General features: G+C 50.8%; 204 protein-coding genes, 1 tRNA gene, 3 pseudogenes and 1 other annotated feature (2 of these 209 only partly in view). Of the genes and pseudogenes, 114 read left to right on the forward strand and 94 right to left on the reverse strand.

The window, feature by feature from the left end; all coding sequences use genetic code 11:
* On the reverse strand, positions 1–1,189 hold the 5' portion of the coding sequence (locus EIP93_RS09930; protein ID WP_125232651.1) for an ATP-binding protein. It extends 407 nt beyond the left edge of the window; 1,189 of the gene's 1,596 nt are visible here — the first part of the coding sequence; the start codon lies at positions 1,187–1,189; its stop codon lies off the left edge, out of view.
* Between the two features lie 419 nt (positions 1,190–1,608).
* On the opposite strand from EIP93_RS09930, the gene EIP93_RS09935 reads away from it, so the two are divergent.
* From EIP93_RS09935 to EIP93_RS09985, 11 genes are all read left to right on the forward strand, one after another.
* Positions 1,609–2,979, forward strand: a complete 1,371-nt coding sequence (locus tag EIP93_RS09935) for a 2-hydroxycarboxylate transporter family protein (RefSeq protein ID WP_103940554.1) — start codon at positions 1,609–1,611, stop codon at positions 2,977–2,979.
* Between the two features lie 237 nt (positions 2,980–3,216).
* On the forward strand, positions 3,217–4,101 hold the full coding sequence (locus tag EIP93_RS09940; protein ID WP_103940552.1) for a fumarylacetoacetate hydrolase family protein: 885 nt from the start codon (positions 3,217–3,219) through the stop codon (positions 4,099–4,101).
* An 87-nt stretch (positions 4,102–4,188) separates the two neighbouring features.
* On the forward strand, positions 4,189–5,253 hold the full coding sequence (citC, locus tag EIP93_RS09945) for a [citrate (pro-3S)-lyase] ligase (RefSeq protein ID WP_125232652.1): 1,065 nt from the start codon (positions 4,189–4,191) through the stop codon (positions 5,251–5,253).
* 23 nt (positions 5,254–5,276) lie between these two features.
* Entirely contained in the window at positions 5,277–5,567 is a 291-nt protein-coding gene (citD, locus tag EIP93_RS09950; RefSeq protein WP_103860880.1) for a citrate lyase acyl carrier protein, read from the forward strand.
* Positions 5,567–6,442: a citrate (pro-3S)-lyase subunit beta gene (gene citE, locus EIP93_RS09955; protein WP_116587004.1), complete on the forward strand. Its 876-nt coding sequence runs from the start codon at positions 5,567–5,569 to the stop codon at positions 6,440–6,442. The genes citD and citE overlap by 1 nt, the downstream gene beginning before the upstream one ends.
* A gap of 53 nt (positions 6,443–6,495) precedes the next feature.
* The gene (citF, locus tag EIP93_RS09960; protein ID WP_125232653.1) at positions 6,496–8,025 is read left to right on the forward strand and encodes a citrate lyase subunit alpha; all 1,530 of its coding nucleotides are present in this window, start codon (positions 6,496–6,498) and stop codon (positions 8,023–8,025) included.
* Between the two features lie 25 nt (positions 8,026–8,050).
* Positions 8,051–8,578 (forward strand): citrate lyase holo-[acyl-carrier protein] synthase, encoded by a 528-nt coding sequence (gene citX / locus EIP93_RS09965; protein WP_107332973.1) that lies wholly within the window; start codon positions 8,051–8,053, stop codon positions 8,576–8,578.
* Positions 8,556–9,461, forward strand: coding sequence for a triphosphoribosyl-dephospho-CoA synthase CitG (citG, locus tag EIP93_RS09970; RefSeq protein ID WP_125232654.1), 906 nt, complete (start codon positions 8,556–8,558; stop codon positions 9,459–9,461). The genes citX and citG overlap by 23 nt, the downstream gene beginning before the upstream one ends.
* Positions 9,462–9,902: 441 nt before the next feature.
* Complete coding sequence (locus EIP93_RS09975) at positions 9,903–10,658, forward strand: flagellar brake protein (RefSeq protein WP_103860876.1); 756 nt, start codon at positions 9,903–9,905, stop codon at positions 10,656–10,658.
* 410 nt (positions 10,659–11,068) lie between these two features.
* Positions 11,069–11,290, forward strand: coding sequence for a hypothetical protein (locus EIP93_RS09980; RefSeq protein ID WP_010305272.1), 222 nt, complete (start codon positions 11,069–11,071; stop codon positions 11,288–11,290).
* Positions 11,280–12,650: an APC family permease gene (locus EIP93_RS09985; protein WP_103940542.1), complete on the forward strand. Its 1,371-nt coding sequence runs from the start codon at positions 11,280–11,282 to the stop codon at positions 12,648–12,650. The genes EIP93_RS09980 and EIP93_RS09985 overlap by 11 nt, the downstream gene beginning before the upstream one ends.
* 50 nt (positions 12,651–12,700) lie before the next feature.
* Here EIP93_RS09985 and sbcB read toward each other — a convergent pair whose 3' ends face one another.
* The gene (gene sbcB, locus EIP93_RS09990) at positions 12,701–14,128 is read right to left on the reverse strand and encodes an exodeoxyribonuclease I (protein WP_125232655.1); all 1,428 of its coding nucleotides are present in this window, start codon (positions 14,126–14,128) and stop codon (positions 12,701–12,703) included.
* A gap of 303 nt (positions 14,129–14,431) precedes the next feature.
* Here sbcB and EIP93_RS09995 point away from each other — a divergent pair, with 303 nt between their 5' ends.
* From EIP93_RS09995 to tmaR, 5 genes are all read left to right on the forward strand, one after another.
* Entirely contained in the window at positions 14,432–15,376 is a 945-nt protein-coding gene (locus EIP93_RS09995; RefSeq protein ID WP_397249543.1) for a siderophore ABC transporter substrate-binding protein, read from the forward strand.
* Between the two features lie 22 nt (positions 15,377–15,398).
* Positions 15,399–16,361: an ABC transporter permease gene (locus EIP93_RS10000; RefSeq protein ID WP_103860873.1), complete on the forward strand. Its 963-nt coding sequence runs from the start codon at positions 15,399–15,401 to the stop codon at positions 16,359–16,361.
* The gene (locus EIP93_RS10005; protein WP_125232656.1) at positions 16,348–17,355 is read left to right on the forward strand and encodes an iron chelate uptake ABC transporter family permease subunit; all 1,008 of its coding nucleotides are present in this window, start codon (positions 16,348–16,350) and stop codon (positions 17,353–17,355) included. The genes EIP93_RS10000 and EIP93_RS10005 overlap by 14 nt, the downstream gene beginning before the upstream one ends.
* Positions 17,352–18,110 carry an iron ABC transporter ATP-binding protein gene (locus tag EIP93_RS10010; RefSeq protein WP_010307093.1) on the forward strand — a complete coding sequence of 253 codons (759 nt, stop codon included), beginning with the start codon at positions 17,352–17,354 and terminating at the stop codon, positions 18,108–18,110. The genes EIP93_RS10005 and EIP93_RS10010 overlap by 4 nt, the downstream gene beginning before the upstream one ends.
* A 329-nt stretch (positions 18,111–18,439) precedes the next feature.
* Entirely contained in the window at positions 18,440–18,757 is a 318-nt protein-coding gene (gene tmaR, locus EIP93_RS10015) for a PTS system regulator TmaR (protein ID WP_005967626.1), read from the forward strand.
* A gap of 148 nt (positions 18,758–18,905) precedes the next feature.
* Here the strand turns inward: tmaR and EIP93_RS10020 are convergent, their stop codons facing one another.
* The 3 genes from EIP93_RS10020 to EIP93_RS10030 all read right to left on the reverse strand — a co-directional run bounded on the left by EIP93_RS10020 (position 18,906) and on the right by EIP93_RS10030 (position 21,625).
* Positions 18,906–19,736 (reverse strand): ABC transporter permease, encoded by an 831-nt coding sequence (locus EIP93_RS10020; protein ID WP_125232657.1) that lies wholly within the window; start codon positions 19,734–19,736, stop codon positions 18,906–18,908.
* A 12-nt stretch (positions 19,737–19,748) separates the two neighbouring features.
* Positions 19,749–20,591, reverse strand: a complete 843-nt coding sequence (locus EIP93_RS10025) for an ATP-binding cassette domain-containing protein (RefSeq protein ID WP_125232658.1) — start codon at positions 20,589–20,591, stop codon at positions 19,749–19,751.
* A gap of 110 nt (positions 20,592–20,701) precedes the next feature.
* The gene (locus EIP93_RS10030) at positions 20,702–21,625 is read right to left on the reverse strand and encodes a LysR substrate-binding domain-containing protein (protein ID WP_103940532.1); all 924 of its coding nucleotides are present in this window, start codon (positions 21,623–21,625) and stop codon (positions 20,702–20,704) included.
* A 106-nt stretch (positions 21,626–21,731) separates the two neighbouring features.
* On the opposite strand from EIP93_RS10030, the gene betC reads away from it, so the two are divergent.
* The 9 genes from betC (at position 21,732) to EIP93_RS10075 (ending at position 33,696) form a co-directional block, all read left to right on the forward strand.
* Positions 21,732–23,276: a choline-sulfatase gene (gene betC / locus EIP93_RS10035; protein ID WP_125232659.1), complete on the forward strand. Its 1,545-nt coding sequence runs from the start codon at positions 21,732–21,734 to the stop codon at positions 23,274–23,276.
* Positions 23,276–24,223: a choline ABC transporter substrate-binding protein gene (choX, locus tag EIP93_RS10040; protein ID WP_125232660.1), complete on the forward strand. Its 948-nt coding sequence runs from the start codon at positions 23,276–23,278 to the stop codon at positions 24,221–24,223. Before betC ends, choX begins: the two co-directional genes overlap by 1 nt.
* Before the next feature lie 226 nt (positions 24,224–24,449).
* Positions 24,450–26,723, forward strand: a complete 2,274-nt coding sequence (locus EIP93_RS10045) for a ComEC family protein (protein ID WP_125233331.1) — start codon at positions 24,450–24,452, stop codon at positions 26,721–26,723.
* A gap of 37 nt (positions 26,724–26,760) precedes the next feature.
* Positions 26,761–28,509: a lipid A ABC transporter ATP-binding protein/permease MsbA gene (gene msbA, locus EIP93_RS10050; protein ID WP_125233330.1), complete on the forward strand. Its 1,749-nt coding sequence runs from the start codon at positions 26,761–26,763 to the stop codon at positions 28,507–28,509.
* Positions 28,506–29,507, forward strand: a complete 1,002-nt coding sequence (gene lpxK, locus EIP93_RS10055; protein ID WP_107332966.1) for a tetraacyldisaccharide 4'-kinase — start codon at positions 28,506–28,508, stop codon at positions 29,505–29,507. The genes msbA and lpxK overlap by 4 nt, the downstream gene beginning before the upstream one ends.
* A 293-nt stretch (positions 29,508–29,800) precedes the next feature.
* Entirely contained in the window at positions 29,801–29,983 is a 183-nt protein-coding gene (locus EIP93_RS22745) for a Trm112 family protein (RefSeq protein ID WP_005967647.1), read from the forward strand.
* On the forward strand, positions 29,980–30,732 hold the full coding sequence (kdsB, locus tag EIP93_RS10065; protein WP_125232661.1) for a 3-deoxy-manno-octulosonate cytidylyltransferase: 753 nt from the start codon (positions 29,980–29,982) through the stop codon (positions 30,730–30,732). Before EIP93_RS22745 ends, kdsB begins: the two co-directional genes overlap by 4 nt.
* A 430-nt stretch (positions 30,733–31,162) precedes the next feature.
* The gene (gene pelN / locus EIP93_RS10070) at positions 31,163–32,476 is read left to right on the forward strand and encodes a pectate lyase PelN (RefSeq protein WP_125232662.1); all 1,314 of its coding nucleotides are present in this window, start codon (positions 31,163–31,165) and stop codon (positions 32,474–32,476) included.
* Between the two features lie 326 nt (positions 32,477–32,802).
* Positions 32,803–33,696, forward strand: a complete 894-nt coding sequence (locus EIP93_RS10075; protein ID WP_103860865.1) for a YcbJ family phosphotransferase — start codon at positions 32,803–32,805, stop codon at positions 33,694–33,696.
* Here EIP93_RS10075 and elyC read toward each other — a convergent pair.
* Complete coding sequence (elyC, locus tag EIP93_RS10080; RefSeq protein ID WP_125232663.1) at positions 33,648–34,496, reverse strand: envelope biogenesis factor ElyC; 849 nt, start codon at positions 34,494–34,496, stop codon at positions 33,648–33,650. The genes EIP93_RS10075 and elyC overlap by 49 nt on opposite strands.
* 166 nt (positions 34,497–34,662) lie before the next feature.
* Between elyC and cmoM the strand changes: the two genes are divergently transcribed.
* From cmoM to EIP93_RS10115, 7 genes are all read left to right on the forward strand, one after another.
* Positions 34,663–35,448: a tRNA uridine 5-oxyacetic acid(34) methyltransferase CmoM gene (gene cmoM, locus EIP93_RS10085; RefSeq protein ID WP_103860863.1), complete on the forward strand. Its 786-nt coding sequence runs from the start codon at positions 34,663–34,665 to the stop codon at positions 35,446–35,448.
* Positions 35,445–36,770, forward strand: coding sequence for a chromosome partition protein MukF (gene mukF, locus EIP93_RS10090; protein ID WP_125232664.1), 1,326 nt, complete (start codon positions 35,445–35,447; stop codon positions 36,768–36,770). The genes cmoM and mukF overlap by 4 nt, the downstream gene beginning before the upstream one ends.
* Positions 36,751–37,473, forward strand: coding sequence for a chromosome partition protein MukE (mukE, locus tag EIP93_RS10095; protein WP_039481284.1), 723 nt, complete (start codon positions 36,751–36,753; stop codon positions 37,471–37,473). Before mukF ends, mukE begins: the two co-directional genes overlap by 20 nt.
* Before the next feature lie 19 nt (positions 37,474–37,492).
* The gene (mukB, locus tag EIP93_RS10100; RefSeq protein WP_125232665.1) at positions 37,493–41,932 is read left to right on the forward strand and encodes a chromosome partition protein MukB; all 4,440 of its coding nucleotides are present in this window, start codon (positions 37,493–37,495) and stop codon (positions 41,930–41,932) included.
* 435 nt (positions 41,933–42,367) lie between these two features.
* Complete coding sequence (gene ldtD, locus EIP93_RS10105) at positions 42,368–44,104, forward strand: L,D-transpeptidase (protein ID WP_125232666.1); 1,737 nt, start codon at positions 42,368–42,370, stop codon at positions 44,102–44,104.
* Positions 44,105–44,282: 178 nt separating this feature from the next.
* Positions 44,283–44,831, forward strand: coding sequence for a peptidoglycan L,D-endopeptidase MepK (gene mepK / locus EIP93_RS10110; protein ID WP_039481274.1), 549 nt, complete (start codon positions 44,283–44,285; stop codon positions 44,829–44,831).
* A 357-nt stretch (positions 44,832–45,188) separates the two neighbouring features.
* Positions 45,189–45,836 carry an MBL fold metallo-hydrolase gene (locus tag EIP93_RS10115; protein ID WP_010307825.1) on the forward strand — a complete coding sequence of 216 codons (648 nt, stop codon included), beginning with the start codon at positions 45,189–45,191 and terminating at the stop codon, positions 45,834–45,836.
* 98 nt (positions 45,837–45,934) lie between these two features.
* Here the strand turns inward: EIP93_RS10115 and EIP93_RS10120 are convergent, their stop codons facing one another.
* The 4 genes from EIP93_RS10120 to pncB all read right to left on the reverse strand — a co-directional run bounded on the left by EIP93_RS10120 (position 45,935) and on the right by pncB (position 51,651).
* A complete protein-coding gene (locus tag EIP93_RS10120) occupies positions 45,935–47,125 on the reverse strand; it encodes an amino acid aminotransferase (RefSeq protein WP_125232667.1) in 1,191 nt (396 codons plus the stop codon).
* Positions 47,126–47,447: 322 nt separating this feature from the next.
* A complete protein-coding gene (locus EIP93_RS10125; RefSeq protein WP_275670647.1) occupies positions 47,448–48,557 on the reverse strand; it encodes a porin in 1,110 nt (369 codons plus the stop codon).
* A 295-nt stretch (positions 48,558–48,852) separates the two neighbouring features.
* Positions 48,853–50,253 (reverse strand): asparagine--tRNA ligase, encoded by a 1,401-nt coding sequence (gene asnS, locus EIP93_RS10130; protein WP_010307810.1) that lies wholly within the window; start codon positions 50,251–50,253, stop codon positions 48,853–48,855.
* Positions 50,254–50,445: 192 nt separating this feature from the next.
* Positions 50,446–51,651 carry a nicotinate phosphoribosyltransferase gene (gene pncB / locus EIP93_RS10135; protein ID WP_125232668.1) on the reverse strand — a complete coding sequence of 402 codons (1,206 nt, stop codon included), beginning with the start codon at positions 51,649–51,651 and terminating at the stop codon, positions 50,446–50,448.
* A 223-nt stretch (positions 51,652–51,874) separates the two neighbouring features.
* Here pncB and pepN point away from each other — a divergent pair, with 223 nt between their 5' ends.
* The 3 genes from pepN to EIP93_RS10150 all read left to right on the forward strand — a co-directional run bounded on the left by pepN (position 51,875) and on the right by EIP93_RS10150 (position 56,658).
* On the forward strand, positions 51,875–54,490 hold the full coding sequence (gene pepN, locus EIP93_RS10140; RefSeq protein ID WP_103970950.1) for an aminopeptidase N: 2,616 nt from the start codon (positions 51,875–51,877) through the stop codon (positions 54,488–54,490).
* A gap of 368 nt (positions 54,491–54,858) precedes the next feature.
* Positions 54,859–55,869, forward strand: coding sequence for a quinone-dependent dihydroorotate dehydrogenase (pyrD, locus tag EIP93_RS10145; RefSeq protein WP_010277017.1), 1,011 nt, complete (start codon positions 54,859–54,861; stop codon positions 55,867–55,869).
* A gap of 201 nt (positions 55,870–56,070) precedes the next feature.
* Positions 56,071–56,658, forward strand: a complete 588-nt coding sequence (locus tag EIP93_RS10150; protein WP_010308830.1) for a cell division protein ZapC — start codon at positions 56,071–56,073, stop codon at positions 56,656–56,658.
* A 61-nt stretch (positions 56,659–56,719) separates the two neighbouring features.
* On the opposite strand, the gene EIP93_RS10155 is transcribed toward EIP93_RS10150, so the two are convergent.
* Positions 56,720–57,823 carry a YcbX family protein gene (locus tag EIP93_RS10155; protein WP_039481251.1) on the reverse strand — a complete coding sequence of 368 codons (1,104 nt, stop codon included), beginning with the start codon at positions 57,821–57,823 and terminating at the stop codon, positions 56,720–56,722.
* A 110-nt stretch (positions 57,824–57,933) separates the two neighbouring features.
* Here EIP93_RS10155 and rlmKL point away from each other — a divergent pair, with 110 nt between their 5' ends.
* The 7 genes from rlmKL to EIP93_RS10190 all read left to right on the forward strand — a co-directional run bounded on the left by rlmKL (position 57,934) and on the right by EIP93_RS10190 (position 67,993).
* Positions 57,934–60,051, forward strand: coding sequence for a bifunctional 23S rRNA (guanine(2069)-N(7))-methyltransferase RlmK/23S rRNA (guanine(2445)-N(2))-methyltransferase RlmL (gene rlmKL, locus EIP93_RS10160; RefSeq protein WP_116587104.1), 2,118 nt, complete (start codon positions 57,934–57,936; stop codon positions 60,049–60,051).
* Positions 60,052–60,054: 3 nt separating this feature from the next.
* Complete coding sequence (locus EIP93_RS10165; RefSeq protein ID WP_107332957.1) at positions 60,055–61,965, forward strand: ABC transporter ATP-binding protein; 1,911 nt, start codon at positions 60,055–60,057, stop codon at positions 61,963–61,965.
* 95 nt (positions 61,966–62,060) lie between these two features.
* Entirely contained in the window at positions 62,061–63,368 is a 1,308-nt protein-coding gene (gene pqiA / locus EIP93_RS10170; protein ID WP_103860852.1) for a membrane integrity-associated transporter subunit PqiA, read from the forward strand.
* On the forward strand, positions 63,328–64,995 hold the full coding sequence (pqiB, locus tag EIP93_RS10175) for an intermembrane transport protein PqiB (RefSeq protein ID WP_370685993.1): 1,668 nt from the start codon (positions 63,328–63,330) through the stop codon (positions 64,993–64,995). The genes pqiA and pqiB overlap by 41 nt, the downstream gene beginning before the upstream one ends.
* Entirely contained in the window at positions 64,995–65,561 is a 567-nt protein-coding gene (pqiC, locus tag EIP93_RS10180; RefSeq protein ID WP_103940504.1) for a membrane integrity-associated transporter subunit PqiC, read from the forward strand. The genes pqiB and pqiC overlap by 1 nt, the downstream gene beginning before the upstream one ends.
* Before the next feature lie 303 nt (positions 65,562–65,864).
* Positions 65,865–66,032, forward strand: coding sequence for a ribosome modulation factor (gene rmf, locus EIP93_RS10185; protein WP_010276992.1), 168 nt, complete (start codon positions 65,865–65,867; stop codon positions 66,030–66,032).
* A 401-nt stretch (positions 66,033–66,433) separates the two neighbouring features.
* On the forward strand, positions 66,434–67,993 hold the full coding sequence (locus tag EIP93_RS10190) for a methyl-accepting chemotaxis protein (RefSeq protein ID WP_125232669.1): 1,560 nt from the start codon (positions 66,434–66,436) through the stop codon (positions 67,991–67,993).
* A 285-nt stretch (positions 67,994–68,278) separates the two neighbouring features.
* On the opposite strand, the gene EIP93_RS10195 is transcribed toward EIP93_RS10190, so the two are convergent.
* Positions 68,279–68,368: transfer RNA gene (locus tag EIP93_RS10195), tRNA-Ser, on the reverse strand.
* A gap of 278 nt (positions 68,369–68,646) precedes the next feature.
* On the opposite strand from EIP93_RS10195, the gene EIP93_RS10200 reads away from it, so the two are divergent.
* Both EIP93_RS10200 and EIP93_RS10205 read left to right on the forward strand, forming a co-directional pair.
* Positions 68,647–69,384 carry a phosphatase gene (locus tag EIP93_RS10200; protein WP_107332953.1) on the forward strand — a complete coding sequence of 246 codons (738 nt, stop codon included), beginning with the start codon at positions 68,647–68,649 and terminating at the stop codon, positions 69,382–69,384.
* Positions 69,385–69,446: 62 nt separating this feature from the next.
* Positions 69,447–70,025 carry a TorD/DmsD family molecular chaperone gene (locus EIP93_RS10205; protein WP_103860848.1) on the forward strand — a complete coding sequence of 193 codons (579 nt, stop codon included), beginning with the start codon at positions 69,447–69,449 and terminating at the stop codon, positions 70,023–70,025.
* 57 nt (positions 70,026–70,082) lie between these two features.
* Here the strand turns inward: EIP93_RS10205 and EIP93_RS10210 are convergent, their stop codons facing one another.
* The 3 genes from EIP93_RS10210 to mdtH form a co-directional block, all read right to left on the reverse strand.
* On the reverse strand, positions 70,083–70,649 hold the full coding sequence (locus EIP93_RS10210) for a lipoprotein (RefSeq protein ID WP_125232670.1): 567 nt from the start codon (positions 70,647–70,649) through the stop codon (positions 70,083–70,085).
* 199 nt (positions 70,650–70,848) lie between these two features.
* The gene (gene grxB, locus EIP93_RS10215) at positions 70,849–71,496 is read right to left on the reverse strand and encodes a glutaredoxin 2 (RefSeq protein ID WP_103970943.1); all 648 of its coding nucleotides are present in this window, start codon (positions 71,494–71,496) and stop codon (positions 70,849–70,851) included.
* 183 nt (positions 71,497–71,679) lie between these two features.
* Positions 71,680–72,885 carry a multidrug efflux MFS transporter MdtH gene (mdtH, locus tag EIP93_RS10220; RefSeq protein WP_103860846.1) on the reverse strand — a complete coding sequence of 402 codons (1,206 nt, stop codon included), beginning with the start codon at positions 72,883–72,885 and terminating at the stop codon, positions 71,680–71,682.
* Positions 72,886–73,200: 315 nt separating this feature from the next.
* On the opposite strand from mdtH, the gene rimJ reads away from it, so the two are divergent.
* The 4 genes from rimJ (at position 73,201) to murJ (ending at position 77,117) form a co-directional block, all read left to right on the forward strand.
* Positions 73,201–73,785, forward strand: a complete 585-nt coding sequence (rimJ, locus tag EIP93_RS10225; RefSeq protein WP_039480408.1) for a ribosomal protein S5-alanine N-acetyltransferase — start codon at positions 73,201–73,203, stop codon at positions 73,783–73,785.
* A 9-nt stretch (positions 73,786–73,794) separates the two neighbouring features.
* Positions 73,795–74,430 carry a YceH family protein gene (locus EIP93_RS10230; protein WP_125233333.1) on the forward strand — a complete coding sequence of 212 codons (636 nt, stop codon included), beginning with the start codon at positions 73,795–73,797 and terminating at the stop codon, positions 74,428–74,430.
* Between the two features lie 28 nt (positions 74,431–74,458).
* Entirely contained in the window at positions 74,459–75,454 is a 996-nt protein-coding gene (locus EIP93_RS10235; protein ID WP_103860844.1) for a Gfo/Idh/MocA family protein, read from the forward strand.
* Positions 75,455–75,581: 127 nt separating this feature from the next.
* Positions 75,582–77,117 carry a murein biosynthesis integral membrane protein MurJ gene (murJ, locus tag EIP93_RS10240; RefSeq protein WP_109224757.1) on the forward strand — a complete coding sequence of 512 codons (1,536 nt, stop codon included), beginning with the start codon at positions 75,582–75,584 and terminating at the stop codon, positions 77,115–77,117.
* A 299-nt stretch (positions 77,118–77,416) separates the two neighbouring features.
* Here murJ and argS read toward each other — a convergent pair whose 3' ends face one another.
* The gene (gene argS, locus EIP93_RS10245; RefSeq protein ID WP_125232671.1) at positions 77,417–79,147 is read right to left on the reverse strand and encodes an arginine--tRNA ligase; all 1,731 of its coding nucleotides are present in this window, start codon (positions 79,145–79,147) and stop codon (positions 77,417–77,419) included.
* 654 nt (positions 79,148–79,801) lie between these two features.
* Here argS and EIP93_RS10250 point away from each other — a divergent pair.
* A complete protein-coding gene (locus EIP93_RS10250; RefSeq protein ID WP_103860841.1) occupies positions 79,802–80,350 on the forward strand; it encodes a VOC family protein in 549 nt (182 codons plus the stop codon).
* Between the two features lie 349 nt (positions 80,351–80,699).
* Entirely contained in the window at positions 80,700–81,458 is a 759-nt protein-coding gene (gene cutC / locus EIP93_RS10255) for a copper homeostasis protein CutC (protein WP_039544582.1), read from the forward strand.
* Positions 81,459–81,614: 156 nt separating this feature from the next.
* On the opposite strand, the gene cmoB is transcribed toward cutC, so the two are convergent.
* The 5 genes from cmoB to EIP93_RS10280 all read right to left on the reverse strand — a co-directional run bounded on the left by cmoB (position 81,615) and on the right by EIP93_RS10280 (position 86,156).
* Entirely contained in the window at positions 81,615–82,601 is a 987-nt protein-coding gene (gene cmoB, locus EIP93_RS10260) for a tRNA 5-methoxyuridine(34)/uridine 5-oxyacetic acid(34) synthase CmoB (RefSeq protein ID WP_103860840.1), read from the reverse strand.
* On the reverse strand, positions 82,598–83,341 hold the full coding sequence (gene cmoA, locus EIP93_RS10265) for a carboxy-S-adenosyl-L-methionine synthase CmoA (protein ID WP_010306764.1): 744 nt from the start codon (positions 83,339–83,341) through the stop codon (positions 82,598–82,600). The genes cmoB and cmoA overlap by 4 nt, the downstream gene beginning before the upstream one ends.
* A gap of 155 nt (positions 83,342–83,496) precedes the next feature.
* Positions 83,497–83,892, reverse strand: a complete 396-nt coding sequence (locus EIP93_RS10270; protein ID WP_014915147.1) for an MAPEG family protein — start codon at positions 83,890–83,892, stop codon at positions 83,497–83,499.
* A gap of 155 nt (positions 83,893–84,047) precedes the next feature.
* Positions 84,048–84,860, reverse strand: coding sequence for a DUF72 domain-containing protein (locus EIP93_RS10275; protein WP_103971021.1), 813 nt, complete (start codon positions 84,858–84,860; stop codon positions 84,048–84,050).
* 78 nt (positions 84,861–84,938) lie between these two features.
* Positions 84,939–86,156 (reverse strand): EAL and HDOD domain-containing protein, encoded by a 1,218-nt coding sequence (locus EIP93_RS10280; protein ID WP_103860839.1) that lies wholly within the window; start codon positions 86,154–86,156, stop codon positions 84,939–84,941.
* A gap of 474 nt (positions 86,157–86,630) precedes the next feature.
* Here EIP93_RS10280 and aspS point away from each other — a divergent pair, with 474 nt between their 5' ends.
* The 6 genes from aspS (at position 86,631) to ruvB (ending at position 91,985) form a co-directional block, all read left to right on the forward strand.
* Positions 86,631–88,427 (forward strand): aspartate--tRNA ligase, encoded by a 1,797-nt coding sequence (gene aspS, locus EIP93_RS10285; protein ID WP_125232672.1) that lies wholly within the window; start codon positions 86,631–86,633, stop codon positions 88,425–88,427.
* 1 nt (position 88,428) lies between these two features.
* Positions 88,429–88,872: a dihydroneopterin triphosphate diphosphatase gene (gene nudB, locus EIP93_RS10290; RefSeq protein ID WP_010275904.1), complete on the forward strand. Its 444-nt coding sequence runs from the start codon at positions 88,429–88,431 to the stop codon at positions 88,870–88,872.
* Between the two features lie 23 nt (positions 88,873–88,895).
* Positions 88,896–89,639 (forward strand): YebC/PmpR family DNA-binding transcriptional regulator, encoded by a 744-nt coding sequence (locus EIP93_RS10295; protein WP_010275900.1) that lies wholly within the window; start codon positions 88,896–88,898, stop codon positions 89,637–89,639.
* A gap of 97 nt (positions 89,640–89,736) precedes the next feature.
* Complete coding sequence (ruvC, locus tag EIP93_RS10300; RefSeq protein WP_010307920.1) at positions 89,737–90,258, forward strand: crossover junction endodeoxyribonuclease RuvC; 522 nt, start codon at positions 89,737–89,739, stop codon at positions 90,256–90,258.
* A gap of 91 nt (positions 90,259–90,349) precedes the next feature.
* The gene (ruvA, locus tag EIP93_RS10305) at positions 90,350–90,967 is read left to right on the forward strand and encodes a Holliday junction branch migration protein RuvA (protein ID WP_039472816.1); all 618 of its coding nucleotides are present in this window, start codon (positions 90,350–90,352) and stop codon (positions 90,965–90,967) included.
* Between the two features lie 7 nt (positions 90,968–90,974).
* Positions 90,975–91,985, forward strand: a complete 1,011-nt coding sequence (gene ruvB, locus EIP93_RS10310; protein WP_103860837.1) for a Holliday junction branch migration DNA helicase RuvB — start codon at positions 90,975–90,977, stop codon at positions 91,983–91,985.
* 76 nt (positions 91,986–92,061) lie between these two features.
* On the opposite strand, the gene EIP93_RS10315 is transcribed toward ruvB, so the two are convergent.
* The 3 genes from EIP93_RS10315 to EIP93_RS10325 all read right to left on the reverse strand — a co-directional run bounded on the left by EIP93_RS10315 (position 92,062) and on the right by EIP93_RS10325 (position 95,409).
* Positions 92,062–93,441 carry a carbohydrate porin gene (locus EIP93_RS10315; protein WP_103860836.1) on the reverse strand — a complete coding sequence of 460 codons (1,380 nt, stop codon included), beginning with the start codon at positions 93,439–93,441 and terminating at the stop codon, positions 92,062–92,064.
* Between the two features lie 167 nt (positions 93,442–93,608).
* Positions 93,609–93,914: a PTS lactose/cellobiose transporter subunit IIA gene (locus EIP93_RS10320; RefSeq protein WP_005967750.1), complete on the reverse strand. Its 306-nt coding sequence runs from the start codon at positions 93,912–93,914 to the stop codon at positions 93,609–93,611.
* Between the two features lie 166 nt (positions 93,915–94,080).
* Entirely contained in the window at positions 94,081–95,409 is a 1,329-nt protein-coding gene (locus EIP93_RS10325) for a PTS sugar transporter subunit IIC (protein ID WP_125232673.1), read from the reverse strand.
* 459 nt (positions 95,410–95,868) lie between these two features.
* On the opposite strand from EIP93_RS10325, the gene EIP93_RS10330 reads away from it, so the two are divergent.
* Positions 95,869–96,828 (forward strand): LacI family DNA-binding transcriptional regulator, encoded by a 960-nt coding sequence (locus EIP93_RS10330; RefSeq protein ID WP_029368964.1) that lies wholly within the window; start codon positions 95,869–95,871, stop codon positions 96,826–96,828.
* Positions 96,829–96,930: 102 nt separating this feature from the next.
* On the opposite strand, the gene znuB is transcribed toward EIP93_RS10330, so the two are convergent.
* The gene (gene znuB / locus EIP93_RS10335) at positions 96,931–97,716 is read right to left on the reverse strand and encodes a zinc ABC transporter permease subunit ZnuB (RefSeq protein ID WP_109224752.1); all 786 of its coding nucleotides are present in this window, start codon (positions 97,714–97,716) and stop codon (positions 96,931–96,933) included.
* On the reverse strand, positions 97,713–98,471 hold the full coding sequence (gene znuC, locus EIP93_RS10340) for a zinc ABC transporter ATP-binding protein ZnuC (RefSeq protein ID WP_039472827.1): 759 nt from the start codon (positions 98,469–98,471) through the stop codon (positions 97,713–97,715). Before znuC ends, znuB begins: the two co-directional genes overlap by 4 nt.
* 76 nt (positions 98,472–98,547) lie before the next feature.
* Here znuC and znuA point away from each other — a divergent pair, with 76 nt between their 5' ends.
* The 3 genes from znuA to lpxM all read left to right on the forward strand — a co-directional run bounded on the left by znuA (position 98,548) and on the right by lpxM (position 102,186).
* Positions 98,548–99,567: a zinc ABC transporter substrate-binding protein ZnuA gene (gene znuA / locus EIP93_RS10345; protein ID WP_103970934.1), complete on the forward strand. Its 1,020-nt coding sequence runs from the start codon at positions 98,548–98,550 to the stop codon at positions 99,565–99,567.
* A 12-nt stretch (positions 99,568–99,579) separates the two neighbouring features.
* Positions 99,580–100,902: a murein DD-endopeptidase MepM gene (gene mepM / locus EIP93_RS10350; protein ID WP_010307879.1), complete on the forward strand. Its 1,323-nt coding sequence runs from the start codon at positions 99,580–99,582 to the stop codon at positions 100,900–100,902.
* A 312-nt stretch (positions 100,903–101,214) separates the two neighbouring features.
* The gene (lpxM, locus tag EIP93_RS10355) at positions 101,215–102,186 is read left to right on the forward strand and encodes a lauroyl-Kdo(2)-lipid IV(A) myristoyltransferase (protein ID WP_116586981.1); all 972 of its coding nucleotides are present in this window, start codon (positions 101,215–101,217) and stop codon (positions 102,184–102,186) included.
* 124 nt (positions 102,187–102,310) lie between these two features.
* Here lpxM and pyk read toward each other — a convergent pair whose 3' ends face one another.
* On the reverse strand, positions 102,311–103,753 hold the full coding sequence (gene pyk, locus EIP93_RS10360; protein WP_011094029.1) for a pyruvate kinase: 1,443 nt from the start codon (positions 103,751–103,753) through the stop codon (positions 102,311–102,313).
* 384 nt (positions 103,754–104,137) lie between these two features.
* Positions 104,138–105,007 carry a MurR/RpiR family transcriptional regulator gene (locus tag EIP93_RS10365; protein ID WP_010275858.1) on the reverse strand — a complete coding sequence of 290 codons (870 nt, stop codon included), beginning with the start codon at positions 105,005–105,007 and terminating at the stop codon, positions 104,138–104,140.
* 384 nt (positions 105,008–105,391) lie between these two features.
* Between EIP93_RS10365 and zwf the strand changes: the two genes are divergently transcribed.
* A complete protein-coding gene (gene zwf / locus EIP93_RS10370; RefSeq protein WP_039480464.1) occupies positions 105,392–106,867 on the forward strand; it encodes a glucose-6-phosphate dehydrogenase in 1,476 nt (491 codons plus the stop codon).
* A 172-nt stretch (positions 106,868–107,039) separates the two neighbouring features.
* Positions 107,040–107,681, forward strand: coding sequence for a bifunctional 4-hydroxy-2-oxoglutarate aldolase/2-dehydro-3-deoxy-phosphogluconate aldolase (locus EIP93_RS10375; protein WP_105879580.1), 642 nt, complete (start codon positions 107,040–107,042; stop codon positions 107,679–107,681).
* A gap of 114 nt (positions 107,682–107,795) precedes the next feature.
* On the opposite strand, the gene purT is transcribed toward EIP93_RS10375, so the two are convergent.
* Positions 107,796–108,974: a formate-dependent phosphoribosylglycinamide formyltransferase gene (gene purT, locus EIP93_RS10380; protein WP_103970932.1), complete on the reverse strand. Its 1,179-nt coding sequence runs from the start codon at positions 108,972–108,974 to the stop codon at positions 107,796–107,798.
* Between the two features lie 200 nt (positions 108,975–109,174).
* On the opposite strand from purT, the gene EIP93_RS10385 reads away from it, so the two are divergent.
* On the forward strand, positions 109,175–111,226 hold the full coding sequence (locus EIP93_RS10385; RefSeq protein WP_125232674.1) for a S9 family peptidase: 2,052 nt from the start codon (positions 109,175–109,177) through the stop codon (positions 111,224–111,226).
* A 344-nt stretch (positions 111,227–111,570) separates the two neighbouring features.
* On the opposite strand, the gene EIP93_RS10390 is transcribed toward EIP93_RS10385, so the two are convergent.
* Entirely contained in the window at positions 111,571–111,801 is a 231-nt protein-coding gene (locus EIP93_RS10390) for a DNA polymerase III subunit theta (RefSeq protein WP_103940486.1), read from the reverse strand.
* 371 nt (positions 111,802–112,172) lie between these two features.
* Here EIP93_RS10390 and ftnA point away from each other — a divergent pair, with 371 nt between their 5' ends.
* The 3 genes from ftnA (at position 112,173) to cspE (EIP93_RS10405) (ending at position 114,090) form a co-directional block, all read left to right on the forward strand.
* A complete protein-coding gene (gene ftnA, locus EIP93_RS10395) occupies positions 112,173–112,679 on the forward strand; it encodes a non-heme ferritin (protein ID WP_039480733.1) in 507 nt (168 codons plus the stop codon).
* A 283-nt stretch (positions 112,680–112,962) separates the two neighbouring features.
* The gene (locus EIP93_RS10400; protein WP_103860827.1) at positions 112,963–113,319 is read left to right on the forward strand and encodes a YebY family protein; all 357 of its coding nucleotides are present in this window, start codon (positions 112,963–112,965) and stop codon (positions 113,317–113,319) included.
* A 558-nt stretch (positions 113,320–113,877) separates the two neighbouring features.
* Positions 113,878–114,090 carry a transcription antiterminator/RNA stability regulator CspE gene (cspE, locus tag EIP93_RS10405; protein WP_005967874.1) on the forward strand — a complete coding sequence of 71 codons (213 nt, stop codon included), beginning with the start codon at positions 113,878–113,880 and terminating at the stop codon, positions 114,088–114,090.
* Positions 114,091–114,330: 240 nt separating this feature from the next.
* Here cspE (EIP93_RS10405) and EIP93_RS10410 read toward each other — a convergent pair whose 3' ends face one another.
* Entirely contained in the window at positions 114,331–114,639 is a 309-nt protein-coding gene (locus EIP93_RS10410) for an excalibur calcium-binding domain-containing protein (RefSeq protein WP_103860826.1), read from the reverse strand.
* A 237-nt stretch (positions 114,640–114,876) separates the two neighbouring features.
* Here EIP93_RS10410 and EIP93_RS22750 point away from each other — a divergent pair, with 237 nt between their 5' ends.
* Positions 114,877–115,023 carry a hypothetical protein gene (locus EIP93_RS22750; RefSeq protein WP_164498010.1) on the forward strand — a complete coding sequence of 49 codons (147 nt, stop codon included), beginning with the start codon at positions 114,877–114,879 and terminating at the stop codon, positions 115,021–115,023.
* A gap of 42 nt (positions 115,024–115,065) precedes the next feature.
* Here EIP93_RS22750 and EIP93_RS10415 read toward each other — a convergent pair whose 3' ends face one another.
* On the reverse strand, positions 115,066–115,548 hold the full coding sequence (locus tag EIP93_RS10415; protein ID WP_103970930.1) for a cupin domain-containing protein: 483 nt from the start codon (positions 115,546–115,548) through the stop codon (positions 115,066–115,068).
* A gap of 235 nt (positions 115,549–115,783) precedes the next feature.
* Between EIP93_RS10415 and EIP93_RS10420 the strand changes: the two genes are divergently transcribed.
* Entirely contained in the window at positions 115,784–116,851 is a 1,068-nt protein-coding gene (locus EIP93_RS10420; protein WP_125232675.1) for a malate/lactate/ureidoglycolate dehydrogenase, read from the forward strand.
* 39 nt (positions 116,852–116,890) lie between these two features.
* Entirely contained in the window at positions 116,891–117,586 is a 696-nt protein-coding gene (locus EIP93_RS10425) for an extensin-like domain-containing protein (protein ID WP_125232676.1), read from the forward strand.
* A 19-nt stretch (positions 117,587–117,605) separates the two neighbouring features.
* Here EIP93_RS10425 and EIP93_RS10430 read toward each other — a convergent pair whose 3' ends face one another.
* The 4 genes from EIP93_RS10430 to yebS all read right to left on the reverse strand — a co-directional run bounded on the left by EIP93_RS10430 (position 117,606) and on the right by yebS (position 123,442).
* Complete coding sequence (locus tag EIP93_RS10430; protein WP_010302631.1) at positions 117,606–117,797, reverse strand: YdfD/YebW family protein; 192 nt, start codon at positions 117,795–117,797, stop codon at positions 117,606–117,608.
* Positions 117,798–117,919: 122 nt separating this feature from the next.
* Complete coding sequence (rsmF, locus tag EIP93_RS10435) at positions 117,920–119,374, reverse strand: 16S rRNA (cytosine(1407)-C(5))-methyltransferase RsmF (protein ID WP_125232677.1); 1,455 nt, start codon at positions 119,372–119,374, stop codon at positions 117,920–117,922.
* A 145-nt stretch (positions 119,375–119,519) separates the two neighbouring features.
* The gene (locus EIP93_RS10440) at positions 119,520–122,159 is read right to left on the reverse strand and encodes a PqiB family protein (RefSeq protein WP_107332941.1); all 2,640 of its coding nucleotides are present in this window, start codon (positions 122,157–122,159) and stop codon (positions 119,520–119,522) included.
* Between the two features lie 2 nt (positions 122,160–122,161).
* The gene (gene yebS / locus EIP93_RS10445) at positions 122,162–123,442 is read right to left on the reverse strand and encodes a membrane integrity lipid transport subunit YebS (RefSeq protein ID WP_039472853.1); all 1,281 of its coding nucleotides are present in this window, start codon (positions 123,440–123,442) and stop codon (positions 122,162–122,164) included.
* Positions 123,443–123,848: 406 nt separating this feature from the next.
* On the opposite strand from yebS, the gene EIP93_RS10450 reads away from it, so the two are divergent.
* The 3 genes from EIP93_RS10450 to prc all read left to right on the forward strand — a co-directional run bounded on the left by EIP93_RS10450 (position 123,849) and on the right by prc (position 127,233).
* A complete protein-coding gene (locus EIP93_RS10450; protein WP_039362291.1) occupies positions 123,849–124,355 on the forward strand; it encodes a GAF domain-containing protein in 507 nt (168 codons plus the stop codon).
* 84 nt (positions 124,356–124,439) lie between these two features.
* Entirely contained in the window at positions 124,440–125,198 is a 759-nt protein-coding gene (proQ, locus tag EIP93_RS10455) for an RNA chaperone ProQ (protein WP_103970924.1), read from the forward strand.
* Positions 125,199–125,217: 19 nt separating this feature from the next.
* Complete coding sequence (gene prc, locus EIP93_RS10460) at positions 125,218–127,233, forward strand: carboxy terminal-processing peptidase (protein ID WP_103860818.1); 2,016 nt, start codon at positions 125,218–125,220, stop codon at positions 127,231–127,233.
* Positions 127,234–127,385: 152 nt separating this feature from the next.
* Here prc and EIP93_RS10465 read toward each other — a convergent pair whose 3' ends face one another.
* The 6 genes and pseudogenes from EIP93_RS10465 to potA form a co-directional block, all read right to left on the reverse strand.
* Positions 127,386–128,252, reverse strand: a complete 867-nt coding sequence (locus EIP93_RS10465) for an AraC family transcriptional regulator (RefSeq protein WP_125232678.1) — start codon at positions 128,250–128,252, stop codon at positions 127,386–127,388.
* Between the two features lie 44 nt (positions 128,253–128,296).
* A pseudogene (locus EIP93_RS10470) lies at positions 128,297–128,929 on the reverse strand (YbhB/YbcL family Raf kinase inhibitor-like protein).
* Between the two features lie 436 nt (positions 128,930–129,365).
* Entirely contained in the window at positions 129,366–130,409 is a 1,044-nt protein-coding gene (gene potD, locus EIP93_RS10475) for a spermidine/putrescine ABC transporter substrate-binding protein PotD (protein WP_116586972.1), read from the reverse strand.
* Between the two features lie 214 nt (positions 130,410–130,623).
* Positions 130,624–131,400, reverse strand: a complete 777-nt coding sequence (gene potC, locus EIP93_RS10480) for a spermidine/putrescine ABC transporter permease PotC (RefSeq protein ID WP_103970919.1) — start codon at positions 131,398–131,400, stop codon at positions 130,624–130,626.
* Positions 131,397–132,257 (reverse strand): spermidine/putrescine ABC transporter permease PotB, encoded by an 861-nt coding sequence (gene potB / locus EIP93_RS10485; protein ID WP_125232679.1) that lies wholly within the window; start codon positions 132,255–132,257, stop codon positions 131,397–131,399. Before potB ends, potC begins: the two co-directional genes overlap by 4 nt.
* Positions 132,241–133,356: a spermidine/putrescine ABC transporter ATP-binding protein PotA gene (gene potA, locus EIP93_RS10490; protein ID WP_125232680.1), complete on the reverse strand. Its 1,116-nt coding sequence runs from the start codon at positions 133,354–133,356 to the stop codon at positions 132,241–132,243. The genes potB and potA overlap by 17 nt, the downstream gene beginning before the upstream one ends.
* Positions 133,357–133,726: 370 nt before the next feature.
* On the opposite strand from potA, the gene pepT reads away from it, so the two are divergent.
* Positions 133,727–134,959, forward strand: coding sequence for a peptidase T (gene pepT / locus EIP93_RS10495; RefSeq protein WP_119158632.1), 1,233 nt, complete (start codon positions 133,727–133,729; stop codon positions 134,957–134,959).
* A 78-nt stretch (positions 134,960–135,037) separates the two neighbouring features.
* On the opposite strand, the gene EIP93_RS10500 is transcribed toward pepT, so the two are convergent.
* From EIP93_RS10500 to rluE, 8 genes are all read right to left on the reverse strand, one after another.
* Positions 135,038–136,159, reverse strand: coding sequence for a ribosomal protein uL16 3-hydroxylase (locus EIP93_RS10500; protein ID WP_103860811.1), 1,122 nt, complete (start codon positions 136,157–136,159; stop codon positions 135,038–135,040).
* A 137-nt stretch (positions 136,160–136,296) separates the two neighbouring features.
* On the reverse strand, positions 136,297–137,751 hold the full coding sequence (gene phoQ, locus EIP93_RS10505; RefSeq protein WP_103940460.1) for a two-component system sensor histidine kinase PhoQ: 1,455 nt from the start codon (positions 137,749–137,751) through the stop codon (positions 136,297–136,299).
* Positions 137,748–138,437, reverse strand: coding sequence for a two-component system response regulator PhoP (gene phoP / locus EIP93_RS10510; protein WP_103940458.1), 690 nt, complete (start codon positions 138,435–138,437; stop codon positions 137,748–137,750). The genes phoQ and phoP overlap by 4 nt, the downstream gene beginning before the upstream one ends.
* A gap of 367 nt (positions 138,438–138,804) precedes the next feature.
* Positions 138,805–140,175, reverse strand: a complete 1,371-nt coding sequence (purB, locus tag EIP93_RS10515; protein WP_103860809.1) for an adenylosuccinate lyase — start codon at positions 140,173–140,175, stop codon at positions 138,805–138,807.
* A gap of 129 nt (positions 140,176–140,304) precedes the next feature.
* Positions 140,305–140,943, reverse strand: a complete 639-nt coding sequence (gene hflD / locus EIP93_RS10520; protein WP_039472878.1) for a high frequency lysogenization protein HflD — start codon at positions 140,941–140,943, stop codon at positions 140,305–140,307.
* A gap of 2 nt (positions 140,944–140,945) precedes the next feature.
* Positions 140,946–142,052 carry a tRNA 2-thiouridine(34) synthase MnmA gene (gene mnmA / locus EIP93_RS10525; protein ID WP_103860808.1) on the reverse strand — a complete coding sequence of 369 codons (1,107 nt, stop codon included), beginning with the start codon at positions 142,050–142,052 and terminating at the stop codon, positions 140,946–140,948.
* Between the two features lie 143 nt (positions 142,053–142,195).
* Positions 142,196–142,642: an NUDIX hydrolase gene (locus tag EIP93_RS10530; protein ID WP_119158633.1), complete on the reverse strand. Its 447-nt coding sequence runs from the start codon at positions 142,640–142,642 to the stop codon at positions 142,196–142,198.
* The gene (gene rluE / locus EIP93_RS10535; protein WP_164498026.1) at positions 142,635–143,261 is read right to left on the reverse strand and encodes a 23S rRNA pseudouridine(2457) synthase RluE; all 627 of its coding nucleotides are present in this window, start codon (positions 143,259–143,261) and stop codon (positions 142,635–142,637) included. The genes EIP93_RS10530 and rluE overlap by 8 nt, the downstream gene beginning before the upstream one ends.
* Positions 143,262–143,391: 130 nt before the next feature.
* On the opposite strand from rluE, the gene icd reads away from it, so the two are divergent.
* Entirely contained in the window at positions 143,392–144,645 is a 1,254-nt protein-coding gene (icd, locus tag EIP93_RS10540) for an NADP-dependent isocitrate dehydrogenase (protein ID WP_010297897.1), read from the forward strand.
* Positions 144,646–144,769: 124 nt separating this feature from the next.
* Entirely contained in the window at positions 144,770–146,104 is a 1,335-nt protein-coding gene (locus tag EIP93_RS10545) for an IS4 family transposase (RefSeq protein ID WP_125232682.1), read from the forward strand.
* 33 nt (positions 146,105–146,137) lie between these two features.
* Here EIP93_RS10545 and EIP93_RS10550 read toward each other — a convergent pair whose 3' ends face one another.
* From EIP93_RS10550 to EIP93_RS10560, 3 genes are all read right to left on the reverse strand, one after another.
* The gene (locus tag EIP93_RS10550; protein ID WP_125232683.1) at positions 146,138–147,247 is read right to left on the reverse strand and encodes a 4Fe-4S binding protein; all 1,110 of its coding nucleotides are present in this window, start codon (positions 147,245–147,247) and stop codon (positions 146,138–146,140) included.
* Between the two features lie 463 nt (positions 147,248–147,710).
* On the reverse strand, positions 147,711–148,061 hold the full coding sequence (locus EIP93_RS10555) for a Mor transcription activator family protein (protein WP_103860804.1): 351 nt from the start codon (positions 148,059–148,061) through the stop codon (positions 147,711–147,713).
* Between the two features lie 456 nt (positions 148,062–148,517).
* Positions 148,518–149,252 carry an XRE family transcriptional regulator gene (locus EIP93_RS10560; protein ID WP_103860803.1) on the reverse strand — a complete coding sequence of 245 codons (735 nt, stop codon included), beginning with the start codon at positions 149,250–149,252 and terminating at the stop codon, positions 148,518–148,520.
* Between the two features lie 589 nt (positions 149,253–149,841).
* Between EIP93_RS10560 and EIP93_RS10565 the strand changes: the two genes are divergently transcribed.
* From EIP93_RS10565 to ihfA, 21 genes are all read left to right on the forward strand, one after another.
* A complete protein-coding gene (locus EIP93_RS10565) occupies positions 149,842–150,951 on the forward strand; it encodes an ISAs1 family transposase (protein ID WP_025919286.1) in 1,110 nt (369 codons plus the stop codon).
* Between the two features lie 28 nt (positions 150,952–150,979).
* Complete coding sequence (locus tag EIP93_RS10570) at positions 150,980–151,132, forward strand: hypothetical protein (RefSeq protein ID WP_241229573.1); 153 nt, start codon at positions 150,980–150,982, stop codon at positions 151,130–151,132.
* A 393-nt stretch (positions 151,133–151,525) separates the two neighbouring features.
* Positions 151,526–153,703, forward strand: coding sequence for a sensor domain-containing phosphodiesterase (locus EIP93_RS10575; protein WP_103970912.1), 2,178 nt, complete (start codon positions 151,526–151,528; stop codon positions 153,701–153,703).
* A 153-nt stretch (positions 153,704–153,856) separates the two neighbouring features.
* A complete protein-coding gene (locus EIP93_RS10580; RefSeq protein WP_103860800.1) occupies positions 153,857–155,602 on the forward strand; it encodes a sensor histidine kinase in 1,746 nt (581 codons plus the stop codon).
* Positions 155,599–156,348 carry a LytR/AlgR family response regulator transcription factor gene (locus tag EIP93_RS10585; RefSeq protein WP_125232684.1) on the forward strand — a complete coding sequence of 250 codons (750 nt, stop codon included), beginning with the start codon at positions 155,599–155,601 and terminating at the stop codon, positions 156,346–156,348. The genes EIP93_RS10580 and EIP93_RS10585 overlap by 4 nt, the downstream gene beginning before the upstream one ends.
* A 184-nt stretch (positions 156,349–156,532) precedes the next feature.
* Positions 156,533–157,756, forward strand: coding sequence for an L-lactate MFS transporter (locus EIP93_RS10590; RefSeq protein ID WP_107332936.1), 1,224 nt, complete (start codon positions 156,533–156,535; stop codon positions 157,754–157,756).
* A 257-nt stretch (positions 157,757–158,013) separates the two neighbouring features.
* A complete protein-coding gene (gene ugpB / locus EIP93_RS10595) occupies positions 158,014–159,351 on the forward strand; it encodes a sn-glycerol-3-phosphate ABC transporter substrate-binding protein UgpB (RefSeq protein ID WP_125232685.1) in 1,338 nt (445 codons plus the stop codon).
* 30 nt (positions 159,352–159,381) lie between these two features.
* Positions 159,382–160,230, forward strand: a complete 849-nt coding sequence (locus tag EIP93_RS10600) for a glycerophosphodiester phosphodiesterase family protein (RefSeq protein WP_125232686.1) — start codon at positions 159,382–159,384, stop codon at positions 160,228–160,230.
* A gap of 163 nt (positions 160,231–160,393) precedes the next feature.
* Entirely contained in the window at positions 160,394–161,275 is an 882-nt protein-coding gene (gene htpX / locus EIP93_RS10605) for a protease HtpX (RefSeq protein ID WP_010297866.1), read from the forward strand.
* A gap of 354 nt (positions 161,276–161,629) precedes the next feature.
* A complete protein-coding gene (gene ogl / locus EIP93_RS10610; RefSeq protein WP_010275714.1) occupies positions 161,630–162,796 on the forward strand; it encodes an oligogalacturonate lyase in 1,167 nt (388 codons plus the stop codon).
* Positions 162,797–163,010: 214 nt separating this feature from the next.
* On the forward strand, positions 163,011–163,802 hold the full coding sequence (gene kdgR / locus EIP93_RS10615) for a DNA-binding transcriptional regulator KdgR (RefSeq protein ID WP_103860795.1): 792 nt from the start codon (positions 163,011–163,013) through the stop codon (positions 163,800–163,802).
* Between the two features lie 184 nt (positions 163,803–163,986).
* On the forward strand, positions 163,987–164,250 hold the full coding sequence (locus EIP93_RS10620; RefSeq protein WP_103940448.1) for a YebO family protein: 264 nt from the start codon (positions 163,987–163,989) through the stop codon (positions 164,248–164,250).
* A 126-nt stretch (positions 164,251–164,376) separates the two neighbouring features.
* Entirely contained in the window at positions 164,377–165,777 is a 1,401-nt protein-coding gene (locus EIP93_RS10625) for an amino acid permease (protein ID WP_125232687.1), read from the forward strand.
* Between the two features lie 259 nt (positions 165,778–166,036).
* On the forward strand, positions 166,037–167,965 hold the full coding sequence (gene thrS / locus EIP93_RS10630; protein WP_044207761.1) for a threonine--tRNA ligase: 1,929 nt from the start codon (positions 166,037–166,039) through the stop codon (positions 167,963–167,965).
* 2 nt (positions 167,966–167,967) lie between these two features.
* Positions 167,968–168,510 carry a translation initiation factor IF-3 gene (gene infC / locus EIP93_RS10635; RefSeq protein WP_095699351.1) on the forward strand — a complete coding sequence of 181 codons (543 nt, stop codon included), beginning with the start codon at positions 167,968–167,970 and terminating at the stop codon, positions 168,508–168,510.
* 95 nt (positions 168,511–168,605) lie between these two features.
* Positions 168,606–168,803, forward strand: a complete 198-nt coding sequence (rpmI, locus tag EIP93_RS10640; RefSeq protein WP_010275699.1) for a 50S ribosomal protein L35 — start codon at positions 168,606–168,608, stop codon at positions 168,801–168,803.
* Positions 168,804–168,846: 43 nt separating this feature from the next.
* The gene (gene rplT / locus EIP93_RS10645; RefSeq protein ID WP_005968887.1) at positions 168,847–169,203 is read left to right on the forward strand and encodes a 50S ribosomal protein L20; all 357 of its coding nucleotides are present in this window, start codon (positions 168,847–168,849) and stop codon (positions 169,201–169,203) included.
* 85 nt (positions 169,204–169,288) lie between these two features.
* Positions 169,289–169,413, forward strand: a sequence feature (Phe leader region).
* Complete coding sequence (gene pheM, locus EIP93_RS10650; protein ID WP_106120997.1) at positions 169,294–169,338, forward strand: pheST operon leader peptide PheM; 45 nt, start codon at positions 169,294–169,296, stop codon at positions 169,336–169,338. It overlaps the preceding feature by 45 nt.
* Before the next feature lie 108 nt (positions 169,414–169,521).
* Entirely contained in the window at positions 169,522–170,505 is a 984-nt protein-coding gene (pheS, locus tag EIP93_RS10655; protein WP_014915263.1) for a phenylalanine--tRNA ligase subunit alpha, read from the forward strand.
* A gap of 14 nt (positions 170,506–170,519) precedes the next feature.
* Positions 170,520–172,907: a phenylalanine--tRNA ligase subunit beta gene (gene pheT / locus EIP93_RS10660; RefSeq protein WP_103970908.1), complete on the forward strand. Its 2,388-nt coding sequence runs from the start codon at positions 170,520–170,522 to the stop codon at positions 172,905–172,907.
* 4 nt (positions 172,908–172,911) lie between these two features.
* Complete coding sequence (gene ihfA, locus EIP93_RS10665) at positions 172,912–173,208, forward strand: integration host factor subunit alpha (protein ID WP_009112984.1); 297 nt, start codon at positions 172,912–172,914, stop codon at positions 173,206–173,208.
* A 61-nt stretch (positions 173,209–173,269) separates the two neighbouring features.
* On the opposite strand, the gene EIP93_RS10670 is transcribed toward ihfA, so the two are convergent.
* The 4 genes from EIP93_RS10670 to nadE form a co-directional block, all read right to left on the reverse strand.
* Positions 173,270–173,695 carry a nitrous oxide-stimulated promoter family protein gene (locus EIP93_RS10670; protein ID WP_125232688.1) on the reverse strand — a complete coding sequence of 142 codons (426 nt, stop codon included), beginning with the start codon at positions 173,693–173,695 and terminating at the stop codon, positions 173,270–173,272.
* A gap of 136 nt (positions 173,696–173,831) precedes the next feature.
* Positions 173,832–175,550 (reverse strand): ABC transporter ATP-binding protein, encoded by a 1,719-nt coding sequence (locus tag EIP93_RS10675; protein WP_125232689.1) that lies wholly within the window; start codon positions 175,548–175,550, stop codon positions 173,832–173,834.
* A 131-nt stretch (positions 175,551–175,681) separates the two neighbouring features.
* Positions 175,682–176,569 carry an aromatic amino acid DMT transporter YddG gene (gene yddG, locus EIP93_RS10680; RefSeq protein ID WP_125232690.1) on the reverse strand — a complete coding sequence of 296 codons (888 nt, stop codon included), beginning with the start codon at positions 176,567–176,569 and terminating at the stop codon, positions 175,682–175,684.
* An 88-nt stretch (positions 176,570–176,657) separates the two neighbouring features.
* Entirely contained in the window at positions 176,658–177,482 is an 825-nt protein-coding gene (nadE, locus tag EIP93_RS10685) for an ammonia-dependent NAD(+) synthetase (protein ID WP_125232691.1), read from the reverse strand.
* Between the two features lie 225 nt (positions 177,483–177,707).
* Between nadE and osmE the strand changes: the two genes are divergently transcribed.
* A complete protein-coding gene (gene osmE / locus EIP93_RS10690) occupies positions 177,708–178,037 on the forward strand; it encodes an osmotically-inducible lipoprotein OsmE (RefSeq protein ID WP_103860788.1) in 330 nt (109 codons plus the stop codon).
* A gap of 148 nt (positions 178,038–178,185) precedes the next feature.
* Here osmE and EIP93_RS10695 read toward each other — a convergent pair whose 3' ends face one another.
* The 11 genes and pseudogenes from EIP93_RS10695 to EIP93_RS10745 form a co-directional block, all read right to left on the reverse strand.
* Complete coding sequence (locus tag EIP93_RS10695; RefSeq protein WP_039275127.1) at positions 178,186–179,580, reverse strand: L-cystine transporter; 1,395 nt, start codon at positions 179,578–179,580, stop codon at positions 178,186–178,188.
* Between the two features lie 240 nt (positions 179,581–179,820).
* Positions 179,821–180,327, reverse strand: a pseudogene (locus EIP93_RS10700) (metal-dependent hydrolase); the annotation flags it as partial.
* Between the two features lie 80 nt (positions 180,328–180,407).
* On the reverse strand, positions 180,408–181,361 hold the full coding sequence (paeX, locus tag EIP93_RS10705; protein ID WP_125232692.1) for a pectin acetylesterase PaeX: 954 nt from the start codon (positions 181,359–181,361) through the stop codon (positions 180,408–180,410).
* 330 nt (positions 181,362–181,691) lie between these two features.
* A complete protein-coding gene (locus EIP93_RS10710; RefSeq protein WP_125232693.1) occupies positions 181,692–182,396 on the reverse strand; it encodes an oligogalacturonate-specific porin KdgM family protein in 705 nt (234 codons plus the stop codon).
* 246 nt (positions 182,397–182,642) lie between these two features.
* Entirely contained in the window at positions 182,643–183,932 is a 1,290-nt protein-coding gene (locus EIP93_RS10715; protein WP_107332928.1) for an ABC transporter substrate-binding protein, read from the reverse strand.
* Positions 183,933–183,947: 15 nt separating this feature from the next.
* Positions 183,948–185,075, reverse strand: a complete 1,128-nt coding sequence (locus EIP93_RS10720; RefSeq protein WP_044207782.1) for an ABC transporter ATP-binding protein — start codon at positions 185,073–185,075, stop codon at positions 183,948–183,950.
* A 13-nt stretch (positions 185,076–185,088) separates the two neighbouring features.
* Positions 185,089–185,994 carry a carbohydrate ABC transporter permease gene (locus tag EIP93_RS10725; protein WP_044207784.1) on the reverse strand — a complete coding sequence of 302 codons (906 nt, stop codon included), beginning with the start codon at positions 185,992–185,994 and terminating at the stop codon, positions 185,089–185,091.
* Complete coding sequence (locus EIP93_RS10730; RefSeq protein ID WP_005968854.1) at positions 185,987–186,877, reverse strand: carbohydrate ABC transporter permease; 891 nt, start codon at positions 186,875–186,877, stop codon at positions 185,987–185,989. Before EIP93_RS10730 ends, EIP93_RS10725 begins: the two co-directional genes overlap by 8 nt.
* A 47-nt stretch (positions 186,878–186,924) precedes the next feature.
* Entirely contained in the window at positions 186,925–188,556 is a 1,632-nt protein-coding gene (gene pelW, locus EIP93_RS10735) for a pectate disaccharide-lyase PelW (protein WP_125232694.1), read from the reverse strand.
* A gap of 273 nt (positions 188,557–188,829) precedes the next feature.
* A complete protein-coding gene (gene kduD, locus EIP93_RS10740; protein ID WP_010299965.1) occupies positions 188,830–189,591 on the reverse strand; it encodes a 2-dehydro-3-deoxy-D-gluconate 5-dehydrogenase KduD in 762 nt (253 codons plus the stop codon).
* An 83-nt stretch (positions 189,592–189,674) separates the two neighbouring features.
* Positions 189,675–189,884 (reverse strand): annotated as a pseudogene (locus EIP93_RS10745) (5-dehydro-4-deoxy-D-glucuronate isomerase); the annotation flags it as partial.
* 317 nt (positions 189,885–190,201) lie between these two features.
* Here EIP93_RS10745 and EIP93_RS10750 point away from each other — a divergent pair.
* Positions 190,202–190,534, forward strand: a complete 333-nt coding sequence (locus tag EIP93_RS10750) for a cupin domain-containing protein (RefSeq protein ID WP_005968848.1) — start codon at positions 190,202–190,204, stop codon at positions 190,532–190,534.
* A gap of 94 nt (positions 190,535–190,628) precedes the next feature.
* On the opposite strand, the gene hxpB is transcribed toward EIP93_RS10750, so the two are convergent.
* Complete coding sequence (gene hxpB, locus EIP93_RS10755) at positions 190,629–191,294, reverse strand: hexitol phosphatase HxpB (protein WP_125232695.1); 666 nt, start codon at positions 191,292–191,294, stop codon at positions 190,629–190,631.
* 186 nt (positions 191,295–191,480) lie between these two features.
* Here hxpB and EIP93_RS10760 point away from each other — a divergent pair, with 186 nt between their 5' ends.
* Positions 191,481–192,029: a YniB family protein gene (locus tag EIP93_RS10760; RefSeq protein WP_039358273.1), complete on the forward strand. Its 549-nt coding sequence runs from the start codon at positions 191,481–191,483 to the stop codon at positions 192,027–192,029.
* Positions 192,030–192,115: 86 nt separating this feature from the next.
* On the opposite strand, the gene EIP93_RS10765 is transcribed toward EIP93_RS10760, so the two are convergent.
* From EIP93_RS10765 to EIP93_RS10785, 5 genes are all read right to left on the reverse strand, one after another.
* On the reverse strand, positions 192,116–192,976 hold the full coding sequence (locus EIP93_RS10765) for a fructosamine kinase family protein (RefSeq protein ID WP_039505436.1): 861 nt from the start codon (positions 192,974–192,976) through the stop codon (positions 192,116–192,118).
* 271 nt (positions 192,977–193,247) lie between these two features.
* Positions 193,248–194,105, reverse strand: a complete 858-nt coding sequence (locus tag EIP93_RS10770) for a metal ABC transporter permease (protein WP_010299954.1) — start codon at positions 194,103–194,105, stop codon at positions 193,248–193,250.
* On the reverse strand, positions 194,102–194,965 hold the full coding sequence (locus tag EIP93_RS10775; protein WP_119880152.1) for a metal ABC transporter permease: 864 nt from the start codon (positions 194,963–194,965) through the stop codon (positions 194,102–194,104). The genes EIP93_RS10770 and EIP93_RS10775 overlap by 4 nt, the downstream gene beginning before the upstream one ends.
* A complete protein-coding gene (locus EIP93_RS10780) occupies positions 194,965–195,855 on the reverse strand; it encodes a manganese/iron ABC transporter ATP-binding protein (protein WP_125232696.1) in 891 nt (296 codons plus the stop codon). Before EIP93_RS10780 ends, EIP93_RS10775 begins: the two co-directional genes overlap by 1 nt.
* Positions 195,852–196,766 carry a metal ABC transporter substrate-binding protein gene (locus tag EIP93_RS10785; RefSeq protein WP_103940426.1) on the reverse strand — a complete coding sequence of 305 codons (915 nt, stop codon included), beginning with the start codon at positions 196,764–196,766 and terminating at the stop codon, positions 195,852–195,854. The genes EIP93_RS10780 and EIP93_RS10785 overlap by 4 nt, the downstream gene beginning before the upstream one ends.
* 949 nt (positions 196,767–197,715) lie before the next feature.
* Between EIP93_RS10785 and EIP93_RS10790 the strand changes: the two genes are divergently transcribed.
* The 3 genes from EIP93_RS10790 (at position 197,716) to rlmA (ending at position 199,045) form a co-directional block, all read left to right on the forward strand.
* Positions 197,716–197,832 carry a DUF2627 domain-containing protein gene (locus tag EIP93_RS10790; RefSeq protein ID WP_085996916.1) on the forward strand — a complete coding sequence of 39 codons (117 nt, stop codon included), beginning with the start codon at positions 197,716–197,718 and terminating at the stop codon, positions 197,830–197,832.
* Positions 197,833–197,873: 41 nt separating this feature from the next.
* The gene (cspE, locus tag EIP93_RS10795; RefSeq protein WP_005968829.1) at positions 197,874–198,083 is read left to right on the forward strand and encodes a transcription antiterminator/RNA stability regulator CspE; all 210 of its coding nucleotides are present in this window, start codon (positions 197,874–197,876) and stop codon (positions 198,081–198,083) included.
* Between the two features lie 128 nt (positions 198,084–198,211).
* The gene (gene rlmA / locus EIP93_RS10800; RefSeq protein WP_125232697.1) at positions 198,212–199,045 is read left to right on the forward strand and encodes a 23S rRNA (guanine(745)-N(1))-methyltransferase; all 834 of its coding nucleotides are present in this window, start codon (positions 198,212–198,214) and stop codon (positions 199,043–199,045) included.
* Between the two features lie 67 nt (positions 199,046–199,112).
* Here the strand turns inward: rlmA and mntP are convergent, their stop codons facing one another.
* The 5 genes from mntP to manX all read right to left on the reverse strand — a co-directional run bounded on the left by mntP (position 199,113) and on the right by manX (position 203,460).
* A complete protein-coding gene (mntP, locus tag EIP93_RS10805) occupies positions 199,113–199,685 on the reverse strand; it encodes a manganese efflux pump MntP (RefSeq protein ID WP_039489603.1) in 573 nt (190 codons plus the stop codon).
* A 424-nt stretch (positions 199,686–200,109) separates the two neighbouring features.
* The gene (locus EIP93_RS10810; protein WP_103940420.1) at positions 200,110–200,568 is read right to left on the reverse strand and encodes a DUF986 family protein; all 459 of its coding nucleotides are present in this window, start codon (positions 200,566–200,568) and stop codon (positions 200,110–200,112) included.
* 78 nt (positions 200,569–200,646) lie between these two features.
* Positions 200,647–201,489, reverse strand: a complete 843-nt coding sequence (locus EIP93_RS10815) for a PTS mannose transporter subunit IID (RefSeq protein ID WP_039512598.1) — start codon at positions 201,487–201,489, stop codon at positions 200,647–200,649.
* A 14-nt stretch (positions 201,490–201,503) separates the two neighbouring features.
* Positions 201,504–202,301: a PTS mannose/fructose/sorbose transporter subunit IIC gene (locus tag EIP93_RS10820; protein ID WP_039300201.1), complete on the reverse strand. Its 798-nt coding sequence runs from the start codon at positions 202,299–202,301 to the stop codon at positions 201,504–201,506.
* Between the two features lie 196 nt (positions 202,302–202,497).
* Positions 202,498–203,460 (reverse strand): PTS mannose transporter subunit IIAB, encoded by a 963-nt coding sequence (manX, locus tag EIP93_RS10825; RefSeq protein WP_107332923.1) that lies wholly within the window; start codon positions 203,458–203,460, stop codon positions 202,498–202,500.
* A gap of 568 nt (positions 203,461–204,028) precedes the next feature.
* Here manX and EIP93_RS10830 point away from each other — a divergent pair.
* The gene (locus tag EIP93_RS10830; protein WP_109224729.1) at positions 204,029–205,585 is read left to right on the forward strand and encodes a TerC family protein; all 1,557 of its coding nucleotides are present in this window, start codon (positions 204,029–204,031) and stop codon (positions 205,583–205,585) included.
* A gap of 113 nt (positions 205,586–205,698) precedes the next feature.
* Here EIP93_RS10830 and EIP93_RS10835 read toward each other — a convergent pair whose 3' ends face one another.
* The 3 genes from EIP93_RS10835 to pabB all read right to left on the reverse strand — a co-directional run bounded on the left by EIP93_RS10835 (position 205,699) and on the right by pabB (position 209,690).
* Positions 205,699–207,063 carry an L-serine ammonia-lyase gene (locus tag EIP93_RS10835; RefSeq protein WP_103940416.1) on the reverse strand — a complete coding sequence of 455 codons (1,365 nt, stop codon included), beginning with the start codon at positions 207,061–207,063 and terminating at the stop codon, positions 205,699–205,701.
* 394 nt (positions 207,064–207,457) lie between these two features.
* Positions 207,458–208,051 carry a CoA pyrophosphatase gene (locus EIP93_RS10840; RefSeq protein WP_103940414.1) on the reverse strand — a complete coding sequence of 198 codons (594 nt, stop codon included), beginning with the start codon at positions 208,049–208,051 and terminating at the stop codon, positions 207,458–207,460.
* A gap of 220 nt (positions 208,052–208,271) precedes the next feature.
* Positions 208,272–209,690 carry an aminodeoxychorismate synthase component 1 gene (pabB, locus tag EIP93_RS10845; protein WP_107332921.1) on the reverse strand — a complete coding sequence of 473 codons (1,419 nt, stop codon included), beginning with the start codon at positions 209,688–209,690 and terminating at the stop codon, positions 208,272–208,274.
* A gap of 143 nt (positions 209,691–209,833) precedes the next feature.
* Between pabB and EIP93_RS10850 the strand changes: the two genes are divergently transcribed.
* Positions 209,834–210,073: a YoaH family protein gene (locus EIP93_RS10850; RefSeq protein ID WP_103860770.1), complete on the forward strand. Its 240-nt coding sequence runs from the start codon at positions 209,834–209,836 to the stop codon at positions 210,071–210,073.
* 368 nt (positions 210,074–210,441) lie between these two features.
* Here EIP93_RS10850 and EIP93_RS10855 read toward each other — a convergent pair whose 3' ends face one another.
* On the reverse strand, positions 210,442–210,786 hold the full coding sequence (locus EIP93_RS10855) for a RidA family protein (RefSeq protein WP_010299926.1): 345 nt from the start codon (positions 210,784–210,786) through the stop codon (positions 210,442–210,444).
* 209 nt (positions 210,787–210,995) lie between these two features.
* On the opposite strand from EIP93_RS10855, the gene EIP93_RS10860 reads away from it, so the two are divergent.
* The 5 genes from EIP93_RS10860 (at position 210,996) to rnd (ending at position 217,900) form a co-directional block, all read left to right on the forward strand.
* Positions 210,996–212,915, forward strand: coding sequence for a DNA repair helicase YoaA (locus EIP93_RS10860; RefSeq protein WP_010299924.1), 1,920 nt, complete (start codon positions 210,996–210,998; stop codon positions 212,913–212,915).
* Between the two features lie 115 nt (positions 212,916–213,030).
* On the forward strand, positions 213,031–213,732 hold the full coding sequence (gene tsaB, locus EIP93_RS10865) for a tRNA (adenosine(37)-N6)-threonylcarbamoyltransferase complex dimerization subunit type 1 TsaB (RefSeq protein ID WP_125232698.1): 702 nt from the start codon (positions 213,031–213,033) through the stop codon (positions 213,730–213,732).
* A 157-nt stretch (positions 213,733–213,889) separates the two neighbouring features.
* A complete protein-coding gene (locus EIP93_RS10870) occupies positions 213,890–214,492 on the forward strand; it encodes a Slp family lipoprotein (protein ID WP_125233335.1) in 603 nt (200 codons plus the stop codon).
* A 396-nt stretch (positions 214,493–214,888) separates the two neighbouring features.
* The gene (gene fadD / locus EIP93_RS10875) at positions 214,889–216,574 is read left to right on the forward strand and encodes a long-chain-fatty-acid--CoA ligase FadD (protein WP_125232699.1); all 1,686 of its coding nucleotides are present in this window, start codon (positions 214,889–214,891) and stop codon (positions 216,572–216,574) included.
* Between the two features lie 201 nt (positions 216,575–216,775).
* Entirely contained in the window at positions 216,776–217,900 is a 1,125-nt protein-coding gene (gene rnd / locus EIP93_RS10880) for a ribonuclease D (RefSeq protein ID WP_103860765.1), read from the forward strand.
* A gap of 270 nt (positions 217,901–218,170) precedes the next feature.
* Here the strand turns inward: rnd and minE are convergent, their stop codons facing one another.
* The 3 genes from minE to minC are packed head-to-tail and all read right to left on the reverse strand — an operon-like array spanning position 218,171 to position 219,963.
* The gene (gene minE / locus EIP93_RS10885; protein ID WP_005968801.1) at positions 218,171–218,440 is read right to left on the reverse strand and encodes a cell division topological specificity factor MinE; all 270 of its coding nucleotides are present in this window, start codon (positions 218,438–218,440) and stop codon (positions 218,171–218,173) included.
* Positions 218,441–218,443: 3 nt separating this feature from the next.
* Positions 218,444–219,256 (reverse strand): septum site-determining protein MinD, encoded by an 813-nt coding sequence (gene minD / locus EIP93_RS10890; RefSeq protein WP_103860764.1) that lies wholly within the window; start codon positions 219,254–219,256, stop codon positions 218,444–218,446.
* A gap of 20 nt (positions 219,257–219,276) precedes the next feature.
* Positions 219,277–219,963 carry a septum site-determining protein MinC gene (minC, locus tag EIP93_RS10895; RefSeq protein WP_039472966.1) on the reverse strand — a complete coding sequence of 229 codons (687 nt, stop codon included), beginning with the start codon at positions 219,961–219,963 and terminating at the stop codon, positions 219,277–219,279.
* 136 nt (positions 219,964–220,099) lie between these two features.
* Between minC and EIP93_RS10900 the strand changes: the two genes are divergently transcribed.
* The 4 genes from EIP93_RS10900 (at position 220,100) to EIP93_RS10920 (ending at position 222,501) form a co-directional block, all read left to right on the forward strand.
* On the forward strand, positions 220,100–220,357 hold the full coding sequence (locus EIP93_RS10900; RefSeq protein ID WP_103860763.1) for a YcgL domain-containing protein: 258 nt from the start codon (positions 220,100–220,102) through the stop codon (positions 220,355–220,357).
* A gap of 467 nt (positions 220,358–220,824) precedes the next feature.
* Entirely contained in the window at positions 220,825–221,481 is a 657-nt protein-coding gene (locus EIP93_RS10910; RefSeq protein ID WP_010295272.1) for a fumarylacetoacetate hydrolase family protein, read from the forward strand.
* A 122-nt stretch (positions 221,482–221,603) separates the two neighbouring features.
* Complete coding sequence (locus EIP93_RS10915; protein WP_103860762.1) at positions 221,604–222,050, forward strand: YcgN family cysteine cluster protein; 447 nt, start codon at positions 221,604–221,606, stop codon at positions 222,048–222,050.
* 253 nt (positions 222,051–222,303) lie between these two features.
* Positions 222,304–222,501 carry a DNA polymerase III subunit theta gene (locus EIP93_RS10920; RefSeq protein WP_010275471.1) on the forward strand — a complete coding sequence of 66 codons (198 nt, stop codon included), beginning with the start codon at positions 222,304–222,306 and terminating at the stop codon, positions 222,499–222,501.
* A gap of 89 nt (positions 222,502–222,590) precedes the next feature.
* Here the strand turns inward: EIP93_RS10920 and dsbB are convergent, their stop codons facing one another.
* Together dsbB and nhaB are read right to left on the reverse strand one after the other, a co-directional pair.
* On the reverse strand, positions 222,591–223,121 hold the full coding sequence (gene dsbB / locus EIP93_RS10925) for a disulfide bond formation protein DsbB (protein ID WP_039480963.1): 531 nt from the start codon (positions 223,119–223,121) through the stop codon (positions 222,591–222,593).
* A 194-nt stretch (positions 223,122–223,315) separates the two neighbouring features.
* Positions 223,316–224,896 carry a sodium/proton antiporter NhaB gene (gene nhaB, locus EIP93_RS10930; protein ID WP_107332918.1) on the reverse strand — a complete coding sequence of 527 codons (1,581 nt, stop codon included), beginning with the start codon at positions 224,894–224,896 and terminating at the stop codon, positions 223,316–223,318.
* A gap of 230 nt (positions 224,897–225,126) precedes the next feature.
* Here nhaB and fadR point away from each other — a divergent pair, with 230 nt between their 5' ends.
* The gene (gene fadR, locus EIP93_RS10935; protein WP_103860760.1) at positions 225,127–225,846 is read left to right on the forward strand and encodes a fatty acid metabolism transcriptional regulator FadR; all 720 of its coding nucleotides are present in this window, start codon (positions 225,127–225,129) and stop codon (positions 225,844–225,846) included.
* 97 nt (positions 225,847–225,943) lie between these two features.
* Here fadR and EIP93_RS10940 read toward each other — a convergent pair whose 3' ends face one another.
* The 6 genes from EIP93_RS10940 to EIP93_RS10965 all read right to left on the reverse strand — a co-directional run.
* Positions 225,944–227,485, reverse strand: a complete 1,542-nt coding sequence (locus EIP93_RS10940) for a SpoVR family protein (protein ID WP_039473353.1) — start codon at positions 227,483–227,485, stop codon at positions 225,944–225,946.
* A gap of 242 nt (positions 227,486–227,727) precedes the next feature.
* Positions 227,728–228,627 (reverse strand): tagatose-bisphosphate aldolase, encoded by a 900-nt coding sequence (locus tag EIP93_RS10945; RefSeq protein ID WP_039472980.1) that lies wholly within the window; start codon positions 228,625–228,627, stop codon positions 227,728–227,730.
* 36 nt (positions 228,628–228,663) lie between these two features.
* Entirely contained in the window at positions 228,664–229,197 is a 534-nt protein-coding gene (locus tag EIP93_RS10950; protein WP_103940394.1) for a P-loop nucleotide/nucleoside kinase family protein, read from the reverse strand.
* Positions 229,194–229,631 carry a PTS sugar transporter subunit IIA gene (locus EIP93_RS10955; protein ID WP_039531459.1) on the reverse strand — a complete coding sequence of 146 codons (438 nt, stop codon included), beginning with the start codon at positions 229,629–229,631 and terminating at the stop codon, positions 229,194–229,196. Before EIP93_RS10955 ends, EIP93_RS10950 begins: the two co-directional genes overlap by 4 nt.
* A gap of 6 nt (positions 229,632–229,637) precedes the next feature.
* On the reverse strand, positions 229,638–229,916 hold the full coding sequence (locus EIP93_RS10960; RefSeq protein ID WP_103940392.1) for a hypothetical protein: 279 nt from the start codon (positions 229,914–229,916) through the stop codon (positions 229,638–229,640).
* A 44-nt stretch (positions 229,917–229,960) separates the two neighbouring features.
* A protein-coding gene (locus EIP93_RS10965) for a PTS sugar transporter subunit IIC (protein ID WP_103860755.1) crosses the window boundary here: on the reverse strand, positions 229,961–230,686 show its 3' portion. The gene runs 612 nt beyond the window's last position; only the last 726 of its 1,338 coding nucleotides appear in the window; its start codon lies off the right edge, out of view; the stop codon is at positions 229,961–229,963.

A 230,686-nucleotide genomic window follows, 5' to 3' on the forward strand; every position in this document is an offset into this window, starting at 1 on the left:
CCGTCGCGTACTTGCCCAGTAGCAGCCCACACAGAGCGGGCGAACAGAAGCGACGCGAAACAAAATCCAGCACCACCTGCGCGCTTTCCGACTGCGCCTCAATATATCTGATGGCTTCGTCATAGCGTTTTAGATGCAGGAGCCCAGCTAGTGTCGCGGTCCAGTTCAACTGCTCATGACGCAGAATGCGCAGGCTATTCGCGTAACGTTTCACCTGACTGAGCTGCATGCTAAGCGTGTGAATATCATTTTTACTGCGGAAGCTGATGACCCAGCCCTGAAGCTCATCCTCCAGCATGATCCGCACCCGGCTGGCAATCACGGTGGCGTGGTTAAACCGGCAGATCTCATCGTGGGTGTCGCTGTTCCACATGGCCTCGCCGGAGAAGAAGGGGACGGGTTTAATGACGGTATCAATCGGCTTGCCACGCAACAGATAGGAAGGTTCGTTCAGCCCGAGGATTTCTTTGGCGGCATGGTTAATGGCGGCAATGCGGTGCTGCTTATCGATGGCGATCACCCCTTCGTAGATCGATTCGAGCAGCGCCTTCTGCTGCCTGACCAGCATACGAATCTCAAGAGGTTCGAGGCCAAACATCTGTTTCTTCAGATTACGCGAGAACCACCAGGAAAAGATAAACAGCGCGACAAACATCGCCAGAATCGCCAGCAGGATATGCGCCAGTTTACTGAACGTCAGGTTGTCGATATGGGTTTTCAGATAGCCGACGGAGACAATACCAATAACCTGACCATCAGCCACAATCGGTGCTTTGCTGCGCAGTGAGATGCCAATGCCGCCCCGGCGCACGGTGATAGTGCTTTTCCCGGCGAGTACCTCAACGTTATCACCGCCCACCATTTGCGTACCAACAAGACTGGCATCTTCAGAATGAAACAGGTGATGCGCCTGATCATCCCCGATCACGATATAGCTGGCGTCGCTGCGCAGCTTCAATTGTTGAAGGAGCGTGCTGATCTGCTTGATGTCTTTATGCTTCACCGACTCAATCAAGGACGGGATGATGGCGATTTCTCTGGCCTGTACCTGCGCTCGAGTACCCAGCTCGGAATACAGCTGCTTATCGATATCGTGGTAATAATAAATACCCGTCATTAGAAGTAACGAAGAGAAGAAGACGATCAAATAGATAAATAATTTGATATGAAAGGAAAGTCTTACTCTCATGATGTGCGGTAACCTGCCGGTGAACGAAAAATAGCTGATGAATTTATCACGAATGGTAATAAGAATGGACTGAGAGGAAAAAACTTGTGAGCAATAACACGTTTAAATAGGTTGTCACCAATACGATGGCAGTAATAAACAGATAAAATTAAACGCATCTGTTTTCTTTAATAAACAACTTAATTACGTTTTATCAACATAGTCAATTTTAGGAAATAAAAACCATAAACTCCATAGAAACCATAAAGTTTATTTTGAGCGTAAAATCAGCTAACTGCCTGCGTAATAAACGATTTTTAAATATAAACCATAAAAACCATAAACGCCTTTAAAACTCGTTTTTTAATTTGAAGGGAATCACATAATAATAGGTGCCCGACCCCTATCATTCGCGGACAAAATAAAACGGGGACAGAGTTATGAGCACGACTGATGATTCATATATTGTGGTAAATAATGAGGCGGCTGGGAAGGCCTCATTAAAGGAAAAATGGTGGCACGTTCTGGATACCTATAAAGTAGGTATTATCCCAGTGCCGCTCTTTGTGTTGGCGGGGGTATTAATCGGCATCGACTGCCTGAGTGGCAAGTTGCCGAGCGACATCGTCGTGATGGTGGCGACGCTGGCATTCTTCGGGTTTGCCTGCGGTGAATTTGGTAAACGTCTGCCGATTATCGGCAAGATGGGGGCGGCGGCAATCTGTGCGACCTTTATCCCCTCGGCGATGGTGCATTACGGCCTGCTGCCGGACGTTGTCGTTGAATCCACGACCAAATTCTATAAAAGTACCAACATCTTGTATCTCTACATCTGCTGCATTATTGTCGGCAGCATCATGAGTATGAATCGGCAGACGTTGATTCAGGGCTTCCTGCGTATTTTCTTCCCTATGCTGTGCGGTGAAATAGCCGGCATGCTGGTGGGCATGGGCGTCGGTATTGCGCTCGGCCTGGATCCGTTCCAAATCTTCTTCTTCCTGATTCTGCCGATTATGGCGGGCGGGGTGGGTGAAGGTGCTATCCCGTTGTCTATCGGCTATGCCACGATTCTGCATATGGATCAGGGCGTTGCACTGGGGCGCGTCTTGCCTATCGTGATGTTGGGTAGCCTGACCGCGATCATCCTTGCCGGTGTTCTGAATCAGTTGGGTAAACGCTTTCCACACCTGACCGGTGAAGGCGAACTGATGCCGAATAAAGACAATAATCTGGGCGGTGGCGCAAGCAGCACACCGGCTTCTGCCTTTAGCGGCAAAGCTGACGTCACGACGATTGCCTCTGGCGCTCTGCTGGCAATCCTGCTGTATATGGTGGGTATGCTTGGCCACAAAGTCATTGGCCTGCCTGCACCAGTTGGCATGCTGTTCGCTGCGGTGTTGGTGAAACTGGCTCACGGTGTTTCACCGAAAATGCTGGAAGGTTCTCAGGTCGTTTACAAGTTCTTCCAGACCTCTGTGACGTATCCGATTCTGTTTGCCGTTGGCGTGGCGATTACACCGTGGCAGGAATTGGTGAACGCTTTTACGATTCAAAACCTGCTGGTGATTATTTCTACCGTAGTGACGCTGGTCGCAACTGGCTTCTTTGTGGGTAGAAAAATAGGTATGCACCCGATTGATGTTGCCATTATTTCCTGCTGCCAGAGCGGACAGGGCGGTACAGGTGACGTTGCGATTCTGACGGCAGGTAACCGTATGGTGCTGATGCCATTCGCGCAGATTGCTACGCGTATCGGCGGTGCGATTAACGTTTCGATATCACTGCTGGTGCTCGCCAACTTTTTAGTCTGATGTCATTCAGAAAATAAAAAGCGCTGAGCTATACCCGTCATACTTCAAGTTGCATGTGCGTTGACTGCGTTCACTCACCCGAATCACTTACTTGAGTAAGTTCATCGGGATTCGCTCTCTTGCCGCCTTCCTGAAACTCGAATTATTTAGGGTATATAAATATTACGTTGAAAATGTGTTGAGTTAACGAAATAAAAACCGCCAATGCGCGTGGGTTTATTTTGCACAGGAAATATTATGAAACTTGCAAGCTATCGTTATAACGGTAAGGACAGTTACGGCATTTATACGCCAACGGGATTAATCGATCTTGGCGGTAAAATTGGTCACCGCTATCCCGATCTGAAAACACTGTTGGCGCAGAATGCGTTACACGTGGCACACGAATTCAGTATGAGTACGCCGGATATTCCGGTCGCGGATGTGACGTTTTTACCGGTTATTACCGCACCAGGGAAAATACTGTGCGTGGGGATGAATTACGCCGCTAAACGTCAGGAATTTAATGAAGAGAATCCCGCGCCAACATTATTTGTGCGCTTTGCGGATTCGCAAACCGGGCACGCGACGCCAGTTATCAAACCGCATTATTCCAGCGAGTTCGATTATGAAGGCGAGCTGGCGGTCGTTATCGGTAAAGGCGGACAGAATATTTCTCAGGATGTCGCGCTCTCTCATGTCGCAGGCTACAGCTGCTACATGGATGGCTCCGCACGTGACTGGCAGCACAGCTGGTTTACTGCGGGTAAGAACTGGCAGAAAACCGGTGCGTTCGGTCCTTATCTGACCACCACGGATGAAATTCCCGATCCGCATGTACTGGCGATCCGCACGTATCTGAATGGCCGCATGGTGCAGGACGACAATACCAGCAGCATGATTCACAAAGTCGCGGAATTAATTGAATACATCAGCACCTTTACCGAGCTGAGTGCCGGCGACGTGATCATTACCGGTTCACCGGGCGGCGTGGGTAAAAAACGCAATCCACCACTGTTTATGAAAGCGGGTGACTGCATTGAAGTTGAAATCGAAAACATTGGTCATTTGCGTAACACGATAGTGGATGCCGCTGCGCCGTTGAAATCGGTTCAGGCAACGGCTGAAGCCGTCGCGCACTGACTATCCGTGTAAGTACCAGGCTGCCGGCGCTAAACCGGCAGCCTGCAATAGATTGCCTAAATAATTCGAGTTGCAGGAAGAACCGTGATGTATGCCAATGATTCCGTCTTTTTTGACACGCTGGATGTGCGCCTTCGGGAGCAGGAGAGGGATGCCGTACGCCAGTTCCTCGCACACTGCCAGCTCGGCATGGATGACGATATTGACATCGTGGTGGTTGGCAAACTGGGCGGTCGGTTGATTGCCTGCGCAGGGCTAGCTTCCAACACCATTAAATGCGTTGCGGTCGATCCTGAATTCAGACACCTCAATCTGGGCGTGCAGGTAGTGAATGAAGTGATGCAGCAGGCGGCGCAGCGCGGCCACTTCCACCTGTTTCTCTATACCCGACCAGAAAATGTCGACATCTTTCGCGGATGTGGCTTCTACCCGCTGGCGTGCTATCAGGACAGCGCGGTGCTGATGGAAAACACGCCGATTGGCATTCAACAGTATTGCCAGTCTTTAGCGGCCTTTGCGCATCCTGAACCGCTCGCGACGCGGACAGATAAAAAGATCGGCGCGATTGTGATGAACGCGAATCCCTTCACGCTGGGCCACCGCTATCTGGCGGAGCATGCGGCGCAGTCGTGTGATTGGCTGCACGTATTCGTAGTACGGGAAGACGTGTCCTTCTTCCCGTTCAGCGAGCGTCTGGAGATGGTGCAGCGCGGTGTGGAACATATCCGCAATGTGACGGTACATGCTGGTTCGAACTACATGATCTCTAAGGCGACCTTCCCCGGCTATTTCCTGAAGGAAGAGAAGCTAATCACCCGTGCTCATGCGGCGCTGGATCTACTCATTTTCAGGAAATATATCGCGCCGGCTCTCGGTATTACCCAGCGCTTCGTCGGCACCGAACCTTTTTGCCCGGTGACGTATCAGTACAACCAGGACATGCACTACTGGCTGGAGAAAGACCAAACGGTGTCTTCCCCGGCGTTAAACGTGGTTGAAATTGAACGTAAACGGCAAACCTCAGGACTGGCAATTTCCGCTTCGGAAGTCAGGAAATTACTCAAACTTCGGCAGTACAGCCGTATTCAGGACATCGTGCCGGCCTCAACCTTTGCGCATTTACAGCGCTACTACGAACCCGAATACGCGTAATTAAAATTAATCAGGATAAGTCTATGAAGATTGTTAAGGAGTCCTTAGCGGGCACCTTTGAATCCAGCGATTTGCTGGTCAAAGTGGCACCGGCTGACGGGAAACTCACCGTGGTCATCAACAGCGAAGTGATGAAACAGTTCGGCCATCAAATCAAACAGGTCGTGAATGACACGCTGAAAGCGCTGGGCGTACAGGAAGGGACGATCATTGTGGATGACAAAGGTGCGCTGGATTGTGTCATCCGTGCTCGCGTGCAAAGTGCGGTGCTGCGCGCCGCAGACGGACAGCAGATTGAATGGGAGAAATTGTAATGAATAAACTTCGCCGCAGCATGTTATTCCTCCCTGGCGCGAACGCCGCCATGCTGTCCAATGCGTTTATCTACAAGCCTGACTCCATTATGTTCGATCTGGAAGATGCCGTTTCCCTGCGTGAGAAAGACACCGCGCGTCTGCTGGTTTTCCATGCGCTCCAGCACCCGATGTACCGTGATATTGAAACCGTGGTGCGCATCAACCAATTAAGTACGCCGTTTGGCCTGCTGGATCTGGAAGCGGCCGTGCGCGGTGGTGCCGATGTGATCCGCCTGCCGAAAACTGACTCCACCGACGATGTCGATGAGCTGGAACACCATCTGGTTCGTATCGAGAAAGCCTGCGGTCGTGAAGTCGGCTCCACGCGCATTATGGCGGCGATTGAGTCTGCGGTGGGCGTGATTAACGCCGTTGCGATTGCCCGTTCTTCCGAGCGCATGATCGGGATTGCGCTGGCGGCGTTCGACTACGTGATGGATATGCAGACGGAACGCGGCGACGGCACAGAGCTGTTTTATGCCCGCTGTGCGGTGCTGCATGCGGCTCGCGCTGCCGGTATCGACGCCTTCGACGTGGTCTATTCCAACGTTAATGATGACGCGGGCTTCCTGAAAGAGGTCGATCTAATCCGCAGACTGGGCTTCAACGGTAAATCCCTGATTAACCCGCGCCAGATTGAGCTGTTACACAACGCCTATGCCCCTACACAGGATGAAGTGGACTATTCCCATCTGGTGATCAAAGCCGCCGACGAGGGCGAACGTGCCGGTCTGGGCGTTATTTCCCTGAACGGAAAAATGATCGACGGGCCAATCATCGACCACGCCAGAAGCGTGCTGGGACGGGCTCAGGCCTCCGGCGTTCGCAAATAGCCATTGCGTGATTGCACCGCAATTGCCGCTCTCAGGAATCACAGGATTAGACAATGAGTCATTTTATTGAAGCACTGCAAAAGCAGTACCCGGAAAAACGTCATCTGCAACCCTTCGTCAACGCCAACCACAATACTCCGTGGCTGAATGATGTTGTCCAAAAGCATGAACGCAAACTGTGCGCCGATCTGGAAGAGGCGATTCGTCGTAGCGGACTGAAAGACGGGATGACGATCTCTTTCCACCACCATTTCCGCGAAGGCGATAAGGTCATTAACCGGGTGATTGATACGCTGGCACGCATGGGCTTTCGCGATCTGACGCTGGCATCCAGCTCGCTGATGAGCTGTAACGCGTCGCTGATCGACCACATCAAAGCGGGCGTGGTCAGCCGGATTTACACCTCGGGGATGCGCGGCAAATTGGCCGATGCCATTTCTCATGGATTAATGAAAGAACCGGTACAGATTCATTCCCACGGTGGTCGGGTTCATCTGCTGCAAAGCGGTGAACTGAATATCGATGTCGCTTTCTTGGGGGTTCCGTGCAGCGATGAATTTGGTAATGCCAACGGCACCGCGGGGAAATCCAGCTGTGGTTCGCTGGGCTATGCGATGGTTGATGCGCAGTTTGCCCGTAAAGTGGTGTTGCTAACCGAAGCGCTGGTGCCGTTCCCGAACATGCCAGCCAGCATTGTGCAGGATCAGGTGGACTACATCGTTCAGGTCGATGAAGTTGGCGATCCGGCCAAAATCAGCGTGGGCGCGGCGCGCGTCACCAGCAACCCACGTGAATTGCTGATCGCTCGTTCCGCGGCAGACGTGATTGAACATGCCGGTTATTTCAAAAATGGTTTCTCGATCCAGACCGGTTCCGGTGCGGCTTCTACAGCCTGTACGCGTTTCCTCGAAGATAAAATGCGTCAACAGAACATCGTAGCGCGCTTCGCGCTCGGCGGTATCACGGGCGGGATCGTCGATCTTCACGAAAAAGGGCTGATCGAAAAACTGATCGATACCCAGTGTTTCGATGCCAATGCGGCCGCATCGCTGGCGAAGAACCCGAATCACGTCGAGATTTCCACTAACGTTTACGCCAACCCAAGCTCTAAAGCCGCCTGCTGCGATCAGCTCGATATGGTGATTCTCAGCGCGCTGGAAATTGACACTGATTTTAATGTCAACGTCATCACCGGTTCAGACGGCGTGATGCGCGGCGCGTCCGGCGGACACTGTGACGTCGCAACGGCAGCAAACCTGACCATCGTGGTTGCGCCGTTGATTCGTAGCCGCATCCCGACTGTGGTGCGCCAGGTGACGACGCGTGTTACGCCGGGAGAAAGCATTGACGTACTGGTGACCGATCACGGCATTGCCGTCAACCCGGCGAGACCTGAAGTTGCTGAACGCCTGAAACAGGCGGGGCTGACAGTGATGACGATTGAAGATCTGTATCAGCGTGCGATTGCGCTCGTGGGGGAACCACGCGCTATCGAGTTTCACGATCGCATCGTCGGCGTTATTCGCTATCGTGATGGCAGCGTGATTGACGTCGTTCGTCAGGTGAAAGAAGCCGACGAATAAGCGTAAACGCATGAGGGAATCGATGATGACAAATGCTGTTTCCATCTCGCTGGAAACCTTACTCGCGGCGAAGGAACGCCGCGCAGTTCGCCAACAAGAATGGCTTGCCCGCCACGGTGCGACGCTGGTGTCGCTGACGCTGGTCACGCCGGGGCCGGTAAAAGATAGTGAAGGCTATCGGCAGGTGATGGCCGAAGCCATCAAATCGTTTGCCTTGCTGTGTCAGATGCGAGGGTGGACGGTACTGGAGCAGCAGATATGCTGGCTGGCAACGGGCGCGGAAGGACTATGGGCGATCACCAAAGATGCGCTGTCGGTGAAAGCCGCGACCATTGCGCTGGAAGATAGCCATGAGCTGGGGCGGCTATGGGATTTCGATATCTTCAGCCCGGAAGAAGGATTGATTGGCCGGTCGATGCTGGCGCACAGCGGGCGAACCTGCCTATTGTGCGATCAGGTGGCACACGCCTGTAGCCGTTCACGTCGTCATTCGTTGCCTGAGCTGCTTGAGCATATTGAGGAAAAGGTTAATGCCTACTTTACGCCAGCCTGACGGTATCCTGTCTGCGGCGGTCTCCCGTTCTGCTGTCGGCGATTATCGGGAGCGCGACGCGTTACCGGATATCGACCAGCGGGTGGCGCACGCGCTGACGATGGAAGTCATGCTGACACCGAAACCCGGACTGGTGGATCGCGCCAATAACGGATCTCACCGTGATATGGATGTTGCGCTGTTTCAGACCAGCATTCAGGCGATTTCGCCCTGGTTCCGGCATTTTACGGATGCGGGTTATCAGCACACTAACACACCGCTAGCGCAGTTGCTGTCTCAGGTTCGACCTATCGGTATCGCCTGTGAACAGGCGATGCTGTTAGCGACGAAAGGTGTGAATACCCATAAAGGTGGGATTTTCGCATTTGGCCTGCTGTGTACGGCTGCCGGTTGGCTGGCAGGACGGGGAGAGCGTGTAACGCAGCGTAGCCTGTGCGATAGCGTGGCAGCAATGTGTCACGATGTGGTGCGAAATGAGCTGGAGACGTGTTCTGGCGCCGCGACGGCGGGTGAACATCTCTATCAGCGCCATGGCCTGACGGGGGCGAGAGGGGAAGCCGCCAGCGGTTTCAATACCGTATGCCAGTACGCGTTGCCTGCCTTGCAGCAGGAGATTACTGCTGGGGTGGATGACGAAACCGCGCTGTTACGGACGCTAGTGGTGTTGATGGCCCACAATCCTGATACCAATGTCGTTTCACGCGGCGGCATGGACGGATTAGCGTTTGTGCAAGATTACGCACGGCGATTGCTGATTGGTCCGCTGGATCGTCAGGCGCTGAGAGAGATGGACGACGCGCTGATTGCCAGAAACCTTAGCCCAGGTGGTAGCGCCGATCTACTGGCCTTAACCTGGCTGCTGTACCACTATCCTGCTGAATAGCGAACGGGTGTTATATAAGGAGCGGCTGGCTTCGCGATGACTGGCGTCGATAATTTTCATCATTTGACGGCTCCTTAACACTTTTCCTATTGTTCCACTAAAGTTATTGAGAAAATTGCCGATATCGTTTTCACCAACTTCTACCTTTCATGCTTCGAGTTACGTACGTGCTGGCTGCTCAAATTCTTTTCCATGAGTTTGTTCTTTGCTTGCCACGTGATGAGGCGCATAAGTGTGCCTTGCCCTAAAGGACCAACGTTTTGTCCTGTCACTCGATGTATTTAAGGTAGGTTTCATGCTGTTTCAGGTACTCCGAGTAATCGTTTTCAATATGCAGCCAGTACAGTGCATCGTGTTGGCACACATGGGACTTGAAAGATAACGAAGAGGCGTGCATCAATATAAGCCATTGACACATAATCCGTGTAAACAATGGTGGGGATGAAAGCGGTGAATGAAAATTTGAAAGAGCAGTTTGTTAAGCGCAACAAACTGGCCATCTGTGCAACATTGCGCGAATTAAAGAAGAATGATACGTCTCTGATGGTTCATCATCCTCACGGACAGTTCATCAGTAAAATTCTTGACGTCGTACCCGATAACAACCTGTTTGTCTTCGATTTAGGCGGCATTGAGCGTGAAAATAACCGCGCACTGTATGCGGGAGCGCTGTCTTTTGTTGCTGAGCCTGCCGGTGCAAAAGTTGAATTTAATGCTGAAATTGCGAAGACGGTAACTTACGACGGGCTGCCAGCCTTTAGCGCGCAGATTCCTGAATTGCTTTATCTTATCCAACGCAGAACCTATTTCCGTATTAACACGCCGCTGTGGCCGCCGTTGACGTGCCGTGGCGAACTGCCGGATGAGAGCGTTTTCCTGTTCACCATCAAAGATCTTTCTCTGGGTGGATTGAGCCTGTATACCGACCGGGATACCACGGGGCTGTTGACTGACGGTGACATCATTAAGAGCGTGGAGATGGACCTGGCTGACCACGGTTTCTTCTGCGTTGATTTGCAGTTCGTCGGTCAGGCAATGGTGAAGATCGTCGATAACAAAGGCGACTTTAAGCTGACGCAGCGTTTGAGCTTCAAGTTCCCTTCGCTGAACGCGGCGCAGGAACGCGATCTTCAGCAGGTGATTTTTGAGTTGGAAAGATTACAAAACGAAAAGAAAAAGCGGTTCCAGGAGTTGTAATTTTTAAGCACAACTTTTTGTTTGGGCTTCACACATAACAGCAACGTTTTTATAACGAGTATTAGCTTATTTATCCTACTTATTACCCATAATTCATGCGAAAAGCCAACGTACAGGCAGCGCGAAGAAGGGTGGGGATAAATAAATGGTTTTCAACGTTCTCAGAGCCTTGTCAGATGAGATCGAGTGGTGCAGAATACGCGCCTTGCAAATAACCGACGTCTAATAGCGTCGGTTATTTTTTTACATTTATGCTCGTCATACTTCAGGTTACAGGGGTATTGGTGTGGTTTCTTACCTTTCTCTGTGACTCAGATTGGCTGGGTATAGGGTCTTCAACCAAAGAGGCCGGACAACGATCCGGATAGATAATTTTGTGTGTGCCTGTGAGCACAGTGAGGAAAGGAAAGATGGGGCAATTAACACGTTTCGCACCGGTGCCCGCCGGTTTGTGCTGCAAAGGTATTGGTTATGGCGCGACGCAGTCGCAAGTTATCTCTGGTGCTGTTACAGCCACCTCTTCTCATCGTGATTCAGGCGAGTCCTGTATCCACTCCCTTATTTTTAGTGCGTTCGCCGACAACAGTGCTGCCTTTGCTGTGACTGATGGAGGTGTGCGCCATGTCGCTTGATTCTCAACTGCCTAATACTGGCGCAAAACGTGCTCAGTTAAAAAGAACGCTCACGCTGTGGCCTGTCGTTATGATGGGGCTGGCGTACATGCAGCCGATGACCATTTTTGATACCTTCGGTATCGTGTCTGGCCTGACCGACGGCCATGTGGCGACTGCTTATGCGTTTGCGCTGATCGCCATTCTGTTCACGGCGCTGAGCTATGGCAAATTGGTAAAACGTTTCCCATCTGCGGGTTCTGCTTATACCTACGCGCAAAAAGCGATCAGCCCGCATGTCGGATTTATGGTCGGTTGGTCGTCACTGCTGGACTATCTGTTCATGCCGATGATCAACATTCTGCTGGCGAAAATCTATCTGGAAGCAATCTTCCCCGGCGTACCGTCATGGATTTTTGTGGCGGCGCTGGTCGGCTTGATGACGCTATTTAACCTGCGTGGCATCAGTCTGGTTGCCAACCTGAACTCCATTATCGTGGTAGTGCAGGTTGCGATCATGGCGGTATTCCTCGGTCTGGTGATTCACGGTGTTTATCTGGGCGAGGGTGCGGGTACGCTGACCAGTACGCGTCCGTTCTGGTCTGAGAACGCCCATGTGGTGCCGATGATCACCGGGGCAACCATTCTCTGCTTCTCGTTCCTGGGTTTTGACGGCATCAGTTCGCTGTCGGAAGAAACGCAGGATGCAGGTCGGGTGATTCCAAAAGCCATCTTCCTGACGGCGCTGATCGGCGGTGTGATCTTTGTTGCCGTGGCGTACTTCCTGCAACTGTATTTCCCAGATATCTCACGCTTTAAAGAGCCGGATGCGTCTCAGCCGGAAATCATGCTTTATGTCGCGGGTAAATTCTTCCAGTCCGTTATTCTGGTGTTCTCCTGCGTCACGGTGCTGGCATCGGGTATGGCCGCACATGCAGGCGTGTCTCGCCTGATGTATGTCATGGGTCGTGATGGTGTATTCCCAGAGCGCTTCTTCGGTTACATCCACCCGAAATGGCGTACGCCGTCTTTGAACGTCTTGCTGGTTGGCGTCATTGCATTGTCTGCGGTGTCGTTCGATCTGGTGACGGCAACCGCGCTGATCAACTTCGGTGCGCTGGTGGCGTTTACGTTCGTGAACCTGTCGGTCATTTCACAGTTCTATATTCGTGAACGCCGTAACCGCACAGTGAAAGACACCATTAACTTCCTCGTGATGCCTGTGCTGGGTGCGTTGACGGTGGGGGCGCTGTGGGTGAATCTGGAAGCCAGCTCGATGACGCTGGGTCTGGTGTGGGCAACGATTGGATTGCTCTATCTGGCATTCGTGACGCGCAGCTTCCGTCAGCCAGTACCGCAATGTAGTGAAGAGCCGGTTTAAATAAACTGACGGCTTAAAAGCGGAGCCAGTGTGCTCCGCTTTTTTATGCTTTAGCCCACTAGCTCCTGCGCATAGGCGTACAGCGCTTTTAGCTGTGCCATCTTCTCTTTATCGTCTTCATGCAACTGATACAGGCTGCTGAGTTCTGACAGATAGGACTGCAAGCGCTCCGGCGTAAATACTGCACGCCGATGCTGCAACCAACGCTGCTGTTCGCGGTCATCCAGCGTGCCGGGGAAATTGCGGGCACGGTAGCGGAAGAACAGCGGTTCCAGACGATTATCGGCAAACGTGAGATCCAACGCGGGAAGGTTCTGCGGGGTGGTCTCCTGAATAATCTTCATCGCCATGCGGTCGGCATCGCCAAAGAAGCCATCATAAAGCCGTAAATCGACATCATCAGAGGCGGCGAAAGCAGGAGCGTCGGCAAACAGTTCCACCACTTTTTCTCTGACGCTCGCGTTGTTACGCAGCACGGCCAGATTGTCTAAACAGCGTTGACGATCGATACCTAATCTTTCTGCGTCTTCTGGGCGTAAGGTATTGGCCGGCGCTAAGACCGGACATTTGTTGATGTGCACTAGCTTAAGTGGAACCGCGCTCTGATTGGCTTCCAGTGCATCCCGACGGGTGTATAACCGCTCACGCAATGCTTCGCTGTCCAGCTCCAGCAGCGGTGTCATATCGCCAGCCAAATCGCACATGATAACCGCATTACGGTTGTCCGGGTGCCAGGCGAGCGGCACAACCCAACTGGTGTTACTCCTTGCCGCGCCAAACATGCCAGACACGTGAACGAGCGGCTTCATTTGCGGGATATCGATCAGCGCGGAAATTTTGTTTTTGTTACGCAACGGGAACAGATACTCAAACAGTTTGGGCTGCGCTTGCTTAAACCGTTTCGCCATAGCGATGGTGGCATAAACGTCGGACATTGCATCATGCGCTTGCTCGTGCGCGATGCCGTTGGCTTTTGTCAGATGTTCAAGGCGGAAACTGGGCAGGCCGTCATCATTTTCCGGCCAGACGATACCTTCCGGCCGCAGGGCATAGCAGGCGCGTAACGCATCCAGCAAATCCCAGCGGGAATTCCCGTTTTGCCAGCTGTAGGCATAAGGATCGTAGAAGTTGCGATAGAAAATATTGCGGCTGACTTCATCATCAAAGCGAATGTTGTTGTAGCCCATGATGCAGGTGCCGGGCACGCTGAATGCCTCGTGGATCTGACGGGCGAACTCCGCTTCATTGACGCCTTTTGCCAGCGCGACCTGCGGTGTAATTCCGGTGATCATCACCGCTTCTGGTTCCGGCAGGTAATCATCCGACGGACGGCAATAAATGACTAGCGGCTCACCGATAATATTGAAATCCATATCGGTACGGACACCCGCAAACTGCGCGGGGCGATCGCGCGCCGGATGCTTACCGAACGTCTCGTAGTCGTGTATGAAAAAAGTGGGTTGTGTTTTCTCGGCCATATATGCAGTTAGCTACGTGTGCGCGCTAAGCCTGAAATCAGGCAAAACAATCTGGAAAACGGCAAGGATACCATTGAATCGACTTTTCTGTGGCGCTTTCCTGATTTGCATCACTTCCCTGACTTACATCAATAGGAGGGTAGACATAATCGCTAGGCATGACTGTGTCCATTCGGTTACAATTTTCGTTTTAATGCGAATGATAATTAAATTCTTTATTGCCGCGTAGCGTCCGCTGCGGGGTAGCATTCGGCGACAAACAGCGAAATGGAGAACACACTTATGCGGTTAAATGCGGTGCGATTGAATGCAACGTTTGCAGTGAAGGCGACGTTATTGGCATCTATGTTTGTTCTGGCCGGCTGCGATCAGCAGGCATCGTCTTCAGAAGGAAGTCACACGGTCAGCATTGAGCATGCGCAGGGCACCACTCAGGTTCCACAGCCGCCGAAGAAAGTGATTGTGTTTGATCCTGCTTCATTGGATACGCTGGACGCGCTGAAGGTCGAAGGGATTGCCGGTGTACCGAAAAGCAGCACGCCGCTGCCTGCGTTTTTATCAAAATACAACAGCGATACTTACCTGAACGCCGGGACGCTGTTTGAACCTGCCTATGAAGCGCTCAGCAGCGCTAAGCCCGATCTGATTATTGCCGGTGGACGTACGCGCGATGCCTACGACAAGCTGAGCGGTATTGCACCGACGATCTCGATGGATGTGGATGAGCACCAGTTTATGACGAGCTTTATCCAGCGCATCGAGCAACTGGGCACCATCTTCGGCAAAGAAGATGAAGCGAAAAAACAGATTGATGATTTCAAGCAGCAGATCGCCCAAACGCGCGCCAAAACAGAAAAAGCAGGCAATGCGCTGGTTCTGATGGTCAGCGGCGGCAAGATGTCGGCCTACGGTCCTAAGTCGCGCTTTGGCTTCGTGTTTGATGAGTTGGGCTTCAAACCGGCGACCGAATTCCCTGAATCCGGGCGTCATGGCAACGTGGTGACCTCAGAATTCTTACTGAGTGTGAACCCAGAATGGCTGTTCATCCTCGATCGTGACAGTGCGATTGGTCGCCCAGGTGGGGAATCGGCCCAGCAGGTGCTGGATAACCCGCTGATTCACAAAACCAACGCCTGGAAAAACAATCGCGTGATTTACCTGGATTCTGCATCGCTGTATATCGCTGGGGGGCTGCAAAGCTATAAAAACCTCGTGAGTACCGTCAGCGACGCGTTAGATAAGCAATAACGGCAGGGTTACGGCAGAATCAATGAAGTCTTTTTACTATTCGCTGGGTCTTGCGTTTCTGGCCTGCATGATTGTTGTCAGCCTGTTTGTTGGGGCAGGGCAACTGAATATGCAGGCCGTCTGGAACGACCCGGAAATGCGCGATATTTTCTTTATCAGCCGCGTTCCCCGCACGCTAGCTTTGCTGCTGGCAGGCAGCGCCATGAGTGTGGCGGGTCTCATCATGCAGTTGCTGACGCAAAACCGTTTTGTCGAACCGTCTCTGGCGGGGACCACACAGTCGGCTAGCTTAGGTTTGCTGGTGGTGATGATCGCCGTGCCCGGCGCGACGATTTTCACCAAGATGGTGGTAGCGAGCCTGTTCGCTTTAGCGGGTACTTTCCTGTTCATGATGTTGCTACAGCGAATTGTGCTGAAATCCGCGCTGGTGGTGCCGCTGGTCGGCATTATGCTGGGTGCGGTTATCAGTTCAATCACCACGTTTGGCGCGATGTATTTTGATCTGCTACAGGCGCTCGGCAGTTGGGAATCCGGCGATTTCTCCGGTGTCTTGCAGGGGCGTTACGAGCTGCTCTGGCTGGTGGGGGCGTTAACGCTGGTGGCCTGCTGGATTGCTGACCGCTTCACGGTCGCAGGCATGGGGCGCGAATTTTCCGTCAATGTCGGCCTCAACTATCGGCAGGTGATGCTGATGGGGCTGAGCATTATCGCCATCGTCAGCGGCGTGGTGGTTGTGGTGGTGGGTAGCTTGCCGTTTATCGGGCTGATTGTGCCGAACTTGATCAGCATGATGATGGGCGACAATGTGCGCAAAACGATCCCGTGGGTGTGCCTGCTTGGCGGCGGTCTGGTGCTGTGCTGCGACATTATCAGCCGCGTGATTCGTTATCCTTTCGAGATTCCAGTGAGCGTGATTCTTGGCGTCATTGGCGCTGCCGTTTTCCTTCTTTTATTGCTAAGCCAGAAACGCCATGTCAGTCAATGAACGTAATACGGTGCTGACCGGAGCAGTCAGCGAAAAACGTGCGGGGTTATCGCCGACGCAGCGGTTGATGTGGCTGGCTGGCGCGGCTGTCGTGGTGATCGTGCTGTTTATGACCATCAACCTAGGCAGCAACCTGCGCTACATTTTAACGCACCGCGGGTTGATGCTGACGACGATGCTGTTGGTGGCCTTTGCTGCCAGCACGTCGACGGTACTGTTCCAAACGGTGACGAATAACCGAGTGCTGACGCCATCGATTATGGGGTTTGAAGCCCTGTTTATCCTGATTCAGACCTCGCTGGTGTTTGTTTTCGGCATTAGCGGCATTCCGGGTCTGGGTATTGAAGGCAAATTTGTTTTTGAGACGTTGCTGCTTATTCTCTTCTCCGCGCTGCTGTATCGCTGGCTGTTCACCGGCAGCCGCAATAACCTGCATCTGGTTTTACTGGTCGGGATTATCTGCGGCACGCTGTTTCGCAGCATGGCGGGCTTAATGCAGCGTCTGCTGACGCCCGGTGAGTTCGCCATCCTACAGGGGCGGATGTTTGCCACTTTTACCCGTACCGTGCCTGAACTGGTGGCGCTGTCGGTTGGCATTACGCTGGTGGTCGCGGTGGTGATCTGGCGCATGCGCTTTCGGTTTGATGTGTTGGCGCTCGGGCGTAATAACGCAATTAACCTGGGTATCGACTACAAGCGCAGCGTCACGGTCATTCTGCTGCTGGTTTCCGTGCTGGTGGCCATTTCAACGGCGCTGGTCGGCCCACTTACCTTTTTGGGCTTTATGGTCGCAAACCTTGCCTATTTAGTGATTGGCTCCAGCCAGCATCGCCTGTTACTACCTGCCGCTTTCCTGCTGGGCGTGATTTCACTGGTTGGCGGACAGTTGGTGCTTGAGCATCTGCTGGACATGTCTGGAGCGCTGTCGGTCGTGATCGAATTTGTGGGTGGATCGCTGTTTATTGTGTTGCTACTGAAAAAGGTTTCCGTGTGATTGAGATCGGCAATGTAACTAAAACGTATAATAACGTGACGGTATTGAATAATGTCACGGCGACGGTGCCTCGTGGTGGCGTTACGTCGATTATCGGCCCGAATGGTGCAGGGAAGTCGACATTGTTGTCCATCATCAGCCGCCTGCTGGACGCGGATCGCGGACAGGTCAAAGTCAACGGCATGGACGTGATGACCACGCCAAGCGATAAGCTGGCGACGTGTTTGTCCGTGCTGCGTCAGGAAAACCAGTTTACCAGCCGCTTAACGGTAGCGGAGCTAGTAGGATTCGGTCGCTATCCTTATACCAAAGGGCGACTGAATGCTGACGATCGTGAACGTATCAGCGCTGCGCTGGCGTTCCTCAATCTGACCGAATTGAAAGATCGCTTTTTGGATGAGCTTTCCGGCGGCCAGCGGCAGCGTGCCTATGTCGCGATGGTGCTGTGTCAGGACACGGAATACGTGCTGCTGGATGAACCGCTGAATAATCTGGATATGAAGCACGCCGTGGCGATGATGAAGCAGATTCGCCGTGCGGCCGACGAGCTAGGCAAAACCATCGTGCTGGTTATCCACGATATCAACTTTGCTTCCGCCTATTCGGATTACATTATTGCGATGCGCAAAGGGCAGATCATCTACACGGGAAAACCGGAAGACATTATGGTATCCGAGGTGTTGGAAGATATTTTCGATACGGAAGTGGCCATTGAGCAGGTTCATAATCAGCGTATCGCGGTATATTACCGTTGAATACCCGTCATACTTCAAGCCGCATGTACGTTGGCAATACTCGGCTCATATTTGAGCCTTGCCCTAAAGGGCCACCGCAAGCGGCGTTCAAATCGACTACGTCAATTTGTCCTTGCTCACCCCAGTCACTTACTTGAGTAAGCTCTTGGGGACTCGTGCGGTCGCCGCCTGCATGCAACTCGAATTATTTAGGGTATGGTTTGCTGACAGATTATCCGCTCAGCGAGGTGTTAGCGCAAAGGGCGTAAGCACTGCTTGAAAGACGTTGGGTATAACCTGTATGGTGAATGCATAAAGAATTTATGTATGACTTAAGGTAAGGGTAAAAGATGGATAAGGACACTAAGCCGTGTTTCCAGGATGTTCTGGAATTCGTGCGCATGTTTCGTCGTAAAAACAAACTTCAGCGTGAAATCGTCGACAACGAGAAGAAAATTCGTGATAACCAAAAGCGCGTTCTGCTGCTGGACAACCTGAGCGAATATCTTAAACCTGGCATGTCCATTGAGGACGTACAGAACATCATCGCTAACATGCGCGGTGATTATGAAGACCGTGTTGATGACTACATCATCAAAAACGCCGATCTGTCGAAAGAACGCCGTGAGCTGTCTAAAAAGCTGAAAGCGATGGGCGAAGTTAAGTAACCTGACGCACCGTGTTTTACGGTAAATAGCTATGGTAAACAGCTACGGCAAATAGCTACTGTAAAAGGATCGCTTCTGCGGTCCTTTTTCTTTTGCTGTGCGTCCGGTTCTTAACAAAGCCTGTTGGCGATCCTGACTAAAGCAGTACTTAGCGCCCCTTGTGTCGGACAAAGCTGGCGGAAAGCCGGTCGAGCAAAATGGCCATCAGCACCACCACCATCCCACTTTGTAAACCCAAACCGATATCAAGCTGCTGAATGCTACTGAGAATGTCATTGCCCAGTCCACCCGCACCCACCATAGAGGCAATGATCACCATCGACATCGCCATCATAATGGTCTGGTTCACCCCCGCCATGATTGACGGTTGAGCGGCGGGTAACTGTACTTTCCACAGCAGTTGCCACGGCGTACAGCCAAAGGTGACACCGGCTTCAATGCGGGCAGCATTTACCTGACGGATCCCTAAATCAGTCAGACGTACGACTGGCGGCATGGAGAATAAAATGGTGGCGAAAATACCGGGTGGTCGACCCAGCCCAAACAAGATCGTCGCGGGAATCAGATAAACAAAGGCGGGCATGGTCTGCATAAAATCCAACAGCGTGCGCACTATGCTGCCAACGACCGCGCGCCGTGCGCTCCAGATGCCCAGAGGAATACCGAATAGCAGGCTGAAAAAAGTGGAAGAGAGCGTTAGCGCGAGAGTGATCGATGCGTGTTCGCTGTACCCGCTATAGATGATGTAGAGCGTGGCAAGCAATGCGAACAGCGCGAACCCTTTTCCGATACGCCAGAGCCCGATACCCACGGAGAGGATTACCAGCCCCCACGGCGTTAACCATCCGGTGAGCGTCTCCATTCCTCCAGCAAAGGCATCAATACTCGCTGCCAGCGCGTCAAAAAAGCCACCAGCATGCGACAGCATGGCGTGGATTGCGCGGTCAATCTGGCGACTAAAATCTAATGGATAGGTCATAAATTTACCTTCTCAGGGCACCATCCCGGCATCGGCATAACTTTCCGCCAGTTGCCAGCGTGAGGTGTCCACACCGGAGAAAAAATGGCGCACGTAGGGCGTTGCAGGCGTATTAATCAGGGTTTCTGCCTGACCGACCTGCACCAGATTGCCCTGTTCCATGATGGCAATGCGTGTTCCCAGTCGTAGCGCTTCTTCCATATCATGTGTGACAAACACGATGGTACGCTGCTGCTGCTGCTGCGACTGTAGCGTCAGCAATAGCGACTGCATTTCCCTACGAATGATGGGATCCAGCGCGGAGAACGCTTCATCCATCAACAGCACTGACGGGTTCACAACTAGCGCTCTGGCAAGCCCGACACGCTGCTGCATCCCACCGGAAAGCTGGTGGGGATAATGGTTTGCTACCTGACCGAGCCCGACCTGTTCCAGCATGTCCTGTGCTTTCTGGTAACGTGTTGCACGACTCACACCGGCGACTTCCAGACCGAATGCCACGTTATCCAATACCGTGCGCTCATCGAAAAGCGCGAAAGACTGGAAAACCATGCCCATTTTTTGACGACGTAAGGCGATCATTTGCGCGGATGAGAGTGATGACAGTTCCTGGCCGTCAAACCACACCGAACCGTCAGTGGGGGGAATCAGAAAATTCAGTGTGCGTAAAAGCGTCGACTTTCCTGAACCTGAAAGGCCAACGATGACAAAAATTTCGCCCGGATAAATTTGCAGATTAATATTATTCAAGGCATTAACCGACGTTTGCTGTTTAGCCCGAAAAAAAAGACCGCCTTTTTCTTTGCTGTAATAATTTTTATTGATTGCACGCAATTCGATAATTGGCTCTGACATGGCCATATCACCTATTTTCTGAGAATCATTATACGCTAACCTAAAATAACCAGGCCAAGTTAAAGATTTTATTGCAGAGAATAGAACTATTCCGTATTAGCTTAGCGATATTATTGCAATGCGTTATTTTTAAGATGGAAATTCCATGCTTCATCTAATAACCATGCTTTTACTTTTTCCTGCTGAGCTGATGACGGCTTTCCGCTGGCGGAGATTAAGTAATATCCCCGTTCGGTTCGCATTTCTGGCCCACAGCGGAAAAGCTGTTTGCTGGCAAGAAAAGAGTCAATTAAGGGGCGCCAACCGAGAGCAATGCCTTGACCTTCAATAGCGGCCTGAATCACCAGAGAGTAAGCGTTAAACGTACGCGATGCCGTATGTTGCTGGCTGATAACCTGATGTTGTCGAAACCAGTCTTCCCACGTTAACCAGCGCTGTGGATGCGTTTCCGGCAGTTTTATTAACGGATATTCCAGCAGTTTGTCAGGCGAGGGATTGGCACCGATCTCATCGATAAGTTTTTGATTGCAAACGGGAGCGACGTCTTCAGGAAACAGGCGCTGCGCCTGCGTGCCCGGCCAGTTTCCGCTGCCAAAATAGATGGCCAGATGGGCGTTGTTGTCGCGGAAGTTGTAGTCGTTGGGCGAGGTGGAAATTTGTACCTCTACGCCGGGGATCAGTGCCTGAATGTCGTTCAGACGTGGCAGCAGCCAGTAACTGGCGAAACCCATATCGGTATCGATTCGCAATGTGCTCCGCTGGTAGCGCGTGCGTTCCAGTTGTTCGCTGATATCGTTAAGGCAAGAGCGAACAATTTGATACAGCCCATTACCTGATTCGGTGAGTTCCACACCACGATGACGACGCTCAAATAACGGCGTATTCAGGAGATTTTCAAGCATTTGAATGCGCTGACTCACGGCAGGTTGAGAAAGGCTCAGCTCATTTCCCGCTGCGGTGAAATTGCCATGACGCGCCGCCGCCTCAAATACCACTAATACCTGTAACGGCGGTAATTGTAATTTTCTTGCCATAATATGACCTTATCTCATGATAATAAAATACCCCCTTCACAGAATGAAAATGGCGTGCGATAAAAATATCACGATTCATTTAATCAATTTTAATTTCTGGCTGATTATGCTTATAAATAAACCGAATATCGTTATTCTAATGGCCGATCAATTAACGGCATCGGCATTACGAACGTATGGAAATAATGTCAGTCTGACCCCGAATATTGACAGGCTGGCGCGTGAAGGCGTGGTATTTGAATCAGCGTATTGCAACAGTCCGCTGTGCGCGCCGTCGCGGGCGTCATTGATGACGGGCCAACTCATCTCGCGTAATGCCGTATTCGATAACGCAGCCGAGTTTCACGCCGATTCGCCGACGTTTTGTCACTATCTGCGTGAGCAGGGTTACCGTACCTGGCTTTCCGGCAAGATGCATTTTTGCGGCCCCGACCAACTGCACGGCTTCGATGAACGGCTGACGACGGATATCTATCCTGCGGATTTTGGCTGGACGCCTGACTGGCGTCATCCAGAGCGGCGTCTGGATTGGTATCACAATATGAGTTCGGTGCTGGAGGCGGGCGAATGCGTGCGAACCAACCAGCTTGATTTTGATGATGAAGCCCTGTTTTTGGCGCGGCAACGGTTATATGACGCCGCCCGTCGCCCTGAGGACCAGCCGTTCCTGCTGCTGCTGTCGTTGACGCATCCACACGACCCGTTCGCTATTCCCCGACGCTATCTCGACCGATTCAACGCCGAGGATATCGACTTGCCGAGAACACAGGCTGGTGACGTTGAGGACGATCCTCATTCCGCCCGTCTGAGGGCAATGTATCAACTGGAGGAGGGGCTACTTAGCGAAGATGACATCCGTCGGGCCCGTCATGCCTATTACGGCGCGATGGCCTATGTGGATGACTGTTTTGGGGAGATTGTGCGCACGCTGGAAGAAACCGGGCTTGCAGACGATACCATCGTTTTTGTGGTCGCCGATCACGGTGAAATGCTGGGCGAGCGCGGTCTGTGGTACAAGATGACGTTCTTCGAAAATGCGGTTCGCATTCCGTTTATTGTGCATAACCCGAAACGTTTCGCGCCGCGTCGTATCACAGAGAACGTTTCGCTGGTCGATTTGCTGCCCACTCTGTGCGAACTGGCGAGCAGTGAGGATCGTTCAGCGCGGGCGATTGCACCGCTGGATGGACGCAGTTTAGTGCCGCATTTGCGTGGAGAAACAGGCCCGGATGGCGTATACAGCGAATATCTTGCAGAGGGAGCAATAGGGCCAATGGTGATGGTTCGCCGAGGGCCGTGGAAATACATTCACTCCCTGAGTGAAGCGCCGCAGTTGTTCAATCTGCAACAGGATCCGCATGAAAAGCGCAATCTGGCAGCAGATCGTGAATATCAGGATACCGTTGAGAACTTTGCTAAAGAAGTGGCCGCGCGTTGGCAGTTGGACAGCCTGAACCAGCAGGTGCTGGCGAGCCAGCAAAAGAGATTGTTTTTAACCCGCATCGCGGGCCGTGACGCGATCCCTAAATGGGACTATCAGCCTCATCAGGAAGCCTCACAGCGCTATATTCGCAACCATCAAACACTGGACGAGCAAGAAGCCTTTGCCCGCTACCCACAGCCGTTAAAAAAACCAATCGGGGAAGAATAATGAAGCAGAAATCATTGTCGGTATTCATGCTGTTGGCCGGTGCTGCGCTATTGCCTGTGACCAGTTTCGCCGCGGAAGACCCGCGCTGTGCGGTGATCACGCAATCCGATCCCGGCTGGACGGATATCGCGGCAACCAACGCCGTGTCTGGTGTTGTGCTCAAGGCGCTGGGCTATCAGCAGAAGGTGCAGAATCTTTCCGTCGCGCTGGCTTTTCAGGGGCTGAAAACCGGGCAAGTTGATGTGTTCCTCGGTAACTGGATGCCCGCGCAGGAACCGGTTATCAGCAAATATACCGCAGAGGGTTCAATCAAGGTGCTCGGAGCGAATCTCCCAGCCGCCAAATTCACACTGGCGGTGCCGGAGTATGTTGCAGAGGCTGGAGTAAAAGACTTTGCCGATTTGCAAAAATACGCCGATAAGTTCGACCACAAAATATACGGTATCGCGCCCGGTGCGCCAGCCAATCAAAACATTAAAAAGATGCTGGATAAACAGGATTTCGGGCTGCAAGGCTGGAACCTCGTAGAATCCAGTGAGAGCGGGATGCTAGCACAGGTCACCCGTGCGACGAGTCGTAATCAGTGGGTGGTTTTCCTCGGTTGGGAGCCGCACGCGATGAATACGCGCTTCAAACTTAAATATTTAAGCGGTGGGGATGCCTATTTCGGCCCTAACTATGGTAGCGCGACGGTGAATACGGTGACGCGTAAGGACTTCGCCACGCAGTGCCCGAATGTTAACCATTTTTTCAGTCAGTTAACGTTTGATGTCGCGCTGGAGAATGCCATTATCACCCGCATTCTGGATGATAAACAAACTGCCGAAGACGCGGCGCGCGCAGAATTGGCGAAGCACCCAGAACGGCTTTCAAGCTGGCTTAACGGCGTAACCAACCGCGAAGGTCAGCCTGCTGAAGCTATCGTGAAAAAAGCACTCGGAATTTAATGTGGTACGCCGTAGCCAAGTTGTTGTCATCGTACCGTTTGGGAAACGCAGGAAGCAGAAAATGGAATCAGGCTCACAGAGTCGATGTCGTTTGCTGACAGTTAGCCGTTTTCTTGCGAAGCGTTTCCCCACCTGAATTTTTCGTCCTGTTGCATCAGCTTGGGTTACGGCAACATGCCAGGACGAACTACAGGGAAGAGGGAAGGGTGTGTCATGGCAAGGGATGATGTCAGTCAATAGTCTGGCTTGGGCGAGCGTGCTGGGTATTCTGCCGTTGCTTTTTTTACCGCAGATCCCAGAACCAACGCTGCTGTGGTGGGGGATTGGGCTATCCACCTGCGTGATGTTAGTCGGATATCGTCACGCGGGGATACGCTGCGTGGCGCTTGTTGCCATGAGTTTTTGCTGGGCATCGTTGAATGCTCAAATCTTACTGCTACAAATTGAGCACGTTACGCAGGGTCAGGTTAACGCTGTCGTGACGATCAGCAGTATACGGTTCAATGAGCATAATGATGATTGGATCACGGTTCGGCTGGAAGAGATCAATCAACGCCGGATATTTCCTCCGTTATATGCCCAACTGACCTTATCACCGGCGATGGAAAACTGGTGTGGTGGTCAACGTTGGGCAATCACTGCCAGTTTACGACCTATTCACAGTCGACTAAATGAAGGCGGTTTTGATAGCCAACGCTGGGCGATAGCCAAACGGCAACCAGTGTCGGGTCGTGTGCTAACGGCAACGGTGGTTGACAGCCAGTGTGACTTTCGCCAGCGCACGATTGTACAGGCGGAGCAGCAGGTACAGGGGCTAGCGTGGCGTTCTATTTTACTGGCGCTGACGTTTGGTGAGATGAAAACGGTTAGTCCAGAACTCAAGGCGCTACTTCAGAATACCGGGACGATGCACCTGATGGCGATCTCTGGTCTCCATATCGTGCTTGCGGGTCTGGTTGGCTGGGGAATGGCGCGGGCGTTACAGTATGGCTTTCCCGTGCAGTGGATTGGCTATCGCTTCCCATTACTGACGAGCGCCGTGGTTGCCTGGGGATATGTCTGGCTGGCAGGAGGAAACCCGCCTGCGGTGCGATCTGCACTGGCGCTTAGCGTATGGATTTGCCTAAGAATGTGGAGTATCAACGGCTCCGCCTGGCAGGTCTGGCTGTGGTGTGTCGCGTTGATTCTGGTCAGCGATCCATTGAGCGTATTGTCAGACAGTTTTTGGCTATCTTGCCTTGCCGTCGCGTCGCTAATTTTCTGGTTTCAGTGGGCACCGCTTCCTCATCGGCTACAGACTCGGCGGCGGTGGTTCTGGCTGCGCTGGATCCACCTGCAAACGGGAATCACGCTGCTATTGATGCCCTTACAACTTCATATTTTCCACGGTTTCAGTATCACCTCTCTGCCCGCAAACCTTTGGGCTGTGCCTTTGGTGTCTTTCGTTACCACTCCGCTCATTTTGCTGGCATTGAGCACGATGGCATTCGCACCGCTGAGTGAAATGCTCTGGTGGCTGGCGGATATTTCGTTGCGTGTGGTATTTTCCCCGCTGACGTATCTACAGACGGGGTGGGTGTACCTTGATGCATCGCTGCTGCTCGCGAGCGTCGCTGGCTGGGGCGCGGTTGTGATATGGCGCTTTAGCTGGTGGCGCATCCATCCGGCGAGTGTCGGTGCTCTGATTCTGGTTTTATTGGTCTTTCGCATAAAGACTGATGAGCCGGATTGGCGTGTGGACATGCTGGATGTCGGTCATGGTCTGGCGATTGTGATCGAACAGCGTGGGAAAGCGGTGCTATACGACACGGGAAACCGCTGGGAAGGGGGCGATATGGCGACGCGAGAAATTCTACCTTACCTGCGATGGCGGGGTGTCGACGTGGAAAACATTATTCTGAGTCATAGCCATAGGGATCACATTGGGGGGCTGGAAACGCTACAGCTTGCTTACCCTGAAGCAACGATATATAGCGCGACCACTGCGATGAATCATCGTTCTTGCCAACGCGGCGAACGTTGGCGCTGGCAGGATCTCACGTTTACTGTGTTGTGGCCGTTGGCGCTCGTAGAACGAGCGGAAAATAACGACTCCTGCGTTATTCGTGTTGATGATGGAAAATACAGTGTCCTACTGACGGGCGATCTGGAGTCAGATGCGGAAAAGGCATTGATTAGGTTAGATCGCGGTGCCCTGCATGCGAATTTGTTACAAATACCTCACCATGGCAGTAAGACATCCTCGTCACCTTCCTTTATTCGTGCGGTTAATGCCGAGTTTGCGATGGCTTCAGCGGCGCGTTATAACCCGTGGCGGTTGCCTTCAGTAAAGATTGTTGAACGATATCGGCAATATGGCTACTCATGGCTGGATACCGCGGCATACGGGCAACTAAGTGCACGTTTTTTCAGCGATTCATGGCACATTCTGCAGTTCAGGGATCACATATCGCCTCGTTGGTATCATCAGTGGTTTGGCGTAGAGCGGTATAATGAGTAAAATGGTCGGCTATTTCTTCCCGATTCAGGTTCACTACATGCTGAATGATAAAGATCTCTCCACCTGGCAGACCTTTCGTCGCCTCTGGCCGATGATCTCTCCTTTTAAAGCAGGGCTTGCTGCTGCTGCCATCGCACTCATCATTAACGCAGCTGGCGATACATTGATGCTCTCACTACTTAAACCCTTGCTGGATGAGGGATTTGGTAAAGCTGAGCGTTCCGTATTGCTCTGGATGCCGCTGGTTGTCATTGGGTTGATGCTCGTGCGAGGTGCGTCAGGCTTTGTTTCCAGCTACTGCGTTTCCTGGGTTTCAGGCAAAGTAGTGATGAATATGCGTCGTCGTCTGTTCTCCCATATTATGGGGATGCCGGTGTCGTTCTTCGATCAGCAGTCAACTGGGACGCTGTTATCCCGCATTACCTATGATTCGGAACAGGTTGCGGCTTCATCATCCGGTGCGTTGATTACCGTCGTCAGGGAAGGGGCGTCGATTATCGGCCTGTTTATTCTGATGTTCTATTACAGCTGGCAGCTTTCCATCATCCTGATTGTGATTGCACCGATCGTGTCAATTGCCATGCGCATGGTGTCCAAGCGATTCCGAAGTATCAGTAAAAACATGCAAGATACGATGGGGCACGTTACTACCAGTACGGAGCAGATGCTTAAAGGCCACAAAGAAGTGCTGATGTTTGGCGGTCAGGAAGTTGAAACTAAACGTTTTGATCAGGTCAGTAATCGGATGCGTCAGCAGGGCATGAAGATGGTGTCCGCCTCGTCAATTTCCGATCCCATCATTCAGTTGATTGCTTCACTGGCACTGGCGTTTGTGCTGTATGCCGCCAGCTTCCCCAGCGTGATGGAAACGCTAACGGCCGGGACGATCACGGTGGTGTTCTCTTCCATGATTGCGCTGATGCGCCCGCTAAAATCACTGACCAACGTGAACGCGCAGTTCCAACGCGGGATGGCTGCATGCCAGACGCTGTTCGCCATTCTGGATATGGAACAGGAACGTGATACCGGCAAACTGGAAATCGAACGTGCAAAAGGTGAGCTCGAATTCCGTCAGGTGAATTTCGCCTATCCGGGAAGAGAAAATCTGGCGCTGAAGAATATCAATCTGCATATTCCCGTGGGTAAAACGGTGGCGTTGGTTGGCCGCTCTGGTTCGGGTAAATCGACCATTGCCAGTTTAATCACGCGTTTTTACGACATTCAATCAGGTGAAATTCTGCTCGATGGTCACGACCTACGTGAGTATCGCCTGCCTTCCTTACGTAATCAGGTCGCGTTGGTTTCTCAAAACGTACATTTGTTTAACGATACGGTAGCGAACAACATCGCCTATGCCCGCAATGAGCACTATAGCCGTGAGGAAATTGAGCGTGCGGCGAAAATGGCATATGCGATGGATTTCATCAATAAGATGGAACACGGTCTGGATACGATCATTGGCGAAAATGGTGTGATGCTTTCTGGCGGACAACGACAGCGTATCGCGATTGCCCGTGCGTTACTGCGTGATAGCCCGATTCTGATATTGGATGAGGCCACGTCGGCGCTGGACACGGAATCTGAACGTGCGATTCAGGCTGCATTAGACGAGTTGCAAAAAGATCGTACCGCACTGGTAATTGCACACCGCCTTTCCACGATTGAAAAAGCAGATGAGATTCTGGTAGTTGAAGACGGCAGAATCATTGAGCGTGGTAATCATGCTGCGTTACTGGCGGCGAACGGTGCTTATGCTCAGTTGCATAGAATGCAGTTTGGCGAATGATTGAGCGCATCTGGTCTGGGCGGTCGCCGCTCTATTGGCTGCTGCTGCCGCTCTCGTGGTTATACGGGTTCATCACGTTTCTGATCCGTCAGAGCTATCGACTGGGGTGGCGGAAAAGCTGGCGATCGCCTGTTCCTGTTGTGGTCGTGGGGAATCTGACGGCTGGCGGCAATGGGAAAACACCAGTAGTCATTTGGCTCGTCGAACAACTGCAACGCAGAGGTCATCGTGTCGGTGTGGTGTCACGCGGTTACGGTGGGAAAGCTGAACGTTATCCGCTGCTGCTGGATGAATCGGTGACGACGGCGCAGGCAGGCGATGAACCGGTGCTGATTTTCCAGCGTACCGGTGCGCCCGTTGCGGTCGCCCCCCGTCGGCGGGATGCCGTGAGTGCGTTATTAGCGCAGCACACGCTAGATGTGGTGATCACCGACGATGGATTACAGCACTATGCGTTGGAAAGAGATATCGAGCTGGTTGTGATTGACGGGATGCGGCGTTTTGGCAACGGATGGTGGCTGCCTGCTGGCCCAATGCGGGAAAGAGAAAGCCGTCTGGCGTCGGTGGATGCGGTCATTGTTAACGGTGGCACTCCACGAGCAAACGAGATAGGCATGACATTAACGGCGGGTATGGCGGTTAACTTGCTTTCTGGTGAATCACAACCGCTGAGCCAACTGCATGATGTTGTTGCGATGGCGGGCATTGGACATCCCCCGCGTTTTTTTGCGACGCTGCGTGATGCCGGTGTTAGCATTGCACGTGAAGTCGCCTTTGCTGACCATCAATCGTACCAGCCAGAACAGCTAGAACCGCTGACTCAGGATGCGATGCAGCCGCTGCTGATGACGGAAAAAGATGCCGTAAAATGTAAGGCGTTTGCTCAGGATAACTGGTGGTATCTGCCCGTCGATGCCGTGCTGGCTGAGCCCTACGGCACGCAATTGCTCGACAAACTGGAAAATGTGCTTAATCAGAATGCGGGCAGTAGAACATAAATGGGTCTGCTACCACGGTTTCAGATATCCCTTGTGGATATCACCTTATTAGATCGCTGCTGTAGCGAGAAAGAAAATATCGGTCATAGATTGGCCCATAACGTTGGCAAACCTTTCGCAGAATGAAAGCGGTGATGATGGGATAGAAGAGTAAAGCGTTTGCGCCATGGATGGCGCAATCCGAGCGTACAGGGATGTATTTACAGCGTCTTTACGATCTACCCATCATCATCGTCCAGCGGGCTTTGTCAGCACCCTCAGCCGGTCATCGATCGGCCAAAGATGGAGGAAGCATGGATCACCGTTTACTTGAGATTGTTGCCTGTCCTGTTTGTAATGGTCGGCTGTACTTTAATAAAGAGAAACTGGAACTGATATGCAAGGTCGATGGTTTGGCCTATCCGGTTCGTGATGGTATCCCTGTGCTGCTGGAAAACGAAGCGCGTAAACTCGGGGCTGATGAGATAACACAATGACCTTTACTGTGATCATTCCTGCGCGTTTTGCGTCAAGCCGACTGCCGGGTAAACCGCTGGCGGACATCAACGGCAAACCGATGGTCGTCCATGTGATGGAGCGGGCGCTGGAATCGGGGGCGCAGCGCGTTATTGTGGCCACCGATCACCCCGACGTCGAGGCTGCCGTGCAGCAAGCCGGTGGCGAAGTGTGCCTGACCCGCGCCGATCATAATTCTGGTACAGAGCGTTTGGCTGAAGTCATCGAGCGTTACGGTTTTACCGATGACGACATCATCGTTAACGTTCAGGGCGATGAACCGCTCATTCCTTCCGTTATCATTCGTCAGGTGGCGGAAAACCTCGCTGCCAGTAAAGCAGGAATGGCAACGCTGGCGGTGCCGATTGAAACCAGTGAAGAAGCATTCAACCCGAATGCGGTAAAAGTGGTTACCGACGCTGAGGGATACGCGCTGTATTTTTCCCGAGCGACTATTCCCTGGGACAGAGAACGTTTTGCTCAGTCTAAGGAAACCATTGGCGATCACTTCCTGCGTCATATCGGTATTTATGCTTACCGTGCGGGTTTTGTGCGTCGTTATGTCACTTGGGCACCGAGCCAACTGGAGCAAATCGAATTGCTGGAGCAACTGCGCGTGCTGTGGTACGGCGAGAAGATTCACGTTGCAGTCGCTAAAGCCGTTCCTAGCGTTGGCGTGGATACCCCAGAAGATTTAGCCCGTGTACGGCAGGTCATGGCAGGTCAGTAACACCAGCCACACCCGCCTGTTATAAGTACGTCATGGGGGGAATCTATTCTTGCCGGAATAGATTTTCCCTATATACCCGTCATACTTCAAGCTGCTTGTGCGTTGGCTGCCCTTACTCACCCCAGTCACTTACTGGTGTAAGCTCCTGGGGATTCGCGCAGTTGCCGCCTTCACGCAACTCAAATTATTTAGGGTATAACGTCTCTCTTAATACGATATTTTATCTTTTAAATTATGTAGCACTTATTTAGATAACTATTCTTAAAAATTCTCAAATCACGCTGCGCCGCTTTATTTATGCGGATGGCTTATTCCCATTTTGAATTAAATCGTCGCGAGTGGAACTTTTATTTTCATAGTTAAATGCTACTATCAATTCGCCATGTTTCTTCATGGTGTTTTTGTTATTTCAACTAAGGACGGTAATGATATGAATGCTAAACGTTACATCGCAAAAATTCTTCTCGGCGGTATGTTAATGGGGGCTGCGGCGGGCAGCAGCGCGGCGGTTTATTACATGGCTCCCAACGGCGACGACGCGAATAACGGCAGTAAAAACTCTCCCTGGAAAACACTCGACCGCGCACAGAAGACATTAAACCCCGGCGACCGCCTGTGGATCCGTGGCGGTAAATATGTGTTTACCAAAGGGCTAAACGTCTGTACGACGCGTACCGATGTGGTGAATGCGATCACGCTGAGTAAGAGTGGCACTGAAGGTAAGCGCATTGAGTATTGGGCCTCTAGCGGGGAAGTGCCGATTTTTGATTTCAGCCAGATGCAGGATGATTGCCGGGTTAAAGGGTTCAACGTCGTTGCAGATTGGGTTTCCGTAAAAGGGCTGGAAATAACCGGTGTCCCACAGCGTAATAACCTTAACCATGAATCCTGGGGGGTGTGGATAAGGGGCAGCAATAATATATTCGAGCAGTTGAATATTCATCATATTATGGGGACGGGGTTGTTCATCCAGCGTGGGGGGAATAACCTGGTATTGAATAGCGACTCTCACCATAATTACGATCCACTGACCTCTAATGGTGCTGGCCAAAGTGGCGATGGTTTTGGTGCGCATATCCCTGCTAACCAACCGGGTAATATTTTCCGCGGTTGCCGGGCGTGGTCAAACTCGGATGATGGTTTTGATTTAATTAATGCCTATTCTCCGGTACTGATTGAAAATTCCTGGGCCTGGTCACACGGTTATTTACCGGGGACGACACAATCACTGGCTGCGGGTAATGGGAATGGTTTTAAAATCGGTGGCTATGGTGGCGTTTATGTGGCGAATGCGGTGAAACATACCGTGCGTAATTCGGTGGCGTTTTTAAATAAAGCGGCCGGATTTTATGCCAACCACCATCCGGTAGCGAACGACTTCTTTAACAACACCGGCTATAAAAATAACCCGAACTTTAATATCCGCGGCATCGATGCAAACGGAAAAGCGATTGGGCTGGGTACACTGCGCAACAACGTTTCTCACGGTGGTAAAGACCTGTCGTTCTCCGACGGAGCGAACATGCGCTATAACTCCTGGGATCTGAAAATTGCAGTATCAGATTCTGACTTCGAGAGCGTGTCCGTGACCGGATGGGATGCTCCGCGTCAGGCAGATGGCAGCTTACCAGTGCTGAAGAGTCTGCGTCTTGCTTCTGGTAGCGCGCTGATCAACAAGGGTGGCGATGTCAAACTGCCTTATAAAGGATCAGCCCCAGACCTGGGTGCCTTTGAGCGTGAATAATCGTCGGGTGTTAACACTCTAGCCTGTCACTCACGATATTCCCTGCTGACGGGCAGGGAATATCGCTGCAACAACCCCGGCAGGGTGTGCTCTCTGCCGTCATTAGATCCCCGTTTATACGCTAAATAATTCGAGTTTCAGGCAGGCGGCAAGCGAAGGAATCCCGATGAGCTTACATAGGTAAGTGATTCGGGTGACTGAACGATGCCAACGCACATGCAACTTGAAGTATGACGAGTATATTTGATCTGCGTTGAAGTATTTGTCATCCGCTCGCCGCATCATGGTGAGTGGAGCTATTTGGCTCAACTGAGGTATAGCCGTTTATGGAACAGTTGAAATCGGAACTCAGTACGGTGTTAGGGGAAAGCCTCAGCCGACTTGAGCGCATAAGCGAACAGCCGTATGCGGATCTGTATGCCTTGTATGATAAAGAAGGCAACGCCATGCCTTTGTTGGCTAAAAGTTATGTTTGTCAGGGCGTGGCACAGCAGGAAGCCTACAAACTCTCGATGCTGGCGCGTGAGGGCGACGTGCGTTTGCCAACCGTTTACGGACTGGTGTTGACGCAACAGCAGCCTTATCGGGAACTGCTGCTAATTGAGCGCTTGCGCGGTGTGTCGGTGGAAGCGCCACCACGAAGCGGCCAGCGCTGGACGCTGCTGATGGACCAAATCGTTGAAAATGTATTGGCCTGGCACCGAATTGATAGTCATGGCTGCGTCGGTTCGGTGGACAGCACGCAGGACAATGATTGGTTCAGCTGGTATCAACAGCGTCTGGAAGTTCTGTGGTCCACGTTGCTCAATGTCAATGCGCCACAGCTTACGCAGCAGGACCGGAGCGTGCTTTATCGTTCGCGCCAGTGTTTAGAGATGCTGTTTGAGGATTTCGAAGATGGCTGCGTGCTGGTACACGGTAACCTGTCGCTGCGCAGTATGTTGAAGGACGCACGTAGCGATCAGCTATTGGCCATGATCAATCCGGGAATGATGCTGTGGGCACCCAGAGAGTATGAACTCTTCCGCCTTTGTGAGTCCGGCATGCCGGAGCAGCTGCTTTATCACTATCTGAAACAGGCGCCGGTATCTGAATCCTTTGTCTACCGGCGCTGGCTATACGTCATTTGGGAAGCCGTCTCCCGCTATATCCACACGGGACAGCTAGACCGTCAGCTATTTGATGTCGCTTCCCGCGAGTTATCTCCCTGGCTGGAATGAGTCTGTGGTTGTTCCGCGTCGTGCGGTGCTGCCGTGGTTCCCTTCAGTGCCTGCCAGAGGCGGCCGAGCGTTTCGTACCAGGCTCGTTCGCTGTGCGATAAATAGTAAGCGGAAGGGAATACTTTTTCCCACGGGTTGAGTGCGGAGGTGATCGCCATCTGATTTGCTGGCGCGGGAATCGGTGCTAACCCCTGAGCCTGGAAGAATCGCATGGCGCGAGGCAAATGGTTGGCTGAGGTCACCAGCAAGAAAGGGCGTTCGCCAACAATCTTAGCCGTTGCCGCCGCTTCCTCTTCCGTATCCCTTGGCGTATCCAGAATGATGATGTCCTGTTGGGGAATGCCCAAGCTTTCGGCGACCAGCGCCGCGGTTTTCGCACTGCTGACAGGGTTCCCCTGCGCGGCTCCACCGGTAAAAATCAATTTTGCGCCGGGATTGGCATGATAAAGGCGAACCCCTTCCGTGACGCGCGGGAGGCTGTTGCTGATGAGATTAGAACTGGGTGCCCATTCTGCGTTATAGGTATATCCCCCGCCTAGCACGACAATATACTCGGCTTTACTCGCCTGCGGTGTTTGCTGCCAGGTCGGATAGTGTGATTCCAGTGGTAATAACAGTCGATCGGCAACAGGTTGCAGGCTGAGCAGAATAAGCATCAGCCAACTGGCTAATATTATCGTTTTCCCCGTGCGCTGCCGCTGGGTAAACCAGAGCAGCAACAGGCCAACACCCATCAGAAGCAATAGCAATGGCAGGGGCTGCATAAGCCCACCGACGAACTTTTTGAGTGTGAAAAGCATAAAATTGCATTCCTTTTGAGTGAAAAACCCGCATTTGGGAAGATATCATGCGGTAAGGCCCTTTATTCTAAGCCAGCCTGTGCCAAAATGGCAGGCTGGAAAAAATCGCATCGCGCAGACATGTCCTGCACGAGATCCCCGTTTATATGATGCGGAACAATGACTGATGCAGGATCGCAATTTTAACGATATCGCCGAAAAATTTGCTCAGAATATCTATGGCACGACGAAGGGGAGACTTCGGCTGGCGGTATTATGGCAGGATCTTAGCGATCTTTTGACCCGACTTCCGGCACGGCCTTTACGCATCCTTGATGCGGGAGGCGGTGAAGGGCAGATGGCCTGTCGTTTGGCGGCTTTAGGACATCAGGTCTTGTTGTGCGATGTTTCCGGTGAGATGATTCAGCGCGCCAAAAATGCGGCGGCGGAGCAGGGCGTTACCCATAATATGCGTTTTGTGCAGTGTGCCGCACAGGATATCGCGCAATATATGGATAGCCCCGCCGATCTGATATTGTTCCATGCGGTGCTGGAATGGGTCGCGCAACCGCAGCAGGTACTGAAAACACTGTACGATAGCCTGTCGCCGGGGGGGGCATTGTCCCTGATGTTCTATAACCATCATGGGTTGTTGATGCGTAACATGGTGGTGGGCAACTTTGATTATGTTCAGGCCGGAATGCCTAAGGGCAAACGGCGCTCGCTCTCGCCGGACCACCCGCTGAACCCGCAAGAAGTGTACGGCTGGCTTGATGAGATGGGGCTGACCATTAGCGGGAAAACGGGCGTGCGCGTGTTTCATGACTACTTGAAAAACAAACAGCAGCAAGTTGAGAAATTTGACGACATTCTGGAGATTGAACAGCGGTATTGTCGGCAAGAGCCTTTTGTGAGTTTGGGCCGTTATATCCATGTCATGGCGCATAAACCCCATTTGAAGGATGCATTATGAGTGATTTTTCCCAGACTGTACCCGAACTGGTCGCCTGGGCACGAAAAAACGATTTCTCCATTTCCCTCCCCACCGAACGCCTGGCATTTTTGATGGCGATTGCCACGCTTAATGGCGAACGCATGGATGGTGAAATGAGTGAAGGCGAGCTGATTGATGCCTTCCGTCATGTGAGTCAGGGATTTGATCAGACGAACGAAACCATTACCGTCCGCGCCAATAACGCGATTAACGATCTGGTGCGTCAGCGTTTGCTTAACCGCTTTACCAGCGAACAGGCCGAAGGTAATGCGATTTATCGTCTGACGCCGCTGGGGATTGGCATTACCGATTATTACATTCGGCAGCGTGAGTTCTCGACGCTGCGCCTTTCTATGCAGCTCTCTATCGTGGCGCAAGAGCTCAGTCGTGCAGCCGATGCGGCGGAGGAAGACGGTGATGAGTTTCACTGGCACCGCAACGTATTTGCGCCGCTGAAATATTCCGTTGCAGAAATTTTTGACAGTATCGATCTGTCACAGCGCGTGATGGATGAGCAACAGCAGGGCGTTAAAGACGATATCGCCGCGCTGTTAAATCAGGACTGGCGAGCAGCGATCAGTAGCTGTGAACAACTGCTGACGGAAACGTCATCGACGCTGCGTGAGCTACAGGATACGCTAGAAGCCGCTGGTGACAAATTGCAGACGAGCCTGTTGAGCATACAGGATGCGATTATGAGTAATCCGCATAATCTGGAGTTTGTCGACAAACTGGTGTTTGACCTGCAAAACAAACTCGACCGCATTGTGAGCTGGGGACAGCAGACGATAGATCTGTGGATTGGTTACGACCGCCACGTACATAAGTTTATCCGTACCGCGATTGATATGGATAAAAACCGCGTCTTTGCCCAGCGGTTGCGTCAGTCGGTGCAGAGCTATTTCGATAACCCGTGGGCGCTGACGTTCGCCAATGCAGATCGTCTACTGGATATGCGCGACGAAGAACTGACGCTGCGTAGTGAAGAAGTCACCGGTGAACTGCCGCCGGAGCTGGAATACGAAGAGTTTAGTGAAATGCGCGAGCAGCTGATCGCGCTAGTCGAGCAGGCGCTGCATAAATATAAAGTGCAACAGATTCCGCTGGATTTGAGTGAAGTGATGCGTGAGTACCTCGCGCAGCATCCTCGCTCGCGGCATTTTGATGTTGCCCGAATCGTGGTCGACCAGGCAGTACGTCTGGGCGTAGCCGAAACAGATTTCACCGGATTGCCTGCATTGTGGCAGGCGATCAATGATTACGGAGCCAAGGTACAGGCCCATGTCATCGACAAATATTGAACAATTTATGCCAGTGAAGCTGGCAACCGCGCTGTCGAATAACCTCTTTCCTGCGCTGGACAGCCAATTGCGCGCTGGGCGTCATGTTGGCATTGAAGAACTGGAGAACCATGTATTTTTGATGGATTTTCAGGACGTGCTGGAAGAGTTCTACAGCCGTTACAACGTAGAGCTGATTCGCGCGCCGGAAGGATTCTTCTATCTGCGCCCGCGTTCTACCACGCTGATCCCGCGCTCGGTGCTGTCTGAGCTGGATATGATGGTAGGGAAAATTCTCTGCTATCTCTATCTGAGCCCAGAGCGTTTGGCGCACGAAGGCATTTTCAGCCAGCAGGAGCTGTATGAAGAGCTGCTGAGTCTGGCGGATGAAAGCAAACTGCTGAAGTTGGTTAACCAGCGTTCTACCGGTTCCGATCTGGATCGCCAAAAATTGCAGGAAAAAGTCAGAACCTCACTTAACCGCTTACGTCGGTTAGGTATGATCTACTTTATGGGCAATGACAGCAGCAAATTCAGAATTACTGAATCGGTGTTCCGCTTCGGGGCCGATGTGCGCAGCGGCGATGATGCCCGCGAAGCACAGCTACGCATGATTCGCGATGGTGAAGCGATGCCTGTTGAAGGTAGTTTGTCGCTGAAAGATGACAGCGACGACAATGATCGCACCGATGATACCGCGCCAGAAACGGGCGAGGATGAATAAGTGTTGAGGATGAACAGGAATGATTGAACGCGGTAAATTTCGCTCACTAACGCTGGTCAACTGGAACGGCTTTTTCGCCCGCACCTTCGATCTGGATGAACTGGTTACCACGCTATCCGGCGGTAACGGTGCTGGGAAATCCACCACGATGGCCGCCTTTATTACGGCGCTGATCCCTGACCTGACGCTGTTGCACTTCAGGAACACCACCGAAGCGGGGGCCACCAGCGGCTCACGCGATAAAGGTCTGCACGGTAAATTGCGCGCCGGCGTCTGCTACTCCACGCTGGATGTCGTTAACTCGCGTCATCAGCGCGTGCTGGTTGGCGTTCGCCTCCAGCAGGTTGCAGGACGTGACCGTAAAGTCGATATCAAACCTTTCACCATTCAGGGATTACCGACGGCGATACAGCCGACGCAAATTCTGACACAGGTAGTCGGCGATCGTCAGGCGCGCGTGCTCTCATTGCAGGAACTGAAAGATCGCGTCGAGGAGATGGAAGGCGTTCAGTTCAAGCAGTTTAACTCCATCACTGACTATCACTCGCTGATGTTTGATTTGGGCGTGGTGCCGCGTCGCCTGCGTTCTGCATCCGATCGCAGCAAGTTCTATCGCCTTATCGAAGCGTCGCTGTACGGCGGTATCTCCAGCGCGATTACTCGCTCGCTGCGTGACTATCTGTTGCCGGAAAACAGCGGCGTGCGTAAAGCGTTTCAGGATATGGAAGCCGCGCTGCGTGAAAACCGCATGACGCTGGAAGCGATCCGCGTCACCCAGTCCGATCGCGATCTGTTCAAACACCTGATCTCTGAAGCGACGTCCTATGTTGCCGCTGACTACATGCGGCACGCCAATGAACGCCGTATTCATCTAGATGGGGCGTTGGAACTGCGTCGTGACCTGTTCTCCAGCCGTAAGCAACTGTCCAGCGAGCAATATCGTCATGTAGAAATGGCGCGGGAGCTGGTAGAGCAGAGCGGGGCCGAAGGCGATCTGGAAACAGATTATCAGGCGGCCAGCGATCACCTGAATCTGGTGCAGACCGCCATGCGCCAGCAGGAAAAAATCGAGCGCTATAACGCTGATCTGGAAGAATTGAGCTATCGCCTCGAAGAACAGAACGAGGTGGTGGAAGAAGCGCGGGAGCAGCAGGCGGAAAACGAAGAACGTGCCGATGCTACCGAGCTGGAGGTGGATGAGCTGAAAAGCCAGCTTGCCGATTATCAGCAGGCGCTGGACGTGCAGCAAACGCGGGCTATTCAGTACCAGCAGGCACAGCAGGCGTTGGAACGCGCCCGCACGCTGTGCCAGTTGCCGGATTTAACGGCAGACAACGCGGATGAGTGGCTGGATAGCTATCAGGCGAAAGAGCAGGAAGCGACAGAGATTCTGCTGATGTTGGAGCAGAAACTGAGCGTGGCCGATGCGGCGCACGGTCAGTTTGAACAAGCTTATCAGTTAGTGGCTAAGATTGCTGGTGCGGTGAATCGCAACGAGGCCTGGCAGGTTGCGCGCGATTTGCTGCGCGACAGCGCTTCACAACGTTATCAGGCGGAGCGAGTACAGCCGCTGCGGATGCGTTTGTCTGAGCTGGAACAGCGACTGCGTGAGCAGCAGGATGCCGAGCGGTTATTGCAGGATTTCAGCAAACGCAACGGTCAGGATTATCAACCGGAAGAGCTGGAATCCCTCCAGCAAGAACTTGATGCCCGCATAGAAACGCTGTCATCGCTGGTGGCGGAAGCGGGTGAGCGTCGCATGGCGCTGCGTCAGGAGTTGGAGCAAACCCAACAGCGAATTCAGAAGCTGACGGCGCGTGCGCCAGTCTGGCTGGCCGCACAGGAAATGCTGACGCAATTGAGCGAGCAGAGCGGCGAAACGTTTGAAGATAGCCGTCAGGTGACGGAATTCATGCAGCAACTGCTGGAGCGCGAGCGTGAAACTACGGTTGAACGTGACGACATCGCTGCTCGCAAACGCCAGATTGAAGCACAGGTTGAGCGGCTGAGTCAGCCCGGTGGTTCGGAAGATCCGCGCCTGAACGCGCTGGCGGAACGTTTTGGCGGCGTGTTGCTGTCTGAAATTTATGATGACGTGACGCTGGATGATGCGCCGTACTTCTCGGCGCTTTATGGTCCCTCCCGCCATGCGATTGTGGTGTCCGATCTCTCGCTGGTGCGCGATCAGCTTGCCGGTCTGGAAGACTGCCCGGAAGATCTGTATCTGATCGAGGGGGACCCGCAGTCGTTTGATGACAGCGTATTTGCCGTTGACGAACTGGAACGTGCTGTCGTGGTGAAAGTCGCGGAGCGCCAGTGGCGTTATTCGCGTTTCCCTGAGGTGCCGCTGTTTGGCCGTGCTGCGCGGGAAATGCGTCTGGAAAGTCTGCGTGATGAGCGCGAAGCGCTGGCGGAACAGTACGCAACGCTGTCGTTTGACGTGCAGAAAACGCAGCGCCTGCACCAGTCTTTTGGTCGCTTTATTGGTACCCATCTGGCTGTCGTTTTTGATGACGATCCCGAAGTGGAAATTCGTACGCTCAGTTCCCGTCGCGGTGAGCTGGATCGTGCGATGGCTAGCTTTGATGGTGAAAATCAGCAGCAGCGCCAGCAGTACGAACAAGCAAAAGAAGCCAGCGCACAGCTGAATAAACTGATTCCGCGCATTAACCTGCTTTGCGATGAGACATTGCAGGATCGTGTGGAAGAGATTCGTGCGGAACTGGATGAAACCGAAGAGTCTGCCCGTTTCATTCAGCAGCACGGTACAACGCTGGCTAAGCTGGAACCGCTGGTTTCTGTCCTACAAAGCGATCCGCAGCAGCATGAGCAGTTGCAGGAAGATTATACGCAGGCGCAGAACGCACAACGGCAGGCAAAACAGCAGGCGTTTGCTTTGACTGAGGTTGTGCAGCGTCGCGCGCACTTCAGCTATGCCGATTCAGCTGGAATGCTGGGTGAGAATGCTGGCTTGAATGACAAACTGCGCCATCGTTTAGAACAGGCTGAAGCAGAACGGACAAAAGCGCGTGAGCAGCTACGCCAGCATCAGGCACAGCTGACGCAGTACAGTCAGGTTCAAGCCTCGCTGAAAAGTTCTTACGATGCCAAACAGGACATGCTGAAGGAACTGACGCAAGAACTTCAGGATATCGGCGTACGTGCGGATGCGGATGCCGAAGCGCGCGCTCGTCAGCGTCGTGATGAGCTGCATGCCGCATTAAGCACCAACCGCTCGCGGCGTAATCAGTTGGAAAAACAGATTACGTTCTGTGAAGCAGAAATGGACAGTTTGCAGAAGAAACTGCGCAAGCTGGAACGTGATTATCACCAGATGCGTGAGCAGGTTGTTACGGCGAAAGCGGGCTGGTGTGCAGTCATGCGTTTGGTGAAAGACAACGGCGTCGAGCGCCGTCTGCACCGCCGTGAACTGGCGTATATGGAAGGCGATGAACTGCGTTCCATGTCGGATAAGGCGCTGGGTGCACTGCGTCTGGCGGTTGCGGATAACGAACACCTGCGCGATGTATTGCGGCTTTCCGAAGATCCGAAGCGACCCGAGCGCAAAATTCAGTTCTATATTGCCGTTTACCAGCATCTGCGTGAACGTATCCGTCAGGATATTATCCGCACCGATGATCCGGTTGAAGCCATTGAGCAGATGGAGATCGAGCTTAACCGCCTGACTGAAGAGCTGACGGCGCGCGAGCAGATGCTGGCCATCAGTTCTCGCAGCGTGGCAAACATCATTCGTAAAACGATCCAGCGTGAGCAGAACCGTATTCGGATGCTGAATCAGGGGCTGCAAGCGGTCGCGTTTGGTCAGGTGAAAAGTGTTCGCCTCAACGTCAATGTGCGTGAAACGCATACCACGTTGCTTAACGTGTTGTCTGAGCAGCAGGAAATGCATCAGGATCTGTTTAACAGCAACCGTCTGACCTTCTCGGAAGCGTTGGCGAAACTGTATCAGCGCCTGAATCCTGAAATTGATATGGGACAGCGCACGCCGCAAACGATCGGTGAAGAGCTGCTGGATTACCGAAACTACCTTGAAATGGAAGTTGAGGTTAACCGTGGCGCGGATGGCTGGTTACGGGCGGAAAGTGGGGCGCTATCGACTGGGGAAGCCATCGGTACTGGGATGTCGATTCTTGTCATGGTGGTGCAGAGCTGGGAAGAAGAGTCCAAGCGCCTGCGCGGCAAAGATATTATTCCGTGTCGTCTGCTCTTCCTCGATGAGGCGGCGCGTCTGGATGCCAAATCGATCGCGACGCTGTTCGAGCTCTGTGATCGTCTGGAAATGCAGTTGGTCATCGCGGCACCGGAAAATATCAGCCCTGAGAAGGGAACGACTTATAAGCTGGTGCGTAAAGTCTACCAGAACAACGAGCACGTCCATGTGGTCGGGCTGCGTGGTTTTGGAACGGAAGCGCCAGAGACGCAAGAGCAAGCCTCGTAATGGGGAGCGGTAAACTTTACCGTTGCAAATCTTGCCGATATTTTCCTCTATAATTATAAAGCCGCTTTTTTAAGCGGCTTTATTTTTTTCGTAAAGCGTTGCCTAAAGGGAGTGTTGAATGCGAATAGCTTCATCAAACGCGTAAGATAATAATCAGAAGAAGAAGCAAAAATATTTTTCTCTTTATATACTGACGATGAAACGATTACAGATCGTAGAAGGATTTGCGGTTTTATGTTGCAAGGTGGCGTACCGTAATAACGGACGCTATATAAAATGATCATATTTCATTCTTTCTCGTTTTCTACACAAAAAAACCTAAAGAATGTGCTTACGCCAGTATGACCGTATACGAGCGAATTCGGTTTGTTATTTCCATATCCAACGTGGATTGTCGTGAAAGCATAGTGATTAATGAGTACAGGGGATAAATGGATGTTGTTGTTACATAAACGAAAAATGGTCAGGCTGCTGTTACGCGTGGGTTGTATTTGGGTCGGAAGCCTGTCTCCTTCGTTTTCGGTGCTGGCAGCATCTCCGACGGTGGTATCCGGCTTATCGCAAAGCTCGGGCGTGGTGTCTGTAGAAAATAGCCGTGCAGGGCTTCTGGCCGCGCTGCCGCACGGCATGTCGGTACATTATCTCTCTGATTTATCATCGCTTTATGCCCAACATCAGATGCAACCTATGTGGGCAGATAATCGTGCGGTTCAACAGTTTCAACAACAGCTGGCTGAATTGGCGATAGCCGGCGTACAGCCGCAGTTCACCACGTGGGTAACCTGGCTGACCGATCCGCAGTTGACCGGATTTGCGCGTGATGTCGTGCTATCGGATGCGATGCTGGGCTATTTGCAGTTCGTCTCGGGTGTAGAACGCAGCGGTAACGACTGGCTGTACAGCAGCGTGCCTTACCGCCTGCAATCGCCAGCGCTCAATATCGTTGCGCAATGGCAACAGGCCGTGAAATCCGGTACTAGCGCGGCTTATGTCGTTTCGCTGGCACCACAGCATTCGCAATACGCCAAAATGCATGAAGCGCTGAAGACGATGCTGACGGACAATCGCCCGTGGCCGAGCCTGAATCTGGCGGAGTCTCTGCGCCCAGAACAGCAGAGTCGGGAACTGGCGGTACTGCGTGAAATTCTGCAACGTACTGGCATGCTGTCTTCAACGGAGAGCATTACGCTATTTAACGAAAATACTGCCGCGACGCCAGTATCGACAGGACAGGCTCCACTGGTCGAGGGCGCTGCTATTGACGCCAGTTATACTGGCGAACTGGTTGATGCGGTTAAACGCTTCCAGCACTGGCAAGGGCTGGAGGATGATGGCGTTATTGGTAAGCGTACGCGCGATTGGCTCAATGTGTCCCCGCAAATGCGCGCAACGCTGCTGGCGCTGAATATCCAGCGTCTGCGCCTGTTACCGGATAATGTTCACACTGGTATCATGGTGAACATCCCCAATTATTCACTGATCTATTATCAGGATGGCGCTGAGCGTTTATCGTCGCGCGTCATTGTTGGGCAGCCTAAACGCAAAACACCATTGATGAGCAGCTCGCTGTATAACGTCGTGGTCAATCCGCCGTGGAATGTCCCTACGACGCTGACTCGGCAGGATATCATTCCTAAAGTGGTACGCGATCCCGGTTATCTACAGCGTCATGGCTACACGGTGTTGTCCGGCTGGAGTCAGGATGCTGAAGCGATCGATCCTTCAATGATCGATTGGCAGGTGGTGTCAGCGGAGCGCTTCCCCTATCGTCTGCGTCAGGCTCCAGGTGCGAATAACTCGCTGGGACGCTATAAATTTAATATGCCGAATTCAGAAGCGATTTATCTGCACGACACGCCTAATCACAATCTGTTCCAGCGTGATATTCGGGCGCTGAGCTCTGGCTGCGTGCGGGTTAATAAGGCGTCGGAACTGGCTAGCATGCTATTGCAGGATGCGGGATGGAATAATAGTCGTATTTCTTCCACGCTGGATCAGGGAAATACCACCTTTGTGTCAATGAAACATCGGATTCCGGTCAACCTCTATTACCTGACCGCTTGGGTAGCTGAAGATGGCAGACCACAGTTCCGAACAGATATTTACAATTATGATGACACCGCGCGTGCTGGGACGAAAGTGCTGTCCAGAGCAGGGCTGTTGCTTCAGTAAGTATTGAAAATACGGGCATTAGCGGCCTTGGTATTTTATCGTTTTGCGGAGGATCGATGCGATCTTCCGCAAACCCGTGAGCAAAGCGGGTTGACTCACTTTTCTCTGGCAGTTAAGGTTCAAGGCGGCACGTTTTGTGCCTCCTTTTATACCGTTCTTTAGCCAGGGTACTTGTTCTATGGATCACATTGACAATCATCGCCGTAAGTGGCTTGCACTGGGTGGTGCCGCGTTGGGTATCGCACTGCTTCCCGGTCAGGCATTTGCGACGTTATCTACACCCCGACCACGAATTTTGACGCTGAACAATCTGAATACCGGAGAGCTGCTGAAAACGGAATTCTTTGATGGCAAACGGTATAACAAGTCAGAACTTTCCCGCCTGAATCACTTTTTCCGCGACTATCGCGCCAATAAAGTCAAAACGATTGATCCCCAACTTTTCGATCAGCTCTATCGCTTACAGGTAATGTTGGGCACCAACAAGCCCGTACAGCTGATTTCTGGTTATCGCGCGATAGATACGAATAACGAATTACGTGCGCATAGCCGAGGTGTAGCAAAGCAGAGCTACCACACGAAAGGGCAGGCGATGGATTTCCATATTGAGGGCGTTCAACTCGCTAACATTCGTAAAGCGGCGATGAAGATGCGTGCCGGTGGCGTTGGCTACTATCCACGCAGTGATTTCGTTCACATCGATACCGGCCCCGTCCGCACTTGGTAATTCGCTACCGCAGCGCATACCCTAAATAATTCGAGTTTCAGGACAAAACGAGAGCGTTTTGAATAACGCGAAGCGTTAGCCCTTTAGGGCGATGCTCAATCATGAGCATCGTAACGCGGCAAGCGAGGGAATCCCGATGAGCTTACTCAGGTTCAGGTAAGTGATTCGGGTGACTGACAAATCTGCCAGAGGCAGGTTTGAACGCTGCTTGCAGCGGCCCCAACGGGGCGAGGTACACGTAAGTGTGCCGAGTAGCGCAGCCAACGCACATGCAACTTGAAGTATGACGGGTATATATTTTCTGATACGGTTCGTTAATGCGGAGCGAACCGCTCAGTTTATTCAACATGGAGTGATATGAAATATCAAATAGTCCCGGTGACGGCATTTAGCCAGAACTGCACGTTGTTATGGTGCGAAAAAACGAATGAAGCGGCGATTGTCGATCCCGGCGGTGATGCAGAAAAAATCAAACGTGCCGTCGCGGATGCAGGGATTTCAGTTAAACAGATTCTGTTAACGCACGGCCATTTGGATCATGTGGGTGCGGCTGCAGAGTTGGCCGAGCACTATCAGGTCGCAATTATAGGCCCGCAGATTGAAGATGCTTTCTGGCTGGAAGGGTTACCGGCACAGAGCCGCATGTTTGGTCTGGAAGAATGCGCGCCGCTGACGCCATCACGTTGGTTACAGGAAGGTGATGAGGTTAGCGTGGGCGAGACGACGCTGGCGGTTTTCCACTGCCCTGGTCATACACCGGGCCATATTGTTTTCTTTGATGCAGAATCGCGCTTGGCACAGGTAGGTGATGTTATTTTCAACGGTGGCGTAGGGCGTACCGATTTCCCACAGGGCGATCATCAGGCGCTGATTGCGTCTATCAAGAATAAGCTGCTGCCGCTGGGTGACGATGTGACGTTTATTCCAGGACATGGCCCGATGTCAAACTTAGGACATGAACGCAAGACCAACCCTTTCCTGCGTGAAGATGCCGCGATTTGGTAGTTTCTGTTCTTTTTATCAGTAAAGGGCAGAAATTTATCAATAAAAGACAGAAATGAAAAAGCCGACATAGTATGTCGGCTTTTTTAATTGCAGAACGATCAGAGTACGGCAACAATCGCTTCGCAGAGTGGCGCCATGTTTTCTGGCGTCATTCCCGCAACGTTGATACGGCCAGAATTCACCGCGTAAACGCCGAATTCATCACGCAGACGCAGAACCTGTTCTTTGGTCAACCCACTGAATGAGAACATTCCATTCTGATTGATGATGAAGGAGAAATCTTGATTTGCCCCTTTTTCCTGCAAGGTATTCACGAACAGCTGACGCATGCGTTGAATACGCTCACGCATTGCTGTCAATTCCTGTTCCCAGACGGCTTTCAGTGCATCGTTGCCCAGAATGGTCGCAACAACGGTCGCACCGTGTGACGGTGGGTTGGAGTAGTTTGCGCGAATAGCCGCTTTCACCTGGCTGAATGCTGTGTCTGCCGTTACGGCATTTGCGGCAATCAGCGTACAGGCACCGACGCGCTCATTGTACAAACCGAAGTTTTTAGAGTAAGAGCTGCATACGATCAGTTCATCGTGCTTCGCGGCAAAGAGTCGCAGGCCTTCTGCATCTTCTTCGAGCCCACGAGCAAAGCCCTGATAGGCGAAGTCAAACAGCGGCAGCCAGCCTTTTGCTACTGACAGTTCGGCCAGCGTAGCCCACTGCTCAGCGGTAGGATCGATACCGGTTGGGTTGTGGCAACAGCCATGGAACAGTACCACGTCGCCTGCTTGTGCGGCGTTCAGGCTGTTCAGCAGGCCATCAAAATCCAGCGCATGGTTCGCTGCATCGTAGTAGTCATACTGGCATACTTCCAAACCGACAGCAGAGAAGACGTTATTGTGATTTGGCCAGGTTGGGTTGCTGATCCAAATGCGTTTCGCAGACGTTTGATTTGCAATGAAATCAGCGGCTACACGCAACGCGCCGGTTCCGCCTGGGGTTTGCGCCGTACGGGCTCGTTTGTCGGCAATGATGGCATTCTGCTTGCCAAACAACAGCTCCTGCGTGCACTGACCGAATGCTGGCAGACCGTCAATGCCCAGATAGTTTTTGGTGGTTTCATTTTCCAGCAGATAGTGTTCTGCTTTTTTTACGCTGGTCAGAACCGGGGTTTTACCGGTTTCATCTTTATAGACACCAATACCCAGATTGATTTTATTCGCGCGGTCATCGGCGCGGAAAAGATCGGTCAGCCCGAGAATAGGATCGGCCGGTGCGGCAGAGATATTTTCAAACATTGCCAGAATGTTCCATAACTGAGATGAAATAAGAATTCTCAGAGTACCGTCAGTAAAAGGCTTTGCCAACCGTTGATGTCAAAAAGAAAGGGAAATAACAGGGAGAAGGAGAGAGACGAAATAAAAGACTGGTTAGACGAGAATAATTGGCGCAGCGTGGCGTAAAGCAGAAACCAAAAAAACGCGGGAGCGTTTTTCAACGTCGTTGGTGACGGCTCGTAAAGGTGGAATGCTATCCGGCTCACAATAAAAAAGACAGAGCCGAGGCTCTGTCTTTTCATGCAGTACGAACGATTAACTCGTTACGTTATGCGATGCCAACTTAGAACTGGTAAGTCAGGCCAACAGCAACTTTATCGTCGTCGTTAAGGCCATAGGCATTGTCAGACTTGATCAGGTTGATGTCATATTCGGTGTAAACAGACATGTTTTTGTTGAATGCATAGGTTGCACCCAGGCTAACATATTTGGTGATGTAAGCGTTTTTGTCGTTTGCATCATCTTTAGCTTTGCCAGAAACATAAGCCAGAGATGGAGTCAGACCGAAATCAAAGTTGTATTGAGCAACAGCTTCAAAGATTTTGGTTTTGTCTGCAAAATCAGTAGTAACGCCGTTTACAGTTTTATCGATGTAGCTAACATTGCGGTATTCACCATACGTAGCAGCCAAGTATACGTTGTTAGCGTCATATTTCAGGCCAGTAGCCCAAGCTTCAGCTTTTTTACCACGACCAGATGCCAGTGCATTCTGTTCATCAGTGCGGTTAACTGCAGCGTAAGAACCAACAATGCCTAAGCCAATGTCAGATTCGTAGGAAGAAGAAATACCCCAGCCGTCGCCGTTCTGAGTATCGATATCAGAACCATTGGCATTACTACGGTTGTTAAGGGTGTCTTTGCTGTTTTTACCTTGGTATTGAACAGCAAAGTTCCAGCCATCAACCAAGCCGAAGAAGTTTTTATTACGGTAGGTAGCAACACCAGTAGAACGGCCAGTCAGGAAGTTATCAGAGTTAGACTGATCGCCACCCCACTCAGGCAAAACGTCAGTCCAAGCCAGTGCGTCGTATGCAATACCCAAGTTACGACCATAGTCGAAAGAACCGTAGTCAGCAAATTTCAGACCAGCAAAGGCGTAACGAGTTTTGTCACTTTTGCCGCCGTCTGCTTCAGCGTTACGTGCGCTGAACTCATATTCAAAACGACCGTAACCAGTCAGTTCGCTGCTGATCTGAGTTTCACCTTTGAAGCCTAAACGAGCGTAAGTTTTGTCGCCATCGTTTTTGCTGTCATCAGAAAAATAGTGTTTAGCGGTAACTTTACCAGTCAGATCCAGCTTGTTGCCGTCTTTGTTATAAACTTCAGCAGCGTTGGCTGCGCCTGCGACTAACAGAGCTGGGATTACTACTGCAAGAATGTTGCGTTTCATCATTATTACCCTCATTGGTGTTATTTGGACACCTGCCACTGCCATAAATAATTCTTTACGGAACTATTCCTGAAAGTTTGGTGTCTTCCTGTGTCTGAACGCAGTTTTCCATTCACTCGCCAGTTAATCCACCCTAAAGATGCTACAAAGTTCGCAATCGGGTAACAAATGGAAATAATGTGTGTCTAAATGTAAAATTCAGGGAACTTTGTGAGGCATAACAAAAATTAAAAAAAAAGAGCCGGGAAACCCGACTCTTCTTTTCTACATATTTGTTTTACTTATATTAAATTTTTATTTAGAAACTGGCGTTCCGTGGTGTGCGTGGGAAAGGAATAACATCGCGCACATTTTGTACACCGGTAACATAGGCAATCAATCGTTCAAAACCTAAACCGAAACCGGAATGTGGAATGGTGCCGTAACGACGTAAATCACGATACCACCAGTAGTCTTCTTTATTCAGTCCCATCTCTTCCAGACGGCTATCCAACTGCGCCAGACGCTCTTCACGCTGAGAGCCACCGATGATTTCACCAATTCCCGGCGCCAGAACATCCATCGCTGCAACGGTTTTACCGTCTTCATTCATACGCATGTAGAAGGCTTTGATGTCTTTCGGGTAGTTTTTAACGACAACTGGTGCTTTGAAGTGTTGCTCTGCCAGATAACGCTCGTGTTCGGAGGAGAGGTCAACGCCCCAGTAAACTGGGTTCTCGAACTGCTTCCCACAGTTCAGCAGGATCTCGACGGCATCGGTGTAGTCCACCTGTGCGAAATCAGAGCTGACGAATTTTTCCAGTCGAGTGATGGCTTCTTTATCAACGCGTTCGGCAAAGAACGCCATATCATCGGCACGCTCGTTCAGTACGGCCTGGAAAACATATTTCAGTAAGTTTTCAGCCAGACCGGCAACGTCATCCAACGTGGCAAAAGCGACTTCCGGTTCGATCATCCAAAACTCGGCCAGATGGCGACTGGTGTTAGAGTTTTCTGCGCGGAAGGTTGGGCCAAAGGTATAGACGTTGGACAGTGCACAGGCGTAGGTTTCGCCATTCAACTGGCCGGATACGGTCAGGAATGCTTCTTTACCGAAAAAATCTTCGCTGAAATCCACTTTACCTTGTTCGGTACGCGGCAGGTTTTCCAGATCGAGAGTAGAAACACGGAACATTTCACCCGCGCCTTCGGTATCGGATGCGGTAATCAGCGGGGTAGATACCCAGAAGTAACCATTCTCATGGAAGAAGCGGTGAATCGCCTGTGCCAGCGTATGGCGAACACGCGCCACGGCACCGATCAGATTGGTACGCGGACGTAAGTGCGCCACTTCACGCAGGTATTCGATGCTGTGGCGCTTTGCCGCCATCGGGTAGGTATCGGGATCGTCAACCCAGCCGACGACGTTGACGTTGGTAGCTTGCAGCTCGAAGCTCTGGCCTTCACCCGGAGAAGCGACAACATTACCGGTGATTTCAACGGAGCAGCCGGTAGTCAGGCGCAGCACGTCATCCTGATAATTGGAGAGATTATTATTAACGACAGCCTGTAATGGATTAAAGCAGGAGCCGTCATAAACGGCGATAAAGGAGATACCGGCTTTAGAATCTCTCCGGGTACGTACCCAGCCGCGCACGGTGACTTCGCTGTCAACGGCGACACGGCCTTGCAGTACATCGACTACAGGCACTACGCTCATAAAATTCTCTCTTTAATTAATCGTGTTTAAGAAATATATCGTGGTTAAAACGTCAAATGGCCCAATCCGAGCCATTTGCTATGTTACTTGCGATGCAACAGGACACAAGCAGAAATCACCGGAATGGCGCGAAGTTTTCGCTCATGTGGGTGAATCTGCTGCAAAGTTGGTCAACATCTATAGGGGAAAGCCTCAACTGGCTTTTTTCACGCGGGGTAAGTCAAACGCTTTGCGTAACTCACACACGAAGTTCTGATCCTGACAGATGGTTTTACCCGGACTATCGGAGAGCTTTGCCACCGGCTTGCCGTTGCATTCCACCAGCTTGATGACGATATTCAACGGCTTCACGCCGGGGATGTCACACGTCAGGCGGGTGCCCATGCCAAATACCAAATTCACGCGTTGCCAGAAGTGACGATACAGCGTCAGCGCTTTATCCAGATTCAGATTGTCGGAGAAGACCAGCGTTTTGCTCATTGGGTCGATGTTCAGACGCTGGTAGTGTGCAATGGCTTTCTCTCCCCAATCGACTGGATCGCCAGAGTCGTGACGCAGCCCTTGATAGGCTTCGGCGAACGACAAATCGAAATCGCGCAGGAAGGCATCCATGGTGATGCAATCGGTCAACGCAATGCCCAAATGTGTGGGATATTCACGCAGCCACATTTGTAGCGCGGCGCGCTGGCTGTTTGCCAGCGTCGGACTAATCTGCTGATGTGCCTGAAACCACTCGTGTGCCTGCGTACCGACAGGCGTGATATCCAAACGGCGCGCCAGATCGTAATTGCTGGTGCCGATGAGGTAAGGGAAATCGGCTCGCAGCGTCGTAACAATAGTCTGCTGGATATCGCGCGAGAAACGTCGGCGCGTGCCGAAGTCCATTAGCTTGAATCGGCTGAGATCTACGTCCGCGCTGTTCTGGCGGAAGCTCTCCAGTGAGGCAGACAGTTGGGCGAGCGCCTGCTCAGTCGTGACGTCGGGCGAACGATCCCGATGCACGACTTCACTGATCACGGCCAGCAAGGGTACTTCCCACAAAATCACTTCACGCCACGGCCCGGTGATGCGGATATCCAGTTTGCCTGCATGATTCTTGATCGATACCTGCTGCGGATTGAAACGGAAGTCCCGCAGCCAGTGGAGATAATCCTGCTTAAAGAACGGCAGAGAAGAAAGATAGGTGAACTCATCGTCACTCAATGACAAGAAACGCATCAGATCGACCTGATGGGCTATCTCATCAGCGTAAACGCCTAATAACTCATCACCGCGACAGCGAAATTCAGCCGCAACGTCGACATCATAATAATGATGATACACCGCCTGTTGCATGTGCAGCTTGTAGGCGTCGGTATCCAGCAATGAGTGCAGAATCGGGGAAGTGTGCAAAGTCATAATGCGTTACAGCATCCTTGTAAGATGCCTATCCACCATTGGGACAATCAGCAATGTTCGGTCAGTATACCTTGATTATCCGTTTATTACATTACGACAACATAGCGAGACGTGCGGGAGTGAACCGCGGTACGATGATTATCCTCATTATTTTGTCGTGGTAACATTAAGATAACAGGCTTAGACTTGATCTTTGATGCTTATGACGAGGTGGAAAATTTATATGAATCAACAGCCGCAAATAAAATATCGCCATGACTACCGTGCACCGGATTACACCATTACCGACATTGCACTGGATTTCGATCTCCATGCTGAAAAAACTCACGTAAAAGCCGTTAGTCAGGTGGTGTTGCAGGGGGACGCTGGCGCGCCGTTGAAGCTGAATGGAGAAGGGCTGAAACTGATTAGCCTGAGTGTTGATGGCCAGCCGTGGACACATTACCAGCAGCAGGACGATGGCCTGATTCTGACGCAATTACCCGCGCGTTTCACGCTCAGCATCGAAACGGAAATCAATCCTGCCGCCAATAGCGCGCTGGAAGGGCTATACCTCTCTGGCGACGCGCTCTGTACACAGTGTGAGGCCGAAGGATTCCGCCACATTACCTATTATCTCGACCGACCGGATGTGCTGGCGAAATTCACGACGCGCATCACAGCCGATAAAGCTCGCTATCCTTATTTACTCTCGAACGGTAATCGTATCGCACAAGGAGAGCTGGAGGGCGGTCGCCATTGGATTGAATGGCAGGATCCGTTCCCGAAACCGGCTTATCTGTTCGCGCTGGTTGCTGGCGATTTTGATGTGCTTCAGGATCGTTTTACGACACGTTCTGGCCGCGATGTTGCGTTGGAGCTGTACGTTGACCGTGGCAACCTCGATCGTGCTGGCTGGGCGATGACCTCGCTGAAGAATTCGATGAAGTGGGATGAAGAGCGTTTCGGTCTGGAATACGATCTCGACATCTATATGATCGTCGCCGTTGATTTCTTCAACATGGGGGCGATGGAAAACAAAGGGCTAAACGTATTCAACTCTAAATACGTGCTGGCCAAGGCAGAAACCGCGACGGATAAAGACTATCTGAATATTGAAGCGGTGATCGGCCATGAATATTTCCACAACTGGACGGGCAACCGCGTCACCTGTCGCGACTGGTTCCAGCTTAGCCTGAAAGAAGGGCTGACGGTATTCCGCGATCAGGAGTTCAGCTCCGATCTGGGGTCGCGTCCGGTGAACCGTATTGATAACGTGCGTGTGATGCGCGGTGCGCAGTTTGCCGAAGATGCCAGCCCGATGTCGCATCCGATTCGTCCCGATCAGGTGATCGAGATGAATAACTTCTACACGCTGACGGTCTATGAAAAGGGATCGGAAGTGATCCGCATGATGCACACCTTATTAGGTGAGGAAAAATTCCAAGCCGGTATTCGTCTGTATTTTGAGCGTCACGACGGCAGCGCGGCAACCTGTGATGATTTCGTACTGGCGATGGAAGATGCCTCTGGTGTCGATCTCACACAGTTCCGCCGCTGGTATAGCCAGTCAGGCACGCCAGTGCTGACCGTACGTGATGATTACGATCCACAGACGCAACAATATCTGCTGAGCGTGAGCCAAAAGACGCCGATCGGTGCCGACAAGCAGCCTAAGTTGCCGCTGCATATTCCGTTGGATATCGAACTGTACGACCCACAAGGGCAGGTCATTCCGCTACAGAAAGACGGTCAACTACTGGCGTCGGTGCTTAATGTGACCGAATCCGAACAGACGTTCATTTTCGATCAGGTGCCTTGCCGCCCGATTCCTTCTTTATTACGTGAGTTCTCTGCGCCGGTAAAACTGAACTATGCCTGGAGCGATGAACAGCTGACGTTCCTGATGCGCCACGCGAGCAATGCTTTTTCGCGTTGGGATGCGGCACAGAGCCTGCTGGCTAACTATATCCGTCTGAACGTTTCTCGCTATCAGCAGAAACAACCGCTTTCTGTACCGATGCATGTTGTCGATGCTTTCCGTGGCGTGTTGCTGGATGAGAAACTGGATCCGATGCTGGCTTCTCAGATTCTGACATTGCCGAGCGAAAACGAGATTGCCGAGTTGTTTGACATCATCGATCCTACGGCTATCGCTGCCGTACGTGAAAGCATGACGCGTACGATGGCAAAAGAGATGGCGGATGAGTGGCTGGCGGTATACCACGCGAATCACGCGCCGCAATATCGTATCGAACATGCGGATATGGGCAAACGCGCGCTGCGCAACGTCTGCCTGCATTATCTGGCATTCAGCGATGCGGATCAGGCGGATAAATTGGTGCAGGCGCAGTTCCGTCAAGCGGATAACATGACGGATTCTCTGGCGGCGCTGTCGGCGGCGGTCGAGGCTCAGTTGCCCGTTCGTGATGAGCTGCTGACGCAGTTTGATAACCGCTGGCATCAGGATGGCTTGGTCATGGATAAATGGTTTGTGCTGCAAGCGACCAGCCCGGCAGCCGATGTGCTGACACGCGTGCGTGAGCTGCTGCAACACCGTTCATTCAGCCTGAACAACCCTAATCGCCTGCGTTCACTGGTGGGGGCATTTGCCGCGTCAAACCCGTCGGCTTTCCATGCTGAAGACGGGAGCGGCTATCGTTTCCTGACGGAGATTCTGACCGATCTGAATACCCGCAATCCTCAGGTCGCGGCACGGGTGATCGAACCGTTGATCCGCCTGAAACGTTATGATGCTAAACGTCAGTCGCAAATGCGTCAGGCGCTGGAACAGTTGAAGACGTTGGAAAATCTGTCTGGCGATCTGTTCGAGAAGATCAGCAAGGCACTGCAAGACTAATCCTGCCACAGTGATTCTTCTGTCACACGCGGTAGCTTGCCGCGTGTGACATTCTCCCTCGCGCTAATTTCTTACTTCCGCAAACGTTTTACTTTCCGCAGAGATGGCACTACCATCACCGACCGTGAATTCATAATCTTAGATTGTGACGATTATTTTTTGCGGAATGATAACGGTGGTAGGGGATAGAAGAGTAAAGCGTCCGCGCCAGGGATGGCGCGGCTCGAGCTTACAGGGATGTACTTGCAGCGTCTTTACGATCTATCCCTTACCACAGCGTGACTGACGTTATTATCAAGCGCTAATCCACTATTGCTTACTTCCAGCGTAGGCAAGATACCTTTGCGATAGGGATCTCAGGAGACAATATGTTCTATCCCGTTATCAAAAAAGCCCTGTTTCAGCTCGATCCAGAGCGTGCACATGAGCTGACCTTCCAACAATTACGCCGTATTACCAACACGCCTTTTGAATTTCTCGTCCGCCAATCTGTTCCTACTAAACCGGTTACCTGCATGGGGTTATCTTTTAAAAACCCACTTGGTCTAGCGGCGGGATTAGATAAAGACGGCGAATGTATCGATGCGTTAGGCGCAATGGGATTTGGTTTTATTGAAGTGGGGACGGTAACGCCGCGTCCACAATCCGGTAATGATAAACCGAGATTATTCCGTGTAGTGGAAGCGGAAGGATTGATCAACCGGATGGGTTTCAATAATAAAGGCGTGGATTATCTGGTCGAGAATGTAAAGAAAACACGCTTTGGCGGCGTATTAGGGATCAACATCGGCAAGAATAAAGATACGCCGGTTGAGCAAGGTAAAGACGATTATTTGATCTGCATGGATAAGGTTTATCCTCATGCAGGCTATATCGCTATCAACATTTCGTCACCCAATACGCCGGGATTACGCAGCCTGCAATATGGTGAAGCGCTGGACGATCTTTTGCTGGCGATAAAGAACAAGCAGACGGAATTAAAAGATAAGCATCAGAAATATGTTCCCGTGGCGGTGAAGATCGCGCCGGATCTTTCTGAAGAAGAATTGATCCAAATTGCCGACAGTTTGGTTCGCCATAACATCGACGGGGTGATTGCCACCAATACGACGCTCGACAGAAAACTGATTCAGGGATTAAACCACTGCGGGCAAACCGGAGGATTAAGTGGGCGTCCTTTGCAGACAAGCAGCACGGAAATTATCCGCCGTTTGTCACAGGAATTAGCAGGGCGTTTACCAATTATTGGCGTTGGCGGAATTGATTCTTTGGTTGCCGCACGCGAAAAAATGGCGGCTGGTGCGTCGCTGGTACAGATATATTCAGGCTTTATTTTCCACGGTCCTCGCTTGATTAAAGATATCGTTACACATATTTAATCCGAAATGCCTTTCATTTTTAGCTGGGGGTTTATTTATCCCCCCAGCTAGTCTATATTTTATCCGTTTGCGTAAATAATCTATCAACCGATGTCTGATCGTCTTACCGCAACGTTTATGACGATGAACGATTATTGCAATGTGAGAAAACACAATCAGCCATTTCTGATATTTCTACTGTGAAGGCGAAGGGTAAATAATATGAAGTTAAAACCTGACGATAACTGGCGCTGGTATTTTGATACCGAACACGATCGCCTGATGTTGGATTTGGCTAACGGCATGTTATTCCGTTCTCGTTTTCCATCTAAAATGCTAACGCCGGATGCATTTAATGAATGTGCATTCTGTGTTGACGATGCTGCGCTATTTTTTACCTATAACGACAAATGTCAGAAAGCGGCGCTGCATCGTGACCTTCAAGGCGAATTAGTTCTGAATGCGTTGGTCGCAAGCCGATTCTTAAAACCGCTTATGCCAAAAAGCTGGCACTTCATCCAACAGCCGGATGCCGTAACGTATTCGCCGCAGGCGGGTGATGTTGTACAGGTACAGCTCACTGAAACCCATGAAACGGCCTGTTTTCTGGTGGCGGAAGCAGGGGATAAAGCCTGTCTCTGTCTGCTGGCGCAAGAACAACTGTCATTAAGTGGAAAGACCATGGGGCTGGGCGACGCCATAAAAATCATGCACGACAGGCTAATGCCTGCCGTCGTTCAGAATAGAGCTGAGTGGGAAACCGCGTTGGGTGAAGGCACGTCGGCATTTGAGTACGCCAAGGTCGTCTAAACCCCGTCATACTTTAAGCTGCATACGTGCTGGCTTTTCTTCGACTATTGCAGATGCTTTTCTATTGCAAATGCAGGTCACTCTGCGGAATACAGCTACAGCTAAGAATCTCGCCGTTTTCCCTGATGGCACTTTGCTTCAGTGCGGAGACCTCTCCGCTGACTAACGTCAATTTACAGCAACCGCACAGTCCTGCCCGACAGGAATAGGGGATTCGGATACCCTGTTGCTCCAACTGTTCCAGTAAAATCTGCTGATTATTCCCTTGTAACGATTTTCCCTGATAGTGGATGGTGACGGCCTGTTCGCTTTTTTCGGGAACGACAAGGCTTTCGACTACCTGACCGGAACCATAAGGACGCGGCGGTTTGGTTGCTAACACTTCCAATGTGTCGCCCACGCGAATGATGCCCGTATTTCTGGCGACCAGATTTTGCCCAAAATCAACGTCGCCGTTCTCGGCTGTACGGAAAGATTGCAGCGTTGCCAGTGGTTCTCCTGACGGATGCTTACGGCCACGTTCGATGCTGACGGTGGTGAAAATGCAGCGGCTACAGGGTTTGACGACGTCAAAAATAACCTCGCCAATCCGAATGGTCTTCCAACTGTCTTCGGCAAAGGCTTCCGCGCCTGTTACGACCAAATTGGGACGGAATTGTTCGATTTTAATGCCGGCGGAACAGCGCTGGCGTAGCGCCTGAAATGAGGCATCATTAATTAGCAGAAACGGATAGCCGTCGGCAAATGCTAAAGGAACGTCTGGATAATGCTTCACTCGCCGCGATGGCTCATTGCCCACCCAGCGAAGCTGTACGGCACGCTGAAAATAGTGACTTAACCAGACATTGATGGCTTCAGGGGCGACGAGTGCCGTAAAGTGCGTCCCCCAGACTTCTGTCGGCTGAGGTGTTTCGGTGAAGTCGGCAAAACGTATAGTGGCCGTTTGACCATCCGGCGCAGCAATAAACAGTCCATCGGGTAACAAGGCGGGAGTAAATAGCACCATCTGCGGATACTGGCGGGCAGTAATAAATGTGCCATCCGATTCGGTAATCATGAAGGCACGATCGTTCGCCAAACCGCTGACAGACGCCATTGCGTGGGACAGTTGCAGCCCCCGCATCGATTTTACCGGATGAATATAAAGCCGCGTTACGCCAATCACTGACCTGTTCCTTGCCAAAGTAAAACGGCAACTTTATGACAAGCGTCTCGGATTAGCTATAATGCGCCTCAATTTCTTTTATGAATCTATTTTTTGGTGATAGTGACGACATGAATGCTTTGTTTGCCAGTACGGCGCGGGGATTGGAAGAATTATTAAAAAGCGAACTCGAATCATTGGGTGCGCAGTCCTGTGCGGTTGTGCAGGGCGGTGTCCATTTTGAGGGTGACAATCGCCTGCTGTACCAGAGCCTGCTGTGGAGCCGTCTGGCATCGCGCATTCTGCTGCCGCTGAATGAATTCAAGGTACACAGCGATCTGGATTTGTATCTGGGCGTGCAGGCGATTGACTGGTCAACGATCTTCAGTATCGATAAAACCTTTGCCGTGCATTTTACCGGTACCAATGAAGATATCCGCAACAGCCAGTACGGCGCGTTAAAAGTCAAAGATGCGATTGTGGATAGCTTCACGCGCAAAACCGGACAGCGTCCAGACGTAGCGAAACAGCAGCCGGATATTCGCGTTAACGTCTTTTTACAGCGTGATATGGCCAGCGTTTCGCTGGATTTAAGCGGTGATGGCTTACATCAGCGTGGTTACCGCGATCTGGCCGGACTGGCGCCGCTAAAAGAGAACTTGGCGGCGGCGATTGTATTGCGCTCCGGCTGGCAGAGCGGCACGCCGCTGGTCGATCCGATGTGTGGTTCCGGTACGTTGCTGATCGAAGCGGCCATGATCGCATCCGATCGCGCGCCCGGCTTGCATCGCACGCACTGGGGATTTAACGCCTGGTTAAAGCACGATGCCGAACTGTGGCGCGAGGTGACCACGGAAGCGCAGCAGCGTGCTAGCCAAGGCTTGCAGACGACGACGGCGCGTTTCTTCGGATCGGATAACGATCGTCGAGTGATCGAGATTGCCAAAGCTAATGCGCGTCGCGCAGGCGTTGCCGAACTGATTTCTTTTGACGTGAGGGATGCTGCGCAGCTAAAAAATCCACTGCCGGAAGGCCCGAAAGGTACGGTTGTCAGCAACCCGCCTTACGGTGAACGTCTGGAAAGTGAGCCCGCATTGATTGCCCTGCATAATATGCTGGGCCGTAAGATGAAAAGCGACTTTGGTGGCTGGCAGCTCTCGCTGTTCAGCGCATCGCCGGAACTGCTGAGCTGCCTGCAACTGCGTGCCGAGCGCCAATTCAAGGCGAAAAACGGCCCGCTGGACTGCGTACAGAAAAATTATCAACTGGCGGAAACGCAGGGTGGGGCTGCGGGGCAAATCGCAGAAGACTTTGCCAACCGTCTACGCAAGAACCTGCGCAAGCTGGAAAAATGGGCGAAGCAGCAGGGGGTTGAGTGCTATCGCATCTATGATGCCGATCTGCCTGAATATAATGTGGCGGTTGACCGCTACGGCAGTTGGGTCGTCGTACAAGAGTATGCGCCGCCGAAAACCATTGATGCGCAAAAGGCTCGTCAGCGCCTGTTTGATGTGATCAACGCGACGCTGAGCGTGCTGGAATTACCGTCGAACCGTTTGGTGCTGAAAACGCGTGAACGTCAGAAAGGTAAAAACCAGTATGAGAAACTGGCTCAGAAAGGTGACTTCCTGCTGATGGAAGAGTTTGGCGCCAAGCTGTGGGTCAACCTGACCGACTACCTCGATACCGGCCTATTCCTCGACCACCGTATCGCCCGCAAAATGCTGGGTGAGATGAGCCGTGGCAAAGATTTTCTTAACCTGTTTGCCTACACCGGCACGGCGAGTGTGCATGCCGGACTGGGCGGTGCACGTTCAACGACCACTGTCGATATGTCACGCACCTATCTGGAATGGGCAGAGAAAAATCTGCGGGTGAATGGTCTGACCGGGCGTCAGCATCGTCTGATCCAAGCAGATTGCCTGTCATGGTTACATAACGGGAACGAGCAATTTGATGTGATCTTCATTGACCCGCCGACTTTCTCTAACTCAAAACGGATGGAAGAGTCGTTTGATGTCCAGCGCGATCATCTGGCGCTGATGAAAGATCTCAAACGCCTGCTGCGTCGTGGCGGCACCATCATGTTCTCGAACAATAAACGTGGCTTCCAGATGGATACCGCTGGTCTGATTGCGCTGGGGCTGAACGCCAAAGAAATTACCGCACAGACCCAATCGCAGGATTTTGCCCGTAATCGTCAAATTCATAACTGCTGGCTGCTGACGCATGCCGGTGAGGAAAAGTAACCGATGTCTTTAATCAGTGTTTCAGGTGCGTGGCTGTCGTTCAGCGATGCGCCGCTGTTGGATAACACCGAACTCCATATCGAAGAGAATGAGCGTGTTTGTCTGGTTGGCCGCAACGGTGCGGGCAAATCGACCCTGCTGAAAATTCTGGCCAAAGAGATCCCGCTGGATGATGGCCGTATCACCTATGAACAGGATCTGATTGTCGCGCGCCTGCAACAGGATCCCCCGCGTGATGTTGCCGGTAGCGTCTTTGATTTTGTTGCTGAAGGGGTCGCCGCACAGGCGGATCACCTGAAAAACTATCACGCTATGCTGCGTCTGGTAGAAAGCGATCCGAGTGAAAAGAACCTGAATCAACTGGCTAAGTTGCAGGACGTTCTGGAGCATCAGGGCCTGTGGCAATTGGAAAGTCGCATTCACGAGGTGCTGGAACAGCTTGGTCTGTCCGCCGATGCGCCGCTGGCTTCGCTTTCCGGTGGCTGGCTGCGTAAAGCTGCACTCGGCAGAGCGCTGGTGAGTTCACCGCGTGTGCTGCTGCTGGATGAACCAACTAACCATCTGGATATTGAGACGATTGACTGGCTGGAAACCTTCCTGAAAACGTTCCAGGGCAGCATTGTCTTTATCTCCCATGACCGCTCGTTTATTCGCAATATGGCGACCCGCATTGTCGACCTCGATCGCGGAAAACTGGTTTCCTGGCCGGGTAACTACGAAAAATATCTGGAAGGGAAAGAAGAAGCGCTGCGGGTGGAAGATCTGCAAAATGCGGAGTTCGATCGCAAGTTGGCGCAGGAAGAAGTATGGATCCGTCAGGGCATCAAAGCTCGTCGTACCCGTAATGAAGGCCGCGTACGAGCGCTGAAGGCAATGCGTCAGGATCGTGCGCAGCGCCGTGAAGTGATGGGCTCGGCGAAAATGCAGGTTGAAGAAGCTGCCCGCTCCGGCAAGATTGTGTTTGAGCTGGAAGAGGTAAGCTACCAGGTTGACAATAAAGTGCTGACGAGCAATTTCTCCGCCCAGGTACAGCGTGGCGATAAGATTGCGTTAGTAGGGCCGAATGGTTGCGGTAAAACCACGCTGCTAAAATTAATGCTCGGTGGGTTAGAACCGGTCAGCGGACGCGTGCACTGTGGCACGAAGCTGGAAGTTGCCTATTTCGATCAGCACCGTGCTGAACTCGATCCAGAACGTACGGTGATGGACAACCTGGCAGAAGGCAAGCAGGAAGTGATGGTCAACGGCCGTTCACGTCATGTGCTGGGCTATTTGCAGGACTTCCTGTTCCATCCGAAACGCGCCATGACGCCAGTAAAAGCGCTGTCAGGTGGGGAGCGTAACCGCCTGCTGTTGGCGCGTTTGTTCCTCAAACCCAGTAACCTGTTGATTCTCGATGAACCGACCAACGATCTGGATGTGGAAACGCTGGAATTGCTGGAAGAGTTAATCGAAAGTTATCAGGGAACGGTTCTGCTGGTCAGCCACGATCGTCAGTTCGTTGATAATTCGGTTACCGAATGCTGGATCTTTGAAGGCGAGGGCAAAATTTCTCGCTTTGTCGGCGGGTATTTTGATGCGCAACAGCAGCGTGCAACGGCGACACCACTGCGAACGACGGCTGCATCGGTGGTAACCGCGCCAACGGCGACGGTGAACACCGCACCGTCCGCTAAACGAAGCACGGGGAAATTAAGTTATAACCAGCAGCGCGAATTAGACCAATTGCCGCTGCGTCTTGAGCAACTGGAGCAGGAAATTGAGTCGCTGCAAGCGCAAATGAATGACGCCAGTTTCTTTAACCGCCCACGCGAAGAGACGCAACAGGTCTTAAGTGCTCTGGCGGAAGCGGAAAGTGCGCTGGAAACTTGTTTCGAACGTTGGGAAGAGCTGGAAGCCCAGAAAAACGGCTAATCCACGTGGTTGTATGACGCCATCAATATGGGTGTAATATCCCGTATTGATGGGGTTTTCAGTCAGAAGCTGACGAATTTTGAAGGAGAGAACGTGTGTGTTCCCATCACGATCGGCATGACTGTAATCTTCAACACGAGCATCACCATGATGACTATATGCTTTGCCCGCAGTGCGACCTGCTGGTGGAGTTACCTGAGCTGTCACGCGGCCAGAAAGCGACCTGCCCACGCTGTAAAACCACGCTAACCAACCACCAGACGGAACCGCGTAAACGGCCAGTTGGCTACGCGGTGAGTGCGCTGGTCATGCTATTGCTGGCAAACCTCTTCCCCTTCGTTTCTATGCGTGTAGCGGGAATCACCAGCGAAATTACCCTGATACAAATTCCTAAAGTGATGGTGGCGGAAAACTATGCCAGCGTCGCGACGCTGTTTATGCTGTTTGTTCAATTGGTTCCAGCTTTCAGTATGGCGACTCTCATTCTGCTTTGCCTACACGCTTCGCTGCCGCTGGCATTGAAAAAAAGCATGGGCAAAATGCTGTTCCACCTCAAAAGCTGGGGAATGGCAGAGATTTTTCTTGCTGGCGTGCTGGTCAGCTTTGTCAAACTGATGGCCTATGGTGATATCGGTATCGGCACCAGTTTTATGCCTTTTGTCCTGTTCTGTCTGCTACAATTACTGGCCTTCCAAAGCCTCGATCGCCGCTGGTTGTGGAATGACATCGTGCCGCCCCCCGCGCTACCTGCGCCACCGGTTCTGGGACAAAGCGGGCTATCGCAAGGGCTGCGTTTATGCACATGTTGCACCGCCATTCTGCCAGCCAACCAGTTAGTATGCCCGCGCTGTCACTCACGTGGACATGCCCGTAAGAAGCACAGCCTGCAATGGACGCTAGCCCTGCTGATTACCTCCATAATGCTCTATATCCCCTCGAATCTGATGCCGATCATGGTGACAGAAGCCTTCGGCGATCGCATGGGATCGACGATCATGTCGGGCGTTATCCTGCTGTGGGGTATGGGCTCTTATCCTGTCGCGCTGGTGATTTTTATCGCCAGCGTCATGGTGCCATCGCTAAAAATGCTGGCGCTAGGCTGGCTTTGCTGGCAGGCCAATCGCAAAACCAAGAAAACGGAAGACAGCGAGCGGATGCATGTCATCTATGAGATGGTTGAGTTTGTTGGGCGCTGGTCGATGATTGATGTGTTCGTTATTGCCGTCCTGTCTGCGATGGTGCGCATCGGTCGCCTGATGAGTATTTATCCCGCCATTGGTGCGGTACTGTTTGCGGCCGTGGTGATTCTGACCATGTTTGCCGCGATGATGTTTGATCCCCGCTTGTTGTGGGATCGTCGCGATGATGTTCTTCATAAGGAGCCTGCCGTTGGCGAAAGATAACCATGCCATTGCGGATGTAGAAACGATTAAACGCTGGTCGCCGGTCTGGATTGTGCCGATTGTCACGGTACTGATCGGTGCCTGGATACTGTTTTACCATTTCAGCCATCAGGGGCCGCAAATTACGCTGATTACCAGCAACGCAGAAGGCATTGAAGCGGGAAAAACTGCCATCAAGAGTCGTAGCGTAGACGTTGGGATCGTAGAGAGTGTAGTGCTGAGTGGCGACCTCCATCAGGTGGAGATCAAAGCACGCCTGCATGACGGTATGGGTAAACTGCTCAAGCAGGACTCTGCTTTCTGGGTGGTGAAGCCGCAAATTGGTCGCGAAGGGGTTTCTGGTCTGGGCACGCTATTATCCGGCGCTTACATTGAGCTACAGCCCGGAGCCAGTAAAAATGATAAAAGCGAATTTACCCTGCTGGATGCGCCGCCGCTGGCCTCGCCGGATGCGAAAGGCATCAGGGTGATACTAGACAGTGAGCAGTCTGGGCAGTTGAATGCGGGCGATCCGGTCCTGTTCCGCGGCTATCGGGTGGGGTCGGTGGAAACCAGCGAATTCGATCCGAAAGCACGTAAGATGCGTTATCAGCTGTTTATCTCTGCGCCGTATGACGGTCTGGTCACGAGCAATGTTCGTTTCTGGAAAGACAGCGGCGTGGCGTTCGATATGTCGGCGCAGGGCATGCGTGTCGAAATGGGCTCGCTGACTACGCTGTTCAGCGGTGGCGTCAGCTTTGATGTTCCCGCTGGATGGGAGCTGGGCGATGCGGCCAAGACAATGGCGCAGTACCGACTGTTTGATAACCAACGCAGTATTCAGGACTCGCTATACACCGAATATAAAGAGTATTTGCTGTTCTTCAGCGAATCGATCCGCGGTCTACAGGCGGGAGCACCGGTTGAGTTCCGCGGCATTCGACTGGGAACGGTTGCGGAAGCGCCGTTTTTCCCGCGCAATATGAAGCAGGAACTGGATGATGACTATCGCATTCCGGTGCTGATCCGTATTGAACCCGATCGGTTCGAGAAGAAGATCGGTGGCTCGTTCGACTTTGAACAGCATCTGAAGCAAGCCCAGTCGCTGGGGCTGCGTGCGTCGATGAAGTCGGCTAACCTCCTGACGGGAGCGCTCTATATCGATCTCGATTTTTATCCAAAAGAGAAAGTGGATAAACAACTGTTCGTTCTGGATGGTTACCCAGTTCTGCCAACCATTGACGGTGGCCTGTCACAGATTCAGCAGAAGCTGATGGCGGTGTTGGATAAGGTAAATAACCTGCCGCTGAATCCGATGGTCAATGAAGCAACGAAGACGCTGACCGAAAGTCAGGCAACGCTGCGCGAAATGCAAAAAACGCTGGCGACGCTGAACAAGTTGACATCGAGCAAAGCGATGCAGGATCTGCCGGAAGATATGCAAAAAACCTTGCTTGAGTTGAATCGCAGCATGAAAGGCTTCCAGCCTGGCTCACCGGCGTATAACAAGATGGTGGCGGATATGCAGCGCTTGGATCAGGTGTTGCGGGAACTACAGCCTGTGCTGCGTACCCTGAATGAGAAAAGTAATGCGTTGGTCTTTGAGGCCTCGGGTAGTCAGGATCCTCAGCCGAAGAGGGCAAAATAATGATGAAAGCATGGACACTGGTTCTGGCGCTGGTATTGAGCGCGTGCAGCAGCAGTAATACACAGAAAACGTACTATCAGCTGCCGACAATCGCGGATACCACTACGACGCAGGCTGCGGTGACTCAGGGGTATCCGCTATGGGTTGAACATGTCAGCGTGGCGGATTACCTCGTCAATGCTGGCTTGGTTTACCAGACTAACGATGTGCAGTATGTCATTGCCAGTAACAACCTGTGGGCCAGCCCGTTGGATCAGCAATTACAGCAGGCGCTGGTGACTAATCTGGGGAATAAATTGCCCGGTTGGGTTGTGACCACGCAGCCGCAGGGAAGCGAACAGGCTGTGCTGAACGTGGCTGTCACGGGCTTTCATGGCCGTTATGATGGCAATGTTATCGTCCGTGGTGAATGGATGCTGACCTATCAGGGAAAAGTGACTAAACGCCCCTTTAGCGTAGTGCTGCCACAAACGGAAGATGGCTATGACGCGCTGGTAAGAACACTGGCGCAAGGCTGGCAGCAGGTTTCCCAGTCGATTGCCCAGCAGGCGGGGACGCTGAAATAACGGTTACGGGTGCTCGGTATTATCCGATCACGGTTTGACATAACTAACGTTCTAAAAAAATCAGGCCTCTAGAGATGTAATGCTGTGATTGCATTACGTTTTTAGAGGTTTTTTATTGTTTTCAATTAGTTAGGTTTTTCGGTTCTTTAACGGGGAAAATTCCTATTTTGGATCACAAATATGACACTGGCGTGAATTTTGCGCCTTGACCTTTGGCGACAGAATCGGTATTGATAGTCTGTGATTGCTTACAAAGTAATCATTGTTTTCTTTCCACCAGATAAATGATGAGGGAAATAAGGCATGAAGAGACAGAAACGCGATCGCCTGGAACGGGCTCATTCACGTGGTTATCAAGCAGGTATTGTCGGTAGACCAAAGGAATTTTGTCCTTATCAATCAATTAATGCCCGGTCTTACTGGTTGGGAGGTTGGCGAAAAGCCATGGAGGACAGGGCTGTTACCGCTTAGCGCGCCTTGTCATTAGAGGGAACGCCTCCGCTTTTGCGGAGGCTTTTGTTTTTTAGGGGCTAAATACCCTGATTCTGCATCTCTCTCTGTTCAATCGACACAGAGATCAACTGACGGAAGCGAACGACAAATACATGAGTCTCGCATGACAGAATGGGGCTTTATTGCTTCTGTAACGTCATTTACGCATTTATTTCGCTTTCGATCATTTTTCGCCAATTTCTTAGTCGTTATTGCTCGATTGTGGTTTTAAATTGAGCGAATAAGGTGATTTTTCATTATTTATTGTTAAAAAATCTATCATTACTACCTGAATGGTATGGCTCAAGGCGCCAATGTAGTGTAATTTTTTTTCCTCGGAATTTTCTGAAAAGCAGTTAGAGATTAGAGAGAAGAATATAGTGAAATTACGAACCAGAATTGCACTGCTATGCGGTACGACCTTGTTAGGAATGCTAATTTTATCTGCGGTGGCGCTGAACACACTCTATAACACGATGATGAGTGAACGCACTGGCCAGCTCTCTACGCTGGTTGAACTGGCTCATTCTGCGGCACAGAAGGCGTATGAACTGGAGAAAAGTGGCCAACTGTCGCGCGATGAAGCAGAGAAAGAAGCCAAACGGACGATCGGTAGTTTCCATCAGGGCGATCGCTATTTCTTCGTGCGCGGTTACACCAATGACGTGAACTATGTGCACCCGAATCCTAAGCGTATTGGCATCGTCGATGCGAATGGCGGTAAAGAAGCCGGAGAACGCTACCGTGCTTCACTTCAAGGCAATACGATTGGCACGGTGATCGCAGAAGGGACGCGTCCAGGGCAGCAAAATAAGGTTGAGAAACTTTATGCTGTCATTAAATTCGAGCCTTGGGACTGGACGATTGGCTACGGTGATTACATTGACGATATTCAGCAGACGTTCTGGCACAATGCGCTGATCCTGCTGTCTTTAGGGTTGATTCTGCTGTTAATCATTTCCGCATTTGCATGGAATATGTTGCGTACGCTGATGCGCCAGCTTGGCGGCGAGCCGCAATATGCGGTGGAGGTTGTGCGAGAAATCGCGGAAGGCAATTTGCGTGTCGATGTTGAAACGAAGCCGGGCGATCAAACCAGTATTCTTTACGCTATTCGCGCGATGCGCGACAACCTGTCGCATCTGGTTAATCAGGTTCGCAGCAGCACAAACTCCATTGCCACGGCTTCGACGCAGATCGCATCGGGTAACGGTGATTTGTCGGCTCGTACCGATTCGCAGGCCAGCGCATTAGAGCAGACGGCAGCGGCAATGGAACAACTGACGGCAACGGTGAAACAGAATGCGGACAATGCGCGCTACGCGAATGAACTCGCGGTGTCGGCGTCGGATGTGGCAGTGCGCGGTGGGGATGTTGTCAGCCGGGTTGTCGTAACGATGGATTCCATTAGCTCATCATCGCGTAAGATTGTGGATATCATCGGCGTTATTGACAGCATTGCTTTCCAGACGAACATTCTGGCGTTGAATGCGGCGGTGGAAGCGGCGCGTGCTGGTGAACAGGGGCGTGGTTTCGCCGTGGTCGCAAGTGAAGTCCGCACGCTGGCGCAGCGCTCGGCATCCGCAGCCAGAGAAATTAAAGGTTTGATTGATGATTCCGTTGCCAAGGTGGGCGAGGGCACGGATTTCGTGAAACAGGCTGGCGATACCATGAGTGAAGTGGTTGAAAGCGTACACCGCGTAACATCTATGATGGGCGAAATCAGCGTCGCGAGTGCAGAACAGCGTTCCGGTATTGAGCAGGTCAATCTCGCGATATCGCAGATGGATCAGAGTACGGAGCAGAATGCGGCGCTGGTTGAAGAAGCGCTGGCTGCCGCAAGATCGCTGAGCGAACAGGCACAGGATCTATCACGCACCGTTGAACAATTCCGCGTCGATGAATCCGCAGGCAGCTATCTGGCGCTGGGGGCAAGATAACTGCAACAAAACGGCGGGGTTCAGGCATTAATCGAACGCTGCCGATGCTTCTCATCCGCTCCAGTACCATAAAAGAAAACGCCCCTGACTTGCGTCAAGGGCTGCTCGGTGTACATCTGTGGTGGGATTGACTCGCGGCGTCCTGCCGCTCGCCCTGCGGGCCGCCCTTGGCGGTCCAAAAACGCTAGTCCTGTCGTTTTGTCGAACCCTGTCAAGGCTTCTCATCCGTTCCAACGATACAAAAGAAAACGCCCTTAACTTGCGTCAAGGGCGTTTTCTTTTATATGGCGGTGAGGAAGGGATTCGAACCCTTGATACGTTTTCACGTATACACACTTTCCAGGCGTGCTCCTTCAGCCTCTCGGACACCTCACCGTGGTCTCGCTGTATCGCATAGTAGCGGACGGCGCTAATGTAGGGAAATTGCCGAACAGCGTCAACAAACTTCTGCATTCAAGGCGCGCAATTAGCTAAAGTTAACGCAATTTGTTGCTTTGCTCACCGTTTTTACGCTCGCCTTCATCCATTCCCCGTCGTTACGCAAAAAGTCGATGTTTCATTTCTGTTAATCATGCGTTGTAATTTCGCTCACTGGCTGCGGAATATCCCTGAAAATGGTATGCTGACTCGCAAACGTTGACCCAGGAGAAACTATGTATCCCGTCGATTTACATATGCACACCGTTGCCAGTACACATGCTTACAGTACCCTGCATGACTACATCGTCGAAGCACAGCAGAAGAATATCCGCCTGTTTGCCATTACCGATCATGGCCCGGATATGGCGGATGCGCCGCATTATTGGCACTTTATGAATATGCGCGTCTGGCCGCGTCTGGTTGATGGTGTCGGTATCCTACGCGGTATCGAAGCGAATATTAAAAACACCGAAGGCGATATCGACTGCACTGGCCCCATGTTGGATCAGGTGGATGTGATAATCGCGGGCTTCCATGAGCCGGTTTTTCCACCACAGGATAAAGACACGCATACTACGGCGATGATCGCGACCATGGCACGCGGCGACGCGCATATCATTAGCCACCCCGGTAACCCGAAATTTCCCGTCGATATTCGCGCGATCGCGGAAGCCGCGGCGAAATACAACGTTGCGCTGGAGCTGAATAACTCCTCTTTCATGCATTCACGCCAAGGCAGTGAGCCAAACTGTCGGGCGATTGCGGAAGCCGTTCGTGACGCGGGTGGGTTACTTTCTTTAGGTTCCGATTCCCATATTGCGTTTTCTCTGGGAGACTTTACCCACTGCGAACGTATTTTGCAGGAAGTGAATTTCCCGCAGGATCGGATATTAAACGTAAGCCCTCGGCGCGTGTTGGATTTTCTCGAACAGCGTGGAATGCCGACTATCGCTGAACTTGCTGATTTGTGACGCTGTCACTTAAAGCAATCTCACTTCAACGCATTGTCACTTAAAAATAACTAGGATTATGAATGAACGAGTTTTCTATTGTGTGCCGCCTATTGGGCACACTGTTTTATCGCCAGCCGCAGGATCCTTTGCTGACACCGCTATTCACGCTGATTAAAGACGGGAAACTGGCGCAGCACTGGCCGTTAGAGCAGGATGCGTTGTTGGCCCGTTTGCAAAAGGGGTTGGATTTGCCCGCAATGGCGGCGGATTATCAGGCGCTATTTGATAGTGAAAACGGCGCGGTTTCACCGCTGCGCTCATCCTATGAAAGCGATGCTGATGACGCGGAAATTCGTACCTTTTTGCAACAGCGCGGCATGCCGTTAAGTGACGGCGCGGTTGGTCATTTTGGTAGCTTGTTGCTTGCAGCGTCATGGCTGGAAGATCAGGCACAAGAAGATGAAACAGCGGCACAGATTACCCTGTTTGATGAATATCTCTTACCGTGGAGCGATCGTTTCCTCGGGAAGGTGGAAAGCCACGCCACTACTGCATTTTATCGCACACTGGCGATAGTGTGCCGCGAAGCGCTGGAAGCCATGCGGGATGAGCTGGGCGAAAGCGAAGAAGACGCCGACGAGTCTGAAGCAGAAGAGTAATACGGTAGACCGACGATGCCGATAGCAAACATTGAGTATGCTATCGGCGAGTCAGCGTTAGTCAGTAAACAGGATAACGATCTGGCCGGGTTTGATTTCGATGTCTTTCGCCATCTTCTTCGCCATCGACTCCGTTGTGCTCTTATCCGCATTCAGCACGTAAGCTGGTTTTTGGTCAAAATAGCTTTTTAGCGATTGATTAAGATACGGGCTTAGCGTTTTCATTACCGTCTGCATTTTTTCCGGCTGTACGGTGTAATCAACCAGTTCCATGTCTTTCAGGTAAATCGCGCCCTGCGCTTTATCAAATACCGGCTGTGCTTTCAGCGTAAGCTTCATGTCGGCAGCCTGATTGCCCAACAGGGACGAAATATCGACCTTCGCATTGCCCGTCAGGGTAACTTTCCCCGGTTCTGCCCGACCGATCTGGCTGGATAGCTCGGTCAACACGATATGGGCATCTACCACGCCAGGCACGCCCAGCTGTTTCTGATAATCGTTGTGTTTTTGCAGGTACTCATTCACTTCCTGCTCACTGAGCGTGTATTGCGTGAGTTTATTACAGCCGCTGAGTGTAAAAGCAAGCAGCACTGCGGCCGCTGCCATCCATCCTGATTTTTTCATTATTCTGACCTCTTGGTGCTATTTACGCGCACAATTCATTACTACGGTAGTCTATTCACATGAACGATCTCTGTATGTGAACAATCAACACGATTCTGCACGGGCAGCGTGCGCCTGATGCGCAGGGTAAACAATAGGATAGCACTGAAATGGCGGATAATGCCGCTTCAGAATGAAGCGGCGGAGTGAAACTAAACGGTTAGATTGCCAGACTGCTGAGTAGCGTTACCTGAGTCTGTTTTGCCATGTTATCCCGATAGTCAGCAACGCGGGAAGGCGGCGTAACACCTGCAACGATGGACAGCGAACGTAGCAGCGGGAAGAGGTTGATGTCGTCCGTTGATAACGTGCCGTTGCAGGCGTTTGGCTGAACAATCAGCGGATCCAGATCCTGTAAGTCGTTGTTCAATTTCTTAATCAGCCCCTGTGAATGGCTCAGATGGTCAGCGAAATTGCCTAGCTGGGCTTCCTTCTTATTGACGAAATAGTGTCGGGCGGAAGCGGAGGCAAATTCTTCAAAGGCGGCCTGAGCAAATCGGGGGATAATTAGGCGCGGCGTATACTCTGTGACTTTACGCAACCAGGCGGCGATGGCCGGATTAGTTGAACCAGTCAGCAGCGGTTTGCGGTCGTAATGATCGATGTAATGAACGATGTCCATGCTTTCTGGCATGTAGCTGCCATCGTCTTTTTGCAGAATGGGCACCATTTTCTGGCCGATCAATCTCTCTGGCGTCGCAGCGTCATCATTCGCCAGTATTTGCAGTTCGATAGGGATATTTTTCAGACCGAAGATCATGCGCGCTTTAACGCAGTAGGGACAGTGATCGTAAATGTAGAGCTTCATACGTCGTCTCCTAATATAACAAGGTATAGACAAAGGCCGTTGTGCGACCCAGAGTGTAACCCATTATCAAACAAGATAAGTCGAGTGTGCGAGGAGGCTCACGACGATAACAATTGTTTGAATGTATTAGGAAAGTATAGAGGGGCTTTACCGACGAGATCAAACTCGTCGGTAAAATTCAGACTAATGACCACCCAGCATCGCGGGTTCAATGCGGCGTTGATTGAACTGCCAATACAGTGCGGCTAACGTCAGGAACCCGATAGTGCCTAGCATGAACCACGGCAGTTCCGGTTGATTCAACGCGTGTCCGGTATCGAATAACCAGCCGCCGCCGCTGTAACCAATCGCGCCACCGAGCGCCAACCCAAGTCGACTGAAACCCATATAGCTGCCTCTGGCTCTTGAGTCCGCCAGCGAAGCGCTTAAGGTTTCACGCGCAGGTTCGGCAATAATCGAACCTACGTAAAAGAGGCTGATAAGCAGCAGCAGGGTTTGCAGCTCCGTTGTCATCCCGATCGGGAACATACTGACGGACATAATGAAAAGCCCCGCCATCAGGCGTTGTTCCAGCCGGAAGCGCTTCTCGCTCCAGCGTGCGATAGGGTACAGCAGCGTTAACGACAGCCCCGCCTCAATGGCGTACATCCATTTCACCGCAGACGGTGTTCCGGCGAGCTCGTTGACCATGATGGGCAACATCAGCAGAACCTGCACGGCCAGCATGTAGTAGCCCGTCAGCGTTAACACATACATTAGGAAACGGCGGTCGCGAATGACACGCGTCAGACCTTCCAGTATTGGCGTCTTGACCGTCGAGATGCGATAGGCCGGCAACAGCCAGGCATTGAGTGCAGCAGCAAGCACAAAGATGACCGCGCCTGCCCAGCAGACGATCTCGAAATCATACTGGAGCAGCCAGCTACCAATGAGGGCACCGATAACGGCGCCAGCACTGTCCTGCATCATTAACAGAGAGTAAAAACGGCCACGTTCCTGCGGACGAACCAGTTTGATGACCAGTGCGGTACGCGGCGGATCGAATAGCGTGCCGCCAAGACCGGATAGCGCACAAGACAGCCAGAGCAGCCAAGGTTCGTCGGCAATCGCCATGAACACAAAACCGGAGGCACGTAGCAGCATCCCGGTAATAATCATCGGTTTGGCACCAAAACGGTCAGCAATAGCTCCGCCGAAAATACCGAGCCCTTGCTGAATAAACTGGCGCAATCCCAATGCGATACCGACTAATAATGCGGCCCAGCCGAGATCGTCGACAAAACGAATGGAAATAAGGGGGAAGACAACGAAGAATCCCAAAACCACCAGCATATTATCGAGTAATAAAAAATATTTACCCAAGCTCCGAGCTTGCGACATCAGAGGCATGTTTCACCACAACAAAGAAAGGAGGAAAATAACAGACGTGACTATTTTGTACTCTAATTCGACTTTGGTATAGCCTATTGTTGGATAATATTTTTTTATCGATTTAACGTTATCCGAGTAGCATTTCGGCGAGAAAAAATGCCTTTCCTGACTCAACTGCGCAATAACTCGACGACGGGGATTTTACGTCTATGAATTTATGTGGTTATAGTAAGGATTATCGGGAATGCCGATATTTTCTGCTTGTGTGGAATAGTCACTTTTTCAGCGGCGATGAATTTTACTTATCGATAACATGGAGAGGCAGGGGGAAAAATGTTTGGCTACCGTTCAACGCCAGCAAGAGTGCAATTGACAACTGACAGGCTGGTGGTGCGTCTGGCCCATGAACGCGATGCATGGCGTCTGGCCGAATACTATTCTGAAAACCGTGATTTTCTTAAGCCGTGGGAACCCGTGAGAGACGCCAGCCATTGCTATCCATCAGGCTGGCAAGCGCGTCTGAGCGTGATTAACGATATGCATAAACAGGGCAGCGCCTATTACTTCCTTCTGTTGGATCAGAATGAAAACGAAGTGTACGGCGTGGCGAATTTCAGCAACGTGCTGCGGGGATCGTTTCACGCCTGCTACCTGGGCTATTCACTCGGTCAAAAATGGCAGGGGCAAGGGCTGATGTATGAAGCGCTGCAACCAGCAATACGTTATATGCAGCGTCAGCAGCATATGCATCGCATCATGGCTAACTATATGCCGCATAACCAGCGTAGTGGGGGGTTACTGACGCGTTTGGGATTTGAGCGTGAAGGCTATGCGAAGAATTATCTGCTCATTGATGGCAAATGGCAGGATCATGTATTAACCGCGCTGACCAACGCCGAGTGGAAGTCTCCGCGTTAAGGAAAAATGATGAAATACCAATTGGATGCTCGTGAAGCCCGCGTGATTGGTTGCATGCTGGAAAAGCAGATCACCACGCCGGATCAATACCCAATGTCGTTAAACGGCATCACCACGGCCTGTAATCAGAAAACCAACCGCGAACCCGTGATGGAACTGAGCGAAAGCGAGGTCCAGCAAACGCTGGATTTACTCGTGAAGAAGCATTTCCTGCGCACGCTCAGCGGGTTTGGTAATCGAGTGGTGAAGTATGAACATCGTTTTTGCAACTCTGAATTTGGTGACCTGAAGCTTTCACCTGCGGAAGTGGCGCTGGTGACGACGCTGCTGCTGCGCGGCCCGCAGACGCCAGGCGAGCTGCGTACACGTGCGGCCCGATTGTATGAATTTTCAGATGTTGGTGAAGCTGAGTCCACCCTTGAACAGTTGCAACAGCGTGAGGATGGGCCATTTGTCGTCCGGTTGGCGCGTGAAGCAGGGAAACGAGAAAGTCGCTATCAGCATCTTTTCAGCGGCGAGGTCAGTGAGACTGTCGCTCCCGAAGCGGACAGCGAAAGTGATAATTCACCGCTAGCCGAGCGTGTTGAGGTGTTAGAAAAAGAGGTTGCTGAACTCAAACGTCAGCTTGCCGCGCTGTTAGCGTAATGAACTGGTATCAGGGAGAAAGCTCGTCATGAAGCCTCAGTTTACGTCTGCGGAACGTGTTGCAGAACATAGCATTTCAGAAAATAGTATTTCAGAACATAACGTCTCCGCTCGACGTCCCCGTATCGGCGTCGTTGGGCTGGGATCCATCGCGCAGAAAGCCTATTTGCCGATTCTCAGTCAGGCTGAGGGCTGGGAACTGGTCGGCGGGTTTTCTCCCGATTGGCAAAAGACGCAGCGAATTTGTCAGCACTACCGGATGACGAGTTTCTCGGCGCTGGATGCGCTGGCAGCGCAGTGCGATGCGGTCTTCGTTCATAGCAGTACTGCCAGTCATTTTTCCGTTGTGAGCCAGTTGCTTAATGCGGGTGTCGATGTCTATGTGGATAAACCGCTGGCAGAGACGCTGGAGCAGGCGGAAGCACTGGTTGAATTGGCGGAGCAACAACAAAAAATTCTGATGGTTGGCTTTAATCGCCGTTTCGCACCGTGCTATCAGCAGCTAAAACAGCGGCTGGATCAGCCGGCATCTTTGCGTATGGATAAACACCGCATTAATGGCGTTGGGCCGCAAGATGTCCGTTTTACTCTGCTCGACGATTATCTGCACGTGGTGGATACCGCACTCTGGCTGGCAGGCGGCGATGCTCAACTGATTGATGGTGTGTTGCATGCGAATGCGGACGGCCAATTGCTATATGCCGAGCACCATTTCCAGAGCGGCGGTTGTCAGGTGACGACCAGCATGCATCGTCATGCGGGAAGCCAGCGGGAATGGGTTCAGGCCGTCACACAGGGTGGGCTATATCAGGTGGATGAGATGCGTGAATGGCGTGAAGATCGCGAAGGAATAACGATCCGCCCAGCCGTACCATCTTGGCAAACCACGCTAGAACAACGCGGATTTGTCGGTGCGGTACAGCATTTCATCACAGCCATTGAACAACGGAAACCAGCGGAAACATCAGGTAACCAGGCATTGCTGTCCCAGCGAATGATTGAACAATTGCTGGGAAAAAGCTGAAAAGTTCGACGGTTATGCCAATGTTCGGTAGCTATTACACGCGCAATGCGTAGACTAGTCGCACCTCGCAATCAGGATGACCTCAACGGGTTAATAATCGGTCCTGAACCGTTCAGAAAATAATCGGATGAATTTACTTAAATCACTGGCTGCCGTCAGTTCTATGACCATGCTATCGCGCGTTTTAGGGTTTGTGCGCGATGCGATCGTCGCTCGTATTTTTGGTGCGGGTATGGCGACGGATGCCTTCTTTGTGGCGTTCAAACTGCCTAACCTGCTCCGACGGATTTTCGCGGAAGGCGCGTTTTCACAGGCTTTTGTGCCGATTTTGGCCGAATACAAAAGTCAGCAGGGCGACGAAGCTACGCGGACGTTCCTCGCTTATGTTTCCGGTATGCTGACGCTGATTCTGGCATTAGTCACCGTGGCGGGGATGGTCGCTGCACCCTGGGTCATCATGGTGACCGCTCCCGGTTTTGCCGCGACGCCAGAGCGCTTTGAACTCACTTCGGATCTATTAAGAGTCACGTTTCCCTACATCCTGCTGATCTCACTGACTTCTATGGTCGGTTCGGTGCTAAATACCTGGAACCGTTTCTCGGTGCCTGCGTTTGCACCGACATTGCTTAACGTCAGCATGATTGGTTTCTCGCTGTTTGCCGCCCCGTATTTTAATCCACCGGTGATGGCGCTGGCCTGGGCGGTATTGGTTGGCGGTTTACTGCAACTCGGCTATCAGCTACCGCATCTGAAAAAGATTGGCATGCTGGTACTGCCGCGCCTGAAGTGGCGTGATCCGAGCGTCTGGCGAGTCATGAAGCTGATGGGGCCTGCGGTTCTGGGGGTGTCGGTAAGTCAGATTTCGTTAATCATCAACACCATTTTTGCTTCCTTCCTCAGCGAAGGGGCAGTGTCATGGATGTATTACGCCGACCGCCTGATGGAGTTTCCTTCCGGTGTACTGGGCGTTGCGTTAGGGACGATCCTGCTCCCATCGCTGGCGAAGAGTTTTGCCAGTGGCAATAATGACGAATACTCCCGCCTGATGGATTGGGGGCTCCGCCTGTGTTTCCTGTTGGCGCTGCCGAGCGCGGTGGCATTAGGCATTTTGGCTAAGCCCTTAACGGTGTCGCTGTTCCAGTACGGCAAATTTAGCGCTTTTGATGCATTGATGACCCAGCGTGCGCTGATTGCCTACTCGGTCGGACTGATGGGATTGATTGTCGTCAAAGTGTTAGTGCCTGGCTTTTATTCCCGGCAGGATATCAAGACCCCCGTCAAAATAGCGATAGTCACGCTGATCCTGACGCAAGTGATGAACCTGATCTTTATCGGCCCGCTGCAACATGCTGGTCTGGCGTTGTCTATCGGTCTAGCCTCCTGCCTGAATGCCGGACTGCTGTATTGGCAACTGCGTAAGCAGGACATTTTCCAGCCGCTGCCGGGTTGGCGGGGTTTTCTGGTTCGCCTGCTGGCTGCCGTTATTGTGATGTCGCTGGTTTTATTGGGCATGCTGTGGTGGATGCCCGCATGGGATGACGGCAATATGACGATGCGCATTCTGCGTTTGCTGCTGGTCGTGGTCGCAGGGGCGGGTTCCTATTTTGCCACGTTGGCGCTGTTGGGATTCCGTCCTCGGGATTTCGCCCGCCGTAGCGTGTGACAACGTTATTGAATACAACGGTGATAATGGAATAGAAGAGTAAAGCGTTTGCGCCATGGACAAAAACGTCAGGAACGTTTTTGAACGTCGCTTGCGATGGCCCTGAAAGGGTGAATCTCAGGGATGAGATTCATATTCGCGCAATCCGAGCGTACAGGGATGTATTCACAGCGTCTTTACGATCTATCCATTATCACCGCACGGCTGTCTTTGCCTGTAACGTAAAACGCCATTGGTTTGTCACCAATGGCGTTTTTGCTTTCAATCGATAGATAAATAAGTTTTCAGTCGATGGAGAATTACATCTTTTCGACGGTTTCGATGCCCAGCGTATCCAGACCTTGCTTCAACGTTTTCGCAGTCAGCAGTGCCAGTCTCAGACGGCTTTGACGCACGTCATCACTTTCGGCATTGAGAATCGGACAGTGCTCGTAGAAACCGGAGAACAGGCCCGCCAGATCGTACAGGTAGCTACACATTACATGCGGCGTGCCTTCGCGGGCGACGGAAGTGATGGTTTCTTCAAATTGCAGCAGACGCGTAGCAAGTGCAAATTCACGCTCATCACTCAGCGTAATCGGCTGCGTTAAGCTGTCTTCTTGTATAGCTGCACGCTTGAAAATAGACGCGACGCGCGTATAGGCGTATTGCATGTAAGGCGCGGTGTTGCCTTCAAACGCCAGCATGTTGTCCCAGTCAAAAACGTAGTCCGTCGTGCGGCTCTTCGACAGGTCGGCGTATTTGATCGCGCCGATAGAAACCACTTTCGCCAGCGCGGTTAACTCATCGCTTTCCATCTGTGGATTTTTCTCTGCGATGAGCTTCAGGGCGCGATCGTAGGCTTCATCCAACAGTTCAGACAGTTTGATCGTTCCGCCTGCGCGCGTTTTGAATGGCTTACCGTCTTTGCCCAGCATCATGCCGAACATATGGTGTTCCAGGCTGACAGAATCAGGCACATAGCCTGCTTTACGCACGATGGTCCAGGCCTGCATCAAATGCTGATGCTGACGAGAATCGATGTAGTAAAGCACGCGATCGGCGTTCAGGGTTTCATAACGGTATTTGGCACAGGCGATATCCGTTGTGGTGTAGAGGTAGCCGCCATCCTTTTTCTGGATGATAACGCCCATCGGTTCGCCTTCCTTGTTTTTATATTCATCAAGGAAAACGACCGTTGCGCCTTCGCTCTCAACCGCCAGACCTTTTGCTTTCAGGTCGGCAACGATGCCTGGCAGCATGCTGTTATACAGGCTTTCACCCATAACATCCTGTTTGGTCAGCGTGACGTTGAGGCGTTCATAGTTGATCTGGTTCTGCGTCATGGTGATATCGACGAGCTTGCGCCACATCTGACGGCAATACTCATCACCACCCTGCAATTTCACCACGTAAGCGCGCGCGCGTTCGGCGAAATCGGCATCTTCATCGTAGTGTTTCTTCGCTTCACGATAGAACGCTTCAAGATCGGACAAATCCATCTCGTTGGCGCTTTCGTTTTGCATTTTTTCAAGGTAGGCGATCAGCATGCCGAACTGCGTACCCCAGTCGCCAACGTGGTTCGCACGAATTACGTTGTGGCCTAAAAATTCTAGCGTACGGGCCGATGCATCACCAATGATGGTTGAGCGCAGGTGACCGACGTGCATTTCTTTCGCGACGTTAGGAGCAGAGTAGTCAATCACAATCGTTTGTGGTTCAACTGGGGTTAAACCCAGTTTTGGTGCATTCAGGGCGTTCTCAACCTGGCTCGCAACCCACTGCTTATCGAGAAAAATATTAATAAATCCCGGGCCTGCGATTTCTGTTTTTTCCGCAATGCCCTCCAGCGCCAAAAGTTGGACGACTTTTTCGGCCAATTGTCGCGGCGGCATGCCCAGTTTTTTGGCCACGGCCATGACGCCATTGGCCTGATAATCACCAAACTGTGCTTTTGCCGACTGACGAATCTGAGCTTCGCTGTCTGCTGGCGCGCCCGCGGCGGTTAACGCCTGGCTGACTTTTTCGGAGAGAAGAGCCTGAATATTCACCGGTTTACCTTAAATAAAAAATTAAGCCTTGCTTATACCATATTTGCCTTTCCTCGTCAGCAGACGGGGCGAGGCAACGGGATGTTCAGGTGAAAAAACACCCAGACAGCGGGAGATTAAAGAAGAGGGAACGAGATAAAAAAGGATAAGGAGAACACGACAAAAAAGAAAAAATAGTTTTAGGTAGAATAAAAATAAATCAAATCGCGATCTTAACGTTTTTTTGACCGACTATTTGCACCAATTTTATGCGAGTCTCTGGTTTTAAAATGACGAAAAATAGCATATGCCGCAATAGCGATAAGTGCGATGGATATAATGAGTAAAACCATGGTGATATCTCTGCGTTATTATTTGTTTTCTTAATTTATACGTTTTCTTTTCGGCGTTCAATGGGGGGCGCTTTATTTAAGATTCCTCCCAGAATAGATTGCGAGAAGTATCGCAACTTACACTTGGTAAAAAATATTTCCGTTTATTAATCAAACAGCATCGTTCCCTTTTCTTTGCATTTAATGCGTTTCACGTAATGAAGATGTAAATAAATGTACATGGGGAAAAATAGAATTTAATTAGGATGCGTCACGGGTATGATATTCTCACTGTGCAAATGGTTATTGATAATGTGAGATACCGCGAGGAGTTTTGCCCGATATGTTACCCGATGATTTGATAACGGATTTAGCGCGATTTGAGCAAGCGCTACAGGAATTGGCCGATGTGCTACAGCTGGATTTAGGCACATTTCATGCGGACCATATTTCGCTGCGCTGTCATCAGAATACGACGGCTGAATCATGGAAAGCGGCGCTGCTAAAGTCTGGCAGCCTGCTGTCTGAAAACCAGATCAATGGCCGCACAATCTGCTTGTTTATTCTGGATAATGCACTCACGGTCGGCCCCTGGCAGATTACCTGTATCGAGCTACCGTGGCCGGGGAAAAAGCATTATCCGCATGAAGGATGGGAGCATGTGGAACTGGTGCTGCCCGGTGAGGCAGAAACGCTGCATCAACGTGCGCTGGCCTGTTTGTCTGATGATGCGCTGCGCACGCCGGGCATCAAGCTTAAATTCAGCTCTCCGCAAGGCGAAAAAGAGCGAATTCCTAATCCTACGCTGGCGGTAACCAACGGGAAAGTGACAATAAAATTTCATCCGTTTGATATACGCGATGTTGTCGCAAGCGAAATGTCGACGCTATAAAAATAATGTATGGCTCGTACGTAGCGTAATCAGAAAGATAACATTGGCTGAAAGATAACATTGGCTGAAAGATAAAATGGTGTGCCACGTTATTGAGGATAATTAAGTGATTCGGGTGAGTGAACGTAGCCAACGCACCTGCAATTTGAAGTATGACGGGTATAGAACAGATTAATAAAACTGTGGTTTATGTCATGTTTATTTCGGCACTGTATCGCGTTCATTGTGACTCCTGTCTCCTCACGATATGAATGCGAATGCCATAGTTATTACTTTAATCGGCGTGATGATTCGTCGATTTTTCGATAATTAAGAAAAGTGGTCTGGGAGTTTACATGGAGGAGCAGCGATGACGAAACTGGAAGTATGCTGTTATAGCGTTGATTGTGCGATAACAGCAGCGCAGTCTGGGGCTGACAGGATTGAACTCTGTGCAGGACAGCGAGAAGGCGGGTTAACGCCATCCTATGGGGCGCTGCGTGGCGCGCGTGAAAAGGTCGCGATTCCTGTTCACCCGATTGTGCGCCCGCGGGGGGGCGATTTTTGCTACAGCGCGACGGAATTTGCTGCCATCAAATACGACATTGAACAGATTCGTGAGATGGGGTTTCCCGGCGTTGTTGTTGGTGCGCTCAACGAGGAAGGGCACATTGATTTGCCCAAAATGCGCGAAATCATGGCGGCAGCTCAAGGGATGGCGGTGACTTTTCATCGCGCGTTCGATATGTGCCTGAACCCTTACATTGCACTGGAACAGCTCACTGAACTTGGCGTATCACGCATATTGACCTCCGGGCAGCAGCAGACGGCAGAAAATGGGTTGCGGTTATTACGTGAACTAACACAGGCCAGTCGCGGTCCAATTATTATGGCGGGTTCCGGCGTGCGCTTGACTAACGTGCACAAATTTCAGCAGGCCGGTATCCGGGAACTACACAGTTCCGCAGGCCAGTGGACACCCTCTCCGATGCGCTATCGCAAAATCGGCGTGTCGATGTGCTCTGATACGGAATTAGATGAGTTTAGTCAGTATTGCGTGGATGGCGATGTGGTGGAAGCAATGAAGCGGGCAGTCAGCCCGGACCGTGAAATGCAGTACGTGTCATGACGTAAAGAATTTCACGGTGCAGGGGTAGAGCGACAGCGTTGTTCTCAACACCACATCGTCATTCTTCAATTTTGCCGCGCCGCATACCATCAGGTGTGCATGGCAAGTACCAAGCCCCAGCGTGTTGCTGGGGCTTTTTTTGTCTAGCGTAGTAATTTAGGACTGGTAGATGCCGGGTTTACGGGCAACCAGTACGGCACGTACTGGTGCGGGGTAGCCTTCCACCGTTTTCGTTGGATCCTCAGGATCGAGGAATTCAGCCAGCGACTCCGTGATCATCCAGTCAGTCCGACGCTGTTCCTGCGTTGTCGTGGTGCAGATATCGACGACGCGGACATCAACGAACCCGCATTTCTCAAGCCATGTTGTCAAAGCTGCGGCAGAAGGGATGAAATACACATTGCGCATTTGTGCGTAGCGTTCTCCCGGTACCAGCACCTGATTTTCATCGCCTTCAATGACCAGCGTTTCCAGCACCAGTTCGCCACCTTCCACCAGTTGATTCTTCAATTGCCACAGGTGATCGAGCGGGGAGCGACGGTGGTACAACACGCCCATAGAAAACACGGTGTCAAACGCAGCAAGTTCGGGGAGTTGCTCAATGCCGAGCGGCAGAACGTGCGCCCGCTGATCGTTGCCGAGCAGCTTACGCACGGCTTCAAACTGGCATAAGAACAGTTGCATGGGATCGATACCGACTGCCATCGTGGCGCCTTCACCAACCATCCGCCACAGGTGATAGCCGCTGCCGCAGCCTACATCCAGAATCAGGCGATTTTTCAGCGGGCTGATATGCGGGAGAACACGCTGCCATTTCCAGTCAGAACGCCATTCTGTGTTGATATCCACGCCGTAAAGCGAAAAAGGACCTTTACGCCAGGGCATCAGGTTACGCAGCAGCTTTTCAATGCCTTCACGCTGGCCGACGGAAATATCGGGTTCCATGCGCGCTGTGACGCTGTCGTTCAAATCCAGGGACGTTGGCGTTAACGACGGGAGATGTTCCAGCGAGTTAAACCAGAGTTTGAACTTACCGTGCAAAGATTCCTGCTGCCAACTGCTGAGCTGTGAAGGCAGCGTGTTAAGCCAGTGGCTGAGCGGACCTTTTGCGATTTGCTGGTAAAAATTGCCGAAATCGATCACGCCTTTTCCTCTGCTTTCACGGCTAATAACGAGCCAAAATTAAAACACTGAAACCAAATCTCGCTGTGCTCAAAACCGGCATCTGCCAGTCGAGCCTTATGGGTTTCTACTGAATCGGTCAGCATGACGTTTTCCAGCATGCTGCGCTTCTGACTGATTTCTAACTCGCTGTAGCCATTTGCCCGTTTGAAATCGAGATGCATGTTGAACAGCAATTCACCGACGTCTTTGTCTGCAAAATTGAATTTCTCTGAGAGCACGAGCACGCCGCCGGGATTGAGTCCCTGATAAATACGCTTGATGAGCACCTGACGCTGGGAAGGTTCCAGAAACTGAAGGGTAAAGTTCAGCACCACCATAGACGCATTTTCAATATCAATGTTCAGGATATCGGCTTCTATAATTTCAACGGGGGTATCGGAACGGAAAGCGTCAATGTGGCTGCGGCAGCGTTTCACCATTGCCGGAGAATTGTCTACCGCGATAATTTTGCAATCTGGGACATGAATATTACGTCGCATAGACAACGTGGCGGCGCCCAGCGAGCAGCCTAGATCGTAAACGTGGCTATCCGGGCGGACGAAGCGTTCTGCCAGCATGCCAATCATCGAAATGATGTTGGAATAGCCGGGTACAGAACGTTGGATCATATCGGGGAATACGTCGGCAACGCGTTCGTCGAATGTCCAGTCACCTAAATTGGCAATTGGCACAGAAAAAAGCATATCGCGGTTTGGCATGGCGGAAAGTGCACTGAGAGTAATAAAGAGGCGCGCATTCTAGCAGAATACACAGTGGTCTTCACCTTCCACAGGGTATGGCCGCGTTTTTTGATTCCCGGACGCATAAATTCCGCGCGTCCGGGAGGAACAGGTCTCGTTCTTGTTTCACGCCATCAATACAGCGTGAAAACCAGATCCCAGGGGAGATAATAGAGGTTTGCTGCAATCATCAGGATGAGCGAGGCATAGGTTGCCGCCATACCTGAACGCCGCCAGCGGAATTCGCGATGCCGAAGGCCGTAGTAGTGAACTAAACGTCCGGTGATCAATAAAATGCCGCAGAAGTGGATCATGATGATAAGGGCGCCGTTCATTTCCATCAGCACCAGCAGAATCGCCGCAATCGGAATGTATTCCACCGCATTGCCATGTACCCGGATCGCCGTTTGCAATTCATAAAATCCGCCGTCGCCATAGGCCACGCGATACTGCATTCTGAGTTTCACAACATCAATAGACAGCTTTATCAACAAGATTGCGCCAAGCACGATATAGAGCGCACTTACCATGTTTTACTCCGTAACCTAACCGAAAACGGCTTGCAGAATAATAGCTTTACCTAACGCAACTGTCGCCTGTAAAGGCCGATTTTTTTAGCGGAAATGCGTTGCATTGTAAAATTGTTTATAACCAAACGGGCTAACACATGTCAGTAACGGGTGGATCAAAAGAGTGTCGCCTGCTGTGGCCAATCCGGCTGGGGCGGAAAGGTCGGGTCGATCTCGGCGAGTAAGGGCCAAAGCTGCTGCGCCAGCGGTGGGGCATCACCGATATCCGGTGTGTGGATAAAGAAGAAGGGATTCGCCTCACGCCACTGCGGCAGCTTGTTACGCCATGACTCGAACCAGCGAAGATTTTCTTCCAGCGTTTCACTGCCGATAAAGCGAATCAGCGGCTGCGTGGCCGTCAGCACGGCGTGAACCGGCACGCGAGGCTTCTTCCGCTGGGCTTCACGCATGGCAGCGCTTTCTGGAGCGGCGTGGTGAACCGGACGGCTGTCGAGAATCACGCGATTAATACCGCGCTGCTGTAGCCCCTGATTCAACGCGCGTTCTTCATCGCCTTTAGCGAAAAATAGCGGGTGACGTACTTCTACACCGTAGCTAAATCCCTGCGGCAAAGCATCAAGAAAGCGCCACAACACGGGCAACTGCGCAGGGCCGAAGGTGGCTGGGAGTTGCAGCCATAATTGTCCGATACGGTGTGCAATCGGTTCAAGGCATTGATAAAAAAGCCCGACATCGCTATCACAGTTCTGCAAGGCGGCTTTATGGCTGACCGTTGAGGGGAACTTGAAGCAAAAGCGGAAGTTATCATGCGTCATATCACGCCAGCGCTCGACAACCTCGCGTGAAGGCAACGCATAAAAGGTCGTATTACCTTCAACACAGGTAAAATAGCGGCTGTAGTCGGCAAGATCGTTTAACCCCAACCGACTCCAGGCGGGATGCTGCCATTGTGGTAATCCGATATACATCATGTCGTCGCCATCAATAGAATGCCGACGATTATCGCGTAATTGTCTGGGCAGCGCGAGTGAACCGAGAGAAATCGTTCATAAAATTTCATCTGCCCACTGTGTTGCCTCCATGATCATGCTAAAGAAGTTTTCCTCATCAATACCTAACTGGGTTAACAGTTGCTCAAGTTCTTCCCATTCTTGCTGTTCGTATTTAGATATTAACGTCAAATAAACCGCGAGCTCGCCGGTATGATCCAATAAGCTCTGGTTAATTTTTTCCGATAGGGCGATTTGCGAAAGCAGCAGCGGCATCGGGGAATCTAATACGGCATCAAGCAGCGATAATAACCCGCAGAGAAATGCTTCGGTGGTATCAACCTTCACATTGAAAGAGGCATGCAATAACTCGAAGAACCTGGCGCGAATTAAGCTGGTGCGATAAAGCTCGCTGGGTTTATTCTCATTACTGTTGGTAATGCTAATTAATGACACAAAACGTTTAAGTTCTCGTTGTCCAAGCAGCATCGCCATGGCGCGGAAAGACATGGTGGTTGCCGTGATACCAAAGCGAGTGTTGTATTTGATATTGGTGATGTGGCGCATCAATTTATAATAAAGCGACAGATCGGCACAGACCAATTCTTCGATCGTGGCATAGTTGATCTCAGGTTTATTGACTTCTCTCAGCAGCCTGATGGTGTTGCTGGAGTTATTGACCAATTTTTTTGATTTGATCATTTCAGGACGACTGAAAAAATATCCCTGAAACAGTGAGATGCCCAGTTTCTTACTTTGCAGGTACTGCTCATGTGTCTCTACCTTCTCGGCCAGATAGATTAACTTGCGCTGCGTGGTTCTTTTGATGAAATTTTCAATGTCGCCAAAAGTCGACAGGGTTAAATCGAATTTGATGATATCAACGTAAGGCAAAAACCGATCCCATTCTGAATCCATCGAGAAATCATCAAGTGCAATTTTGAAGCCCTTTCTTTTTAGCTTTTTTACGGCAGAAAAGAGATCATTGTTGGGAATTGAATTTTCAAGGATCTCAATAACGACCTTTTCCTGTGGTAGTACCTCAGCCTGGCCATTGATCAACATCTGATGGGGGAAATTAATGTAGTAAGGCTGTTCAACCACAGATTTTGTCAATGGGTTGGTTAAGAACTGATCGGAAATAAGCTGTGCGGTTGCAAATTCAGGACTCACGTCAGGAAATCTATTGGTGATGTCCATGCGGAAAAGTAGTTCGTAAGCAACGGTTTGGAGGTGTTGATTTAAAATAGGTTGACGGGCAACAAATGAATACATACTTGTTCTCCATGTAAACCATACGCATTAGCCAATAATGGAAAAGCGCTTTTTATTAAAATTTTTATAAAAATAAGCAGTTACTCAGTAATTTTAGCAGGTTTTATTAAAAGAGAAGGTTGGCTTCCGCAAATCCTCACGCGATGTGTGTCGGCGAGTTCTGCCTCTTTGGGCTGATGAGTGGGGTTTCCTCAGGCGTTCAGTTTTGCAACAACTCTATGCGGATTAGTGAACATTCCGTTAACCGGAACGGAAATTTCGTAAAAAGAGTAGGCGGCAGCGTCGCAGAGCGTTACCTTCATGCTTATCGTTCGGGCGAATATCCTTTATAATAGCCGCCTTTTTTCATCGGACAGTAACCCAGAAAAACCATGCCGTGCAGCGAAAATGTCACTGTTTTGCACTGTGATTTACCGTGAAAAGTAATCTACCGTGAGAACGTGTGAGCTGGCGGATGAGTAAAAGGACATCGTGATGCGTACTAATTATTGCGGGCAGTTGAATTCGTCCCATGTGGGCCAGGAAGTGACATTGTGCGGTTGGGTTAACCGCCGCCGCGATCTGGGTGGTTTGATTTTTATTGATATGCGTGACCGCGAAGGGCTGGTTCAGGTGTTCTTTGACCCGGATCGTCAGGACGCATTTAAACTGGCATCCGAGTTGCGTAACGAATTCTGCATCCAACTTACTGGTGTCGTACGCGCCCGACCAGAAAGCCAAATCAACAAAGATATGGCGACGGGTGAAGTCGAGGTTTTTGCCAACGCACTGACGATTGTTAACCGTTCTGAAGCGCTGCCGCTGGATTCCAATCAAACCAATACCGAAGAAGCGCGTCTCAAATTCCGTTATCTGGATTTGCGCCGTCCTGAAATGGCGCAGCGCCTGAAAACGCGTGCCCGTATCACCAGTTTTGTGCGTCGTTTTATGGACGACCACGGCTTCCTGGACATCGAAACCCCGATGTTGACGAAAGCGACGCCGGAAGGCGCGCGTGACTATCTGGTGCCGAGCCGCGTACATAAAGGCAAATTTTATGCGCTGCCGCAGTCCCCACAGCTATTCAAACAGCTGCTGATGATGTCTGGTTTTGACCGCTACTATCAGATCGTCAAATGCTTCCGTGACGAAGACCTGCGTGCCGACAGACAGCCAGAATTTACCCAGATCGATGTGGAAACCTCTTTCATGACCGCGCCACAGGTGCGGGAAGTGATGGAGAAGCTGGTGCGTGAACTGTGGCAGGACGTGAAAGGTGTCGATCTGGGCGATTTCCCGATCATGACGTTCGCAGAAGCCATGCGCCGTTTCGGTTCCGACAAGCCAGATTTGCGTAACCCGCTGGAACTGGTCGACGTTGCCGATCTGGTTAAAGACATTGAATTCAAAGTATTCTCCGGCCCGGCAAACGATGCCAAAGGCCGCGTTGCCGCTATCCGCGTACCGGGCGGCGCACAGCTGAGCCGTAAGCAGATTGATGAATACGGCAAGTTTATTGAAATCTACGGTGCGAAAGGTCTGGCTTACATTAAGGTCAACGAGCGTGCCAAGGGGCTGGAAGGCGTGCAAAGCCCGGTAGCAAAATTCCTGAACGAAGACGTTCTGTCTGCCATGTTGGATCGTACTGCGGCACAAGATGGCGACATCCTGTTCTTTGGTGCAGACAGCGCGAAAGTGGTGACCGATGCACTAGGTGCACTGCGTCTCAAGCTGGGGCGCGATCTGAGCCTGACGAAAGACAACAGTTGGGAGCCGCTGTGGGTTGTCGATTTCCCGATGTTTGAAGAAGATGGCGAAGGCGGTCTTGCTGCGATGCACCATCCGTTTACTGCGCCGCGCGACATGCTGCCTTCTGAATTGGCAGCTAATCCGGTTTCGGCGATCGCCAACGCGTATGACATGGTCATTAACGGTTATGAAGTGGGCGGCGGTTCCGTGCGTATTCACAGTGGTGAAATGCAGCAAACCGTGTTCAGCATTCTGGGCATTACCGAACAAGAACAGCGTGAGAAGTTTGGCTTCCTGCTAGACGCACTGAAATATGGTACGCCGCCGCACGCGGGTCTGGCGTTTGGCCTTGACCGTCTGGTGATGTTGCTGACGGGCACTGATAACATTCGTGACGTTATCGCCTTCCCGAAAACGACGGCAGCAGCGTGTCTGATGACGGAAGCGCCAAGTTTCGCCAACTCGGCTTCACTGGAAGAGCTTGCCATTGCGGTTGTCGTGAAAGGGAAAGCGGCTCAGGATGGAAAATCCGAGAACGAATAAGATGGTATACAAGCGACCCGTTTCGGTTCTGGTGGTGATCTATGCCCGTGACACCGGGCGGGTGCTGATGTTGCAGCGGCGTGACGATCCTGAATTCTGGCAGTCGGTAACCGGCAGCATAGAAGAAGGGGAAAGCGCGCCGTATGCCGCACAGCGTGAAGTCAAAGAAGAAGTTAACATCGATATATCCGCGGAAGCGTTATCACTCTTTGACTGTCAGCGCTGTATTGAGTTTGAGCTATTTGCTCATTTGAGACGTCGCTATGCGCCGGGGGTCACGCACAATACCGAACACTGGTTTTGTCTGGCGTTACCTGCTGAGCGCGAGGTGCAATTATCCGAGCATCTTGCTTACCAGTGGCTGGATGTGCCCCATGCGGCGCAGTTGACCAAGTCCTGGAGCAACCGGCAGGCGATTGAGGAATTTGTTATTTATCCGGCCTGAACAGGCTTTTTTCGGAGATTTTTATGGCAGGTCATAGTAAGTGGGCTAACACAAAGCATCGTAAAGCAGCACAGGACGCCAAACGCGGTAAAATCTTTACCAAGATTATCCGCGAACTGGTCACCGCAGCCCGTTTGGGCGGTGGCGATCCGGGTTCTAACCCACGTCTGCGCGCCGCGATCGATAAAGCACTGTCCAACAACATGACGCGCGATACGCTGAACCGCGCGATTGCCCGTGGTGTCGGCGGTGATGATGATGCCAACATGGAAACCATCATTTATGAAGGTTACGGCCCTGGCGGTACCGCTGTCATGGTGGAATGCCTGAGTGACAACCGTAACCGTACCGTTTCCGAAGTGCGCCATGCGTTTACGAAAACCGGCGGCAACTTGGGTACCGATGGTTCCGTGTCATACCTCTTCACTAAGAAAGGCGTCATTTCTTATGCGCCAGGTCTGGATGAAGATGCGGTGATGGATGCAGCGCTGGAAGCCGGTGCCGATGACGTTGTGACGTATGACGACGGTGCGATTGACGTCTTCACGCCGTGGGAAACGTTCGGTGATGTGAAGGATGCGTTGGATGCGGCTGGCCTGAAAGCAGAATCTGCGGAAGTGTCGATGATTCCGTCTACCAAGGCGGATATGGATGCAGAAACGGCACCGAAATTGATGCGTCTGATCGACATGCTGGAAGACTGCGACGATGTTCAGGAGGTTTACCACAACGGTGAGATCTCCGATGAGGTGGCTGAACTGCTGTAATGGCTGGTCGGTAATGCAACGTAGCAACAGCTATCCACACGGGCGAATCGGCGGAGCGGCACGATGACAGTCGTAGCACCATGGCAATCGTAGCACGATGACAATAATAGTAGGTATCGACCCCGGTTCGCGCGTGACGGGTTATGGCATTATCCGTCAGCAGGGGCGTCATCTGACGTACCTCGGTAGTGGCTGTATCCGTACCGTGGTGGATGATATGCCCACACGGCTGAAGCTGATTTACGCTGGCGTCAGTGAAATCATTACGCAATTTCGCCCAGACTGTATGGCGATTGAGCAGGTTTTCATGGCGAAAAACCCGGATTCAGCCTTGAAGCTGGGGCAGGCGCGCGGTGTGGCTATCGTTGCCGGCGTGAATCAGGATCTGCCCGTGTTTGAATACGCGGCACGGCTGGTGAAACAAACGGTGGTAGGAACGGGCGCGGCGGATAAAAAGCAGGTGCAGCATATGGTTCGCTCACTGCTGAAACTGTCGGCCAGCCCGCAGGCGGATGCCGCCGATGCGCTGGCGATTGCCATTACTCACTGCCACTTTAGCCAAAGCCTGCTGCGAACAGCGGCGGCGAAAGTGAACCCGCTGGCAGGAAGACTGCGCTGAAACAGGAGGCTGGATATTCATCCAGCCTTTTTTATGTTATATACTCGTCATACTTCAAGCCATTCTTTCCCTACGTAAAAGGAAGCGCAACGTGATAGGTCGTCTCAGAGGCATTATTCTGGAAAAACAGCCGCCGCAGGTGCTGATAGAAGCTAACGGCGTGGGTTACGAAGTCCATATGCCGATGACGTGCTTTTACGAACTTCCTGAACTCAATCAGGAAGCGGTCATCTTTACCCATTTTGTTGTTCGCGAAGATGCACAACTGCTGTTCGGCTTTAATGATAAGCAGGAGAGGGCGTTGTTCCGTGAGTTGATCAAAGTGAATGGCGTCGGGCCGAAGCTGGCGCTGGCAATTCTCTCCGGGATGTCCGCGACGCAGTTTGTCAGCGCCGTTGAGCGTGAAGAAATTGGTGCGTTGATTAAACTTCCGGGCGTCGGTAAGAAAACGGCGGAAAGATTGGTTGTTGAAATGAAAGATCGCTTTAAGGGCTTGAGCGGCGATCTGTTTAATCCGGTCAGCGATATTCCGCTGGCATCGCCCGCTACTGCAGACAGCCGTGTTAGCGATCCAGAAACAGAAGCCGCAGCAGCATTGGTTGCGTTGGGCTATAAACCACAGGAAGCTAGCCGCATGATTTCCAAGATTGCGCGTCCCGATGCTGACTGTGAAACCCTAATCAGGGATGCACTGCGCGCGGCGCTGTGAGGTATTCATGATAGAAGCCGATCGTTTGATCTCCGCTGATGCCGTTCCCGAAGAAGAATTTATCGACCGTGCGATCCGCCCTAAATTGCTCACCGAGTATGTGGGGCAGCCGCAGGTGCGTGAGCAGATGGAAATTTTTATCCAGGCAGCTCGCAAACGTGGAGATGCGCTGGATCATCTGCTAATTTTTGGTCCTCCCGGTCTGGGTAAAACGACGCTGGCGAATATTGTTGCTAACGAGATGGGCGTGAATATGCGCACGACGTCGGGTCCGGTGCTGGAAAAAGCCGGCGACCTCGCCGCGCTGCTGACTAATCTCGAACCGAATGATGTGCTGTTCATCGATGAAATCCACCGCCTGTCACCCGTTGTGGAAGAAGTGCTGTATCCGGCGATGGAAGATTATCAGTTGGATATCATGATCGGTGAAGGGCCCGCCGCCCGTTCGATCAAACTCGATTTACCGCCTTTCACACTGATTGGCGCAACGACACGTGCAGGTTCGTTAACCTCGCCATTGCGCGATCGTTTCGGCATTGTGCAGCGTCTGGAATTTTATAAAGTCGCGGACTTGCAGTATATCGTCAGCCGCAGTGCACAGTGTTTAGGGTTGGATCTGACATCTGAGGGCGCGCTTGAAGTGGCGCGGCGCGCGCGGGGTACGCCGCGTATTGCTAACCGATTATTGCGACGTGTGCGTGATTTCTCCGAAGTTAAGTCAGAAGGGGCGATTACCGGTGATGTGGCGACACAGGCACTGGATATGCTGGCGGTAGATACCGAAGGCTTTGACTACATGGACCGTAAGCTGCTGTTGGCGATCATCGATAAATTCATGGGTGGCCCCGTCGGGCTGGACAATTTAGCGGCAGCGATTGGCGAAGAACGTGAAACGATTGAAGACGTGCTGGAGCCGTTTCTGATTCAGCAAGGGTTCATTCAGCGTACGCCGCGCGGTCGAATGGCGACGCAGCATGCCTATCGACATTTTGGCTTAACGCGTGAAGATTTAGGTTAACGGGTGAAAAAGCGTATCGCCTAAGAAATGCTTTCCATATTCAGGGAGACCACGCGGTCTCCCTGAGTTTATGTAATTAGAACCAGGCTTCCCACATTGCCCCAACGTTGAACGAATCGAGCTGCGTGTTGACGCCGGTCGTTGTCCGCGCGGTGTGTTTGTTATCGACTTCCCCGCCGGTGACGTAGAAGCGCAGCATCGGTCTGAACTCCGGTCCCATGGCGATCGAGACATTTTGGGAAAGCGTCAGCTTCCACCCTTTGTTATCGCCACCCTGACCGTAATCTACATGTTGATAGCCCGCTTCAAGCCAAGTGGAATGCACATCATTCCAGAAATACATCGGGCGAACGATGGCATTGTAGTTACGACGATCGTCCTGACTGGCTGAGTCATTCGAGTAGTCGTGGTAGGCCAGCAGATATTCGACCTGCGTTTGCGGTGTGAATTTGTATTTACCTTCAAAGCTGGCATAGAAGGTTTTCAGGTTGTCCGTTTTGTTGTAAACGCTGTTATCCGCATTGTCCGAGTAGCGAGTGATAAACTGATTGAGGCTATTTTTCCCCGTATGGCTCAGGACCGCGCCGCCTTGCCAGGCTTTCAGTCGTGCATCGTTATCCACCGCTTTCGAGTCAAAACCGTAGTTCGCGTACAGCGCAAGATCCAACGGCCCCAACTTGATGCCATGTACTTTGGACGTCAGTGCGTAATTACCTTTATCGCCCGTGCCGGAACTGCCGGTACAGCTGATACGTGAGGGGTTCGCGTTATTCGTGATCACTTCGGGGTTACAGGATTCCACGGCAGCAACGGCCGCCACATCGAATTGAATACCACCGAGATCAAAATTCTTTATCCCCGCGCCCTGGCCGTCGTGGTTCATCCAGAAGTAGTCGTTAATACCTTGCTGTGGACGCTGGTGGAAATCACGTCCGGCCCAGAGATAGGCATTTGGCTGAGAAGCAAAAAGGTTGGTAACGCCAGCATAGGCTTTTTTCAGGTTAACTTCGTCGCCCCAGTGGTCGATCATCACGACGACATCCCAGATTGCGCCGTTGTTACTTTTGAAAGCCTTGGAAAGCTGGAATTCACCGCCATTGCCTTCGTTGCCCAGACGGCCCAGCGCGGAGGCACCATTATAGGAGCCGTCAACCGCAACATATTTCTGGTCACCGCTCTGGAATTGCGCACCGTAACGCGCATAGCCAGTAAAGTTGATGCCATAAGGTATCGCCATGTCAGGCGTTTTGGGAGCGTCGGGCGTCGTCAGCGGATCGACCTGTTTACTGGCAATCGCGTCTAATTTGGCCTGACGCTCCGCCAGCGCTTTTTCTACGGCCTGAGCAACGATACGATCTAATTGCTCTTGAGTAATCGTTTCTTGTGCGAATGCGGAACCGGAGCAAAGGGCAGCCAGCACCGCCAGCGTAACGGGCAGTTTTTTGGAATTTTTCATCGTCATCTCAATTCGGTAAGTTATTTTCAGACAATAATCATCCCGCTCTGATTGGCGTGAATAATGGCACGGCGCTCAGAACAAGGTGATTGTTATTTTTTTAAACGGGTACAGCGTAATTAAATAACTGACGTAATCGACCCTCCCTATAAGGGGATTAAAATGAACTATTGCCGCTGATAGAGATGAATAATCTCTTCTGATAATTCGCGGGCGAGCAGTGATGTCATTAAATGGTCTTGAGCATGAACCATAATTAATGTCATCGGCTGTCTGGCTTCTCCCGCATCCTGTTCGATTAGTTGGGTCTGCATATGGTGGGCTTTGCGCGCGTAACCATCGGCTTCCTTCAACAGATTTTTGGCTTCATCAATGTTACCTTTACGCGCAGCGTGTAGCGCTTCAAAACACAGACTGCGTGACTGTCCTGCATTGACGATAATTTCCATTACTGCATCTTCTAATGTAATCATCATATGACCTATTTTTATGTGAACGAATATTCGCAGCACGTATTTTCTATGCCGCGTTCTTGAATGTCGTCCGGGTCGAGGAGAACGAATAATAAAAATATTCCGACCCTAAACGTTTTATTTTCTTTCTTCTATTTAATATCTATCTCTGTTTTTATTAATCCCATTAATTACTGCTCACTGTTTTCGTCAGCGAAATATCGCCCTGTATTTTTTGCTCCTCGGTTTTCATTAATGTGCGTTCATAAGCTCGCAGGAACGGCAAATACATCAGCGCGGAAAACACCATGCACAGCAGGCACATGATTAGCGGGCTGAAACTCCAGTTTGCAGCCCACGATGCACCGATGGGGGCCGGTGTGGTCCACGGCGTCAACGATACCACCTGCGCCAGCCATCCCATCTTGGTTGCGGTGTAAGCCAGCACGGCGTTAACCATCGGCACGAAGACAAAAGGGATAAATAGCATCGGGTTCATAATGATGGGGGCACCGAACATGATCGGCTCGTTGATGTTAAAGAAGCTGGGTACGACGCCCATTCTGCCAATGGTCCGCAAGTGCGTGACCTTGCTGCGTAACAGCAGAAATGCCAGCGGTAGCGTCGAGCCGACGCCGCCAATCAACAGGTAGTGATCCCAAAAGCCCTGTAAATAGATATGTGGCAAGACTCCACCGGCTGCCAGCGCGGCCTGATTCACCGCCAGATTGGTCATCCAGAATGGATTCATGATGCCCGTGACAATCAGCGAACCGTGGATCCCCGAGAACCAGAAAAGCTGGCACAGCAGCACAGACAGAAGAATGGCAGGCAGCGAGTCTGAGGCGGAAACCAGCGGTGCCAGTAGGTGCATAATCGCTTCGGGAATGATCATGCCTGTTTGCGCTTCAATGAAAAGGTTGAGTGGATGCAGCGTTGCGACAATCACCAACACGGGAATGAGGATTTCAAACGAGCGAGCGACCCCCGTCGGGACTTCTTTCGGTAAGCGAATAGTAATGTTGTGTTGTTTCAGCGCCGCATAAACTTGGGTGGCGTAGATGGAGGTCAGCAAAGCGGTGAAGATCCCTTGTCCTGACAGATATTCGGTGGAAATTTTGTCATCGGCGTAAGGCGCGGCGACAAGCAGGAAAGCCATAAACGCCAGCAGGCCCGACATCACGGAATCGAGATTAAGCTGTCTTCCCAGGCTGGCACCCACGCCTACGGAGATGAAAAATGTCATCAAGCCCATGCTGAGTTCGAAAGGCAGCATCAACTGTTCGCGATAGGTAATAGAAAAATCTAGCCAGGTACGGGCAAATCCGACGGTCGTATCTGCGGAAAACGGAGGGAAAATAAACACCAGCATAAACGAGCCGATGATCATAAAAGGTAGCGCGGCGGTAAAACCATCACGGATAGCGATCACATACTTTTGCTGCCCCAAACGCCCTGCAAGCGGGGTAATCGATTGTTCGATAGCGGCAATCATTGATTGATATAAGGAACTCATGTGAACACCTTTTCATGTGTCGCCGTAGCAGCGACAGCTCGTCACCCAGTATGTTATCGCCACGTTGTACGCCGTAACTCATTGTATCTAAAACCCTTACGGGAATATCGCGTGTGGCAGCCTTTTATAAATGTGAGCCTATGCCTGTTATTTTTCTTCCGCGGCGGACCGCATTTTCCGCCAAGCACAATGTAAAAAGTTATTGCTAAGATGATTGGATATCATATGGAAACCGTTTTCCATGCAAAGAAAAGAGAAGTGTGATGACCGTCAAGATGTGATGATTTCTGGCGGTATTAATTAGATTTACATCACATCTTATTGGTAGAAATACGCATTGGATGTTAAACGGATAATCGGTTTCCATGCTGGATGGAAACGGTTATACTGCGAAGCAACGCAATGCGCGGTTGGTGTTTAGGGTTTTGAGTCGGATTTAGCGTTTTCCAGGGGAAAATGATGTCTACAATCAACGATGTATCGCGTTTAGCTGGGGTGTCCAAAGCCACAGTCTCCCGGGTGTTGAGTGGTTCACGCGGCGTAAAGGAAGCTAGCCGTCTTGCGGTGTTAAAAGCGGTTGATGAGCTTAAATATCGGCCGAACGTCATCGCCCAGTCTTTGCTGAGTCAGTCAACCGGATGTATTGGCGTCATTTGCGCTCAGGACAACATCAACCAGACGACCGGCTACCTTTATGCGCTGGAAAAACACTTTAGCCGACATCAAAAGCATCTCTTGTTGCGGTTCGCCAGCAGCAGGGCTGAAGTGATGAATGTGCTTGATGAGCTGACCAGTGGCCTGTGCGATGACATTTTAATCATCGGCGCGCGCTTTCCGCTGAATCTGGCCGATAAGAACATCATTCTGATCGATTGTATGGAAACGGATACCACGAACAGCCTGCAATTCGATCACGCTTTCGCCACGGAAACCGCGTGTAATTACCTAATTCGGCAAGGAAGACGGCAAATTGCGTTGATCAATCCCGCCGCGAGCAGTTCAGCAGAACAGGTGCTGTTAGGGTATAAGCGGGCGCTGGAAAATAACTTCTTACCGTTTAACCGCAACCTGATTTTTATGGATGCGTCTTCATCGTCATCGGTGGCGCTGCAAGTACTGCTCAATAACAGCACGACGCTGAATTTCAATGCGCTTCTGGTGGCGGATGAACTGGAAGCCAAACGTGTGATTACGCAGCTTCAGGCGTTTAATAAATCCGTGCCAAAAGACATCATGGTATTCAGTCTGGCAGGGTCTCTCGATATTCCGGGCATTCCGGCGATACCCGCAATCGAATATTCGATGGATGCGGTGGCGGCCAGAATCGTGTCGTGGCTCAACGAGAAAACCCAGGATGTGCTGGGTTCGTATGTCTTGCGGGGTGATTTAATCATTCCAGATATGGCTAACCGGCAATAAACGCGGCTCGTGCAATCTCCAAAATATAAAGCCCTTCTGAATCACGTATTCGGAAGGGCTTTTTGCTATTGAGTTTCTGTACTATTGAGTGATTGATAGGCTCTAGGCAGGTTGTCGCTTAATCAGGCTGGCAATAAACAGTAGCGATGCGCACAGCACCACCGACGGCCCAGCGGGCGTATTGTAGCCAGCCGAGAACGCTAAACCGCCTGTCACGGCAATCATTCCCACAATAATCGCAATACACGCCATTTGTTCCGGCGTCCGTGCAAAGCGTCTGGCACTGGCAGCAGGAATAATCAGTAGTGACGTAATGATCAGCGCACCCACAAATTTCATGGCGATACCAATCGTTAATGCGGTGGTTAGCATCAAGAGCAGCTTGGTGCGCTGTAGTTTTATGCCATCGACGTGCGCCAGCTCTGGGCTGATCGTCATAGAAAGTAGTGCGCGCCATTGCCAGCACATAATGGCAACAACAACGATAACACCAGCAGCGATAACCCACAGATCTTCTGTTGTGACAGAGAGCAAATCACCAAACAGGTAAGCCATCAAGTCCACGCGCACGTTATTCATCAGGCTGACGACCACCAATCCAAGCGACAGGGCGCTGTGTGCCATGATGCCGAGTAACGTATCGATAGCCAGATAGGGGCGTCGCTCCAGCCAGACAAGCCCCAACGCCAGAATGAGCGTCACGGCAATAACGGCAGCAAACAGGTTGATGTTCAGCAGCAGGCCGAAGGCGACACCGAGTAAAGACGCGTGCGCCAGCGTGTCACCGAAGTAAGACATCCGTCGCCAGACGACGAATGAGCCGAGCGGGCCGGCCGCAATCGCTAGCAAAATCCCCGCCAGCCAACCGGGAAACAGCAGTTCTATCATGCGTCGTTTCCACCTTGTCTTTTCAGAATGATACGTCCCTGTAGATCGTGACGATGATTATGATGGTGGCGGTAAACCGCCAATTGCTCCGCGCCGCGGTGGCCGAACATCGCTAAAAACTCAGGATGAAGAGAAACCACTTCAGGCGTGCCGGAGCAGCAAACATGTTGATTAAGGCAGAGAACTTCATCGGTTTTCGCCATCACCAAATGCAGATCGTGCGACACCATCAGTACACCGCAGTGGAATTCTTGCCGCAATTGGTTAATGAGATCGTACAGCGCGAGTTGCCCATTGACATCGACACCCTGCGTCGGCTCATCCAGTACCAGCAGTTGGGGCTGGTTGAGCAGCGCGCGTGCCAGCAGGACGCGCTGGGTTTCGCCACCGGAAAGTTTCTGCATCGGCTGTTCCAGCAGATGTGCAGCCTGAACCCGCTTGAGCGCTGGTAAAATATCCTGCTTTTTCACGCCGGGGCGCAGTTGCATAAAACGGCTGACGGTCAAGGGCAGGGTGGTATCCAAATGCAGCTTCTGCGGAACGTAGCCGATACGCAGCGCGGGATCCCGTACCAGTGAACCGGAGGTGGGGGCAAGTAGCCCTAATACCACGCGCACCAGCGTCGATTTCCCTGCGCCATTCGGCCCGAGCAGCGTCAGAATTCGACCTGCCTGCAAGGTAAGAGAGATATCTGACAGAACCTTGCGGCTGCCAAATGTAACTGAAATATTATTAAGTGATACCAATGTGGACATAGAATTCGGTTTGCATAACCCATGTAACGTTATAATATAACAAACAACACCATAAAAATCGATGGGATCGACTTTCATGCAGCAATCTATTCAACAAAAAAAATCTATTCAGCAAAAAAAATGGTTAAAAAGTGTGTTTGTTGCCAGCGCGCTACTCGCAAGCGGGATGTCAATCAGCGCGGCATCCGCTGCGGTCATTACGTCAATTCGTCCTTTAGGATTCATTGCGTCGGCTATTGCCGATGGCGTGACGCCCACTGAGGTTTTGTTACCTGATGGCGCGTCGCCCCACGATTATGCCCTGCGCCCGTCTGATGTCCAGCGTTTACAGTCTGCTGAACTGGTGATTTGGGTCGGCCCGGAAATGGAAGCCTTTCTCGGGAAGCCGTTAGCGAAAGTCTCACCTGAAAAGCAGATTGCGCTTTCCGCGCTGCCAGCGATTAAATCTGAGCTGGAAAAAGAGGCCGGACACGATCATGAGGATGGTCATGAACAGGCGCATGATGACCATGAAAAAGGCCACGATCATAGCCATGCCGCCCATGATGACGGCGATGATGGTCACCATCATGGTGAGTACAATATGCATATTTGGCTGTCGCCGGAGATGGCAAAACAGGCGGCAATGGCCATTCATGCAAAATTATTGGAACTTATGCCTCAGAATAAGGACAAACTAGACGCGAATCTGCTTTATTTCACGGATAAAATCGGGCAAGCAGATGAAAAAATTGTTAAGATGCTAGCGCCTGTGCAGGGTAAAGGGTACTTCGTGTTCCATGATGCCTATGGTTATTTTGAGAAACACTACGGGTTAAGCCCCTTGGGTTACTTCACGGTTAACCCCGAAATCCAACCCGGAGCACAGCGTTTACATCAAATACGAACACAGTTGGTTGAGCACAAAGCCGTATGCGTTTTTGCTGAACCACAATTCAGGCCAGCCGTTATTAATGCTGTTGCCAAGGGAACCGACGTGCGCTCGGGTGTGCTCGATCCATTGGGAAGCAATATTGCACTGGGTAGAGATAGCTATGCCGATTTCTTGTTGCAGCTATCGAACCAGTATGTGAGCTGTCTGGAGGAAAAATCATGAGGATACGAATAAGTGCAGCAGATAGTCCGAACTATCGCTCTGGCGTATAACAGCTTACCTCGTCCCCATCGCGTCATGCTGGGGTCGCTTACCGTTGTAACATTGGCCGTTGCTGTTTGGCGGCCTTTTGTTTATCCCCACGTCGATGATGCCCCCGTCATCGTGAAAGATATCGACCTGGAAACCAGCCAACTGCGAACGTTGACGCCTGAAGCCAGTGAACCGATAGACCAACCCTCGCCAGATGACGAGATTCCACAAGATGAGCTGGATGATAAGGTTGCTGATGAAGGCGGTGTACATGAGTACGTGGTCTCTACGGGCGATACCTTAAGCAGCATTTTGACGCAGTACGGCATTGATATTGCGGATGTCACTCAGCTTGCGGAGCAGAATAAAGATTTGCGGAACCTGAAAATTGGTCAGCAAATTTCATGGGCTCTGGCAGAAAACGGCGACCTGCAAAGTTTGACCTGGCAGATGTCCCGCCGTGAAACACGCATTTATGAGCGTGTTGGCGCCGATTTCAAAGAGCGTATTGAAACGCTGAAAGGCGAGTGGCGTAACAGCGTTCTGAATGGCCGAGTCAGCGGCAGCTTTGTCAGCAGCGCAAAAAACGCCGGTTTGACCAGCACAGAAGTGCGTGAAGTCATTAAAGCGCTGCAATGGCAGTTGGATTTCCGTAAATTACGCAAAGACGATACCTTCTCTGTCCTGATGTCCCGCGAAATGCTCGATGGTAAAAGTGAGCAGAGTGAGCTGGTCGGTGTTCGTCTGAATACGGGTGGCAAAGACTATTACGCTATTCGTGCAGAAGACGGTAAATTCTACGATCGTGAAGGTTCTGGATTGACGCGCGGTTTTATGCGTTTCCCAACCATGAAACAATTCCGTATTTCCTCCAACTTTAATCCACGTCGTCTGAATCCAGTGACAGGGCGCGTCGCACCACATAAAGGTGTCGATTTTGCCATGCCGGTCGGTTCACCGGTTCTGGCCGTCGGTGATGGCGAAGTCGTGATCGCGAAACGCAGCGGTGCCGCGGGGAACTATGTTGCTATCCGTCATGGTCGTCAGTACACCACGCGCTACATGCATATGCATCGCATTCTGGTTAAGCCGGGACAGAAAGTGAAACGTGGCGATCGTATCGGATTGTCCGGTAACACAGGCCGCTCCACTGGCCCACATCTTCACTATGAATTCTGGATCAACCAGCAGGCGGTAAACCCGTTAACGGCTAAACTGCCGCGTTCTGAAGGGCTGGCGGGTAAAGAGCGTCGTGATTATCTGGCGCAGGTTAAGGAAGTGGTACCGCAGCTTAAGTTTGATTAATGATATCCGTCATACTTCAAGCTGCTTGTGCGTTGGCCGCCCTTACTCACCCCAGTCACTTACTTGTGTAAGCTCCTGGGGATTCATGCGGTTGCCGCCTTCATGCAACTTGAATTATTTAGGATAGATATTGATTGCATGTTATGCCGGTGGCTTGCCGCCGGCATTTTCATTTATAGAACATTTGATAGAACACGGGTTCCTGATTCTTTATTATCGAGCAGGCGTGTTTTTGCGTAACTGTCGTCGGCGTTGCTAAACGCCGAGCGGCAATTATGATTATGTTTACTGATTGATCTGAAGAGTTTAGGCATGGAAAAAGAAAAAAAATCGAACGCTGAATTTGTTCCCCAGTTTCAACGCGCCTTTTTTCATCCGCGTTATTGGGGCGTTTGGTTAGGCGTTGGTGTGATGGCGCTCGCTGCCTATGTCCCCGCGCGATTAAGAAATCCGGTGCTGGGTGGGTTGGGGCGTTTTGTCGGGAAAATATCAAAAGGCGCCCGCCGCCGTGCCCGTATTAATCTGCTGTATTGCATGCCGGAATTAACGGAAGCACAGCGCGAAGCTATCATCGATGACATGTTTGCGACGGCTCCTCAGTCGATGATCATGATGGTGGAAGTGGGAATTCGTAACCCGAAGAAAATCGAGAAATATGTTCGCTGGCATGGCGAAGACATTCTGGATCGCATTAAGGAACAAGAAAAGAATGTGATTTTTCTGGTTCCGCACGGTTGGGGGGTTGATATCCCTGCGATGCTGCTGACCTCGCGCGGCCAGCGTATGGCGGCCATGTTCCACAACCAGAAGAATGCGCTGGTGGACTACTGGTGGAATCGGTTACGCCGTCGTTTTGGTGGCCGCATCCATGCTCGTAACGATGGTATTAAACCGTTTATCAGCTCCGTGCGCTCCGGGTGCTGGGGTTATTACCTGCCCGATCAGGATCATGGCGCTGAGCACAGCGAATTCGTTGACTTTTTTGCGACCTATAAGGCAACGCTGCCTGCCGTCGGACGGCTGATGAAAGTGTGTCGTGCTGATATTGTGCCGCTGTTCCCGGTGTATAACGCTAAAGACGGCTGTCTGGATGTGTTTATTCGCCCGCCGATGGACGATTTAGCGGATGCGGATGACGTATATATTGCGCGGCGCATGAATGAAGAAGTGGAAATTCTGGTCAAACCTAACCCTGAGCAGTACACCTGGATTCTGAAGCTGCTGAAAACCCGCAAGCCGGGTGAGATTGAACCGTACTGTCGGGATGATCTATACCGCGACTAGTTTATACCGTAGCTAATTGTGGGCTGACTGGCCGCATAGATAAAAAAGCCGGACGAGAAATCGTCCGGCTTTTTGCTGGTATGAACCGTCCACCACCTCAGCAGCAGAGCGGTTATGGTACTGATTATTCCACGCGCAGGATGCGGATCGTGTTAGTGGTGCCCACGGTACCCATGATGTCACCTTGTGTGACGATGACCAGATCCCCAGACATCAGGAATCCTTTGTCACGCAGCAGGATCACTGCATCATTGGCGGCAGCAACGCCGTCCGTGTAGCTGTCGAAATGCACGGGGGTAACCCCACGGTACAGTGCGGTCAGGTTTAGCGTGTGCTCATGACGAGACATCGCGAAAATTGGCAGACCGGAACTGATACGGGACATCATCAGGGCGGTACGACCAGATTCCGTCATGGCGATCAGCGCCGTAACCCCTTTCAGATGGTTGGCGGCGTACATGGAAGACATCGCGATGGATTCTTCCGTGTTATCAAACTGCACGTCAAGGCGGTGCTTGGAGACGTTGATGCTTGGGATTTTCTCCGCGCCTAAACACACTTTCGCCATGGCAGCGACGGTTTCAGCCGGATATTGGCCCGCGGCGGTTTCCGCTGACAGCATCACGGCATCGGTGCCATCCAGCACGGCGTTGGCAACATCCATCACCTCTGCACGAGTTGGCATCGGGTTGGTGATCATCGATTCCATCATCTGCGTGGCGGTAATGACCGCACGGTTCAGCTGACGAGCACGACGGATCAACTTCTTCTGAATCCCTACTAGCTCTGGGTCGCCGATTTCAACACCCAGATCACCCCTAGCGACCATCACTACGTCGGAAGCCAGAATAATGTCATCCATGGCGGCATCTGAGCAGACGGCTTCGGCACGTTCAACTTTTGATACGATCTTGGCGTTACAGCCTGCATCGCGTGCGAGGCGGCGTGCGTAGTTGAGGTCTTCACCGGTACGTGGGAAAGAGACAGCCAGATAGTCGACGCCAATTTTTGCGGCAGTAATAATGTCGGCTTTATCTTTTTCCGTCAGGGCTTCGGCAGACAGGCCTCCACCGAGTTTGTTAATGCCTTTGTTGTTAGACAGCGGTCCACCAACGGTGACTTCGGTGTAAACCTTGAGGCCCTCAACCTGAAGGACTTTCAGCTGTACGCGGCCGTCATCCAGTAACAGGATATCGCCAGGCACAACATCGCTTGGCAAGCCTTTGTAATCGATCCCGACTTTTTCTTTATCGCCTTCGCCTTTCGCTAAATTGGCATCAAGCAAGAATTTGTCGCCAATATTCAGGAAAATTTTACCTTCTTTGAAGGTAGAAACGCGAATCTTTGGACCCTGTAGATCGCCAAGAATGGCAACGTGGCGGCCTAATTTAGCCGCAATTTCACGAACTTTGTTGGCACGTAATTGATGATCTTCTGCTGTGCCGTGAGAAAAATTCATGCGTACTACGTTAGCGCCCGCATTGATAATCTTTTCAAGATTATTATCACGGTCGGTAGCGGGCCCCAGGGTGGTGACAATCTTGGTTCTTCTGAGCCGTCTGGACATGTATAACTCCGTTCACTTGTGAAGCTGTAGTGTTGCGATTAAGCGTCGAATAACGGTGCAAAATGTCACTTTACAACAAAACTATTTCACCTGCGTTATCCGAACATCGTGTTGAGTCTGATTATCATACTGTACAGGTAATCCCCGCCGTCTTTCCATGCCTGTAGTCTGTGGCCATATCAAGATGAAACAGGTTGATGATACCGCTCATTTTTCATTACCCGTCATACTTCAAGTTTCATGTGCGTTGGTTGCGCTTACTCACCCGAATCACTTACTTGAGTAAACTCATCGGGATTCCCTCGCTTGCCGTCTGCCTGAAACCCGAATTATTTAGGGTATAAAATATAACTAAAAAGCAAAGCACAATGTAAAACTTATGTATCACCTGAAGGGGTTAATCAGCCGCTCGTCTTTATCAAAGCGTGATTCACGCAGGGCCTCTTTGACCCGTTTCAGGTTATCACGAAACTTTTCCCCGCGGCGCAGCGTGAACCCTGTCGCCAGAACGTCGATCAACGTTAACTGAGCAATACGGGACACCATTGGCATATAGACATCGGTATCTTCAGGCACATCAAGCCGCAAAGCCAGCGACGCTTCACGCGCCAGCGGCGTGCCGTCCGAGGTGATGGCGATAACGGTCGCGTCGTTCTCGCGTGCCAGTTGCGCCATTTCGACCAGACTTTTGGTTCTGCCTGTGTGGGAGATTAATACCACGACGTCGCCGTCGCTGGAATTCATGCAACTCATGCGCTGCATGACGATGTCGTCGAAGTAAACGACGGGGATATTGAAGCGGAAAAATTTGTTCATCGCATCATGTGCGACCGCAGCGGAAGCGCCCAAGCCAAAGAACGAGATTTTCTTCGCCTGCGTCAGCAAATCCACGGCGCGGTTGACGGCGGTAACATCCAGACTGGATTTTACCTGCTCCAGGCCAGCCATGGCGGATTCAAAAATTTTACTGGTATAGGCGTCAACGCTGTCATCTTCTTCAACATTACGGTTCACATACGGTGTACCGTTTGCCAGACTTTGCGCCAGATGTAGTTTAAAATCGGGAAAACCTTTAGTTTCAAGGCGGCGACAGAAACGATTAACCGTTGGCTCGCTGACATCGGCCATTTTGGCTAAGGTCGCGATGCTGGAGTGAATGGCTGTCTGTGGCGTGCTCAGGATCACTTCAGCAACTTTTCTTTCTGATTTGCTCAAGAGTTCCAGGTGACTCTGGATTTTTTCCAGCATATTCATACGACAAGGGCCATGTAAGTTTTTTCCAATTTCAACTAAAGGTACAACTGGCATGTATTACGTGAAAAAATGCACGTCGTGAAAATATACTACGACCCTGTAGTGGTTGGCAGAGGGCAACAGGCTAAGTTGGGTCCTTTTTTTGCCAGAACATGACATGTGTCTAACTTTCAGAAAAGTAATCGGCTGTCAGAAACGACGAAAAATTTCGTTTTAGGGCGAATGCATAAGTGACTTCAGCCACTCTACAGACCGATTTATGCATGGTTTTCAGTCAATACCGACCATTATTTGGCATTTTTATGATGGGTTTACTGGCTGTAGTCAAAAAGAGTACATTATCGCTGTAATAAAATTACAGCATCCTGCAACGAGGAGATGAACATGGCGGTAACTTCAACAGCCCAAGCGTGCGATCTGGTTATTTTCGGTGCTAAGGGCGATCTGGCACGCCGTAAATTGCTGCCTTCCCTTTACCAGTTGGAAAAAGCAGGTCACATCCATGCGGACACCAGAATTATCGGGGTGGGCCGTGCGGATTGGGATAAAGCGGAGTATACCCGCGTCGTGCGCGAAGCGCTTGACACCTTTATGAAAGAAGCCATCGACGATAAGTTGTGGGAAACGCTAAGCAGTCGGCTGGATTTCTGCAATCTTGATGTGGAAGACACGAAAGCCTTCAACAAACTGGGCAAGATGCTTGACCAGAAAAACCGTACCACCATCAACTATTTTGCGATGCCGCCTAGTACATTCGGTGCGATCTGCAAGGGGTTGGGAACCGCAGGGCTGAATAAAGAGCCAGCGCGTGTGGTAATGGAAAAACCGCTAGGTACCGATCTGGCGTCTTCTCGCGTCATTAACGATCAGGTCGCGGAATTCTTTAACGAGTGTCAGGTTTACCGCATCGACCACTATCTGGGTAAAGAAACCGTTCTGAACCTGCTGGCGCTGCGTTTTGCCAACTCGCTGTTCTCCTCAAATTGGGACAACCGGACGATCGACCATGTGCAGATCACGGTAGCCGAGGAAGTTGGGATTGAAGGGCGCTGGGGCTATTTTGATAAAGCCGGCCAGATGCGCGATATGATCCAGAACCACCTGTTACAAATTTTGACGATGATTGCGATGTCGCCGCCGTCTGATTTGACGACCGACCGCATCCGTGATGAAAAAGTGAAAGTGCTGCGTTCACTGCGTCGTATCGATCGCTCCAACGTGCACGAAACGACCGTACGCGGCCAATACACGGCGGGTTTTGTTCAGGGACATAAAGTGCCGGGCTATCTGGAAGAAGAGGGTGCGAACAAAAGCAGTAGCACGGAAACCTTCGTCTCGATTCGCGTTGATATTGACGACTGGCGCTGGTCTGGCGTGCCGTTCTACCTGCGTACTGGTAAACGTCTGCCGACCAAATGTTCAGAAGTCGTCGTGTACTTTAAAAACCCGGCGCTGAACCTGTTCCATGATTCCTACCAGCAGTTGCCGCAGAACAAGCTGATCATTCGCTTGCAGCCGGATGAAGGTGTGGAAATTCAGATTCTGAACAAAATCCCGGGGTTAGAGCACAAACACCGCCTGCAAACGGTAAAACTGGATCTGAGCTTCTCGGAAACCTTTAATCAGCAGCATTTAGCGGATGCTTATGAGCGTCTGCTGCTGGAGACCATGCGTGGGATTCAGGCACTGTTCGTCCGCCGTGATGAAGTTGAGGAAGCCTGGAAATGGGTGGATTCCATCATGGATGCGTGGGCGATGGACAACGATGCACCGAAGCCGTACCAGGCAGGAAGCTGGGGGCCGGTGGCATCCGTGGCGATGATTACCCGCGATGGCCGTTCCTGGAATGAGTTTGAGTAATTTTTTGATAATACGTCAGTAATGGGGAGGCTGATCGAGGACGGTCGGCATCCCACAGTTTTTAATGTATGGCTCACGGTGCGGTCGGACATCTGCGGCGACGCAGATCCCTGTGGCAGGGGCGCGCTATATAATTAATGGTGCCTTCGGGCATGACTGGAGATAACTTTTGATGAAAAACTGGAAAACGAGCGCGGAACAGATTTTGACAACGGGTCCCGTTGTTCCTGTGATTGTGGTCAACAAACTGGAACACGCGGTGCCGATGGCAAAAGCGTTAGTCGCGGGCGGCGTTCGCGTTCTGGAACTGACATTGCGTACCGACTGCGCCATCGAAGCGATTCGCGCGATTGCGAAAGAAGTACCGGAAGCCATTGTGGGCGCGGGTACGGTAACAAACCCTGAGCAACTGGCTGCGGTCGTTGAGGCCGGTGCGCAGTTTGCTATCAGCCCAGGTCTGACCGAACCGCTGCTGAAAGCAGCGACGGAAGGTAACATCCCGTTGATTCCAGGTATCAGCACTGTGTCTGAACTGATGCTGGGTATGGATTACGGCTTACGTGAGTTCAAATTCTTCCCAGCGGAAGCTAATGGCGGCGTGAAAGCGCTTCAGGCGATCGGGGGGCCGTTTGCTCATATCCGTTTCTGCCCAACCGGTGGCATTACGCCGAATAACTACCGCGACTATCTGGCGCTGAAAAGCGTGCTGTGCGTAGGTGGTTCCTGGCTGGTGCCGAACGACGCGCTGGAAAGCGGTGATTACTCGCGTATTACTGAACTGGCGCGTGAAGCCGTTGCGGGTGCAAAAGCGTAAGTTTGTTCGTTACTGAATGATGAAGGCCACTCACTGCGAGTGGCCTTTTTTATGGTGGGCGTTTTATCTGCCGTCAGTGACGTCTGATTTCGCCCCACCAGCAATAGAGAGGTATCAGCCGCTGACTTTTACGCCCGCTGCAACGCGCTTAGCGATTGTCACTGCATCAGCCGTGGTTTCCGCACTGGCTAATGCGACACCCATACGGCGCTTACCGCTGATATCGGGTTTTCCAAACAGGCGAATTTGCGTATGAGGGAGCAGTGCGTTTTCCAGCCCCTGATAACGGACGTTGTTGCTATCCAGTTCCGGTAAAATCACGGCGGAAGCCGATGCGCCATACTGACGAACCGCGCCAATGGGCAGCCCCAGGAAAGCACGAACGTGCAGCGCAAACTCGGACAGATCCTGAGAAATCATCGTCACCATGCCGGTATCGTGCGGGCGAGGGGAGACTTCACTGAAAATAACCTCATCGCCGCAGACGAACAGCTCAACGCCGAACAGGCCATAGCCGCCGAGCGCTTTCACGACATCGCTGGCCATCTTCTGTGCGCGTTCCTGTGCCAGCGCACTCATCTGCTGTGGCTGCCAGGATTCACGATAGTCGCCGTCTTCCTGTCGATGACCGATTGGCGCACAGAAATGAATGCCGTCAACCGCATGGATGGTGAGCAGAGTGATTTCGAAATCAAAATTAACCAGCCCTTCCACGATGACGCGGCCGCCGCCTGCACGTCCCCCCTGCTGGGCGTAGCTCCACGCCTGATCTAACTGCTCCGCAGAGCGAATCAGGCTTTGCCCTTTGCCAGAAGAACTCATGACCGGTTTAACAATACAAGGATAGCCAATCGCATCTACCGCCTGACGGAAGTTCTCTTCGCTGTCGGCAAAACGGTAGGTGGAAGTGGGAACGCCGAGTGTTTCGGCAGCTAGACGACGGATACCTTCACGGTTCATCGTCAGGCGTGTGGCTTCGGCACAAGGAACAACATGGTGACCCTGTTTTTCCAGCGTCACCAGCATGTCGGTTGCGATGGCTTCAATTTCCGGCACGATGTAATCAGGGCGTTCGGCTTCAACCAACGCTTTTAGTGCGTCGCCATCCAACATATTGATGACGTGGCTGCGATGCGCAACCTGCATTGCGGGGGCATCAGCATAGCGATCGACCGCAATCACTTCGATTCCCAGGCGCTGACACTCAATCGCCACTTCTTTGCCTAATTCACCGGAGCCAAGCAGCATCACTCGTGTGGCATCCGCACGCAGGGCGGTTCCAATCGTTAACATAACCTTATACCTGATCGGGTTGTGAAAAATGGCCGCAGTATAAACGAAAACGTTTGCGTGCGCATTAAAGAGGGCGTGCAGTGGAAGGCGATGTGCAAAAGCGCACCAAGAGACAAGGACGTGGCTTGGCATTGCCTAGCAATCGTGCCACTCTTCTTGCAAAGCGAAAATTTTATGTCAAGACAACGAGATCCGACGCCATGAAGACACCGCAAGCTGAAAAAAGACCCCACGCACTAAGTACGCATGGCGATACGCGTATCGACAATTATTACTGGCTGCGTGATGACCAGCGTACCGATCCGCAGGTGTTGGACTATCTGAAGCAGGAAAACGCCTATAGCGAAGCCGTCATGGCACCTCATGACGCACGCAAACGGTCGCTGTATGACGAAATGGTCAAACGGATTCCGTCGACGGATATGTCTGTGCCGTATGTCAGAAAAGGCTATCGCTACCAAAGTCGCTATGAGCAGGGTAAAGAGTATGCCATCTATCTGCGTCAACCTGAGCAGGCAACAGACGCATGGGAAACGCTGCTGGATGGGAATCAACGTGCGGAAGGGCATGAGTTTTATAGTCTCGGCACGCTTGAGGTTAGCCCTGATAACACGCTGCTGGCGCTCTCGGAGGACTTTTTATCCCGTCGACAGTACACGCTTCGTTTTCGCGATCTGAACAGCGGCGAATGGCTACCGGATGTGATCGAAAATGTGACCGCAGGGGCGGAATGGTCGGCGGATTCAACGGTTCTGTATTACGTGCGCAAACATGAGAAAACGCTGTTGCCGTATCAGGTCTATCGCCACCGTCTGGGGAGCGATCCGGCGTTGGATGAGCTGGTCTATGAAGAGAAAGACGATACCTATTACGTTAGCCTGAACAAAACGACATCAGAGCACTACATCACCATTTATCTCAGTAGCACTACGACGAGTGAGGTGTTGTTGCTCGATGTGACGCGCCCAGATGCGTTGCCACAGGTATGCATCCCACGTAGAAAAGATCATGAATATGGCATCGATCACTATCAGGACTCGTTTTATCTGCGTTCCAATCGAGAAGGTAAAAATTTTGGCCTCTACCGTTCAGATAAGCCCGATGAGCAAACGCTGGAAACGCTGATTGCGCCATGTGAAAACCGTGTGCTGGAGAGCTTTGAGCTGTTCCGTGATTGGCTGGTGGTTGAAGAAAGGGAACGCGGTTTGACCAGCTTACGCCAGATTCACTGGCATACACAGGAAGAAAAAGCGATCACCTTTAATGATGCGAGCTATGTGACGTGGCTGTCGTACAACCCTACGCCAGAAACGGCATTGATGCGGTATGGCTATTCATCAATGACAACGCCTAGCACGCTGTATGAATTGAATCTGGATACGGGGGAACAGCAGTTACTTAAACAAGCCGAAGTGAAGGATTTCTCCCCAGACAATTACCGGAGCGAACGCTTGTGGATCACGGTTCGAGATGGCGTCGATGTGCCCGTTTCCCTCGTTTATCATCGCGACCATTTCAGCCCTGGTAAGAACCCGATACTGGTCTATGGCTATGGCGCTTATAGCCATAGTATGGATCCCGATTTTAGCGTTAGCCGTCTGAGCTTGCTGGACAGAGGGTTTGTCTTTGCCTTAACGCACATTCGCGGTGGCGGTGAGCTAGGTCAACAGTGGTACGACGATGGTCGTCTGCTCAATAAAATGCATTCCTTCACCGACTTCATCGATGTGTCTCAGGCATTGATAGAAAAAGGTTATGGCGATAGGAACAATATGTTCGCCATGGGGGGCAGTGCGGGCGGACTACTGATGGGCGCGGTAGTGAACATGGCTCCCGATCTATTTAAGGGCGTTGTTGCTCAGGTTCCATTCGTTGATGTGCTGACGACAATGCTGGATGAGTCTATTCCGTTGACGACCGGAGAGTATGACGAGTGGGGCGATCCGAATGAAAAAATCTATTATGACTACATCAAACAATACAGCCCCTATGATGGCATTACCGCGCAACGCTATCCGCATTTACTGGTAACGACTGGGTTACACGACTCTCAGGTTCAGTATTGGGAACCTGCGAAGTGGGTGGCGAAATTGCGGGAAGTCAAAATGGACGATCGTTTGGTGCTGCTATACACCGATATGGATGCGGGGCACGGCGGAAAATCCGGTCGTTTCAAACGGTACGATGATATTGCGTTGGAATATGCTTTTCTGCTGATGGTGCTTGAAATGGCTGAGGACGGTCACGAATAAGGGCTAGCAACTGCGGTTATGAGGGTAAACCCGTCTTCGGGTTTACCCTATCAGCATGGCATATTACTTAGGTAATATCAGTACTCAGGTAATATCAGCCTGTGGTTTCTTCGCCTTTTTATCGGCACGTTTTTCGGCTGCCGTTTTTAGTGGCTTCTTCTTACTGTTCTTTTTGCTATCCAAACCTTTACTCATATCTTGCCTCGTGTGAAAAAGGGTAGGTTGCTACTCCATTAACCTCTTGTGTGGGCCGATATGCAAGCAGAAAATCGTTTTTGCTGTGTAAGAATGTAACCCGTGGAAAGGGATGTTTTCCACGGCAAGGCAGCTTTAGAGGGGAATTGCTATTTAGACTTGGGTTCGTAGGGTAAACGAGAGAACTGTAGCGACCGCTGGCGGTAAAACATCACGCGTTCGCGAAAGTAGTTACGCAAGTGCTCGGGTTGCTCTCTCTCAACGACCTCTGGTATGACCGGCATATTGTAACGTTCTTTGAAGGCAACGCCTGACGCCGCCAAGTCCACGTTAATTTTATCCATATCTTCTTTGGACAATTCTGCCAGATTGTATCCCATACCATTTTCTCCTGCCTATTGGCCACAGACTGATGCGTGTCACGGTAAAGTAGTGACAGAGAAATGGCAAGTGTTCACCTTATCATGTGGATGTTTATTATTCTCACTACGAAATGGGAATCATTTTTAATACCAATGCGTCATAAATGATATCTCTCGCGGTTGTTATTTTTGATAATAAAAACGATTCGCAATAATATATTTACCCTGAGGGTTAAGTGATAATAAATATCAATAACATTATCCTATCTTGTTGATTTAATTATTGTTTTCGTTAATTGATTGCCGATGTTAATAAAGTGTTTTTTATTTTATTTTTTCAGGCATAATGCCCTGAATAATTTCACCTGCCGGGAAAATAGGGAGTTAGCATGTTAAAAAAAGAAATGATTCAGAAGCTGAATGAGCAACTTAATCTGGAGTTTTATTCCGCGAATTTGTATCTGCAAATGAGCGCATGGTGCGGTGACAAAGGTTTTGAAGGCGCATCCAGTTTCCTGAAGACACATTCTCAGGAAGAGATGCAGCACATGCAGCGCCTGTTTGACTATCTGGACGACACCGGAAGCCTGCCTGTATTAGGCGCGATTGCTGCACCGCCGATTGATTTTGATTCTCTGGCTGATGTTTTCAAGCTGACCTATGAACACGAACAGCTAATTACAGCAAAAATTAATGAGCTGGCACATGAAGCGATGGCGCTGCAGGATTACTCCACATTTAACTTCCTGCAATGGTACGTTGCTGAGCAGCACGAAGAAGAGAAACTGTTCCGGTCTATTCTGGACAAACTTGCGTTAGTCAAAGCCAGCGAAGGCGGCCTGTTCTTCATCGATCAGGATCTGAAAAAAATGTCTATGGCGGCACCGTCAGCCTAACGACAAATGGCGCTTCTGTTGGCCAATGATTATTTGAATGACGCGGGATAATATTCTCCTTATCCCGCTTTTTTTCCTGCCGAACGACCCTTCTGCCTGACCCTGGCTAGCGATGTTATTCCTGAATTCCGCACTCGACTTCACCTCCCTCTGTCGCTATGATCGTCTCAGTAGCGATATACAACATTCTGTTTTATAAGGTTTGAGGCTGTCTTTCTCTGATTCGGATAAGGCCGCAAAACTCACACACATCATTGTCTGAATACGCCATGTCGGGAATACCATGATGAAGAAATTTTTGCTATCTATCGTGCTTACCTCACTTTCTGTGAATGCTTTTGCTGCCGCTAAACTGGCAAATGTCAGCCGGTTTGAATACGGCGATCGCTGGGCTTTCACGCGTGAAGAAGTTCAACTGATTTGCCGCCCTGGCAATGCGCTGTATGCCTTACATACCGGGACGCTGATGCAATATCCGCTAAACGATGTTGCCATTGCGCAAATGAAATCTGGGCAGGTGAGTGCGCAGCCGATAGACGCGATCCGGCTGGATGACCCTAAGCATCCCGGACAGAAGAAAAGCCTTCAACCATTTATCGAACGTGCAGAGCAACTGTGCCAGCCAGACGCTAAGCCATGAAGTGATTGATTTACTTATTAATGTTAAATAATTACTTCTTTATGGTTAAGATAAAGTGTGAAATCTGTTCCATTTGTGATGATTGCGAAGAGGTTAAGGCTGGAAAACGCGAGGGAGTTGGCTAAGCTTAAGTCTACAGGGCTAACACAGCTTGTATAAATGCCAACTTTTAGCGCACGGCTCTCCCAAGAGCCATTTCCCTAGACTGAATACAGGAATCGTGTTCAGTCTTTTTTTTGCTTCAAAAAATCAATGTACGAAATAAAGGATCTAACCTTCCATGTCTTTGGCTTACTCTGTACTTTGTATGTGCTCATAAAATAGTGCTGGTGGGCCTTTTAAAGGTTTTTAAAATAAATGCTTGCTAAAGATATTGATACATGAGTTAATGACTCGTCGGTTTGATTCGCAGACGTAAAAAGCAGTTTAGTAAAGCAGTTCTCATTTCAAAGTGTTATCCATAGATATCCCTTCTTTTGAGCCTCCTTATTGTTGCTAATTAAATTCTGTGCACAGGCCCTATTTGCCGGAAGGCGCTATAAAATTAAGGTAATTTCTATGTCTAATAAAATGACTGGTTTAGTAAAATGGTTTGACGCTGGTAAAGGTTTTGGTTTCATTACTCCTGACAACGGTAGCAAAGATGTATTCGTACATTTCTCTGCTATTCAGAGCAACGATTTCAAAACTCTGGACGAAGGCCAAAAGGTTGAGTTCACCATTGAAAATGGTCAGAAAGGTCCATCAGCTGGCAACGTTGTCGCACTGTAAAAAGTCGCGCTACAATAAAGCCAAATGAATTAATGCTTCTCTTGCGATAGCGATGATGGTTTAACCGGAGCGGTCAAGAAAAGCACTGAAAACCCCTAGCGTAAAGCTGGGGGTTTTTGTTTATATAGCGTTTTGAATTACAACGTATTTTTATACTTCAAGTTAACGAGAGTCATTGGACCCTCATTTCAATCACGCATGATTTTTTAAATTCATCTGCACAATGGGCTTATAAGATAGTTAATGTTGCCAGGGTTTAATTGGAGGGAAACGTGAGTCTTTTTCACAAGGAATCCCATCATTATCGCCATCCATTCTTGGGTTAGGGCAATTTTGAAGGAAAAAATATGCCTCTTCTCTGGAATTCATCTGGCTACAATACTGCCTGCCGTCACAGACAAATCGATTTTCTTTTTGTTCTCGATCTTCTGTTTTTATTTTTCTCTCTCTTCGACTATCACCATCATGACCATATTCATAGGACGATGCTGCCTGAACAGTAAAAGAGAATGCTGTAGATAATAGAATAACGAGGAATTTTCGTTTCATCGATACATCCATGAAAGACGTTGTATAGGGTAAGCCTATCACTCTTGATTGGGCATAATGATTAATAATTCTTCATTATCAGCGGAAAATTTGTGATGGCTACCATATTGATGCTGTTCAAGAATTGATCTTTTCTGCGCGAGATTGTTTGTTACTCGGTGTTTCTTTACGGGGGTTATCTCTCGTTTTAATGACTATCGACTAAATTTATAGAACACGATGTGATAGGAGGAAACGATGACTGAGAGAAATATGGGTACGGGACACAAGGATGAAAATGATCATCCAGCAAAAGATGCGCCGAAAGATCAGGGTGAGATTCCTCGCAAACGTGATGATAGCAAAGACGATGTCGAAGATCCGTTTGATGCGAATAAGGATTAATAGATTGGCGACAGGTTTCTGTCGCCAATGTACAACGAAGAATTAGTGCGCTTTAGACGCTACGGTGAATGCTGAATCGGGGGTGAAATAATCGCTCTCATCCACGATCGGAATATAAATCCTGACCCATTCAGATCCTTCAACCATCTCCCAGCTATGTCCTTCTCCCTGCGTATCGGCGGCAATCAAGACTGTCCCGGGAGAAAGCAGAAAAGTGGAACCATCGCTGACCCGAAATTTCAACGTACCTTTCAGCGTGACGACATATTGTTTGCGCGGTGCCGGGTGAACGTTCATCTCCCAGGTTTCAGTGGAATTACTAAGCCAAAATTTTTGTGCGGTGATTTTTTCCAGTGCGGGCACGCTGCCTGTTACGAAGGCCGAGTGATTGTCTGGCGTATTGATCAGCTTGATGGCCGGTATCCGAGTTTCCTCAGGATGAGTTGGAGAGGGCGTTGCGGAATAAGCCGTAACGGAAACCAATAATCCGGCAAGTGCCAGAAGAAAACGCGATGTCTTTTTCATTTAAATAAAATCCATATTATTTACGCCCGATAAACGGGCAACTCTGTCTATGTCAGCCGTCTATATACACGTCTTACAATATCGTGGATGGTACTGTTGGCGGATATTCTTCACCAGATGGTTAAAACAATCACACTGATTGGTATATCGCTTGATTTGTTTATATTTTATTCATTCCGGTTCCGCAGTAGGATGAAACCTGTGAAGAATAAATCAGTAGATGAAGGGAAGGGATATGCAGATTTCAGCCAGTCGTCTGATGGCGACGATGCAAAGCGTATTGCAAAAAGCAGGATGTGAAGAAAACGAAGCTCGTACTGTCACCGAACACCTCGTGGCGGCTAACCTGAAAGGGCATGACAGCCACGGAGTGGGGATGTTGCCACACTATGTGGAGTTCATCGAGAAAGGCATCATGCATCCGAATACTCCTGCGCGTTTAGTGCGTGACAGTGGGGCGGTGCTGCAATTTACCGGCGATCGCGGTTTTGGTCAGCGTACGGGCAAAGAAGCGATGCAGGCGGCTATCGAACGGGTAAAAACGACGGGCGTGTGTTTAATGACGCTGTCGTCTACCTGCCATTTGGGACGCATCGGCACTTATGGGGAAATGGCGGCAGACGCTGGACTTGTGTCAATACACTTCGTCAACGTTAACGATCTCGACCCTATTGTGGCTCCCTGGTGTGGCAGTGAAGCCCGTTTCGGAACGAATCCTATCTGCATTGCGTTCCCACCAACGGATAATAATGCGGCTTTTGTTCTGGATTTCGCCACCAGCGTGGTTGCACTGGGGAAAACGCGGGTCGCGTATCTGGCAGGCAAAACGTTTGATGAAGAGGTCATGCTAGATTGCCACGGCGTTTCTACTAACGATCCGAAAGTCATGTGGGAAGGTGAAAAGCACGGTGCCTTGAAACCCATCGCGAAACATAAAGGCGGCGGGTTAATCTTAGCGGCGGAAATGCTGGCTGGGCTGTTGTCTGGCGGCGGAACGATTCAACCGGAGAATGCGCGTCATGGGGCGATAGTGAATAACATGACGACAATTGTTATCGATCCCGCCAGTATGGTTTCTATGGCGTGGTTGCAGAAAGAATATGATGCGATGCTGGATTACGTTCGCACTTCAACGGCTCCCGATCCGACACGGCCTATTTTAATCGCCGGTGAACCGGAACGTATTTCGCAGGCGCAACGTAACGCTGATGGTATTGATTTGTCCGATCAGGAGTGGCAGAAAATCGTGGAGGCGGGGATCGCTTTGGGGATGAATCCGGCCGAATTCGCGTTAATAGCATAATATTATTCAGGAGAAGACAATAATCGGGAGACGGGGCTGATGCGGGGATGGGTAATCGTTGTGGTGATACTGGGGACGTTAGTCGCTCTGGCGCCTTGGATCCAACGTCAACTCCCGCCCGGCTACGATCCCCTTTCTCCGCTGTCCGTCGATGACCCACCTACGTTCATTACCCGGCTAAAAATGAAGTCTGTCGCCAACAATCCTGAGGTCTGTCTGGCTGTGTTAAAGCAGGCGCAGGATAGCGGGCGTCTGCGATTCTCCGAGGCTAATGACATCAATGGACAATGTCCGGTCGCGTCACCCGTGCGTGTACAAGGCTTTGGTGCGGTCACGCTCAGTTCCAGTTTTCTTGCCAGTTGCTCGCTGGCGCTGAGTAGCACCATGTTTGTGGCGCAGGTCGCGGTGCCGCAGGCGCAGTCGCTTGGCACGTCGCTAGCGCGTATCGACCATATGGGCAGCTACGCCTGTCGAAATGTTTATCACCGACCGGAAGGGCGTTTGAGTGAGCATGCGACGGCGGACGCATGGGATATTGCCGCTTTTCGTCTCTCTGACGGTCGGCAGATTAGCGTCCTGAATCAGTGGTCAGAAGCGGACGATCGCGGCAGCTACTTGCGTAACACATTCAGGGAAAGCTGTCGTTTTTTCGGTAACTCGCTGGGGCCGGAATACAATGCCGCACACGCTAATCACTTTCATTTTGGCATGCGCGGTTTTGGTGTGTGTCGATGAGAATACTCAGGCGGGAAAACTAAAAATCAGCGTACTCCTGGGCGGGGATCCAGAAGCCATCAATATACTCTTCAATGGGGAAGCAACCCGCGCGACGCAGGCGCTGTTCATCCATCGCTTGCAGACATTGCGCTTCGGTGTTGTAGGCACCGACGACCAAGTCGTCACAGCCATGCCCGAGATAACAAACAAATATCACTAACGCAAACATGTCGCTCTCCAGACATTACCGATTTTCTTCTTTCAGGATAATTGTAGATGAAAATCAGTGAGGAAAGGGATAATGGGCGGTTCATCAGGTGGTTTTATCGCCACCTGATGTAGAAACCGCATTTATTCTTTAGAAAGAGGCTGGGCGGAGGCTGCGCCATCCCGCACTAAGTCGCGCGGCAGGCTGTTTTTTATCCGGCTGCTGATGCGTTTTGCCAGACCGACAGGTGTGTTCTGGTAGGTTAAAATCAGCTCATCTGCAGCAGGAAGCGGTTCCGGATAACTGTCTTTACCTTGAAACCACTCGCAGGCGATGCGATCGGTCAGCGCGTAGGCATTGTCTGCATTCGGATCGGCCAGCGCGACAACCGCTTCATGCTGCCAGCGGAAACCTTTAGGGAAGCGTTCAGCAAGCTTAATGCCAATTCGTGAGAATTTGATATTGCCAAAAGCGGAGGTCAGCGCCGCAGGGAAGAGCCAGATCTCACTATCACGCTGCCACAGTTGAAGTAACGTCTCATCCCAGTGAATACCCTGTTTACCTGCTGCCTGTGCGAGTAATGCAGCCTCTTTGGGGGCAACGGGAGAAAACGGAAATTTACCGACTTTATAACCCGGACGCGGCAGGGGCGGCACGCTGGCGGTTTTCCGTAAACGGGCAACAAAGAAGCCTTCGCTGTCATAAATCTGTGGGAAGACGTGCAGGAAGCCTTCTTCCGTTGTGGCGCGTTCGGCGTCGGCGAAGAGATCGTGTAACGATTCAAATTCGCACGCATCAGGAAACTGCGCCTGTAGCCAATGGCAGACCTGCTGGTTTTCGTGCCTATTCAGCGTACAGGTAGAGTAAATCATCACGCCGCCGGGCTTCAGAGCATGGAACGCGCTCAGAATCAGGTCGCGCTGTGTGGCAGCAATATCGGTAATGCTCTCTTGCGACCAGTGGCTCATCGCCGCCGGATCCTTACGCACTACGCCTTCACCCGAACATGGGGCATCCAGCAGAATCGCATCAAAATATTCCGGCAGCGCCGCGCCGAAAACCCGCCCGTCGAAGTGTGTAATCGCGGTATTGCTGACGCCGCAGCGGCTGATGTTGGCATGCAACACTTTTACTCGGCTGGCTGAATACTCGTTGGCGACGATAGCCCCTTCATTATTCAGTCTTGCCGCAATCTGCGTTGTCTTGGAGCCCGGCGCAGCCGCGACATCCAAGACTGTTTCCAGCGCATCGTTACGATGGAACAGGGCGCTGACGGGCAGCATGGAGCTGGCTTCCTGAATATAAAATAGCCCGCTCAGGTGCTCCAGCGTATTGCCTAGCCGCGTGTTTTCCTCTTCTGCATTCAGCAGCCAGAAACCTTCCTGACACCAGGGAATCGGCTCAAGCTGCCAGCCATAGGGTTGCACGAGATGAAGAAAGGCATCGACGCTGATTTTTAACGTATTCACGCGGATGCTCCGACGCAGCGGACGCTGGCAGGCGGCAATAAAATCCTCCATCGAAAGCGATGAAGGCATGATGTCCCGCATGGTGTCGAGAAATTCAGCAGGCAGGTTGGCTGGGGTAAATTTTGCCACGGCGTGGTTCCGTACAGGTTATTCAGTAAAACGAGGGGAAGAAGCGGCGAAGTGTAGCACGGATCCTTCATACATCATGTGAAAACGGCAAAGCGACGCGTGAAAACAACAGGGCAACGATCGCTGCCCTGTCAGGTGGATAGCGTTAATTATTCGGTGTCGGAATCGCTGTACCCCATTGCCGCCACTCTTTGGGCTCTTCGTTCCTCAGCAGGAAATGCTTTCCTTCCTGTGCTTTGGGGGAGAGTGGCGTGCTGGGCGGCGTGGCGAAAGCGATACCGCCGCGAATGAACTGCTGGAAGGTTCCGCTCTTGATGACGCCCCCCGTCAGGCCGAATTCCAAATTGTAACCCGAAGCCAGCCAGAAGACGGAATTGTCGCGTACCAGATGCTGATAGCGTTTGCTGATGCGCAGCGACACCGCGATACGATCGGAAAGCGTGCCCAGCGACAGCCCAGTTACCGTACCGACTTCAATGCCGCGGAACAGCACTGGCGTACCGACCTGCAATGCGCCTGCTTCCGGCGCATCAACGCTGATATTCAAGCCGTCCTGATAGCGAGAATCGGAGATAGTTGCCTGTTGCAACTCAAAATTGCGCGTTACGCTGCCGTTACCCGGCTCGACGTTGATATAAGGCTGGAATAGCGTTTCCAGATGATTCACACCAGCGGCGGAAATTTCTGGCGTGACGACGGAAAAACGTGTCCCGGAGCGAGCGAAATTACGCACGTATTCAGGGTAGAGCACGGCCTGCACCAGCACTTCGTTACGCTGCTCGGACAGCTTCAGCGAATCCAACTGACCGATATCGATTCCCAGATAGCGGATCGGCATGCCCGGCGCGAGTTTGCTGGCATCGTAGGTACGCAGAATGATGCGGCTCCCCACGGCGCGCGCCGCCGTTTCGTTGTTGTATAGAACGCGTTTGCCGCCTTTAATTTCCGGTGCACCTTCCAGATTATCAAAACTGATCGCACCCTTAAGCGCTCGGTTCAGCGGGGAAGCTTGCACGGTCAGGCCCGACGTATTCAACTGCACACGGGCACCGCCTTCCGCCCAGAACACGCTGTTTTCCGTCAGCAGTTTGCGGTGTTCAGGGCGAATATAAACTTCAACTTCAAAGGTATCCGCCTTCGGCCGCACCCGCATGATTTCGCCTACCTGGAATTTACGGTACAGCACGATGGAGCCATCCTGAATATCCGGCAGACTGTCGGTCACTAAAGTGAGAGTCGGAGAGGGCGTGGCACCGCGAATGCCTTCCTCGGCTTTTTCGAGATCGCTGAACAGCGGGTAACGCGCCTGAACGTCACCTTTGCTGCCCGGTAAAACCTGAATACCACCGCTGACCCATTCTTGCGCGCTGGCACCCAGCACTTGAATCCCATCCAGCCCCATCTTCACATTCACACGGCTGTTAACGATGAATTTGCTGTCGCGGTGTAATAGCTGGCGATATCGTGGCTCGATCACCAAAAGGAAGCTGACACCTTGTTCGTCCAGCGTGCGCTTCACTACCTGACCGACCTGCACGCCGTGCAACAGCACGGGTTGGCCGCTATCAATGCCATAGCTTTGTGCGGCCGTGAGCTGAATAGAAAGCGCGCCGGGCTGGGTGAGTTGCTGTTGTCCGCTATCCAGCACGTCAAAATGCTGGCGTGGTTCGCCTTCACCGGGGATGAGCGTCAGCGTTGGGCCGCTCAGCAGACGCGAAACATTCAGGTCGCTGAGCGAAAGCTGAGGTTTACTGAGTTCGATTCGCGTACCTTCCCGCATCAGCGAAACCACGGAAGGATCGATGATGAGCTCTCCGCTGACCTTGCCATCGTCTGGGCTCAACGTGATTTTACTCAGCGTGCCGACTTCCAGCCCCTGATACATCAGCGGGGTGCGGCCTTCGGATAGGCTGTCGCCAGAAGGTAAATCCAACGTAATTTTCACACCGCGCTGGCTCTGTGCCAGATCGGGATAGAGGCGGTAGGATTGCTCGGCACCGGCATCCTCGCTCTCTTCCGGCGAATCGAACGCGATCGCGCCGTTAACCAACGCCGCCAGATTTTCCATCTCAATTTTTGCGCCGCTGACGCTGATGTCGGCATTAAAGCCGGACACGTTCCAGAAGCGACTATTCTTCTTCACCAGATGGGTAAAGCGGCGTTCAACCAGCACGTCAATCATCACACCGCGGCGATCCTGAGAAACCGTGTAATCGTAGACTTTCCCTACCGGAATTTTACGGTAATAAACCAGTGAACCGGTATTCAGCGAGCCCAGATCGTCCGCATGGAGATGAATCAGCAGTTCCCCGGTATTCACGCGGTATTTGGGCTGCGTATCCAGCGCGGAGAAGTGTTCTTGCGGCTCGCCAGAACCGGGCATCATCCCGATGTAGTTACCGCCCACCAACGCATCCAGCCCAGAAACGCCAGCGAGGGACGCTTTCGGGGTAACCAGCCAGAACTGCGTGCCGCTGCGTAACGCTTCCTTCATATCGCTTTTGATACTGGCTTCGACCTGTATGGTGCGCAGATCTTCACTTAGCTTGATATTTTGTACGGTACCGACTTCAACGCCCTGATAGCGCACGGGCGTACGCCCGGCGACAATGCCGTCAGCGGAGACAAAATCGATGGTGACCGTGGTGCCGCGTTCCTGCTGATTGGTGTAAATCAGCCAGCCGGCAATCATCAACGCAATCAGCGGCAGCAGCCAAAAGGGCGACAGGCGACGTTTGTTCTTCACGGTAGCTTCAGTTGGTGTCCCAGGCGTATTATCTTGCATTGTTATTCCACATCAGTGTTATCCCACATCAGTCGGCTATCCAGCCATTCAACGGCAAGGATAGTGAGAATCACCGCCGCGCCAAAGTAAAAAGCAGCAGGCCCCATGGTGAAAGCGAGTAATTGATCGCGGTTGACGAGCGACATCGTCAGAGCAATCACAAATAAATCGAGCATGGACCAGCGACCGATCCAACGGATAACGCGCAGCATCTTCATGCGCATCATTATGTTGCCTTCCGATCGGAGATGGATACTCACCAGCAGCCCGAACAGCACAATAACCTTAGTAAACGGAACCAGAATACTGGCGATAAAGACCACCAGCGCAATCGGAACATTGCCTGACGCAAGCGAAAGAATACCGGAAAAAATCGTGTCCTCCGTACGCGCACCGTTGACATAAATAATCGATATGGGCAACAGGTTAGCGGGGAACAGTAAAACGATAGAGGCAATGAGCGCTGCCCAGGATTTTTGCAGGCTTTGCCGCTGACGCAAACGAAGCGGAATATGGCAACGGGGGCAGCGGCCCCGGTTGTCGGGTGAACTGGTGAAATGGCAGGAAAGGCAGATTCGGTAGCGATCCGGCGAAATCAACGGCCTCATGCGCGGATAAAACCGCTGCCAAAGCTGGTCGGTATTCAAGTGAATCAGTGTCAACAGGCTTAAGATCATCAGCGCCAGAAAGGCGACCAGCCCGATTCCCGCCTGAACATCCGCGAATTCACGGACTTTGATTGCGGCAACGGCCATGCCGACCAGATAAATATCCAACATCATCCACTCTTTTAGCCGTTCTAGCATGAGCAGGATGGGGCGCAGGTTCATCCCGATGCGGGGAGCAAAAAACAGGTATAGCAGAGAAAAAACCAGCGTTAGCGGTGCGCCAACGGTACAGAAGGCGACCATGCTTGCCGTGAGTGGATGCCCTTGGCGGGTGATTTGCCAAATGCCTTCAAACAGGCTGGCATTGATGGTGACACCCAGCAATCGAATACTGATCAACGGTTCAGTGAAGGCAAACGGCATCAGTACCAGCATGGCGACGGCCATCGCAGCAAGACGAGAAATGTTCCAATCTCGGCCTGAACTGACTTTGGCATCGCAGCGTGGACAATTCGCCGTCTGGGTTCGCTTCAACGGCGGTAGCGCAAAAAAGGCATCGCATTCCGGGCAGCGATGATAGCGATCGACCGCAGGTACGGCACTTTTCGATCCCCCGGTTAACGGCGGTCGGGGAGAAGGAAACGGCGCAGGGCTGGCTATACTCTGTATTTTCATCTTTCCTGCGATCCGATAGAAAGTGTTAGTCTACGATGAATAACGTATTCACAGCTATTCAGTGTAACTGAAGGCTAACTGAATGATAAATTCATAAAAGGCTCTACCCGTCATCTTTCAAGTTGCAGATGTGTTGGCTTCCCTTACTCACCCCAGTCACTTACTTGAGTAAGCTCTTGGGGATTCCTGCGGTTGCTGCCTTCCTGCAACTCGAAATCTATAGGGAATCTGATCTCTGACCGATATTATTTTACAGGTGGAAATAGCACGATATGCACGACAGCGTTACAGTAAAGCGGATGATTCTTCGCGCGAAGGCGCTAATCTTATGGCATTCTGTAACCGATGCTAATGCAGTCTGTGCGGGAATAGTTCGCACTGTTTTGAAAAGACAACGATATACTTTATGAATAAACCAGAATTTTATCAGGATCTCATTCGCGATATGTCATCGCTTATCGCGGATGAAAACCGTTTTATTACGATTTTATCAAACAGTAGTGCGCTGCTGTTTGAGCGTTTGGATGGGGTTAACTGGGCAGGGTTTTACCTGTTGGATAACGACACGCTTTTCCTGGGACCGTTTCAGGGCAAGGTTGCTTGTGTGCGTATTCCGGTTGGCAAAGGTGTATGCGGTGCGGCAATAGCTGAAAATCGCATTCAGCGCGTGGATGATGTCCATGCGTTCCCTGGTCATATCGCCTGTGATGCCGCGAGTAATGCTGAAATTGTGCTACCGCTTGTCGTTAACGGGCAACCGATTGGCGTTCTGGATATTGACAGTACCCTTTATCAGCGTTTTGACGCGGATGATGAAGAAGGGCTGAAGGCCGTGGTGAGCGTACTTTGTGCTCAACTGGAAGCGAGCGATGTGATGACATTCATCAATTCTCTCACGTTGAGACAAGGTTAACGTGGTAATTGCCGATGGCGTCATTATAATGACGCCTGTTCATGCCTGCGCCGGTTGGCAAACCCGTTGTAATCAGGAAATTTCATGGAAAATCAACCTAAGTTGAACAGTAGTAAAGAAGTCATTGCCTTTTTGGCAGAGCGGTTCCCGCTTTGTTTCACCACTGAAGGTGAAACTCGTCCGTTAAAGATCGGTATTTTTCAGGATCTTGTTGAGCGTGTGCCGGAGTCCGATAACGTCAGTAAGACGCAATTACGCTCTGCGCTGCGTCTTTACACCTCAAGCTGGCGATATCTGTACGGTGTAAAATTGGGTGCCCAACGTGTCGATCTGGATGGTAACCCATGCGGTGAGTTGGAACAGCAGCATGTCGATCATGCTCGTAAGCAGTTGGAAGAAGCTAAAGCACGAGTTCAGGCTCAGCGTGCTGAGCAACAGGCGAAAAAACGTGAAGCGGCCGGAGAATCGGCAGAAGCAGCGCGTACCCCTCGTCCCGCTCAGAAACGTGCGCCGCGCCGTGATGCTTCAAACAATGCATCCCAAAACCGTGCATCTCAAAACAGCGCACCACGTAAACCACGTCAGCCTTCTTCCGGCCAATCGCAGTCCTCTTCTCAGCAATCCGCGAATGCTCAATCTCGTCAGGTAAAGCCTGCCAGCAATGAGCCTCAACGGGTAGCGGTTACGGATGTTTCCAAACTGCAAATCGGTCAGGAAATCAAAGTCAGAGCCGGCAAAGACGCCATGGATGCCACCGTGCTTGAAATTGCCAAAGGCGAAGTCAGAGTACAATTGGCTTCTGGACTGGCAATGATTGTACGCGCAGAACACTTGCAGTTCTGATACGGAGGCCAACCTGGGCATGAACAACTTAGTCAGAATAACCGCCATCGCAGGCTTACTGCTGGCGGGCTCTAGTTTTGCAAATGAAAACATTACGCGTGTTGAACAGATTCCTCAGCTACATCAGGAACCTCAACATGCTACCGTTAGCGACAGGGTGGCCTCACGTTTCCTGCGTTCGCACTATCGCCAGTTTATGCTGGATGCGCAGTTCTCAGAGAAAATTTTTAACCGCTACCTCAATATGCTGGACTACAGTCACAACGTGCTGTTGGCCTCTGATGTAGCACAATTTTCCGGGCAAAAAGCCCAGTTGGGTGACGCGCTGAAATCCGGTCAACTGGATGTTCCGTACGCGTTGTACAATCTGGCGCAGAAGCGTCGGTTTGAGCGTTTTCAATATGCACTGTCGCTGCTGGATAAACCGGTCGATCTGACAGGCAATGAGACGTTTGAGCTCGATCGCAGCAAAGCCCCTTGGCCGCAGAACGCGGGTGAACTCAACCGCCTGTGGGATGCCAAGGTAAAATATGACTGGCTCAGCCTGAAGCTGACCGGTAAAGATGATAAAGACATCAAAGAGACGCTGACCAAGCGTTACCAGTTTGCCATTCGCCGTCTGGCGCAGAGCAACAGCGAAGATGTTTTCCAGCTCGTCATGAACGCCTTTGCGCGTGAAATTGACCCGCACACCAGCTACCTGTCACCGCGTAACACCGAGCAATTCAATACCGAAATGAGCCTGTCACTCGAAGGGATTGGTGCGGTGCTGCAGATGGATGACGACTACACCATGATCAATTCTATGGTGCCCGGTGGTCCGGCAGCGAAAAGCAAAAACATTACCGTTGGTGACCGCGTGGTTGGCGTAGGCCAAAACGGCAAGCCGATGGTGGATGTTATCGGCTGGCGTCTGGATGATGTCGTTGCGCTGATTAAAGGGCCGAAAGGCAGTAAGGTACGTCTGGAAATCCTGCCTGCTGGCAAGGGAACGAAAACCCGCATTGTCACGCTGACGCGTGAACGCATTCGCCTTGAAGACCGCGCGGTTAAAATGTCCGTCAAGACGGTCGGCAAGGATAAAGTCGGCGTGCTGGATATCCCCGGTTTCTATGTCGGCCTGACGGATGACGTAAAAGTTCAGCTCCAGAAGCTGGAAAAACAGAACGTCAGCAGCATTGTGATTGACTTACGAACTAACGGCGGCGGCGCGCTGACGGAAGCGGTAGGGCTTTCTGGTCTGTTTATCCCCGGTGGCCCTGTGGTTCAGGTGCGTGATAACAATGGCAAAGTGCGCGAAGACAGCGACACCGACGGCATTGTGTATTACAAAGGCCCGTTGGTGGTGCTGGTAGACCGCTTCAGTGCTTCCGCTTCTGAGATCTTCGCCGCGGCAATGCAGGATTATGGCCGCGCTTTGATCGTGGGTGAACCGACGTTTGGTAAAGGCACCGTGCAGCAGTATCGCTCGTTGAATCGGATTTACGATCAGATGCTGCGTCCTGACTGGCCAGCGCTGGGTTCCGTGCAATATACGATTCAGAAATTCTATCGTATTGACGGCGGCAGCACGCAGATGAAAGGCGTGACGCCTGACGTGATGATGCCAACCGGCACGGAAACGGTAGATACCGGTGAGAAGTTTGAAGACAACGCGCTACCGTGGGACAGCATCAAAGCGGCTAACTATACGAAGAGCGGCGATCTGAAGGCACTGATTAGCAAACTGAACGAACATCATCAGGAGCGTATCGCCAAAGATCCTGAGTTCCAGTATGTGGCGCAAGATATTGCCCGCTACAACGCGATGAAGGATAAGCGTAACCTCGTGTCGCTCAATCTTGCCCAGCGCGAGAAAGAGAATGACGATGATGAAGCGATGCGTCTGAAGCGGATTAACGATCGACTGGCGAGAGAAGGTAAAAAACCGCTCAAATCGTTGGAAGATCTGCCGAAAGACTATCAGGCACCCGATCCTTATCTGGATGAAACGGTGAAAATCGCTAACGATTTGGCGCAGGAAGAGAAAGAGTAAAGCGTAATACGCTAAAATCGTTCTGATCATCTGACATCATCAAGCGCCTTGTGGGTTTATCCAACAGGGCGCTTTTTTTGAACCTGATACGTTGTTTTTGACGATGGTTGTTGAGTGTTACAGGATGACCGCGCAGTACCGTCAATGACGGATTAACGAATCTTGGTTGGCGAACAGCCAAAACGATTTTTAAACCGTTCGGAAAAACGCGCTGAGGATTTATACCCGCAGGCTTCGGCCAGACGCTGCATACTCCATGATGTCGTCTGTACCAGCATCATCGCGTGTTGCATGCGCGTCTCCAGCAACAGCACTTCAAAGCGTGTCTGCTCGGCGGATAACCTCCGGCGCAGCGTAGCCTCGCTCATCGCCAGCCGTCGACCCGCAGACTGCGCGGTCCAGTGGCGATCCGGCTCTTCGCTGATAAGCGTACGTAGCTGAGCGGTAACGCCGGGCTGTGGCGGTACACCAAAGCGGTATCCCCGTTCCGACAGCACAAGCAGCATATCCATCAGCCGCAGTTCGAGACGTGATTCATTGAGCTTGTTGCCCGTTATCCCTTCAACCAGAAGTTGTAATGTGCTGATAAGATCGTCATCCAGCGCGAGAGTAGTGAAGGGGCGCGGAGGATAAGTCGGAGCGCATTCATCAGGGTAGCGATGACAAAAACGCGCCAGAAGCGTGGGCGAAAACGTCAGAAAGATCGACCGGAAAGCGGAGTCGTGACCACTGGGCATTTTCGTCAAATCGGCACTTGCGTCAGGCGTAATCAGGCAGAGCTGAGACGACGTGTCGATAACCGTCGCTGTATCCTGCTCAATAATGGTTAATTGGCCAGAGAGAACCAGCAGAAGTGTGGCCTCATAGAAATGGAAACACGTTGTCTGCTGCGGTGTACGCAAGTGGGGTTGAGCGAGTGCGCACAGGCCATACCGTTGCAGCGGCTGGCCTGATGGCAATCGCCAGTCCGCCTCTACAATGAGAGACGGATAAGCGGGGCGTAAAGCGGTCACGCTCATAGCCAGCCATTCTTATAACAAGTTATTATCATAACTTATCGTTATCACAACAATGCGGGATTCAGCGTATACAGCCCGGTGAGTGTCGCTTCTGCCAATACTGGCGCGCTAGCCAACGCAGCGCGGACATTTGCTCCATTAAGTTCACCTTCTATCGTTAAAGCAGGCGTCGCGAGAGCGTAGAGAGTGAAGATGTAATGATGGACGATCGCATCGTTCCACGGCGGACAAGGGCCATCATAGCCATAGTAGGTGCCATTCATCTGCTCATCGCTGGCGAACCAGACGGTGTAATCATTGATGCCGTGTCGGAGCCCTGTCGGTGCATCCGGGCCCGCTTTACCACGTGGCGTGATGCCAGTGGAATGTGAGGCGGCAGGAATTTCATTGACGCTGGCTGGAATATCGAGCAATAGCCAATGGTAGAAATCGACACGCGGCAGAGAGGCACTCACCTCGCGGCCTTCCTAATTCACATCGTCACCCCGGCTGGGTACATCCGGGTCGTGGCAGATCAATACGAAAGACTGTGTCCCTTCGGGCGCGCCGTGCCAGGCAAGATGGGGATTGTGGTTAGAAGACAGCGCAATGTGGCTAGTTGCGTCCGGTACGGCAAAGGCAAATTCGCCCGGGATAGTTTCGCCGTCCTGAAAACTGTGGCTGGAGAGTTGCAGCATGGTGGTGCTCCTTATCGTGATTCCGGTGGGTGTTGAATCATTATAGAAGAAGCTGCGCGCAATTATTTTCCTAATGCCGTCAGGATAATGCTTTTAGCTGTCAATTTGAGGGTTTGAGGTGATATTTGTAATCAGAGTAGAAACATAGTTTATGGTAATGAAAGCTAGAGGTTGCAGACAAAGCGCGTCGAGCGGTAGTAACGGATAGATCCGTCCATGTAAGCTCGGATTGCGCAGATATGAATCTCATCCCTGAGATTCACCCTTTCAGGGCCGTCGCAAGCGACGTTCAAAAACGTTCCTGACGTTTTTGTCCCTGGCGCAAACGCTTTACTCTTCTATTCCGTTACCACCGTTCTTGTTCGGTAAATAGGCTCGCCAGCGGTCTGCCGATTCCGATAGAGAAAGCCGATTTGCATCGCTATAGCGTGCGCTATTAACGACCCGCTTTTAGCTGCTGGAAGTAGGTTTCATATAGCGTGCTGGCGCTGCCGACGTCATTCTGCCATTCGCCTTTCGCGATGGTTTCATCATCCGGGTACAGTGTTTTGTCCCCTGCAACCTCCGGCGGCAGTAATTTTTTCGCTGCCAGATTCGGTGTCGGATAGCCGATGGTTTCCGCAACCTGTGCCGCCACTTCTGGGCGCAGCAGGAAGTCGATCAGCTTCATCGCGCCGTCAACGTTTTTGGCGTTGGCCGGAATCGCCAGACTGTCCATCCAGAAGATACCGCCTTCTTTGGGCCAGATGACATCCAGCGGTGTACCTGCCTGACGCGCCACGTAGGCAGAACCGTTCCACACCATACCCAGATTGACTTCACCTTCGATGAACGGGTTGCCGGGGTTGTCTGAGTTGAACGTCAGCACGTTCGGCATCAGGGTTTGCAGCTCTTTATAGGCCGCCTCAATCTCTTTAGGGTCGGTGGTATTCGCAGAGTAACCCAGTTTACGCAGGGCGATTTGGAACACCTCGCGCGCGTCGTCCGTCAGCAGCAGGCTGTTTTTGTACTTGGTATCCCACAGGTCGGCCCAACGGGTGACGCTGGCAGGGTCAATCATTTCATGATTAATACCAATCGCCGTTGCGCCCCAAATATAGGGAATGGAGTAGTCGTTATTTGGGTCGAAAGATTTGTGCAACAGGTTCGGATCGAGATTATGAAAGTTGCTGAGCTTGCTGGTATCAATCTTTTGCAGCATGCCTTCTTTGCTCATCTTAGAGATGAAATAAGTTGAAGGCACGACCAAATCGTAAGCACTATCCTTATAGGTCTTCAGCTTGGCGTACATACTCTCGTTGGATTCATAGGTGGAGTAAATCACCTTGATGCCCGTTTCTTTAGTGAACTGTTCCAACAGGCCCGGTGGTACGTATTCGGTCCAGTTGTAGAAATAGAGCGTTTTGCCGTCGTTGGCGTTGGCGGTGCTGATGCCAAACGCCATCGCGCAGGCTGCCAGTAGGTGTGGCCACTTTTTCATTATGTTTACCTCCTTACGAGTCCCAAAGGAAATACCAACACTATACCCGTCATACTTCAAGTTGCAGGTGTGTTGGCTACGTTCAGTCGCCCGAATCACTTATTTAAGTAAGCTCATCGGGACTCCCTCTCTTGCCGCCTTCCTGCAACCCGAATTATTTAGGGTATAGAAGAGTGGTATGAAAATAACGGTATTCATCGCGCGAGCCGCAACCTTATTTTCCGGTGCGGTCGCGTAAAATTAGCTGGCTACTGAGCACCAGCACGAGCGACAGAATCAGCAAAATCGTTGCCAGCGCGTTGACTTCAGGGGAAACGCCGACCTTCACCATTGAGTAAATCTTCAACGGTAGAATCTCATACGCGGGCCCGGTGACAAACGAGGACACCACTACGTCATCCATCGACAGCGTAAAGCTGAGCAGCCAACTGGCGGCTACGGCCGGCATGGCCAGCGGCAGAATGATTTTGCGCAGAATGGTCACTTCGCTGGCGCCTAAATCGCGCGCGGCTTCCAGCATCCGTACGTCAAACCCTTTCAGGCGTGAGTAGACGGTGACCACCACAAACGGCAGGCAGAAAGTAATGTGGGAAAACAGCAGCGACCAGAATCCGAGCGATATGCCCAGCAGCATGAAGAGCACCAGCAGTGAGATCGCCATCACGATATCCGGCGACATCATCACCACGAACAGCATACCGCCGACAAAAGGTTTGCCGCGAAAGCGGTAGCGATACAGTGCGACGGCCGTCAGGGAGCCAATCAACGTGGCGAACGTCGCGGAAAAAACGGCCATCGTCAGTGAGTGCTGCGCGGCCTGAAGCAGGCTGTCGTTGTTTATCAGCAGCCGATACCAGTCCAGTGTAAATCCCTGCCAGTTGATGCCGAAACGCGCCTGATTAAACGAGTTCACGATCAGAATGATTATCGGGATGTACAGGTAAGCGTAAATGATGGACATAAATCCACCGCGGATTAAGCGTCCGGTCATTCCAGCTCTCCTTTTTTATTCAGCAGGCGGGCCGTGCGGTAGTAGATAAAGAGCAGCACGCCCATGACCAGCGTCAGGCAGATGCTGGTGGCGGCACCAAACGGCCAGTCGCGGATATTGAGGAACTGGCTTTTAATGACGTTACCGATCAGTAAATTCTTGGCACCGCCCATCAGATCGGCAACGAAGAACAATCCCATCGCGGGCAACAGTACCAGCAGGCAGCCCGCGATAATCCCTGGCATCGTCAACGGGATAACGACGCGAATGAAGGTTTGCCACTTATCGGCACCCAGATCGCGGGCGGCTTCAAGGTAGGATTTATCGAGTTTTTCAATGCTGGAGTAGAGCGGTAGCACCATGAACGGCAGCAGGATGTAAATCAGGCCGAGAATCACTGCTTCGGAGGTGTACATAATCCGCAGCGGCGTATCGATAAGGCCCGTCCAAAGCAGAAATTCATTCAGATGCCCGCGTGTACTCAGAAAGATTTTCAGGCCGTAAATGCGGATTAGCGAGTTGGTCCAAAATGGCACAATCAGCAGAAACAGCATCAGCGGCTGAATTTTTTTCGGTAAACGTGCCAGAATAAAGGCGAACGGATAGCCGAGCAGCAGACAGCAGAGCGTGGCGATAACGGCCATGTTCAGCGAATGCAGCAGCACAGAAGCATAAAGCGGATCGGCCAGTCGCGTATAGTTTTCCAGCGTAAAGACCAGGCTGACGAAATGGGTGTCATCGCGCGTCAGAAAACTGGTTCCGATGATCATCAAGTTGGGCAGGAAAACAAACAGCACCAGCCAGGCAACGATGAGTGTAATAATGGTGTTTTGAAAGCGTTTACGCGACTTCTTCATCGTGCAGGACTACCTCCCAACTTTCCACCCAAGTGACGTCTACTTTCTGGTTGAGTGAATGGTCGAAGTCGGGATCGTCTTCGTTAAAAAACTCGCTGACCATGACCATTTTGCCGTTTTCCAGCTCAATGTTGGATTCCAGCGTCATGCCTTTATAGTTGCGCTCGCGCACGTAGCCCACCATACCTTCCGCCTGCATGCCGTCGCCAAGTTCTTCGACGCGTAAATCTTCCGGTCGCAGCAGTACGTTGAGGTGTTGGCCGACGTTGACCGGAAAACTGGCGGTGATAACGCATTCGTGGCCTTCGACCTGAGCGCGCACCCGCTGTTCGTCCAACAGCTCCAGCACCACGGCATCAAAGATATTGATTTCACCAATAAAGCTGGCGACGAACAGATTTTTTGGCTCTTCGTAGATTTCACGCGGCGTGCCGTCTTGCTCGATGCGTCCATCTCGCATCACTACGATGCGGTCAGACATGGTCAGTGCTTCTTCCTGATCGTGCGTGACGAAAATAAAGGTGATACCCAGCTTACGTTGCAACGCTTTCAATTCGTTCTGCATCTGCTTGCGCAGCTTATAGTCGAGCGCGGACAGGGATTCATCCAGCAGCAGAACCTTCGGCTGATTGACGACGGCGCGGGCGATGGCGACACGCTGCTGCTGGCCACCGGACAACTGATGTGGGCGACGCTGCGCCAGCTCTTCCAACTGAACCATTTTCAGCGCTTCAATCACGCGCGGTGCAATATCTGCGGCGGGTGTTTTTTGCATGCGCAGGCCGAATGCCACGTTCTCAAACACGCTGAGATGAGGAAACAGGGCGTAACTTTGAAATACAGTATTAACGTGTCGCTGTTCGGCGGGCTGGTTGGTGATGTCCTGCTTTTCCAGTATGACGTTGCCGCTATCAACTGTTTCCAGACCGGCAATCAAACGCAGTACGGTGGTTTTGCCGCAGCCGGATGGCCCGAGGATCGTCAGAAACTCACCGTTATTAATGGTGAGATTAAAATGTGAAATGATGTCTTTGCCATCAAAGCCTTTATGGACGTTGAGCAATTCAACGACCGGCACAGTCAGGGAGTTTTCTTTCATTAAGGTATAGCTCTATTTCCTGATTTGGCCGATCAACGGTATGTCCGTTGCGATCGTACCAAGGGTTATCACCTTTCAGACAGCGTGCGTAGTTAAGGGCGGCATTTTACGGGAAACGCTGCCTGACGCCAACTTGTGTTACCCACTTACTGCCGATTGGTAAACGAATGAGGGAGGTTCAGCCAATGAATTAGGGTGTATGTTTCCTGATTGTTACCTGATTTAGAGGTTCTTCGTGACACGGTCGCTGCTTTTTGGCCTGAATTCTGGTCTGGCAGTTTATTAAATCGGGAAAAAACTGACCTGACGCAATATCTACCGGGGTAGCCCTATCCATAATGCCTTTCAGGGTTCAGGGGGTATAAATAAGATGGATAAATTACTCGACAGATTTTTGAATTACGTTTCATTTGATACACAGTCTAAATCCGGCGTTCGGCAGGTGCCGAGCACCGACGGTCAGTTGAAACTGGCGCGTGCGTTGCAGCAGGAACTGCTCGAACTGGGATTTGAGCAAGTGACGTTGAGCAAGCAGGGCTGCCTGATGGCGACGCTTCCGGCAAACGTCGCCTGGCCCGTTCCGGCCATCGGCTTTATTTCACATATGGATACGTCACCAGATTTTAGCGGCAAGAATGTTAATCCACAGATTCTGGAAAACTATCGCGGTGGCGATATTGCCTTGGGCGTGGGGGATGAAGTGCTGTCACCCGTGATGTTCCCGGTGCTGCACCAGCTACTGGGGCACACGCTGATTACCACAGACGGCAAAACGCTGCTGGGAGCGGATGATAAAGCGGGGATCGCGGAAATTATGACCGCGCTGGTGCGTTTGAAGAAAAGCCAGCTCCCGCACGGCGATATTCGCGTTGCCTTTACGCCTGATGAAGAAATTGGCAAGGGCGCTCAGTTTTTTGATGTCAAAGCGTTTAACGCACAGTGGGCCTATACCGTGGACGGCGGTGGTGTCGGCGAGCTGGAGTATGAGAATTTTAATGCCGCCTCGGTTCAGGTGAAAATCGTGGGCAACAATGTGCATCCCGGTAGCGCCAAAGGCGTGATGGTGAACGCGCTGACGCTGGCCTCGCGCTATCACCAGCATGTGCCGGAGAGTCAATCGCCGGAGCAGACGGACGGCTATCAGGGGTTCTATCATCTTCACAACATGAAAGGCTCTGTGGAGCGCGCAGATTTGCATTACATCGTCCGGGATTTTGATCGCAACGGCTTTGAACAGCGTAAACAGACGATGCTGGATATTGCGGAAAAGGTCGGCGCGGGGCTGCACCCAGATTGCTATATTGAAGTCACAATTACCGATACCTATTACAACATGCGTGAGCAGGTTGAGCAGCATCCGCACATTATCGCGTTGGCGCAGCAGGCGATGCGGGATTGCGACATTGAGCCGAATATGAAGCCGATTCGCGGCGGCACCGACGGTGCACACTTGTCATTTCAAGGGCTACCATGCCCAAATCTGTTTACCGGCGGCTACAACTATCATGGCAAACACGAATTTGTCACGTTGGAAGGCATGGAAAAGGCGGTATCTGTGATTATGCGTATTGCTGAACTGACGGCGCTGCGCGCGAAGCCGTAAGTGTTTCCATTTTTCAGAGATGAATAAGGCGGGACATTCCCGCCTTATCTTTGTGCTAACAATGATTCAAGATTGGTCTTAATCCGCAAAGTACCAGTAACCGCTGTTAATCAGCACGGTGAGCTGCGCGAGGAAAGAGGGGTCTTCCAGTGCATCGCCCAGCAGTTCTGCACCAATAGCCGGGTGCTCAGCCAGCGCAAACAGCGCCGCTTTGTGCGTGCTGTTCACTTTTTCCCCGTTAACGAAGCAGCTATCTCCAACGCAGATGACACGCAGACCACCTAAACGACGCAGTGGTTCACCCTGTTGCAGATATTCATACACTTCGCCAGCCTGATAAGGTGGTTCCGGTGGTGAGAGGTCGAGCTCGTGACGGGACTGGGAAATAAATTCGCCAAACCAGTTCTGGAAATGCTCCGGTTGCTGCACCAGCTCCAACATCATTTTTTGCAGCGCATCCAGCTCTTGCGGCAGTACGCTGGCGATATGATCGCGGGAGGGGATCTCGGGATCGCTGTAGCGATAGCTGCCGAGTTCACGGGAAAGTACATAATCCGCAAAGCCGCTCACCAACTCGCGAGCATTCGGCGCACGGAAACCCACCGAATAGTTCAGCGAGTTTTCCAGCGAATAGCCTTCGTGCGGGAAACCCGGTGGAATATAGACGATATCGCCCGGTTCCAGTTCCTCATCAATAATGGCGTCAAACGGATCGACCTGAAGCAGATCGGGATGTGGACAGTGCTGCTTCATCGGTATTTTTTCACCGATGCGCCAGCGGCGACGCCCCGTCCCCTGAATGATGAACACATCATACTGATCCAGATGTGGCCCTACACCACCACCGGGAACGGAAAATGAAATCATCAAATCATCGGTACGCCAGTCCGGCAGCTGTCGAAAGGGCTGCATCAAGGCTGAAGAGGGCTCATGCCAGTGATCGACGGCCTGCACCAGCAGCGACCAGTTGCTTTCCCCCAGATGATCGTAGCTCTCGAAAGGACCGTGGCTTACCTGCCAGCGGCCATTCTGATGGCTGACCAGGCGGCTATCAACCTCATTTTCCAACGCCAGCCCGGCGAGTTCGTCGGGTGAAATCGGGTCGATAAAATGCGTGAAACCGCCTTTAATCAGGAGCGGACGTTTTTGCCAGTAGTTCGCTAAAAAATCCTGCCAGTCGAGATTGAGCTGATAGTCCATACTGTTTTCCAGAAACGTGTTTTTTTGAGGAAATGACTGTTCTTGAAGATATGATTTTTCTTGAAATAATCAGTATTTTAAAACAATCAGTATTTTGGCGATAAGTATAGCGGAAGCATCGCGCGCTGTACTGCCTTTCATCCCTCATTCTGGCTCAGGTTTTGACGGGAGAAAATAGCTTCGACTCGGGCACCACCCAGTGCGCTGTCGCTGATGAGAATCTCACCCTGATATTGTTCGATAATTTCGACGGCAACGGCAAGGCCGATACCTTGTCCGGGGCGCATACGGTCGGCACGTTGCCCACGCAGGAAGATCATTTCGCGCTTGCTTTCGTGGATGCCGGGGCCATCGTCATCGATAATCAGATGCAGTTTGTGATCGGAGTATTGCACGCTAATTTCGACAAATTCCAGGCAGTACTTGCAGGCGTTATCAAGAATATTGCCCATGACTTCCATAAAATCATTCTTCTCGCCCACGAAGGTCAGTTCTGGCGGAATATCGAGCGTCAATACTACGCCCTTGCGCTGATAAACCTTATTTAATGCAGAACATAGGCCATCCAGCAGCGCCGGAACCGAGTGTACTTCACGTATCAGTAGATTATGTTCGGAGCGTACGCTGGCGCGATGCAGGTAATAGCCAATCTGCTGCGAAATGCGGCTGATCTGCGACAGCATAATGGGCTCGGCCTGATCGATAGTGATCTCTTTACCGGTTCGCAGCGCACGTAACGTGGTCTGTAAAACTGCCAGTGGCGTTTTTAAACTGTGGGTGAGATCGGTGAGCGTTGTGCGGTACTTATGGTAGCGCTGGCGTTCGTTATTCAGCAGAATATTCAGGTTTTTTACCAGGCTGAACAGTTCGCGCGGCGGATTTTCATCCAGTTGATCGCGCGTCCCTTTTTCCAGCTCGGCGATCTGTTTTACCAAATGCTGAATAGGACGTAGGCTCCAGTGAGCGCCCAGCCACAGCAGGGGAAGCACCAGCAGAAGGTTGGCGATCAACACATAGCTGAACCATTCCCACACCATGTCTTCCTGCTGGAGTTCTTGAGGGATGCGATCGACTACAACAATTGTGATGGAAGGGAGATGCTCGGTCTTCGGGTAAACGTTTACGGCGATAGAGTGCGTTAACGCATTGCTATGCGCGCCATTCAGTGCCCGCAGGCTGCTCAGCAGTAAGGTATTGCCCGTTAATACCGCGCTGCTGGTATCGGTGTCGGTATCCAGTTCGTGATAGGCCGTCTTGTTCAGCCATTCCGGCTTGATTAGCGCTTCCAACTCGGGAACGTGCTTTTCGCGCCAGAGCATGTTGCCATTCTCATCGTATATCAACACCAACGTGGGGAAATTGATGTCAACGTCGGGGGGCGTGACGATATTCAGTTGGTTATCGCGCCACTGTGCGAGGCTGTAGTAGAGGTTACTTTCGCCGCGCAGCAAGCGGAATGAGGTTTTATCAAAATTGACGCTGTAACCGATAATGGCGACGACGCCATAGGCGAGCGACAGCGCCAGTACGATGGCCGCTGTCGCGAGTAAAAAGCGAATGCGAAGCGAAAAGGGCTGCTTCTTATCGCTCATGCTGAGCCTGAGGGGGTATCAATATCAAAGCGATATCCTTGTCCGCGCACGGTAGTGATCACATCCGGGGCTTCTGCTTGCTGAATTTTCTTGCGTAATCGTCCCATCAACACGTCGATGGTATGACTTTCCCGCAGTTCTGCATCGGGGTACAGCTGCAACATCAACGACTCTTTGCTGACGACTTTTCCTTTGTTGCGAATCAATGTCTCGATAATCGTGTATTCAAACGCGGTGAGCTTGATAGGCGATCCGTGGATCACCAGTTCACGACGAGATAAGTCGATCTCAAAGGGCGGCAGGCTGATGACTTGCGATGCCAGCCCGCTGTTGCGGCGCATCAGTGCCTGCAAACGCGCTACGACCTCTTCCATATGGAACGGCTTGGTCACGTAATCGTCCGCACCGGCTTCCAGCACCGCCACTTTGTCCTGCCAGCCTTCACGGGCCGTCAGCACCAGAATCGGGAGCTTGACCTGATGAGCACGCCAGCGACGGATCATGCTCATGCCGTCTTCATCGGGCAACCCGAGGTCGACAATGGCGATGTCCGGCATATTCTCATGCAGAAAATAATCCGCTTCTTTGGCGTCAGATGCTGCGTCAACCTGATGCCCCATTTCGTTCATCTGAACGGTTAAATGGTGGCGCAATAATACATTATCTTCAACGACCAGAATTCGCATCGCTATATCCTCTGTCGAATAGAAATGGCCATGTTTATCGAAATACTGTTATGCGCCATGTCTTTCATGTATGTCTCTTCCGCGTATCAACATTATACGCAGAGAACGTTATTTATTTTATTTGTTAAATTATCCACAGGGAGAGTAAACCGGGTATAAACAGGCTGGAAATGGTCATACTCGTCATACTTCGAGTTGCATGTGTGTTGGCTTCAGTCAGTCACCCGAATCACTTACCTGAGTAAGCTCATCGGGATTCCTTCCCTTGCCGCCTACCTGAAACTCGAATTATTTAGAGTATGGTGCGGCAGCTAACTGGCGGGCAGGGCGCCCGCCAAAGAGAGATTGCGATCGGGTTTGAGAACGGTTATTTCAGGTCGTCGACCATCGCGATAGCACGGCCGATATAGTTGGCTGGTGTCATCGCCTTCAGGCGCGTTTTTTCCGCTTCTGGTAATTCCAAACCATCGATAAATTCCTGAATACCGGCAGCATCAACACGTTTACCACGAGTCAACTCTTTCAGTTTTTCGTACGGTTTTTCAATCCCGTAGCGACGCATCACGGTTTGGATTGGCTCTGCCAACACTTCCCAGTTGTGATCCAGTTCGTCAGCCAGACGATCGCGGTTCACTTCCAGTTTGCTGATGCCTTTCATCGTGGCCTGATACGCAATCAGCGCATAGCCCACGCCGACGCCCAGATTGCGCAGCACGGTAGAGTCGGTGAGGTCACGCTGCCAACGGGAAACTGGCAGTTTGCTAGCCAGATGCCCCAGAACGGCGTTCGCCAGACCCAGGTTGCCTTCCGAGTTTTCGAAGTCGATCGGGTTAACCTTGTGCGGCATGGTGGAAGAACCGATTTCGCCCGCAATGGTTTTCTGCTTGAAGTGATTCAGTGCAATGTAACCCCAAATATCACGGTCAAAGTCGATCAAAATCGTGTTGAAACGTGCGATGCAGTCGAACAGTTCGGCGATGTAATCGTGCGGTTCGATCTGCGTGGTGTACGGGTTCCAGTTGATGCCCAGCGAGGTAACAAAACTTTCGCTGAACTGGTGCCAGTCCACTTCCGGGTAGGCCGCCAGATGGGCGTTATAGTTACCGACGGCACCATTAATCTTGCCCAGAATCTCAACTTGTTGCAGCTGGCGATATTGGCGATCCATACGGTAAGCCACGTTAGCGAACTCTTTACCGATAGTGGATGGCGTAGCGGGCTGGCCGTGTGTACGGGAAAGCAGCGGGATATCGCGGTATTCCTGTGCCAGCGTTTTCAGCGCATCAATGATTTGACGCCACTGTGGCAGGATAACATCGCGGCGAGCGGTATCCAGCATCAGTGCATGAGACAGGTTGTTGATGTCTTCTGACGTACAGGCGAAGTGGATGAATTCGTTGACGGCGTGCAGTGACGGAACAGCGGCGACTTTCTCTTTCAGGAAGTACTCAACGGCTTTCACGTCGTGGTTGGTGGTGCGCTCGATAGTTTTAATACGTGCCGCATCTTCTTCACTGAATTCGGCGACAATTTTATCAAGGAAAGCGTTTGCGTCAGCGTCAAATGCAGGAACTTCCTGGATCTCTGCACAGGCTGCCAGTTTTTGCAGCCAACGTACTTCAACCTGCACACGGAATTTCAGCAAACCGAATTCGCTGAAAATGGTGCGCAACGTGCTGACTTTATCGCCGTAGCGTCCATCAATAGGGGAAACGGCGGTCAGTGAGGATAATTCCATCGCAAGCAACTCCTGAGATTGGTTTCAATAACGATTAATTTCGATAAGGACAATGAATTATTAACAATAATCAATTTCGTGACGCTGGCGTTACTCACACCAGCGTCGATCATAGCGGCAAGAATACCATCAAACGGACGGGCAACGCGCCAATATCTGTTTCGCTTCTTTGACCAACTGGCTGCGTGAGAACATCAGCTGCAAGCGTCCGCCGCCAATCTGTTGCCAGAGCACCGTAGAGCGGATACCGGCCAGCAGCGCGGCTCGCACTTTAGCCTGCACCTGACTGTTTTTCAGCACTTCCGGTGAACCGGTAACCTGAATACGTGGCCCCAGCGTACTGATGACATCCACATAAATCGCGGCCAGCGCACTCACAATCGTCTCGGAGAGCAGCTCGAAATGTTCCAGTTGGCGCTCCAACTGCCCGATGCGTTTGCCCAATTCGTCAAGCGCGGCAGACTTTGCATTCAGCTTGCGTTCTAACGCAATCAGGCTGAAAGCGTAGCGCGATAGCTCTGCACCCGCGCCTTTATTGCTGCTGCTATTCAGAATGCCGAGCAGCGTTTCCAGCCCAACTTTCAGGTTCTGCTCGTCATTACCGTAAACGGCCAGCGTAGACGCCGGATTGAGATTCAAAACGCTGTTCAGCGAGGTATGCAGCACATCGTTATTACAGTTCCCTGTGTGGGCCAACTGTTGGACTAAGTGTGCCGACTGACAAACGCCCGCTAGTGCTAGCGTGATTTCATAATAGTTCTTAGCCACGGTTACTCCTGTAAGCGTTCTTCGATGATGCCGCCGCCAAGGCAAACCTCGTCCAGATAAAACACGGCAGATTGGCCCGGAGTCACGGCTGCGACGGGCTCATCAAAACGCACGGTAATGCGATCGTCGCCAAGTGGCGTGACGGTGCAGGGGATATCTGCCTGACGATAACGAGTTTTCACCGTACAACGTAATTCAGCGGTGAGCGGCTGACGATCGACCCAGTGTAACTGCTGTGCGATTAAACCGTACGACATCAGGCGAGGGTGTTCGTGGCCCTGCGCGACATACAGAATGTTGTTGGCGACATCTTTATCCACCACGTACCAAGGATCTTCGCCGCCGTCTTTGACGCCGCCAATACCCAAACCTTTGCGTTGCCCCAGTGTGTGGTACATCAGCCCCTGATGCTGTCCCATCGGTTTGTTGTCATCGACGGACAGAATTGGACCCGGCTGTGCGGGCAGGTAGCGTGCCAGAAAATCGGTGAATTTGCGCTCACCGATGAAGCAAATACCGGTAGAGTCTTTTTTCTTCGCGGTTGCCAGTTCCAGCTCTTCGGCAATTTTACGCACCTGCGGTTTTTCCAGTTCGCCGACCGGGAACAGACTTTGTGCGATCTGTTCGTGGCTCAGCGTATAAAGAAAATAGCTCTGGTCTTTGTTGCCGTCCATGCCGCGCAGCAAACGGCTTTTACCGTCAACGTCGTGACGACGGACATAGTGGCCTGTCGCGATGTAGTCTGCCCCGAGATCCTCGGCGGCGAATTCCAGGAAGGCTTTGAATTTGATTTCTTTATTGCACAGGATATCGGGGTTGGGGGTACGGCCCGCTTTGTACTCTTCAAGGAAGAGTTCAAAAACGTTGTCCCAATATTCAGCGGCAAAGTTGACGGTATGTAATTCGATACCCAGCTTGTCGCAAACGGCCTGCGCATCGGCAAGATCGGTGGCCGCTGAGCAATATTCTGTGTCGTCATCCTCTTCCCAGTTCTTCATGAACAGGCCTTCAACATGATAGCCCTGTTGCTGTAACAGGTAAGCGGAAACGGAGGAGTCAACACCGCCGGACATACCGACAATCACTTTTTTCTGGCTGTTATCTGACATGGGAGTCTCACGAACTGAAATTTACTGACGCATTGATGCGAAAAACAAGCGGCATATTTTAGCATGTTGAGCCGAGGGCTGCATCGCTATTCCTGCCGTGAAGTGGTCAGGCCATTCGCGGCAGGTTTAAAACAGATTTCTGCCTAAAAAGGCCAGTTGAACGCGCCCAATACGGTTAACGAATAGCGCTCTGGCTGCTGATAGCAGCGAATACTTTCGGCCACCAGCGGCGAACGAAGCTGGCGCGAATGCAGAATTTCCTCGGCGGTCAGCCAGCGGCAGCATTCGATATCGCTGTCGTGCGGCTGAGTGTCGACCCGCGTAGGCAAATCGAGCGCGAAGCAAAAGCGCAGAAACGGTGTGCTGTCGGGCGCGATCCATTGGTGCAGACGCAAAAAACTTTGCGGTGTGGCCTGAATCCCCGTTTCTTCCCACAGCTCACGGCTTGCCGCTTGAATCAGCGTCTCGTCGGCTTCCAGATGGCCCGCGGGCTGGTTCCACAATAATTTATCGTTAATTAACTCTTCGACGACCAGAAAATGGTTTTCGGCCTGTACCACACAGGCGACTGTCACATGGGGTTTAAACATCCACTATCTCCTTCCATTCTCCGGGTAACAGGTTTTCTACGGTCTGATTGGCCATGCCGTATCGAATCAGACGCAAAGTAGGATACCCGATATTCGCTGTCATACGACGGACTTGCCGATTACGACCTTCATGTAGCGTGATTTTTAACCAGCTGTCGGGAATGCTTTTACGCTCGCGTATGGGCGGATTACGCGGCCACAGCCAGTCAGGTTCCGGTACGATCTCCGCTCCGGCGGGCAGCGTTTTACCGTCATTCAGGTCCAGACCCGTACGAAAGCGCGTCAGTGCGGCGTCGTCAGGAATACCTTCGACCTGCACATAGTAAATTTTGGCTGTTTTCTTCGTTGGCTGGGTTAGCCGTGCCTGAAGCTTGCCGTCATTGGTGAGAATCATCAGGCCTTCGCTGTCGCGATCCAGACGCCCGGCGGCATAAATACCGCTAATCGGAATATAATCTTTCAGTGTGCGACGTCCGGCTTCATCAGTGAATTGCGGTAGCACATCGAAGGGTTTATTGAACAAAACGATGCGGCGCGGCGCGTTGTCAGGCTGTCTTTTTCTTGCCGGCTGTGAGCTGAATCGTTTAACTTTGTGATTTTTAACAGAGAATTTATTCATCATCTTTATAGTCGCGGATAACAAAAGCATTATACTCAAATGGTTTGCGATTGGCGCGGGCTAAATATTCAAGTAGTATTGACACGCATCTTACAAGTCATTAACAAAATTGCGCTCGAAGGAGAGGTTAATGGAAAGCAAAGTAGTTGTACCGACAGAAGGTCAGAAAATCACGGTTGATGCTCAAGGCAAACTGGTTGTTCCAAACAACCCGGTCATTCCGTTTATCGAAGGTGACGGCATCGGTATTGATGTTACGCCAGCCATGATCAACGTCGTTGACGCCGCCGTGAAGAAAGCCTATCAAGGCAAGCGCGCGATTTCCTGGATGGAGATCTATACGGGTGAAAAATCCACGCAGGTCTACGGTAAAGATGTATGGCTGCCGGAAGAAACGCTGGATTTGATTCGTGAATATCGTGTGGCGATTAAGGGCCCGCTGACAACGCCAGTCGGTGGTGGTATTCGTTCTCTGAACGTTGCACTGCGCCAACAGTTGGATCTGTATGTTTGCCTGCGTCCGGTACGCTACTACGAAGGTACACCTAGCCCGGTTAAACAGCCTGAGCTGACCGACATGGTGATCTTCCGCGAAAACGCCGAAGACATCTATGCAGGTATCGAGTGGAAAGCGGGTTCTGCTGAAGCAGACAAAGTGATCAAATTCCTGCGTGAAGAAATGGGCGTTAGTAAAATCCGTTTCCCTGAGCAGTGCGGTATCGGCGTGAAGCCGTGTTCCGAAGAAGGTACCAAACGTCTGGTTCGCGCAGCTATCGAATACGCGATCACCAACGACCGTGATTCTGTCACGCTGGTACACAAAGGCAACATCATGAAATTCACCGAAGGCGCGTTCAAAGACTGGGGTTACCAGTTGGCGCGTGAAGAATTCGGCGGTGAGCTGATCGATGGCGGCCCGTGGGTGAAAATCAAGAACCCGAACACTGGCAAAGAGATCGTGGTAAAAGACGTGATCGCCGATGCATTCCTGCAACAAATCCTGCTGCGTCCTGCTGAATACGATGTTATCGCTTGTATGAACCTGAACGGTGACTACATTTCTGATGCCCTGGCGGCACAGGTTGGCGGTATCGGTATTGCTCCAGGCGCGAATATCGGTGACGAATGTGCACTGTTCGAAGCCACGCACGGTACTGCACCGAAATATGCGGGCCAGGATAAAGTGAACCCAGGTTCTGTGATTCTGTCTGCTGAAATGATGCTGCGTCACCTGCAATGGTTCGAAGCGGCTGACCTGATTGTTAAGGGCGTTGAAGGCGCGATCAAGAACAAGACCGTGACTTACGATTTCGAACGTCTGATGGAAGGCGCTAAGCTGCGTAAATGTAGCGAGTTCGCGCAAGACATCATCGACAATATGTAATCTGCTATTCAGCGTAGATGAAAATCAGGGGCCAATTTGGCTAATGCCGATCAGTTAAGGATCGGTTGACCGATCCAGTGGTTGTGTAAAAATCCGGAAATGCTTACCCATTTCCGGATTTTTTATGCACATTGGACAGGCTCTTGATCTCGTCTCCCGCTACGATTCATTACGTAATCCGATGACCTCTCTTGCCGATTTTCTTGACCCAGAACTTATTGCTCGTTGCCTTGCTGAGTCCGGCACGGTCACTCTGCGCAAACGCCGCCTTCCTCTGGAAATGATGGTCTGGTGTATCGTCGGTATGGCACTCGAACGTAAAGAGCCCCTGCATCAGATTGTTAACCGGCTGGATATCATGCTGCCGGGGAATCGCCCCTTCGTCGCCCCCAGCGCTGTTATCCAGGCACGCCAGAGACTGGGAAGCGAGGCTGTTCGCCGTGTGTTCACACAAACCGCACAACTGTGGCACAACGCCACGACTCATCCACACTGGTGCGGCCTCACCCTATTGGCGGTAGACGGTGTGGTCTGGCGCACCCCGGACACACCGGAAAACGATAGGGCCTTTCCCCGACAAACTTATGCCGGGCAACCCGGGTTATATCCTCAGGTAAAAATGGTCTGTCAGATGGAGCTGACCAGCCATCTGCTAACCGCAGCGGTATTCGGCACGATGAAAGACAGCGAATGCACGCTGGCTGAGCAACTGATAGTACAGACCGGGGATAACACACTGACACTACTGGATAAAGGCTACTACTCGCTGGGTCTGCTGAACGCCTGGAGTCAGGCGGGAGAGCATCGTCACTGGATGATACCGCTGAGGAAAGGTGCGCAGTATGAAGTGATACGAAAGCTGGGGAAAAGCGACCATCTGGTGAAACTGAAAACGAGTCCGCAGGCCCGCAAGAAATGGCCTGGTCTGGGAGATGAACTGACCGCCCGACTGCTGACCCTCACCCGGAAGGGGAAAGTCTACTATCTGCTGACCTCAATGACGGATGCGATGCGTTATCCAGGCGGAGAGATGGCTGACTTGTACAGTCATCGTTGGGAAATCGAACTGGGTTACAGTGAGATAAAACAGACGATGCAACTGAACAGACTGACCGTGAGGAGTAAGAAGCCGGAACTGGTTGAACAGGAACTGTGGGGCGTGCTGCTTGCCTATAATCTGGTGCGTTATCAGATGATTAAAATGGCAGGTCATCTGAAAGGATACTGGCCGAACCAGTTGAGCTTTAGCGAATCGAGCGGTCTGGTCATGAGAATGCTGATGACGCTACAGGGCGCTTCACCGGGCCGAATCCCGGAACTGTTGCGGGACCTGGAGAGTCTTGCGCAGTTGGTAAAACTCCCCGCCAGAAGAGAAAGGGCCTTCCCGAGAGTGGTGAAGGAAAGGCCGCAGAAATACGGCAAGGCTTGGAGAAAACCAGCCAGTCAGTTGCTTAACTGACTGGCATTAGGGGCCAATTTGGCCCCTTTTTCTTTATGGATGACCAATGCTCTGCGAGCCAGGTATAAGCCGGAAGTACATGTGTTCGGGAATCGGACTGTCCCAGCCACCGGTGTACATTGCAAAACCGATCATGCCGAAAAGGATACCGAGCACCAGTACCGTCATCGTGATACCGGACAGTGCAGTTTGTCGCCATAGCGGTTTGGTTGTTGAGCTGCCTTTTTCCTGTGAGCCTGAAGGCTTCGTCAGCGAAAAATGGAGCGTTGATGACACTGGGCACGATTCGACGCAGGTCATACAGGCCGTGCACTCCGCTGTTCTCACCTGAATGAGCTTATCCACCGGAATGTTAGACGGGCAGGCCTTAGCGCACTTGCCGCAATCGATACAGCTGGTGGCGTTGCGACGAATCTTGAAGGGTGACAATAGTGAAAATACCCCCAAGAGTGCACCGTAAGGGCAGAGATAACGACACCAAAAATGGCGGACGAACAGGCTGACAAACGTAAAAAGAAAAACGCAGGCCAACGTGATGGTGCCGATATTACGGAAGAAGCCAAGCATCTTGACGTCGGCGATTAAGCCGTAAGGCGACATCAGGAACATATAAATTCCCTGTGCTGGCATCGATAAAGCGATATAGAGGAAAAAGCTTAATAACAAATATTTCAGACTACGCAGCGGAATATCCAGCCACTTCGGAAGAATGAGGTGACGTCCAAATATTTTTTTCCCCAATGCACCTACCCACTCGGAAATCGTGCCGATAGGACACAGCCATGAGCAGAATGATTTCTTCAGTAACAGGCTGGTGAGAATAAATGCGAGAAGTAATAACATTGACGCAAGATGGATAGGGGGGAAATTACCGGTTTCCCACGTGAACTTCACGTTCATCAATCCGGCAATCGGCAGCCAGCCCTCAATACCGCCCGGCCTTGACATATAAAGGCTCGTGCCGCCGGTTTCAAAGTAGCGTACCCAAAAGTAGAAGGTGACGCCGATATAGATGTTGATTGCCAGTAGCAGAATTTGCGTCGCTCTGCGCCAGGTCAGGGCGTTGCGCCAGTCATTCCAGGGAAGTTTACCGCCAGTGGTTCCGGGGCGGCGTTGCCACCGCTTTCTTGCTTTCTCACTCATTGCTCTCAATTGCCCCCATTTATTTTTTTCACTCGGCGCTTTCAATACACCGAAGGGATCGTAGGGCAACGTTATCACGCTCTTAATGGTTAAAAATTGATTTATGCATTGTAAATGCATGTTTGTGGTTTTTTTAGCTGATTGATTTGAATAAGAAGATAGGAAAGAGTATAGGAGGGCGATCTTTCTAAGAACAAAATGTTGGAGATATAAAAAAGAATGGATACGTAAACGTACCCATTCTATTAATTACCATTCGGTATTATTTTAAAATGTATCTGTCATACTTCAAACTGCGTGTGTGGTCCGGCATCAGCGTATAGGAATACCTTGCTACATTTGCACCATTTTCATGACTTAGGTTATTTTTTTATTAAAAGCAAAAAATTATAGTTGTTATTAAATTATCTGTTTTATTGTTTCTTTTAATTATCACCTGGGTTTTTAATTTATGTTTTTTGCATTATGCCTGAGTGTGCTGTTTTGCCAGCAGTTCCTCTTTTCGCATCGTTCTGACAATTTTATAAATCCATTGCAGCGAGACATTATATTTTTTAGCCAGAGCGCTGTGATTGCGTCCGTCAAATTCTTCATAGATTTGAAGATCGCGTTGAGACGCGCGCCAAGAGATTCCCATCGGGAAATAAACGTTTTGTCCGCCCCATACGGTCATCATATGTTTGGCAACGGCATTGCCGACCAGTTCGGCGGTTTGTGGATCCAACTCCGTGACGGTTTTGACCGTATCGGCAACGTGTTGAGAAAGCTCGACCAGAAGCTCGGGACCTTTACTGCGAAATTGTGGCTCAGTCATAAATCACCCTATTGTTATGTGTGTTGTTACTGACGTGAAAACTGGGTTGTTACCTTTGCAGGGATGCCCTGCTGCTATGTGTCTATTTAAAACTATAGTTGTTTTTGTGTCAACATCTTTAGTTTTAATTTGAGTTGTTTTTGGTTGTAAAAAGAAATGACAGCTTCCAGGGCTACACATAAAAAAGGCCAGATTAGGGGCAAAAAAAATCCCGCCACAGGGCGGGAAAGGAACAACATAGACAGGATGAATAACACAACATCAACAAGGGTTGATGAAACAATAGCACGGGGATTGTATAAAACTGTTGCGCGTAGGTAAGGTTATTTGTGCGGGGGTAAACGCTTTTTAGCGCTGAAACATTTATTGATAAAACAAGCCGATGTCCGTATCGGTCCATCGGCTTTGATGAGAGGAAAATAGAGCGTTATGGCGCGAGATTCCACCAGTATCGGGCTATAGCAGCACGGAATACCAGAACACGCGGCCAATGATCTCGACGTCGGATTCGTAGGCCTCTTCGTCAGTCTCGCGATTGAAGCTATGAATGGTGAGAAGACCGCCTGGCTTGCGGTAAAGCTGTTTGATTCGTTTTAGCTTATCGTTACCGCCGCCTTCCTGAGCAATGGCGTAGAGCTTTCCATCAATGATGCGTTTGTTGTTGGTATCAACCGCGACGGTCGTTCCATCAGGAATGATGGGCTCCATACTGTCACCCGCTGCCGGGAAGCAAAGAACGCCTGAACCGTCCGTATTTGCACCAACCTTACGCAGTGTAGCTTTAGAGAAACGGAGCTTAAAGCCGTTGTAATCCTCACTTTGAATGCGTCCGTCGCCGCAGGCAAACTCAATATCCTTTAAGAAAGGCACTTCCACCTCGTCCTCTGATAGTTCTGTCGTGCTGTCCCAAGCTGATACGGTGCCCCATTCGGATTTTGGCGGAATGCTGGGTTCCTGGAGCGAGCGAGTGACTTCACTGCTACGCATTGGGCCTTCGCCGTTTGCCAACCATTCAGGGCGAACACGTAGTGTATTGGAAAGCTCAACAATTTTGGTTGTCTGCGACGCTTTCCCCACCTCGATCTTCTGTATGGCGGCCTGAGATACGCCAATCATGTCGCCAAGTGCTTTTTGACTAAGCCCTTGGGCAGTTCTGGCGGTCTTTAATCGTTCTGCAAGTGTCGTTTTCATCCGTTCAATGTACAACCTAGGTTGTCATTTATCAAGCGGGTATTAATCTTGTTTAAAAAAAACCAACGCCATTCGTCATTAGGACATGTGAAAACTGCGTATGAATACAACTTAAAATACGACTTAAGTTGTTATGGTGTAAGGCACACCTTGTGTGGCTTGATGAGATACCGCCGACATCCCTAAGCGCTATCACTCGATTATCAAAAATCCTAATAAGTATCAGGCTGCCATAGTATCGTCTTATTCCACCCCTGATTTGCTTTAAACGTGAGCGTCACTTGATCTAAATCACAATCTGCCCGTATGCATTTTGCTCTTATGGAAATCCCGCTGTGGGAAATATAACCAATAAATTCGTTTCATTAAGCATGCGCATGACTGCGTGTCGCGGAGGATGTATGTCTGTAATTCGCACGTGTTTAAGTCTGTTTGGTGGTGATACGGTAATTGTCCGGTGTGCTAATACATTTGAAGTGCAAATGAGCAATGGTGAGGAAACCACAGGGCCGGATCACACTTTGTTAAAAAATTGAACTATTCTCTAATAGACTGATCTCAAAGTAGAATAACTTTTTGAGGTCTTGATATGACACTTTTTGACCACCTCTCTCTGGTAGAGGAAACTCGTTCTCCTATTAATCAACAACATCATCTTGTTGATGTCCTATTTCTTGTTCTCGCTGCGGTCGCCAGTGGACAAAATGGGTGGGCTGAAATTCAACAGTTTGGTGAACTACGCCTCGACTGGTTAAGAAAATTTCGATTATTTTCCAATGGCATACCACGGCGTCATACTATTGCCAGAATAATGAAAGCCGTCGATCCCGACAGCTTTCAGTTCTGTATTTTTAGCTGGATTAATGACATTCGCGCCAAATCAAGCAAGCCACTCATTGCGATTGATGGAAAGACGCTGAAAAGTGCCTCTCTGTGGAGTCGTAACGATTTTCACTCTGTTAATGCTTATGACCTGAATAATGGCATTGCGCTTTATCAGGATATGGCCGAGGGAAAAGGAAAAGAAATCAAAACAGTACAGAATCTTGTTTGCATGCTTAACATCAAGGATGCACTGATAACGCTTGATGCGTTACATGCACAAAAAGAAACGCTTGAAAGCATTGTGGCGAGAAAAGGTCATTACCTTGTACAAGTCAAAGGAAATCAGCCGACATTGTTTAATGCAGTGAAAGCGCAATTCCATGAGGCGTTTAACGATAATACCGCGTTAGCACAATATGAAATGCAGGATAAAGGGCATGGCCGAATGGAGCGCCGTATTACTTTTCAAATACCGGCAGAGTTGAGCCCGGAGTTACAGGAGAAATGGCCTTCAATAAAAACACTGGTCGCGGTTGAAAGACACCGTAAAGACAAAAAATCGAATACGCTGGATACGGCATTTTATCTGTCATCTTACGATATTGATGCAGAGTTTATGGCGACATCGGTCCGTCATCACTGGGGCATAGAGAACAGTCTGCACTGGGTATTAGATGTTGTTTATAAAGAAGATGCTTGCCGTATTCACGATGAGAATGGTACAAAAGTCTTGTCATTAGTCAGAAAGATGGCGCTCAATCTGGCAAAGATGGAGAGCACACAAAACCGGAGTATGAAAAGCAAAGTGCAACGTGCACTATTGGATGATGACTATCGGGAGTTAATGATTTTTGCGAATGTTAAATGTCATTAACAAAGTATGCTCCGGCCCTGAGGAAACCATGACCGAAGAGAATAGTGCTACGCAGGATTCTATTTGCCGTCATGCGGAAGGCGAAGTGTATTTAACAGTGCCTTATACAGGGATTTGGGATGTCGTGATCCGAGCAAAAAATGATACGCCTGAGCATTCAATAACCTATTTCCCCGCCTGATGATTCTCTGGTTGGTTATATTCTGTTAATAACTTGATAATATGTTGTCGTTATCCGGTCGTGAGTACTCGAATATACCAACCATTCTCCTTTCTTTTCTGACCTCATCGCTCGACGTTGTGAGTGCGTCGGTATCTTTCTATTTCGCTTTTCATCTATTATCTTAATCCATGCTTCCACTTGTTATTATTCATGATTTGCAGGGAGGATAGAGTCTGGATCTTTTGCCATACTCATACTCAGCCACCATGCATTTTGACTCTTGGCAAGATAGGGGGCTTTGGTTTGCTAACGTTGGCTTGCTGTTCTTATCGTGCTCATTGCTGCAACATTTTGGATTTATCACTAAATTTTTGTCTAATCTGAACATTAATACTGTGGGAGGGGGAACCCATGAGTCGTGCCCCAATAAGCAAAGATGAAGACAAACGTCTTGCTGCTCTTCGTGAGTATGGAATTAAGCACGTATTATTTGACCCTGGTCTGAGTAATCTGATTAGTCTGGCCGCTAACATCTTCAGCGTGCCTATCGTTTTGGTGTCGTTGGTAGAGGCAGAGCGCCAACTGTTTGCCGCCAGCGTGGGCGTTCCTTTTTGCGAAACGCCTCGCGATATCTCTTTTTGTGCGCATACGATCCTAAAGAAAAAGATCATGGTAGTGCCTGACGCACTCAAAGATGCGCGTTTTAAAAATAACCCACTGGTTGTGGGCGTTCCCTACATTCGTTTTTATGCGGGTATTCCATTAATTACGCCGTCGGGGCATGCCATCGGCACCTTGTGCATTGTCGATTTAAAACCCAGAGCGACATTCACCAAACGCGATGAGCACAATTTGCAGGACCTGGCTTCATTAGTCATGGACAAGCTGGAAATGCGACGTCTGGAACTGGCGCGTAAAGCCAGTCAGGTACGCTTTGAAAATATTGCCAATACCTCGCCCGATACCATTTTGTGTGTTAATGAGAAGGGGATGATCACCTTCTGGAATACCGCCGCGGAACACATGCTGGAATATACTGACGAGGAAATTATTGGTCGCAGTATTAATACTATCGTGCCCGATGCCTTTGTCGTACAGCTCAACCACTTGGTCACCGATCGGGATTCGCTGATGAAAGGCGTAACGCTGGAACTCAACGTACAAGCTAAAGGCGGTAGCCTGGTTCCAGTCGAATTGTCGGTTTCTATGTGGGAAGACAACGACAATATTAGTTATGGCGCGATATTGCGTGACATCACAGAACGGCGGCGCAATGAAGAGCGGCTGTTTTTGCTGGCGCATCTGGATCCGTTAACCGGGTTGGCAAACCGGACGTTGCTGACATCCAATCTTGAAACTGCGCTAAAGAATGAACCTGCGGTTTGTATCATGATGGTCGATCTGGACGGGTTTAAAGATGTGAATGACAGTCTGGGGCATTCCAGCGGCGATAATATTCTGGTGCATGTCGCCAAAAAAATAAAAGCCACGGTTCGCTCCGGTGATGTTGTGGCGAGAATGGGTGGGGATGAGTTTGCGCTGCTGTTTCCCGGTCTGAGTGACAAAAAGGTCGCGGGAAAAATTGCCGAGCAAATTATCCATGAAATTTCGCAGGCGATGATTATTGACGATCATCAAATCAATATTAGTGCCAGTATTGGCGCGGTGCTGTACCCAGAATATGGGTTGACCGTGCAGGATCTGTTGACCAGCGCGGATTTAGCACTGTATCAGGCGAAGTCTGAAGGTCGAAACTGCTACCGCTTTTTTACGCGCGAACTGCTTGATGTCTTTCAGGCCAAGCACGCCTTCCAGTTAGAATTTGTGCGCGCTTACGAGCAGCATGAATTTGAGATGTTCTATCAGCCACAGGTCAAACTGGCGACAAATGAGATTGTTGGTGCAGAGGCGCTGCTGCGCTGGCGTCACCCAGAAAGAGGGCTGCTGACCCCTGCCGCATTTCTTACCGCACTGGAAAACGGCCCGTGGGCAGAACGAGTCGGAGATTGGATCGTCGAAACGGCATGCAGGCAGGCGGCGGAATGGTGCCAGGCGAGCGACAGCTATTTTCGTATCAGCATTAATCTTTTCAGCGCACAGTTTCGTACCGGTATGTTGGCGCAAAAGATTATGGATATTCTTGCGCGTACAGGGTTACAGCCAAGTTCGCTGGAGCTTGAAATCACGGAGAATATCATTCTGCGTTACGACGAAAGTATGTTGCAGCCGTTAAATACGTTGCGTGAAGCGGGAATCGGTATTGCCTTTGATGATTATGGCACGGGTTATGCGTCGCTCAGCATGCTTAAAAACTACCCTGTAACTCGACTGAAGATCGATCAAACTTTTGTCAGAACCATGTGCGAGTCCCCGCCGGATGCGGCTATTGTCCGGGCGATCCTGTATCTCGGGAAAAGTTTCGGTCTGGGTGTGATTGCCGAGGGGGTGGAAACATTAGAGCAGAGCGAGCGTCTGCGGGGTAAAGGGTGCGAGGAAGCGCAGGGATATCTGTTTGGGCATCCAATGCCTGCCGAGGAATTCACCCAGTTACTGAAACTGAATAAGCCAATAGACGTTTCAGCAAGATAGACAAACAGCGGTTGTACCACCTAGCCTTCCCAGAAAGCCAGCGCCCGCTGGCTTTCATACTTTGCGCTCCCCACGCGGTTCACAGACTAAAAAGTGGAATCTGGATCACATTTTTTCTATAGTGCTGGCTCGTAACCCTGTACCGGATGTCCCGTGCACGAAATATTTGAGATGCTCCTTGCGGTCTTCGACCGCGCCGCGCTGATGCTGATTTGTCTGTTTTTTCTGACAAGAACCAGTCAGTTCCGGCAATTACTGCAAAAAGAGCAACACTCGCCAGGAGAGCGGGTGACGGTGACGGCTATCTTTTCACTGTTTGCGCTGTTCGGTACGTATTCCGGCATTAATGTTGAAGGGTCGCTCGTCAACGTGCGCGTGATTGCCGTGATGTCCGGCGGTATTCTCTTTGGCCCTTGGGTAGGGATTGCAACTGGTATCATTGCGGGTGCGCACCGCTATCTCATTGATATCGATGGTATCACCTCCGTACCTTGCCTGATTACCAGCATCATCGCCGGTATCACTTCCGGTTACATCAATAAGAAAGTCAAAAAAGAACAACAGTGGAGCATAGGGATTCTGGGCGGGATGCTGTGTGAGTCGTTAACGATGCTGCTGGTTGTGGCATGGGCGACGCCGATCGAGTTAGGGCTGGATATTGTCTCAAAGATTGCGGTGCCGATGATTCTTGGCTCCGTTTGTATTGGCCTGATCGTCCTGCTGGTGCAAAGCGTGGCGAATGAAAAAGAGGTCATTGCCGCCAGACAGGCCAAACTCGCGCTGGATATCGCACACAAAACACTGCCGTATTTCCGCAATATCAACAGCGATTCACTGACGGCCATCTGTAGGATCATTCGGACTGAAATTAATGCCGATGCGGTAGCGATAACGAACACGCAGCACATTCAGGCGTATGTGGGGATTGGGGAAGAAAAGTATAATATCGGCCACGATATAATTAGCCCGATGACACAGCAGGCGATCCATGATGGGAAAATCATCATTAAAAATAATGATGAACAGCACCTGACGCCGGAAATCCATTCGATGATTGTCATCCCGCTGTGGGAACATGGGCAGGTGACTGGCACGCTGAAAATCTATTATCGTCATGCGCATAAAATTACCTATTCATTACGCGTGATGGCCGTCGGTTTATCGCAAATCATGTCAACGCAAATTGAAGTGTCCCGCACCGAGCAACTGCGTGATATGGCAAATAAAGCGGAGTTGAGAGCGCTGCAAAGTAAAATCAATCCGCACTTTCTTTTTAATGCGCTGAATGCGATCTCCTCGTCTATTCGTATTAATCCCGATACCGCGCGCCAACTGGTGATCAATCTGTCTCGCTATTTACGCTATAACCTCGAACTCAACGACGATGCGCTGATCGATATAAAAAAAGAGTTGTACCAGATTCAGGATTATATCGCGATTGAGCAGGCGCGGTTCGGTGCCAAGCTAACGGTGATTTACGATATCGACGACGATTTAGCGTACAAAATCCCCAGTTTGTTAATTCAGCCGCTGGTAGAAAACGCGATTGTGCATGGTATTCAACCTTGCAGAGGTAAAGGAACGGTGGTGCTGTCCGTGAAGGAACGGGGCGATAAACTGCTGGTGACGGTAAAAGACACCGGTAATGGCATTAGTCAGGAAACGATGGATCGCGTCGCGCGTAACGAATTGCCAGGGAATAGAATTGGTCTGCTGAATGTCCATCATCGGGTCCGCTTGCTCTATGGCGATGGCTTGCATATTCGCCGGCTGGAACCGGGGACCGAAATTTATTTCTACATTCCACGAGAAGATAAAACCCCGTCGGCGTTGCCGGATACTATTCAGGTGCCGCAGTCGGGAGATTCTGCTGCTGAACAAACAGGAGGCAACCCATGAAAGCCATTATTGTTGAAGATGAGTTCCTCGCGCAGCAAGAGCTGAGTTATCTCATCAAACAACACAGTGATATTACGATTGCGGCGACATTTGATGACGGGCTGGATGTACTGAAATATCTGCAACATAACGACGTCGATGCAATCTTTTTGGATATCAATATTCCTTCGTTAGATGGCGTCTGGCTAGCGCAAAATATCAGCAAGTTCGCGCATAAGCCTTACATCATTTTTATTACGGCGTACAAAGAACATGCGGTTGAGGCGTTTGAAGTCGAAGCCTTCGATTACATTCTCAAACCGTATCATGAATCACGCATCATCACGATGCTGCGTAAACTGGAAACAACCTGGCAGCAGCGGCAAATAGCACCTGCTGTTGAAACTGGCGCGCAGGCGAGCGCCCCAAAAAGTGCGCAGCACACTATTAACCTGATGAAAGACGAACGGATTATCGTCACGGATATTAACAATATCTACTATGCTGCCGCGCAGGAAAAGGTCACGCTGGTTTATACTCGACGTGAAGAATTCATCATGCCGATGAATATTACGGAGTTTTGCAGCCGCTTGCCGGAAGAGTACTTCTTCCGCTGCCATCGTTCTTACTGCGTCAACCTGACGAAAATCCGTGAAATTGTGCCGTGGTTTAACAATACCTATATCCTGCGATTGAACGACCTGGATTTTGAAGTCCCAGTAAGCAGAAGCAAGATAAAGGCGTTCAGGTCATTGATGCGTCTTTAACGGCATTTCATTCCACGTTTCAGGCATCTCATTCCCCATTCGATCAACCACTGTCAGCCCGCTTGTATACTGGCCTCAGCCCATAAGCTGACAGTGTTTTGATGGATTTTCTCTTCTCCACATCAGCTTATATTTTTTAGCGTGCCGAGTGAATCGGACCAATTTTTGATGTAGGGGAAAGCCCATGAATACCAAACCTGTTAACCGGGGATTGATTGTCCTCGGTACTATCATCACCCAAATGGGACTCGGCACGATTTACACCTGGAGTTTATTCAACCAGCCGCTGGTGGACAAATTCGGCTGGACGCTGAGCTCTGTGGCGACGACGTTTTCCATTACCAGTTTCTGTTTGGCATTTGCCACGCTGTTTGCCGGTAAATTTCAGGAGCGTATTGGTCTGCGCCGCTTAACGATGATCGCTGGCATCGCGCTGGGTGCGGGGCTGATGGCGAGTGCAGCAAGCCCGTCACTGACGCTGATTTATCTGCTGATGGGCGTTGTTGTCGGTTTTGCGGACGGCACGGCTTACATCACGACCCTATCCAATTTGATCAAATGGTTCCCTAACCGCAAAGGGCTGATAGCGGGCATTTCTGTTGGCGCATTCGGTACCGGAAGCCTGCTGTTCAAATACGTAAACAGTTTTTTGATTGCGGAAGTCGGTGTGTCAGAAGCCTTTTTCTACTGGGGGATTATCGTCATGGCGATGATTCTGGTCGGTAGTTCACTGCTGAAAGAACCTGCTGCGGTACCGGTTCAACAGGCTTCGGTTCAGGGGCAGACGCGTGATTTCTCACTGGCTGAAATGTTGGCGACCAAAGAATCATATTTGCTGTTTATTATTTTCTTCACCGCCTGCATGAGCGGCCTGTATTTGATTGGCATTGTGAAAGATATCGGTGTGCAAATGGCCGGAATGGATATGGCGACGGCGGCTAATGCCGTGTCTGCGATTGCGATTTTTAATACCGTTGGACGTATTGTGCTTGGTGCACTTTCCGATAATGTCGGACGTATGCGGGTGATCAGTTTTACCCTGTTCGTGACGATTTTGGCAGTCTCCGTGATGACATTCCTGCCGCTGAATCCGATTTTGTTCTTTATCTGTGTCAGCGCCATTGCCTTCTGCTTTGGTGGTAATATCACAGTATTCCCAGCGATTGTTGGCGACTTCTTCGGCCTGAAAAATCACAGCAAAAACTACGGCGTGATTTATCAGGGGTTCGGTATCGGTGCGCTGTCTGGCTCGTTTATCGCCGCACAGTTAGGGGGCTTCCAGGCCACCTTCATGGCAATCATCATTATGTCGGTCATCTCGTTGCTGATCACCCTGTGGGTTAAACCACCTAAACATCAACCTGTTGCTGTTTCAGTGCGTACGGATATGGCACACGCACAGAGCTAATCGAATACCGTGGCGGGCAGTCGAAGGACTACCCGTCACAATGTTTTTCTGACATAAGGTTTTTCTGCCACACCATCTCCCCTCGCTTACCTGCTGAAATATCGCGATACAGTTCATCACTCCCCGATCATCTACGTGTCACAGGCGAACCCTAGCGTCGTTATCAGCACGCCTTTTTCCTAAAACACGTTTTCCAAAATGAAATTTTCCTAAAAACAACGCGATTTTCCTAAAAAAATCGTACCGGAGAAAACATCATGATGATTCGGTTTGGGTTCACGTCTATCTTTTTGATGCTGTTAAGTGTGGTCTTGTTCATTCCGCTGTCTGCCAAGGCGGCGGTTGAGCTGACGTTTTGGCATGGCATGGACAGCAACCTGAACACGGAATTGATACGGCTGGTCAACCGGTTTAACGAATCTCAGACGGTGTATCACGTTGAGCCTATCTACAAGGGCAGCTATGAACAGACGCTGGCTACTGGCATTGCGGCTTACCGCACAGGTAACGCGCCGGATATTTTGCAGGTTTATGATGTCGGTACACCGAATATGATGCACAGCGGGGCGATTATCCCGGTGTTCGATTTGTTCAAGCAGGTTGGTATCGATAATGACGAAAAAGCCTTTTTGCCTGCGGTGGAGTTGTTTTACAGCGACAGCCAGACTGGGCACCTGATTTCCCAGCCGTTTAACAGTTCAACCCCCGTTCTCTACTACAACAAAGATGCGTTTATTAAGGCGGGACTCGATCCTGATAAGCCACCACGCACCTGGAATGAGCTGGCGTACGACGCGATGCGGTTGCGTGAGAGCGGGATGACATGCGGCTATACGAATGCTGGGCAGCAGGGCTGGATATTACTGGAAGCGTTTAGCGTCTGGAACGGGCTGCCGATTGCGACGAAAAACAATGGCTTCGATGGGGTCGATGCACACCTGCTGGTGAATGGCCCGTTGCAGGTTGCGCACATCACCCAACTTGCGGAGATGATGAAGAATAAATCGTTCAGCTATTTTGGTCGTAATGACGAAGGCACCACGCGCTTTTATAACGGCGATTGCGGCATATTGACCACGTCATCGGGCGGGCTACGCAAGATTCAGAACTATGCAAAATTTCACTACGGCGTAGGGATGCTGCCTTACAGCGAAGAAGCGAAAGGCGCGCCGCAGAATACGTTTATCGGAGGGGCAAGCCTCTGGGTCATGAAAGGGAAAGCGGCATCGCATTATCAAGGGATCGCTGAATTCCTGCATTTCCTGACGTTGCCAGAAAATGCCGCAGAATGGCATCAGATGACGGGCTATCTGCCCGTGACACAGCCTGCCTACGATCTGACGCGTGAGCAGGGGTTTTATGCCCGCTATCCCGGCAGCGATGTTGCGATGAAACAGCTCACTAATAAACCGCCACTGCCTTATACGCGCGGGTTCCGCTTGGGCAACATGCCACAAATTCGCACCATCATGGATGAAGAGCTGGAGAAGGTCTGGGCTGAGCAAGAAACGCCGCAGCAGGCGCTGGACAATGTGGTTTCGCGGGGAGATCTTCTGTTGCAGCATTTTGCGCAGTCGGTTTCCCGTCACTCGTGACATTTCCCGTTGATTTGGAGTTTTCGACAGATGACAAAGCAAAATAGAGGCATAACTCAGAACGTGATTGCGGCGCAAAACGCGACGGTTCTGGCAGTAGCGCATCGCGGCGTTTGGGCATCGGCACCGGAAAACTCGCTGGCGGCGCTGCGCGAGGCGATTCGTCTGGGCGTTGATATCGTGGAGATTGATGCGCAATTGACGGCAGATAGCCACGTTGTTGTGATTCATGATGATACGCTCGATCGCACGAGTGATATGAGCGGCTGCATTGGCAAGATGACGCTGGCGGAGATTCGTCAGGCTCGTCTACGCGGGAGCGATGGCGGTTCGGCATGGCCATTGAGTAACGAAAAAGTCCCGTTGTTGTATGACGTTCTCGAAGAGGCGAGGGGGCGTATTGTCATCAATGTGGATGTCAAACATGAGCACGAATTTGGTGTGATCGCCCGTGATATTCGCGATAAAGGCCTGAGTGAAGGTGTGATCATGAAAAGCCCGGTTGATCTTGCCTCTGCTCGTTTTCCCCTTGCATCACCGTCGCTGGATACCCAAGTACCCTATATGCCGATGATCCACCTCAAATGGGGGACAACCGTCGATATTTTACGACAGATTGATGATATCGGCGTCGGCATTGTGGAAGCCAGCTTTGATCATATTGAGGTGTTGACCGAGGTGTATGCCGAGTTTCAACGGCTTGGGGTTCGGATTTGGGTGAACACGCTGGATTGCTCGCATTCGCTCGACTACAGCGACACGCGAGCCTTAGCCGAACCTGACGCCGTATGGGGGGCATTAATTCGCGCTGGGGTAGGGGCGATTCAGGTGGATCACGCTGCCGAATTTATCGAGTTTCGCTCAACGTTGTCACGCTGACATATCAGGATTGACAGCAGGCAGGATGCCGCTTTCCTTTTGAAACGTGTAAAGTTATGTGGATTTAGTAACTGAAAAGTTAAGAATGCTTGAAAATGCCACGGCAACCCATACGATGTATGTGTGCAAACTTTATCTTTCTGCAAGAGGAAATCAGACCTTTATGATGCGTATTGCGCTTTTCCTGATCACCAACCTGGCGGTGATGTTGGTTTTCGGGCTGGTACTCAGCCTGACGGGAATTCAGTCCAGCAGTGTCCAGGGCTTAATGATTATGGCTGGGCTGTTTGGCTTTGGCGGTGCGTTTGTTTCATTGCTGATGTCTAAATGGATGGCGTTACGGTCCGTTGGCGGTGAAGTCATTGAACAACCACGTAACGAAACTGAACGCTGGCTGATGGAAACGGTTCGTTCACAGTCACAGCAGGCTGGGATCGCGATGCCACAGGTGGCAATCTACCATGCACCGGACATCAATGCGTTCGCGACGGGAGCCCGTCGTGATGCGTCGCTGGTGGCGGTGAGTACCGGTTTACTGCAAAACATGAGCCGTGACGAGGCTGAAGCGGTTATCGCGCATGAAATTAGCCATATCGCGAATGGCGACATGGTGACGATGACGTTGGTTCAGGGGATCGTAAACACTTTCGTTATCTTTATCTCTCGTCTTATCGCGCAGGTTGTTTCCGGTTTCCTATCCGGCAACCGTGACGAAGGTGAAAGCAGCAATGGCAACCCGCTGGTTTATTTTGCTGTCGCCACCGTGCTGGAACTGGTGTTTGGTATTCTTGCCAGCATCATCACCATGTGGTTCTCACGCTACCGTGAATTCCATGCGGATGCTGGTTCAGCCAAGCTGGTGGGGCGTGAGAAAATGATCGCTGCGCTGCAACGCTTGAAGACCAGCTATGAGCCGCAGGAAGAGAGCAGCATGATGGCTTTCTGCATTAACGGAAAATCGAAATCCTTCAGCGAACTGTTCATGTCACACCCGCCGTTGGATAAGCGTATTGAAGCGCTGCGCTCCGGCGAATACCTGAAGTAATTCAGGGTACTGTCTTCCGACACTCTCATCCCAAAGGCCCATTCGGGCCTTTGTTATTTCTGCGTTTATGGGTTCATCGATTCTGCATTTTCTCCGCCCGAATGTTTTCATTCGATCTGAAACAGGTGGTGAAAATATGAAGAATGTTTTATAAAATAAAACCACGATCACGGAAAAATGAAACATTGTTTCTATAATGCCGATATAACAGGCGTCTCGCGTGAGATTGGTGGCCTGATTTTTGAACAACCGGTATCGGGATGACTGATTCATCGGGCGAACGGAATGTCAGGTTATCGAAGAGTATGCGCGTGTGGCGTCAGATTCTTCATGATAAGTTCTAAGGATTTACGGATGGCCAAAGGTAACAAGATCCCCCTAACGTTTCATACCTACCAGGATTCAGCAACCGGCACCGAAGTTGTGCGCTTAACCCCGCCCGATGTTATCTGCCACCGCAACTATTTCTATCAGAAGTGTTTCTTCAATGACGGCAGCAAGCTGCTGTTTGGCGCTGCGTTTGATGGCCCGTGGAATTACTACCTGCTGGATTTAAAAGAGCAGAGCGCCACGCAGCTGACGGAAGGCAAAGGCGACAACACCTTCGGTGGTTTCCTGTCTCCGAATGACGATGCGCTGTATTACGTTAAAAATACCCGTAATCTGATGCGTGTCGATCTGGCTACGCTGGAAGAGAAAACGATTTATCAGGTACCTGACGATTGGGTCGGCTACGGTACTTGGGTTGCCAACTCCGATTGCACCAAAATGGTCGGTATTGAGATCAAAAAAGAAGACTGGAAACCACTGACCGATTGGAAAAAATTCCAGGAATTCTATTTCACCAACCCTTGCTGTCGTCTGATTCGCGTCGATTTGATAACGGGCGAAGCGGAGACTATCCTTCAGGAAAACCAGTGGCTGGGTCACCCAATCTACCGTCCGGGTGATGACAACACGGTTGCGTTCTGCCACGAAGGTCCGCATGACCTGGTTGATGCGCGTATGTGGTTCATCAATGAAGATGGCACCAACATGCGTAAAGTGAAAGAGCATGCAGAAGGCGAAAGCTGTACCCACGAATTCTGGGTTCCAGATGGTTCAGCGATGATTTACGTCTCTTACCTTAAAGACGATACCAATCGCTACATCCGCAGCATCGATCCCGTTACGTTGGAAGATCGCCAACTGCGCGTCATGCCGCCGTGTTCTCACCTGATGAGTAACTATGATGGCACGCTGTTGGTCGGCGACGGTTCCGATGCGCCAGTCGACGTGCAGGACGATGGTGGCTACAAGATCGAGAACGACCCGTTCCTGTATGTTTTCAATCTGAAAACCGGCAAGGAACATCGTATCGCGCAACACAATACATCATGGGACGTGTTGGAAGGGGACCGTCAGGTTACTCACCCACATCCTTCCTTTACGCCGGATAATAAACAAGTCCTGTTTACTTCTGACGTAGATGGAAAGCCTGCGCTGTATCTAGCGAAGGTTCCTGATTCAGTCTGGCACTAATAATACTAATAAATCCGCGTCACATTTTATGGCGCGGATTATTTTAAAATATTTTCTTACATATTATTTTATTAAGTCTCTGACGCGGTTATTTCTCAAACTTAACTTGATTATCGTTATTGCTCCATTGCCATAATCAAAGCGTTCCCTTTATACTAAAACCATTGTTCTATTTTTTTTAAAACAAAAAAACCTGAGTAGGGTAACCACAAAAATGGCTAGTGCAGATTTAGATAAACAACCCGATTCCGTGTCGTCCGTTTTAAAGGTTTTTGGTATTTTACAGGCATTAGGTGAAGAGAGAGAAATTGGTATTACCGAGCTTTCTCAGCGCGTCATGATGTCTAAGAGTACCGTTTACCGCTTCTTGCAGACGATGAAATCCCTGGGCTATGTTGCGCAGGAAGGTGAATCAGAGAAATATTCGCTGACGCTCAAGTTGTTTGAACTTGGGGCAAAGGCATTGCAGAACGTAGATTTAATCCGCAGTGCGGATATACAGATGCGTGAGTTGTCTGCACTAACGCGGGAAACAATCCACCTTGGCGCGTTGGATGAAGACGGCATCGTTTATATCCACAAAATTGACTCGATGTATAACCTGCGTATGTATTCGCGCATTGGTCGCCGTAATCCGCTGCACAGTACCGCAATTGGGAAAGTGCTGTTGGCATGGCGCGATCGCGGCGAAGTGGAAGAGGTTCTGTCGACTGTCGAATTCACGCGCAGTACGCCGCACACGCTGTGTTCTGCTGAAGCTCTTCTCAACCAATTGGATGTCGTGCGTGAGCAAGGCTACGGGGAAGACAACGAAGAGCAGGAAGAAGGGCTGCGTTGTATTGCTGTGCCAGTATTTGATCGTTTTGGCGTGGTGATTGCTGGTCTCAGTATTTCTTTCCCAACGATTCGTTTTTCAGAAGATAATAAACACGAATATGTGGCTATGCTGCACACTGCGGCCAGAAATATCTCTGAGCAAATGGGTTACCACGATTATCCTTTCTGATATTCCCTATCAATGCCTGAGCCTGTCCTTGTCGACAGGCTTTTTTTATTTTTGCACCAATACGATAGCGATGCGCATCAACACGATGTGGATAACGGATAGGGTTGGGTATCGAACTTGGCTATGCCACGGTGTTAAGATAGCCCACAGGTACCTGTCATAAGTGGTTATAAGTGGAGTCGTTGTGAACATATTAGAAGTGGTTTTTGTCTTACTAATTGTGCTGCTGACCGCGCTGGTCTGGTTTTTTGTTAATCGGGCAAGTGTCAGAGCGAATGAGCAAGTGAAATTGCTGCAGGAAATCGTAGAGCAGCAACGCCAGCAGTTAGCGCTATTGAAAAAACTGTTGCCTCAGAATGCAGAGATAAGTGAGCCTGAAGCGCTTGCCGCTGAGCGCGATCGTGATGATGTGGAGTTAACGTTTAAAAGTGTCATCCCGGAACGTTAATGGTTCAATCACTGTGTAACGCGTAAACATCTATTCCTTTGCCAGCTCACACCATCCTTCATGCTGATGGTGTGAGCTGGCATTGTTATAAAATGAAGAAGGCTTTACAGGAAGCACAAAAACAACATGGCAAATGATCAAAACAACATAGCAAACGATAAACAGGAATTGGTTTTAAAACGAGGGTTAAAGAACCGACATATTCAACTGATTGCGCTGGGTGGCGCGATTGGTACCGGATTGTTTTTAGGGATATCACAGACTATCCAAATGGCTGGGCCGTCCGTTTTATTGGGCTATGCGGTTGCTGGAATGATTGCGTTTCTGATTATGCGACAGCTGGGCGAGATGGTGGTGGAAGAACCGGTAGCGGGTTCGTTTAGCCATTTTGCCTATAAGTACTGGGGCGATTTTGCGGGCTTTCTGGCTGGCTGGAACTACTGGGCGATGTTTATTCTGGTAGGGATGGCTGAACTGACGGCCGTGGGGATTTATATCCAATACTGGTGGCCTGAAACGCCAACCTGGCTGTCCGCAGCGATATTCTTCGTGCTGATCAACCTTATCAATCTGGTTAATGTGCGGATGTTTGGGGAAACGGAATTCTGGTTTGCCCTTATCAAAGTGCTTGCCATCGTTGGGATGATTGTCTTCGGCAGTTGGTTGCTGCTGAGTGGCAATGGCGGCGAAACGGCAACGGTGCGTAACTTATGGATCCACGGTGGATTCATGCCGAATGGCGCAAGCGGATTGATCATGGCGATGGCCGTGATCATGTTTTCATTCGGCGGTCTGGAATTGGTGGGAATTACCGCTGCCGAAGCAGCCGATCCGAAGCGCTCTATTCCTCAGGCGACCAATCAGGTGGTCTATCGCATCCTGATTTTCTATATCGGCGCGCTGTCTATTTTGTTATCGCTTTATCCGTGGGGAAATGTCGTCGATGGCGGGAGTCCGTTTGTCCTGATTTTCCAGGCGCTGAATAGCAATATAGTGGCAAACGTACTTAACATCGTGGTACTCACGGCAGCGTTATCGGTTTACAACAGCGGTGTGTACTGCAATAGCCGGATGCTGTACGGTTTGGCAAAACAGAGAAATGCGCCAAAATCTCTTGCGAAGGTCAACGCACGTGGTGTTCCCGTTCGTTCTATTGCGCTGTCAGCATTAGCGACATCGTTCGGCGTAGCGATCAACTACCTGATGCCAGGCAAAGCCTTTGAGTTGTTGATGGCGCTGGTGGTTTCAACGCTGGTGATTAACTGGATCATGATTTGCTTTGCTCACCTGCGTTTTCGTCAGGCGATGATAGAGAAGGGCATTGTTCCTGCGTTTAAAGCCTTTTGGTATCCGTGGGGTAACTACCTGTGTCTGGCGTTTCTGGCGGGGATTCTTGTGATTATGCTGCTGTCTCCGGGGATTCGAATTTCGGTCATCTTAATTCCGTTCTGGATTGCCATTATTTGGCTTGGCTTCCGATTGTCCCGCAAAAATAATGCATCGCTGAAGTCTGTGCAGACACAGTAAACTCCTCCGTAGCCTGTTCATCACGATGCAAAGATGAACAGGCTACCCATCCGGCTTTAACACGTAAGTTATAAGGTGTATTATTGCCCCCGACGTTATCCATGTCACGCTAATGCGCACCTTTAGTGTTCGCATCATGTGTATATATTTCACAGAGTAAAGAGAAATAGCAGGGTTAACACTTTTGATTTTCAATTGATATGCGATTTTTTGCATGTGAGCTTTCGTGTGGCTCACCACTGTAAATAAGGGAATTATAATGCCAGTTATCACTCTTCCTGATGGAAGTCAGCGTCATTACGACCACGCCGTTTCTCCCCTCGATGTTGCACTTGATATTGGTCCCGGTCTGGCAAAAGCCTGTATCGCAGGACGTGTCAATGGCGAACTGGTTGATGCCAGTGATAAGATCGATACCGATGCGCAGTTAGCCATCATCACCGCTAAAGATGAAGCCGGTCTGGAAATTATTCGCCACTCCTGTGCGCACCTACTGGGCCATGCGATTAAGCAACTGTGGCCAGATACCAAAATGGCGATTGGTCCAGTTATCGATAACGGTTTTTACTATGACGTTGATATCGACCGTACCCTGACTCAGGAAGATATTGAGCTGCTCGAAAAGCGTATGCATGAGCTTGCCGACACTGACTATGACGTCATTAAGAAAAAAGTCAGTTGGCAAGAAGCGCGCGATGCGTTCGCTGCACGCGGCGAGACCTACAAAATTGCGATTCTTGATGAAAACATCAGTCGTGACGATCGTCCGGGTCTGTATCACCATGAAGAATACATCGATATGTGCCGTGGTCCGCACGTACCGAATATGCGTTTCTGCCACCATTTCAAATTGCAGAAAACGTCCGGCGCTTACTGGCGTGGCGACAGCAAAAACAAAATGCTGCAACGCATTTACGGCACCGCATGGGCAGATAAAAAGCAACTGGCTTCTTACCTGCAACGTCTTGAAGAAGCGTCTAAGCGCGACCACCGCAAGATCGGCAAACAGCTTGACCTGTACCATATGCAGGAAGAAGCGCCAGGTATGGTTTTCTGGCACAACGACGGCTGGACGATCTTCCGCGAGTTGGAAGCGTTTGTACGTATGAAGCTGAAATCGTACCAGTATCAGGAAGTAAAAGGTCCATTCATGATGGATCGCGTGATGTGGGAAAAAACCGGTCACTGGGAAAACTACAAAGAAGCGATGTTCACGACGTCATCAGAAAACCGTGAATACTGCATCAAGCCGATGAACTGCCCAGGCCACGTACAGATTTTCAATCAGGGATTGAAATCATACCGCGATCTGCCGCTGCGTATGGCCGAGTTCGGTAGCTGTCACCGTAATGAGCCGTCAGGCTCTCTGCATGGCTTAATGCGCGTGCGTGGCTTCACTCAGGACGATGCGCACATTTTTTGTACGGAAGAGCAGGTTCGTGATGAAGTGAACAGTTGTATCAAGATGGTGTATGACATGTACAGCACCTTCGGTTTTGAAAAAATCGTGGTGAAACTGTCTACGCGTCCTGAAAAACGTATTGGTAGCGATGAGATGTGGGATCGCGCTGAGGCCGATTTGGCTGCCGCGTTGACTGAAAACAACATCGAATTCGCCTATCAGCCGGGTGAAGGGGCGTTCTACGGCCCAAAAATTGAATTTACCTTGCATGACTGTTTGGATCGTGCGTGGCAGTGTGGTACGGTGCAACTCGACTTTTCATTACCGGGTCGTCTGAACGCGTCTTACGTTGGCGAAAGCAACGAGCGTCAGGTTCCGGTTATGATCCACCGGGCTATTTTGGGATCAATGGAGCGTTTTATCGGTATTCTGACCGAAGAATTCGCCGGTTTCTTCCCGACCTGGTTAGCCCCGGTTCAAGCGGTGATTATAAATATCACCGATAGCCAGTCTGATTATGTCAACGAATTGACCCGAAAACTGCAAGAAGCGGGCATTCGTGTAAAAGCAGACTTGAGAAATGAGAAGATTGGCTTTAAAATCCGCGAACACACTTTACGACGTGTTCCCTATATGCTGGTTTGTGGCGACAAAGAGGTCGAGGCAGGAAAAGTTGCTGTCCGTACTCGCCGCGGTAAAGACCTGGGGAGCCTGGACGTCAGTGAAGTCATCAGTAAGCTGCAACAAGAGATTCGCAGCCGTAGTCTTCATCAATTGGAGGTATAAGTATTAAAGGCGGAAAACGAGTTCAACCGGCGCGTCCTAATCGCATCAACAGAGAGATTCGCGCACACGAGGTACGCCTATCAGGCGTCGAAGGCGAACAGCTGGGCATCGTAAGTCTAAATGAAGCATTAGAAAAAGCCGAAGAAGCAGGTGTTGATTTAGTTGAAATCAGTCCGAACGCCGAGCCGCCGGTTTGCCGAATTATGGATTACGGCAAGTTCCTTTATGAGAAGAGTAAGTCCACAAAGGAACAGAAGAAAAAACAAAAAGTTATTCAGGTCAAGGAAATCAAATTCCGACCTGGTACCGATGATGGCGACTATCAGGTCAAACTACGCAACCTGATTCGCTTTCTTGAAGACGGTGACAAAGCTAAAATCACACTGCGTTTCCGCGGTCGTGAAATGGCGCACCAACAGATTGGTATGGAAGTGCTTAACCGCGTTCGTGACGATCTGAGTGAACTGGCAGTTGTCGAATCCTTCCCATCGAAGATCGAAGGCCGCCAGATGATCATGGTGCTAGCACCGAAGAAGAAACAGTAAGGCATTCAAGTAGCAAGACCGTACAACCTCTGTGTTGTACGGCTTTGTTCGCCTTATCTGATTCGTTTTATTAACAATGCGAAGTGGAAATAACAATGCCAAAGATCAAAACAGTACGTGGCGCCGCTAAACGCTTTAAAAAAACCGCAAGCGGTGGTTTTAAGCGTAAGCATGCTAACCTGCGTCATATTCTGACCAAAAAGTCAACTAAGCGTAAACGTCACCTGCGTCCAAAAGGTCTGGTCTCCAAAGGGGATCTGGGTCTTGTTATCGCATGTCTGCCGTACGCATAAGTAACCTTTTTTTAATTCAGAATAAGACTTTAGGAGAGAGCATATGGCTCGCGTAAAACGTGGTGTAGTTGCCCGTGCACGTCACAAGAAAATATTGAAACAAGCGAAAGGTTACTACGGTGCCCGTTCGCGTGTTTATCGTGTTGCCTTCCAGGCAGTAATCAAAGCTGGTCAATACGCTTACCGCGACCGTCGTCAACGTAAACGTCAATTCCGCCAGCTGTGGATTGCACGTATCAATGCGGCAGCTCGTCAAAACGGTTTGTCTTACAGCAAATTCATCAACGGCCTGAAAAAAGCCTCTGTTGAAATTGACCGTAAGATTCTGGCTGATATCGCAGTATTCGATAAGTTAGCGTTCAGCGCGCTGGTCGAAAAAGCGAAAGCAGCACTGGCGTAAGTCAGTTGAGAGAGGGAGCTTTGGCTCCCTCTTTTCGTCGAGTTTTACACTTTTAGTTTTTATTATTTATAAGACAAAGGTAACGCAAGTATGAACGCTGCTATTTTCCGTTTCTTTTTTTACTTTAGCGCCTGAATTCAGGGGGCTTTGCGCGTAAGAAAAGAAACGAAAAGTAGCGCTTAAGCCTCCCCATAGGGAGGCTTTTTTGTTTACAATAATCGGTTTTTACTCTTGTTTTTAGTAACATTTATCGTTTTGAGTAAAACGACATTCTTCAATCATGACCGTTGGCCACATAGGCAGAAAAAGAGGAACACAATGCCACATCTCGCAGAGCTGGTTGCCAAAGCCAGAACAGCTATAGAAGAGGCTCAGGATGTTGCCGCACTGGAAAATGTGCGCGTCGAATATCTGGGCAAAAAAGGTCACTTAACCCTTCAGATGACCTCGCTGCGCGAGTTGCCGGCTGAAGAACGCCCTGCGGCTGGTGCTGTCATTAACCAGGCTAAGCAAGACGTTCAGGACGCGCTGAATGCCCGTAAGCACATGCTGGAATCCGCTGAGCTAAATGCGCGTCTGGCGCAAGAAACCATTGATGTCTCCCTGCCGGGCCGCACCATTGAAAATGGTGGCCTGCATCCGGTGACGCGTACCATCGATCGTATCGAAACCTTTTTCGGCGAGCTGGGTTTTTCGGTTGTTACCGGGCCAGAGATCGAAGATGACTATCACAACTTTGATGCGCTGAATATTCCAGGGCATCACCCTGCGCGTGCTGACCACGACACGTTTTGGTTTGATGCTACACGCCTGCTGCGTACACAGACTTCTGGCGTTCAGATTCGTACCATGGAAAAGCAGCAACCGCCTATCCGTATCATCGCGCCTGGTCGCGTTTATCGTAACGATTACGATCAGACCCACACGCCGATGTTCCATCAGATGGAAGGGTTGATCGTCGATAAAGATATCAGCTTCACCAACCTGAAAGGTACGCTGCATGATTTCCTGCGTAATTTCTTTGAGGAAGATTTGCAGGTTCGTTTCCGCCCGTCTTATTTCCCGTTTACCGAACCGTCTGCTGAAGTGGATGTGATGGGTAAAAACGGTAAATGGCTGGAAGTTCTGGGCTGCGGCATGGTGCACCCGAATGTCCTGCGTAATGTCGGTATCGACCCAGAAGTGTATTCCGGCTTCGCGTTCGGTATGGGTATGGAGCGTCTGACGATGTTGCGTTACGGCGTGACCGATCTGCGTGCATTCTTCGAAAACGATCTGCGTTTCCTCAAACAGTTTAAGTAAGGCGGGTATACATCATGAAATTCAGTGAACTCTGGTTACGCGAGTGGGTAAACCCGGCAGTTGACAGTGAAACTCTATCTGAACAGATCACGATGGCAGGGCTGGAAGTGGATGGCGTTGAGCCTGTTGCTGGCGCATTCCACGGCGTGGTTGTCGGTGAAGTGGTTGAATGTGGGCAGCACCCGAACGCAGACAAACTGCGTGTGACGAAAGTCAATGTAGGCGGTGATCGCCTGCTGGACATCGTCTGTGGTGCGCCGAACTGCCGTCAAGGCCTTAAAGTGGCGGTGGCGACGGTGGGAGCCGTATTGCCGGGCGATTTTAAAATCAAAGCCGCCAAGCTGCGTGGCGAGCCGTCTGAAGGCATGCTGTGCTCATTTTCCGAGTTGGGCATTTCCGACGATCACGATGGCATCATCGAGCTGCCAGTAGATGCGCCGATTGGCACGGATATCCGTGAGTACCTGAAGCTGGATGACAACGCGATTGAAATCAGCGTGACGCCGAACCGTGCAGATTGCCTCGGTATCATCGGTGTGGCGCGTGATGTCGCCGTGTTGAATCAACTGGCGTTGAATGAACCGACTATTGAGCCCGTTGCCGCGACGATTCAGGATACTTTCCCGATTCAGGTCGATGCGCCGCAGGCATGCCCGCGTTACTTAGGCCGTGTGGTGAAAGGCATCAACGTTAAGGCGGCAACGCCGCTGTGGATGCGTGAAAAACTGCGTCGTTGCGGTATTCGTTCTATCGATCCAGTGGTTGACGTGACTAACTACGTTCTGCTGGAGTTCGGTCAACCAATGCACGCGTTCGATCTTGACCGTCTCAGCGGCGGCATTATCGTGCGTATGGCGACAGAAGGCGAAACGCTGACGTTGCTGGATGGTAATGAAGCGAAGCTGAATGCGGATACGCTGGTTATCGCTGACCAGCAGAATGCGCTGGCGATGGGCGGTATCTTTGGCGGCGAACATTCTGGCGTCAATGAAGAGACACAAAACGTTCTGCTGGAATGCGCTTATTTCAATCCGCTGTCGATTACTGGACGCGCACGTCGTCACGGTTTGCACACTGATGCTTCTCACCGCTACGAGCGTGGTGTTGATCCGGCGTTACAGCACAAAGCCATTGAACGCGCGACTCGTCTGCTGATTGATATCTGTGGTGGTGAAGCGGGTCCGGTGGTTGATGTTACCAGTGAGGCAGACTTGCCGACGCGCGCAACGATTACGCTGCGCCGTGAAAAGCTGGATCGTCTGATTGGCCATGTGATTGCGGATGAGCAGGTGAGCGATATTCTGCAACGTTTGGGCTGTAACGTCGCGAAAACCGATGCAGGTTGGCAGGCGACGGCACCGAGCTGGCGCTTCGACATGGAAATTGAAGAGGATCTGGTTGAAGAAGTCGCGCGTATTTACGGCTATAACAACATTCCGAATATTCCGACTCAAGCTCCGTTGATTATGACCTCGCATCGCGAAGCGTCACTGTCATTGAAGCGCGTGAAAACATTATTAGTCGATCACGGGTATCAAGAAGCAATTACTTACAGTTTTGTTGACCCGAAAATTCAGGGGTTAATCCACCCTAATGAAGCGTCGCTGAGCCTGCCGAGCCCGATTTCCGCAGAGATGTCGGTGATGCGTTTATCGCTGTGGAGTGGCTTGCTGAGTGCTGCGGTGTATAACCAAAACCGTCAACAAAGCCGCCTGCGCCTGTTTGAAAGCGGCCTCCGTTTTGTACCGGACACCAGTGCTGACCTGGGTATTCGCCAGGATCTGATGCTGGCGGGTGTGATTACTGGCACCCGTTATGAAGAGCATTGGGATCTGGCGCGTCAGGCCGTTGACTTCTATGATTTAAAAGGCGATTTGGAAGCGGTACTGGCATTGACGGGCAAGTTGTCTGAGGTTGAGTTCAAGGCCGAAAATAATCCGGCATTGCATCCAGGACAAAGTGCTGCTATTTATCTGTGCGGAGAACGCATTGGATTTATTGGCGTTATTCACCCAGAACTGGAGCGCAAGTTGGATCTTAACGGGCGCACCGTGGTGTTCGAATTGTTGTGGGATAAGGTCGCAGACCGCGTATTGCCTGAGGCGAACGAGATTTCCCGCTTCCCGGCGAACCGTCGCGATATCGCCGTTGTGGTCGCTGAAAATGTCCCTGCGGGCGATATTTTGGCTGAGTGTAAGAAAGTTGGCGCAAATCAGTTAGTTGGCGTAAACTTATTCGACGTGTACCGAGGGAAGGGCGTAGCGGAAGGTTATAAGAGTCTGGCTATCAGTCTGACCCTGCAAGATACCACGCGTACACTGGCAGAAGAGGAAATTGCCGCTACCGTTGCAGAATGCGTAGCAGCATTAAAACAGCGATTCCAAGCATCCTTGAGGGATTGAACCTATGGCGCTTACTAAAGCTGAAATGTCAGAATACCTGTTTGAGAAGCTCGGGCTGAGCAAACGGGATGCCAAAGAGCTAGTCGAGCTGTTTTTTGAAGAAGTTCGTCGCGCTTTGGAAAATGGCGAGCAGGTCAAGTTGTCAGGTTTTGGCAATTTTGATTTGCGAGACAAGAACCAACGTCCGGGACGTAACCCAAAAACTGGCGAAGATATTCCGATTACGGCGCGCCGTGTGGTCACGTTCCGTCCGGGGCAAAAGCTAAAAAGCAGGGTAGAGAACGCCTCTCCCAAAGAGTAACAGTGTCACCCAAAAAGGCCGCGCAAGCGGCCTTTTCCTATCTTATTCGTCTTCACATTATCTATTTCAACGTCGATTCGGTATCTGCTGGTGCCGTATGCTGCGAAGCTAAGCGGGTTGCCCGCCCGATTGACACTTTTGGCGCGGTCTCTTTTTTCGGATAGTCCGGCACTGGTCGATGATCGTCAATTAAATGGCGTATTGCCAAAATCGGGTGGCGTAACAACATCCGTGGCCCCGACCAACGCATAATCGCTTTTATCGCCTCACGTCTGGCGGGTTGATAGCAGTGAATGGGGCAATGCTTACACGCGGGTTTATCTTCACCGAACTGGCAGTGTTCCAGACGCTTGATGGCGTAATTAAATAAGTCTTTATACTGCGCGTTATCGTCGGTTTCAGGATGATGCTTTTCATACAGTTCGATCATCAATCCGACGGTACGGATCTCCCGCTGTCGGTATTTTCCCAGGGGTTTCCTCGCCATGTGCGTCATGTCCTGATGAAATCATAATAGATGCATTTTAAATGCAATTTATTGCAAGGGAAACCTCTGAAGTCACATCTATGTGGGAAAGCAGAGAGAAAAAGGCGAGGAGAACCCTCGCCGAGGGAGATCGCAATCAGGCCTGACCGAACTGCGCCTGATGTAATCTGGCATAGATACCACTTTGATCCAGCAGTACCTGATGGCTGCCTTGCTCAATGATGCTGCCGTTATCCACCACCACAATGCGCCCGGCATTCTGTATGGTTGCCAGTCTGTGGGCGATGATCAACGTGGTACGTCCTGCGGAAAGCTCGCTGAGCGACTGCTGTATCGCCTGCTCTGTCGCGGTATCCAGTGCAGATGTCGCTTCGTCCAGAATCAAGATCGGCGGGTTTTTCAGGAAAATTCGCGCGATCGATAAACGCTGCTTTTGTCCACCTGAGAGTTTAACGCCGCGCTCGCCGACCACGGTATCCAATCCGTCAGGCAGATTTTCGATCAGCTCATCTAACCGCGCACGCCGTGCGGCTTCCATGATTTCTTCATCGCTGGCATCAAGCTTACCGTAAGCGATGTTTTCCCGAATGGTGCCGCCGAACAGGAAGACATCCTGCTGTACGATGCCGATTTGACTGCGTAGTGACGCCTGCGTCATCTGGCGGATATCCATGCCGTCAATGGTGATGGCTCCGCTGGTTAAATCGTAGAAGCGGGGAAGCAGGGAACAGAGCGTGGTTTTGCCCGCACCAGATGGGCCAACAAACGCCACGGTTTCCCCTGCGCGAATCGACAGGTCGATATTACGCAGAATCGGACGATCGGCAGAATAACCAAAGCTCACCTGATTAAAGCGGATATCGCCTTTCAGCGGCCCGGCATCATGCGCATCGGGGGCGTCGGCAATCTCGGGAACGGTGTCGATCAGTTGAGTAAAGCGTTTGAATCCCGCAATACCTTTGGGATAGCTCTCCAACACCGAGGTAATTTTGGCGACCGGTCGGAAGAAAACCTCAATCAGCAGCAGGAAGCCGATAAAACCGCCGTAGCTGAGTTCGCCCTGAATGACATACCAAATACCGGCCAGCATCACGATAAGCTGTATCAGGCGCGTGCTGAGATAACTGAGCGTCATGCTGGCGGTCATGATGCGATAGGCCTGCAACTTGGTACGACGGTAGTTTTCGTTGTCGTGGGAGAACAGTTTCTTCTCATGATCTTCATTGGCAAACGCTTTAACGACGCGAATACCACCCACGCTCTCTTCAATTCGGGTGTTGAAGTTGCCCACCTGACCGAAAAGCTGGCGCCAGGTCTCTGTCATGCGCGCGCCGTAACGGCTGACGAGATACGTCATGAACGGCACGATAATAATCGTCAGCAGCGCCAGATTCAGGTGAACCGTCGCCATCAGTATGAACGCACCAATAAACGTCATGATCGCGAGGAAGAGGTCTTCCGGGCCGTGATGGGCAATTTCCCCCACTTCTTCCAGATCTTTGGTGACGTGGGTGATGATATGGCCGGTCTTCATATTGTCGTAGTAACGGAACGGCAAATTTTGCAGGTGCTCAAATGCCTGCCGGCGCATATCGGTTTCAATACCCACGCCCAGCGCATGTCCCCAATAGTTGACGATGGCCATCAGCGCGGTATTCAGCAGGTACACCGCCAATAGCGCCACCGACGCTAACAGGATCAGCGACCAGTCCTGATCCGGCAATAGTTTGTCGATGAACGCTTTAATCGCCATCGGAAACCCTAATTCAAGCAGACCAGCGATAATGGCACAGCCGAAATCGAGGACGAATAACCCTTTGTAAGGGGAATAGTACGAAAAGAAACGCCTTAACATGTGTGACTATTTTTTAGGTAACGAAATGTGAGGACGACTATAACAGGTTAGTAAGAAAAATATGACCACGAGCAGATTAGGGTTTTTATTGGTCAGGAAGTCCAGACGAAAACCGTGGGGACGGTTGAGGATCAGCTTGTCGGCGTACGCGTCGCGTACCAGCAAAGCAGCGAGCCTGCCGTGACCATGACGACGCCTTGCCAAAATGAAATGGTGGGCGTGATATTGAGCCAGAACGCGGCCAATAGTGTGGAAAGCACGGGCGTGAAATAAGAGGCGGTTGCCAGAAATGTTAGGTTGCCATGCTGAATACCAGTATTCCAGGCGGAATAGGCCAATGCGGTTGATGCGCCCATAAAGAGCAGTTGCAGCGAACTTGGCAATGTTAATGAAATCGCACTTTCGGCACTGAAGGAATACTGCGTCCAGAGTATGAGGGCGGTGATGAAAAAAAACAGCGAGACGCCGCTTTTTCCCTGCCCGTAACGTTTAGTGATATTGCAGTAGAGCGCCCAGGTCAAGGCCGCAGAAAATGCCAGGTTGTAGGCCAGCGGGTTAGCAAGAACGTTGTTCCACAGCAGTTCTGGTGTCCAATCGCTTTCTCCTTTCATAATCCACACAATGCCGCCCAGCGCGAGTGCGAGACCGGGCCAGAGCAGGAAACGGCTTTTCTGCTGATTGATAAAAAGAGAAAAAAGAATGGTCAAACTGGGCCACAAATAGTTAATCATCCCTATTTCTATCGCCTGCATGCGGCTATCCGCTAGCCCGATGGACAGTGACAGAAATATCTCGTAGCAGACAAACATCGCACCGCCTGCGAATAAATAGATTCTGGGTAGCGTTTTAATGCGGGGAAGACCATAAAAGGCCAGAAGACATAGCGTGCTGGTGGAATAAATCATCGCGGCGCCGCCGATGGGGCCGAGCGCTTCTGTCAGACTACGGATAAGCCCGACGGATGTGCTCCATAAAACGATCGCCAGTAGGCCCGTGAGCGTGGCGCGCTGTGGCGTCATGTTTATTCCCAGTTATGAGGTCTGTGCAGAAGAAACCAAGAACAAACCGGACGCCGTTATCTGCGTCCGGTTTGCTCATCACAATGATTTATCGCCAGAAATCATCAAAAACGGTAATCGGCGGCCGACGCTTGTGTTCAGTTTTGCGATACCAGTTTTCGATAATGGCCGCATCGTTAGCCTCGATCTGCTTACCTTCCAGATAGTCGTCGATCTGTTCATAGGTGACGCCCAATGCGACTTCATCCGGGAGGGACGGACGGTCTTCTTCCAGATCGGCGGTGGGGGCTTTGGTATAAAGATGAGAAGGGCAGCCAAGTTCGTGCAATAGCGCTTTACCCTGACGCTTATTCAGTCGGAAAATCGGGTTGATATCGGTACCGCCATCACCGTATTTGGTGAAAAAGCCCGTTACCGCCTCTGCTGCATGATCGGTGCCGACGACAAGCCCGGCATTCATGCCTGCGATGCTGTACTGCGCTTTCATGCGTTCTCTGGCTTTCTCGTTACCTTTGACAAAATCGGAAAGCTCTACGCCAATGGCACGTAAGGTGGCTTCACTGGCTTCGATAGCAGGTTTGATGTTGACGGTTAATACGCGGTCTGGTTGGATGAAGGCGATGGCGTCCTGACAGTCGGCTTCATCCGCCTGCACGCCGTAAGGCAGTCGCACGGCGATGAACTGATAGCGAGAATTTCCGGTCTCATTGCGTAATTCCGTGATAGCCGTCTGGCACAGTTTGCCGGCCAGCGTAGAATCCTGACCACCGCTGATGCCCAAAACTAACGACGTAACGAACGGGTGAGCATTCAGATAATTCTTTAAAAAATCAACGCTAACACGGATTTCCTGTGCTGGGTTGATGCTGCTTTTTACTCCCAACGCAGTGATAATGTCGTTTTGTAATGACATGCCATCCTCTCCTGAACTTATTGATACTGCAAAAGAATTATTACGATACCCTGAGTGTAAAACGAATTGGCGTGAAGAAAAAGAACAAGCTGTCAGGTAGTCATTTTCCCTATAGATAACCGGTTTTTGACTATCGGCCAATATGTTACATCCCTGCGTTATGATTTGAAAAAGTGGTCGCCGCCGACTAGCCTTAGAGTGACCCATTAATAATGAGGTGATGAGATGAAGAATAACAGATTACTGGTATGTATTGCGGCAGCAGGTGCTGTCATGCTGGCGGGATGTTCGGCTTATAACAAAGCAGAAAGCTATGTGAATGAGCCTGTGGTGAAAGATGTGAAAGTGGGAATGACGAAGCAGCAGGTTCATCAACTTGCAGGTAGCGGAGTGGAAAAACGACTGGTGAATGCCAAAGGCACCTGTAGTGATTATCTGCTGAAGAACCGTGATGGTACTGCGCAGAACTATTTTGTGAGCTACAGCGACACGGGACATGTTCTCAATAAAGGCTTCCAGAGCTGCCAGGCTTACGATACTAACCCGCAGCGCTAACTAGCCCGATGGCACGATATCATTGTTAGATACGCGTCATAAAAAAACGTAGGGAACATTTTCCAACGTTGCGTAGCAACGGTCCGTCATAAAGAAAACGCCGACAGCATCAGCCGTTGGCGTTTTCTTTTGTGCAGCAAGTGTGGACTTAGCGGTGCGTCAACTCAGCGTCATCCTGAGCGTTGAAAACCGTTTTGTCCGTCTGCTTCATCAACTGGCTGGTGACGGTACCTGCCGTCATTGAACCGCTGACGTTAAGCGCGGTACGGCCCATATCGATAAGCGGCTCAATGGAGATTAGCAGCGCGACAAGCGTCACCGGCAGCCCCATCGCGGGCAGAACGATTAATGCGGCAAAGGTGGCACCACCGCCCACACCGGCTACGCCAGCAGAACTGATGGTGACGATACCGACCAGCGTCGCGATCCAGACAGGATCCAGCGGGTTGATACCGACCGTTGGCGCGACCATCACGGCCAGCATCGCTGGGTAAAGCCCCGCACAGCCGTTCTGACCGATTGTCGTGCCAAAAGATGCGGCAAAGCTGGCGATAGATTGTGGTACGCCAATGCGGCGTGTTTGCGCCTCAATGCTGAGTGGAATTGTCGCCGCGCTGGAACGGCTGGTAAATGCGAACGTCAGTACCGGCCACACTTTGCGATAAAAACGTGCCGGATTGATGCCTGTGAAAGACAGAATCAGTGCATGAACGCCGAACATAATCGCCAGCCCCAGATAGGAGGCGACAACGAAGCTGCCCAGCTTGAGGATGTCTTGCAGGTTAGAGCTGGCGACCATTTTGGTCATCAGCGCCATAACACCATAAGGCGTTAATTTCATTACCAAACGAACAAGCTTCATCACCCAGGATTGCAGCGTGTCAATGGCGGTTAAAACGCGCTCGCCTTTGACGGCGTCATCTTTCAACAGCTGTAGCGCTGCTACGCCAAGGAAGGCTGCAAAGACGACGACGCTGATGATAGACGTTGGGTTCGCGCCAGTCAGTTCAGCAAACGGGTTTTTAGGGATGAATGACAGGATAAGCTGAGGCACGTTAAGGTCGGCGACTTTACCCGCATAGTTGCTTTCGATTGCCGTTAATCGCGCGGTTTCCTGCGCACCTTGCACCAGTCCGGTAGCCGTCAGGCCAAACAGGTTAGTCACAAATACGCCGACCAACGCAGAAATCAGCGTGGTGATCAGTAGAGTGGACAGCGTCAATACGCTGATTTTCCCTAATGACGAGGCGTTATGCAGCTTAGCAACGGAATTGAGGATGGAGATAAAGACCAGCGGCATGACGATCATCTGCAACAGCTGCACATAGCCATTACCTACGATGTTAAACCAGGAGATGGACTGTTTAACAACCGGGTTGTCGCCACCATAAATCAGATGCAGTGCCAGACCAAATAGCACCCCGACAACCAAACCCAGCAACACTTTCTTGGCCAGACTCCAGGATGGGTTACGGCTGGCGTAACCTAATCCGAGCAGTAATACGACAAATAGCAGAATATTTATGAGTAGCGGAAAATTCATCCGGCTTTGCTCCCTATCAGTGAGTCGCGCCACGCTGCCTACGATCTTGCGCGGTAACGTAGATCGGTGGAGGTAGCGTGATTTTTTGCGATGAAAAATAACAAACGCGCACAGGATAGCAGGTCTTTTGCCATCATGTTACAGGGATATGTCTGACGGTAGGTAACGCTGTTACTTCACGTATTGGAAGAGGTAAGTTTGCGCTGACTGCAAAAAGCGAAATGACTGTTCGTAGGTGCAGCAGTCCAGATTTTTTTGTGGCTGGTACAGCGAAAAGCCGATACAGGCAATGCACAGAAAGCGTTCCAACTGATTGCCTTTTTGGCTGTTTAAAATTGGCAAACGGAAACGCCAGCGACAGGGCCACAGCAGAGGGACGCCCGATGGCGTCAGCATATCAGCGAGAATGTGGCTCAGATAACCGACGATCATGGCATGGTAGGCATCGGTTGGAATTGGCCAGTCCGGCGGCAGGCGCGTCTGAATAAAGAAAATACCGGCAGCGATGGCAAGGAGACTGTGCGTAAACCCGCGATGGCCAAAGAGGCGGGCAATGGGCGAAGAAAGCCACTTCAGGCGCTGCCCGAGGACGGATTTAGGGTGATCGATATCGGGCAGCAGCGCGGTAAGGAGTGCACCGGGAATAATGTGCCACCAGTCTCCGGTAGCCAGCGCAGGCGATAGCTCAACTTTCTTAGCCAGAATCGCGCAGGCAACAGAAAACAGCAGGTGTCCTTCCGCAGTCATGAAACTTCTCAAATGAAACTGTTATTTTATACAGTATAAGAGATTATCCCTGTCTGCGGAAGCAGTGACGGCGTAACGATTTATTTCGACGGTTCGTTACTTACCGGTAAGACTCGCAGCCAATTGTCCAGCAACTGAGGCCAGGCTGCCGCAGGAAGCCCTTTGGTACCGCGCAGGCCGAAACCGTGTTTCCCCTTCTCAAAGAGATGCATTTCGACGGGGATCTGTTTTTCCCGTAGTGCGCTGAACATCACCAGACTGTTATCAACCGACACTGACGGATCGTCAACGGCATGCACCAGAAACGTGGGTGGCGTCTGAGCGGTAACCTGTTTCTCTGGAGAATAACGCAGCACCTGCGCTTCCGTTGGCTGCTCGCCGATTAACTGTTTGCGCGAACCGGCGTGCGCAATATTCGCCTGCATTGAAATGACAGGGTACATCAGCACCATGAAATCAGGGCGTGCGCTTACGTTGTCAATGGCATCCGTCGCGGGGTAAACGGACTGGGCGAAGCGGGTTCCCAGGCTGGCAGCAACATGACCACCCGCGGAGAATCCCATAATACCGATACGCTGTGGGTTAATGTGCCACTTCTCGGCGTTGGCTCTCAGGGTTCTGATGGCACGTTGGGCATCGGCTAACGGGGCATCTGCGCCTTCTTTATGGCCTTCTCCAGGCATGCGATAGGTCATCACGAAAAGGGTGTAGCCCTGTTGATTAAAGAACGGTGCCAGATCGCTACCTTCCTTATCCAACACGACGCGCTGGTAAGAACCGCCAGGCGTAATGAGTAACGCCATACCATTGGGCTTCTCTGCCGGATAAACGGTAATTTCGGGACTGCGAATCCCGGTTGCTGCCCGATCGGGAAGAGAGGGATCTTTGCTCCGTTCGACCACCTGCGGCTGTGCCGTTGAAGAAGAGGCTCCCGGCGCTTCACCGTGTGGCCAGACAGGAAAAACAGGTTGAGCGTAACTTAATCCATTTACAGACATCATAATGGCCCCGACAAGCAGAGAACGAACAATCATGATAGATCACCTGACAAAGGGAAGGAGGGGGGAAATCGTTGGGCGATGGTAAAAAATAGGGTAGCCATCACATCGGAGAAAAAATGACTACCCTGAACCGCAAACTTTAATAAAGAAATAACATTCATACACGAAGAGGGTAAATCAGACACAGCAATTGCAACAGCTAAAACGCATTTAACGACACTACATGTAACAACGAAACGTAACTAACTTGCTTAACCTACGACATCATAATAAAGGGACGTTAATAATAAAACTGATTGAACCAACTAACACTAACATCCCTTTTGCCAACTAATAATGCTTATTTAAATAACAAAGCCGTTATTAGAAGTTGTATTGCACACCAACACGATAACGAGTCTGACGTTCATCGCTGAGTTTATCAGCGGCAATATTTCCGACTTCAACATAAGGCGTCCAGTTTTTATCCCACTTGTAGGACAGTTTTACGTTGTGATCAATCTTCCATGTTTCATTATCGGCCTGGTAGTTATTCGCTCTGTTGGATTTTTTATAATCAGTTTCATAACTGATACCAAAATCTTTCAGGAATTTATAACTTAATGTACCAGTGAGGTTATAGCCATTTTCTGAGGTATTGGCTTTGCCAATATTACCGCTTGTACGGGTATAGTAAGGGCGATAACGTAATGAGTAAGATAGATCTTTAACGATGTTAACCTTACCGGTTAAGTACGGTTTGTAGGTGCTGCTTGTATTATTTGATTCAAATGTTAAACCAGGTTCCAAAGAGAATGTGTCATTGATTTTATAGGCATAACTAGCTTTTACTTCTGTACCGTTACTTACCGGTTCATTAAGAGGTTTATCTGGTGTTGAGTCACCGTTTTTCCATTTAGCCTCAACGGAAATACCAAAACCATTATCAAAACGGTGAGACATTGAAAGACGATCTTTATGATCACCTTTAGCGGTATCTTGCATTTCATGACGGTAATCGATCGTTACAGCCATTGCGTTCACACTAATTAATGACGTAACTGCCAGAGCTAGTAATTTAACTTTCATTGTTATATTCCCTATTGGTTAGGATATCTCTAATAAAAACACGCATTATGCTTTTTGGGACAAGTTCTATTTTATTTATTATTAAACTACGTTCTGTGATCGAGATCGGTTTGGGTAACAAAAAGTAAAATGGGGTTTCAAATTGTGAGGGAGATCGAATTGAATATAGCGGTTGTTTTAATTTAAATGAAAAATCCCTGCCGTCGGTGCGGCAGGGATGAATTACAGTCTAAATCGGATACGACGTTATTTCATTGCGCGCTTCAGAATGCGCTCAGATTGACGCTGGAAGTATTTCGCTGCGTCTTCCACAGATTTCTGACCGTAATCGATAGACTGGATGGTATCACCAAACAGAGAAACGATTTGCGGATCGTCGAAATAAGGAGAAACGGCAACGTCATGTGGCAGAGCCAGCGCCAGTTTCAACCCGGCAACGGCTGGTGCATCATCTTTGATGATGCCATCAGCAGTCAGCTGAGCCACAGCAGCTTTACTTAACGGTACACCACGTTCCAGACCCAGAGCTTGAGCACCTTCTTTGCTGTTCAGCAGGAAGTTGATCAGCTGAGCAGATTCTTTAGGATGCTTGGTTGACTTACCGATAGACAGCATCTGCGCAGGTTTGAAGAACAAGCCGGCATCTTTCGCACCAGGCAGCATCGGATAGTTACCCAATGCCAGTTTTGCTGGTGGTTGCAGGTTGTCAGAGTACTTGGTAATGGTGGAGTTCCACATGTAAGTACCAGACCACTCGCCGTTGATCCATGGCTTCATCTCATACATGTTGCTCTTGCCGAAAGAGGCATAGTATTTCGCATCAGGCATGACATGGCTGTCGATCAATTTCTTATACATGCCAAAGAATTCAACCCATTGCGCATCGGTGTAGGCGAATTTCTGACTTTTTACATCGATAGCAGGGATGTTGTATTTCTGAACCATGTAAGAGTTCAGCAGTGCCAGAGAATCCTGGTGTTCCAACACGATAGGGTAGTATTGGTCGCCCAGTTTTTCTTTGAACACTTTACCGGCGTTCAGCAGTTCGTCCCACGTTTTCGGATATTCCAGTCCCGCTTTTTGCCAGCTTTCGGTGTTGAAGTAGAACACGCGAGCAGTAACGGAAATTGGAATACCGTTCAGTTTCCCTTCGACCGTGGTGCTTTGCAGCTCTTTAGGATCGAACTGTGCCAGATCCAGAGTATCTTTCACTTTGTTCAGATCATAAAAGCCAGTACCGTTTTTAGAGAAAATCGGCAGCCAGTTCCAGTTAGTCTGCATCACATCTGGCTCGGTGTTACCGGCAATCTGTGTAGTCAGACGAGACAGGTGACCGTCCCATCCGGTGTATTCCGCTTTCACCGTGATGTTCGGATGCTGTTTGTGGAACTCTTCAATGGCTTTGAGCGTCTGCTGGTGACGGCTGTTGCCGCCCCACCAGGACATTCTCAATTCAACATTATCAGCGGCGAAAGAAGGCATTGCCACTAATGCCAGAGATGAAGCTATTAACGTGTGTAGGATCGCTTTTTTCATCGGTTACTACTCCTGTTAAAGAGAGATATTTTTTTCTGTTTTTGCATCAAAAATATGGCATTTTTCCATGTCGAACTGGAAATACACCGGACGATGCAGTCCCTTCTCGATAATCAGCCGACCTTCGTCATAAGGAATACGGCTGGTTAATTCAAAGCCATCGACTTTAATGTACATAAAGAATTCGTGACCCATGTTTTCTACGCGAACCAACTCACCCTGTGAGTGGCTGCCTTCAAATGGCGTATCTGACACGGAAACATAGTCTGGGCGAACACCGAAGAAGACGTCTTGTCCGACATAGCTGCGGACTTTGTCTTGCTTCTCGCTGTTTAATACCAGCGCGTTGTTGCCCACCACAACGCCAATCTGACCGTCTTTCTCGACCAGTTTACACGGCTTGATGTTCATTTCTGGTGAGCCAATGAAGCCAGCAACGAACATGTTGACAGGGAAGTGGTACAGGTTGTCTGGCGTATCGACCTGCATAATGTGACCTAGCTTCATGACGCAGATACGGTCGCCCATGGTCATTGCTTCAGTCTGATCGTGGGTAACATAGACTGTTGTTGCTGCTTTACCGCTTTTCTTCAACTGCTTATGCAGGTCAGAAATACGGATACGCATCGAAGCACGCAGTTTGGCATCCAGGTTAGATAACGGTTCGTCAAACAGGAACACATCTGGCTTTTTAACGATGGCACGGCCTACGGCCACACGCTGTGCCTGACCACCAGACAGCTGGCGCGGCAGACGATCCATCAGGTCTTCCAGCTCCAGAATTTTGGACGCTTCAGCAACCTGCGCTTCAATTTGCTCTTTAGGCAGTTTGCTCAGCTTCAGACCAAATGCCAGATTCTCTTTTACCGTCATGTGAGGGTAGAGGGCGTAGTTCTGGAACACCATGGCAATCCCACGCTCTTTTGGCGCCAGATTGTTAACAACGCGCTCGCCGATACGGACTTCACCGCCGCTGATGGTTTCCAGACCCGCCAGCATACGCAGCGTAGTGGATTTCGCACAGCCAGACGGGCCGACGATAACCATGAATTCACCGTCTTTAATGGTCAGGTCGATGCCGTGAACCGCTTTGAAACCGTTGGTGTATACTTTTTCCAACTTTTTGAAAATAACTTCAGCCATGATAAATCCTCTATTAACCTTTAATTCCGCTGCTGGTCACGCCTTGTACGAAGTAACGCTGTGCCAGGAAGAAAACAATAATGGATGGCAGAATGGAGATGCTGGACATGGCCAGAATTTCATTCCACGGAGCGCCTTCAGTAACGTCGATAGACATTTTCAGCGCCAGCGCAATCGGATACTTATCCACGCTATAGACATAAATCAGCGGACCGATGAAGTCGTTCATTGACCACATGAACTGGAACAGCGCAACAGAGATGATGGCTGGTTTCAAAATCGGCACGACCACATACCACAGAACCTGGAAGGAGTTACAGCCATCGATCTGTGCGGCTTCTTCCATATCACGTGGTACCCCACGCAGGAACTGGATTAGCATGAACACAAAGAATCCTTGTGTTGCAAACGCCAGCGGCAAATACAGTGGTAGATAGCTGTTCAGCATGCCCATTTCACGGAACATGAGGTACTGCGGAATCAACAGTACGGTGCTTGGCAGCAGCATGGTAGTAATCAGCGTAGCAAACCAGAAGTTCTTCCACGGAATGTCAAAGCGAGCGAAGCCGTAAGCCACAATCACCGAGGAAATAACGGTCAGAACCACTTTCGGAATCACATACTGGAACGTGTTAATCATGTAGTGACCGAAATTGTATTCCGTACCGGTTTTCCAACCGTTAACGAAACCGTCCCAAGTGGCGTGTTCTGGCCACAGACCCAACGTGGTGAAGATCTCATGGTTCGGTTTGAACGATGCTGAGAACATCCACGCCAGTGGATAAAGCATCAGCAAGCCAACGAACAGCAGAACCACGTAACGGATAGCGGCACTGATTTTTTCTTTACGCAGCGTGCGGCGTACTTCTGCAGCAGCAATTTCTTGTGCTGTCGTCAGGTTTGAATGCATGTCAGCCATTTTTTCCTCCTTTATCAGCGGAGTAGAACACCCAGTATTTCGACGACTTAAAGGAGATAGACGCAAATACCGCAACAACCAGGAACAGAACCCATGCCAATGCAGCACCGTAGCCCATATCAAAATACTTGAACGCCGTATCGTAGATATAGAGCGAGAACAGGTAGGTGTAGTGCGTTGGACCACCGCCAGTAATGACGTAAGGTGCCGTAAATTCCTGGAACGCCTGAGTGGTCTGCATGATAAAGTTAAAGAAAATAACTGGCGTAATCAGCGGTACCGTTACTTTCAGGAACATTTGCCATTTAGATGCACCGTCGATCATCGCCGCTTCATACTGAGATTGCGGAACGTTCTGCAATGCAGCCAGGAAGATAACCATGGCGGAACCGAACTGCCATACGCGCAACAGCGTTACCGACATCAGTGCCAGCGACGGTTCGCCCAGCCAGTTGATAGCGTCAAAGCCAAACACGCCGAGGAAGCTGTTTAACAAGCCATCGATAGCGAACAGTGCACGCCACAGAACGGCGATTGCCACGCTGCTGCCCAGAATAGAAGGCACATAGTAAGCAGTACGGAAGAAACCGATACCACGTAATTTGAAATTAAGTACAAACGCAATTAACAATGCGAAGATTAATTTCAATGGAATGGTCAGAAATACATAGGCAAAGGTGACGCCCATGGATTTCCAAAAGAGATCATCTTCCAGGAACATACGGTGATAGTTTTCTAGCCCCGTAAATTCAGGCGGATTGATCAAATCATACTCAGTAAAACTGAGGATAAATGACGAAACAAAGGGGAAAGCGGTAAAAACTATCAGCCCTATAATATAGGGGGAGATATAGGCTAACCCCAGCATTCTGTTTTCATTCATAATGCTTACCTATTGATTAATTGTGAACCATTAAAAAAAACATAAAATTAAGCTGTTAATAACTCTGGATAAATTAATTCCACGTCATAAACAATTCTATTTTCCCCATTAACGTGAAAATCCCCGTGAACATATCCACCTTGTGTCAGATACGGTGGGATATCGTTTAATTTGTTGCGACAAGCGGCAACGAAAGTCAGTAAAGCCAGCGGATAGGTATCATCCAGACGAACATAACGATGCTGTGCGGAGCGAACGAACAAACCACGGTGGAAATGTTGTTCAAACAAAACGTCAGCCAACTGCGCGGCGTAATGTGCCCAGGATTCTGATTGTTTGTGATCGGCCAGTTCGATAACGGTCAACAAAAGTACCGGGCTGGCGATGTGCTGAATCTCTTCTTTGTTCAGCCGTGTCAGCATGGTGTTAACTAGAGCATACAGGTCCTCATCGCCGCTCAGACGATAAGCACGAACCAGCGGTAATAAATAATCACCTTCTAATGCAAACGGTTTTAATTCCGTACCCGCTTTACCATAATAGCCATCGCGTTTAAAACGGTAGCCTGTCATGTCCTGGCCGTTGTTCCACATCGGGCGCAGTGTATTGCTGGTGACATCGTAGGCGTACTGATAGTAATTTTTTAGCCCTGAAATAACCCAGTTCAGCATTTCTGCATCAGGCTGCGTGCGGAGAATATCCAACATTGCCAGTGGGTTATCAATCAGCAGTGGGCGCATATCGCGAAACAGCACATTGGCTTCACGCGCGATTTCACCGAACTCTGGGCCAAACTGGCGTTGAGCACGATCGCCAAACCAGGATTGCGTCTGGTTATCGTCTTCCGGCACCGGCTGGCGCTGCTGTGGTGAACTGAACTGATACACCGGCATACCGGTTTCTGGGTTGCGAGCCAAAACGTATTGGCGATAAAGATGCTTACCCCAGGCCGCGGCGTGACTATCGCCCGTATATTCTGCGTATTTGAACGCTGCATAAATCAGGTCTGTGCCAGCATTAACAAAAGTCAGCCCCTTCGTTAATGGCAGAACAGGCCACTGTGCCGGATCGACGACATCATGGCGGGCATGTAGGAAAACATTCGGATCGCGTTTTTTGCTGTAATCACCATGACGACCCAGATCCAGTGAATCCCAGTCTTCGACGTGCGCGTTCCAGAAACCCTGAAAGAAATTCAGCGTCTTTTCCGCATTAACACGATGCAATAACGCGTAATAGGGCAGGTGGTGCTTTAATTCATGCACCTGAGCTTTGGATTCTGGCCCTTCGCCTGCCAGCGTATCCAGATTAATAAAGCGGTGACCGCCCCAGAAGAACAGGCCGCTATTATCATCAACGAAATGATCCAGGAAATATTCGCTTTGTGCCATAGCGTGTTGCTGGTAACTCTCATTACCCGTAACGACGCTCATGGCACATAGCGTTCTTAGCCAATTTTGCTGGCTAGCAAAATTAGAAATAGGTGCGCTATGTCCATCTGGGAATTGCCACATCGCAGGTGCATAATTTTCCACATCAAAACCGTCAGCCAATAGTAACGTCGGCTGACTTTGGCTGCGGCCTTTATCCTGAACGCAGGCAATGTGGCTATCGAGTGCTGCAACCCATTCGTCGAGCTGCGATTTCCTGCTGGTGTATAAGTTTTCAAAAATACTCATGGAGTACCTTCTTATGGAACCGTGTGAACAGTTCCTTATAAATAGAAACACTGTTTTGATTGATTATATTGCGCTATTAACCTTGTCGTCATGCACGCAATATCGAAAGTGTGATCAAAGTCGGAACGTTGTTTTGATTTTTTTTAAGAAAGGATTTTGGCAGGAGAAAGAATCATGGAAAACGAAATAACAACTTGAAAAACAAATAAAAAGCACAACCGGAATTGTGCTTTTTATCGTAGGTTGGCGAAATGCCGCTAAGAAAAACTGCGCTTAGCGAGCCAGCCAGCCACCATCAACGGCAATCGTGTAACCATTGATGTAGTCAGATGCGCTGGATGCCAGGAAGACAGACGGACCCATCAGATCCTGTGGCAAACCCCAACGGCCAGCTGGGATACGATCCAAAATTTCTTTGCTGCGTTCTTCATCGGCGCGCAGTTGCTGGGTATTGTTGGTCGCCATATATCCCGGTGCAATTGCGTTGACGTTGATACCGTGTTTTGCCCACTCGTTCGCCATCAGACGGGTTACGCCCATAACGGCGCTTTTTGATGCGGTATAAGAAGGTACGCGGATACCACCCTGGAAGGACAGCATAGAAGCGATATTGATGATCTTACCGCCTTTACCTTGCTTGATGAACTGGCGAGCAACGGTCTGAGACATAAAGAAAACGCTCTTAATGTTCAGGTTCATTACGTCGTCCCAGTTTTTCTCGCTGAAATCGATCGCATCTTCACGACGGATGATACCGGCGTTGTTAACCAGAATGTCAACGTGGCCAAATTCAGCAACGGCTTTCTCTACCAGCTCTGCATGACCAGAGACATTGCTCATGTCGGCAGTCAGGCTCAGGAAACGACGTCCCAGTGCGGTGACTTTTTCGATAGTGTCTTTCGGTTCAACGATGTTGACGCCGACGATATCACAGCCTGCTTGTGCCAGACCGATAGCCATGCCTTGACCCAAACCCGTATCACAACCCGTGATCAGAGCAACTTTACCTTGCAAATCAAAAGAATTTAAAATCATATCTGTAATCTCTCTATAAGCGACAAAATACTTAGTCGTTAGCTGTTACTGTAGGGAACACCGGTAATTCCGGCTGAAAGCGATTAACGTAACTCGCTAACCTTGACGTGATCCATGTCACCGAAAACGTGATTCTCGCCAACCATGCCCCAGATAAAGGTGTAGCGTCTGGTGCCAACACCGGAATGCATCGACCAGATCGGTGCAATCACCGTCCGCTCGTTTTTTATTACGCTATGACGGGCTTCCTGCTGCTGACCCATCATGTGAAAAACTGCCGTTTCATTACTTACTGTACTTACTGTTTCTAGTGAAAGCGCCGGGCGAAACAGATGATGTCGCGTGGCAGTGACAACGTCACCTGTTCCTCAACCTGCCCGGTTCTTTCTTGTTATGCGGGATGATAGTTTGGATGGGATGCGAATTCAATAAAAATGAAATAATGTTTTATTTATTTCTTGAGGGCCGTCATGGTTTTGCTTATTTTATGTTTCTTCTGGTACTGATGTGGCTAAAATGTCGCAATCCATAATCATACCCTCGTTGTCGTGCATGGTTTGTTGACGCAATCGAAGGTATGGGCAATAAAAGCGTTAGAGGAGAGATGACGATGAGAAGATACTTTATTGATGATGAAACGCCGTGGGAAGAGTTGGGCGGTGGAATTAAACGTAAAATCATGACCTGGAGCGATGAGCTGATGATGGTTTACGTGCACTTTGATAAAGGTGCGATTGGTACGCCGCACTTCCATGAAATTCACGATCAGATTGCTTATGTTGCTGCTGGCAGCTTTGAAGTGGAGATCGAAGGTGATAAACGTATCCTGAAAGCGGGCGACGCCTATCTGGCGGTGAAACCCGAGATGCATGGCGTAGTTGCGCTGGAAGATGGCAGCGTTCTGATCGATGCTTTCTCGCCTAAGCGAGCGGATTTCCTGTAATGCTTCAAAGCGTGGTCAGCCAGTAGACTGGCCACGCTTTCGTCATATCCCACGATGTCTACTTTTCTCTTCTTTTGCTTCTACTTCCTAATTCCTAGATTAAATGTTCAGTAGTCAGCTGATTCAGGGAATGCAGCTTATAGTCTGCCAGCGCCCAGCGAGCGTCATCGCGAAATTCAGCCTGTGGAATAACGATCGAACGCATGCGTGCCGCTTTGGTTGCGATCATGCCGTTCACCGAATCTTCCAGCGTCACACATTGTGTCGGAGGAACGCCGAGTCCGTTTGCGGCATTCAAATAGACCTCCGGATGAGGCTTGCTATACGGCAGTGTCTCGGCTGACATTAGGACATCAAAGTAGTGTTCCAGATTAAACATGCGCAGCACCTGCTGCTGCATGCGGAGCGGCGAAGCGGAAGCCAGTCCAATTTTGAGATTCTGCTCACGACACAGTTGCAGCGCATGTTCGACGCCGGGTAAGAGCGGGCGCTGTTCGGCAACGAGTTCAATCGCGCGATCGATAATACGGCGGACAACCTCGTCTCGGGCAGGTGTCGCCCAGGGAGAACGCTGATACCAGAGTTCGACCACCATATCGATGCGTAAACCCAAAGTATCTTTCATGGATTCTCGTAGTGAAATGTCTACGCCAAGCGAGGCGATAACCTCCAGTTCGGCCTTGTCCCACAACGGTTCTGAATCAATCAGCAGCCCATCCATATCGAAAATCGCCGCTCGTATAGAAGAATCAAAGGACATACCACTGGCTCCGTCAGCAAAGGAAAAGAAAATTTACTGATAAACTATACCCTAATAAGTCGAGTTGCAGGGCACGACTCTGGCTATGCGGGAGATAAAGTGTTGACTGCGCGTAAAGTTACAGTAGGCTACCCGTCGTACTAAAACGATATATTACCGATGTTGCGTCGCTAAGAAGGGGTTCTCATGACGTATCAACAGGCTGGCCGTATTGCCGTCGTTAAACGCATTGCCGGATGGATCCTTTTTATTCCCGCGCTGCTTTCAACCTTCGTCTCGCTAGCTAATTATCTCTACGCTTATACCCAGAAAAAACAGGGTATTGATGCTGTTCTTCTGGATTTTGTGCACCTGATGGTCGACATGGTGCGCTTTAATACGCCTTTCCTGAATATTTTTTGGTACAACTCGCCGGTACCGGATTTTACGCGTTTTTTCAGTGGGGCGACGCTGATGTTTTGGCTGATCTACATCCTGATTTTTATTGGCCTGGCTTTACAGGTTTCGGGTGCCCGGATGTCTCGTCAGGCGAAAGCTATTAAAGAAGGCATTGAAGATCAACTGATTCTGGAAAAGATGAAAGGTGATGGTGGGAACACGCGTGAGACGCTGGAATCACGTGTTATTGTTCCTGGACACACGATTTTTGTGCAATTCTTTCCGCTTTATATCCTGCCGGTGATTATCGCGGGTATTGGCTATCTGGTGTTACGTTTATTAGGGCTGCCAGTCTGATTAACGGTCTGGCGCAGCCGTTGCGCCAGACTCGGTATTCTTCTCACCTTAGATCAAGCATCTTATATCAGCGCAACCATTTCGCCTTAGATTAAAAGCTGTCGCTCAATGAGCTGTTGTGCTTCAACAATATGTTTGCCGCCGAAAAGATTGGCGCGGTTAAGCAGATAATAAATCTGGTAAATGGGCTGGCGATCGATAAAGCCTTTATCCAACGGCCACACGCTCTGGTAACCATCATAAATCTGTGGCGGCAGGGCCGGGTAGCGCGGCAGCATCGCTAAATCACATTCTCTGTCTCCCCAATAGCAGGCCGGATCGAACAGATAAGCGCCATCCTGACTATTTGCACAGTTATCTGGCCATAAGTCACCGTGCAAGAGCGACGGCTGGGGCTGATGTCCTGCCAGACGTTCCTCAACGCGGGCAATTAGCGTTTCAATATGACCAAAATGCATCCCTTTTTCTGCCGCCAGCTGTAACTGCCAGCCAATACGCTGTTCGGCAAAAAAGGTCGCCCAGCGTCGCTGCCAACTGTTTGGCTGAGGCGTTGTTGAGAGGTCGTTATCGAAATCCAGTCCAAATTGTGGCTGATCACTCCATTGATGCAGGCGTGCTAACTGTTCACCCAGGCACCAGGCGCTGTGCGCATCCAACGGTTTGACGGGCAGATATTGCAGAAGCAGGAAGCTGTGATCGCGTGAACTACCGACACCATAGACGGCGGGTACACGCACCGTATTACTGCGGCTCAGCAAGTGAAGTTGATCGGCTTCGGCAGTGAATTTGGCCAGCATTTCACGGCTATCGCATTTTACGAAAACGTCATGTTCGCCGTAGCGGACATACCAGGCTGGGTGTATTTCACCGCCGGATAATTCGTGACGCTCCTGAATATCCGCAGTACCGTGATGCTCTTCCAAAAGTCGGCTGATAGCTTGCCACATAAGGTCATCCTCCCGTTGATGTTGCCCGATACGATGCTGTTCACTGGGGTGATTCGTTTACGGTAACCCATTGAGCACAATAAAAATGGAATCTATCGCACAGTGATAACCGATAGGCCGAGATAACGAGAAACAAGTATAGTCGGAATTAAAAATAGCGGAGTTAGGACGACGCTCAATCCGGTAGATAAGGCAATGAAATAGCGCATTAATGACGTAACCGACGGCTGTTTTCCGGTTACGTCATGCTAAAAGGCTGAGGGCGAAAGGATTACAACGCGTCGGTGACGGCCTGAGATGCCGCCTGACGACGTTGTTTCAGCTGGTGGTAAGTCAGCGCCAGCGTGAAGAACAGTGCCTGAACGATCACGATGCAAGGGCCAGTTGCGCCATCAATATAGAAACTGATCAGGGTGCCAGCAATACAGGAAATAACGGAAACCAGCGTGGCAACAAGCACCATGCGCTCGAAACGTTTACAGACCATGAAGGCAATAATGCCCGGCGCAATCAGCATCGCGATCACCAGAATAACGCCGACGGCCTGTAAGGATGCGACAATCGTCATCGCCAGCAGGCTCAGCAATCCGTAGTGCAGTAGCTTGACGGGCAGGCCGATAACGCGGGCATGATTGGGATCGAAGCAGTACAGCATAAAATCTCGGCGCTTTAACAAGATGATGGCCAGCGTCACCCCAGCGATCAGTAAGATTTGCGTCAGCTCTTGCTGAGTGATGCCCAGCACGTTACCAAACAGAATATGGTTCAGGTGCTGATCGGTATCGATACGCGCAAACATGACGAGCCCCAGCGCAAACATGCCGGAAAAGATGATCCCCATGACCGTGTCTTCTTTAACCCGGCTGTGTTCTTTTACGTATCCCGTCGCTACCGCACAAAAAATACCGGAAACGAAAGCCCCGATGACTAACGGAATCCCCAGTAAAAACGCGACAACGATGCCGGGCAGCACGGCATGGGAAATGGCATCACCCATTAGCGACCAGCCTTTCAGCACCAGATAGCACGACAGTACCGCGCAGACCGTACCGGTGACGACAGCGGCAAGTAGTGCACGCTGCATGAACGGGTAGGACAGGGGATCGATAAGCCAGCTAATGAGCGTCATAATGCATCTCCTGATTGATCGCGTAACCGCAGACGGCGAGAGGCCAGCAACCCATGCTTGGGTGCAAAGACAAATGCCAACAGGAAGACGACGGTTTGCAACGTGACAATCACGCCGCCGGTTGCACCATCAAGGAAGAAGCTCAGGTACGCCCCGACCGCGCTGGTGATCGCACCTAGTGCAATAGAAATCACAATCAGACGACCAAATCGATCGGTGAGCAGGTAAGCGGTGGCACCAGGTGTAATCACCATCGCAATTACCAAAATTGCGCCAACAGTTTGCAGTGCCGCGACCGTACAGGCACTCAGCAGCGTAAAGAACAGAATTTTCAGCTTTAGCGGGGAAAGACCGATCGAGCGGGCATGGTTCTCATCAAAGAACACGGCCAGCAGATCCTTCCACAGCAGGCAGAGAATCACGAACGTCACGCCGATGATGATTTCAACTTGCAGGACATCTTCGTCGGCGATGCCCAAAATATTGCCGAAAATGATGGACTGCACGTTAACCGATGTCGGGTTGAGTGAAATAATCAGCAGGCCGACAGCGAAAAACGTTGAGAAAATAAAGCCGATAATCGCATCTTCGCGCAATCGGGTAATGTGGCGGATGAGCGTCATTGCCAGTGCGGCAAGCATACCGGTAAAAAATGCACCCGCCGCGTAGGGCAGGCCCAGAGCATAGGCTCCTGCAACACCGGGGACGACAGAGTGGGAGAGCGCATCGCCCATCAGCGACCAGCCTTTCAGCATCAGGTACGCCGAAAGAAAAGCACACACGCCGCCGACAATCGCGCTGACCCAGATCGCCTTGACCATGTAGTTATAGCTGAATGGCTGCAACAGGATATCGATCATCAGGGCTTTTTCTCCTCCGGTACAGCGCGTGATGCAGGAGGATCGCTCTTGGTCGACCCATAGAACACGGCCGGACGCTCATCGTCTGTCAACACTGTCACCGAGCGGACATCATCATCATCGTGAAGATGAGAACCTCCGAGGTTGATGTGTCGCAGAACACCGCCGAACGTTTTCTCCAAATTGCTTTGGGTAAAGGTGCTGTGCGTCGGTCCTGCGGCTAAAACGGTGCGATTAACCAAAATAACGTTGTCACAAAACTCAGGAACGCTACCGAGGTTATGGGTTGCCACTAGAATCAAATGCCCTTCATCACGCAAGGTGCGAAGCAGATCGATAATGGCGTTCTCTGTTTTAACGTCTACGCCAGTAAAAGGCTCATCCAGCAGCAACACACTGCCTTGTTGAGCCAGCGCCCGCGCCAGAAAGACGCGCTTTTTCTGTCCACCGGACAGTTCACCGATCTGGCGATGTTGCAGCGTCGATAGCCCGACGCGCTCCAGCGATTCCGCCACAATAGTGCGGTCTTGTTTGCTGGGGATGCGCAGGAAATTCATCCTCCCGTAGCGGCCCATCATGACTACGTCTGAAACCAAAACGGGGAAATTCCAGTCTACGTCTTCCGTTTGTGGAACATAGGCAACCAGATTCTGTTTCAGCGCTTGGTAGATCGGTTGCTGGTTGAGCAGTACCTGCCCTGAGGTTGGTTTGACCAACCCCATGATGCTTTTGAACAATGTCGACTTTCCGCTGCCGTTGACGCCAACCAAGGCGCAAATCGTTCCACCGGTCAGGGAAAAAGAAGCATGGCGAATAGCCTGATGCCCGTTGCTGTAAGTAACCGAAACATCATTGACTTCTAATGACTGTACTGCTCGATCACTACTCATTGATTAAATCCTTTCGCGATGGTTTCCACCGTCACTTGTAACAGGTCGATATAGGTCGGCACAGGGCCTTTCTCTGTAGACAGCGAATCAACATACAGCACGCCGCCATATTTCGCCCCGGTTTCTTTGCTGACCTGCTTTGCTGGCTTATCGGAAATAGTGCTTTCGCTGAAAACTACAGGGATAGCCTTCTCTCGCACGGTATCGATAACCCGACGTACCTGCTGCGGCGAACCTTGTTCGTCAGCATTGATTGGCCAGAGATAGACTTCATTGAACTGATAATCCTTCGCCAGATAGCTGAATGCACCCTCACTGGTGACTAACCAGCGTTGCTGCTCTGGGATACGGGCAAGACGCTCACGCAGCGGCGCGTCGAGAGCCTTAATTTTTTCCGCATAGGCTTTGGCGTTACGATTATACGTTTCTGCATTCGCAGGATCGGCTTGCACCAGACCTTTACGGATATTTTCAATATAGATTAATGCGTTGGAAGGCGACATCCAGGCATGCGGATTTGGGTTGCCATTATAGGCACCTTCGCGAATAGGAAGCGGCGTGATGCCTTCCGTCACCACAACGGCGGGCACATTTTTTACGTTCTCAAAAAAGCGCGTAAACCAACGTTCGAGATTCATGCCGTTCCACAGCACCAACTGTGCGGACTGTGTTTTAACAATATCACGCGGTGTCGGTTGATAATCATGAATCTCCGCTCCGGGTTTAGTAATGGACTCAACCGTCGCGGCATCGCCTGCAATATTCTGTGCGATATCCTGAATGATGGTAAAGGTCGTGATGACTTTAAGCTTTTCAGCCGCCTGAGCAGAGGTGCTGGCTAAAAGCAGTAAAGCGCACGGCAGCGCGATGCGACGGAATAGGGCAGGTAAATGAGCGTGAAAACCGATCATGCGAATATCCTTACAAACCGTGAAAGTGTTACTTGAGAATAATTATCAATATCATTTAAGTCAAGAGGCAGAAAAGAGCGGGGAATGAATATTGGAGGGTGTCTCATGACACAAGAAGTCAGTGTTCGCAGGCACGTAGCACGTGCTTGCGCGGGTAAGGAACGCATCATGCTCCTTTGATAACAGAAATGTTGCTTTAATTTAATGAATCGTACTTAAGGTTACAACGAAAGTCTAACGGTAACGGTAGTGAACTGTCGCGCAACTATACATAGCTATACACATGGTGAAATTTACGCCAAAAAGCGAGAGAAATCTTATGTCGTCTTAAGAAAGTTCTGATCTCTGCCGATAAACCATAAAGAATGTGAGAGATGTCTCTATTTTATACAAAAGGATTGTAAGTGATATGAGCACAAAATCAGAACGACGTTGGAAGTTGGCAAGTTTGGTCTTATTGACTTTTTTGATGGCATTAATAGTGCTATTGGTTCAAACCAGTTAATTCCCTGCGTAACGAAAGATTAGTCTATAAATAATTTCTATTATGTAATGTATTAATGCAAAAGATACAGATAGCATAAAAATGACAATCGATTTTAAACATTGATATAAGCGTGGCCGATGTCGGGCGCGCTTTTTTGTTAATGGTCAATATCTCTTCATATAAGTGCGTCAATTATAGCTTTTTGTTATGACTTCCGACGCCTCTGTGCCAGAAATGCGACGATTGTCGCGTATTTTTTTGCATAATAGAATCTGAAGTGCGCTTATTGTGCCGTGTTAGACGCTGCCTGTGAATATAGGTGTCAGCAAGCATTATCGTGTATTAATGAATCAAGGATGACGTGAATTTGTGCGGCATGTCCACGACTGATAAAAAAGCCCTTGCCATCGTTTACATAGTGTGTAATAACGCTTCTGGGTAAAACGAGGTACAGTTCTGTATATGAATGGCATTTTCAGTAAAGAAGACTTAAGTACAACCTTTAGTGTTGCATGCTGCTTCTCTGCCGATCCTTATCTTAGTGCCTCAAGCAGTAACGACTTTGGTTTGTCTGTATAACGCCTTTTTGGCGGTTTAAACAATTAAAGGAAATATTTGAAATGGCAAAGATTAAAGGTCAGGTTAAGTGGTTCAACGAGTCTAAAGGCTTTGGTTTCATCACTCCTGCTGACGGCAGCAAAGATGTATTCGTACACTTCTCTGCAATTCAAGGCAACGGCTTCAAAACTCTGGCTGAAGGCCAGAACGTAGAATTCGAAATTCAGGATGGCCAGAAAGGTCCTTCTGCAGTAAACGTCACTGCGCTGTAATTTTACAGCTCTGTTGCAAAACCCGCCATGGTGCGGGTTTTTTGTTGTCTGTGTTTTATCTGCACCTGTGATGCTTTTATCTACACCCGTAATGCAATGAAGACGTTTTTAATGAGGAAAATGTGCCGATGAGTTATCAGTGTCCGCTATGCCAGTTACCTCTGGAGCGACACCCGCGGCAATGGACGTGTGGTAAACATAGTTTTGACCGTGCGAAAGAAGGGTACGTTAACCTGTTGCCGGTACAGTTTAAGCGTTCAAAACAACCTGGTGATAGCGCTGAAATGATGCAGGCGCGTCGCAGCTTTCTGGAGGCCGGTCACTATCAACCGCTACGTGACGTCGTTGCGCAGCACATAGATCGTATTGTGGCGGATGACGCTGTGGCGCTGCTGGATATCGGCTGTGGTGAAGGGTATTACACTGCAGAGTTTGCTCATCGTCTTACATCGCGCAAAACGATGACGATATACGGGCTGGATGTTTCCAAGGCGGCGATTCAGCGGGCGGCAAAGCGGTATGACAACGTTGAGTTTTGCGTCGCCTCCAGCCAGCGGCTGCCTTTTCAGGACCAATCCCTTGATGCTGTGGTAAAGATCTATGCGCCGTGTAATGACGCGGAATTACAGCGCACCGTTAAGGTTGGCGGTTGGGTGGTGACGGTATCTCCGGGGCCACGACATCTTTATCAACTGAAAGCAGAAGTCTACGATGAGGTGTTATTACATCCGAGCAAAGATGAAGTGCTCGCAGGCTTTCAGCTTATGGATCAGCAAACGCTCGCGTATCCGATGCAGCTATCCGGGAGTGAGGCTGCGGCGCTATTGCAAATGACGCCCTTTGCCTGGCGGGCAACGCCAGACGTTAGCGAGCGACTGCAAGCGGCCACCGCGTTTAGTTGTGAAACGGACTTTATTATCCGCTTGCATCAGCGTGTTGGTAGCGATGTGGTAGTTGCGTAATCGAGAAGAATAAAAACGGGCAGCGCGATAGTCGGGCTGCCCGTTGATGTGAAGTATGATGGGTATATCAGGCGGCGTAGCCGAGGTGTTCATACAGGATATTACAGCCGATACCAATCAGAACCAGCCCGCCCATAACTTCTGCTTTTTTGCCGAGAATCGGTCCGATATAGCGGCCAATCATCATTCCGAGTGTGACCATAATCATGGTGGCACAGCCAATGACCATGGCGGTATGGAAAATATTGACCTGAAGAAAAGCTAACCCAACGCCAATTGCCATGGCATCCAGGCTGGTGGCAACCGCGGTACAAACTAGCAGTGCCAGACTATGGTTTTTGACTTTTTCGCAGCGGCAGTCTGAAGAACCTTTGAGTCCCTCAACGATCATGCGGCCACCCAGAATCAGTAACAGGGTAAAGGCAACCCAGTGATCCCATTCGAGAATATATTGGCTGGCAAAAAAGCCAAGTGCCCAGCCGATGAGCGGGGTGATAGCTTCGATAACACCAAAGATGAGGCCGGTACGAATGGCATCGCGGAAACGGGGATTATGCAGTACGGCACCTTTACCGATTGACGCGGCGAAGGCATCCATTGACATACCAAATGCTAGGATAAGTGTTGCTGACATGTTCATTTTAAGTAGCCTCGGCTGGACGATTAACCATATCCACGCAGATCATCTCCAACCCGATAGATGATGCCACGTGTCTATGGTCTCGCCTGCCAATCACGCTTGGCCGCCCGCACCACGTTTATGCTCCGATAATATGGAGATAGAACGAGTATGTTGATACGAGCATTTCTGACGAGTTACTATGAATAATGACTAATCAGAAATCGGCTACTCCCCAATGACGGCGCAACCTTACCATATTATTTATGGTGCAAACAACACTAAAAGTTTTAAGTGTTAATAATGAAATTGATAATTATTTTCATTTAGTCATTGGTAATGAGGAATCGTATAAAATAACGACAGAGTTATTGTGGTTAAAATACCATCTAAACATGAGGTGTATAGCCAACGTTATTTTAAATAATTTAAAGGTAAACTTACCTCATTGATTCTCAATCATAAATTTATATATTCTCTCTAAATCGTCGAGCTGTGCAACCTGTATCAATAAACGACGCTTCTCAAGTTCGATAACTAATACGCCATCCTCAGATAAATTCATATTTTTAATTCTGATATAAGGAATGAATATATTCGCATAAAAGAATCCGGTTGATTTAAAAACCAGTTTGGGACGGCGAATATAAGCTAGATAGCACGCCATGAAGGCCAGCGAAATCAAAAGATAGGTGGTGATAATGGCACCATTGCTCATCACATTCTGATAAATAAGAATGCCGACTAAGCCGATAAAAATCAGCGTATCGAGTCGATTCATCCGCTTTAAGGGGACGAGGAGCTGTGTTTTCCCTTTGAGTTTATCCATGATGAACTCATCGTAGATGGCATAAACCAGTGCTAATGCAATCAACACCACCAGCGTGATATCCGTCATCGTCATCCGTATTACCCTTGTCCGTTAACTATTTGTGTCCGTGAATAAAAATGGCCGGGCGTATTGGCACCCGGCCATTGAACATTACACGCCGAGCAGACCGATCCAGTACCCGAAGATACCAATAGCGAAGAAGCCCATAATCAGCCACAGCGCATTTACCTTGCGCCGTAGCAGCCACATACAGCCGAACGTCAGCAGTAGGGGAACGAGCCCCGGCATGAGCTGGTCAAGGATGGATTGAACGGTGGTCACCGTGGTTTCCCCGTTCTGATTCGTCACTGTCGACACCACCATCGGGATGTTGACGTGAGTCCATTTATTGACCAATGCCCCCATGACGAACAAGCCGAGGATAGAGGCCGCTTCGGTCATTTTTTGCAGGAAACCGCCGCCCATATCGCTGACGATATCGATCCCTTTGCGGTAGCCGTAGGCGACGCCATAGTAACGCACCAGCAGGCGAACCAGGTTAAACAGGACGAAAAAGAGCACTGGCCCCAACAGGCTGCCGCTCATGGCAATCCCTGCGCCTAGCGCAGCGAATACCGGACGGGCGGTACCCCAGAATATCGGGTCGCCGACGCCAGCCAGTGGCCCCATCAGCCCGACTTTCAGACCGTTTATTGCCGCGTCGTCAATAGGAGCGCCGTTAGCACGTTGCTCTTCCATCGCCATCGTTACGCCGAGTATCGGAGCGGCAACAAAAGGCTGCGTATTGAAAAACTCCAGATGGCGTTTGATTGCTTGTTTACGCTCTTCCGAATTTTCAGGATAAAGACGGCGAATCACTGGCACCATGGAAAAACAGAAGCCGAGTGCCTGCATACGTTCAAAGTTCCAGGAGCCTTGAAACAGGTTGGAACGGATAAACACCGCGCGGATATCGCCGTCAGTGAGTTTTTTGACTTTCGTATTTTCGACCATTTTTCTCACTCCTGTTAATCCAGTTCGTTATCAAGACCGTTATTGCCTGATGCGACAGACTGGCCTTGAACCTTGTTATATTTCGGGCTGAGTTGGATATACAGCACCGCCATCACAATACCGATTACGCCCAGAGCCACCAGATTGAACTCAGTGAAGGCAGCGGTAACGAAACCAAGATAGAAGAACGGCATCAGGTAACCCGCGCGCATCATGTTGATGACCATCGCGTAACCGACAACAACGATCATCCCACCGGCGATATTCAAGCCGTTGGTGACAACGTCTGGGATGGAGTTCAGCAGGGCGTGAACGGCATCGGTGCCAACGGAAACGGCAACGATCACTGCAGGAATCGCGATACGCATGGCTTGCAGCAGTAAGGCAGAAACGTGAATCCAACTGATAGCCGTTAGATTACCTCGCTCTGCCGCGCTGTCTGCCGCATGCTGGAACGCAACCGTGATGGTACGAACAATGATGGTTAAGACTTGCCCGGCTGCCGCAAGCGGAATTGCCAGAGCAATCCCAGCACCAATCCCTTGACCGCCAGCAATAACTAGAATGGTTGAGATAATGGACGCCAGCGCCGCATCTGGTGCTACGGCTGCACCGATGTTCATCCAGCCTAACGCGATCATTTCCAGCGTACCGCCAATAATGATCCCGGTTTTTAAATCACCTAATACTGCGCCAATCAGCGTACAAGCGACGAGTGGACGGTGGAACTGGAATTCATCAAGAATCGAACCCATCCCCGAAACACATGCGACGAGAAATATCAGCACAATTTGAAGTGTGGTAATCTCCATCGTACTTCTCCTATAAAATGTGTCTGAGTAAAATAAATCGCCATCCCCGTTGTTTTTCAAGGTCAACGTAAAGTTTTCCATGTCGACATAAAGCTTTTCAATATCGACATAAATACCTATCTTGAAAATCGCCAGGTCTATAAAACTATTATTGATGGTGACAGTAGCGTTAATAACCTTCGCAGCACGATAGGTATCAACGCGGCATTTTGTTAATCAAGTCCATCATTTTAATCCGGGAATCGGTTGATACTTTTCGAACCTCCAATTCAATACCGCGTTTATCTAATTCATGGAATGCCGCAATATCCTTCTCATCGATAGAGACAGCATTATTCACCTGCGTTTTCCCCTGTTTGAATGCCATCCCGCCAATATTAACCGAGGTGATGTTTACGCCATTTTCGATCAGCGTTAATACATCCGTCGGATTGGTGAACAACAGCATCACGCGGTCGGCGGCATATTTCGGATTGTCATAAACACGAACGGCCTTTGCCACATCCACCACGTGCGCGGTAACGCCCGGTGGCGCAACTTGAGTCAGCAACGTTTTACGCACGTGATCGGCAGCAACTTCATCGCTGACAACAATAATGCGCGAAACATTGGTTTCTTTCGTCCAGCGGGTGGCGACCTGACCATGAATCAGACGGTCGTCGATACGAGCCAACCCAATCTTCATATGTTCGCCGGGTCCTGCCGGTGTGGGGACTGCTTTTGGGGGCGGTGGAGGAGAAGGGGGGGCTACTTTGGCTTTTTCCTGATGCTTCAGGGCTTTTACGCCATCTCTACCAGCTTCCAACGCGATAGAAACCAGATCGGAGAAGGACGGGTTATCATCCCGAGCCATAAAGGTTTCCGCTAGCATGGGAATATTCACGCCGGCGATAACATCATGGTTTTCTTTGTCGGTGACGAGGCGGCTGGCGGCGTTGAACGGGCTGCCGCCCCAGGTATCAACGAGAAACAGCACGCCTTGTGATGTGTCTAACTGCGTGAGTTTTTCCTGATATTTTTCTATCAATGTTTCGGCGTTTTCTCCAGGAACGAAATCAATCCAGGCGACATTACTTTGCTCGCCAAGAATCATTTCTGCTGTCTTTAACAGCGGTCCCGCAGTGGCGCCGTGAGTGCATAACATGATTGCAATACTCACTTGCTACCTCCTCACGTTCACGATCAAAAAAGAGTCAATGTGTCAGGAAACCGGGTCAACGTTCACAAGCTGAACGTTAACCGTCGCGGTATTAGTATGGCTGCAAGAAAAAATTTTACCGTGGATTCATGACATTCACTGTGTTCCTCCAGGTTGTCAGGCTAGAAATCGTGACTGACAGATTTATTTTACTTATCGAAAAAATAAATAGTGTGATGATGCTCTAATGCTGACCAGTTAAACCAAGGGCTAAAAGGGCTCTGAATGGGAAAATTTGGGCGCGTTATCAATGCGAAGCCGGTCTAAGAAATTCTTTGTGAAAATTGGTAACAACCTGTTAGAGTAAACGTCCCTTAAATTGCTTAGGAGCACCGGGCATCAGCCCTTCCCATGGACTGTCACCGACAAAACGTTCTCTGTTTTCCCGCTAATGCTGGCGGTTTTCTGTACTCAGCTGGTCACTCAGACCACATTCAGAATCTCTCTGATCCACACCAACTCTTTTTATTACCATTCAATGCGGCTCATGCATTGATGTCATCTGCTCGTTCATTTTCTGGAGTCTGACATGGAATTTTTGCTAGATCCTTCAATCTGGGCAGGTTTATTGACGCTGGTGGTTCTGGAAATTGTTCTGGGTATCGACAATTTGGTGTTTATCGCCATTTTGGCGGATAAATTACCCCCCAAACAGCGAGATAAAGCCCGCATTATCGGTTTAAGCCTGGCGCTGTTAATGCGTCTGGGGCTGTTGTCTTTGATTTCCTGGATGGTCACACTGACGCGTCCATTGTTTAGCCTTGGCGATTTCAGTTTCTCGGGTCGTGACCTGATTTTGCTGTTCGGTGGTGTGTTCCTCTTGTTCAAAGCCACGATGGAGCTGCATGAACGGCTAGAGAATAAAACGCACGATGGCAACGGCAATCGCGCCCATGCGAGTTTCTGGGCCGTGGTGGCACAGATCGTCGTGCTGGATGCCGTGTTCTCGCTGGATGCCGTGATTACTGCGGTGGGCATGGTAGATCATCTGGGCGTCATGATGACGGCGGTGATCATCGCAATGGGCGTCATGCTGATTGCTTCTAAACCGTTGACCAACTTTGTCAACGAGCACCCAACGGTGGTTGTCCTGTGTCTCAGCTTCTTGCTGATGATTGGTTTGAGCCTGATGGCGGAAGGTCTTGGCTTCCATATTCCGAAAGGTTATCTGTACGCGGCGATTGGCTTCTCTATTCTAATCGAAATGTTTAACCAGATTGCCCGTCATAACTTTATGAAGCATCAGTCGCACCGTCCTTTGCGTGAACGTACCGCAGAGGCCATTCTGCGCCTGATGGGCTCACGGAAAAACACGGACAACATGGATGCGGATGAACCGCAGAAGAAGCTCACAACAGAGGAATTCGCCGAAGAAGAGCGCAATATGATCAGCGGTGTGCTGACGTTAGCCTCGCGTTCACTGCGCAGCGTGATGACGCCGCGGACTGAAATTTCCTGGGTGGATAGCGCAAGTTCTGTCGAACAGATCCGTATGCAATTGCTGGATACGCCTCACAGCCTGTTCCCAATCTGTCGCGGGTCGCTGGATGAAATTATCGGCGTGGTCCGTGCCAAGGATCTGCTGGTGGCGTTGGAAACACAGACTGATGTGGAAAGTTTTGCTGCGGCTAACCCACCGATCGTCGTGCCGGAAACGCTGGATGTGATTAACCTGCTGCCCGTTCTGCGTCGTGCGAAAGGTAGCCTGGTCATCATTGCCAACGAATTTGGTGTGGTGCAAGGGTTGGTCACGCCACTGGACGTGCTGGAAGCGATCGCGGGTGAGTTCCCGGATGAAGACGAAACGCTGGATATCATCCCAGACGGCGAAGGTTGGCTGGTGAAAGGCGGAACGGATCTACACGCTTTACAACAGGTGGTGGATAGCAGCGAGCTGGTTGATCCGAAGGAAGAGTATGCATCACTGGCAGGAATGCTGTTGGCGCATAGTGATGAGTTCCCGAAAGTCGGTGCCATCATTGAGTTGTACAACCTGCGCTTCCATATCATCGACGTGTCCGAATATCGTATTGAACTGGTGCGTGTAGAACGTATCGTCGATCGGGAAGAAGATGAAGATGCGTAAGTCGTTCTGCGCAAGTAGATGACAAAATGAAGCCCTGCCAATATGGCGGGGCTTTTTCATAGATGGAAATAAAAGCAGAAGCAGGATGATGACTCATCACGCTACAGTGTGCGTTAATCACACTGCACTTTGATCGCCAGCCCGCCCCGTGAGGTTTCGCGGTATTTGGCGTTCATGTCTTTACCCGTCTCGTACATGGTTTCAATCACCTTATCCAGCGAGACGCGCGCTTCACTGGTGCGGCGCGTTGCCATGCGGGCGGCGTTAATCGCCTTAACGGAAGCAATTGCGTTACGCTCGATGCACGGGACCTGTACTTGGCCCGCAACTGGATCGCAGGTTAAGCCCAGATTGTGTTCCATACCGATCTCGGCGGCGACGCAAACCTGTTCCGGGCTTGCGCCCATCAGCTCTGCCAATCCAGCGGCTGCCATGGAGCAGGCTACGCCCACTTCGCCCTGACAACCCACTTCGGCACCGGAGATGGAGGCGTTCATTTTGTACAGAATGCCGACCGCGCCCGCCGCGAGGAAATAACGAATATAAATGGTCGGGCTAACGGGCTCGATGAAGTGGTCGTAATAGGCAAGGACAGCAGGGACGATGCCGCATGCGCCGTTCGTTGGTGCGGTAACCACACGGCCACCTGCGGCATTTTCTTCATTCACCGCCAGCGCGAACATATTGACCCAGTCCACCACGTTCATCGGGTCGTTGGACAGTTTATCGGAAGACACCAGCATACGACGCAGTGCAGAAGCACGACGTGGTACGCGCAGCGGACCGGGCAAGACGCCTTCGGTGTTCATGCCGCGATCGATACAGGCACGCATCGTCTGCCAGATATCGGCAAAGTAGGCATCAATATCCTGACGGCTGTGCAGCGCCAGCTCGTTACGCATCACCATCCCAGAAAGCGACAGGCCACTTTGTTTGCAGTGATCCAGCATCTCTTTGGCGGAATTGAACGTATAGGGAACGGATACGTCAGTGGTACTGTCTTTGCCAAAATTCTCTGCATCGACGATGAAGCCACCGCCGATGGAATAATAGGTTTTGCTATAAATTTCTTTATTGTCGGCAAAGGCGGTGACCGTCATGCCGTTTTCGTGCAGTGGCAGATTTTCACTGCGGAAAACCATACCGCCTTCGCGTGGGAAATCTACCTCGTGCTGCCCGTTAGCCAGCAGCAGGCGTTCGCGTTGCTCAACATCGCGGATGAAACCGGGAATCGCATCAATATCCACGGTATCTGGCATATTGCCCGCCAGACCCATAATGATAGCGATATCCGTATGGTGGCCTTTACCCGTCAGCGACAGTGAGCCATACACATCGACGGCAATGCGCGTGGTTGCGGTCAGTCGATCCAGGTTGATCAATTCATCGACAAATTGCTTACCGGCTTTCATCGGTCCAACCGTATGAGAGCTAGAGGGGCCAATACCGATCTTAAACATGTCGAAAACGCTTATCACGCGAAACTCCTTAAAGACTCAGAGTCGTACCCACTCTTATTACCCGATCGCCTGCATCCGGTTCCTTCATCATAATCAGATAGTTATGCTGCGAATTATCTGATGATTTCGGTTTCAGCGAGACATGACCTGAATTGTAGTGGATATATACCCCAAAATTAGAATAAAACTCGTCAAATCGCGCTATTGTAGTGTGGAATATGTTGTGTGGCTTTCTTTTTCGCATGAAATAAACTTATGTCATCGTATAATTTAACTTATCCTAAATACGATCTAAGTCATTGTAAATGCTATGTCTGGATGCTTTTTGAACGCAAAGGCCGCTTTTAGAATAGGGATATTTAGTGAAAGAAAAGAAGTGATGAGTCAAAAGCCGCTGAACGCAGCCTCGGGCTTAGGGCCTGTCGGAAATCTGTAAGGCGAGCTGGTGGATGATGGCGGCGGTTAGCCCCCAGACAAACTGCTGCTGATACCAGGAAAGATAAACCCGATGCCGTTGCTGCTTGCGCTCAATATCCAGCGGGTAATAGCGCGTTAGCGCGAAGGCCTCGGCCAGCGGCATTTCAAACAGTTCGGCGACTTCGTCTTCATTGGGATGAAAGCGAGTCTGTGGGGCGATCAGCCCGACGACGGGTGTGACCTGAAAACCGCTGACGCTATCCAGCGGCGGTAATACGCCCAGCACCTGTACGTTTTCCGGTGGGATAGCCACTTCTTCCTGCGCTTCACGCAGCGCCGTTTCGATGATTGAACGATCTTCTTTATCCGCCGCCCCGCCGGGGAACGCCACTTGTCCAGCATGCTTACGTAGTTCGGCAGAACGTCGGGTCAATAACAACGTAGGCGTAGGGTGACAAATAATCGGCACCAGAACCGCAGCCTGACGCTGCTGGTGCACAGGTCGCAGCGATGGCGGAAGCTGTAACTGAAAGCGCGTAATAAAATCGTTCAGCGCAAAAGCCGTTGGCGGCAAAGCGATCTCACTCATTGACTCAGTACCTGAATTGTCTGGGAACCATCTATACTCGTCATACTTCAAGCTGCATGTACGTTGGCTGCGCTCGTTACTCGGCTCATCCATGAGCCTCGCCCCCTTGGGGCCGCTGCAAGCAGCGTTCAAATCTGCTCCCGGCAGATTTGTCACCCGAATCACTTACTTATGTAAGCTCATCGGGATTCCCTCTCTTGCCGCCTTCACGCAACTCGAATTATTTAGGGTATAGCAGGGGAAGTATACGGCCTACTTTATCAAACGTTTCCTGATATTCAGCCTGTTCCTGACTGTCGGCGACGATGCCACCGCCCGCCCAGCAGTAGATTTTGCCGCGTTCGGTTAGTAACGTCCTGATAGTGATATTGGTGTCCATAGTGCCGCACAGGCTGATATAGCCGACGCTGCCGCAGTAGGCATTGCGGCGCTGAGGCTCCAGTTCTTCAATAATCTGCATGGCGCGGATTTTGGGCGCGCCGGTAATCGATCCTCCGGGGAAGCAGGCGCGTAGCAGCGTGGTTGCGGGGCAATCTTCCGGTAGCTGAGCTTCAATTGTGCTGACCAGGTGGTGCACTGCGGGAAAAGGCTCGACGACGAACAACTCCGGCACGCGGACGCTGCCCGGCACCGCGACGCGACCGATGTCGTTACGCAGGAGATCGACAATCATCAGGTTTTCTGAGCGATCTTTTTCCGAATTAGCGAGCCGCACCGCCTGTTGTTTATCGGCATTCGGATCTGCAAGACGCGGCAGTGTGCCTTTAATCGGGCGCGTTTGAATGCGGTGATTTTCCAGCCAGAGAAAACGTTCCGGCGATACGCTGATGACGGTATTTTCCGGCAGGCGCAGGAAAGCGGAAAAGGGCGCTTTATTACCTGCTGACAGTCGTAAAAATGCCTGCCATTCATCACCATCGTAAGCCGCGGAAAAGCGCTGTGCCAGGTTGACCTGATAGCAGTCTCCCGCCAAAAGGTAGTCCTGTATTTTGCGGAATTTTTCGCCGTACGCCTCGCGTGACATATTCGGCTGCCAACGACTGGTAAGGCTGAAATCGGCTTTTGGGGCGTTAACGGGCGGAGTCGCTAACCAGTCGAGCTTTGCCTGAAGGGAATGATGTACGATCAGCGTTAACGTCTGCCGATGGTGGTCGGCAACCAGCGCCCAGTCGTATAGACCCACCGCCATATCCGGCAAATCAATATCTTGCCCAGCTTTTGCGGGCAGCGTTTCAATCTGACGCCCCAGATCATAGCCGAACAGGCCAAGTGCGCCCCCCTGAAAAGGGAAATCAGGATGTGTTTCCGCGGGCAACGCGAGTGAATCAAGCTGCTCTTGCAATAAGGTAAACGGATCGCCTTCTACGGTATTCGTGACGCCGTCACGTGTAATTTCCGTCTTGTCTCCGCGCGTGCAAAGCGTAACTCGCGGGTCAGCGACCATAATATCGAAGCGGTTGTGCGGATGATCGGCAAACCCGGAATGCAGCAACATCGCCCACGGCTGTTGGGAAAAAGGCGCAAAGCGTTCGAGCAGCACCGTCGGGTAGTAAGGCAGCGCGTGATAGATAACGGCGGAGCCCGTTGCTGCGGTTGAATCGCTTGCGTTAGGTACGTGAGTCGTATTGGCGGCAGTCATGTTTTTCGTGTTGTGTTCACTGTGTGGTTGTGTCGATAGCGTGTCGATTTTACTGACCACAGCGTACCACAAAGCGGAAATGCTGGTGTATGCCGAAGCCGGCGTGCGATGATACAGGCGAATTTACCAACTAGGAAAATATCATGATTGCAGGTATGCCCGCGCTGACGCACAAGCAGCAACAAGATGCCGTAGAGCGTATTCAGGAATTAATGTCTGAGGGCATGAGCAGTGGCCAGGCGATAGCACTGGTTGCTGCGGATATCCGTCAGAATCATCAAGGTGACACCGTCGTGATGATGTTTGACGAAGATGATGACGAATTTAATGACAGCGACGAAGAACATCATTTTGACGATGGGGAAGAGGAAGAAGAGCAATAACCACGCCTCCCCCTATACCCGTCATACTTCAAGTTGCATGTGCGTTGGCTGCGTTACTCGCTCCACTTGCGTGGACCTCGCCCCGTTGGGGCCGCTGCAAGCAGCGTTCAAATCTGCCTCTGGCAGATTTGTCAGTCACCCGAATCACTTACCTGAGTAAGCTCATCGGGATGAAATGAGAGACATCCTGTCTCTCACCGAAGGCCAGCCTTTGGCTGGACAAATTCGTTCCCGACAAATTTGTCCCTCGATTGCCGCGTGATTCGGCCTTGTGGCCTCACCCCTTCGGGGTCAGCGCAAGCGCTGTTCAAAACGCTAACGTTTTGTCCTGAAACTCGAATTATTTAGGGTATAAAAGTGGTGATGGCTTATACCGCAGCAATCGCTTTGATTTCGACTTTGAATTGCGGATGCATCAATTTAGCCTGCACGGTGCAGCGTACAGGCGCGCTACCCGCCACGACCCAGGCATCCCACGCGGCGTTCATCGCAGCAAAATCATCCGCATCGGCGAGAAAAATCGTCACGTCTAACAGCTTGCTCTTATCCGTTCCCGCCTGTTGTAGGATCGCATCTAACGCGCCCAGCGCGTTTTCCGTTTGCGCCTGTGCGTCGTCATCCAGATTTTCCGGTACGCTGGTGTAATAGATCGTGTTGTTGTGGATGACGGCGTCTGACCAACGTGCTTCAGGATTAATTCGTGTGATCGCCATGAGGTGGGGGTTCTCCATGTGGGGATAATTAAAATAGTGCCATCAATCAATACCAGCCGCCAAGCCTAACACAGCAGGTTCCGGCACGCTTTCCTGATTTAGGGTGGTAGCGTCGGGTGACTCTTGGCATAATCAGCGCGATATTTTGCCACGGCCTGAAACGGTCAGGGGCTTACGGATACAGCATTCCCTTGAAAAAGAGAGCAGGCGTGACGAACGATCGTGTAATTGATGATTTTGCTAATGACGGCGCGCTGGCTAAAGCGATCACGGGCTTCAAGCCTCGTGAGCCACAGCGACAGATGGCGCAGGCCGTCATGCGGGCTATCGACGATAAAACGGCGCTGGTGGTGGAAGCGGGGACCGGAACCGGTAAAACCTATGCCTACCTTGCGCCCGCCTTGCGTTCAGATAAAAAAGTCATCATTTCGACCGGTTCGAAAGCGCTACAGGATCAGCTCTATAGCCGCGATTTACCGACGATCGCGCAGGCGCTGAAGTACAAAGGCAAATTAGCGCTGCTGAAAGGTCGCTCGAACTACCTCTGTCTGGAACGGCTTGAACAGCAATCGCTGGGCGGCGGTGATTTACCCGGTGAAACGCTGAGCGAGCTGGTTCGGCTGCGCGGCTGGTCGTCAGAAACGACGGAGGGCGATGTCACGACCTGTTCAGGCGTGGCAGAAGACAGCGCGATCTGGCCGTTAGTGACCAGCACCAACGATAACTGTCTGGGCAGCGACTGTCCGCACTATAAAGAGTGCTTCGTGGTGAAAGCTCGGCGTAAAGCGATGGATGCCGATATCGTGGTGGTCAACCATCATCTCTATCTGGCCGATATGGTCGTGAAGGAGAGCGGTTTTGCGGAGCTGATCCCAGAAAGTGATGTCGTCATTTTCGATGAAGCCCACCAAATTCCCGATATCGCCAGCCAATATTTTGGCCAGCAGCTTTCCAGCCGCCAACTGCTGGATCTGGCGAAAGACATCATCATTGCTTACCGCACCGAAGTGCGCGACGCTTCTCAACTGCAAAAAAGTGCCGATCGCCTGACGCAAAGTACGCAGGATTTTCGGCTGGCGCTGGGCGACCCGGGGTTTCGCGGCAATCTGCGGGATGTGCTCGAACAGCCGTCGCTTCAGCGTGCGCTGGTGCTGCTGGATGATGCGCTGGAGCTGTGTTACGACGTTGCGAAACTGTCGCTTGGGCGTTCAGCGCTGCTGGATGCTGCCTTTGAGCGTGCCACGCTTTATCGCAACCGCCTGAAACGGTTGAAAGACGTGCAGCTACCGGGTTACAGCTACTGGTACGAATGTAATTCACGCCATTTCGTGTTGGCGCTGACGCCGTTGTCCGTCTCCGATCGCTTTCGTGAATTAATAAAAGAGAAACCTGCGGCTTGGGTGTTTACCTCCGCGACGCTGTCGGTTAACGACCAACTCTTCCACTTCACCGATAGGCTGGGGCTGGATAACGCTAACACGCTCCTGTTACCCAGCCCGTTTGATTATGCCAATCAGGCGCTGCTCTGCGTCCCCCGTAACTTGCCGGAAACCAATCGTCCCGGTGCGGCAAAAAGGCTGGCTGCGATGTTGCAGCCGTTGATCGAGGCGAATCAGGGGCGCTGCTTTATGCTGTGTACCTCGCATCAGATGATGCGCGATTTGGCGGCCGAATTCCGCGCTACGCTGACGCTACCGGTGCTGTTACAGGGCGAAACCGGCAAGGCGCAACTGCTGTCGCAGTTTGTGTCGGCGGGTAATGCCTTGCTGGTGGCGACCAGCAGCTTCTGGGAAGGCGTGGATGTGCGCGGCGATACGCTCTCCTGCGTCATTATCGATAAACTGCCCTTTACCTCGCCGGACGATCCGCTGCTCAAGGCGCGTATTGAAGACTGCCGCTTGCGCGGTGGGGAGCCTTTCGACGATGTGCAGGTTCCCGATGCGGTGATTACCCTGAAACAAGGCGTCGGACGACTCATCCGTGATGTCGACGATCGCGGTGTGATTGTTATTTGTGATAATCGACTGGTGATGCGTCCGTATGGTGCCGTGTTCCTTAACAGCCTACCGCCGACGCCGCGTACCCGCGATATTCGGCAGGCGATTAATTTCCTGACGCGTAACACATAATTCCCAATTGGCGGTTGCCGCATGGCCTGACCGATGGCGGGAAGGGCTGCGGCACGACAGGGGCTTATGCTATGATACGGGTTATTAAGATTTATTTATCCTGCCTGAGGTTGGCATGTCTACGCGAATTCTAGCGCTTGATACCGCAACGGAAGCCTGTTCCGTCGCACTCTGGAATGAAGGTGAAATTCATTCTCTGTTCGAAATTTGTCCCCGTGAACACACACAACGTATTCTGCCGATGGTGCAGCAGGTGCTGGCCGATAGCGGCCTAACGCTCAAGGATCTTGATGCGTTGGCCTTTGGTCAGGGGCCGGGAAGTTTTACCGGCGTGCGGATTGGTATTGGCATTGCCCAAGGGCTGGCGCTGGGAGCGGATTTACCGCTGCTTGGCGTATCGTCACTGGCGACGATGGCACAAGGCGCTTTCCGTCTCACGCAGGCAACGCAGGTACTGGCGGCCATTGATGCGCGGATGGGAGAAGTGTACTGGGGTTGCTATCAGCGTAACGCTGACGGTAGCTGGCAGGGCGAGTCCGAGGAAGCGGTATTGAAACCTGAACAGGTGCAGGCGTTAACTGCCGCGCTGTCAGGTGAATGGGCCACGGTAGGAACCGGATGGGAAACCTATCCTGAACTGGTCAGTCATTCTTCGTTGGTATTAGCGAAGGGCGACGTGCTGTTGCCGCAGGCGCAGGACATGTTGCCTCTTGCCTGTCAGCTATGGCAGGCAGGAAAAGCGGTCAGCGTTGAGAATGCGCAACCGCGCTACCTGCGCAATGAAGTGACCTGGAAAAAGCTGCCTGGGCGCGACTAGTCAGAATGCACATTTGGCGTGAAGTATACCCGTCATAAACAGCAACTTATTCGATGCTGTGCAGTCTAACTATCAGATATCTGGTAGAGGGAGTTGTGCCATGTCCGTACAAATAAAGAGCGTACAAATAAAGAGCGTACAAATAAAGAGCGTACAGATGAAGCGTGTGCATCTGAATCAGAAAAAAGTACGCCTCGGTATGCTGGTTGCGGCAGCACTGCTGCTTTCTGGCTGTGTCACGGTGCCGGATGCCATTAAAGGCACCTCACCAACGCCGCAGGACGATTTGGTGCGTGTGATGAATGCGCCGCAGATTTATGTCGGTCAGGAATCACGCTTTGGTGGGCGGGTGGTCAGCATCCGCAATGAAGCAAATAAAACGCGTCTGGAAATTGCCAGCATGCCGCTGGATAGCGGCGCGAAACCGCGGTTGGATATGCCGTCAGAAGGGCGTTTTATTGCCTATGTGAATCGCTTTCTGGAACCTGTCGATTTTAAAGACCAACTGGTCACCGTTATCGGGCCGATTGTCGGCACCGAACAGGGCGCTATTGGGGATAAACCCTATCGTTATGTCGTGATCGATGCGCAGGGCTACAAGCGGTGGAATGTTGTGCAGCGTCTGATAACACCACCCGGCGGCTATGGCTATGGCCCGTGGGGATGGCGAGCGGGTTACGGCTACGGTTGGGGCCCAGGATGGGGGTTTGACGGCGGTTGGCCCGGTCCGGCACGGATTGAGAATGTCGTGACAGAATAAGAGTAGGGCTATTTTACTTGTCATTTTGAACCTGGGCAGTGCTCAAACAAACGCAATTGCGTTTGAACGCCACTTGGGGCGGCCCGCAGGGTGAGCGTAGCGAATAATCCTCACGTACTACGTGTACGCTCCGGTTTTTCCGCGCTGTCCGTGTCCAAACTGACTGCGCCAATAACGCCCTATGGGGTAGATTCTAAAATTATTTAGTTCGGTGTGAAGAAATCAGGCGACGTAAGTTGCCTGATTTTTTTGAATAAAGAATAAATTAGTGATCGATCTCGCAACCTTAACATTGTTTGTTAGCTAACTGGTAGGCTGAGTTAAAATAATGTTAATAATTATAAGCCTCTGAGGGCGACGACGATGCCACTAAAAAAATATCTCGGGAGTGACGTCTTGGAAAAAATTTGGTTATCACGCTATCCGGCGGATGTGCCGGCGGAAATCGATCCGGACCGCTATTCGTCGTTGATTGAAATGTTTGAAAATGGTGTGAGGCGTTATGCCGATCGACCTGCATTTATCAACATGGGTGAGGTGATGACGTTTCGTAAGTTGGAGGAGCGGAGCCGGGCGTTTGCGGCCTACCTGCAAAACCAGCTTAAATTGCAGAAAGGTGACCGCGTGGCGTTGATGATGCCCAATTTGCTGCAATATCCCGTGGCGCTGTTTGGCGTGTTGCGCGCGGGTATGGTGGTTGTCAACGTTAACCCACTGTATACGCCACGGGAACTGGAACACCAGCTAAAAGACAGCGGTGCCAGCACGATTGTTATCGTGTCTAACTTCGCGCATACGCTGGAAAAAGTCGTTCATAACACGGCGGTGAAGCACGTTATCCTGACTCGCATGGGTGACCAGCTATCCACGGCAAAAGGCACGCTGGTTAACTTCGTAGTGAAATACATTAAGCGGCTAGTGCCCAAGTATCATCTGCCGGATGCTATATCGTTTCGTCGCGTTTTGCAGGAAGGGCGACGCCAGCAGTATGTTCGACCTGATATCATCAATAGCGATCTCGCCTTTCTGCAATATACCGGCGGCACGACGGGGGTGGCTAAGGGCGCCATGCTCACGCACCGCAATATGCAGGCGAATTTGGCACAGTGCCTTGCGGCTTATGGCCCGGTATTGAGGGAAGGAAATGAATGGGTGGTAACGGCGTTGCCGCTGTACCATATTTTTGCTTTGACGGCTAACTGCCTGCTGTTCTTTGAGTTGGGCGGACAGAATCTGCTGATCACCAATCCCCGGGATATTCCTGCAGTAGTAAAAGAATTGAAACAGTATCCTTTTACTGCGATTACGGGCGTCAATACGCTGTTTAATGCGTTGTTAAATAATAAAGAGTTTCATGAGCTCGATTTCTCGACACTGCGATTGTCCGTTGGCGGCGGTGCGTCGGTGCAGCGGGCGGTAGCGGAACGCTGGGAGAAGTTAACGGGTAAACATCTGCTTGAGGGATATGGGTTAACAGAAAGTTCCCCTCTGGTGGCCGTGAACCCTTATGATCTCAAGCATTACAGCGGCAGCATCGGGCTGCCGGTGGCATCAACGGATGTCAGAATCATTGACGACAACGGTAACGATGTTGGGCCGGGCGAATCGGGTGAACTGTGGGTACGCGGGCCGCAGGTGATGTTAGGGTACTGGCAGCAGCCTGCCGCCACGGACGACGTGTTAAAAGATGGCTGGCTGGCAACGGGTGACATTGTCACTTCTGATGATGAAGGATTCCTGCGGGTCATCGATCGTAAGAAAGACATGATTCTGGTTTCCGGCTTTAACGTCTATCCGACGGAAATTGAAGATGTTATCAGTCGTCATCCCAAAGTGTCCGAGTCGGCAGTAATTGGGGTGGAAAATGAGGTCTCCGGCGAGGCAGTCAAAGCCTTTGTGGTAAGGCGTGATAACTCGTTAACGAAAGAGGAACTCATTACACACTGCCGCCGCAATCTCACGGGCTATAAAGTGCCGAAAGAGATCGAATTCTGCGACGATTTGCCGAAATCTAACGTTGGGAAAATCCTGCGTCGCGAATTACGTGACGAGAAGAAGGCGAAGAAAGACGCTGCCGCCTGACGATTTTCCGCGAAAAACGACTGCCAGAGAGAGGCAGGACGCGATATGATGTTTTCACGCCGGTTTATCCGGCGTTCTTTTTTATGGCGAATAACCTATGGGCCGTCGCTTACGACGTTAAAAATGTCCGCCGGGAATTTTTTACGGCGATACGGATTTGACCCAGAACCGTAAAGTAAAAACAACCAAGAGAATGACGTTTTGAATTATCAGTTGATCACTTCCGACATCGGGTTACAACAGGTTTGCTCCCAGGCGCGACGTTTTCCGCAGGTGGCATTGGACACAGAGTTCGTCAGAACCCGCACGTATTATCCGCAATTAGGGTTGATTCAATTGTATGACGGCGAACAGCTTTCACTTATCGACCCGTTAACGATTACCGACTGGGCACCCTTTCAGGCGTTACTACGTGACGAACAGGTCACTAAATTCCTGCATGCGGGCAGCGAAGATCTGGAAGTGTTTCTCAATGCGTTTGGAACGCTGCCGACGCCTTTCATTGATACACAGATTCTGGCCGCATTTTTAGGCAAGCCGCTCTCATATGGTTTTGCTGCGCTGGTGGCTGACTACATGGGCGTGACGCTGGATAAAAGCGAGTCGAGAACGGACTGGCTTGCTCGTCCGCTGAGCGAAAAACAGTGTGATTATGCCGCTGCCGATGTGTTCTATCTGTTGCCGATGGCTATTCAACTGGTGGCAGATACGGAAGCCGCAGGGTGGATGAATGCCGCGCTAGATGAGTGTCTCCTGCTGTGTCAGCGTAAACAGGATATTCTGGCACCGGCGCTGGCCTATCGCGAATTTGGCAATGCCTGGCAGCTGCGTGGCCGAAATCTGGCTTGCCTTCAGCGTCTAGCTGAGTGGCGTTTGCGTAAAGCGCGTGAGCGAGACAGTGCGGTGAATTTTGTCGTACGTGAAGAGAACCTCTTGCAGGTGGCGCGTTGTCTGCCGACTTCGCTGGGTGAACTGAGCTCGCTGGGGCTGAGCGGCCCGGAAATCCGTTACCACGGCAAAACGCTGCTGGACTGCGTTGCACAGACAGACGGCATTGCTGACTCGGATTGCCCACCGCCGGTGATGAATTTGATCGACTATCCCGGCTATAAAAAGGCGTTTAAAGATATCAAAGCGCTGGTGCAGCGTGTGAGCGAACAGAGTGGATTATCCGCCGAGCTATTGGCTTCACGTCGTCAAATTAATCGCCTGCTGAACTGGCACTGGAAATTAAGCGGGCAAGATGCGGGTTCGCCAGAAATGTTGTCTGGCTGGCGTGGACAGTTATATGGCGATGAACTGCGTGAAATTGTGCAAGGTTATTAATCCCCGATAAACACGTCTTATCAATACGCCTTATTTGCTGTGATGATGCCATCATAAAACAAGCAGCAAATAGGGTGGTAAGAATACGGTGAAAAAACAGAACGAGAAATAAAATACTGGCTGAATATACAGTTAACTATAAATAATTCGGGTATTAGGCGGGTGGAACGGAAAGGAAAATATACCGATGAATTTACTGACGTCAGTCATTTGGAACTATGGCGAGTAGATATCCCCTACGTAAAAGCAGGGGATATCACAGCAGAAAAATCATTTAGGCGTTTCTTCCGCTTCCGGTAATGTAACGTTCAACTCAAGCACGGAAATATCATCTCCTTTTTGCTCAAGCTGAACCGTCACCATCTCAGGATCAATCTGTACATATCTACAGATAACCTCAAGAATGTCTCGCTTTAATTGCGGCAGATAATGGGGTTCGCTATCTCCCCGGCGTCGCTCCGCGACAATAATTTGCAGCCGTTCCTTGGCAATATTGGCTGTCGTTTTTTTGCGGGACAGAAAGAAGTCCAGTAAAGCCATAATTTATCCCCCAAAAAGTCGTTTAAGGAAACCCTTCTTCTCTTCTTCAACAAAACGGAAAGGGCGTTCTTCACCAAGCAGACGTTCAACGGTGTCCGCGTAGGCTTTACCTGCATCGGCTTCCGCATCCAGAATGACGGGTTCACCCTGGTTAGAGGCACGGAGTACAGATTGGTCTTCTGGGATTACGCCAACCAGCGGAATCCGCAGGATATCAAGAACGTCTTCCATACTCAGCATGTCGCCACGGCTCACCCGGCCTGGGTTGTAGCGCGTTAACAGTAGGTGCTCTTTGATCGGAGCTTCAGAACGCTCCGCACGACGTGATTTCGAAGACAGAATGCCCAGAATACGGTCGGAGTCGCGAACGGAAGAAACTTCCGGGTTGGTGGTGATAATTGCTTCGTCAGCGAAATAGAGCGCCATCAACGCACCGGTTTCAATCCCGGCGGGTGAATCACACACGATAAAATCGAATTCCATGTCGCCCAGATCGTTGAGCACTTTCTCTACGCCTTCATGTGTTAGCGCATCTTTATCACGCGTCTGTGATGCGGGCAGAATGTAGAGATTATCCGTTCTCTTATCTTTGATCAGCGCTTGATTCAGCGTGGCATCACCCTGAATAACGTTGACGAAGTCATACACCACGCGACGCTCACATCCCATGATCAGGTCGAGGTTACGCAGACCAATGTCAAAATCGATGACAACCGTCTTTTTTCCTTTCTGGGCTAAACCGGTAGCAATGGCCGCGCTTGATGTGGTCTTGCCAACGCCCCCTTTACCCGATGTAACAACAATGATGCGTGCCATAAATGTTTCCTTGGGAGATTCTAGTCTAGAGGTTTTATCGTTAAAACATTGTCCAGCTGGTTCAGATTGATCCGTGCTGGCTGCCCAAAATACGCTTCAGGAATCTGATCGCTCAGCCAGTAACGGCCAGCAATCGAAACCAGTTCTGCGGCCAGATGCGTACAGAATATCTGGCTCTGAACATCGCCAGAAACGCCTGCGAGGGCTCGGCCGCGCATCATGCCGTAAATATGAATATTGCCATCGGCAATCACCTCAGCACCCGCGCTCACGCTGCTCGTGACGATTAAGTCACAGTTCCGGGCGTAAATCTGTTGGCCGGAGCGAACGGGGGTGTTGATGACTTTCGTTTTCACCGCAGCAGGAACGGCGGCGACGGGCTCGACGACCCGGCGTTGTGCTTTACCTTCGCTCAGAAGGGGAAGCCCCGCCTGCGCAATGATTTTCTTTAATGCGTCGTCGGTGCATCCGCTGACGCCAACGACATGCAGGCCGGTTGACGAAATGGCCTGCTGTAATTTTATCCAGTCGGTTTCCGCTGTTAATGCAGCAACATTAATGACAACGGGGGCATTTTTCAGGAAAGCAGGCGCTTGCTCTATTTTTTCCTGTAGTGCCTGGTAAATTACCTCGGGTTGGGAATCATGCAAATGAACAACCGATAAGGTAAAGCTGCTGCCTTTTAGCTCTATTGGCGTTTGTGACATCTATCCTGACTCAGTTTCAGCATCTTTTAATCCCTAGAGTAACATTTAAGGCATGATATTCCAGAGCGCTGTAAGCATGTTATAGTCACAATTATATACAGGCAAGATGGCATTCCCATCAAATAGAGTAAAAAAAATGTTTTGTGTGATCTATCGAAGTGCGAAACGCGATCAGACCTATCTTTATGTTGAAAAAAAAGACGATTTCTCACGTGTGCCGGAAGAATTAATGAAAAGTTTCGGCACGCCGCAGTTAGCCATGCTCTTACCGCTGGATGGGCGTAAAAAACTGGCGAATGCCGATATAGAAAAAGTGAAACTTGCGCTACAGGAACAGGGTTTTTATCTGCAAGTTCCTCCTCCGGTCGAAAGCTTATTAAACACGCCTGTATAAGTGTAAAAAAATAATACCAAGGCGTACTTTCAGATAAAGCCGCAAACATAATTTGGCGTGGAATATCTCAGCCGTTCGCATGATATTCCGCGCGATAAATATTCACTTTTTGAGTTTTACCCCGCCACAATTTAATTGTTTCCATTTTTGATGGGATAGGACTTCGTTTCCCCATCATAGGATCCCCTGTCTTGTTCGCCTGAAATCTGTTGGGGTAACCCCCGTTGCGATGATATAACGATGGTTTTGCACCATCATGTTCTTATATTCACCCTAAATAATTCGGGTTGCAGGAAGGCGGCAAGAGAGGGAATCCCGATGAGCTTACTCAAGTCAGTGATTCGGGTGACTGAGCGTAGCCAACGCACATGCAGCTTGAAGTATGACGGGTATAGCTGCTTTCCTTTTGGGCGAGTTGTGCGCCACGAAAGCAGCGATAATCCAACAGACAGGGCAGGAGAATACCCATGTATCAACACAGAGACTGGCAGGGCGCGCTGCTTGATTTCCCAGTAAATAAAGTCGTTTGCGTAGGAAGTAACTACTCAGAACACATCAAAGAAATGGGAAATGCGACCCCGAGCGAGCCCGTTTTATTCATCAAGCCTGAAACCGCACTGTGTGACTTACGCCAGCCCGTTGCCATTCCTAAAAATCTGGGTTCGGTTCACCACGAAGTTGAGCTGGCTGTACTGATCGGTACGCCGCTCAAGCAGGCGAATGAAGAACGCGTTGCCCGGGCGATTGCGGGTTATGGTGTGGCACTGGATCTGACGCTGCGTGATTTGCAGTCCGACTTCAAAAAAGCGGGGCAGCCGTGGGAGAAAGCCAAAGCGTTTGACGGTTCCTGCCCGATCTCCGGTTTTATTCCGGTTGCCGAGTTTGGCGATCCGCAGCAAACCGATCTGGGTGTAAAAGTGAATGATGAAGTGCGCCAGCAGGGCAACACGCGTGATATGATTACGCCGATTCTGCCGCTGATTGCTTACATGAGCCGTTTCTTTACGCTGCGCGCGGGCGATATTATTTTAACGGGTACGCCAAAAGGGGTCGGTCCGATCCTGTCTGGCGATATGCTGACGATTACGGTAAATGACCGGACGTTAAGCACGCGTATTATCTAACGCTTTCCCGGCTGCCCGTGTTGAACGACGGGCAGCAAAATATCATCCCGCCGCAGCCTGCCAGAATCACACCTCTTTTTCACAATACAGATTTTTCACAATACAAAGTAACCGGAAGAAAAATGACTGAACGCCCTTTTTGGCAGCAAAAAACGTTGTCTGAGATGTCTGACGATGAATGGGAGTCGCTGTGCGATGGCTGCGGTCAGTGCTGTTTGCATAAACTGATTGATGAGGATACGGAGGAGATCTACTTTACCAACGTTGCCTGTAATCAACTGAATATTAAAAGCTGCCAGTGCCGTAACTATGAGAAACGCTTCGAGTACGAGCCGGACTGCATCAAGCTGACGCGTGAAAACCTGCTGACGTTTAACTGGCTACCCGCGACCTGTGCTTATCGCCTGGTTCATGAACGTGAAGATTTACCTCAGTGGCATCCGCTGGTCTGCGGTACTAAAACGGCAATGCACCGTGAGCGCATCTCCGTGCGTCATATCGCTGTACGCGAGAGTGAGGTGGTGGACTGGCAAAACCATATTTTAAACAAGCCTGAATGGGCGCGATAGTTTCTGTTCGGTGTTGGCTGTTGCCTGGTTAAAACTGTTTACTGGTTAAAACAAGAAGCCCCTCAATCTGAATCACTCAGAAGAGGGGCTTTTTATCGGGGGGAGAGTCAGTGTTCATTCGTCATCCCATCTGTTTTTTGCTTTCTACTTCACATTTTTCTTGTTCATTGTGCGAATCATGCTGCCGTCTCCGGCACAAATCGCGACGTGTTGTATAATTTTAGAGCCACGTAACCAGCAGGAGGGAGAGCATGTGATTAACTTTGAGAAAATTATTCTTGAGTACAGCGAGCAGTACACCGACTTTGCTGCCTCCACCATTGCTTTTATGGAAAGTCAGGAAAAAAAGATCGACGCAGATGAAATATCACGAAGAATTCCGCAGGAAAAAAGGCCTTTTTTTAACGAACGATTAGGCCATTATCGCGATATCTACAGACCACAGCAGTGATGGTCAGCACAAGCCTGTGAGGCGTAGAAACAGTTACCAGAAGCCCGACTTTCGTCGGGCTTTTCGGCCTGTTCTTAACAGATTATGGGTTAGCGGCTGAAGAGGTCGCGACGCTTAGGGCGGAAAGGCTGAGCGATCAATACCAGCACGGCAATCAACAGATAAGCGGCAAAGATGCCAAGCAACCATTGTGGCATTTCCATCGAAAGGAATTCCCACTGACGCACTGAGCAATCACCTGTCGCATTGAAAATGGCCGGAAGCCATTTGTCTAAAGGTAGCCATGACGGGAAGCTGACAAAGAAATCACAGGTGGTAAACGGCGACGGATTTAACAAAATATCCGTGTGTTTCCATGCCAGTCGGAACCCTTCATAAGAACTGTATATCCATAGCGCGATGGCCGGGTAACGCAACGCCGTTGATGGCGCGATGGCACCAACAATGCCTGCTGCGAACACGCCCCACAGCGCACAACGCTGATAGATACACAGCACGCACGGTTTTAATAACATAACGTGCTGAAAATAGAGCGCGACCAATTCCAACGCTAAAGCAGTAAACGCCAGCAGCAGCCACGCACCACGCCCGCGTGAACAACTATTAAGAAATCGCAACATAAAAATATTCCATGCTAAACATGATTAAAGCAGCAGTGTAAACCGTTCTGGCTTCACTGCCATCATTTCACTGTGCAAAACGTAACGATATGTTTATTTGATGCTTTTCTGTCATTCTGCGGCGGCGAAAATCGTATTGATAACGTCATCAATACCGAAATTATCGCAGCCGCGATTACTATACACGATCGTGATTATGAGTGACTGCCCGATATGGTCAAATCTGGCAAAGAAATCCATTGTTTATTCATCAAAAAATCGGTGAACGGCACCAGCGTGAACTCTACGCAAAGTAGCCCAACCAGCGTCATGACAATAGTGTAAGGCAGCGCCATCACCACCATGCGTCCGTAAGACAGACGGATAAGCGGTGCCAGAGAAGACGTCAGCAAGAACAGAAATGCCGCTTGCCCATTCGGTGTGGCGACGGAAGGGAGGTTGGTGCCGGTATTGATCGCGACAGCGAGCAGTTCGAACTGGGGTAATGAGATCTGACCGTTCTCAAAGGCATTGCGCGCTTCGTTAATATAAACCGAGCCAACGAAGACGTTATCTGATATCGATGAGAGCAAGCCGTTGAACAGATAAAACTGCGTCAGTTGCGCACTAGCAGAAGATTGTAGGACATAGTGGATCATCGGTGAAAACAACTGCTGGTCGATAATGACGGCGACGATGGCAAAGAAGACCGTCAACAGTGCGGTAAACGGCATGGCATCCTGAAACGCTTTACCAATCGCGTGTTCTTCGGTCACGCCGCAGAATGTGGTGGCCATAATAATCACAGAGAGGCCAATTAACCCAACCTCGGCCAGATGAAACGCTAGTGCAATAATGAGCCAGACGCCAATCACTGCCTGCACGAGTAAACGCACGTTATCCTGCGGTGTGCGCTTTTCTGTCATGTCCCGATCGTAATCCTCAAGCACGCGGCGCACGTTGTCTGGCAGATTCACGCCATAGCCGAAGAGTTTAAAACGCTCAACCAGCACGCAGGTCAGGATACCGCAAATAAACACCGGGACGGTCACGGGTGACATGTGCAGGAAGAAGCTGACGAAATCCCAGCCGGCGCTTTTCGCGATAATCAGGTTCTGAGGTTCGCCAACCATCGTCATCACGCCGCCCAGTGCCGTACCGACGCCTGCGTGCATCAGCAGGCTGCGTAAGAATGCCCGGAACTGCTCCAGCGTACGATGATGCTCCTCGCTGCTTAACGCGCTGTCATCGCTGATATCGGCTTCGTCTTCACCCTGTTGGGAAGCGAAGCGGTGGTAAATACCATAAAACCCGATAGCGACGCTGATAACAACGGCAATCACGGTCAGCGCATCAAGGAATGCGGAAAGAAAGGCGGCGGCGATACAAAAAGCAAGTGAAAGCAGCGTCTTGGAATGAATGCGCAGCAGCAGTTTGGTAAACACAAAGAGCAGCAACTGCTTCATGAAGTAGATGCCTGCCACCATAAACACCAGCAGCATGAGGACTTCAATATTCCCGGTGACTTCATGCCACACCTGCTGCGGGCTGGTCATACCGATGAGGATGGCCTGTAGTGCCAGCAGGCCGCCAGGCTGTAATGGGTAACATTTCAGCGCCATACCTAGCGTAAAAATAAACTCCACGACGAGTAACCAACCGGCCCAAAACGGGCTGACAAAATAGAACAGCAGCGGATTAATCAGCAAGAAGCAAAAAATAGTCAATTTGTACCAGTCTGGCGCGTATCCGAGGAAATTTTTTAATAGCGCACGGTGGAGGGGCATGCCGCTCATAATGGAAGAGGAATCCTTATTCGTTAGAATAGTTTGATGGCTTTTATCATATCGTAAAAACTTTACAAACGGGCAGAAGTCTACCGTTCTACGCCGCAAGAGGGCGGTTTGCAGTCACAATTTTTCATTGAAATGGTTCGGTGCCCGAGTGCGGCGCTATATCATGATTCTTTCGTCTGGTATTATGACTTAGCTTTTTTCGGCAATCACCGCTACGGATTATCAAACACATGGTTATAAAGGCGCAAAGTCCGGCTGGATTCGCGGAAGAATACATTATCGAAAGTATATGGAATAACCGCTTTCCTCCTGGCTCTATTTTGCCCGCGGAAAGAGAGCTTTCCGAACTGATCGGCGTGACCCGTACTACCCTGCGTGAGGTGCTTCAGCGCCTAGCCCGCGATGGCTGGCTGACGATACAGCACGGGAAGCCAACAAAGATTAACAATTTTTGGGAAACGTCCGGGCTCAATATTCTGGAAACGCTGGCTCGGCTCGATCACGATAGCGTGCCGCAATTGATCGATAACCTGCTGGCCGTGCGAACCAACATCGCCGCCATCTTTATTCGGACGGCGTTACGCCATAATCCAGAAAAGGTGCGTGAGGTATTAACTCAGACAAACGCGGTAGATGATAGCGCAGAAGCCTTTGCGCAACTTGACTACAACGTGTTCCGTGGTTTGGCTTTTGCCTCTGGCAATCCGATTTATGGTCTGATCCTGAATGGTCTGAAAGGGCTATATATCCGTGTAGGGCGCTACTATTTTTCCAATCCGGAAGCCCGCAAGCTGGCGGTGAATTTTTACGGTCGGTTGGACGCGTTGCGTAGCGAAGAGCTCTACGATCAGGTGATGGATGTCGTCAGACATTACGGTAAAGAAAGCGGAGCGATCTGGCACAGTATGCAGAGTGCTATCCCGCGGGATATCGCAGAAGTACGCCGCTAAGGCTCATACCGCAGTTTCATTGTGAAAAGGGGATTCAGGTTGTTGCCTGAATCCCCTTTGTCTTTGGTCGTGTCGCTGACCTGTGAACCGAGTTCCGTTATGTGGATGCAGTCCCGTTACGCGGCGGGCAGCGTTCAATCAACTCGATGCTGCCATCGGTGTTAGCCTGTTCCAGATAGACGTCAAATCCCCACAGGCGGTGAACGTGCTTCAACACTTCCTGGCTACTTTTATCCAGCGGTGCGCGATTATGCGGAACATAGCGCAGCGTCAGCGCCCGATTACCGCGCAAATCCACATTCCAGACCTGAATGTTCGGTTCCAGATGGCTCAGGTTGTACTGCGCGGAGAGCTCCTGCCGGATCAAACGATAGCCTTCTTCGTCGTGAATCGCGGCAATTTCCAGATAGTTATTGCGGTCGTCGTCCAGCACCGTAAATAGCCGGAAATCACGCATCAGCTTCGGCGACAGGAATTGGCTGATGAAACTCTCGTCCTTGAAGTTCTGCATCGCAAAATGCAGCGTATCGAGCCAGTCTTTACCTGCGATATCGGGGAACCAGTAGCGGTCTTCGTCGGTCGGTGACTGACAAATACGCTTGATGTCCTGAAACATCGCGAAGCCCAGCGCATACGGGTTAATCCCGTTGTAGTAAGGGCTATTGTACGGTGGCTGATAGATCACATTGGTATGGCTGTGCAGGAACTCCAGCATAAAGCGTTCAGTGACCCGGCCTTCATCATAGAGATGGTTCAGAATGGTGTAGTGCCAGAATGTGGCCCAGCCTTCATTCATCACCTGAGTCTGCTTCTGCGGATAGAAATACTGGCTGACTTTTCGCACGATACGCAGAACCTCACGCTGCCAGGGCTCCAGCAGCGGCGCGTTTTTCTCCATAAAATAGAGCAGGTTTTCCTGCGGTTCTTGCGGAAAACGTCTGGCTTGTTCTGGTGCGGCACCCTGTTCGCGACGCGGTAATGTCTTCCAGAGATCGTTAACCTGGCTTTGCAGGTAGGCCTCACGGCTTTTCTGGCGGGACTTTTCCTCTTCGAGCGAAATCTTCTGCGGACGCTTATAGCGGTCAACGCCGTAATTCATGAGCGCATGGCAGGAATCTAACAGGCGTTCCACCTCGTCCACACCATAACGCTCTTCGCATTGCGCGATATACTGCCGGGCAAACAGCAGGTAATCGACGATGGAGCTGGCATCGGTCCAACTGCGGAACAGGTAGTTACCTTTGAAGAATGAGTTGTGCCCGTAGCAGGCATGCGCCATCACCAGCGCCTGCATCGGCAGCGTGTTTTCTTCCATCAAATACGCGATACAGGGATCGGAGTTAATGACGATTTCGTATGCCAGCCCCTGCTGCCCGTGTTTGTAACGCTGTTCGGTTTCGATAAATTTCTTCCCGAACGACCAGTGGGCATAGTTGATCGGCATGCCTATACTGGAATAGGCGTCCATCATTTGTTCTGAAGTGATGACTTCAATCTGATGAGGATAGGTCGCCAGACGATACGACTTGGCCACCCGATCAATCTCATCAAGGTAAACCTGCAATAACTCAAACGTCCAGTCCGGTCCATCACTCAGGCGAAGTGTTTTTTTTACCTGATTATCCGTCGATATAGCCATCAGCGCGCCCCCTAACATAACAAGTCTGTACGTGAGATCTCGTTTACTGCCTTCCCGCTGGCTCCTGTCAAAAAATCATCGTTGTTCATTTAGTTATAGCTGAGCTTTGGCAACGCGGCAATTGACGAATTGAGCGTGTTTGATGGAAAAAGGTCGCTGAGGGGAGAAAAAAGAAACCGATATTACGCTGTCTATTGATAGGGAAATGCGCTCCCCGAAGAGAGCGCGAAAGACCGTTTGGGCTAGCGGTGTTGATACCGTTTTAACAGCGCCTGAATATCGTTGAGGCGGGAAACGGCAATCGTAGACAGCTTCTCTTTAGAAACGTTGCGATCGAGCGAAATGCAATCCTTCCACAGAGAACGACCGGCAATCACGCCAGAGGCACCATTTTTCAACGCACTTTCTACCTGAGGGAGAAAGGTGGCGTGATCGACACCCGCAGACAGAACGGCCCAGGGAATGTCACCGCACAGTGTGGTGACGCGTGCGCAGGCTTCATCAGACCCAGGATAAGGAATCTTCAAGACTTTTGCGCCTTGCTCGATACAGGCCTGACAGCCCGCCGGAATGAGTTCGGGCAAGAGACGGGTATAGGCTTCGCGAGATTCATTTTCCAGAGGGTAGGTCAGAAACTCAACGACGAGCAGTAAATCTTCCTGCGCAAAGTCCTGAATCACGGTACGGAGTGTGGCAAGGTTACGGGTATTGGCGTCGGGTATATCCGGGCGAAGGTAGATCATGATTTTTCCGCCGGTGGCACCCCATTCACGGACTTTACGTGCCGTTACGCCTTCAACCATCGTGGAGATCCGGTAGCCTTCTGGCGTCGTTTCCCACCCTGACGCATCGAGCCCGATGAGCAGGCCGGTATCGCGGGGCAGAATGTCTTCGTCTATAAGACCCGGTATGGCGCAGATCGGATCAACCAGTACACAGCCCGCCTCAGCCGCCAGATAGCGGGTGATGTCGTATTTTGTATTTCCTAATATTTCATTGGTAATCGCGGCCTGTGCTTCTGATGTCGGTGCTAATAATGTTCGCATGCCGCCACGTTGATCGCAGGCAATAACCATCATTGCCCCCGTCGCGTTACAAATTAATTGGTATCCCCGGTGCTCAGCGGTTGTCATGGTGTTCATGATAATTACCCTCATAAAATTAATGTAAATAAGCGATTAATCCAGGTGTGTTTTTATCCATTGAATTAATTCCTGATAATTAATTTCCTTATCCTGATCAACCGTGTAACATTTTCCCATACCCATCGGCTGTGCCTGATGCGCGAGTGAAATTAATTCCGGCAGATACTCACTGCCGGGATGGCCTTTTATCCTGTCATTAATTCTGGTCTGATATCGTTCAGCTACTCGGTCAGGTGAAATAGCATTCCATATCTCAAGCGTATGCTGGATATCACACGAAATCAGATAGTCCTGTAATAGCGATTTTTCGCGAAAACCGAACCAGGCATCAAGAATAAGAATGCTATTTTCAGGAGCCTGTCTAACGATATTAAACATGGCCTGATAGGCGGCAACTCCCAGTTTTCTGTTTAACGTTCTGTCAATCGTGTCGCAGAACTGCATCATGAACGGCTCTTTTATTTCATCGAGGCTTAACCGTGGGAGGTTTAATTCACCCGCAATGATACGTGCTACCGTGCTTTTCCCTGATGCAGGGATACCATTTACTAAAATAAGCTTTTTCATAATACCCCGACAATATCATCTGACGTAGTGGCGCATCGAATACGAGAGAGCATGTCGTCCTTTTCTAATAGATTGACGATTGAGGCGATACCTTCCGTAATATGCGCATCACTGTTAACCCCACCGAACATAATTAAAATATCCACCGGTTCACTTCCGTGAATAGAGAGCGGTGTCTGTAACGTCAGCAAACTAAAACAATTCTCCCGAACGCCACATTCAGGGCGCGCATGGGGAATAGCGATGCCTTCATCAAATACATAATAAGGGCCGTATTCCTTCGTGTTTTCTATCACCGCGATGGGATACGCCTTCGTAATACACCCTGCGCTGATTAATGGTTGCGCAGCACAATAAATAGCGTCTTCCCATGTCTTACATATCACGCCGAGTTGAATGCAATTGTGCTGCAAAAGGAAATTTTTTATGCTCATAAAACCTCATATATTTTTCCGAATGGTGTTTCTGAGTTCATCTATCTGAATAAAAATACGATCAATGCGCTCCCGATAGTCAGGATGAGAAGAAAATAGTTGAATGGCCTGATTGTATTTAATCATTAGCATTTTTTGCGTTTCACTATGACCCGGATCTTGTGCTAACCGAGATTCAAGCTCCGCTAATTCTTCCTCAATTTCCCTGACGCGATTGTCATCCGTATTATCGTGACGGCCGGAAGAGGGGCCTGGGGATAAAAAGCGTTTGAGTAGAGAAAACATAGTGACTCCTTAAGCTATTTGCATAATGACGACAGGCCAGTACGCTATTGCGATAGTTTACGGTTCGCAATAAAAGCAATGAATGCAACGAACGCGACAAAGGCGGCGACAAATAACCAATCTTGCTGGAAGGCGTGTCCTAATATCAGGCCAGTACTGATGACATCGGAATCACTGAAGGTGACGCCGGTAAAGCCGAAAACTTCCAGTAATGGCACCAGAATGGCGGGCAATAGCGTAATGAAAAGGCCATGAACGACACCGCCAATGACGGCACCACGTCGTCCTCCTAGCGCGTTACCGAAAATACCGGCTGTTCCGCCCGCAAAGAAGTTGGTCAATAAACCCGGCAAAATCATTGCCAGCCCAAACATCGGGAAGATCAGCATCCCCAGAATGGAACCGACGGTGGTAGCGAGAAACCCGACAATCACGGCGTTGGGTGCATAAGGGAAGAGCACCGGGCAATCCAACGCGGGTTTGGCGTTAGGTACCAGACGCATGGCGATACCTCGAAAGGCGGGAACCAACTCATTAAGCAGCAGACGTACACCGCTGTAGAGAACGAAAACGCCTGCGACAAACTGCATGGATTGCATGAAGGAATACATCAGATAATTGACGCCGTTGGCGTACTGCGCGATGTAGGCCGGTCCTGCCGCCACGGCGGGGATGAGATACATCGGCACCATGACGACGGCCATCGACAGGTAGGTATCCTGCAAGAATTTGAAGTTATCAGGCAGCGTTAAATCTTCCGTGGATTTGGA

The organism is Pectobacterium versatile (genome assembly GCF_003932035.1).
Classification (GTDB): Bacteria; Pseudomonadota; Gammaproteobacteria; order Enterobacterales; family Enterobacteriaceae; genus Pectobacterium; species Pectobacterium versatile.

Coding starts and splice junctions, on each gene's coding strand:
- EIP93_RS09935 (WP_103940554.1), top strand. CDS start 1,609: ATGAGCACGACTGATGATTCATATATTGTGGTAAATAATGAGGCGGCT.
- EIP93_RS09940 (WP_103940552.1), top strand. CDS start 3,217: ATGAAACTTGCAAGCTATCGTTATAACGGTAAGGACAGTTACGGCATT.
- citC (WP_125232652.1), top strand. CDS start 4,189: ATGTATGCCAATGATTCCGTCTTTTTTGACACGCTGGATGTGCGCCTT.
- citD (WP_103860880.1), top strand. CDS start 5,277: ATGAAGATTGTTAAGGAGTCCTTAGCGGGCACCTTTGAATCCAGCGAT.
- citE (WP_116587004.1), top strand. CDS start 5,567: ATGAATAAACTTCGCCGCAGCATGTTATTCCTCCCTGGCGCGAACGCC.
- citF (WP_125232653.1), top strand. CDS start 6,496: ATGAGTCATTTTATTGAAGCACTGCAAAAGCAGTACCCGGAAAAACGT.
- citX (WP_107332973.1), top strand. CDS start 8,051: ATGACAAATGCTGTTTCCATCTCGCTGGAAACCTTACTCGCGGCGAAG.
- citG (WP_125232654.1), top strand. CDS start 8,556: ATGCCTACTTTACGCCAGCCTGACGGTATCCTGTCTGCGGCGGTCTCC.
- EIP93_RS09975 (WP_103860876.1), top strand. CDS start 9,903: ATGAAAGCGGTGAATGAAAATTTGAAAGAGCAGTTTGTTAAGCGCAAC.
- EIP93_RS09980 (WP_010305272.1), top strand. CDS start 11,069: ATGGGGCAATTAACACGTTTCGCACCGGTGCCCGCCGGTTTGTGCTGC.
- EIP93_RS09985 (WP_103940542.1), top strand. CDS start 11,280: ATGTCGCTTGATTCTCAACTGCCTAATACTGGCGCAAAACGTGCTCAG.
- sbcB (WP_125232655.1), bottom strand. CDS start 14,128: ATGGCCGAGAAAACACAACCCACTTTTTTCATACACGACTACGAGACG.
- EIP93_RS10000 (WP_103860873.1), top strand. CDS start 15,399: ATGAAGTCTTTTTACTATTCGCTGGGTCTTGCGTTTCTGGCCTGCATG.
- EIP93_RS10005 (WP_125232656.1), top strand. CDS start 16,348: ATGTCAGTCAATGAACGTAATACGGTGCTGACCGGAGCAGTCAGCGAA.
- tmaR (WP_005967626.1), top strand. CDS start 18,440: ATGGATAAGGACACTAAGCCGTGTTTCCAGGATGTTCTGGAATTCGTG.
- EIP93_RS10020 (WP_125232657.1), bottom strand. CDS start 19,736: ATGACCTATCCATTAGATTTTAGTCGCCAGATTGACCGCGCAATCCAC.
- EIP93_RS10025 (WP_125232658.1), bottom strand. CDS start 20,591: ATGTCAGAGCCAATTATCGAATTGCGTGCAATCAATAAAAATTATTAC.
- EIP93_RS10030 (WP_103940532.1), bottom strand. CDS start 21,625: ATGGCAAGAAAATTACAATTACCGCCGTTACAGGTATTAGTGGTATTT.
- betC (WP_125232659.1), top strand. CDS start 21,732: ATGCTTATAAATAAACCGAATATCGTTATTCTAATGGCCGATCAATTA.
- choX (WP_125232660.1), top strand. CDS start 23,276: ATGAAGCAGAAATCATTGTCGGTATTCATGCTGTTGGCCGGTGCTGCG.
- EIP93_RS10045 (WP_125233331.1), top strand. CDS start 24,450: ATGTCAGTCAATAGTCTGGCTTGGGCGAGCGTGCTGGGTATTCTGCCG.
- msbA (WP_125233330.1), top strand. CDS start 26,761: ATGCTGAATGATAAAGATCTCTCCACCTGGCAGACCTTTCGTCGCCTC.
- lpxK (WP_107332966.1), top strand. CDS start 28,506: ATGATTGAGCGCATCTGGTCTGGGCGGTCGCCGCTCTATTGGCTGCTG.
- EIP93_RS22745 (WP_005967647.1), top strand. CDS start 29,801: ATGGATCACCGTTTACTTGAGATTGTTGCCTGTCCTGTTTGTAATGGT.
- kdsB (WP_125232661.1), top strand. CDS start 29,980: ATGACCTTTACTGTGATCATTCCTGCGCGTTTTGCGTCAAGCCGACTG.
- pelN (WP_125232662.1), top strand. CDS start 31,163: ATGAATGCTAAACGTTACATCGCAAAAATTCTTCTCGGCGGTATGTTA.
- EIP93_RS10075 (WP_103860865.1), top strand. CDS start 32,803: ATGGAACAGTTGAAATCGGAACTCAGTACGGTGTTAGGGGAAAGCCTC.
- elyC (WP_125232663.1), bottom strand. CDS start 34,496: ATGCTTTTCACACTCAAAAAGTTCGTCGGTGGGCTTATGCAGCCCCTG.
- cmoM (WP_103860863.1), top strand. CDS start 34,663: ATGCAGGATCGCAATTTTAACGATATCGCCGAAAAATTTGCTCAGAAT.
- mukF (WP_125232664.1), top strand. CDS start 35,445: ATGAGTGATTTTTCCCAGACTGTACCCGAACTGGTCGCCTGGGCACGA.
- mukE (WP_039481284.1), top strand. CDS start 36,751: ATGTCATCGACAAATATTGAACAATTTATGCCAGTGAAGCTGGCAACC.
- mukB (WP_125232665.1), top strand. CDS start 37,493: ATGATTGAACGCGGTAAATTTCGCTCACTAACGCTGGTCAACTGGAAC.
- ldtD (WP_125232666.1), top strand. CDS start 42,368: ATGTTGTTGTTACATAAACGAAAAATGGTCAGGCTGCTGTTACGCGTG.
- mepK (WP_039481274.1), top strand. CDS start 44,283: ATGGATCACATTGACAATCATCGCCGTAAGTGGCTTGCACTGGGTGGT.
- EIP93_RS10115 (WP_010307825.1), top strand. CDS start 45,189: ATGAAATATCAAATAGTCCCGGTGACGGCATTTAGCCAGAACTGCACG.
- EIP93_RS10120 (WP_125232667.1), bottom strand. CDS start 47,125: ATGTTTGAAAATATCTCTGCCGCACCGGCCGATCCTATTCTCGGGCTG.
- EIP93_RS10125 (WP_275670647.1), bottom strand. CDS start 48,557: ATGATGAAACGCAACATTCTTGCAGTAGTAATCCCAGCTCTGTTAGTC.
- asnS (WP_010307810.1), bottom strand. CDS start 50,253: ATGAGCGTAGTGCCTGTAGTCGATGTACTGCAAGGCCGTGTCGCCGTT.
- pncB (WP_125232668.1), bottom strand. CDS start 51,651: ATGACTTTGCACACTTCCCCGATTCTGCACTCATTGCTGGATACCGAC.
- pepN (WP_103970950.1), top strand. CDS start 51,875: ATGAATCAACAGCCGCAAATAAAATATCGCCATGACTACCGTGCACCG.
- pyrD (WP_010277017.1), top strand. CDS start 54,859: ATGTTCTATCCCGTTATCAAAAAAGCCCTGTTTCAGCTCGATCCAGAG.
- EIP93_RS10150 (WP_010308830.1), top strand. CDS start 56,071: ATGAAGTTAAAACCTGACGATAACTGGCGCTGGTATTTTGATACCGAA.
- rlmKL (WP_116587104.1), top strand. CDS start 57,934: ATGAATGCTTTGTTTGCCAGTACGGCGCGGGGATTGGAAGAATTATTA.
- EIP93_RS10165 (WP_107332957.1), top strand. CDS start 60,055: ATGTCTTTAATCAGTGTTTCAGGTGCGTGGCTGTCGTTCAGCGATGCG.
- pqiB (WP_370685993.1), top strand. CDS start 63,328: ATGATGTTCTTCATAAGGAGCCTGCCGTTGGCGAAAGATAACCATGCC.
- pqiC (WP_103940504.1), top strand. CDS start 64,995: ATGATGAAAGCATGGACACTGGTTCTGGCGCTGGTATTGAGCGCGTGC.
- rmf (WP_010276992.1), top strand. CDS start 65,865: ATGAAGAGACAGAAACGCGATCGCCTGGAACGGGCTCATTCACGTGGT.
- EIP93_RS10200 (WP_107332953.1), top strand. CDS start 68,647: ATGTATCCCGTCGATTTACATATGCACACCGTTGCCAGTACACATGCT.
- EIP93_RS10205 (WP_103860848.1), top strand. CDS start 69,447: ATGAACGAGTTTTCTATTGTGTGCCGCCTATTGGGCACACTGTTTTAT.
- EIP93_RS10210 (WP_125232670.1), bottom strand. CDS start 70,649: ATGAAAAAATCAGGATGGATGGCAGCGGCCGCAGTGCTGCTTGCTTTT.
- grxB (WP_103970943.1), bottom strand. CDS start 71,496: ATGAAGCTCTACATTTACGATCACTGTCCCTACTGCGTTAAAGCGCGC.
- mdtH (WP_103860846.1), bottom strand. CDS start 72,885: ATGCCTCTGATGTCGCAAGCTCGGAGCTTGGGTAAATATTTTTTATTA.
- rimJ (WP_039480408.1), top strand. CDS start 73,201: ATGTTTGGCTACCGTTCAACGCCAGCAAGAGTGCAATTGACAACTGAC.
- EIP93_RS10230 (WP_125233333.1), top strand. CDS start 73,795: ATGAAATACCAATTGGATGCTCGTGAAGCCCGCGTGATTGGTTGCATG.
- EIP93_RS10235 (WP_103860844.1), top strand. CDS start 74,459: ATGAAGCCTCAGTTTACGTCTGCGGAACGTGTTGCAGAACATAGCATT.
- murJ (WP_109224757.1), top strand. CDS start 75,582: ATGAATTTACTTAAATCACTGGCTGCCGTCAGTTCTATGACCATGCTA.
- EIP93_RS10250 (WP_103860841.1), top strand. CDS start 79,802: ATGTTACCCGATGATTTGATAACGGATTTAGCGCGATTTGAGCAAGCG.
- cutC (WP_039544582.1), top strand. CDS start 80,700: ATGACGAAACTGGAAGTATGCTGTTATAGCGTTGATTGTGCGATAACA.
- cmoA (WP_010306764.1), bottom strand. CDS start 83,341: ATGCCAAACCGCGATATGCTTTTTTCTGTGCCAATTGCCAATTTAGGT.
- EIP93_RS10270 (WP_014915147.1), bottom strand. CDS start 83,892: ATGGTAAGTGCGCTCTATATCGTGCTTGGCGCAATCTTGTTGATAAAG.
- EIP93_RS10275 (WP_103971021.1), bottom strand. CDS start 84,860: ATGTATATCGGATTACCACAATGGCAGCATCCCGCCTGGAGTCGGTTG.
- EIP93_RS10280 (WP_103860839.1), bottom strand. CDS start 86,156: ATGTATTCATTTGTTGCCCGTCAACCTATTTTAAATCAACACCTCCAA.
- aspS (WP_125232672.1), top strand. CDS start 86,631: ATGCGTACTAATTATTGCGGGCAGTTGAATTCGTCCCATGTGGGCCAG.
- nudB (WP_010275904.1), top strand. CDS start 88,429: ATGGTATACAAGCGACCCGTTTCGGTTCTGGTGGTGATCTATGCCCGT.
- EIP93_RS10295 (WP_010275900.1), top strand. CDS start 88,896: ATGGCAGGTCATAGTAAGTGGGCTAACACAAAGCATCGTAAAGCAGCA.
- ruvC (WP_010307920.1), top strand. CDS start 89,737: ATGACAATAATAGTAGGTATCGACCCCGGTTCGCGCGTGACGGGTTAT.
- ruvB (WP_103860837.1), top strand. CDS start 90,975: ATGATAGAAGCCGATCGTTTGATCTCCGCTGATGCCGTTCCCGAAGAA.
- EIP93_RS10315 (WP_103860836.1), bottom strand. CDS start 93,441: ATGAAAAATTCCAAAAAACTGCCCGTTACGCTGGCGGTGCTGGCTGCC.
- EIP93_RS10320 (WP_005967750.1), bottom strand. CDS start 93,914: ATGATTACATTAGAAGATGCAGTAATGGAAATTATCGTCAATGCAGGA.
- EIP93_RS10325 (WP_125232673.1), bottom strand. CDS start 95,409: ATGAGTTCCTTATATCAATCAATGATTGCCGCTATCGAACAATCGATT.
- EIP93_RS10330 (WP_029368964.1), top strand. CDS start 95,869: ATGTCTACAATCAACGATGTATCGCGTTTAGCTGGGGTGTCCAAAGCC.
- znuB (WP_109224752.1), bottom strand. CDS start 97,716: ATGATAGAACTGCTGTTTCCCGGTTGGCTGGCGGGGATTTTGCTAGCG.
- znuC (WP_039472827.1), bottom strand. CDS start 98,471: ATGTCCACATTGGTATCACTTAATAATATTTCAGTTACATTTGGCAGC.
- znuA (WP_103970934.1), top strand. CDS start 98,548: ATGCAGCAATCTATTCAACAAAAAAAATCTATTCAGCAAAAAAAATGG.
- lpxM (WP_116586981.1), top strand. CDS start 101,215: ATGGAAAAAGAAAAAAAATCGAACGCTGAATTTGTTCCCCAGTTTCAA.
- pyk (WP_011094029.1), bottom strand. CDS start 103,753: ATGTCCAGACGGCTCAGAAGAACCAAGATTGTCACCACCCTGGGGCCC.
- EIP93_RS10365 (WP_010275858.1), bottom strand. CDS start 105,007: ATGAATATGCTGGAAAAAATCCAGAGTCACCTGGAACTCTTGAGCAAA.
- zwf (WP_039480464.1), top strand. CDS start 105,392: ATGGCGGTAACTTCAACAGCCCAAGCGTGCGATCTGGTTATTTTCGGT.
- EIP93_RS10375 (WP_105879580.1), top strand. CDS start 107,040: ATGAAAAACTGGAAAACGAGCGCGGAACAGATTTTGACAACGGGTCCC.
- purT (WP_103970932.1), bottom strand. CDS start 108,974: ATGTTAACGATTGGAACCGCCCTGCGTGCGGATGCCACACGAGTGATG.
- EIP93_RS10385 (WP_125232674.1), top strand. CDS start 109,175: ATGAAGACACCGCAAGCTGAAAAAAGACCCCACGCACTAAGTACGCAT.
- EIP93_RS10390 (WP_103940486.1), bottom strand. CDS start 111,801: ATGGGATACAATCTGGCAGAATTGTCCAAAGAAGATATGGATAAAATT.
- ftnA (WP_039480733.1), top strand. CDS start 112,173: ATGTTAAAAAAAGAAATGATTCAGAAGCTGAATGAGCAACTTAATCTG.
- EIP93_RS10400 (WP_103860827.1), top strand. CDS start 112,963: ATGATGAAGAAATTTTTGCTATCTATCGTGCTTACCTCACTTTCTGTG.
- cspE (WP_005967874.1), top strand. CDS start 113,878: ATGTCTAATAAAATGACTGGTTTAGTAAAATGGTTTGACGCTGGTAAA.
- EIP93_RS10410 (WP_103860826.1), bottom strand. CDS start 114,639: ATGAAACGAAAATTCCTCGTTATTCTATTATCTACAGCATTCTCTTTT.
- EIP93_RS22750 (WP_164498010.1), top strand. CDS start 114,877: ATGACTGAGAGAAATATGGGTACGGGACACAAGGATGAAAATGATCAT.
- EIP93_RS10415 (WP_103970930.1), bottom strand. CDS start 115,548: ATGAAAAAGACATCGCGTTTTCTTCTGGCACTTGCCGGATTATTGGTT.
- EIP93_RS10420 (WP_125232675.1), top strand. CDS start 115,784: ATGCAGATTTCAGCCAGTCGTCTGATGGCGACGATGCAAAGCGTATTG.
- EIP93_RS10425 (WP_125232676.1), top strand. CDS start 116,891: ATGCGGGGATGGGTAATCGTTGTGGTGATACTGGGGACGTTAGTCGCT.
- EIP93_RS10430 (WP_010302631.1), bottom strand. CDS start 117,797: ATGTTTGCGTTAGTGATATTTGTTTGTTATCTCGGGCATGGCTGTGAC.
- EIP93_RS10440 (WP_107332941.1), bottom strand. CDS start 122,159: ATGCAAGATAATACGCCTGGGACACCAACTGAAGCTACCGTGAAGAAC.
- yebS (WP_039472853.1), bottom strand. CDS start 123,442: ATGAAAATACAGAGTATAGCCAGCCCTGCGCCGTTTCCTTCTCCCCGA.
- EIP93_RS10450 (WP_039362291.1), top strand. CDS start 123,849: ATGAATAAACCAGAATTTTATCAGGATCTCATTCGCGATATGTCATCG.
- proQ (WP_103970924.1), top strand. CDS start 124,440: ATGGAAAATCAACCTAAGTTGAACAGTAGTAAAGAAGTCATTGCCTTT.
- prc (WP_103860818.1), top strand. CDS start 125,218: ATGAACAACTTAGTCAGAATAACCGCCATCGCAGGCTTACTGCTGGCG.
- EIP93_RS10465 (WP_125232678.1), bottom strand. CDS start 128,252: ATGAGCGTGACCGCTTTACGCCCCGCTTATCCGTCTCTCATTGTAGAG.
- potD (WP_116586972.1), bottom strand. CDS start 130,409: ATGAAAAAGTGGCCACACCTACTGGCAGCCTGCGCGATGGCGTTTGGC.
- potC (WP_103970919.1), bottom strand. CDS start 131,400: ATGACCGGACGCTTAATCCGCGGTGGATTTATGTCCATCATTTACGCT.
- potB (WP_125232679.1), bottom strand. CDS start 132,257: ATGAAGAAGTCGCGTAAACGCTTTCAAAACACCATTATTACACTCATC.
- potA (WP_125232680.1), bottom strand. CDS start 133,356: ATGAAAGAAAACTCCCTGACTGTGCCGGTCGTTGAATTGCTCAACGTC.
- pepT (WP_119158632.1), top strand. CDS start 133,727: ATGGATAAATTACTCGACAGATTTTTGAATTACGTTTCATTTGATACA.
- EIP93_RS10500 (WP_103860811.1), bottom strand. CDS start 136,159: ATGGACTATCAGCTCAATCTCGACTGGCAGGATTTTTTAGCGAACTAC.
- phoQ (WP_103940460.1), bottom strand. CDS start 137,751: ATGAGCGATAAGAAGCAGCCCTTTTCGCTTCGCATTCGCTTTTTACTC.
- phoP (WP_103940458.1), bottom strand. CDS start 138,437: ATGCGAATTCTGGTCGTTGAAGATAATGTATTATTGCGCCACCATTTA.
- purB (WP_103860809.1), bottom strand. CDS start 140,175: ATGGAATTATCCTCACTGACCGCCGTTTCCCCTATTGATGGACGCTAC.
- mnmA (WP_103860808.1), bottom strand. CDS start 142,052: ATGTCAGATAACAGCCAGAAAAAAGTGATTGTCGGTATGTCCGGCGGT.
- EIP93_RS10530 (WP_119158633.1), bottom strand. CDS start 142,642: ATGTTTAAACCCCATGTGACAGTCGCCTGTGTGGTACAGGCCGAAAAC.
- rluE (WP_164498026.1), bottom strand. CDS start 143,261: ATGAATAAATTCTCTGTTAAAAATCACAAAGTTAAACGATTCAGCTCA.
- icd (WP_010297897.1), top strand. CDS start 143,392: ATGGAAAGCAAAGTAGTTGTACCGACAGAAGGTCAGAAAATCACGGTT.
- EIP93_RS10545 (WP_125232682.1), top strand. CDS start 144,770: ATGCACATTGGACAGGCTCTTGATCTCGTCTCCCGCTACGATTCATTA.
- EIP93_RS10550 (WP_125232683.1), bottom strand. CDS start 147,247: ATGAGTGAGAAAGCAAGAAAGCGGTGGCAACGCCGCCCCGGAACCACT.
- EIP93_RS10555 (WP_103860804.1), bottom strand. CDS start 148,061: ATGACTGAGCCACAATTTCGCAGTAAAGGTCCCGAGCTTCTGGTCGAG.
- EIP93_RS10560 (WP_103860803.1), bottom strand. CDS start 149,252: ATGAAAACGACACTTGCAGAACGATTAAAGACCGCCAGAACTGCCCAA.
- EIP93_RS10565 (WP_025919286.1), top strand. CDS start 149,842: ATGACACTTTTTGACCACCTCTCTCTGGTAGAGGAAACTCGTTCTCCT.
- EIP93_RS10570 (WP_241229573.1), top strand. CDS start 150,980: ATGACCGAAGAGAATAGTGCTACGCAGGATTCTATTTGCCGTCATGCG.
- EIP93_RS10575 (WP_103970912.1), top strand. CDS start 151,526: ATGAGTCGTGCCCCAATAAGCAAAGATGAAGACAAACGTCTTGCTGCT.
- EIP93_RS10585 (WP_125232684.1), top strand. CDS start 155,599: ATGAAAGCCATTATTGTTGAAGATGAGTTCCTCGCGCAGCAAGAGCTG.
- EIP93_RS10590 (WP_107332936.1), top strand. CDS start 156,533: ATGAATACCAAACCTGTTAACCGGGGATTGATTGTCCTCGGTACTATC.
- ugpB (WP_125232685.1), top strand. CDS start 158,014: ATGATGATTCGGTTTGGGTTCACGTCTATCTTTTTGATGCTGTTAAGT.
- EIP93_RS10600 (WP_125232686.1), top strand. CDS start 159,382: ATGACAAAGCAAAATAGAGGCATAACTCAGAACGTGATTGCGGCGCAA.
- htpX (WP_010297866.1), top strand. CDS start 160,394: ATGATGCGTATTGCGCTTTTCCTGATCACCAACCTGGCGGTGATGTTG.
- ogl (WP_010275714.1), top strand. CDS start 161,630: ATGGCCAAAGGTAACAAGATCCCCCTAACGTTTCATACCTACCAGGAT.
- kdgR (WP_103860795.1), top strand. CDS start 163,011: ATGGCTAGTGCAGATTTAGATAAACAACCCGATTCCGTGTCGTCCGTT.
- EIP93_RS10625 (WP_125232687.1), top strand. CDS start 164,377: ATGGCAAATGATCAAAACAACATAGCAAACGATAAACAGGAATTGGTT.
- thrS (WP_044207761.1), top strand. CDS start 166,037: ATGCCAGTTATCACTCTTCCTGATGGAAGTCAGCGTCATTACGACCAC.
- rpmI (WP_010275699.1), top strand. CDS start 168,606: ATGCCAAAGATCAAAACAGTACGTGGCGCCGCTAAACGCTTTAAAAAA.
- rplT (WP_005968887.1), top strand. CDS start 168,847: ATGGCTCGCGTAAAACGTGGTGTAGTTGCCCGTGCACGTCACAAGAAA.
- pheS (WP_014915263.1), top strand. CDS start 169,522: ATGCCACATCTCGCAGAGCTGGTTGCCAAAGCCAGAACAGCTATAGAA.
- pheT (WP_103970908.1), top strand. CDS start 170,520: ATGAAATTCAGTGAACTCTGGTTACGCGAGTGGGTAAACCCGGCAGTT.
- ihfA (WP_009112984.1), top strand. CDS start 172,912: ATGGCGCTTACTAAAGCTGAAATGTCAGAATACCTGTTTGAGAAGCTC.
- EIP93_RS10670 (WP_125232688.1), bottom strand. CDS start 173,695: ATGGCGAGGAAACCCCTGGGAAAATACCGACAGCGGGAGATCCGTACC.
- EIP93_RS10675 (WP_125232689.1), bottom strand. CDS start 175,550: ATGTTAAGGCGTTTCTTTTCGTACTATTCCCCTTACAAAGGGTTATTC.
- yddG (WP_125232690.1), bottom strand. CDS start 176,569: ATGACGCCACAGCGCGCCACGCTCACGGGCCTACTGGCGATCGTTTTA.
- nadE (WP_125232691.1), bottom strand. CDS start 177,482: ATGTCATTACAAAACGACATTATCACTGCGTTGGGAGTAAAAAGCAGC.
- osmE (WP_103860788.1), top strand. CDS start 177,708: ATGAAGAATAACAGATTACTGGTATGTATTGCGGCAGCAGGTGCTGTC.
- EIP93_RS10695 (WP_039275127.1), bottom strand. CDS start 179,580: ATGAATTTTCCGCTACTCATAAATATTCTGCTATTTGTCGTATTACTG.
- paeX (WP_125232692.1), bottom strand. CDS start 181,361: ATGATTGTTCGTTCTCTGCTTGTCGGGGCCATTATGATGTCTGTAAAT.
- EIP93_RS10710 (WP_125232693.1), bottom strand. CDS start 182,396: ATGAAAGTTAAATTACTAGCTCTGGCAGTTACGTCATTAATTAGTGTG.
- EIP93_RS10715 (WP_107332928.1), bottom strand. CDS start 183,932: ATGAAAAAAGCGATCCTACACACGTTAATAGCTTCATCTCTGGCATTA.
- EIP93_RS10720 (WP_044207782.1), bottom strand. CDS start 185,075: ATGGCTGAAGTTATTTTCAAAAAGTTGGAAAAAGTATACACCAACGGT.
- EIP93_RS10725 (WP_044207784.1), bottom strand. CDS start 185,994: ATGGCTGACATGCATTCAAACCTGACGACAGCACAAGAAATTGCTGCT.
- EIP93_RS10730 (WP_005968854.1), bottom strand. CDS start 186,877: ATGAATGAAAACAGAATGCTGGGGTTAGCCTATATCTCCCCCTATATT.
- pelW (WP_125232694.1), bottom strand. CDS start 188,556: ATGAGTATTTTTGAAAACTTATACACCAGCAGGAAATCGCAGCTCGAC.
- kduD (WP_010299965.1), bottom strand. CDS start 189,591: ATGATTTTAAATTCTTTTGATTTGCAAGGTAAAGTTGCTCTGATCACG.
- EIP93_RS10750 (WP_005968848.1), top strand. CDS start 190,202: ATGAGAAGATACTTTATTGATGATGAAACGCCGTGGGAAGAGTTGGGC.
- hxpB (WP_125232695.1), bottom strand. CDS start 191,294: ATGTCCTTTGATTCTTCTATACGAGCGGCGATTTTCGATATGGATGGG.
- EIP93_RS10760 (WP_039358273.1), top strand. CDS start 191,481: ATGACGTATCAACAGGCTGGCCGTATTGCCGTCGTTAAACGCATTGCC.
- EIP93_RS10765 (WP_039505436.1), bottom strand. CDS start 192,976: ATGTGGCAAGCTATCAGCCGACTTTTGGAAGAGCATCACGGTACTGCG.
- EIP93_RS10770 (WP_010299954.1), bottom strand. CDS start 194,105: ATGACGCTCATTAGCTGGCTTATCGATCCCCTGTCCTACCCGTTCATG.
- EIP93_RS10775 (WP_119880152.1), bottom strand. CDS start 194,965: ATGATCGATATCCTGTTGCAGCCATTCAGCTATAACTACATGGTCAAG.
- EIP93_RS10780 (WP_125232696.1), bottom strand. CDS start 195,855: ATGAGTAGTGATCGAGCAGTACAGTCATTAGAAGTCAATGATGTTTCG.
- EIP93_RS10785 (WP_103940426.1), bottom strand. CDS start 196,766: ATGATCGGTTTTCACGCTCATTTACCTGCCCTATTCCGTCGCATCGCG.
- EIP93_RS10790 (WP_085996916.1), top strand. CDS start 197,716: ATGAATGGCATTTTCAGTAAAGAAGACTTAAGTACAACCTTTAGTGTT.
- cspE (WP_005968829.1), top strand. CDS start 197,874: ATGGCAAAGATTAAAGGTCAGGTTAAGTGGTTCAACGAGTCTAAAGGC.
- rlmA (WP_125232697.1), top strand. CDS start 198,212: ATGAGTTATCAGTGTCCGCTATGCCAGTTACCTCTGGAGCGACACCCG.
- mntP (WP_039489603.1), bottom strand. CDS start 199,685: ATGAACATGTCAGCAACACTTATCCTAGCATTTGGTATGTCAATGGAT.
- EIP93_RS10810 (WP_103940420.1), bottom strand. CDS start 200,568: ATGACGATGACGGATATCACGCTGGTGGTGTTGATTGCATTAGCACTG.
- EIP93_RS10815 (WP_039512598.1), bottom strand. CDS start 201,489: ATGGTCGAAAATACGAAAGTCAAAAAACTCACTGACGGCGATATCCGC.
- EIP93_RS10820 (WP_039300201.1), bottom strand. CDS start 202,301: ATGGAGATTACCACACTTCAAATTGTGCTGATATTTCTCGTCGCATGT.
- EIP93_RS10830 (WP_109224729.1), top strand. CDS start 204,029: ATGGAATTTTTGCTAGATCCTTCAATCTGGGCAGGTTTATTGACGCTG.
- EIP93_RS10840 (WP_103940414.1), bottom strand. CDS start 208,051: ATGAGTGAGATCGCTTTGCCGCCAACGGCTTTTGCGCTGAACGATTTT.
- pabB (WP_107332921.1), bottom strand. CDS start 209,690: ATGACTGCCGCCAATACGACTCACGTACCTAACGCAAGCGATTCAACC.
- EIP93_RS10850 (WP_103860770.1), top strand. CDS start 209,834: ATGATTGCAGGTATGCCCGCGCTGACGCACAAGCAGCAACAAGATGCC.
- EIP93_RS10855 (WP_010299926.1), bottom strand. CDS start 210,786: ATGGCGATCACACGAATTAATCCTGAAGCACGTTGGTCAGACGCCGTC.
- tsaB (WP_125232698.1), top strand. CDS start 213,031: ATGTCTACGCGAATTCTAGCGCTTGATACCGCAACGGAAGCCTGTTCC.
- EIP93_RS10870 (WP_125233335.1), top strand. CDS start 213,890: ATGAAGCGTGTGCATCTGAATCAGAAAAAAGTACGCCTCGGTATGCTG.
- minE (WP_005968801.1), bottom strand. CDS start 218,440: ATGGCTTTACTGGACTTCTTTCTGTCCCGCAAAAAAACGACAGCCAAT.
- minD (WP_103860764.1), bottom strand. CDS start 219,256: ATGGCACGCATCATTGTTGTTACATCGGGTAAAGGGGGCGTTGGCAAG.
- minC (WP_039472966.1), bottom strand. CDS start 219,963: ATGTCACAAACGCCAATAGAGCTAAAAGGCAGCAGCTTTACCTTATCG.
- EIP93_RS10900 (WP_103860763.1), top strand. CDS start 220,100: ATGTTTTGTGTGATCTATCGAAGTGCGAAACGCGATCAGACCTATCTT.
- EIP93_RS10910 (WP_010295272.1), top strand. CDS start 220,825: ATGTATCAACACAGAGACTGGCAGGGCGCGCTGCTTGATTTCCCAGTA.
- EIP93_RS10915 (WP_103860762.1), top strand. CDS start 221,604: ATGACTGAACGCCCTTTTTGGCAGCAAAAAACGTTGTCTGAGATGTCT.
- dsbB (WP_039480963.1), bottom strand. CDS start 223,121: ATGTTGCGATTTCTTAATAGTTGTTCACGCGGGCGTGGTGCGTGGCTG.
- nhaB (WP_107332918.1), bottom strand. CDS start 224,896: ATGAGCGGCATGCCCCTCCACCGTGCGCTATTAAAAAATTTCCTCGGA.
- fadR (WP_103860760.1), top strand. CDS start 225,127: ATGGTTATAAAGGCGCAAAGTCCGGCTGGATTCGCGGAAGAATACATT.
- EIP93_RS10940 (WP_039473353.1), bottom strand. CDS start 227,485: ATGGCTATATCGACGGATAATCAGGTAAAAAAAACACTTCGCCTGAGT.
- EIP93_RS10945 (WP_039472980.1), bottom strand. CDS start 228,627: ATGAACACCATGACAACCGCTGAGCACCGGGGATACCAATTAATTTGT.
- EIP93_RS10950 (WP_103940394.1), bottom strand. CDS start 229,197: ATGAAAAAGCTTATTTTAGTAAATGGTATCCCTGCATCAGGGAAAAGC.
- EIP93_RS10955 (WP_039531459.1), bottom strand. CDS start 229,631: ATGAGCATAAAAAATTTCCTTTTGCAGCACAATTGCATTCAACTCGGC.
- EIP93_RS10960 (WP_103940392.1), bottom strand. CDS start 229,916: ATGTTTTCTCTACTCAAACGCTTTTTATCCCCAGGCCCCTCTTCCGGC.